The organism is Acidovorax sp. A1169, from assembly GCF_030704685.1.
Taxonomy (GTDB): domain Bacteria; phylum Pseudomonadota; class Gammaproteobacteria; order Burkholderiales; family Burkholderiaceae_C; genus Acidovorax.
Genome location: NZ_JAUZDX010000003.1, coordinates 1 through 225283, shown reverse-complemented (window position 1 = coordinate 225283; position 225283 = coordinate 1). Strand labels below are relative to the sequence as shown.

The window sequence follows — 225283 nt, the reverse complement described above, 5'->3', positions numbered from 1 at the left end:
CATGTCGCCGTAGAGCACGAAGTTGGCGCTCAAGCCAACCAGGCCGTCGCCGTACTCCATGTGCTTGATCTCGAACCAGGGCGCCCCCATGGCGATGCCCAGTGCCTTGGCCTCATTGCTGCGCGCGATGGCGCACCCATCGTTGTTGCTCAGCACCACGACCGGGCGGCCGTTCAGGCTGGGGCGGAACACCCGCTCGCAGCTCACATAGAAATTGTTGCCATCCACCAGCGCATACATGCCGGGCCTCGCATGCCGTCAGGTGGCAAACAGGGTGATGCACCCGCGCGCCACACCCCACACCTCGATGGTCTGGCTGTCCTTCGGCACGATGTCCGGGTACGTGGGGTTGGCCGCCTGCAGCTTCACCCGGCCGGCGCGCTGGTGCAGGTACTTGCAGGTGCATTCCCCGTCGACCACGGCAACCACCACATGCATGTGCTTGGGCTTGATGGCTCGGTCGATGGCCAGGATGCTGCCATCGTGGATGTTGGCCCCCACCATGGAGTCGCCCCGCACGCGCCAGAAGTAGGTGGCCTGGGGGTGCTTCACCAGCAGCTTCATGATGTCCAGCCGCTCGACCATGAAGTCATCCGCCGGGCTCGGAAACCCCGCCTGCACAGAAACCCGCGACACTGGCAGCGCCAGCGCCTTCACAGCCACGTCATAGGGGACGGGCCAAGGCGAGTCGAAAATATCTACACTGTACATTTATACAGTATAACTCCCAACTGCCAGGAGGTTGTCATGTGCACGTACTACGAAACCGGCGGCCCCGCCCAGCTCGGCCTCTACTTCGGTGATCTGCCCCAGGATGAGAACTGGCGCGACCACATGAGCCCGCTGTACCGGGGCGTGGTCATGCGCCCCCGTGCCGCTGGCACCGAGCTGATAACTGGGCAGTGGGGCATGATCCCGCCCCGCTCCGAAACCAACATCCCCAAGGGCAAGGACGGCAAGCGCCTGAACACCGTCAACGCGCGGCGCGAGGGGATGGCCAAGTCCTGGACCTACGGTGGCGCTTGGCGCAAGGGGCAGCGCTGCCTGATCCCGGCCCAGCAGTTCGTGGAACCGTACTGGGGCACCGGCAAGCACATCGCTTGGCAGTTCGAACGGCCCGACGGCACGCCCTGGGCGCTGGCCGGCCTGTGGGACGTGTGGACCGATCCGGCCTCAGGTGAGATCTGGACCAGCTACACCATGATCACCCAGAACGCCGACCACCACCCCCTGATGCGCCTCATGCACCGCCCCGACCCCAAGCGCCCGCCGGACAAGCAAGACAAGCGCGCCGTGGTGCCCATCGAGCGCGGCGACTGGGATGCCTGGTTGCGCGGCACTGTCGAAGAAGCCGAGGCCCTGATTAAGCTGCCGCCCGTGGAGGCGTTCAAGCACCGCGCCAAGGATCCAGTTCAGCAAGTCGAGCTACCCATCACAACTGAATGACAGGAGACGCCATGCCTAACGATGCAACGGAAAAACAAGTTCACGAACTGCAGGAGCGCGTGAATTTTCTCGAAGAGCGATGCTCCCAACTGGTCGTGCTGCTGGAGACCACGAACGCCCTGGTACTGGCGTCGGTGCGGCAGTCAGAGAACAGGCTGCAGGTCATCGCCGAGTACCAACAACTGTGCGCATTTGCTGACCGGGGGCCTGCTGTGGCCATGCGTACCGAGTACGAACTCGACTTCACGCGCGCTGTGAGAGAGGCGACCATCAGCAACCTGATGCTGCCCGAGGATGATCAGGGCTCGATGTTCCCCAATTGAGTGGCGCTGCTGAGCCGTTGGGCTGTGACTGCTTCAGTCGAGATTGGAACAATCTGCATCGCCCACAGGGTCAGCCGCTTCGTTTTCGTAGGGCTGGCCCTCAGCGGCGGCCAATGCCAACGTGCCGGCGTCAAGCGCACCCGCCCAGCTGTCAAAGTCGCACTCCGATGCCGAATGTGGCTTGAAGATGTGTGAGTCGTGTGGCTCTTGCTCCAGCACGACCCAGCGAAACGTCTCTACGTGATCAGGATCGGCAACAATCTGCAGGCAATGAGAGGGCATCTGTGGCTCCGGGTTGATCAACGATGGGCCCATTCTGACCTGCGTGGGGTCAGAACGATGCAGGCCGAGGCGCCGATCAAGCTGCCAATGAAAAGTGTTCCATGAACTGTTCCATGATTGCTATCTTGGCAGGGGAAAATGCAAAGCGTCAAAGTGAAAGTCGTATTTCTTATCGGTGATGATCGACCACATGTAAAGCCGGTCTGCCGGCCTCCTGTGATGCGGTTGCGCCCCCTGCCTTCGCGCAATGCTCAAGGCAGGCTGGTGTGATGCAAAGCGCTGGATTTGTCTTTTTCCTTCTTGCGGTGGGCGTGCTGGCCAGTCCGTCTTCCGCGTTGTGCGCCAGCATGGAGAGGGGCAAATCTCCTGCGTTTGAATTCGTCGCGGTCACCGATGCCGACATTGCCCATTTCGGTGATTTTCCATTCTCCCGGTCCATTTCAGCCACCGTGGTTCAACGCCTGGTGCAGGTGGGGGCCAAAGCCATCGTCTACAAATTCTTTGTGGACGAGCGAAGGGATGGCGATGGGCAATTGGCTGCCGGGTTCTCCCAAATTCCCACGTACCTGCAGATGAACCTGGCCCGTGTGACAGAGGGTGCCGATGGTTTGATGCATGCATCGGCCGTAGGCCCCCACACAGCCTTGGCCTCGGTAGCGACACAGACCGGGTTCGTTCACCAGCGCGAGGCCGGTATGGGCGAATTCGTCGAGACGCAGGCGCAGATCGATGGGCGCAACATTGCGAGCCTCAGCTTGCTGGCCGCGCAGGAGATTGTGGGCGAGAAGGCTGTAGTGACTTCGTCGGCACTCGGGCTGGGAGCAAGGAAGTTTTCTCTCAATGCGCGCTCGCAGGCGTACTGCCCGTACGCGCATATCCCGGTGCCGACGGCGCACCCGTTCCGCGCTGTGATCGATGGTTCGAACGGCTTTCTTGCCCGTTTCAAGGACAAAGTGGTCGTCATTGGGTACATGGCGTCGAACACGCCCCGGGTGGCGCTTGGCGGCGAAGCGCCACTTCCTGTGCACGTGGTATTCCTCAAGCAGGTGGCCTGCCTGGTTTCCAGGCCTTAGCCCTGTGGATTCCGCAGGAAACACAGCTGCGCTCGGGCACACCTTTTTTCTTCACCCCCTCGCTTGAATCGGTGGTTCAGACAAGCGTTTGCGCTGTGCCTGGGGTGCTTGCCCAGCCTTGCCATTAATAAGAAGACACCAGGCAAACCTGTGTATATCCTGCGCCCCAATCAACCAGAGAGGGGGCTGCTGATGGTCACGGACAACAAGGTGGTGCGGGCTGCGATCCATCCGGGAATCGGCGTGGCGCGCGTGGGCAACAGCCCCGACGGTTTCTACTTCGGCCCCGAGGTGCTGCAGCCAGCACCGCTGCCGCCGGGCGCGCTGCGCGATGGCGGGCATGGCCCGCTCAAGCGCCAGGCGGCGCGTTTTCGGGTCTATGGCTACAACGCTGCCGGAGAGGTGGTCAAGGAGCTGACCTGCGCCGATGCCCGCATCGAGTGGGAGGTTGAGCTGGCCAACGGCAAGGCTGCCTGGTACCAGTTCCAGATCGCGCTGGACGTGCCCGAGGCCGCATCGGCCGACCCGAGTGAGTTGCGCAACGCCACCGTCAAGGACCGCGCCAGCCTGACGATACGGCCCGGGGCGCGCAAGGTTCAGGGCGCGTCGCAGCAGGGGCCTGCCCATTGCTTCGACAGCGGCAGCTTTTGCGGCACACCGGTGTACCTGGGCGAGCTGCGCACCGATGACGCCGGGCGCCTGCTCGTGCTGGGCGGGCGTGGCCACTCGGCATCGAGCGACGGCAAACCCGCAACAACCTTTGCCAACAACGATGGCTGGCACGACGACACCTCCGACGGGCCGGTGCGGGCCACGGTGGTGATCGATGGTGAGTCGATCCCCGTGGACAGCGCCTGGGTGGTCGTGGCTCCTCCCAACTACGGGCCCGAGCTCAAGTCCGTACGCACGATGAAGGACCTGCTGGAGGACGTGTACGTGCGCTCGGGTATGCGCGGGTTTCCCGCAGAAGTCTCGTTCGCCCGCCACATCCTGCCCATCCTGGTCCGCCAGAGCGGCCTGCAGTGGGCGAACCAGGGGTTTGCCGCGCAGTTCGGCTGGGGCGGTGCGGCCAGCGCGGACAACCAGGCCTGGATTGCCAGGCTGAACAGCCCGCTCGACACCTGGCGCGAGCTGCGCCAGCAGGTCGCCAACGCCTTTCGCCGCTTCGAGCGCGATGGCGCGTCGCCCCAGCCCTGGCCCTGGCTCTACGGCGATGCGATGGCCGTGCCGCCGGCCGCCACACCGCGCCAGCACGCCGCGCTCACCGACACTCAGCTGCGCATGCTCGACCTGTGGGCGGCGGGCGACTTCGCTGCCGACTGGGACCCTGCGCTGAAGGCGCCCGCCCTCCTCGATGAGGTGCCGCTGGCCGAGCAGCCGGGCATGCTGGACGAAGCCGCCATGGATGCCTGCCTGGCCGACGCGTTTCACCCCGGTTGCGAGATCACCTGGCCCATGCGCCACGCCAGCCTGTACCGCGCGCCTTTCCGGATCCGCGAGGCGGCCCCGGACGAGCCAGCAATCCAGGCGGGTGCCCAGTTGACGCCCGAGATCGCGCTGGCTGTGGGCGGGCCCCTGTATGCCCAGGCCCCGGGCGACCTCACCCGCTGGATGGCCGTGCCCTGGCAGACCGACAGCGCCAGTTGCCGCAGTGGCTACTACGCGGGCTACGGGCCGCGCTACGACCCCTATGTGCCCACCTTCTGGCCCGCGCGGGTGCCCAACCAGGTGCTGTCCGAAGAGGCCTATCAGCGCGTTCTCGACAGCAGCCTGCCGCGCGAGGAGCGGCTGGCTGCGTTCCATGGCCGCGAGTCGTGGTTCCGCACCCTGGGCAGTGGCGGCTACCTGAGTGAGATCAACCGCATGATCTCCAGCTTCGGCGACATGGGGGTGGTGGAACTGCGCCCCGGGGTGGCGGACAGCGCGGACTTCCCCCCGGTCATGCAGGTCGAGAACCGCATTGCGCCAGCCCCCGCCGCAGCGGCTGGCCTGGCGGCGGTGGCCGGCACGGCCCGGGCGCGCAGAGAGCCGCGCATCGAGCCCTTCGACGAGCACAACGAAGCGCAGCTGCAGCGCGCCGCCGGGTCGCAGCCCGTTCGATAGCGCCAGACCCGATGCAGAAGTTCGGGCCCACGGCCCAGGAGCTGGACGTGCTGGTGTTGGGGGCCGGGCCCGCCGGGGCCACTGCTGCGGCCTGCCTGGCGCCGCATTGCCGTGTGGCGCTGGTGGGCGGCCGGGCGGTGCATGCCGGGCCGGCCATCGGCGAATCGCTGCCTGCCTCGGCCCGGACCGCCCTGGCCGACCTGGGCGTCTGGCAGATCTTCCAGTCCGAGGGGCACCTGCCGGCCTGGACCCGGCAATCGCTGTGGGGCAGCGATCAGCCCAGCATGCAGGACGCGATCTTCGACCCACACGGCCATGGCTGGCACCTGGACCGGCCGCGCTTCGACGCGATGCTGCGCACGCTGGCGCGGGAGCGGGGCGCGCACCTCACTCACCCTGCCGAAGTGCGCCGCCTGCATTGCGCACCCGAGGGCGGCCGCTACCCGTGGCACTGCGAAATGAAAACAGCGGATGGCCCATGGATGGTGCGCTGCCGCTTCGTGGTCGACGCCACGGGCCGGTCAGCGCGCGTTGTGCGCCAGGCAGGCGCCCAACTGCAGCGCCAGGACAGGCTGGTGTGCCTGCACACCTGGGTGCAGGGCGGGGCGGATGTGCCAGCCGGCAGCACCCTCATCGAGGCAGCGGCCGACGGCTGGTGGTACAGCGCCGACCTTCCGGGCGGCACGCGCGTCATCGCCTGGCATGGCGATGGCGACCTGGCCTCGGTGCAGGGCTGCCGCACAGCGGGCGATCTGCTCGAACGCGCCCGGCGCACCCAACTGATCGGCCGGCACTGCCCACCGGCGGCCCAGGCGCTGGTGCCGCTGCGCGCCGCGCCCGCCAATGGGCAGTGGCCCTCGCAGGCGGCGGGCAGCCATTGGCTGGCCGTGGGCGATGCCTCCCTGGCCTTCGATCCCCTGGCCTCGCAGGGTCTGCTGCATGGGCTGGTCACGGGCCAGATGGGGGCGCTGGTCGTGCGCGAGCACCTGGGCGGAAACATGCAGGCCCTGCCGGCCTGGAACCGGCAGCTGCAAGAGGTCGCCCAGGCCTACCGGGACAACCGTGCGCGCTACTACGCCATGGAGCAGCGTTGGCCGAACGAGCCCTTCTGGCAGCGCCGGTCAGCGCAGCAACCAGCCGGTGTGGCCAGTGCCATGCATTGACGCCGGTTCACGAAGACGACGAAGGAACCGCAGCCTGCTGCGGGTAGAAGATGGGCTGCAACGGATCGCGGTGCCAGTCGTATTCGGCGGCAATCGCCGCCGCTTCGGCCGCGGCGCGGCCGGCCAGGCGTGCCACCAGGTGCCAGGCCATGTCGGTGCCGGCAGAGACGCCGGCCGAGGTGACATAGCGGCCCGCATCCACCCAGCGCGCCACGTTGTCCCACAGCACCGCCGGGCCGAAGCCCGCCACCCAGCCGAAGGCCTGGTGGTTGGTGGCAGCCGGCCGGCCATCGAGCAGGTCCGCGCGCGCCAGAACGGCTGCACCGGTGCAGACCGAGGTCATCAGCGCCACGCGTTGGTCCATGGCCTGCACCCAGGCCACCAGCGCCTGCACGGCGGCGGTGTCCGGGTCCAGCAGCAGGCTGCCGACGCCCTGGCCGCCCGGCACCATCAGCAGGTCCAGCGGCTCGGTGAGCGCATCGTCGCGGAACAGGTCGGGCGCCACGCGCGGGCCCTTGTAGCTGCGCACGGGGGCGGGCTGTGTGCTGCTGCCTGCCGTGGCCCGGCATTCGTTGGAGATCAGCACGATCTCGAAGGGGCAGGCCGGTGGCTGCGCATAGGAGGTGCCGACGAAGCGGGCGATGGAGAAGGCTTCGACGAAGCCCCACACGTCCAGCGGCTCGAAATCCGGAAAGACCAGGATCCCGATGCGCTGGGTGCGGGGAAAGGCGGTGGTTGGGGTTGCGGCGGCGGTGGTGCTGGTGCTGGTGGTCATGTCAGTCGGTGAGTTCGATGCTGATCTCGGCGCGCCCGCCTTCGAGCGGGCTGCTGCCGGTGCGAAAGGCCAACTGCAGGCACACGGGCTGGCCGAGGTGCAGCAGGTGGGCATACCCTGCCAGAGACACCCGAAAGCGCTGGCTGCGCCGGGGCTCGGCGGCGGTGAAGGCGCGCAGGGGATGGACCGCAAAGCGGGTGATCTCCCGTGGCGTGGGCGGGCCGCCTGCCAGCAGCGAGGCCACCAACTGCCCGCGGGCCGGGCGCGGTGGCTCGAAGGCGTGCAGCACGATCACCACGCGCTGGCGGCCATCCTGCAGCGCTTGCAGGTCGGCCGGCACAGGGCTGACGCACACCCTGGCAGGCACTGCCGCCGTTGCGGTGCCAGTTGCCCCGGCTATGGGTATGGCAGCCATGGCCTGCGGTGAGCCTGTCAGGGCGGCTGCCAGCAGGGCGATGGCGGGTGATCGGTAGGCCACGGTGTTCCTGAACGGGGCCTGTATGCCCTGGTAGTGCGGTGTCAGAGGCTGGGAGTTTTTTGGCCGTGACCGAAGGGCACGCTAAAACGCCTCGGGTCTAGGCGCAAAGCACAGCCATAGCTCGGGCTATGGCGAGCATTTGCAACGACGAGCCGGGGCGTTTTGGCGTGCAAGGCGGGCATGGACGAAAGATTCTCAGCCTCTCAGATGAACGCGATTTCGACCGAGGCGGGCACCACGGTACCGACCTCGGCCGCTGGGGTGCCGGCAAACGGCAGCGCCACCAGCTGCACCGTGATGGTATTGCCCTGCAGGCCTTGTGTCTGTGACAGCCTGCGCAGCGTTTCGGTCAGGTTGACCATGGCCGAGGGCTGGCGGCCCGCATGCCCCGAGCCTGCGCCATGCGCTGCATGGTCGCCATGGCCCGCAGGGCCGGCCGGTGCACGGCCGCCGTGCTTGAGAAAGCTCAGCGTGGTCACAAAGTGCGGGTCGGTCACCGGCACATCGGGCCCCACGGTGTCGCGGTTGACGAAGACGCGGATGGCGCGCACGTTGTCGGCGATGTGGATGTCGGAGATCAGGGCCACCACCTCGCGCGGCCCGGGCGCTGCCGGCGCGGGCGCCGCAGCCTGCAGCGGCGCCAGGTTGCGCGCTTCGAGTTGGAACGGCACCCCGCGCGAGGTGGCCGCCGTGGCGGCCGCCATGTCCACCTTCTTCAGGCGCAGGGGCTGGGCAATGGCGGCGGGGTTGAACAGCGCGGCCATGTTCGCCCGGCGCTGCGCATCCACGGGCTTGCTGTCGGGCTGCGGCATGTTGTCGTAGGTGTAGCCCAGCGCCGTGGTGCTCAGCAGGTCGCTCACCTTCTTCGTGTGGAACTTGCCGTTGGGTGCGATGTAGTTATTGGTGAAGGGCATGTTGAGCCACAGCGGATCGGTCGAGTTCTGGCGGCCCAGCGCGTTCCACGAGGCCCAGATGCGGTCGATGTTGCCGTGGTGCATCATGAAGATGGGGTCGCGTGGCGAGTTCGAATTGGGCATGAAGGCGCCGATGTTGTTGTGCACGTTGTTGTGCGGCGTGCTCTCCAATATGCCCTGGTTGCCACCCCCCATGGGCACCCACTTGGGGTCGAGGTTGTTCTGCACGATGAGCTTTTGCTTGTTGCTGCGGTCCACCGAGCGGCTGGTGCCGAAAGCCTCGTAGTTGGTCTCTTCGTAGATCCTGCGGATCACGTCCGGCCCCACGAGTTCATCGGTCAGCGCGTTGTCGCCCGTGAGCGGGTTGCGCAGGGTGGAGGGGTCGCCCTTGCCGGGCACATACAGGGGGTTGGGCTTGCCTTTGTAAGTGGGGTCGGTGAAGGCCGCCGGCAGCTCGCGCAGAGCCGTCCAGTCCCAGTAGGGCATGGCGAAGTCCGGGTTGCTGGTGAGGCTTGCCGCCGTTTTTTCGTACATCTCGACGAAGCCGCGGTGCCACGGCAGAAAGTACCAGTCGCCGTGCGGGCAGTATTTGAAGTTGTTCGCGTCGCCGTGCTGGTTGGCAAACCCGACCCAGCTCACGCGGGTGTTGGGCGAGCGCGAGCGCATGATGCCCACGAAGTCGCGGTAGGTCGCCAGGTCCGGGTCGTCCAGGGCCATGGTGTTGACGCAGCGGCGCGTGCGCAGTGCCGTGGCGGCCACGGCCTGCCACAGGCCGGGCACCAGGCCCGAAAAGCTGGTGATGGCGCCTGCGGCGACGATGGTCTTCAGGGTGTTTCTCTTGTTGATCATGTCGGGTCCCTCATCTCTTTGTGCATTGGTGGACGGATGTGGCGGCAGCGCGTTTCAGTGGTGGCCCTTGCTGACGCCGCCCGACCCATCGGGCAGCGCCACCCTGAGGTGCTGCATCATTCCCTGGTCCTCATGGTCCAGGATGTGGCAGTGCAGCACGTAGTCACCGATGTAGCGCTGGTAGCGCGTGCGCACGATCAGCGTGTACTTGCCGTTGGGCTGGGCCTTGGTGGCGCTGTTCTTCACCCACAGCGTGTCCTTCCACACGCCCTTGAGGCCGCGGTACTGCGGGTCCACGCTGCCGTCGTAGTCATCGACGGCATCGGGCAGGGACACGTCCTTGCCGTTCGGGTCGAGGATCTTCACGATCTGGAACGGGTTCACGTGGATGTGGAAGGGATGGCTCACGAAATCGGACTGCAGCGTCCACTCGTCCACGCCGCCCAGGGTCAGCACGCGGTCGATGCGCGTCGGATCGAAAGGCTTGCCGTTGACCTGGAACTGGATGGGCGTGGTGTTGAGGTCGATGTTGAAGGCCAGGGCCTGCGTACCGGTCACCTCCTTGTCCTGCACCGTCGGGTGGGGCACGAAGCTGGTGAGCTTGAGGCCATCCTTGAGGTCAGCGATGACCTTGGCGCGCACGTCGGCGGGCAGGTTGGTGGCCGCCGCCGCTGCGAGCTCGGTGGCCAGGTAGGCAGAAATGTCCTGCGGCACGGCATTGCCGGGCGCCACTTTGTTGACAGTGCCCAGCAACTGGCGCGATGGCGCAGCCTGGTTCACGCTGGCCGAGGCGGGGGAGGCGGTGTCGATCACGCAATAGTCGCCGGCTTCGGGGAACACCATCAGCGTGTCCCAGCGGTAGGCCGGCTGGTAGACCGTCTGCGTGCTGCGCATTGCGACGGCCGTGGTCAGGCCGTCGGCCGCGATCAGGTGCTGCGCCAGCGGGGTGCCGGTGCAGTTCTCTGCGATATAGGCGTCGTGCTCGCTGGCGCGCAGGCCCTGTGCGCTGCGGGCGCCGGCCCGCAGCTTGCGGAATTCGAGGTTGATGGTGTCGCGCACACCGCCGTGGATGGTGCGCCAGCGTTCGATCTGCCCCGCTCTGGCGCCTTCGAAGCTGGGCAGTACCAGCCCGTTGATGCTGGTATAGCGCCCCGATGCCGGCCAGGTGCCGGGGCCGAACTGGGCCTGGTCCTGGCTGTCCACGGCGGCATAGTGCTCGATGGTACCGACGTCGCCGACGTCGCAGCGGTAGCTTTTGTCGGGGTTGAGCTTGATGCGGTTGTTCTGGTCGCGGCAGGCATACTGGATCTGCTGCAGCACCAGCACCCGCTCCCTGAAGGCCTGGCGCGGCGTGGGCCGCAGCAGGGTGTCCACATCGCCCGTCTGCGTGGGGGTGGGCGGCCGGTCGCCGCGGATGACGAGAGCGCCGGCCATGCCGCTGGCCACCTGCAGCGCGGTGGAGCCGTGGCGGTGCGTGTGGTACCAGAACGTGCCCGAGGGATGGTCCGAGGGGATGTTGTACTCGTACTCGAAGCTCACGCCCGGGTTGATGGAGATCAGCACGTTGTCGCCGTTGCCGGCGGGGTTGACCCACAGGCCGTGCGTGTGCAGGTTGGTGCCGTTGAAGCAGTGCGGCGTGTTCACCCCGCCGCTGAACGTGGTGCAGCTCGGGTCGGCCGGCAGCTGGTTGTTCAGGCGCACGCGGATGGTGTCGCCGGGGCGGATGTCCAGCATGGGCGAGATGAACGGCACATCCGGGTTCATGCGCGTGCCCTGGTAGCTGCGCAGGTGCACCTGGTCGAAGCGCTGCTCTGCGGGGTTCCAGATCTTGCCGTCGGAGTAGACGACGTTGAGGTCCAGCGACGCCTCGTGCGACAGCGCCGGCTGCGTGGCCTGGCGGGCGGCCAGCAGGCCGGGCGAGCGCAGTGCCTTGCGCTTGAGCTCCAGCAGGGGTGGGTTGTCCACCCGCCTTGAGGTGTTGGCTGTCTGGGCCTGCACTGGCAGTGCGCAGGCGCAGGTGATGGCAGCGGCAGTGGCTGTGGCGATGGCGGCCTGCGGCAAGGCCGCGCGCAGGGTCCGAAGCGTGCGTTGCATGGTGTTCCCCTCTCTCTGTGTGTGACGGGCCAATGCACCCAGGCTGTTTGGTGGTACAGCTCTCTCGGGGTGCGGCGGCAGTATCAGAGGCACTCGCGCAACGGGTCAACGAAACTTTTACCAGTGCGGGCAGCGCGGGCACTCACTGCGTGCGGCCATGCGGTTGGGGCGCCTGCCGCCGTGTCTTCATAGGGCCGTCCGCCCCTTGCGAGCATTGCGTTTCGACCTGCAAGGGACCGGTATGGTGTGGCTACGTTCTGTAGCACTTTTGCAGGGCCGCACCCGCGCTTGCCGGATTTGTTGCGGCATTCTTGCGGCAATGCGCAAGGGGGCGATTTGCCAATCTCCTCTTTGCCCCATCCCCTTGTCCTGTATGAAAGGCCTGCATGCCCGCAACGATCTCCGGCACCGATGCCGTCGTCACGATCCTCAACCGTGCGTTCAATGACCAATCTCCTTCGTTCAATGTCTACGCGAACCAGGTGACTGCTGCCAACGAATGGGGCGCAGGTGCTTTCGCGAAGTCATTTGGCTCTGCCTTCACAGGCCTGACGGAAGACCAGCTTTCCACCAAGCTGTTGAACAATCTGGGGGTGCTGCCCGATACCGGCCTGCAGATCGCCGTCAGGGACTACCTGGTGGCGGTGGGCAAGGCCAGCGCAGGCATCGTGGGGATGCAACTGGGCCAGATACTTTCGGGCCTGGAGCAGGCCACCGGCGACCAGGCCATCTACCGCAATGCAGCCGTTGCGTGGAACAAGGAACTGGCGGATTCGCATGCCCACTCGATCGACCCCGCCAACCGGAACGACTCGCCCATCACGAATGCCGTGGCTTCTGCCTATCTCGTGAACTCCACCAGCACCGACGGGGATGGCAGTGGCGTTGAACTGACCGGCCTGGGCATTGCGGTCTCGGCGATTTTTTAAGGATGGGCCTATCCAGCACCTCTACGCCTGCAAGTGGCTGGTGCTGGAGAAGCCGCACCACCGGGTCCGGGTAACTCACTCGGCGCTGGCAGCGCCCAGCGTGGCCAAGGCCTCGGCATCCAGCGTGAGCTGGCTGGCCTTGACCAGGTCCTGCAATTGCGCCAGCGAGGTGGCGCTGGCAATCGGCGCGGTGATGCCCGGCTGCACGATCTGCCAGGCCACCGCGACCTGACCGGGCGTGGCGCCAATGCGGGCCGCCACGGTGTCCAGCGCGCCCAGGATGCGCAGGCCGCGTTCATTGAGGTACTTGGCCGTGGTGTTCTTGCCGCGGGCGCTCTTGGCGGCATCGGCCTCGGTTCGGTACTTGCCGGTCAAAAAGCCGGCGGCCAGCGCATAGAAATTGATCACGCCCACGCCTTGCTCCACGCACAGCGGCTGCAGTTCCTTTTCGAACACCGCGCGGTCGTACAGGTTGAACAGCGGCTGCAGGCTCTCGTAGCGGCCCAGGCCCAGGCGTTCGCTGGTCTGCAGGGATTCGGCCAGGCGTGCCGCCGTGAAGTTGGAGGCGCCGATGGCGCGCACCTTGCCGGCCTTGATCAGGTCGCTGTAGGCGCCCAGCGTGTCGGCCAGCGGCACCGTCGCATCGTCGTCGTGCGACTGGTAGAGGTCGATGTGGTCGGTCTGCAGGCGCGTGAGCGATGCATCCACCGCCTGGCGGATGTATTCGGGGCGCAGGCCCACCTTGCCGTCGCCCATGTCCTTGCCGACCTTGGTGGCCAGCACGATGCGGTTGCGCTTGCCATTCTGCTTGAGCCAGCGGCCGATCACGGCCTCGGACTCACCGCCCGTGTGGCCCGGTGCCCAGCGCGAGTACACGTCGGCCGTGTCGACGAAGTTGAAGCCGGCGTCCACCCAGGCGTCGAGCAGCCGGAACGAGGTGGCTTCGTCGGCCGTCCAGCCGAAGACGTTGCCGCCAAAGCACAGGGGGGAGACTTGCAGGCCCGAGCGGCCCAGGGGACGGAGATTCATGGAGCGAGGTTCCTTGGCTTGGGATGGGAGCGGAGCGCTTGCGCAGACGAGGCAGGCTGCAGTATTGTTGCTGGTTTTGGCGTGGGGTGCAGGAGGCGCAGGACTCCGTTACCGCCCCACGCCGGCCGATCATGGTGGAGCGCAATGACAGCGCGTGATTTTGTTCACGGCGCAGGCGGCGGCAGCCATCACAGCCTATGGACTCGCGCACCTTTGGACGAGACACTTCGCCCAGCCTGCCATGCATCCCCCAACGCGCAGGCGCTGGTTTCCGGCCTACCGGGGTCCAGGCAAGCCGTTCGGGGTTCCTTCTTCCCGTCACTACAGGAGAGTTCATGATGCGATCCACAATCAGTCACTTTGCAGCGCTGGCCATCGGCGTGTCGGTTGCCGCCACCGCCCAGGCGCAGCCATCGGTGCGGCCGTCCAGCTTCGGCGCGACCGGCCAATGGCTGGAAAGCAGCTTCCCGGCCCTTTTCCCGCCCGGAGCCGGGCAGGATGGCGTGGCCGCTCCCTACACCTATCGGTTCTACCCATCCGTGGGCAACGCCTTCGCGTTCAGCGGGGGCCGGTTTTTGGTGGCCAGCCAGACCCAGACCGCAGGGCAGATCGTGGACCTGACCGCGAGCCTCTGCCAGCTCAATGCGGCGGTGTGCGAGACCGTGCCCCTGAACCCGGCGCCCTCGGGCGCTGCGTCGGAGTGCTTCAACCCGGTGCTGTTGCAGCAGGGAACGACCTACCGTTGGGACTGGCAGTCCAGTGACGGCGCCGTGCAGTTCAGCACCGAGGGGCGCATCAATGGCCCAGCCAGTTTTGCGGGGCAGACGGGCGTGATCGAAACCGAGCGCACCGTGTCGGTGGGCCGGGCCGGGGCGCCCCCATTCACCTCCCGCGTGCGGGAGTACGAAAGCGTGGAGAACACGCCGCAGGGGCCCGTACTGCTGCGCTACGGAAGCATCGTGCTCATGGACGTGCCCTTGGCAGGTACCCGAACCACGATCGTAAACACCCCGGTGAACCGGATCCGCGATTTTTCGTTGGCCGTGAACGAGAGCTACACCTTGAACGAGGTGCGGCAAACCACCATGGAAATACCCGGATTGCCAACCCAGACGAGCACCGTCCGCGAAGCGCAGACCTTTACCTACCGAGGCCAGGAAAGCGTCACAGTACCGGCCGGTACCTATACGGCCTGCAAGTTCGAATGGACGAATGGCGCACGCCGGTCGGCCGGATGGACGGCCAAGGGCAGCGGCCTGCCCCTGGTGATCACCGGCGACGATGGCGCAGGCAACCCGATCACGCTGTACATCAAGTCCAGCTCGCACATCAACGGTCAGCCCATATAGCCCAGGGCACCGAGGAGCGCGCCCGCGCCCAGCATCCACAGCAGGTGCAGGCGCGTCTTCCACACCAGCAGCATGGTCACCACCGTCACCAGCCACAGCGGCCAGGCGTTGGCCAGGCCGCCATGGGCCTGGGCCAGCACCCAGGTGGTGGCCAGCAGCAGGCCGATGACCACCGGCACCATGCCTTGCTTGAAGGCGCGCACGCCGCGCCGTTCGCGGTTGCGGTGGCCCCAGCGCGTGGCCAGCCAGGTCAGCAGGCTGCTGGGCAGCATCACCCCCAGCATGCACAGCGCCATGCCCAGGGCACCGAGGGCCCAGCCCAGCGGGCCCGCACCCCCGGCGTTCAGCCCCACGTTCCAGCCCAGCAGGGCGATGAAGAGCACATTCGGCCCGGGGGCCGCCTGGGCGATGGCGATGGAGGCGTTGAACTGCGGGTCGGTCAGCCAGGTCTGCTTTTCCACGAGAAAGCGGTGCATGTCGGGCGCGGTGGCGATGGCGCCGCCCACGGCCAGCAGCGACAACGACATGTAGTACAGGAACAGCTGCAGCCAGTCGGCCCAGCCCAGGCTGATGGTGGCGGTCATGGTGCGAGCTTTCGCCAGGTGAGCAGGCAGGCCGCGCCGCCCAGGATCGGCAGCGTCCACATCAATGGCCAGCGCAGCACGGCCATGGCCACCACCGTGAGCACCGTGACCACCGAGCACACCGCCGGCCCGAGCGGGTGGGTGCGCAGCGTGGCCGAGAGCTTGAGGCCCGTGCCCGCGATCAGCCCGGCCGCCACCGCGCCCATGCCACGCAGGGCGCCGGCCACGGCCGGGTGGCTGGCGAACTGGGCATATACCACGGCCAGCGACAGCACCAGCATGAGTGGAAACAGCAGCATGCCGGCCAGCGCCGCCAGCGCGCCGCGCCAGCCGAAATACCGGTCGCCGATGGTGATGGAGAGGTTGACCACGTTGGGGCCCGGCATGATCTGCGCCACGGCCCATTCCTCGACGAACTCCTCGTTCGTCATCCAGCGCTTGCGCTCGACAAGCTCGCGCTGCACCACGGCCAGCACGCCGCCAAAGCCCTGCAGCGCCAGCCAGGTGAAGGACCAGAACAGGTCGGTGCAGTTGCGCGGGGCGGGGCGCGGCTCTGCCGGTAGCGGCTGTATGGGGGAGGGCGGGGTGGCAGGGGCCATGGAAAGCTGGGCAGGGGCAGGGCGCCATCGCGGCGCTACCCCGTGATGTTAAACGTCTCGCAGATGGGTATGCTGGCGCCTTCCCGCATCCTGAACCATTCCCGACATGAAACTCCTCCGTTACGGACAACCCGGCGCCGAGCGCCCCGGCCTGCTCGACGCCCAAGGCGTGCTGCGCGACCTGTCGATGCTGCTGACCGACCTGGGGCCCGCCCAGCTCAACCCGCGAACCCTTGCAGCCCTGGCCGCCGTCGACGCCACGCGCCTGCCGGCGGTGGAAGGCGCGCCGCGCCTGGGCTGCCCTGTGGGCGGTGTGGGCAAGATCGTCTGCGTGGGCCTGAACTACGCCGACCATGCGGCCGAGGCCGGCATGCAGGCGCCGGCCGAGCCGGTGCTGTTCATGAAGGCCGTCACCTCGCTGAGCGGCCCGAACGATGAAGTGCGCATTCCGCCCGGCTCGCTCAAGACCGACTGGGAGGTGGAACTGGGCATGGTCATCGGCACCCGCGCCAGCCATGTGGACGAGGCAGCCGCGCTGCAGCACGTGGCGGGCTATGTGCTGGCCAACGACGTGTCCGAGCGTTCTTACCAGATCGAGCGCGGCGGCCAGTGGGTCAAGGGCAAGAGCTACGACACCTTCGCCCCCATCGGCCCCTGGCTGGTGACGCCCGACGAGGTGGCCGACCCGCATGCGCTGGACCTGTGGCTCGAAGTCAACGGCCAGCGCGTGCAGAACGGCAACACGCGCAACTTCATTTTCGGCCTGCCCCAGGTGATCGCGTACATCAGCCAGTTCATGACGCTGGAGCCCGGCGACATCGTGCTCACCGGCACGCCCGCCGGCGTGGGCCTGGGCCAGAAGCCCGCGCCCTGGTTCCTCAAGCCCGGCGACGTGGTGCGCCTGGGCGCGACGGGGCTGGGCGAGCAGCGGCAGGTCTGCGCGGGCGGCTGATGGACTTGGGGGAGTAGGGGGCGCACAACGCGCAGGGTAGATGCGCTTGCCGCCAGCGAAGCCGGGCGTGGATACTCTGGCCTGTGCCGTCCGCCCCTTCCCACCATGCCTCGACCGTACTCACCCGGTTGCGCCAGCGCTTTGGCCGCCGTGCGCTGTATGCCGTGCTGTGCCTCATGCTCTGCGCGCTGGCGCTGTTCGAGGTGACCACCTGGCACAAGCTCGATGCCCTCGACAACCGGGTGGGGGATGCGCTGCTGCGCTGGCATGCGGACAGCCGCGCGCCGCCGGACGACGTGGTGCTGATCGACATTGACCAGCCTTCGCTGATGGACCCGCAGATGTTCGACATCGCGGGCAAGTGGGTCTGGCCGCGCGTGATCCATGCCGAGCTGATCAATGCGCTGGTGGCACAGCAGCCGCGCGCCATCGTGCTGGATCTGTTCCTGTCGCAGCCCGACCGCTTTCGTCCCGAAAACGACGCAGAACTGGCGAAGGCGCTGGCTTTCGAGCGCGCCTTTGTTCCCATGCTCCTCATGGAGGGGGCGGAGCAGAAGGCGCCTCTGTCCATGGCGCCGCCGGTCATGGGCATACGGGCGCTGGAGCATGCCGATCCGAAGGCCAGCTACGGCATCGAGGCGCCGTTGGCCCTGCCTCCCGACGCCTGGCGCACGGGCTACATCAACTTCATCAAGGACCGCGATGGTATCGGCCGCCATACCGAATTGGGCCGCGATGTCGATGGCTGGTGGATACCGCACATGATCGGGCGGGTGGCCGATGCACTGCAACTGCCCAAACCCAAGCAGCCGGGTTTCCGGTTGAACTGGTACGGTACAGAGTTCACACGCATTCCCTACGCCAAGGCCTATCTGGCTACCCAGATGGAGGGCGGCAAACTGCCTTTCGACCCCCATGGCAAGATCATCGTGATCGGTGCCACGGCCAGCGGAATTTTCGACTTCGTTCCCACGCCGTTCGATGCCACCACCCCTGGCCCCTTTGTTTTGGCAACTGGAATAGCCAACCTGCAGAACAATGACTGGTTGCGCGAGGCCCCGGTTTGGGCAAATCCGGCCCTGGTGCTGGTATTGATCTGCACTCTTGCGGTGGCCTTTGTTGTTCGCATGTCACCCATCTGGGTGATTACGGGCTATGCCGCGCTGGTGGCTGCGGCCATTGGGGTCAGTCTGCTGGTGTTGCAGCAGGCCCATGTGTATTGGATGCCAGTGTCCACGCTGGTACTGGGGGCCGTGGCTTTGCTGGCCTTCGGCCTGCTGTCCTCGCGGCTGGAGATGGGGCAACGGCGCCACGTGCAGGCCATGTTCTCCCGCTTCGTGGACCCGCGCATCGTGCAGGACCTGTCTGAAACCGTGGCCCAGGCCGAGGTTTCCGCCAGCCGTGAAATCACGCTGCTGTTCTCCGACATCCGGGGCTTCACCAGCCTGTCGGAGCACCGAAAGCCCGAGGAGATCGTGAACATCCTCAACCGCTACTTCGAGATGCAGGTCGAGGTGATCTTTCGCTACCAGGGCACCCTGGACAAATTCATCGGCGACGCCATCATGGCCTTCTGGGGGGCGCCCATTGCCCAGCCCAACCATGCCATCCTGGCGGTGGAGGCGGCCCTGGGCATGGCCGATGCGCTGCAGCGCTTTGCCGACGACATGGCGCGTGAAGACCCGACCGCCAAATTCGACATCGGCATCGGTGTGCACACGGGGTCGGCCGTGGTCGGATTCCTGGGCACTTCCCGCCGGCTGGACTACACCGCAATCGGCGATGCCGTCAACCTGTGCAGCCGCATCGAAGGTTGCACAAAAGGGATAGCCCGGGTTTTGGTTTCCGAGTCGACAAGGGCACAATGCGGGGAAACATTTGTTTTCATTGACCGTGGCGATTTCGAGGTAAAGGGTCGCGACCAGGCGGTGCGGCTTTTCGAGCCGCAGCGCCGTTCGTCAGTGGGGGAATCGGCACCCGCCGCCTCCCCGGTTTTGACATAGAGAGAGGAGAAGGAAAGTGAACACATCATTCGTAGGCCTTTTGAAAGGCCTCCTGATTGCGCTGCTGCTGGGGCTGGGTCTCGGTGCGCACGCTCAACAGCTGGAAGTCACCACCCCCACCGAGCTGCGCGCCACGCCGGCTACAAATGGCAAGGTAGTAACAAGGCTGGTCAAGGGCAGCAAGCTCGAACAGATCGAAGCGCAGGTTGGCTGGATCAAGGTGAAGTTCGGTGAACTGGAAGGCTGGGTGCGCCTGAACTTCGTGAAAGCCATGGAAGCTGCCGCGCCATCCGCTGCTCCGTCCAATCCAGGTACGAACCTGGCAGGCTTGTTCTCCCCACGCAGCAATGCGCCTACTGCGTCCACCGGCACCAAGGGACTCACCAAGGAACAGATCGCCAACGCCCAGCCGAATCCGGCTGAAATGGCACAACTCGAGAAGTACGCCATCAACATGGGCCAGGCCGAGCAGTTTGCTCGCAGCGGCAAGGTCGTGGCGCAGAAGATTGACGCTTACACCGGAGCAGAAAAATGAAACTCCAACGCTTGAAGGCCGCCGCGCTGGTGCTGGCTGCCGTCGTATTGCTGACCGGTTGTGAAACCATGCCTGCTGCTGGCGGCGCACCCGGCGGGCTGGGGGCCATCTCCTCCGTACTGGGTGGTGGCTCCGGCGGCGGCTCGCGTGCTGGCGGCGTCATGGACGTGATCCAGGGCGCGTCTGCTGCGTTCAAGGACTACTCGGCCGAAGAACAGCGCGCCATGGGCAATGACTTCGCGTCCGTGCTGCTGGGCGCCCGCCCGCTGCTGCGCAACGATGCAGTGCAGCGCTATGTGAGCCAGGTCGGCTGGTGGGTAGCCGCGCAGGCCGAAAAGCCCAAGGACAAGGATGGCAAGGACATCCAGTTCGCCTGGCGCTTTGGTGTGATCGATTCTGATGCGGTGAACGCCTACGCCACACCTGGCGGTTTCGTGTTCGTCACCGTTGGCCTGATGCGCCAGCTCAAGTCCGAGTCGGAGCTGGCCGGTGTGCTGGGCCATGAGATCGCCCACGTGACGCGCGGCCACTACCTGGCCGCCATCAAGAAGGGGGGCTTTGCCCAGGCTGCCGGCGGCGTGGTGCAGGCCCGCTCGGGCAACGCCATGGTGAGCTCGGCCATGGTGGGCCTGGTGCGCAATCTGTACACCAAGGGTCTGGACCAGTCGGACGAGTTCGATGCCGACCGCCAGGGCGTGCTCTACGCCGCCCGCGCTGGCTACGCACCCATTGGCCTGCCCACGGTGCTGAACATGTATGCAGCCACCGGTTCAGGCTCCAACCAGGCGTATGAAGTGCTGTTCTCGACCCATCCGGCCCCCAAGGACCGCCTGGAGAAACTGCAGCCGTTCATGTCCAGCAAGTTTGGCTCGGCCGCGAACGTGAGCAACGAGGCCCGCTACGACGCCATCAAGCGCCAGCTGCGTTGATGCCTGCAGGGCGGTGATGCCGCCCATGGCAAAAACCCCTGCCGTGCATTGCAAGGCAGGGGTTTTTCATTTCTGGCGTGGCAGCGGCTCAGCCCATCTTGCCCTTGAACCGGTTGCCCGCATCGCGCCAGCCCGCCTGCTCGGGCGTCTTGACCTGGAAGGCCTTGATGTCGGCCTGGCTCTCGAATTTCACCTTGAAGATCTTGAAGCTGGCCTGGGTAGCGTAGTCGACAAAGTACCAGGTGGTGTCCCCGCGGGCCTGCGGCTCGTAGGCCGCTTCGTACCAGCACAGGTCGGCCTGGCTTTCATGCGCCACTTCGCAGACGGTCGCATCGGCCTGGTGTTCGTACTTGGTGACCAGAATCTTCGCCATGGGGAGTTCCTCTTCATGCACTGGGGACGGGGCCAAAGGTCGCGCAGGCGGCATTGCCTTGTGTCGCCCGTGCAAGGTTATCCAAAAAACCGTGAAAAATTCCACGGAACCGACAGGCGTCACATCTGGACACCTTGTCGGTGAAATTTTGTCTTTTTTCAACGCACCGAAGTGGCTACTCCACCTGCGCTGTCTCCACGAAGATCAGCTCGCACGCATTCGCGCCCGAGTCCGCGCGGGTGAGCGAGCTGGTCCAGCGCCAGCCGCCGGGGTGCGTTACTTCCACCAACTGGCCGGTGATGCGGATGAACTGCCCCGTGCGCGCCTTTTTGAGCACCCGCTCCACGGCCGCGTTGGCCGGGATCAGGTGCATGTTGGCCGATGACTCGATGATCTCCTGCAGGGGGATCGGTGGCTGGTTGGACCAGGAATAGCGGTACCAGCGCCCGCCCTGGGTGATGTTCAGTGGCTCGTACACGGCAGGCTCGGCCATGCGCCGCCAACCCAGGGCCAGGTCCACGGGCGACAGATCAGCTTCGCGGCCAAAGGAGTATTCCTCACGCCCCAGCACCCGGGCGCGTATGGCGAACTGGGCCAGCGGTTTGACCTGGTACTCCTTCAGCGCAAAGGGGGCGGCGCTGGTGGAGGTCTGCTGCGGTACCTCGGCAAACACCTGCTGCGTGGTCGACTGGCCCTGCAGCCGCTTGTCCACCCGTCCCACGCGCAGCTTCTCGACGGCGAAAAAGCTGATGAGCAAAATGATCGCCAGCAGGACAACGGTCTTGAGTCTCATGGAAGGTTTTTGTGTGGGCCAATGCAGGAAGCTTGCGGAAATAAATGTAACTCGGGGCTGCGCATTTTGCGCAGTCGGCTGACAGGGCGCGCGCGCCCGGCCGTCCACACTGCACCCACCTCCCGCCACAAAGGCCACCTCAAAGGTCCATTGCCATGCCATTTCCCATTTCGCTGACATCGCGCCCCTGGGCGCTGCTCACAGGCACGGTGCTGGCCGCCAGCCTTGCAGCCTGCGGCGACACCGCCATCCTCTCGCCCGAGCAGGGCATGGGCAAGTCGCCCACCTTGCCGGCGCCGAACAAATCGCTGATTCCCACGCTGCACATCGCCCCTGCCAAAGGCTGGCCCGAGGGCACCATGCCCACTGCCAGCCTGCCGGGCCTGTCGGTCACGCCGCTGGCCACCGGGCTCGACCACCCGCGCTGGGTACTGGTGCTGCCCAATGGGGACGTGCTGGTGGCCGAGAGCCAGGCGCCGCCCAAGGGCGAGGGCGCCCCTTCGGGCGGTGTGCTCGGCGCCATCAAGGGCTGGGTCATGAAAACGGTGATGGGCAAGGCCGGCTCGGGCAAACGCCCCTCGGCCAACCGCATCACGCTGCTGCGCGACGCCGATGGCGATGGCAAAGCCGAAACCAGGAACGTGTTTCTGCAGAACCTGAACTCGCCATTCGGCATGGCCCTGGTGGGCAATGAACTGTATGTGGCCAATGCCGATGCGGTCGTGCGCTTTCCCTATGAAGCGGGGCAGACCAGCATCACCGCCGCAGGCACCAAGCTGGTGGACCTGCCCGGCGGCCCCATCAACCACCACTGGACCAAGAACCTGATCGCCAGCGCCGACGGCAGCAAGCTCTACGTCACCGTGGGCTCCAACAGCAATGTCGGCGAGAACGGCATGCAGGCCGAAGAGGGCCGCGCCGCCATCTGGGAGGTGGATCGCGCCAGTGGCTCCCAGCGCATCTTCGCCAGCGGCCTGCGCAACCCCAACGGCCTGGGCTGGGCGCCCGGCACGGGCGCGCTGTGGACAGTGGTCAACGAGCGCGACGAGATCGGCAGCGACCTGGTGCCCGACTACCTCACCTCGGTCAAGGACGGCGCCTTCTACGGCTGGCCCTACAGCTACTACGGTCAGAACGTCGACGAGCGCGTGAAGCCGCCCCGGCCCGACCTGGTGGCCAAGGCCGTGTCGCCCGACTATGCACTGGGTTCGCACGTGGCCCCGCTGGGCCTGGCGTTTGCGCAAGGGCCGGCCCTGGCGCCGCAACTGGCCAGCGGCGCCTTCGTGGGCCAGCATGGCTCGTGGAACCGCAAGCCGCGCAGCGGCTACAAGGTGGTGTTCGTGCCGTTTGTCGATGGCCAGCCTTCGGGCCTGCCCATTGATGTGCTCGCGGGCTTTGTGAGCCCGGACGGCGATGCCTATGGCCGCCCGGTAGGCGTGGCGGTGGATGCGCGTGGCGGCTTGCTGGTGGCCGATGACGTGGGCAATGCCATCTGGCGCGTGGGGGTGGCCGCGCCCAGGTAGCGCCATGCAGGGGCCATGCTATTCAGGCGCCCACCGACTCGACCAGCTCGGTGGTGAATTCGCCGGGCATCACCACCTCCAGCATCTCCACGTCCTCGCTATGCCCCAGTTCCCGGTGCCGTATGCCGGGCGGCTGGTATACGCAGGAGCCGGCTTCGAGCCGCACCACGCCCTGGCCCTCGTATTCGAACTCGATCCACCCCTTGAGGATGTAGACGAGCTGGAACGTGGTGCGGTGCAGGTGCGGCTGGCTGGAGAACTCGGCCCCGCCTGCTGCGCGGATCACGTGGGCCACCACGCGGCCGTCGGTAGCGTGCTTGATGCCCAGATCGCGGTACTCGAAGAACGAGCGCAGGCCGCGCGCGAAGGTGGCGCTGGCGGCGTGCGTGGCCACGAAGGTGGAGGCGGTGGTGTCCATGGCGGGGTGTCTCCTTGTCAAAGCCAGGTGTCGTGGGTCGGCACCTCGGCGGGGAACATGTTGATGTACTGCACCAGGCGTGGCCGGGTTCCCCGGTTGGGGCTGGCACCGTGGGGCAGGGCCTGGTGCCAGATCACGAGATCGCCTGCGCCTGCGCCGACGGGCGTGGCACCCAGGGCCTGGAAGTCCTGGCGCCGCGGATCGGCGCCGGGCGGCAGGCGGGCCAGCCAGTCGCCCACCGTGCGGTGATAGCCGGGCACCACGGTGAGTGCCCCCTGCTCGGGTGGTGTGTCGGTGAGGTACAGGATGCCCTGGGTGCAGAATGGGATCGGCTGGACGAGGCTCACGTCCCAGTGCAGCCCTTGTGCACCGTAGGCATGGCCCGGGCGCTCGGGCACGTTGAAGCCGCAGCGGTCGGTGCTGCGCCACAGGTCGGCCGTGCCCCACAGCTGGGCGAAGGCCTTGTGGATGCGCAGGGAGCGGCGGTTCTTCTCGAAGGCCGGGTGCTGGAACCGCTGCAGCATGATGTTGCGGGGCGCTTTGGGGTACCAGGACTGCGGATCATGGGGCGTTGCGTCCACCGCATCCCACACCACCTGCGCTGCGGCCGCGCTGTCGGTCGCGGGCACGGCCTGCCGCACGACCACGTAGCCCTGCGTATCCCAGTGCGCCAGATCGGCGCCATCGAGCACGGGCGGCATGGCGTCGATCCGGGCATGCAGATCCAGAATGGCATCGGGTTGCGGGCCTCCATCGACCAGGGCCTGGATGTGTGCCACGGTGGCGGCATCGGGTGCACCCGCCGTGCGCACGATCCAGTCCTCGAAGCTGGCGAAGTCCGGGGCCTCTTGCAGCACGTACTGCATGCTCTGCTCCAGCCCCACGCCCAGCGCGGCCAGCACGATCTGGGTGCGGTGCGCTTCCTGCGGGCCAGCGCCAGCCCCTCCCTGGCGTGCCGCCATCCAGCTGGACCAGCAGCGCTTGAGGTAGGGTACCTGGAGGTCACCCCGTTCATGGGGCGGGCATAGAAGATCGGCGGGATGCAGGGCAGGGGACATGCAGGGACCAAAGACAGGTGGCGACGTTGTGGCACTCCTTTCTACCAGCCCGTGAAGATCCCTCCAAGCGATGGATGCGGCCTGTGCTATTGGGTCACGAACCCGCTCTGCGCCACCAGTGCTGCCAGGGCTTTCGATACCTGTGCCAGCCGCTGGGCCTGCTCGCCGGGTGTGCCTGCGGCCGGCGTCATGGCGTTGGCCTGCAGCTTGGCCACGACCTCGGGCAGGGCCACCACCTGGTTCAGCGCCGTGTTGTAGCGGGCCACGGTCGCTTCGTTCAAGCCTGCGGGGGCGTACAGGCCGAGGAAGTCGCTGGTTGCGTCCAGGCTGGCGAGGCCCGCCTGTGCGAACGAGGGCACGCCCGGCAGCAAGGGCGTCGTGCGGCTGACTGCCACGATGCGCAGCCGGCTTGCCTTCTGGTACTGCAGAAAATCCGAGATACCCGACACGCCGGCCGCGATCTGCCCAGCCAGCAGGTCCGTCACCATGGGGGTGGCGCCCCGGTAGGCCACGGGCACGATGTCGGCCTTGAGCTGGCGCGCCACTTCGCCGGCAATGAACTCTGGCGCACTGGCCGGGGCGGGCACGCCGATGCTGGCCTCGCTGCGGTGGGCGGCGAACCAGTTGCCCAGCTCCGCCAGATTCGCAGCCCCCGTCTTGGGGTGCACGGCCAGTGCCAACTCGAAGTTGGCCACGGCGCCCAGGGGCCGGAAGTCGGTGGCGGGCGCAAAGCCCGGTGCCTTCATGGTCAGCGGCACCATGGCCACGGTGTGCGTGTTGCTCATGAAGATGACGGAGCCGTCAGCAGGTGCCGCCTTGAGGGCCTGCGCCGCAATCTGCCCGCCCGCGCCGGGCTTGTTGTCCACGAGCACGGGCTGGCCCAGTTGCACGGCGAGCTTTTCAGCCACGATGCGTGCAGTGGTATCCGCCGGGCCGCCCGGCGGGTAGCCGACGAGCATGCGGATGGGGCCGCTGTAGGTTTGCGCAGAGGCGCCGGTGGCGACAGCCAGCAGCGGGAGCGCCAGCAGTGCGGCTTGCAGGCAGCGGCGGGTGCTGGAGAAGGGGCGTGGGTGGTTCATGATGTCCTCCGTTTGGGGGTGGGGCTTCAGGCCGCAGTGGTCGCTGCGTGCCGGGCCGTGAGCAAGGCGCGGCGCCGCTCGACGATGGGGTGCAGCCGGGCCCGGGCGGCCTGCACCATGGGCGCGGGCGCCTTGTGCGGCGAGCCCGTGTCGAACGGCGGCTCTGGGTCGTACTCGGCAAACAGCTGGATGCCCTGGGCCACTTCGGCGCTGCTGGCCAGCGCAATGGCCTGCAGCGCGCAGTCGATGCCCGAGGTCATGCCGGCACCCGTGATGCGGTTGCGGTCCACCACCACCCGTTCGTCGACCGGCGTGGCGCCCACCAGCGAGAGCAGCTCGTGCGATCCCCAGTGGCAGGTGGCCCGGTAGCCTTGCAGCAGGCCGGCCGCGCCCAGCACCAGCGGGCCGGTGCAGATGCCCACGATCCATTGCGCTCCCTGGGCCTGGCGTGCGAGGAATGCCAGGGTCTCCTCATCGCTCAGCAGCACCTCGATGCCCGGACCGCCGGGGACGACCAGCATGTTCAACTGGCCGCAGGTATCGAAGGACGCCGTGGGGCGGAATTCCCAGCCCAGCTCCGTGCGGACCGGGTCGGTGTGCTTCCATACCAGATTCAATTGCGCGCCGGGTATGCGCACCAGCAGGTCGGCGGGCGCGACGTAGTCGATGGCCGTGATGTCCGGAAATACAAGCATGCCGATGTTCATGGGGTTGGCTTTCGTGGGTGGAGGGAATGGCTCCACTGTAGGATCGGGCTGTTTGTCCGTCAGGACACAAGCACCACGATTTCTGCCAACTTGCTTTATCGCCCCATGGCCCACCCCGCGCACCAGGTCTGGTTTCTTGTGTTCGATCAGTTCCAGCTGCTCGACGTGAGCGGGCCACTGCAGGTGTTTGCCACGGCCAACGATGAGCTGCGGCTGGTAGGGCGGCCTGCGGTCTACGAGACCGCTGTCTATGGGCTCGAAGGTGGCGCGACATGCAGCTCCAGCGGGGTCGAAGTGCTCGCGCGGCCCTTGCCCAAGCGGCTGGCCAGAACCGTGCAGACCCTGGTGGTGCCTGGAGGACCCGGAGTGTTCCGGCCGGCGACCCCGTCGTGCAAAGCGGCAGACACGCCTGCGGCTGCCGCCCTGGCGCGGTGGATCCAGCGGGCGTCACCGCGCATCGAACGGCTGGCATCGGTGTGCACCGGCGCTTTCGTGCTGGCGCACGCCGGCGTGCTCGATGGGGCGGGGGCGGTGACCCACTGGGCCGCCTGCGAGCAGCTGTCGTCCCGCTTTCCGGCGATTGCGGTGCAGCCCGATGCGATCTACTTCCGCCAGGGGCGGGTGTGGACCTCGGCCGGGGTCACGGCCGGCATCGACATGGCCCTGGGCATGGTCGAGGCCGACCTGGGCCGCGACATCGTAATGGCTGTGGCCAAGAAGCTGGTGGTGTTCTACAAGCGGCCCGGCGGGCAGTCGCAGTTCAGCAGCGCGCTGCTGGAGCAGACGGCCGGCGACGAGCGCATCACGCGGCTGCATGCGTGGATTGCCGAGCACCTGCGCTCCGACCTCAGCGTGGCGCGCATGGCCGACCAGATGGGCATGACCCTGCGTACCTTTGCGCGCTTTTACACCGCGCACACGGGGACCACGCCCGCCCATGCGGTCGAGCGCATCCGCCTGGAGAAGGCCTGCCGCCTGATCGAGGCGCACCGGCACAGCAACAAGGCGGTTGCAGTGCAGTGCGGTTTCAATTCGGAAGAGGTGATGCGCAGGGCGTTCATGCGCCACCTGAATGTGTCGCCCAAGGGCTACCGCGAGCGGTTTGCGGCGGCTGACGCGTGATGGCCGCAAGGATGGGTAGTGCCCAGGCTGTAACCTGGCCTCACTCCCACCAGGTGATGACTGCCTTGGCGGCTGCCATGGACTTGTAGCGGGTTTCAGCACCGTGCTCATCCTTGACCACGACGGAGCCGTCCTGGTGCAGGCGGTACGACCACTCTGTGCCTGCCAGTTTGCCCTCTTCGACGACCGTCTCGCTCTGCAGGGCGGACTGGCGGGCAGCTTCCTCCTGCTGCCGGGCTTCATTCTGTTGTTGTGCCATGCGCTGGCTGTGTTCGGCCGCGATTCCTTTTTCAATGCCATCGACGTAGGCAATGGCATCCTCCACGGTGCCAAAGAGCTTTTCGTTGGCGACGAATTTATCGAGCGTGGTGTTCTTCTCGATGTTGTATTTCTTGACCAGGAACAGCTTGTAGGCGTCGTTGTCCACGGACATTTCGCCCATGAATCGATTGGTCGCCTGGGTGGGGGACGCTGCGGGCACGTCAGGCTGGTACCTGGACGAATCCAGCTTTAGCTCTGCAATGGCTGCGTTCACGCGTTCTGGCATGTCATTGAAGGTGTAGCCTTTTTCCAGCAGCTTCTTGGTGTAGAAGCCGTTGTAGATGAAGGCCCAGATGATGCACATCGGGAGCCAGCTCAAGCCTGCCGTCATGGCGGCGAAGATGACGGCAACGGCGAAATATCCGATGAACGTGAGGTAGTCCGCGCGAAACAAGGCGGGAAACGGGCCGAAGAAAAATGTGGTCCATGAAAACCCATGGAATCCCGTCTTGGTGATTCCGGTGGAGTTGTTGATCATCTTGACTGCCTCAGCCATTTTTCGCCTTTCAAATGGATATGGATTGCACTGCATACCGCACGGCCTTTACGGCCAGTGCGGCACCTCCCGCCAACTGCCTTGCCACCGTGCGTGCGATCCACGGAATGCGCAGTGCAGTGACAGGCAGGGCTACTCTTCATTCACCAGTCTACCTACATCTTGTAACGATGACGGTGGTCGTTGCGCACGAGGGGCTTCTGTGCCGCCATGGCAGGGAGGCCGCCACCCGCAGGGCCATGCAAAGGCACAAAAAAATGCCGCCTCTAGGGGCGGCTTGGGAGGGGCTTACCTTGGAGAAAAAGGGAAGATTCCGGTCCAGTGGTCAGGCAAAGGTATTGACCTGGGTGCCCAGCGAGCCCGACGTGGCCAGCGGCGGCTGGGGCAGGGCCTGCAGCAGCGTGGCGGCCGAGGTGGCCTGGATGTCCAGCGCCTTCTTCAGCACGGTGATGTTGATGGCGTCCGAAGTCTCGCGGCTGGCCAGGGCCGTGGCGGTGTTGACGATGCTGTTGGTGAGTGCGACATCCATGCGGGTTCTCCGAAACTTGTCTGTCTTATCGGCGTTCTGCGCCTGAAATGAAGGGCGTTTGCGCACTGTTACATCCTGGGGCGCCGCGCGGCCCCCTTCATTCCAGCGCGGCAACCCCGATGGGCGTGCAGGCCGCCAGGTCCGATGCGCTGGCGTCGGGCAGGTGGCGGGCGGCATTGCGCAAAGCCGTGCGCAGGCCTTCTTCCAGCACCGGGTGGTAGATGGGCATGCCCAGCAACTCGTGCACCGTGAGCTTTTGTTGCACGGCCAGCGCCAGCAGGTGGGCCAGGTGCTCGCCATCGGGGGCGCACATCTCGGCGCCCAGCAGCCGGGCACTGCCCTTGTCCACATACACGCACAGCCGCCCCTGGTTGCGCAGGGCGGCGCGGGCCCGGCCCTGGTTGTCGAAGTCCACGGCACCCACCACGGTGTGGGCCGGGTCCAGTTGGGAGAAGGGCACGCCGACCACCGCCACATTGGGGTCGCAGAACACGATGGCCAAGGGCGCACGGCGCACGAAGCGCGCAGGCTCGGCCGCCAGGGCATTCATGCCGGCGATATGGCCTTCGTCGGCGCCCTCGTGAAGCAGCGCGGCATCGTCGTTGGCATCGCCCGCCAGGAACACGCGCAGCTTGCCGATCTGCTGGGTCTGCCGGTCGACCTGGGGCATGCCTTTTTCATCCAGCGGTTCGCCCAGGGTCTCAAGCCCCAGTTGCTCGATGTTGGGGGTGCGGCCCATGGCTGCGATGACGTGGTCCACGACCACGCGGTTGGCTCCGCTGCTGACCTCGATGCCACCAGGCACCTCGCGCAGTTCGGCCTTGGCATGGGTGTGCAGCACCATTTCCTTCTTGAGCAGCGCTGCCAGTTCGGCGTTCAGGGTCGGGTCGCTCAGGCCGCCCAGCGTGTGGCCGCTGGTGAAGGCCGCCACTTCCAGGCCCAGGCGCGCCAGGGCCTGTGACAGCTCCACGCCGATGGCGCCCATGCCGATCACCGCCACGCGCGGGCCCAGGGTGGGCTGCTCGAACAGGGTATCGGTGGTCAGGATGCGGTCGCCGAAGGCCAGCCACTCCTCGGGCACCACGGGCCGCGAGCCGGTGGCGATGATGATGCTTTCGGCGTGGTAGCGCACGCCGCCCACGTCCACCGTGTGCGCGTCCAGCAGCACCGCGCGGCCCGATAGGCTGGCGCCGCCCAGGTCGTCGGTGGCCTGCATTGCGCCGGCCACGAAATCATCGCGCAGCGCCCGCACGCGCTGCAGCACGGCGGGGAGGTCGGCCGTAAGGCCATCTGCGCCCCGGATGCCGAATTCGCCGAAGGCATGGCGCCGGTGGAAGGCGTTGGCCGCCTCGATCAGGGTCTTGGACGGCATGCAGCCCACGCGGGCGCAGGTGGTGCCCCAGGGCCCGTCATTGACGATCAGGTAGCGCTCGGTGCGCTTGCGCACCTCGCGCAGGGCGGCCAGGCCGGCCGTGCCTGCGCCGATGATGATGGTGTCGAGCGGCTGGTCCATGGATCGCGTCTCCCAAGATTGCTTGTGCCGTAGTGTGCAGGGCAGGCGGTCGTGCACCTGTAGGCGTGTTGCCTGTCTTCTGGCGCAGCAGCTCAGGGGGCCGCGTCCATCCAGCCTACGCGCCCCTGGCCCTGGTCATTGATGCGCAGCACGAAGGCTTCGGCCTGCGCCTGCGGCAACCGCATCTGCAGGGTGACCAGCGAGCCGTGCTGCACGTCGATCAGCTCGGCACCGGCTGCCTCCACCTCCCGGCGCAGCAGGCCTTCCAGGGCATAGGGCACCATGCACTGCAGCGTGGCCATGCGCTGCAGGATCACCTTGGGCGCGGTGAGCAAGGCCTGGGCGATGGTGTCGGTGTAGGCGCGCACCAGCCCGCCCGCGCCCAGTTTCACCCCGCCGAAATAGCGCACCACGGTGGCCTGCACGCCCTCCAGGTCCTGGTGCCGCAGCACGTCGAGCATCGGCCGGCCAGCCGTGCCGCCCGGCTCGCCATCGTCCACGGCGGCCGATTGGCCGCCCGCAAGCAGCGCCCAGCAGACATGTGCGGCGCCGGGGTGCTGCTTCCACAGCGCGTCCACGGCGGCCTGCGCACTGGCGCGGTCGGCCATGGGCTGCACGCAGCCGATGAAGCGGCTCTTTTTGATGATGAGCTCGCTGTGGGCGGGGGCTGCAAGGGTCTGTGGCATGGGGCGCAGAGCATAAGGCACAGCGGATTGCACCTTTGCGCGTTGCCCACGCCGCTCGGCGGCAGGGCCTGTACGCAAGCATCCCCCAGATGGGGGTGGTGCAAATGCTTCACCTGCGGCGTTGGAGGTGGCAGTTATGTGACGCCTGTCACAGTCGGCCGCCCGCTGGTCGGGCTCGGGCCTGTAAGTGTGCGTTCTGTCACAAGCGCAGACGCGGTGCGTTCCTACACTTGACCCTATAGCCGATAACTATTCTCGGCAGACAACAAGTAAGCAAACGCACCCAAGGACCCGCCATGTTCGCACTGCCATTGACCGCATCCCTCCCCAGCGCGCTGGCCAGCCACGTGTTCGGCCGCTTCGCCGCATCGTCCACGCCACGCATGGCCGTACAGTCTCCTGCCGCTGCCGCCAGCGCCCTGCGGGCAGATGTGGCGACCGATTTCGAGGACGAGGAAGAGTTCGACCTGGCCCAGCGCGTGCGTGAAGTGGGTGAGTGGTAAGAGCTATCGGCGCATGGGGCAGCGGCTGCTCACGCGGCGGCGCTGTCGACCGAGCGTGACATGAGCACGCTGGTGTAGTTGGTGAGCGGCCTCCAGTCGCATTCGCCGACCACGCGGTAGCCCCAGGATTCGTACATCGCAATCAATGCATGGGCCGGTTGGGCCGTGTCCAGTGCCAGGGTGGCGGCCCCGGCACTGCGCGCCCTCTGCACCAGTTCCCCGTGCAGCAGTTTCCCCAGACCCAGGCCCTTGAACGGCGGCGCCACGCAGAACTGCGTGATGGACCATACCGTGCTGTCGCGGTACAGCGCCACCTTCGACTCCGGCTGCGGCGAGCGCAAAGTTGCCGTCGCCGCGTAGTCCCCATCTATTTCCATGACCAGTGCCAGGCCCGAGGCCAGGCGCTTGGCCGTGTCCTCCACCGTCTGGTGGGTGGCCCAATAGCGCAGGCCCTTGGCGGCGTGCGGTGCGTAGGCCGAATGGACGAGCGCCGTCAGCCGCTCCAGGTCGTCGTGCGGGGTGAGCAGGCGCAGGGTGGGTGTTGAAGAGGGGCTGGTTGTCACGGCGTCGGTCCGGGCAAGGGTCATAGCTTGAGCGACCAGGTTTCTCCCACCAATTGTTGCCCGAAGTCCTCGTAGGGCTCCGACTTGTCGAGGGTGAAACCCCGTTTGGCATAGATCGAACGTGCGGTAATGAGACAACTGTTGGTCCATAGCACCATTTTTTTGTAACCCTTGGCACGCGCAAAGGCGATGCATTCGTCGGTCAACCGCGCCCCCAGGCCCAGGCCGCGGGCCTTGGGCGAGAGGATCAGCATGCGCAGCTTGGCCGTGGTGGCCGACTTGCGCACCACGAAGACGGCGCCCACGCGCTCGCCGTCGAGCTCGGCGATCCAGCATTTTTCCCAGGCCGGCTGAAACTTGCGCACGAACTGCGCAGCAATGTCGGCCACCAGGGCCTCGAAACGCATGTCCCAGCCATATTCGCGGGCGTAGATCTCGCCATGCTGCTGCACCACCCAGCCCATGTCGCCCGGCGCCGGGTCGCGCAGCACGGCCACCTTGGCAGGCCCGCTGGCGGCTGCGGCGGGCTCCAGCAGCGCCTCGATGCGTTCCATGGCTTGCACCAGCTCCGTCTGGCGGGGGGCGGGCAGGGGGGCGAGCAGGGCGCCGGCCTCGTCGCGCGAGCGCTGTTGCAGGGGGGCAAAGGCGGCGTGCCCCGCAGGCGTCAGCGTGAGTTCGCTCTGGCGCGCGTCCCTGGCGCTTGGTGTCCGGCTGATCCAGCCCGCACCCTCGAAGCGCCGCAGGATGCGGCTCAGGTAGCCACCATCCAGCCCCAGCCCGCGCGCCAGTTCGCTGGCCACCAGGGCGTCGCGGTGGGCCAGTTCATAGAGCACGCGCACGTCGGTCAGCGACAGTTCGCTGCCCAGGTAGGGGTCGAGCACACCGATGCGGCGCGTGAAGAAGCGGTTGAAGCGGCGCACGGCCTTGACGGCGTCTGCAGGTGCTTTGGGGGCAATATTGCTCATGATTGATTGCCTTTGTCATGCAATTGATTGACTTTGGCAAGTGTATGCCATGGGGTCATGGCCTGTCGATACATAGGACAAACCGACGCAAGGCGACAAAATTGCCCCGCCACCGTAAAATCGCGGGTTATCCATAACGGCCTTGCACATTCGAGGTCTCGCACCCCCCACATGAACGCCCCCGTCGACGTCTCCTTTTTCGCGCGCGCAGCCAAGCCGCTGACCAGCTATCGCCCCTACTGGGCGAAGCGCTTCGGCACGGCCAAGTTCCTGCCGATGAGCCGCGCCGAGATGGAGCAACTGGGCTGGGATAGCTGCGACGTCATCCTGGTGACGGGCGATGCCTATGTGGACCACCCGAGCTTCGGCATGGCCGTGATCGGCCGCACGCTGGAGGCCCAGGGCTTTCGCGTGGGCATCATTGCCCAGCCCGACTGGCAGAGCGCAGAGCCCTTCAAGGCGCTGGGCAAGCCCAACCTGTTCTGGGGCGTGACCGCGGGCAACATGGATTCCATGATCAACCGCTACACGGCGGACCGCAAGATCCGCAGCGACGACGCCTACACCCCCGGCGACATCGGCGGCAAGCGCCCCGACCGTGCGGCCATCGTCTACAGCCAGCGCTGCCGCGAAGCCTACAAGGACGTGCCCATCATCCTGGGCGGCATCGAAGGCAGCCTGCGCCGCATTGCCCATTACGACTACTGGAGCGACAAGGTGCGCCGCTCGGTGGTGGTCGACGCCAAGTGCGACCTGCTGCTGTACGGCAATGCCGAGCGCGCCCTGGTCGAGGTGGCGCACCGCCTCGCGGCGCGCGAGCCCGTGGAGCAGATCACAGACGTGCGCGGCACGGCCTTCGTGCGCCGGCCCGACGACGAGACCGGCAAGGGCTGGTTCGAGATCGACTCCACCAGCGTGGACGAGCCGGGCCGGGTCGAGTCGCACATCAACCCCTACATGACGACCAGCGAGCAGGCCGCCTCCCAGGGCAGCACCTGCAGCAAGGAAGATGGCACGCTGGATGCAGAGGCCGGCGCCGCTGCTGCGGCCGAGCCCAACCCCGCCATCCGACCCATGCTGTTCGTGGCCAACCCGGCGCTCAAGGCCAAGCTCAAGGTGCCGCCGCGCGAGCGCAGCGTGATCCGCCTGCCCAGCTACGAGCAGGTCAAGAGCGACCCGGTGCTGTACGCCCACGCCAACCGCGTGCTGCACCTGGAGACCAACCCCGGCAATGCGCGGGCCCTGGTGCAGGCGCACGGCGAGGGCGTGACCGCCCGCGACGTGTGGATCAACCCGCCGCCGATCCCGCTGACCACGGCCGAGATGGACTATGTGTTTGACCTGACCTACGCGCGCGGCCCGCACCCGAGCTATGCCGACGAGAACGGCAGCCACGAGGGCACGACCAAGATCCCGGCGTGGGAGATGATCCGCTTTTCGGTCAACATCATGCGCGGCTGCTTTGGCGGCTGCACCTTCTGCTCGATCACCGAGCACGAGGGCCGCATCATCCAGAGCCGCTCCGAGGACTCCATCATCCAGGAGATCGAGGACATCCGCGACAAGGTGAGCGGCTTCACCGGCACCATCTCGGACCTGGGTGGCCCCACGGCCAACATGTACCGCCTGGGCTGCAAGAGCCCGGAGATCGAGGCCGCCTGCCGCAAGCCGAGCTGTGTGTACCCTGGCATCTGCTCCAACCTGGGCACCAACCACGATCCGCTGATCAAGATCTACCGCCGTGGCCGTGCGCTCAAGGGCATCAAGAAGATCCTGATCGGCTCGGGCCTGCGCTACGACCTGGCGGTCAAGAGCCCCGAGTACGTCAAGGAGCTGGTGCAGCACCACGTGGGTGGCTACCTCAAGATCGCGCCCGAGCACACCGAGCAGGGTCCTCTCACGAAGATGATGAAGCCGGGCATCGGCAGCTATGACAAGTTCAAGCAGATGTTCGAGAAGTTCAGCGAAGAGGCGGGCAAGAAGCAGTTCCTGATTCCGTACTTCATCGCGGCGCACCCGGGCACCAGCGACGAGGACATGATGAACCTCGCTATCTGGCTCAAGAAGAACGGCTTTCGCGCCGACCAGGTGCAGACCTTCTACCCGAGCCCCATGGCCACGGCCACGGCCATGTACCACAGCAACAAGAACCCGCTGCGCAAGATCACGCGCGACAGCGAGGGGGTGGACATCGTGCGCGGCGAAAAGCGCCGCCGCCTGCACAAGGCCTTTTTGCGCTACCACGACCCGAACAACTGGCCGTTGCTGCGCGACGCGCTCAAGGCCATGGGCCGCGCCGACCTGATCGGCAACGGCAAGCACCACCTGATCCCGACCTTCCAGCCGCTGACGGATGGGGGCTACCAGAGTGCACGGCGCAAGAACTCCACCCCGGGTGGAGCCAAGGCCGCCACGCCTGGCGTGGCATCCAAGCCCTCGCAGGGCGTGGCGCTCAAGTCCACGCAGCCGCAAAAGGGCCGCATGCTCACCCAGCACACCGGCCTGCCACCGCGCGTGACCGGCTCGGCCAAGCCCTCGGCTGGCCGCAAAGGTCGCTGACACGGGCTTTTTCGCCTGGCCCTCCCATGCCGCAGGACCGCATCCTCTACGCCGACACCGCTGCGTGGCGGGTGGAGCGGGTGGTCAAACCGGCGGGCGCGGCCTCTGCCGGCAACCCTGTCTACCAGGTGGCCACGCCGCGCTGGGTCTTCCCGGTGTGCGGCGTGTCCGAGTTCCATGTGCAGGGGCGGCAGGTGCTGCTCGACGGGCTGACCGTGGTGGCCCTGCCCACCGGGCTGCCCTACCAGGTCCATGAATGGCAGGCCGCGCCGCGCAGCCACATGGTGGTCAGCATGCAGCCGGGCTGCGCATCGGCCGGCAGTCCAGAGAGTGCACTTGCATGGACGCTGCCACCCCGTGCCCTGTGGCAGCTGCGCCTGCATTGGCGTGCGCTGGCGCAAGGGCGAGAGCAGGCCACCGGGCCCGTGCTTGGGCAAGGGATGTTGTGCGACAGCGGCATGGCCCATGCGGCCGTGGCGCGCGCACGGCGCTTCATGGCCACGCGCACAGTGGCGGCAGACGGCCAGGCCTGGTCGCTGCACGACGTGGCCGATGCGGCTTGCTGTTCTTACTTCCATCTCGCTCGCCTGTTCCGCGCCCACACCGGCCTGGGCTTGCATGCCTACCGCGAGCAGTTGCGGCTGGCCGCGGCGCTGCAGCGCCTGGACGAGGGTGAGGGCGACCTGGCGGCCCTGGCGCATGACCTGGGCTACAGCAGCCAGAGCCACCTGGGCACCGCGTTCCGCCGCGCAGTCGGCGTGACGCCAGCGCAGGCCCGGCAGGCACTGCAGGGCTGATCTCCGCAGGATTCTGATATCCGCACCGGGGGTGCTGCGCCCAGACTGCAGGCATGCCTGTCTTCGCATCCTCGTTTCGCCGCCTGTGTTCCTCGATTCCATCGCCGTGGGTCGGCTGGCTGGCGGCTTTGGCCGCTGCGCTCATCGGCAGCGGCTGGCAGCTTGCCTCGCGCCATGGCGTCACCACCACGTTGGGGCCGACCGAGCTGGCCGTGCTGCGCTATGCCATCCCTGCGCTGGTTTTGGCACCGCTGTGGCTGCGGCGCAGCGGGTGGCCGGCAGGCCTGTCGTACAGACGCTGTGCGCTGCTGGTGCTGTGCGGGGGCCTGCCGTTCGGGCTGGTGGTGCTGGCCGGCGCGCAGTGGGCGCCTGCGGCGCACATGGGCATCTTCGTGGCAGGCAGCCTGCCGGTGTTCACCGCGCTGGGCGGCTGGCTGGTGTCCGGGGAGCGGCCTGCGCCTTCGCGCCTGCTGGGCCTGGCGTTGATCGTGGTGGGCATGGCGGTGTTCGGCGCGGCCGGCTGGCGAACGGTGGAGGGGACCTGGCGCGGCGATCTGTTGTTCCTGCTGGCGGCGCTGCTGTGGTCGGTGTACACGCTGGCGTTTCGCAGCAGCGGCCTCACGCCTTGGCAGGGCGCTGCCGTCGTGAACCTGGGTTCGGCCTTGCTGTTGCTGCCTTTGCTGCTCGTGGCGGGTGCGCCGCGCCTGCTCTCGGCACCCTGGAGCGATGTGGCCTGGCAGGCGCTGGGGCAGGGCGTGGCGGCCGGGCTGCTGGGCCTGGTGGTCTACAGCGTGGCGATTGCACGGCTGGGCCCTGCGCGGGCGGCTCTGTCGGCGGCGCTGGTGCCTTTGCTCACGGCGGCGGGCGGGGCCTGGCTGCTGGGCGAGCCGCTCTCGGGGGCCTTGCTGGCCGCCGTGCTGCTGGTGGTGCCTGGCCTGGCGCTGGGCAGCGGGGCCCTGGCTCATGCACCCCGCAGGCAGTCGGCCAGCGGGATGGGGCGCGAGAGCACATAGCCCTGCGCATGGTCCACACCGATGGAGCGCAGCGCATCGACGATGGCCGTGGACTCGGCAAACTCGGCGATGGTCTCCTTGCCCATGACATGGCCGATGTGGTTGATCATCTCCACCATGGCGCGGTTGGTCGGGTCGTCCAGCATGTCGCGCACGAAGCTGCCGTCGATCTTGAGGTAGTCCACCGGCAGGTGCTTGAGGTAGGTGAAGGAGGACATGCCCACGCCGAAATCATCGAGAGCAAAGCGGCAGCCCAGTTGCTGCAGGTCCTTCATCAGCCGCACCGCGCTGGGCAGGTGGGAAATGGCGCTGGTCTCGGTGATCTCGAAGCACAGCCGATGCGCATCCACCCCCGACTGCTCGATTTCGCTGCGGATGTACTTGAGCAGGCTCTCGTCGCCCAGGGTGGTGCCCGAGAGGTTGATGGCGCAGGTGTGCACGGCCGGGCGGGCGCCTGCAGCCTGGTGCTGCGCCAGAGCGTCCAGCGTGTGTCGCACGACCCAGCGGTCGATGGCGGGCATCATGCCGTAGTGCTCGGCAGCGGGGATGAAGCAGCCTGGGGCGATGAGTTCCTCCGTGTTGTCTTCGGCAAGGCGCAGCAGCACCTCCAGGTGCAGGCCCGATCCAGCGGAACTGCCCTGCAGCGCGGTGATGGTCTGCGCATGCAGCCGGAAGCGGTCGTGCTCCAGCGCCAGGCGCAGGCGCCGCACCCAGTTCATGTCGCCTTCGCGGCGGCTCATCTCGATGTCTTGCGTCTGGTAGATGAAGACCTGGTTGCGCCCGCCCTCCTTGGCGCGGTAGCAGGCCATGTCGGCCACGCGCATGGCTTCCTGGATGGTGCTGAGCGCGGGGATCAGCTGCACCATGCCGATGCTCAGGCCGGTGGAGAGTTGCCGCCCCTCCCACAGCACGCGCAGTTCGTGCCCGGCCTGGCGCAGTTGCTCTGCAATGCGTGCCGACGGGCCGGGCGGGCAGTCCTTGAGCAGGATGCCGAACTCGTCCCCGCCCAGGCGCGCCAGCGTGTCGCCCTCGCGCAGGTGGCTTTGCAGCATGCGGCAGACCTCGCGCAGCATCTCGTCGCCGGCCTGGTGGCCGCAGGTGTCGTTGATGAGCTTGAACTGGTCCAGGTCGACGTAGAGCAGGGCGCCTTCGCGCCCCATGGCACGCGGCTGGGCCAGCAGGGCCTCCAGCCGGCGCTCGAACTCGCGCCGGTTCACCAGGCCCGTGAGCGCATCGTGGCTGGCCTGCCAGGACAGCTGCTCCACATAGTGCTGTTCGCGCGTCACGTCGTGCAGCACCAGCACCACCCCCCGGGGGAGGGACTGGTGGTGGATGGGCGAGCCCACCAGCTTGATGGGCACCAGGCTCTGGTCGGGCCGCACCACGGTCGGCGTGAATCCATCGCGGTGCGTGGGCCCGCCGCGCAGCACCCGCTCCACCAGTTGGTCGGCGCCCAGGGGGCCTGTGCCGTCATTGAGCTGCAGCACCTGGGCCAGGGGGCGCCCGGTGGCCTCCTGGGCTGGCATGCCCACCAGGACCTCGGCGGCGGGATTGAGGTACAGCACCTTGCCATGCAGATCGGTGGTCACCACGGCATCGCCAATGGCCGCCAGCGTGACATGCGCCTGCTCGCGCTCTGCGTCGAGCGCCAGCTCCGCACGCTGTCGCTGGGCCAGCAGCGCCCGGGTGTGCCAGGTGGTCAGCAGGATCAGCACGGCGGCCATGCCCATGTTGGCCCAGAGCAGCCATTGCACTATGCGCCGGGAGCTGTCTCCGAGCGAAGCGCTGAAGGCCCGGGCGGCCGGCGTGGCGCCTGCGTTGATGGCTCGGATGCTGGCCTGCCAGCCTCGGCGCGTGGCAGCGTCCACCAGCCCTGCGGCATGGCCCTGCCGAATCTCTTCGGCCAGCAGTTGCAGGCTGGCAATGTGCTGGTCTCCAACCAGCCAGTGGGTCAGCGGCTGCTGCATGATCTCGAAGTGGTGGAACCAGCGCAGCAGCCAGATCAGGCTGTCGATGTCATCGGGGTGGTTCTCGCCGCGGGCAAATCCCTCGCGCGCAGCCTTCAAATCGATGGGGTCCGACTCCACCAGGGCCAGCCGGGCCGCCTTGTCGCCCAGGGGGGCTTCGACGGCCTTGCGGTACTGCGCATAGGCGTCGGGGGAGCCGGTGGCGGCATAGCGGTCCAGGTAATAGATGGCGTCCTTCTGCCCCTTGGTCCACAGGCTCTCGCCGGCCACGAAGGCACGCACGGCCGACAGCACATACAGGCTGCCCGACGCACAGGCCGCCAGCAAAAGCACCATCAACAGGAAGGGCCAGGTGACCCGCAGCGTGGAGCGCAGCGGTCCCGGGCCTGATGGCTCGCGCGCGTCGGTCATGCACGGCGGCTGCTGTTGCGCTTCAGGGCCCTGCGGCCCGGTGCGCCTGGAGCGGGCTTGTGTGGCTGAACAATCCCATACCGGTTCCTCCCATGCGGTGGGCCACGTCTGCTCCCCAGACCACCGAGCCGGTGGGTGAGCGAGCGTGCGAGTCTTGGCCGTGCAAGACCACTATATCGGCATCGCGGCGGCTTGGCAGCAAATCCTTGGCTGCGGGTGTTGCGGCGGCAGACGTAGAAAACCCGCGTTCGTTGCGGAACGCGGGTTCTTCATGGGGCCGCCGACCCACTGCCGAGGGGCTGTCGGGGCGTGCTCAGTTGGTCGCGGCGTGCGTGCCGACCACCACGGACTGGGTCTTGTCGTCCGGCACCGGCGGGGTCACGAGGTCTTCGATGATGAAGGTGCGGTAGTAGAAGGCCGTGGCAGCGCCCTCGGGAGCGATGGCCGAGACCACCGTATCGGGTTCGTCCTTGCTGTCCATCTGGATCAGCAGGCCATGGTGGCCGGTACTGGCCAGGTCGGCAATGCGGCGCACCATGTCGCCTTCGGCGCCTACGGAGGGCAGGGGCGCATCCGCCGTACCGAGCGTGCGCACGATGTCGGCCATGATGACCTCTGGGCTGGCATAGGCCAGTTCACCCTTGTGGCCTGCGGCCTCCAGGGCCGTCGCCGCCTGGCGCACGCAGTCCTCGTCAGGGAACAGGGCGAACACATGCCCGGTGGGATAGAACACGCCGCCCATATTGGTCATGGTGGAGTCAAGAATCATTGGCTTCATGGCCGTCTCCTTTGGAGGGGTGGATAACTTTCTCCATTGAAGCCGCTGGCGATGTCGCTGTGTGTAGTCCCAGGGACAATTTACCTGTCATCACACATTGGGGCTGATCCAGCGCATCACCCATGCGGCAAGGCCTGCGCAGTTCAGAATCACCGTTGCCCAGTACGTTGCCCGAAACCGGGTCTTGCTCGATTTGTGACGCAGCATCTGCTGGGCGAACCAGGCGCCGGGCCAGCCGCCGACAAGTGCAAGGAGGTGCAGGTTGTTTTCTGGCACGCGCCACTGGCCGCTTTGCGCAGCGCTCTTGTCGAGGTAATAGACGATAAAGGTCAGCAGATTCAACGCCGCAGCGCCGCCCAGCAGCCACACCGGCAATCGGTGGTTCCATGCGCCAAAGGCCAGCATGCCCATCCAAAGCACCATCAGCAGAAAGGCCAGTCCCTGGAATGCCGGTGATCTGCCGGATCGGGCAGCGCTCGATGGCTGTTGCCGCCGGGGTGCGCGCGCTTGACCCTTGCTTTCGCCGGTTGTGCGTGTAGCGCCCGCGCTGTGGGCGCTGCCTGCCTGCGGGCGCGGAGGGGTGTTCTTGCCTGTGGGTGCGCCCACCGGCTGCACCGCCATCGCCCGTGGACCTTTGCCGGCCACATGGATCTCCTCGTAGTACACCGGCTGGCCTTCGCGTGGCACGCCGCCGCCGCGGAAGTCCCGCACATGGAAGAACACGTCCGCATCGGTGTCCGGGCTGCGGATGAAGCCAAAGGCGCGTTCGGCATTCCAGCGCACCACCGTTCCCTGCTTTTGCATCGTTGGTATCCGTCAGGCCAGGGTGTGAAGGGGGATGTCCTGGGCCAGCGCCAGTGCATCGAGCTGCGCGCGGGTCTGCGTGCGCAGGAAGCCTGCCACTGCCTCGTGCGTGGCGGGGGCGCGCAGCACCTGGGCGTCGCCCGTGGCGGGCAGACCCGCCGCAGCGCACAGGCTGGCAGCGAAGTGGGGCTCCAGCGCGGCCACGGCCACGCGGCCGTCGGCGCAGGGGTAGATGCGGTAGCCGGCGTGGTTGCCGCCCACGTCGCCACCGGGTGTGGTCAGGCCCCAGTCGCGCGGCTGGGCCAGCCAGGCTGCGGCATCCGCCAGGGCGACCTCGATGCACACGCCGGCGCCGGTGTGGGCGCGCTCCAGCAGGGCCTGCAGCACGGCCTCGCTGGCCATCAGCGATCCGCCCATGTCCGCGTACAGGGTGGGCGGCATCTCGGTGCCGGTGACCAGGCCGGCATCGGCCAGGTAGGTGAGGTCGTGACCCGGCTCCTCGGCGCGCCCGGCGGCGGCACCGACAATGCGCACCAGCGACAGGCGCGGGTACTTCGCCTGCAGGGCGACCCAACCCAGGCCCAGCTTGGCCAGGGCCGAGGGGCGAAACGAGGTGATCAGCACATCGGTGCGCGCCAGTTCCTCGTGCAGCGTGGCCTGACCCTCGGCGGTCTTGAGGTGGGCGTGCAGCACCCGCACGCCCTGGTGCAGCGTGGCATAGGCCGCCGGGCTATAGATGCCCATGGGGTCGGCGCTCGGGTAGCCGGCCACCGGCGGCGGTTCGAGCTTGGTGCATTCGGCGCCCATGCGCGCGCAGCGCATCAGCGCGGCGGGGCCGGGCAGGTTCAGGGCAAGGCTCAGGACGCGGGTGTTGCGCAGGGGTTGGGGCAGGGTGGTGGTGGTCATGTCTCTTTATGGGAATGGAAGGGCAACGCACAGGCACTTGATGGCAGGAACTTTGGCCAGGCCGAGCGCTCACTCCCTGCGTTATACAAAATTTGTTACCTTCTCCCATTCATGCACCGCAGAACCTCTTTGGCCGCCCTCGCAGGGTTGGCTGCTTTTCCGGGAGTTACCGTGACCTCGCTCAGCAGTGCCGCCGCCTTGCCCGCGTTGCAAGCCCTCAAGCCGTCGCCGCGCATGCCGGTGCTGTTCGTGGGGCACGGCAGCCCCATGAATGCCATCGAGGACAACGCCTGGCGCCGCACCTGGGAGGCGCTGGGCACCGAATTGATGGCCCGCGCGGTGCAGCCCCAGCTCATTGTGTGCATCTCCGCCCATTGGCTCACGCAGGGTGGCTGGCAGCTCACGGGCATGGCCAACCCCAAGACCATCCACGACTTCGGCGGTTTTCCGCAGGCGCTGTTCGACCAACAGTACCCCGCGCCCGGTGCACCCGCCGTGGCGCGCAGCCTGGCCAGGGAGCTGAAATCACCGGCCACCGGCGCGGCGCTGGGGGTGGACGAGGGCGAATGGGGTCTGGACCACGGCACCTGGTCGGTGCTCAAGCCCATGTTCCCCAAGGCGCAGATCCCCGTGCTGCAGCTGAGCATGGACTACAGCCGTGCCCCGGCCGAGCACTATGCTTTGGGTCGGCAACTGGCGGTGCTGCGCGAACGCGGCGTGCTCATCGTGGGCAGCGGCAATGTGGTGCACAACCTGCGCGTGACGCGCCGCGGCACGGCGGCCAACGAGGCCTACGACTGGGCGCAGGAGTTCGATGGGGTGGTGCAGGACCAGATCAAGAAGGGCCAGCTCGATGCGCTGGCGGACTTTCTGAAGCTCGGCGCTGTGGCCAAGCAGGCCCATCCCACGCACGAGCACTATCTGCCTCTGCTGTATGCGGCGGGTGCGGTGAAGTCGACCGAAATGCCGCGTTTCTTCAACACGGGATTCCAGTCGGCTTCTATATCGATGCGCTCGGTGCTGTGGGGGTGAATTCGCGCTCGATGCACAGCCATGGCCAGCGCTGCTGGTAGCTGGCCGCCTTGGCATCGAACAAGGGCAGGTGCGGGCAGGCATGGTTGGGCCGCAGGATGCCGGCATACAGCTCATCGAGTCCGTAAGGCGCATGCAGTACCGGGCCTGAATGCGTCGGTTGCAATCCCACGCAGGTGCAGGGCACGAGAAAGCGGCCAATGCCCTCGCGCGCCGAGGTGAGGGCGGTGTAGGGGTAGCCGAACCATTCTTCGTACCACAGGTGCACACGCGCCTGGTTCTTGGCTTCCACGGTGATGGGCAGGTCGGCGAACAGGGCTGCGGCACGCATCTGCACGGCCTCTTCGGCGGCGGCCGACAGGTCGCCCGCGTCGAAGTAGAACAGGTCGTAGTCCTTGATGCGCGCATCGGGCGCGTGCCCCGCGTGCAGGTTCCACACCGTCTGGAACAGGCAGCCTGCGACCAGCCAGGCATCTGGCAGGCCCAGTAGCGGCAAACGCCCCAGAATGGCCGCGTTGTGCGGGTTCTGGAGCGCCTGGCTCACGAAGCGGCGCCGCAGCGCCGCTTCATCGTTCCAATCAGACGACCTTTGCAATGGATTGGCAGACGTAGTCGATGTTCTTGCTGTTCAGGGCAGCAACGCACATGCGGCCGGTGTCGGTGCCGTACACGCCGAACTCGCTGCGCAGGCGCACCATCTGGTCCTTGGAGAGGCCCGAGTAGCTGAACATGCCGATCTGGGTGGTGATGAAGGACATGTCCTGCTTCACGCCGGCGGCCTTCAGGCCGTCGACCAGCTTCTGGCGCATGGCCTTGATGCGCACGCGCATTTCGGCCAGTTCCTTCTCCCACAGGGCGCGCAGCTCGGGGTTGTCCAGCACGGCGGCCACCACGGCGCCGCCGTGGATGGGTGGGTTGGAGTAGTTGGTGCGGATCACGATCTTCAGCTGGCTCAGCACGCGGCTGGCTTCTTCCTTGTCGGCGCACAGCACCGACAGGCCGCCCACGCGCTCGCCGTACAGGCTGAAGCTCTTGCTGAACGAGGTGGAGACGAAGAAGTTCAGGCCGGCCGCCACGAACTTGCCGATCACGGCGCCGTCTTCGGCGATGCCATGGCCAAAGCCCTGGTAGGCCATGTCCAGGAAGGGGGTGAGGTTTTTCGCCTTGACGGCGGCGATCACTTGGTCCCATTGGTCGGAGGTGATGTCGTAGCCAGTGGGGTTGTGGCAGCAGGCATGCAGCACGACGATGGTGCCGGCCACCGCCGCATTCAGGCTGGCCAGGAAGCCCTCGAAGTTCACGCCGCGCTTTTCGGCGTCGTAGTAGGCGTAGCTGTCGACCTCGAAGCCGGCGTTGGTGAACAGCGCGCGGTGGTTTTCCCAGCTCGGGTCGGAGATCAGCACCTTGGCGTTCGGGCTGACCTTCTTGAGGAAGTCAGCGCCGATCTTCAGGCCGCCGGTGCCGCCGATGGCCTGCACGGTGGCCACGCGGCCGGAGGTCACGGGCTCGCTGTCCGCGCCGAAGACCAGGCCCTTGACGGCATTGTCATAGGCCACGATGCCGTCGATGGGCAGGTAGCCGCGGGCCGTGGGGGTCGACATCATGGTCTTTTCAGCGGCCTGCACGCATTGCAGCAGGGGCAGCTTGCCGTTGTCGTCGAAATACACGCCCACACCCAGATTGACCTTGTTGGGGTTGGTGTCAGCAGCAAATTGCTCGTTGAGGCCCAGGATGGGGTCGCGGGGTGCCATTTCGACGGCGGTGAACAGAGACATGAAAATCCTTGAAAGGTTGTCAGTAGCGAAGAATCCGGGCGTGGTGTAACGTGCCAGGTTCCGCCGATTTTAACGGCCTGACCACCCCAACCGTTGACGCACCCTATGCTGGAAATCTCAGAAGTCATACCGGATCAGCAAGACGGCGAGTTCGTGCGCTTCCCCGATTCGCCGTTCGAGCTGTTCCAACCGTACCCTCCTGCGGGCGACCAGCCCGAGGCCATCGCCAAGCTTGTGGAGGGGCTGAACGACGGCGAGACCTTCCAGACCCTGCTCGGGGTGACGGGCTCGGGCAAGACCTTCACCATGGCCAACGTGATCGCCCGTATGGGCCGCCCGGCTATCGTGTTCGCGCCCAACAAGACCCTGGCGGCGCAGCTGTACAGCGAGTTCCGCGAGTTCTTTCCGAAGAACGCCGTGGAGTACTTCGTGAGCTACTACGATTACTACCAGCCCGAGGCCTATGTGCCCCAGCGCGACCTGTTCATCGAGAAGGACAGCGCGATCAACGAGCACATCGAGCAGATGCGCCTGTCGTGCACCAAGAGCCTGATGGAGCGCACCGACGTGGTCATCGTGGCCACCGTGTCGGCCATCTACGGCATCGGCGAGCCCGAGAGCTACCACCGCATGGTGATGACCTTGCGTACCGGCGACAAGCTGGGCCAGCGCGACGTGATCGCCCAGCTCATCCGCATGCAGTACCAGCGCAACGAGGCTGATTTCTCGCGCGGCAAGTTCCGCGTGCGCGGCGACACCATCGACGTCTTCCCGGCCGAGCACTCGGAGCTGGCCATCCGCATCGAGCTGTTCGACGACGAGATCGAGAGCCTGCAGCTGTTCGACCCGCTCACCGGCCGCGTCAAGCAGAAGATCCCGCGCTTCACCGTCTACCCCAGCAGCCACTACGTGACGCCGCGCGACAAGGTGCTGGCCGCCGTGGAGACCATCAAGATCGAGCTGGCCGAGCGCCTGAAGCAACTGCTTGCCGACGGCAAGCTGGTGGAGGCCCAGCGCCTGGAGCAGCGCACCCGCTTCGACCTGGAGATGCTCAGCGAAGTAGGGCACTGCAAGGGCATCGAGAACTACACGCGCCACCTTTCGGGTGCCGCGCCGGGTGACCCGCCGAGCACGCTGACCGACTACATGCCCAAGAACGCGCTGATGTTCCTGGACGAGAGCCACCAGATGATCGGCCAGCTCAACGCCATGTACAGCGGCGACCGATCGCGCAAGACCACGCTGGTGGAGTATGGCTTTCGCCTGCCGTCGGCGCTGGACAACCGGCCGCTGAAGTTCGAGGAGTTCGAGCAGCGCATGCGCCAGGTGGTGTTTGTCTCGGCCACGCCGGCCGACTACGAAAAGACCCATTCCGGCCAGGTGGTGGACCAGGTGGTGCGCCCCACGGGCCTGGTGGACCCCATCGTGGAGGTGCGCCCCGCCACCCACCAGGTGGATGATGTGCTGCAGGAGATCCGCATCCGCGCCGAGAAGCGCGAGCGCGTGCTCATCACCACGCTGACCAAGCGCATGGCCGAGCAGCTCACCGACTACCTCACCGACAACGGCGTGAAGGTGCGCTACCTGCACAGCGACGTGGACACGGTGGAGCGCGTGGAGATCATCCGCGACCTGCGCCTGGGCGCCTTCGACGTGCTGGTGGGCATCAACCTGCTGCGCGAAGGGCTCGACATCCCCGAGGTGTCGCTGGTGGCCATCCTCGACGCGGACAAGGAAGGCTTTCTGCGTGCCGAGCGCAGCCTGATCCAGACCATAGGCCGCGCGGCGCGCAATCTTAACGGCCGCGCCATCCTGTATGCCGACCGCATTACCGACTCCATGAAAAAAGCCATGGGCGAGACGGAACGCCGGCGCATCAAACAGATCGCACACAACGAGGCCCACGGAATCACGCCGCGCAGCATTGTCAAGAGGGTAAGAGACCTGATTGACGGCGTCTACAGCGAGAAAGCGGGCAAGGATGCCGAGCGCCTGGAGCAGGAAACGCTGCAGCGCGCCAAGGTGGAGGACATGTCCGAGAAGGACGTTGCGCGCGAGATCAAGCGGCTGGAGAAGGCCATGCTCGACCATGCGCGCAACCTCGAGTTCGAGCAGGCGGCCCGCGTGCGGGACCAGCTCACGCGCCTCAAGGACCAGGCTTTCGGTGCGCATGGCAATGATTCCGTGGCCTTGTGAAAGCGAGTTTGCACCCCGACATGAGGGCGGGGAAGTGCATTCCTGGCGAATTGGGCGGTCAGTAAAAACGCGTATGGGGAAATAGTGACCCGCTGGTTTCTTATCCCGACTGATTCGATAGGGATTTGTGCTATACTCCTACAAACTACTCAAGAACAAAGCCCAGCGATGAAGGGCTCCGCAGCGGACAACGGTGCGGAGTAAGGGGCGGAGACGGTGTCGTTGCTGGCCAACAGTCAGCAGTCGGCAGTTTCTACAACGAACAAGCCTTAGCACAAGGAGCTTGCGATGCGTCTCACTACCAAAGGCCGTTTTGCGGTCACCGCCATGATCGACCTGGCCCTGCGCCAGAACAACGGACCCGTCACCCTGGCTGCCATCAGCCAGCGCCAGCAGATTTCGCTGTCCTACCTGGAACAGCTGTTCGGCAAGCTGCGCCGCCATGAACTGGTGGAATCCACCCGTGGCCCCGGCGGCGGCTACACCCTGGCCCGCAAGGCGGGCGACATCACGGTGGCTGACATCATCGTATCCGTGGACGAACCCATTGACGCCACCCAGTGCGGCGGCAAGGAAAACTGCCTGGGCGAAGCCGGCCGTTGCATGACGCACGAGCTGTGGGCCTCGCTGAACCAGCGCATGGTCGAGTTCCTCGACTCCGTCACGCTGCAAAAGCTGGTGGAAGAGCAACTGGCCAAGGGTGTGCAGATCGAAGATAAGCCGATCGTGCGCCGCGCCATCTCGACCACCCCTGTGGTCAAGCCGATCCGTGTGAATGCCCCGAATTCGGTGTTCGCACTCGGCAACGTGTTCGCCAAGTCCTGACCTCCAGGTCGACCATGCCGGCCCTGGGGTCGGCACCGCCCTGAACGTTTTTTACTGTACTGCCCCTTGTTGTTTGCAAGCCAGCAACCTTCCTGAGCCAGCCACGCCATGACTCCACACTTTCCCATCTATCTCGACTACGGCGCAACCACGCCGGTGGACCCCCGCGTGGTGGACGCCATGATCCCCTGGTTGCGCGAGCACTTCGGCAACCCGGCATCGCGCAGCCATGCCTGGGGCTGGGAAGCGGAAGAGGCGGTGGAAAAGGCGCGTGTGCAGGTGGCCGAGCTGATCAACGCCGACCCGCGCGAGATCGTCTGGACCAGTGGCGCCACGGAATCGATCAACCTGGCCCTGAAGGGCGCGGCCCAGTTCTACAAGGGCAAGGGCAAGCACCTGATCACGCTCAAGACCGAGCACAAGGCCGTGCTGGACACCGTGCGCGAGCTCGAACGCCAGGGCTTTGAAGCCACCTACCTTGACGTCAAGGAAGACGGCCTGGTGGACCTGGAGGCCCTGAAGGCTGCCATCCGCCCCGACACGGTGCTCGTGAGCATTCTGTTCGTGAACAACGAGATCGGTGTGATCCAGGACATCCCGGCCATCGGCGCACTGTGCCGCGAAAAGGGCGTGCTGCTGCACGTCGATGCCGCGCAGGCCACGGGCCGCGTCGAAATCGACATGAACACCCTGCCCATCGACCTGATGAGCATGACCGCGCACAAGACCTACGGCCCCAAGGGCGTGGGCGCCCTGTATGTGCGCCGCAAGCCCCGCGTGCGCCTGGAAGCGCAGATGCACGGTGGCGGCCATGAGCGCGGCATGCGCTCGGGCACCTTGCCCACGCACCAGATCGTGGGCATGGGCGAGGCCTTCCGCATCGCCCGTGAAGAAATGGCCGAGTCCAATGCCAAGGCGCTTGCTCTGCAGCAGCGCCTGCTCAATGGCTTGAAGGACATCGAACAGGTGTTCATCAACGGCAGCATGGAGCGCCGCGTGCCGCAGAACCTGAACATGAGCTTCAACTTCGTCGAAGGCGAATCGCTCATCATGGGCATCAAGGGCCTGGCCGTGTCGTCGGGCTCCGCCTGCACCTCCGCCAGCCTGGAGCCCAGCTACGTGCTGCGTGCCCTGGGCCGCAGCGACGAGCTGGCCCACAGCAGCCTGCGCATGACCATCGGTCGTTTCACGACCGAGGAAGAGATCGACTACGCCATTGGCACCATCCGCGAGAACGTCGCCCGCCTGCGCGAGCTGAGCCCGCTGTGGGAGATGTACCAGGACGGCATCGACATCAGCACCATCCAGTGGGCTGCGCACTGACCGAATTGCATTTGACGAATTGAAGAGGTACACATCATGGCTTATTCAGACAAAGTAGTTGACCATTACGAGAACCCCCGCAACGTGGGCTCGTTCGACAAGGGTGACGATTCGGTGGGCACCGGCATGGTGGGCGCGCCCGCCTGCGGCGACGTGATGAAGCTGCAGATCAAGGTGAACCCTGAAACCGGCGTGATCGAAGACGCACGCTTCAAGACCTATGGCTGCGGCTCGGCCATTGCCTCGTCCTCGCTGGTGACCGAGTGGGTCAAGGGCAAGACGCTGGACGAAGCGGCTGCCCTCAAGAACAGCGTGATCGCCGAAGAGCTGGCCCTGCCGCCCGTCAAGATCCACTGCTCCATCCTCGCGGAAGACGCCATCAAGGCCGCAGTGCTCGACTACAAGACCAAGCACGCTGCCGCAGTGGCGGCCTGATCGACCATGGCCATCACGCTGACCGAAGCCGCTGCGCGGCACGTGACCCGCTACCTGTCCCGCCGGGGCAAGGGGCTGGGCGTGCGCTTGGGCGTCAAGACCACGGGCTGCTCGGGCCTGGCCTACCAGCTCGAGTACGTGGACGACAGCGCGCCTGAAGACGTGGTGTTCGAGAACCACGGCGTGAAGTTGCTGATCGACCCCAAGAGCCTGGCCTATATCGACGGCACCGAGCTCGACTTCGTGCGCGAGGGCCTGAACGAAGGCTTCAAGTTCAACAACCCCAACGAGCGCGACCGCTGCGGTTGCGGCGAGAGCTTCCGCGTCTAGTCGCTTGCTGTGCCGGCCCTGGTGCCGGCGCCGACTGCCCAGCCAAACCGCCATCGCACCTCTGTGCTGGCGGTTTTTTCTTGACCCTGTCCCCTCCATGAACCTGCAATCCGACGATTTTGAGCTGTTCGGCCTGGCGCAGCGCTTTGCGCAGGAGCGCAGCGCCATCGATGCGCGCTGGAAGGAGCTGCAGCGCGAAGCCCACCCCGACAAGTTCGCCGCCCAGGGCGCTGCGGCTCAGCGCGTGGCCATGCAGTGGTCGGTGCGCATCAATGAGGCCTATCAGCGCCTGAAGGACCCGCTGCGCCGCGCCGCCTACCTGTGCGAGCTGCGCGATGCGCCGATCCGCGCCGAGGACAATACGGCCATGCCGGCGGCCTTTCTGATGCAGCAGATGGAATGGCGCGAAGCGCTCGAAGACGCAGAGGGTGAGGCCGCCCTGGATGCCCTGGACGACGAGGTGCAGCAGGCGCGGCGCGCGGCGCTGGCCCGCTGCGGCCAGTTGCTGGACGACGAGGGCGATGCCGCCGGTGCGGCGCGCGAGGTCAGAGCCCTCATGTTCATTGCGCGATTTGCCGACGACATCGAACGCCGCCGGGATCAACTGGGACAATAGGGGCTAGCGGGGCTTGCCCCCTTTCCTGCGAACCGCCCGGCGTGCTCGCAGACAACGTAGAACACGACGACAAGAATCACTCCATGGCGCTTTTGCAGATCTCTGAACCCGGCCAGTCCCCCGACCCGCACCAGCGGCGCATTGCCGTGGGCATCGACCTGGGTACCACGCATTCCCTGGTGGCGGCCGTGCGCAACGGCGTGGCCGAATGCCTGCCTGACGGCCAGGGCCGGGTGCTCCTGCCCTCGGTGGTGCGCTACCTGGAGGCGGGTGGCCGCCAGATCGGGCACGACGCCGTGGCCGCGCAGGTGGAGGACCCGCGCAACACCATTGCCTCGGTCAAGCGCTTCATGGGCCGAGGGTTGGCGGACGTGGCCGATGCGGCCAAGCTGCCCTACGACTTCGTGCCCCCGGCCGACAGCTCCCTGGGCATGGTGAGCCTGGCCACCGTGGGCGGCGTGAAGTCGCCGGTGGAGGTGAGCGCCGAGATCCTGGCCACGCTGCGCTACCGCGCCGAAGACACCTTCAACGACGACCTGTACGGCGCGGTGATCACCGTGCCCGCGTACTTCGACGACGCCCAGCGCCAGGCCACCAAGGACGCGGCCCAACTGGCCGGCATCCACCTGCTGCGCCTGATCAACGAGCCCACGGCCGCTGCCATTGCCTACGGGCTGGACAATGCCAGCGAGGGCGTCTACGCCGTGTACGACCTGGGTGGCGGCACCTTCGACATCTCCATCCTGCGGCTCACGCAGGGCGTGTTCGAGGTCATCGCCACGGGCGGCGATTCGGCCCTGGGCGGGGATGACTACGACGCCGCCCTGGCCGAGTGGGTGCTGCAGCAACTGGGCCGCACGGTGGAGACGCCCGGCGACAAGGTCGCGGCCCGCATGGCGGCCCGTGCCTGCAAGGAGGCGCTGAGCGCCGCCGACAGCGCCACCTTCACCGCACAACTGGCTGGCGAGGGCGTGCAGCACGCTGTTTTGCGCGCGGATTTCGAGGCCGCCACGGCGCCGCTCACGGCGCGCTCCATGGTGGCCGTGCGCCGTGCGCTGCGCGATGCGCAGCTCACCCGCGAGGAAGTGCAGGGCGTGGTCATGGTCGGTGGCTCTACTCGCATGCCGCAGGTGCAGCGCGCCGTGGCCGACTTCTTCGGCACCACGCCGCTTACCAACCTGAACCCCGACGAGGTGGTGGCCCTGGGTGCCTCCATCCAGGCCAACCAGCTCGCCGGCAACAAAACGGCGGGTGACCTGCTGCTGCTTGACGTGATCCCGCTGTCGCTGGGCATCGAGACCATGGGTGGCCTGGTGGAGCGCATCGTGGCGCGCAACGAGACCATCCCCACCGCCAAGGCGCAGGATTTCACCACCTACAAGGACGGCCAGACCGCCCTGGCGATCCACGTGCTGCAGGGCGAGCGCGACCTGGTGCAGGACTGCCGGAGCCTCGCGCGCTTCGAGCTGCGAGGCATTCCGCCCATGGCGGCCGGCGCGGCGCGCATCCGCGTGACCTTCACCGTCGATGCCGACGGCCTCCTGAGCGTGAGCGCCAAGGAGCAGGGCAGCGGCGTGGAGGCGCGCATCGACGTGAAGCCCTCCTACGGCCTGTCGGACGGCGAGATCGCCCGCATGCTGCAGGACGGCTTTGCCACCGCTGCGCAGGACATGCGTGCCCGCGCCGTGGTCGAGGCCCGCGTGGACGCCGACCGCATGCTGCTGGCCACCCAGAGTGCGCTCGACGCCGATGGCGACGTGCTGTCGGCCGCAGAGCGCACCGGTATCGAAGCCCTGATGCAGGCCCTGCGCGGGCAGCGCGAAGCCGAGGATGCCGCCGTGATCGAGGCCGCCACCGAAGCCCTGGCCAAGGGCACGGAAGCCTTTGCCGCGCAGCGCATGAACCGCGGCATCCAGCAGGCGCTGGCCGGCCGCAACGTGCAGTCCTTCTGACCGCCCCTTTTTCATCCCTTACAAGAACAAGACGCCCGCCATGCCCGTCATCCGAATCCTGCCCCACCCGGAATACTGTCCTGCCGGCGCCGAAATCACGGCGCCCGCAGGCACCTCGATCTGCGAGGCCATGCTGGACAACCACATCGACATCGAGCATGCCTGCGACATGAGCTGCGCCTGCACCACCTGTCACGTCATCGTGCGCCAGGGCCTGTCCTCGCTCAACGATGCCGAAGAAGAAGAGGAAGACCTGCTGGACCGCGCCTGGGGCCTGGAACCCCAATCGCGCCTGTCCTGCCAGGCTATCCTGGCGCAAACCGATGTGACCGTGGAAATCCCCAAGTACACGATCAACCACGCCAAGGAAAATCACTGACATGACACGGCAGATCGTTCTCGATACCGAAACCACCGGCCTTTCCGCCGAAGGTGGCGACCGCATCATCGAACTCGGTTGCGTGGAGCTGTTCAACCGCAAGCTCACCGGCAACAACCTGCATTTCTACTTCAACCCGGGGCGCGACAGCCACGAGGACGCTCTCAAGGTCCACGGCATCAGCAACGAGTTTCTGCGCGACAAGCCCAAGTTCGCCGAGCTGGCCCCCGACATCCTCGAGTACCTCAAGGACGCCGAGGTCATCATCCACAACGCGGCCTTCGACGTGGGCTTCCTGAACAAGGAGCTTGAGCTCACGGGCCGCCCGCCGCTCAAGACCTACGTCGGCAGCGTGACCGACACCCTGGCCATGGCCAAGGAGATGTTCCCCGGCAAGCGCAACTCGCTGGACGCCCTGTGCGACCGGCTGGAGGTCGACAACTCGGGCCGCACGCTGCACGGCGCCTTGCTCGATGCCGAACTGCTGGCCGACGTGTACATCAACATGACGCGCGGGCAGGATGCGCTGCTGGTGATCGACGACACGGACGACAGCGCCGGCGGCATCAGCGTGGCCGCCATCGACCTGAGCGCCCTGGTGCTGCCCGTGCTGCCTGCCAGCGAACAGGAAGTGGCGTCGCACGCCGAGGTGCTCGCGCAGATCGACAAGGCGAGCAACGGCAAGACAATCTGGCGAAAATTCGAAACCGCCTGAAAAGTTGTGCCATAATCGAAGGCTGTCGCAGCGACACAGGGAGATTAGCTCAGGGGTAGAGCACTGCATTCACACTGCAGGGGTCGCAAGTTCGAAACTTGCATCTCCCACCACCCACGCTCGCAGACAGGCCACGGCAAAGTCCTTCGCATGAAGGATGGCGCTGCGGGAGATTAGCTCAGGGGTAGAGCACTGCATTCACACTGCAGGGGTCGCAAGTTCGAAACTTGCATCTCCCACCAATTCGAAACCCTTGCAGGCTCATGGCTTGCAAGGGTTTTTTTCGTTGCGGCGCGTGCAACGGCCGCTCAGTTGCTGGCCTTGCCGCAACCTGCAGCGCACAGGCCCGAGGCTGCGAACTCCATGGTCCGCCCCGACAGCGGCACGATGACCGGAACCCGCGACGCCTTGATGAAAGCCTCGGTCTTGCTGCCGGGCCGAACCGCGCCATCCACCGTCCCGACCTCGTTGACGTGGGACGCGATCACGGACGCCGGCTTGACTAGTTCGTTGATCACGTAGGCGGCCTCCGCAGGGCCGGTGCTGAAGCCGTCGCCGATGTTCATCACCGCCAGTTTGGCCTTGTAGTAGTCGCGCACCACGCGCTCCTGGTCGGCGGTGATGCCCGTATCGCCCGACAGGTAGGCCACCAGCCCGTTGCTGAAGGTCAGCACGTAGCCGGTTGCCAGGCCGACATCGCCGGCAATGCCGGCCGCCTTCATCGCATCGCCCAACGGGCCGCCGATGTAGTCCGGGTCCACGCCGTTGCTGTGCACGGCCGTCACCGTGGCGATGCGCACGCCGCCCACCGTGACGCTGCCGCCAAAGCGCGCCAGCATCGAGTTGGCGGGGTCGCCCCCATTGGCCTTGAGCTTGGCCGCGAAGAAGGGCGGCATCTCGCTGCCGGTCACGATCTTGGATTTCTTGGCCAGGGCAATGTTCACCGCGCTGGAGTTCGGCATGGCCGAGACCGACATGTCGGGGCTGGCGCAGGTCCCTGAATTGGGGGCTTTGTTGTGCGCATTGCCCACATGGTCGCCATGCATGTGGCTCACGAGGATGATGTCGATCTTCCCGAGGCGCGGGTCGCCAGCACCGGCCACCGTGCGGCCCGGGTCGTAGAGCACGCGCGTGCCGTTGGGGTCCTCGAAGACCAGGGCCCGGTCCTGCGGGCACAGCTCGCCATCGATGCCGCCCAGCGGCGTCACCTTCACGTTCTGGGCCTGGGCCGACAGCGTGGTGGCCAGCAAGAGGGCGGCGGCAGAGAACTTCAAGCGCATGGCATCTCCTCGTTCGGCAGGTGGGCTGGGCTGCGACTGCTGCCATAGCCCCGCAACCCGCAGATTGTGTCACTTACCCTGCACTGGGCCCCAAACGCGCCATGTGCACCTGGTGCAGCGTGATCTTGCGCACCTCGGCCTGGCTGGTCTGGATGTGGGCGCGCAGCAGCATGGCGGCTTGGTCGCCACGGTGGGCGCGGATGGCCTTGAGGATGGTGGCGTGCTCGTCGTAGGTGGCATCGATGCGCGCCTGCTGCGTGAAGTCGAGCCGGCGGATGATGCGGATGCGCTCGGTCACGTCGCGGTGCACGCGCGTCATCTCGGCATTGCCGGCGGCGCGCACCAAAGCGCAGTGGAAGGCTTCGTCCCAGGCCGCCACCTGCAGGGTGTCGGTGCTGCGCTGGTCGGGAGGCACCAGCCAGATGTTGTTGAGTTCGTCGAGCAACCGGTGGTCGACCTGGATGGACTTGAGCGCCCCCGAGCCTTCATCGCACAGGCGGTGCACGGCCGTGGTCTCCAGCACCATGCGCAGGTCGTAGAGCTGCTCGAACTGGTCGAAGTCGAAGGGCAGCACGCGCCAGCCGCTGCGAAACAGCACCTCCACGTAGCCCTCCTGCTGCAGGCGCACCAGGGCCTGGCGCACGGGCGTGCGCGAGACGCCCAGGCGCTCGCAGATCTCGTTCTCGGTGAAGCGGTCGCCCGGCACCAGCTTGAACTCGCCCACATCGCGCTTGAGCTGGGCGTACACATCGTCGGCGCGCGAGCTGCGCACCGGTTTCGTCTTGGAAGGAGGGGAGGCGGGGCGGGGGGTCTGCACAGGGCGACTTTAGCAACTACGGGGCCAGTACCGCGTCGGCCAATGCCGACAGCAGCGCGGCCGATGGGGCGGTCCAGCCGACGATGGCGCCCTGGGCGCGCAGCATCTCGATGGCGGCTGCCTTGAAATGGGGGAAGTAGCTCTCGGTGCAGTCTTCGAGCAACAGGCCATCATAGCCGCGGTCATTGGCCTCGCGCATGCTGGTCTGCACGCAGACCTCGGTGGTCACGCCCATGAAGACCAGGTGGGTGATGCCGCGCGCCTGCAGGGTTTCGTGCAGCCCGGTGGCGTAGAACATGCCCTTGCCGGGCTTGTCGACCACGATCTCTCTGTCCACCGGCGCAAGGGCCGGAATGATCTGGTTGCCCGGCTCGCCCGCCACCAGGATGCGGCCCATGGGCCCCGCGTCGCCGATGCGCAGCTGCGGGTTGCCGCGCAGGCGCTTGGCGGGCGGGCAGTCGGACAGGTCCGGCCGGTGCGATTCGCGCGTGTGCACCACCAGGCCGCCTGCGGAGCGCCAGGCGTGCAGCACGGCCTGGCAGGCCGGCACGATGGCTTCGAGCAGCGATACGTCGTTGCCCAGGGTCTCGCCAAAGCCGCCGGGCTCGATGAAGTCGCGCTGCATGTCGATGATCACCAGCGCGGTGTGCGCCAGCGCAAAGCGAAAGGCGAAAGGGTTGGCGTGGATGGTTGTCAGGCTCATGCGGTGGCCTCCTCGTGTGCTGTGTGGTCGTGGCCGCCGCCCATGTGCGCACCCAGAACATGGCGCTCGGCGGTGGCGGCGGGGGTCTCGTACACGATGCGGCCTTCGCTCATGACGACGATGCGGTCTGCCAGCTCCAGCAGCTCGTCCAGGTCTTCGCTGATGAGCAGCACGGCGCCGCCGCGCTCGCGCACACCGAGGATTCGGCTGTGGATCTCGGCCACGGCGGCGAAGTCCAGGCCGAACACCGGGTTGGCGGCGATCAGCACATTGATCTCGCCCGCCAGCTCGCGCGCCAGCACCGCGCGCTGCACGTTGCCACCCGACAGGCTGCGGATGGGCGCGCCTTCGCCCTGGGTCTTGACGCCGTAGCCGGCGATCCACTCGCGCGCCCGGCTGCGCCAGGCCGAAAAACGCAGCACGCCGCTCCGGGACAGGGGCGGTTGGTCGAAGTCGCGCAGGGCCATGTTCTCGGCCACCGAGAGGTCGCCCACGCAGGCATTGCGCAACGGCTCCTCTGGCAGGCTGCGCACCTTGAGCTCGCGGTTCTGGGCGCGCGTGGCCGTGTACTCCTGGCCCATCACCTGCACCCGGCCTGCCAGGCGCGGGCGCTGGCCCACCAAGGCCTCGACCAGCTCGCGCTGGCCATTGCCAGAGACGCCGGCCACGCCCAGCACCTCGCCCTGGCGCACCGAAAGTGCGAGGCCATGCACGGCCAGCGTGCCGCGGTCGCCCAGGGCCTGCAGGCCTTCCACCTGCAGTGCAACCTCGCCGGGCGGTACAGGTTCATTCGCTGCCGACGCCGCCCTTGGTACGGGAGCGCCCTGCCTTTGCGTGGGAGCGCCTGGCGGTGCAGCGCTGTCCCCCATCATGGCCTGGGCCAGCGCCTGCGGGCCGGTGTCGGCCACGCGGCCGTGGTGCACGGCCTGGCCACGGCGCAGCACGGTCACCGCGTCGGCATAGGCCATCACCTCGCGGAACTTGTGGGTGATGATGACCACGCTGCACTGGCCGCTGCGTGCAAAGGCGCGCACATGGCCCAGCACCTCGTCGGCCTCCTGCGGGGTCAGCACCGAGGTGGGTTCGTCCAGGATCAACAGGCGCGGGCGCAGGTACAGCTGCTTGAGCAACTCAAGCTTCTGCTTCTCTCCGGCGGCCAGCTCCGAGGGGCGTGCGTCCAGGTCCAGCTGGAACGGCGTGGTGGCCAGAAAGGCCTGCAGCTCGGCGCGCTTGGCGCTCCAGTCGATCACGGCCGAGGTCTGGCCGCCGGCCAGCAGCAGGTTCTCGGCCACCGTCATGCCCGGGGCCAGCGTGAAGTGCTGGTAGACCATGCCGATGCCCAGGCTGCGCGCGACGATGGGGTTGGCGATGGCCTGCTCGCGCCCGTCCAGCAGGATGGCGCCTTCCTCGGCCCTCTGGAAGCCCGCCACGCACTTGACAAGGGTGCTCTTGCCCGCGCCGTTCTCGCCCAGCAGGGCGTGCACGCTGCCGGGCTCCACGCGCATGCTCACGCGGTCCATGGCGGTGAAGCTGCCAAAGCGCTTGGTCAGGTTCCAGGTCTCCAGCGCCAATGCACCGGTGCCTGTGGGCAGGGCGCCTATGGGTTGTTCGGGCATGGGAGCTTCCTTTTCCTTCAGGCCAATGCGGCAAGCAGCGCGCTGGAGGGGGCATGTGCACCGAACACTCCGCCCTGCATGGTCACCATGTTCAATGCGGCCTGGTGGTTGGCGGGGTCGGTGGCGGCCGTGCAGTCGGACAGCAGCAGGCACTCGTAGCCGCGGTCGTTGGCCTCGCGCATGGTGGTGTGCACGCAGACATCGGTGGTGATGCCCGCGAGGATCAGGTTCTGCACGCCTGCCAGGCTGAGCACCATGTCCAGGTCGGTGGCGTAGAACGAGCCCTTGCCGGGCTTGTCGATCACCACCTCGCCGGGCAGCGGCGCCAGCTCCGGGATCAGCTCCCAGCCGGGCTCGCCGCGCACCAGGATGCGCCCGCAGGGCCCGGCGTCGCCGATGCCCAGGCCGCCCTTGCCGATCTGGCGCGAACGCCAGCGCTTGTTGGCCGGCAGGTCGGCGAGATCAGGCCGGTGCCCTTCGCGGGTGTGGATGACGCGAAAGCCCTGCGCGCGCAGGGCTGGCAGCAGCCGCTGCAGCGGGGCGATGGGCGCGCGTGTGAGGGCGATGTCGTAGCCCATCACGTCCACATAGCCGCCGATGCCGCAGAAATCGGTCTGCATGTCGATCACGATCAGCGCGGTGTTGTCCGGGCGCAGGTCGCCGTTGTAGGGCCAGTCATAGGGGTTGGCCTGCACGTGGCGGGTGGTGGTGCTGGTCATACAGGAACTTTCTTTTGGAGGCGTATCGGTTGTCCACGGCACTGGAGACTGGCGCTGCCGAAGCCAGTCCCCCCGCGCAAGGGCCGCCCCGCCGCGCTGGGGGCGTCCCCCTCCCGACTCGCGCAGCGAGTCGAGAGAGGGGCTGAGGGCCGAGGCTCCATTCCTGCCTGCGCAGGCTTGGACGTGCCCGAAGAGCCACCGCCTCTGGCGGTGGCACCGAGGCGCGAAGCGACTCAGGGGGAGCTTCATTTCGACAATTCGCCGGGGCTGCCGGCGGCCACGCTGCCGGGCTTGCAGGTCAGCACCAGGATCAGCAGGGTCAGCACATAGGGCACGGTGTTGAACAGGTGGTAGCCCCAGCCCACACCCACCGACTGCAGCGCCGGGCCGATGGCACCGGCCCCGCCGAAAAGCATGGCGGCGACCATGCAGCGCAGCGGGTTCCAGCGCGCGAAGATCACCAGCGCCACGGCGATCAGGCCCTGGCCGCTGGAGATGCCCTCGTTCCAGCTGCCGGGGTAGAACAGGGTGAGTGAGGCCCCGCCCAGCCCGGCGATGAAGCCGCCCGCCGCCGTGGCCGCGATGCGGATGCCGGACACCGAGTAGCCGAGCGCTCGCGTGGCGTTGGCCGAGTCGCCCGCCAGCCGCACCAGCAGGCCCCAGCGCGTGCGCGCAAAGGCCCACCAGAGGGCCACGGCCAGCACGATGCCCAGCGGCAGCAGGGCGTTGACCTGCAGGACCGACTGCACCACCGGCGAGTCGCTCCAGCCGCCCAGCGCCAGCGCCGGGATCTGCGGAGCCTGGGGCTGGATCAGCGGCTTGCCCAGGTAGAAGGCCAGGCCTGTGCCCAGCAGCATCAGCGCGATGCCGGTGGCCACGTCGTTCACGCGCGGCAGCGAGCACAGCACGCCGTGCAGCGTGGCCAGCAGGGCGCCCGCCGTGGCCCCTGCCAACACACCCAGCCAGGGCGAGTCTGTGAGGTAGGCGCCGCCAAAGGCAGTCATGGCCGAGAGCACCAGCACCCCCTCCAGGCCCAGGTTGATGCGGCCGGATTTTTCGGTCAGGCATTCGCCCAGGCTCACGAACAGGAAGGGCACGCCCACGCGCAGGGCCCCGCCCACGATGCCGGCCACCAGGGCAATCCATTGGTCTATCGTCATATGGGCTCCACGTGGGCGGCAGGGGTCGTCGCCTCGGCGGGCCGGCTGCGCCGCTGGGCCCACAGGGCCCGCCAGTCCACGTCGCGCAGCGCCTCGCTGGCCAGGATCAGCACGAAGGCAATGCCCTGCAGCACCATCACCGAGGCATCGGGCAGGCCCAGGCGGCGCTGCAGCAGGCTGCCGGCCGCGCCGAAGCCGCCGAACAGGATGGCGACCGGAATGATGGCCATCGGGTTGTGCCGCGCGATGAAGGCCACGAGGATGCCGGCGTAGCCGTAGCCCGCGATCAGCGCGCCATTGGCATTGGTGTGCACCGCCGCCACCTCCACGGCACCGGCCAGGCCTGCCGCCGCGCCGCCCAGGGCGCAGGCCACCAGGATCAGGCGCGCGGCCGGCAAGCCCACGAGTTGCGCGGCGCGCGGGTTGCCGCCCACCACGCGAATCGAGAAGCCCGAGGCCGTCCAGTGCAGCCACAGGCCCAGCGCCACGCAGGCCAGCACGCCCAGCACCAGGCCCCAGTGCACGTCCGAGCCGGCGATGCCACCGATCAGCAGGCCCGGATCCAGGCTGGGCGTGGCCGGCTTGTTCAGGCTGGCAGGGTCGCGCAGGGCGCCTTCCACGAAGTGCTTGAACAAGCCGATGGCCACATACGACAGCAGCAGGCTGCTGATGGTCTCGTTGATGCCGCGGTACTGGCGCAGCCAGCCCGCCAGCATGATCCACAGCGCGCCGGCCACGGCGCCAGCGGCGCAGGCCAGCACGGTGCCCGCCGCATTGCCGGGCAGGGCCACGGCCATGGGCAGCGCTGCTGCGGCCAGGCCGCCGAGCACCAGCGCCCCCTCGCCCCCGATGATGGTCAGCCCCGCCCGTGCGGGCAGGGCCACGCACAGGGCCGTGAGCATCAGCGGCGCAGAGCGCTGCAGGGTGTTCTGCCACGAGAACCAGTCGCCGAACGCGCCCTTGAACAGCGTGAGCCACATGTCCAGTGGGTTCACGCCCGCGAAGGCGACGAAGCCGCCGAACAGCAGCAGCGCCAGCCCGATGGCGGCGATGGGCAAAAGGACGTCCTTGGCGGCCGAGTGCATGGCAGTCCCTTGCTTAGAACGAGCCGAGGACGCCTTCGACCAGGTAGTCCATCTTTTCCAGCTCCAGGTCGGTCTGCTTGAACGACTTGCCGCTGGCGATGACCTCCTTGCCCTTGTTGTTCTTGAGCGGGCCCTTGAAGATGTCGAAGCCGCCCGCGATCATCTTGGCCTTGGTGTCGTCGGCCTGCTTCTTGGCGGCGTCGCTCACGGCCGGACCGTAGGCGGACATCTTCACAAAGCCTTCCTTCAAGCCCCCGCGCAGGAAGTTGGGGTGCGGCTTGCCGGTGCGGGCCGCCTCGATGATGGTGGTGTACGCCGTGAGCCAGTTCCATTCGGCCCCCGTCAGGTAGGCCTGGGGCGCCAGCTTGGCCTGGCTGGCGTGGTAGCCGCAGACCATCTTGCCGCGCTTGGCTGCGGTTTCGACGATGACCTTGGGGCCATCGACGTGCATGGTGAACACGTCGCAGCCCTGGTCGGCCAGGCTGTTGGTGGCCTCGGCCTCCTTCACGGCCATGGACCAGTCGCCCGTGAAGATCACGCTGCAGGTGATGCCCGGCTTGACCGAGCGCGCGCCGAGGGTGAAGGCGTTGATGTTGCGCAGCACCTGCGGGATGGGCTTGGCGGCGATGAAGGCGATCTTGCCGCTCTTGCTCATGTGGCCGGCCACCACGCCGTTGAGGAACTGGCATTCGTCGATGTAGCCGAAGAAGCTGCCCGCGTTCTTGGGGTGCTTGCCTTCGGTCCACATGCCGCCGCAGTGCGAAAAGCGCACCTCGGGGTACTTGGCGGCCAGCGCCAGCAGGTGCGGGTCGAAGTAGCCGAACGAGGTGGGGAACAGCAGCTTGGCGCCGTCCTGGGCGATCATGCCGGTCATGGTCTTTTGCACGGCGGCGGTCTCGGGCACGTTCTCTTCTTCCACCACCTTGATGCCGGGCATCTTCTTGAGCTCGGCCGCAGCCTGGGCATGGGCCTGGTTGTAGCCGTAGTCGTCGCGCGGGCCGACGTAGATCACGCCCACGGTGAGCGGGGCCTGCGCGCTGGCCTGCAGGGTCCAGCCACCCAGGGTGCCGGCAGCGCCCAGCGCCGCAAGGGCTTGGAGGGATTCGCGGCGGTTCGGATTGGCAAGGCGGGACATGGGTTTCTCGCGTTTCATGGCGGTCCTTTCGGCAGGGTGGTTTTGCAAGGGGGAAAGAGAATCGGGGTCAGTCGAGCAGGCTCACGTGGGCGGCGACAACGCGCCAGCCGGCCTCGGTGCGCAGCCAGGTCTGGCTCTGGCGGCCGGAGCGGGCGCTGCCCTCGCGCTGGAACTCGACGTTGGCGGTGGCGAAGTCGCGGCCGTAGGTGGTGATCACGGTCTTGAGCAGGCGCCGCTGCAGCCCCTGGGCCGGGCGCCCGGCGCGAAAGGACTGTATCTGCGCGTAGCCGTAGAGGTTCTCGGTGGCGCCGTAGCGCAGGGTGTGGGGGCTGTCCCAGAAGAGTTCGTCGAGCACCTGCACCTTGTTGTGCACCAGGGCATCTTCGTAGCGGGCGAACACGGCCTCGACCTCGGCGAGCACCTCGGGCTGATTGATGGTGTAGGGCATGGGAAGGATGGCTTTCACAGGGCGGCGATGGGCGCGCGGCAGATGCCTGCGGCCTCCAGCACGGCGGCGGCGCGCAGCGCCAAGTCTTCGCGCCAGGGCGCAGTGATGATCTGCACGCCGATGGGAAGGCTTGCGTGCGCGCCCCACACCGGCACGGCGCACACCGGCAGCCCGATGCATGAGAGGGGCTGGGTCAGCAGGCCCATGTTTGGGCGCAGCGGCAGATCCCGGCCGTTGAGGTCCAGGCGTTCGGTGCCGATGGGCGTGGCCGCGCAGGGTGTGGCGGGGGCCAGCAGCAGGTCGTAGCGCGACAGCAACCGTGCGGCTTCGTGGGCATAGCGGCTGCGCACGCGCTGGGCGCGTGCCACCCAGGCGGCAGGGATCAGCGCGCCGGCCAGGAAGCGGTCGCGTGACAGGGGCTCGAAGTCGGCTGCGCGTGTGCGCAGGTTGTCGAGGTGCAAGGCCCCAGCCTCCGCATTGGTGATGAGGAAGGCCGCCGCGCGGCCTGCCTCCACCAGCGGCAGCTCCACCGGTTCGGCCTGTGCGCCCAGCGCCTGTGCCACCCGGGCCACGGCGGCGCGCGCCTCGGGCAGGGCATTGTCGGCAAAGTAGCCGCCCAGCACGCCGATGCGCAGGCCGGTGATTCCCTTCTCCAGGTCGTGGGCCACCGGTTCTGCGGGCCGCTGCGCACAACCCGCATCGGTATGTGCAGCAGCCTCCGGGCCCTGCATGGCATCGTAAGCCAGCGCCAGGTCGCGCACGCTGCGTGCCATGGGGCCCAGATGGTCCAGGCTGGAGATGAAGGGAAAGCTGCCCGTGCGCGGCAGCCGCCCGAAGGTGGGCTTGAGGCCGAACACGCCGCACAGCGAAGACGGCACGCGGATGGAGCCATTGGTGTCCGAGCCCAGGGTGATCGGCACCTGGCCGGCGGCCACTGCGGCGCCCGAACCGCCCGAAGAACCACCTGCGATGTGCGCCAGGTCGTGCGGGTTGTGGCAGGCGCCCTCGTGGCTGTTCTCGGTCGTGAAGCCGTAGGCGTACTCGTCCATGTTGAGCGCCCCCACAAGGATGGCGCCCGCTGCCTCCAGGCGCTGCACCAGCAGGCCGTCGGCCCTGGCGGGCGGGCGCTCGCGTTCGATTTTCGAGCCGGCCAGCGTGGTGAGGCCCGCCACATCGAACAGGTTCTTCACGGCAAAGGGCACGCCCAGCAGGGGCAGGGCGGCCTGGGTTCCCGCAGCCAGGCCGGCATCGATGCGCGCGGCACGCGCCAGGGCCCGTGCCCGCAGCACGGCGGTGAAGGCATTGACGCGGGCGTCGGTGTGCTCGATGCGGTCCAGGCAGGCCGTCACCAGCGCGGTGGCGGATACGTCGCGCGCCGCTACGGCCTGTGCCATGCCGGCTGCGCCCTGTTGCCACCAGGGCGCCGTCATGCGCTGCCTCCCTTGGCCGGCAGCACCGGGACGAAGGCCATGGCGGGCTCATCCGTCGCGTCCAGCGGCACGGCGTTGATGGTGTCGGCAAAGCCGCTGGCCAGCGCCAGGTAGCCGAGCACGGCCGCGCGGTGCTCGGGCGCGATGGGCATGCCGACGGCCGTGGCTGCGGCGTCGAGGTAGCGTTCGAGCTCGGCGGCGTTCATCGGCGCACCTCGCGCTGGAAGATCTCCAGGCTGAGCTTCTTCATCGCCACGAAACTCGGCTCGCTGAGCGTGGCCAGGGTGCGCGGGCGCGCGTCCTCGTAGTGCAGGATCTCGGCCACGCGCGTGGGGCGCTTGGTCAGCAGCAGCACCTCGTCGGCCAGGTAGACGGCTTCTTCCAGGTCGTGCGAGACCAGCAGCATGGTGGTGCCGGTCTGCATGAACACCTCCTGCAGCTTCTCGCGGATGAACAGCGTCATCTCGAAGTCGAGTGCCGAGAACGGCTCGTCGAGGAACAGCACTTCGGGGTTGGGCGCCAGTGCGCGCATGATGGAGGCCGTCTGCTGCTGCCCGCCCGAGAGCTCGTAGGGGTAGCGGTTCAAATCGAACTTCACGTCGAACGAGGCCACCAGCTCGGCCATGCGGCGGTCCACCTCGGCCTTGCTCTTGCCTTCGAGCTTGAGCGGGTAGGCGATGTTGTCGATGGTGCGCATCCACGGGAACATCGCTTCGCGGTAGTTCTGGAAGACATAGCCGATCTTGGTGTCCTTGAGGCTCTTGCCGTCGAACAGGATCTCGCCGCGGTCGATGGGCACGAGGCCGGCGATCATGTTGATCAGCGTGCTCTTGCCGCAGCCGTTGGGGCCGAACACCGAGACGATCTTGTGCTTGGGGATGTCGAGGTCGAAGTCCTCGTACAGCGGCCAGCCGGCGAAGTATTTGGTCAGGCCGCGGATGGTGATGTGCGTGCCTGCCGGGCCGGGCGTGAAGCTGCGCTGAGGTACGTCGGCGTACACGGGTCCATTGACGACGGTGTTCATCGGCCGCTCCAGTGAACGATCTTGCGTTCGGCGATCAGAAAGAGGATGTTCAGCGCATAGCCCAGGGCGCCAGCAGCCAGGATGGCGGCGTACATGCTCTTGACGTTGAGCACCTGCTGCGCATCGATGATGCGGTGGCCCAGCCCGTTGTCCGAGCCGATGAACATCTCGGCCACGATCACGATGACCAGCGCCATCGACACGGCCGAGCGCAGGCCGACGAAGGTGGGCTGCAGGCTTTCCCAGATCAGCACGTCCTTGAAGATCTGCCAGCGCGATGCCCCCATGACGCGCGCCGCCATCACGCGCTGCTTGCGGGCGTTGATGACGCCATAGGCGCTGTTGAAGATCACGATCAAAAAGGCGCCGAACGCGGCGATGGCCACCTTGTTCACGTCCGACACGCCGAAGATCAGGAGGAACAGCGGGATCAGTGCCGACGAAGGCGTGGAGCGAAAGAAGTCGATCAGGAATTCGACGCTGCGGTAGGCGCGCTCGTTGCTGCCCAGCAGCACTCCGAGCGGCACGCCGATCACGGCCGCGATCAGGAAGGCCTGCACCGTGCGCCAGACGGTCACCGCGAAGTCGAGCAGCAGCGGCCCGCCCGCCAGGCCGGTGACCAGCGTGAGCACGGTGGCGCCGGGTGGCGGCAGCAGGATGGGCTTGATGAAGCCCAGCCGCACCACCAGGTCCCAGAGGATGAACAGGGCCAGCGGCCCGACGAAGGGCAGCAGCCTGTCCCAGGCGGGTGTCTTGGGCACGGCGGATGCCGCCTTGCCCGCGGGCGGCGGCCAGGCGCCGGCGGTGGTGGAGGTGGTTTCGGCCATGGCGCGCCCCTTCAGGCCTTGTAGATCAGGCTGTCGACCACGACCTTCTTCTCGAAGATGCCCTTTTCGGTGAACAGGTCGTAGAACTTCTGGAAGTACGCCAGGTCGCTGGGCTTGAACTCGTTGTGCAGCATGTACGAGGCCAGCGGCACCTCGGCCGTGAGTGCGCCTTCGATGGCGGTGTAGCCCTTCATGAACTGCCGTGCCTCGTCGGGCTTGGTGCGCACCAGCTCGATGCCGCGGGCGTAGGCGGCGATGAACTTTTTGGCCACCTCGGGGTTCTTCTTGATGAATTCGCTGGTCAGGCTGGCCGCGCCGCCGTGCCAGGGCGCCATCGCGTCGCCCAGGATGTACCTGGCCACCACGCCCGATTCGATGATGCGCGTGGTGCCGTTCATGCGGCCGATGGTGCCCGTGGGCTCCAGGGTGTAGCAGGCGTCGACCTGGCCGGCCACGATGGAGGCGATGTGCTGGCCGATGGGCAGCTCGGTCACGGTGGCACCCGTCGCGCCAGCACGCTCCAGCATGGTCTTGCACAGCGTCATGTTCTGGATACCGGGGCCCGAGGCGACCTTCTTGCCCTTGAGGTCGGCCATGGTCTTGATGGCGCTGTCCTTGCCGGTGATGAACTGGTCGAGCACGAACTTGGCGTTGCTCGGGTTGGTGGCGAAGATCTTGAACAGGCCCGGCTGGGCGATCTCGCCGATGGCCAGGTTGGCCGAGCCGGTGCCGTTGGAGCTGCCGTCGGAGCGGCCCGAGAGCATGGCCTCCATCACCTGCTGGGCACCCGCGAACTTGAGCGGCTCCACCTCCAGGCCGGCTTCCTTGAAATAGCCTTTCTCCACCGCAGCGAAAAAGGGCAGCCCTGCCGCCACGGGCCAGAAGCCGATGCGGACCTTGAGGCCGGCCTGGGCCCGCACCAGGGCAGGGGCTGCGAGCATGCCCAGCGTGGCGGCCGAGGCCGTGAGGACGCGGCGGCGCGACGTACCGGTGGAGGTGCCGGTGGAAGGGGTGGAACTGTGGGATGTCATGGCAGGCTCCTGCAGCAAGGTTGAAAGGTGAGGGGATGGAAGGGGCATGGGTCAGTTGCCAGCCTTGAGGGACGCGATGTACGCCCGCCAGCCGCCGAAGCTGCTGATGTCGCGCGCACCGGCCAGCGCCAGCGGTTCGCAGATGAAGCCCTGCACGCTGCTGCCGTCGGCCAGGGTGAGGGTGCCTATGCCCAGGGGTTGCGGGATCAGCGCGACGAAGCTGCCGTAGTGGGCGGCGGGCATGCGCCACACCTCGACCGCGATGCGCGTGCCCTGGCCCGGCGCCACGCGCAGCAGGCCGGGCTTGGGCGGCTCGGTGCCGGGCAGGGCGTAGAGCTGGTAGTCGGCGGCTGTCTCGGTCGCCAGCTCCAGCGTGGCGCCGCGTTCGGTGAGCTGGCCGTTGAGCGGCATGCCGCTCAGGTGGGCTCCGACCACGGCGACCCTTACGGTGGCAGGCGCCTGCATCCCCGCGATGGGCTGGGGCGCGGGCAAAGGCGTGTTGCCGGCGGCCTGGGGCAGGCCGGTGGCATGGTGGTAGCGCTGGCCCAGCTCGGCCAGTTGCCAGTCGCTGCCGCAGGGGCCGATCAGCGTGATGCCAAAGGGTAGGCCGTCGGCGCGCAGGCTGCTGGGCACCGAGATGGCGGCATAGTCGAGCAGGTTGACGAAGTTGGTGTACGCCCCCAGGTTGCGGTTGAGCACTACCGGGTCGGCCTGCATGGCGGCAATGGTGTAGTGCGTGGGGGCCGTGGGCACCAGCAACACATCGATGGCCTCGGGGCCCTGCCACATCGGTGCCACCTGCTGGCCCAGGGCGCGCAGCCGGGTCTGGGCGTCGCACAGGTCGGCCGCGCTGTAGCTGCGTCCGCTGGCCAGGATGCTGCGCACCGGCTCCACCACCTGGTCTTCATGCGCATCGAAGAAGCCGCGCACGGCGGCATAGCGCTCGGCGACCAGGGCGCTTTCATAAAGCAGGGCCGCAGCCTGGGCCAGCGGCGCGTAGGGGATGGACACCGGCGTGCCGCCCAGGGCTTGCAGTTGCGCCACGGCCTCGGCGAAGGCGGCCTTTGCCGCGCTGTCGCCAAAGAACTCCAGCACGTCGGGCACGCCGAAGCGGAAGGCGGCGGGCAGCGGCTGGCTGGCCAGGGCCAGTTGCCGGCCATAGGGGTCTTGCGCGTCATAGCCCTGTGCGACCTGCAGCACCCGGGCCGCCACGTCCACCGTGCGCGCGAAGATGGAGACACAGTCGGCGCTCTGCGCGGCCGGCACCACGCCCCGGGCGCTGACCAGGCCCTTGGTCGGCTTGATGCCCACGATGTTGTTCAGCCCGGCGGGCACGCGGCCCGAGCCGGCCGTGTCGGTGCCCAGCGCGAAATCCACCTGCCCGGTGGCCACCACATAGGCAGAGCCCGAGCTGGAGCCGCCCGACACGTAGGCGGGGTCCAGCGCATTGGGCACCGCGCCATGCGGCGAGCGGGTGCCGTTGAGGCCGCAGGCGAACTGGTCCAGGTTGGTCTTGCCCACCAGCGTTGCCCCGGCGTCGAGCAGGCGCTGTACCACCGCCGCATGGGCCGTGGCCGTGTAGGCAAAGGCAGGGCAGGCGGCGGACGTGGGGTAGCCCGCCACGTCGATGTTGTCCTTGACCGCAAAGCGCAGGCCGCTCAGCGGGCCGCCACGCCTGCCGGCGATGGCGGGCTCGCAGCGCACCAGCCAGGCCTGCTCGGCCAGCGGTAGGGGCTTTGAACCGTCAGGCACAGGAGGAAATTCGGCCACCAGGGAGTTTGTTGCTTGCACCATTTTGAAGAATTCAATCTTGGATACAAGAAGAGATGCAAGCGCTGTGCCAGGGCGGCCGGGCCCGCAGCGAATTGGCAAGGCCGATGTGCTGCAGGGGGGTAGTCCGGCGAGAACCACCTTGCGCTCAAAGGGAAGCCTGTGGCTCTTGGGCCCGGACCCGGTCTGGTGTCGGCGCTTGAAGCGCGGCACGTGCGGCCGGCTGCCGGCGCTGCCTGATGCCAGCTTTTGCTGCGGTCTGGTGCATGGGCAGCGTTTCGAGCGGTGTGGGACGCGCTAAAGTGGTGAGCCCTGCCGGCCTCCGTGGGTTGCATCGACGGACGCGGGCAAAACCATTTCCTGTCTGTGCCCGCATGATTTCCTTCCACAACCCCTTGCACCACCGGCATGCGCCGGTCCATGAGTTCTACCGTGGCGAGCGCGTTCCGTGCTTCGAGAAGCCGGTGCGCGCCCAGTACGTCGAGGATGCGCTGCGCGAGCGTGGCCATGGCCTGCTGGTGCCCGACGTGGACAGCACGCCCGTGCTGGCCCAGGTCCATGCGGCGCGCTACCTGGCTTTTTTGCAGAGCGCATGGCAGCAGTGGCTGGCGCTGGATCCAGCCAACGCCTCGGTCCAGCCCTTTCCTTCGGTGTGGCCGGTGCGCAGCCTGCGCAGCGACGTGGAGCCGGACAACTTCGTGGCCAGGCTGGGCCTGTACTCCATGGACAACGGCACGCCCATGGCCGAGGGCACCTGGGAGGCCGCCAAGGCCGGTGCCGATGCCGCCGCCAGTGCCGCAGCCCGTGTGGCCCAGGGCGTGCGCGCGGCGTTCTGCTGCACGCGCCCGCCGGGCCACCATGCCGGCCCCGACTTCATGGGTGGCTACTGCTTCCTCAACAACGCCGCTGTGGCGGCCCAGTGGCTGCGCAACCAGGGCAGCCAGCGTGTGGCCCTGCTGGACGTGGACTACCACCACGGCAATGGCACGCAGAGCATCTTCTATGACCGGGCCGACGTGTTGTTCATCAGCCTGCATGGCGACCCGCGCACCGAGTACCCGTTCTACCTGGGCCATGCCGATGAAACCGGCGAAGGCGAGGGCACGGGTTTCAACCTCAATCTGCCGCTGCCTGCGGGCACCACGGCCGATGAGTGGTTCGCGGCCCTGGAGCAGGCCTGCGTGCGGATTGCGCAGTACCAGGCGGACACGCTGGTGGTCTCGCTCGGGCTCGACGCGTTCGAGGACGACCCGATTTCGAAGTTCGCGCTCAAGACCTCGGACTTCACGCGCCTGGGCGAGCGCCTGGCGGCCCTGGGGTTGCCCACAGTGTTCGTGCTGGAAGGCGGCTACGCGGCGGCGGAGCTGGGCAACAACGCCGTGAACGTGCTCGACGGCTTCGACCAAGCGGCTGCGCGGTGAGTGAAGCGGTTGACTGCGTGGTGGTGGGCGCCGGCGTGGTGGGTCTGGCCGTGGCCCGTGCGCTGGCCTTGCAGGGGCGCGAGGTGATGGTGCTGGAGGCGGCCGATGCCATCGGCACCGGCACCAGTTCGCGCAACAGCGAGGTCATCCACGCCGGGCTGTACTACGCCACGGGCTCGCTCAAGGCGCGGCTGTGCGTGCAGGGGCGCGATCTGCTGTACGCCTACTGCGCCGAGCGCAGCGTGCCCCACCGGCGCTGCGGCAAGCTGATCGTGGCCACGTCCCCAGAACAGATCCCCGCGCTGCAGGGCATCGAGGCACGCGCCCGTGCCAATGGCGTCAATGACCTGCAGTGGCTCAATGCGGCGGCCGCACAGGCGCTGGAGCCCGCGCTGCAGTGCGTGGCGGCCCTGTACTCGCCCAGCACGGGCATCGTCGACAGCCATGCGCTGATGCTGGCCCTGCAGGGCGACCTGGAGCATGCGGGCGGCCTGGTGGCGCTCAACTCGCCGCTGGCCCACGCCCGCTGCACGGCCGAAGGCATCCACCTGCAGGCCGTCGATGGCACCGAACTGCTGGCGCGCACGGTGGTCAATGCGGCAGGTCTCGCTGCGCCCGGCCTGGCACGGCGCTTCGAGGGCCTGGACGCCCGCCATGTGCCCATGCCGCACTACGCCAAGGGCAGCTATTTCACCCTGGCGGGGCGGGCGCCCTTCAGCCGCCTGGTCTACCCCGCGCCCGAGGCCGCCGGCCTGGGCGTGCACCTGACGCTGGACATGGGCGGGCAGGCCCGTTTCGGCCCCGACGTGCAGTGGGTGGACGACCCAGCCGACCTGCAGGTGGACCCTGCCCGGGGCGATGCCTTCTACGCCGAGGTGCGCAAGTACTGGCCTGGCCTCAAGGACGGCGCGTTGGTTCCAGGCTATGCCGGCATGCGCCCCAAGATCAGCGCACCGGGCGAGCCCGCCGCAGACTTCGTGGTCCAGGGGGCAGCGGTGCATGGCGTGCCGGGACTCGTGAATCTGTTCGGCATCGAGTCGCCGGGGTTGACCAGTTCACTGGCCATCGGCGCGTGCGTGGTAGCGCTGTGATGCGTGTCAACTCCATGCCAGTCGTAAGCCATTGCGTCCAAGTCCTACAAGGGTTTTGGCGATGTGTCCGCTAAGATAATACTGAGCGCCACATCATTGGCCGGTAGGCGGACAGGGGATGTGATTTTTTCTTTTGTACACAGAAAGGTTTGCCATATGAGCGTTTCCGACTCCATCTCTACGACCCAGGCCGATCTGGAAAAACTCGTCTCTGATCTGCGCGGCCTGCTTTCGAGCAAAGACCTTGATTCCGTGCCAGACATCAAGCTGTTGCGCCAGAAGCTGGACGACGGCCTGCAGACCGCCCGTGAATCGGCTGTCCGCGCTGCACAGGATGCCGCCCGCCAAGCCAAGGACGCTGCCCTGGCTGCGGACCGCTATGCCCACGACGAACCCTGGCGCGTGGCCGGTGCGGCACTGGCCGTCGGCGCCCTGGTCGGCTTTCTGCTGGCCCGCCGCTGAAACGGCTGTGCACTGAAATGCAACAGACACCGCTTGTCTCCACTTTGTAGAACCCAAGGACACTGATGAACTGGCTTGCTCTTCTGGGCCTGGATGCGCTGGTCGCGCGCTGGCGCGCGAATGTCATAGAAGGGGCCATTGCAGCCGAAGACCGGATGGACCTGGCCCGCCTGGAATGGCAGGACCAGAAGCAGCGCCTGCAACAACTGCTGGTGCTGACCATCCTGGTCGGTGGGCTCACAGTGGTGGCACTCATCATGCTGTCCATGGCGGTGCTGGTGCATTTCTGGGATACCGAACACCGCGTGCTGGTGGGCTGGCTGGTGGCCGGCGCCTGGCTGCTGGGCTGGGGCGGCACGCTGCTCAGCCTCGTGTCCGTTGCGAAACGGGCTGGCAACGGCTTTGCGCTGACCCGCCAGGAGCTGGCCCAGGACTGGCGCGACATCAAGGAGCGCCTGTGATGGCTGCCGACAACCAAGCCTTTGTTCCCGAACCCACGGCCGAGCAGCAGCGCGTGCTCGACCGCATTGCCAAGCAGCGCGAGCGCATCCGCGCGCGGCGCATCGCGCGCGCCCAAGCGGTGGCGCTGGCCCAGTCCACGCAACAGGCCTCCTCGGAGGAGCCGTTTGCGCTGCGGGCAGCAGCCTTTGCCAAGCAGCACCCGGCTGCGGTGGCTGCCCTGGTGGGTGTGGCCCTGGTAGCAGGGCCGCGCCGGCTGGTCCGCTGGGTGGGCCTGGCGATGCCGCTGGTCGCCCGGCTGCGGCCCTTCCTGGTGCGCAGGGCCTGACGGTCTCCTTCAGGTAGCTTCGGAACAGATCCGGGGCGCTTTCGTGCACTAGCGAAAAGTTGGGGTAGCACCCCCGACAGCCAGTTGCGCCTGCAGTTTCTTCACCAGGACATTGCCAGGTTCGTAAATGCCCATGGTGACGGTTGCGGTGCCACTGCCCCCAGGATCCTGGGTGACCGTGATCTTGGAGAACTGCCGCAGTGCACCCGACGCGAAGCGCGCGGTGGAAACCACGGCCGCATCCGCGTCGCTGCCTGGCGCGCTCACCCGCGCGTCGAAGGTGAAATCGCCCGGTTGGGCGTTGGCGAAGGGCAGGCTGGCATTCCACGCCGAGCACACAAGATTGAGCGCGGTCGCCGTCTTCCCCCGGCTGGTGAGTTCGAGCTCGACCAGGGCGCTCAGGTGGTAGTCACCGGCCACGAAGATCAGCCCTTCGATGTCGTTCTCGACGATGAACCGCACCAGCCTGCGCCAGCTGGCCGGATAGCCGAGCCAGTTGTCGGCGGCGATGCAGGTCGCCGGCTCGGCGACGAAACGGTTCTCGGGCAGGGCGAAGACGCTGCCGCTGCACAGCAGCTTGGGCCCCTTGCGGTGGGCCAGCAGCCAGCCTTCGATGGCCTGCATCTGCTCTTCGCGCATGATGTGCACACCCTTCCAGTCGTGCTGCGTGCGTGGGGTGCGTTCGGTGCGCGTATCGGCTGCGAAAGCGGGGATCCCACCGACCTTGAAGTCATGCCACAGGCCGCGCTCCACCGTCCATCCCTGGGGGGTCAGGGCCAGCCTGGGCAAATCCGTGCGGTGAAAGCGCGCCTGGTAGGCGGTGGCCGCCAGGAACCCATGGTAGAAGCGCTGCCCTCGCAAGGAGTCGGCAGTGGCACTGTCCGCCCCATCGAGGTTGTCGTCGAACTCGTGGTCGTCCACCACCAGCCAGACGGGCAGGCGCGAAAACAATCGCCGCGTGGCGGCACTGCCCCAGCTCTCGCGGTAGCGCTGGGCCCCGCGCTCATCGCGTTCCGTGGTTTCTGCAATGTTGGCCGTGGCATCGGCATAGATCTGGTCGCCCAGCAGCAGCAGGGCCTGCACAGGCGCTGTGGCATGGGCGATGTGCTGCTCCATGTCGCCGGCCAGCCCGTCGATCGCGTGGCGCTCGAAGGCCAGGCCCGGCCAGCGGCAGGAGGTGGCCAGGAAACTGGTGCTGGCATGCGCCTGGTCATCTGCGGTCCAGCGCTGCCACCAGGGCAGTGCGGCCAGATCGAGAACGACGGGCAGTGATTCGCTCGATGGATGCTTGAGAGCAGGAGGGCCATCGGGCGCAGCCGCCCAAGCCGTACCGGGGCCTTGGGGAAGACAGCGCAGCGTCAGGCTGATTGGCGGCAGCCCGGCGAACGGCAAGGTCTCGCTTTCCCAGAGCACACAAGTCCAGTAGCAGCCCTGGCCGGTGGGCGGCAGTGTCTGCGCTTGGGTGGGCGCCACCACGCCGGGGAACGCCGTCACCTGGACGGCGTCGCACAGCGCGCCGCCGATCCGGACCTCCGGCGCCATCGGCGTGCTGGTGGTGTCGAAATACTGTTCCACCCAGACCACCAGCTGGCGCTTTCCGTGCGGGTCGCGTTCTGTCTGCAGCATGGGGCCAGTCAGCGGCCGGATGGGCGCGATGAAGTCCCGGTCGGCCAGATCCGTGTCGCTGGACTGGCCATCCGGGCATGGCAGGTCGGGGTCGAGGTGGCAACCATCGGCGATGTCCTCGAACGCGGCGGGATCCTCCAGAAAGTCTGTGAGATGCGGGTAGATGTCCGTATGGGCATGTTTGCCGAACAGGAAATCCATGTGACCGTAGCCCTTGCGGATGAAGGTGCGGACCACCCTCCCGGGCTGGTGCGCGAAGACCCTGCGCAACCGGTTCCAGGTGCGTGCCGCTCCGCGCGGATCGAACACCTGGTTGTCCAGGCCATGCACGAACAGCGTGGGAAAGCGCCAGTTCCTGAGGAAATTGTCTTCCAGGAGGTAGCTGTTCTCCCCCTCACGGTTGGTGAGCCGCTCGCGCAGCACGATGAAGTACAGCTGGCGGAACACCTCGACCCCCGCCGCCCCCACGAGTTCGCCCAGCCGCTCGTGCGTGCGCGGATCCAGATTGGCATGAACCCACTCGCGCCCGTAGAAGGCGGTCATCCGGTTGCAGATGGCGCACCCTGCGCCAGGCGAGTCGCGGTGCGCTTCATGCAGGCTGCGCTCTTCATCCGACCAGGCCAGGGTGGCCGCGAACCGGTCCAGCAGTTCATCGGCCGGGCCGGGGTTGGCCGGAAGGAGGGGGTCGATCAGTTCGCGGCCCGTGAGCAGGTTGCGGTAGAGCGCGGCCAGCGCCCCCGAGAACCGGTTGGACACGGACGGCACCACCCAGGGGTGCACCGCATGGATGATGGCCGCGCGCACCTTGGTGGTGTCAAAGCGCGCCTGCAGCGCCGCCATGGCGAAGGCGCCCGCGCCCACGCAGTGCGCGAAGACGTCGATGGGCTGGCCGCCTGCCTGGGCATGGACGCGGTCGACGGCGGCCGGAATGTCGGTGTGCGCGATGTCGTCCATGGTGTGTGCATCGCGCGCGTAGCCCAGGCGATTGGACATGCGGTTGTCCAGCAGCCAGACGGTATAGCCCTCGCGCAGGAAGTGTCCGGCCAGGTTGGTATCCACGGTGTCGGTCGCATACACGCCGCTGCCGTGGGCGAGCCCGTGGATGAAGAGGACATGCCGCGCGCCCTGAGGGTGGCGGTAGACCGTCAGCTGCAGGTCGATCTGATCCGCTTCTCCACTGCGGCGCGCCACCTTCAGCACCTCGGCCTGCGGCCGGACATCGACGCCCCCAGCGGTTTTCAGGGAGGGATGCGGCGGCAGCGCGGGGCGCGTGTATTTTGCGTAGTCCAGGCCGCGCAGCGACCAGAAGTGCGTCTGCATCACGGCGCGCAGCCACAGGGAGGCGAACGACACCAGCGCGACGATGGTGGCTGGCGTGCTCGATGCTTCACGGACCTGCAGCCGCAGCCGGCTCACGAGGTCTGCCAGATCGACGCGCAGCGCCATCTTCCAGGGCGCCTTGTCCTGCCACCTCAGGTCCAGGTCCAGCATCGTGAGGGCGTCCCACAGCGTGCGCGCGCCATTCCGGTAGGCCAACAGTTTGCGGCCCTGGGCGACGACCGCCATGGCCTGGCCTGCGGCACCGCCTTGGGGTACCAGCGTGAAGTGGTAGTCGAGCGTGCGGTATTGGGTATGCAGCCAGCCCGCACGGGCCAAGCCGAGCAGTTTTTTGCGCCAGCCGGGGCCCACATGCTGGGAAATGCCGCCGGGCCGGCGTTTCAGATAGGCGCTGAATGCGAGCACGCCGCGCCAGGCCCGGCGCAGGAAGCCAGCACGCTCGAGCGCGAGCAGCGACACCTGCCCCGTGCCGCGCAGCAGGGGTTCGCCCTTCAAGGCGTCGGCGTGGATTGCCGGCCAGCCGGGGATGGGGTTGGCATAGATCGCCAACGAGGCATCCCATGGGGTCGAGGGGTTGGCCAGCCATTGGTGCAGGTCGACTGTGACCTCGACGGCAGCGATGAATGCGCGCGGCTGCGTGGCCGCCCCAGGGAGCAGCGGTGTGTCGTGCCGGGACAGGAGCCGCTGGGCCCAGTCGGGCAGGTGGGCTTTGTCGGTGCTGCCCAGCAGGTGCTCGTGGATGCGAAAAAGCACCACCCCTGTGTCGGATGCGGTCTGTCCCGCATCTGCCACACGGGGCTGCGACCTGGAGCCCTGTGCCGCAGCAACAGGCGCTGCGCTGTCCGCGTTCGGTTGCGCCAGCGCGCTGGCGATGTCCCGGGCCGCGAGCATGGACAGGGCGGAGATCGTGACGAACGGGTTGACGCCCAGGGCGCGCGGAACGATGGCTCCGTCCAGCACATGCAGGCCCGCGTGGACTTCATTCCCCCGGCCCTTGAACACCGCACCGCGCCAGTCGACGGCCCCTTGCGTGCCATCGTCGCCCATGGGGCAGCCGCCAAGCGGGTGGACCGTGATCGATTTTTCCGATTGGGCGCCCGCGATGATGTCGGAAAAGCCGTCGGGCGCCGGGTGCCACAGGGGGTTGGGCAGGTAGTCGCCCCCATCGAAGCCACCGGCCGCATGCGCCTGCGTGAACGCGCGGTGCACGGCCTGGTAGTAGTCGGCATGCCCTGCTGTGGCCGTGGAACTGTCGGGGGGCCAGTGGACGTCCAGCTCCAGGGTGTCCGCATCCACCGGGCTGGTGCCTGAGGGAGGGCGCAAGGAGATGGTTCCATTCGATGCGTCATGGCCCATGGCCAGCAGTAGTTGCGCGTGCCGCGCCGCCCCACGTGGAAGGGCCAGCGGGTCGTCGGTGCCGGGAAATCGCGCGTCCACATCACGCACGTAGCGGTGCAGTGTCGACAGTGCGTGGCCCAGCGTGCCCGTGGCCTGGGCGAGCGCGGAAGGGATGGCACCGTCCTGCACCAGGATTTCCTGCCTTACGCCCTCCACATCCAGCGGCACGCGCAGCGTTCCACAGATCGTCGGTCCGACGTCGCGGCTGGGCGCCGTGCTGCCCGCTTCGGGGGCCGAGACGGCATTGACGGCCTGGTGCTGGCGCCAGCCCATGGCAAGCACATCGCCATTGGTGGAAAAGGCCGAGCCCAGCGCCTCGGAGTGCGGCACATGGAAGGACCGCAGCAGCAGCTCCGTGCTTCCCAGGCTACCCGCGCTGACGATGACGGTGTGCGCGTCGATGGTGAACTCCACGGGCGCTGTGTTGCGGCTGCCCGTTGAACACTGGAAGTGCACACGCCAACGCAGGCTGCGCCCGTTCGCACTGCGCGCGGGGGTCTCCAGGGGCTCCACCCGCAAGGCGTTGCCGCCGACGAAAAAGCGTGCGCCACGGCCGTGCGCCGCCGGGATGAGGTTGGTGGCCAGCGTGCCCTTGGCGCCGATGTTGCAGCCGGTGAAGCAGTTGCCGCAGCGCACGCAGGCCTGCATCTCCACCCCGTGCGCGTTGGTGTGCTGCGTGTTCGAGATGGTGAGGTCGACCGGCTGCGCGCCGCCTGCCTGCAGCGCACCTCCCAGGCGCGACAGCGCCTGGAATTTGGAGAGGTCTGCCGCGCGCTCCAGGGGCGCCGCCTCCAGCGCCGAAATGACCTCGTCCAGGGCCTCCATCAGGGCCTCCCTCCGTGCGCCGCCGTGTCGGTACACGCTGGGCCAGCGCCCATGGTCAAAGGTGTTCGCTGAAGGCTTGAAGGCCACGCCAGCATTGACCAGGGAGCCGCCGCCCAGGCCGCTGCCGGTCAGCACCGCCACCTCGTCGAAATTGCGGACGTTGAGAAGTGCCTGCGCGTTGCCTAGGGCCTTGCCGCTGGCGCCGCGCTGTATCCGCAGGTGGCCGGGCAGGTGGCCGATATCCTCGGGGAACTCACCGAGGGCGTATTCCTTGCCCCGCTCGACGACCCAGGTTTCCACGCCGGGCCCGGCCAGTTCACGTGCCGCGAAACTGCCCCCGTAGCCAGAACCGACAATGAGCACGTCGCATTGGGGCGCAGGGTGGGCCTGCAACATCGTTTCGATGGACTCTGACCAGCGAGAATGGGTCGCCATGGTGCCTTTCCGTGGATATCCGTTATTGGGTAACAATTACTTACATGCGTCTTTTACCGCCGTTTCCCGTTGATGCCAATCACCCATTGGATGTAGCCATGGCGCGCGAGTCGCTGCGGCTGCGCGCACTGCAGTCCGTCAAAGCGCGCAGCATGGTGGTCGTGGCGGCTGTCGTTGCGGCCATCTGTTTCGGCTTCACCACCCCGGTCTGGCGCGTGCTGGCGTGGATGTTTCCGGTGCTGCTCATGGCCCAGATCAATGCGGTGCTCAGCGCGCGCGCCCTGGCAGCGCTCGATACTGCCGACGCCCAGGCGCTGACCGAACAACAAACCCACCACTGGTGGATCACCGTGGCCAACCAGGCCTTGATGGGGGTGACTGTCTGGTGGATCGGGTATGGCAGCGCCGGAGGTTCGGCCACGTTTGCCACCGCGCTGCAGCTCATCTACCTGGGGGGGGCGCTGGTGAATGCTTCGACGCATCCGCCGACCTTCATTGCGGGTGCGTGGATCAACCTCGCTTTTGCGGCGCTCTTCTGGCTTACCCAGGGCGGCACCAATGGCCTGCCGTTGGCGCTGGCACTGTTCGGTGTGGGCCTGGTGATCGCGGCCTCTTCGCGGCAGACGGCGCAGGCCTTTCGCGATTCGCTGCAGATCCGCTTCGAAAATGCGGATCTGCTGCGCCAGTTGGGAGAAGAGAAGCAGGTGGCCGAAGAAGCCAATGCCGCCAAGTCGCGGTTTCTGGCTGCGGCAAGCCATGACCTGCGCCAGCCCCTGCATGCCTTGTTGGTCTTCTCGTCCCTGTTGCACCGCCATGAGACGCCGCAGACCTCGCAGCTGATCGCCCACATCCGTGACGCAGCGGGATCGCTGGACAAGCTCTTCTCGGGCCTGCTCGACCTCTCCAAGCTGGAGACCGGCTCCATCGTGCCGCAAATGCAGGCCCTGAACATTGCCGCCATGGTACGGGACCTGGTCAAGGAGTTCCAGCCGAGATGTGCTGCCAAAGGGGTTTCCATGGAGGCCGAGGGGGCCGATGAGGCGTGGGTGCTGAGTGACGCATTTCTGCTGGAGCGCATCCTGCGCAACCTGGTGGACAACGCGGTGAAGTACACCAACGAAGGTGGCGTGGTGGTCTCGGTGCTGGCGCAGGAGAGCGTGGTGCAGCTGCAGGTGCGCGATACCGGCATCGGCATCGCCCGCGAATCGCAGGCCCGCGTTTTCGAGGAGTATTTCCAGGTCGGCAATCCGTCGCGCGACCCGGGGCAGGGCAGCGGCCTGGGCCTGGCCATCGTGCGCCGCCTTGCCAACCTGCTCGGGCTTGAAATGGGCATGCGGTCCGATGCAGGCCAGGGAACCACGTTTACCCTCGTCTTGCCCCAGGCGCCGATTTTTGAAAACATGGGCATGGGTGCCGTCTCCGCACCCGCCCAGCCCGCGTTGACCACAGCCGTGGAAGTCTGGCTCGTCGAGGACCATGCCCTGGTGCGGATGGCTACCACGCAGGCACTGGAGTCGTGGGGCTGCAAGGTCACGCAATGGGAGGGCATGCCCCCGGATGCCGCGATGAATGCGATCACCACGCCCCCGCATGCGCTGATCGCGGACTACCGGCTCGCGGGCGATGCCACCGGCCTGGACGTGGCGCAGCGGCTGCGCTCGCGCTGGCCCGGGCTGCCGGTGGCAATCATCACCGGGGACCCCGGCATCAACCTCCACGAGGTCGAGCGACTGGGCAACATTGCGATGTGGCAAAAACCGGTTCTGCCCTCACTGCTCATCGACTGGCTGGCCGAACTCAGTGAACAGGCAGTGGTTCCGGCTCCGGTCCAGGTCGACTGAGGCAGCTGCTGCAGGGCGGACTCATACGGATTTGCATTCGATCGTAAAACTAGGCGGGAGCCGCAGACAGTGCTGTAGCACGGCAAGGCGGACCAACGAAGTTAGACGGTTGAAGGCAAATCCGTATCAGGCGATGCGCACGCCTTGTCGTGCGCAGACGTAGACGGCCTCGGTGCGGCTTTGGACGTTCAATTGGCGGAATATGACGCTCAGGTGTGACTTTACGGTCTGGTCGCTGATATTGAGTTCGCGCGCAATCACCTTGTTGGGCAGGCCGCGCAGGATGGCGGCCAGCACATCCCCCTGGCGCTGGGTCAGCTCGGGGAATGCCTGGGTGAGATCGCTGGGCAGGTTGCTGTCCGAGGGCGCGGCCGTCCTGCCAGGCCCTGAGAGCAGGGTGGCAGGCAAGTAGATGCCACCCGAGGCGATGGTGTTCAGGGCCAGCAGCAGGGTTTCGGGCTCGGAGTCCTTGGCGATGAAGCCGACTGCGCCGTTGTCGATGGCTGTGCGGACCAGCGCGGCGCTCTTCTCGCCCGACAGCACGATCTGGCGTGCCTGGGGCACCAGTTCACGGATGGCCACCATGGCCTCGGCGCCCGAAAGGCCTTCCATGTGCCAGTCCAGCAGCACGATGTCGGCAGGCTGCTGGCGCAATTTTTTGAGGCCTTCTTCGCAGCTGCCGGCGATCTGCGTGTTGATGCCGAAGCCGAGTTCAGCGAGCAGCAGGCGAAGCCCCTCTCGAAACAGGGAGTGATCGTCAATGACAAGAACATTCATGGGATGGGAATACGGGCATCGCCGTGACGCCACCAAGGTGGCATGCACAGTCAAAATGGATTGGATTGCCATCGGCTGACACATCTGGTATCACACCGACTATGCCATGGTCTTGGTATCCATGCATCGCGACATCCCAAGTTTTACCACTTGGTGGAACGTTAACCGGCAGCAACGCTGCTTTTAGCGCATGGCCTTGATGGCTTGCGCCGCCCGTGTCACGAGCGCCGGGCCTTCGTAGATCAGCCCGGTGTAGATCTGCACCACGTCCGCGCCTGCGCGCACCTTGCTCACCGCGTCGTCGGCGCTCATCACGCCGCCCACGCCGATGATGGGGAAGCGGCTGCCCAGTGCGGCACGCAGCTGGCGTATCACCTGGTTGCTGGCTTCGAGCACCGGTGCGCCGCTCAGGCCACCTGTTTCCTCGGCATGGTGCAGGCCCTTGACTGCGTCGCGGGCAATGGTGGTGTTGGTGGCGATCACGCCGTCCATGCCGTGGCGCTGCAGTGTGGCGGCGATGACCGACACCTGCTCCTCGGTCAGGTCAGGGGCAATCTTCACGAAGATGGGGGTGCGCTTGCCGGTCTGCCTGGCCAGCACCTCGCGGCGCTCGGCAATGGCGCCCAGCAGGCCGTCCAGCGCCTCGTCGCTCTGCAGCGCGCGCAGGTTCTGGGTGTTGGGTGAGCTGATGTTCACCGTCACGTAGTCGGCATGGGGGTAAACACCGTCCAGGCAGGTGAGGTAGTCACTGGTGGCGTTCTCGATCGGGGTGGTTGCGTTCTTGCCGATGTTCAGCCCCAGGAGCATGCGCGGGCCGCTGCTTTGCTGGTCGCGAAAGCGCGATTGCTGCACGTTGCGCAAAAAGGCGTCGAGGCCTTCGTTGTTGAAGCCCAGGCGGTTGATGAGGGCACGCTTTTCGGGCAGGCGGAACATGCGCGGCTTGGGGTTGCCGGGCTGGGCCTTGGGCGTCACGGTGCCCACCTCCACAAAACCGAAGCCCATGGCACCCAGGGCGTCGATCACGCGGGCGTTCTTGTCCAGGCCGGCGGCCATGCCCACGCGGTTGGGAAAGGCGAGGCCGGCCAGCTCCACCGGGTCGTCCACCCGCGTGTTGCACCAGGCCCACTGCAGCGGCGTGCGCTGCCCGCGGGCCAGCATTTCCATGGTGAGTTCATGCGCGGCTTCGGCATCCAGGCCGAAGAGGAAAGGGCGGGCGAGGGCGTAGGGGATCAGGGACATGGGTGGATCACAGGGGATAATTGCGCAACAACCTTCGATTTTCCCCCATGACGACCTCCACTCCCCTGACCCAAGACGAACTCAAGGCCCTCGTAGGCCAGGCAGCCCTGCAATATGTGGTGCCTGGCGAGATAGTGGGGGTGGGCACGGGCTCCACCGTCAACAAGTTCATCGACGCGCTGGCCAGCATGAAGGGCGAGATCAAGGGCGCCGTGTCGAGCTCGGTGGCCAGCACCGAGCGCCTCAAGGCCCTGGGCATTCCCGTGTTCGACGCCAACGAGGTCGAGGCCCTGTCGGTCTACATCGACGGCGCCGACGAGATCGACGGCCAGGGCCACATGGTCAAGGGCGGCGGCGCCGCACTCACGCGCGAGAAGATCGTGGCGGCGCTGGCTGGCCGCTTCGTCTGTATCGCCGACGAGTCCAAGCTGGTGCCTGCACTGGGCAAATTCCCCCTGCCGGTGGAGGTGATTCCGATGGCGGCCCAGAACATTGCGCGCCGTTTCGCGGCCCTGGGCGGCAAGGCCTCCATCCGCCAGAAGGACGGCCAGCCCCTGGTGACCGACAACGGGCAGCACATCCTTGACGTCACGGGCCTGTCCATCACCGACCCGCTGGCCTTTGAATCCAACGTCAACCAGTGGCCCGGCGTGGTTACGGTGGGGGTATTCGCCCATCAGAAGGCCTCGGTCTGCCTGCTGGGCACGGCGCAAGGCGTGAAGACGCTGAGCTACTGACGCCCGTTTCAGCTGGCTCTGCTCCGCTTCGGGGGCTGACTGCAAAGCCAATGGGCCGCTGCTGCGGCCCATTCACCTGGGGTGCAGGTATCGCTTTTGGATCAGAACCGGATACCCGCAGGATTGGTCGGTGCGGCACCGTCGGTCGAAGGTGCAGGGCGTGCACGGGGTGAGGCCGTTGCGTCCGAGGCGGGCGCGGCGGCTGGTGCTGGTGCGGCGGGAGCTGCAGCCGCCAACGGCGTGGCTGCCGGGCGGCGATAGTTTGCCGGCAATTGAGACTGCTTGGGATAGCCGGCCACGTCCAGGTACTGCGCCCATTCCCCCTCAGAGAAGCCCGCCATCCGTTGCGCGCCGATGGTGCCAAAAGGCAGTGTGCTGCTGCCACTGGCCGCCTGCAGAGCATCGATGTCTGCATTGCTGTTGACCGTCCGCTCCGTGAAGGGAATGCCGCGGTTGACCAGAAAACTGCGGGCGCTTGAGCATGGCGCGCAGTCGTTGCCGGTGTACAGCGTCACCGGAAAGCGCTGGGCGACCCGGGAGAGTTCGAGCGGCAGTCCGGCACCGGCGCCGGCACTGCCGGTGGCAGGCGCTGCGCCCGTGGTGGTGGGCCTGGCGGAGGGATCTGCTGGCGCGCGGTCAGAGAAAGTCACCTTGCCATCGGGCCCGACGATGCGGTACACCGCTTGTGCTTGGACACCGGTACAGGCCAGCACAAGCAGCATGGGGGCCAGCATTGGCAGGGACAGCAGGTTCTTGCGCATCGTCTTTCTCCTCGGGATCCGTTTGTAATGGGGAAACTCAGGCCACAGCCGGCTCGGCCATGCCCTGGTGGCGCATCAGCGCATCCAGGCGCGGTTCGCGGCCCCGGAAGGCTTTGAACGACTCCATGGCGGGGCGGCTGCCCCCGGCTTCCAGAATCGCCTCGCGGTAGCGGCGGCCGGTCTCGGCACTCGGCTGTCCATCGCTGCCCACGGTCTCTTCAAAGGCTGCATAGGCGTCGGCGCTCAGCACCTCGGCCCATTTGTAGCTGTAGTAACCCGCAGCATAACCGCCCGCGAAGATGTGGCTGAAGGTGTGTGCCGTGCGGCTGAACGCCGGCGGCTGCAGCACCGCCACTTCGGCGCGCACCTGGCCCAGCAGGGGCATGATGTCCCGGGCCGGGTCGTGCTCGGTGTGCAGCAGCATGTCGAACAGCGAGAACTCGATCTGGCGCAGCGTCTGCATGCCGCTCTGGAAGTTCTTGGCAGCGATCATCTTGTCGAACAGCGCGCGCGGCAGGGGCTCGCCCGTGTCCACATGGGCCGTCATGTGCTTGAGCACATCCCACTCCCAGCAGAAGTTCTCCATGAACTGGCTGGGCAGCTCCACCGCATCCCACTCCACGCCGCCGATGCCCGAGACGTCGCGCTCGTTCACCTGGGTCAGCATGTGGTGCAGGCCGTGGCCGAATTCGTGGAACAGCGTGATCACGTCGTCGTGCGTGAGCAGGGGAGGCTTGCCGTCCACACCGCTGGCGAAATTGCACACCAGGTGCGCCACCGGGGTCTGCAGCACGCCGGTGTCGGGGCGCAGCCAGCGGGTGCGCACGTCGTCCATCCAGGCGCCGCCGCGCTTGCCGGTGCGGGCCGGCTGGTCCAGGTAGAACTGGCCCACCAGCGTGTTGCCACGCTCGATGCGGTAGAACTCCACGGCCGGGTTCCACACGGGCGCACTGTCGCGGCGAATCGCCACCTCGAACAGCGTTTCGATGATCTTGAACAGGCCGGCCAGCACCTTGGGCGCCGTGAAGTACTGCTTGACCTCCTGCTCGCTGAAGGCGTAGCGCGCTTCCTTGAGCTTTTCGGCCACGTAGGGCCAGTCCCAGGCCTGCGGATGGGCCAGGCCCAGGTCACCCGAAGCAAAGGCACGCAGGTCGGCCACGTCCTTTTCGGCGTAGGGGCGCGCGCGGTGCGCCAGGTCGCGCAGGAAGGTGACCACCTCGGCGGGCGAGTCGGCCATCTTGGCCACCACCGACACTTCGCCGAAGTTGGCGTAGCCCAGCAGTTGCGCCTCTTCCTTGCGCAGCGCCAGGATCTCGCCGATCAGCGCGGTGTTGTCGTACTTGCGGGCATCGCCCTGGGCCTGGTCGGAGGCGCGGGTCACGTAGGCGCGGTAGAGCTTTTCGCGCAGGGCGCTCTGGTGGGCAAACTGCATCACCGGCAGGTAGCACGGCATCTTCAGCGTGAGCTTGTACCCGTCCTTGCCCTCGGCCTGGGCGGCGTCGCGCGCGGCCTGCAGCACGTCGGCCGGCACACCATCCACCTCGGCGTCGGTGGCGTAGTAGGCAAAGGCGTCGGTCGCATCCAGGGCGTTTTCGCTGAACTTCTGGCTCAGCTCGGCCTGGCGCTCCTGGATCTGGGCAAAGCGCTCCTTGGCAGGGCCGGCCAGCTCCGCACCGCTGAGCACGAAGTTGCGCACGGCATTCTTGTGCGCCTGGCGCTGCTCGGTGCTCAATGTGGAGGGGTCGATGGCCTTGTATTTGGCGTACAGGCGCTCGTCGGCGCCCAGGCGCGTCCAGTACTCGGTCACGCGCGGCAGGGCGGCGTTGTAGGCGGCGCGCAATTCGGGCGTGTCGGCCACGCTGTTGAGGTGGCTCACCGCACCCCAGGCCGTGCCCAGTTGCTCGGTGGCCACATCCAGCACCTGGGCGATGGCGTCCCAGCGGGCGGGGAAGTCGGGGGCGGTCACCGTCTCCAGCGCCACGTTGGCACGTTCGAGCAGCACGTCGACGGCGGGTGCGACGTCGCCTGGCGTGATGCGGTCAAACTGGGGAAGGCCGGAAAATTCGAGAAGGGCGTTGCTCATGCGGTGTAGATGGCGCCTCGGGGCGTTGGTTCAAGGGTTTTTTTACCGTGCAGCCGTGCGCTCGGCCGCCTCGATGGTGTTCACCAGCAGCATGGTAATGGTCATCGGGCCAACCCCGCCAGGCACGGGGGTGATCCAGCCGGCCACTTCCTTGACGCCCTCGAAGTCCACGTCGCCGCAAAGCTTGCCTTCGGCGTTGCGGTTGATGCCCACGTCGATCACGATGGCGCCGGGCTTGACCATGTCGGCCGTGAGCGTGTTGGCGCGGCCCACGGCCGCCACCACCACGTCGGCCTGGCGCGTGTGGTAGGCCAGGTCGGGCGTGCCGCTGTGCGTCACGGTCACGGTGGCATTGGCCTGCAGCAGCAGCAGGGCCATGGGCTTGCCCACGGTGTTGCTGCGCCCGATCACCACGGCATGCTTGCCCTTGAGCGACTGGCCGGTGGATTCGATCAGCTTCATGCTGCCGTACGGGGTGCAGGGGCGAAAGCCCTCCAGCCCGGCCATCAGCTCGCCGGCCGACAGCACCGAGTAGCCGTCCACGTCCTTGGCGGTGGAGATTGCCTCGATCACCTTGTGCGGGTCGATGTGCTTGGGCAGGGGCATCTGCACCAGGATGCCGTGCACGCTCGGGTCGGCATTCAGCGCGGCGATGCGGGCCAGCAGGTCGGTCTCGCTCAGCGTGGCCTCGTACTTCTCGAAGATCGAGCGCACGCCGCTGTCCTCGCAGGCCTTGACCTTGTTGCGCACATAGACGGCCGAGGCCGGGTCTTCGCCCACCAGGATCACGGCCAGGCCGGGCTGGTGGCCGCGCGCGGTGAGGGCAGCGGCGCGCTGGGCGACTTCGCTGCGCAATTGGCGGGAGAGGGCGGTGCCGTCGATGATGTGGGCTGTCATGGCTGGAATACGGTCAAAAAGAGCAACAGGCGCTCTGATGGGGTCTAAGTGCCAGGCTCTGTTGGCCTGTCGGAACAATGTCTTCTACGGATTTGCATGCAAGCGGATAACTAGGCGGGGAGCCGCAGACAGTGCTCTGGCACGGCAAGGCTCACCAACGACGTTAGCCGCTTGCAGGCAAATACGTGTCAGCCCTTGGGCGCGTTCTGGCCGAGGGCGATCTTGAGCAGATCGGCCACGGTATTGGCGTTGAGCTTTTCCATGATGTTGGCGCGGTGCGCCTCCACTGTCTTGATGCTGATGCCCAGGTCGTCGGCGATCTGCTTGTTCAGGCGGCCGGCGACAATGCGCTCGAGCACCTGCGCCTCGCGGCTGGTGAGCTTGGAGAGCAGGGCGTCGCGGCTGGCGGCCTGCTGGTAGCCGGCAAAGGCCTCGCGTGCGTGGTCCAGCATGCGCTCGACCAAGCCGACCAGCTCTTCCTCGTCAAAGGGCTTCTGGATGAAGTCGAGTGCACCTTTCTTCATCGTGTTCACGGCCATGGGCACGTCGCCGTGGCCGGTGATGAAGACGATGGGCAGGGGCGACTTGCGCTCGATCAAGCGGTCCTGCAACTCCAGTCCGGTCATGCCGCCCATGCGGATGTCCACGATCAGGCAGGCCACTTCACGGGGGTCGTAGCGCGACAGGAAGGTCTCGGCCGAATCAAAGCAGCGCACCCGGTAGTCCTTGCCTTCCAGCAGCCATTGCAGGGAGTCGCGGACCGCTTCGTCATCGTCCACGACGTATACGGTGCCTTTTTTCGGAATCAAGCTCATGCAATTGTCCTTGGAGTATGTGCGTTTGCTACAGAATTTGTAGTGTCATCGGCAGGCTTGGCAAGCGGCAACCAGAAGGAGAACCTGCAGCCCGTGACGTCTGAACCATTGTAGATGTTCTCCGCCTGCATCCGGCCGTGGTGCGACTCGACGATGCTGCGGCACAGATTGAGGCCCATGCCCATGCCTTCCTGCTTGGTGGAGAAGAAAGCCTCGAACAGGCGTTCGAGCACCTCGGGCGCCAGGCCCTTGCCGGTGTCCAGCACCGAGAATTCGACCACCTCGCGCTCCTCGATGGTCTTGGGTACCACGCGCAGCTCCACGCTGCGGCCGGCCGTGGGGCGGTTGGCGTGCTGTATGGCCTCGGCGCCGTTCTTCATCAGGTTCACCAGCACCTGCTCGATCAGGATGGTGTCGGCCATCACGGGCGGCAGGCGCGCGGCGATGTACAGCGTCAGGCGCACATGGTGGCGGCGCAGCTCGATGTCGGCCAGCTCCACGGCCTCGGTCACCATCAGGTGCACATCGGCCAGGGCTCGGTTGGGCTCGCTCTTCTTCACGAAGGCGCGGATGCGCTGGATGATCTGCCCGGCGCGCTGTGCCTGGTGGGCTGTCTTCTGCAGGGCCGTGAGCAGGGCCTCCTCGGTCAGCTGGCCGCTCTGGATGCGCGAGACCATGCCGCTGCAGTAGTTGTTGATGGCCGTGAGCGGCTGGTTGAGCTCGTGCGCCACGCTGGACGCCATCTCGCCCATGGTGATCAGGCGGCTGACGGACTGCGCCCGCTCGGCCTGGCGCGAAGCCTGCTCCTCGGCCTGGCGGCGCGGCGTGATGTCGGTGGCGATCACCATCTGCGCCAGGCGCCCGTCCACCCAGTTCAGGTAGCGCGAGCGCACCTCCAGCCACTTGCCCAGGTCGGGCAGGAAGATCTCGGCGTTTTCGGTGCGGGCGCTGGTCAAGGTGTCGGTGGGCAGGCCCATCAGGCCGTCCTCGTCATCCACGCCCGTCGAAGTGCTGCCCGCCACGGGCACCACGCCAGCCTGGGCCACCAGCTGCAGGTGGCCGCCGGTCTGCGAGCCGAACCACTGGCGGTACAGCTTGTTGGCAAACAGCAGCTCCTCGCTGCCCAATGGCGCCACGGACACCGAGGCATCGAGCGACTCGAGCACGATGGTGAAGCGCTCGTGCGATGCCGAGAGCTGCTCGCGCACCCGGTTGGGCTCGGTGATGTCGGTCATCGATGTCATCCAGCCGGTCTGGTGGCCGTGGGCGTCGATCAGCGGCGACACATACAGCCGCGCGTCGAACAGCGTGCCGCTCTTGCGCCGCACCCGCACCTGGAAGCCGCCGACGATGGTCTTGCCGCTGAGCTCGTCGCGCAGCTTGGCGTGCAGGGCCTCGTGGTCCGAGTCGGGCCAGTAGGGGAAGGGCGCCTTCAGGCCCACCAGCTCTGCCTCGCTCCAGCCTGTCATCTGGCAGAAGGCGGCGTTCACGTAGGTGATGCGGCCTTCCATGTCAAGGGCACGCATGCCGGTGAGGATGGAGTTCTCCATCGCCCGGCGAAAGTTGGTTTCCGCCACCAGGGCCTGCTGGGCCTGCATGCGCCGGCGCGTGTGGCGCCAGGTGGCGATCAGCATCCAGGCCGTCATGGCGCTGAGCGTGCCCACCAGCCAGAACAGGCCGCTGCCCACCACCCCCAGCGAGGTGCGGTAGGCCTGGGCGCGCAGCACCAGCCCGTTGCCCACGGGGGACACGGGCACCTCGTACTCATTGGCGCGCGGGCTCCAGGGCAGCAGCTGCGTGGCCGGGTTGCGCGGGCCCAGAGGGGTGCCCGCAAGCACCTGGCTCTTGCTGTCCAGCAGCGTCACGGCGTAGCGTGCCAGCACCTCGGTGGGCGTGCCGTAGCGCAGCAGGCTGTCGATGGAGTATTCGCCCAGCACCACGCCGCTGAACTTGCCCTGGTTGTTCAGCGGCACTTGCAGTTGCAGCAGGGGGGTGATGTCGCCCGCCGTGGCGGCCGGCTGGGCATACACGGGCTGCTGCAGGTCGCGCGCCAGGCCATAGGTGTCGGCCGTGTCGCCGGCTTTGAGCACCTCGCCGGCAATGCGCAGCTCGCTGCTGGCCAGGGTGGGTGCCGCGTGGCTGGCGCGGATGCGGCGGCGCTCGTCGATCCAGGTGATGGCCTGCAGCTCGGGGTACTGGCTGATCAGCGTCTCGGCCCGGCTCACGAACTCGGATTTTTCGAGCTCCTGGTTGGACAGGTCGCGCGCAATGCGCATCAGTTGCTCTTGCCGCTCCAAGAGGCGCAGGCGCACCCGCTGCTGGGCGTATTCCACGTCACGGCGCAGGGCTTCCTGCTCGCGCTCGGCCTCTTCGGCGCGCAGGTACCAGAAGGCCGCCACGATGGCCGCCAGGAACATCAGCACCGCCGCCAGGGGCGCCAGCGCGGCAAACCGGTCCTGCCGGGTGGGCGAGAGGCTGCGCCACCACTTGCGCCACCAGCGCGCAGGGGCCGCGATGGGCGAGACCGTGGTGGGGGGCGCTGGGTCGGTTGGATGCATGTCCCTCAAGTGTAGAGGAGGCGCACACCTGGTAACGGACAGCAGGGACAAACCTGTCCACGATCCCTGGGAGTGCGTTTTTCGGGCAGGCCGCGGATCATTTGCGAACGCTCGTTCTTGTGCGTTTGCAGCAAATTCTCATAATGTGATATCAATGGGCACCATTTGAAATTCGCAAAAAGTTGTGCGAAACTAGGGGCAGTGTTCTAAATTGCTGCCACACCTATAGGAGACAAAGCATGTCAGCTCAGCCCGACCCTCAGGCCGCTTTTGGCCTCGGTACCGACGTCGATCAGCAGGAAACCCGTGAATGGATGGATGCGCTGTCCGCCGTGATCGACAAGGAGGGCCCCGAGCGTGCCCATTTCCTGCTGGAACAGCTTCTGGAACATGCACGCCAGAGCAGCATCGACATGCCGTTCTCGGCCAACACGGCCTACGTGAACACCATCGAGGCCGACCAGGAAGCCCACTGCCCCGGCAACATCGCCATTGAAAAGCGCCTGCGCGCCTACATGCGCTGGAACGCCATGGCCATGGTCGTGCGCGCCAACCGCCTGAACCCCGCCGACGGCGGCGACCTGGGCGGCCACATCGGCTCGTTCGCATCGGTGGCCAGCATGTTTGGCGCCGGTTTCAACCATTTCTGGCATGCGGCCAGCGAAGACCACGGCGGCGACCTGCTGTACATCCAGGGCCACAGTTCGCCCGGCATCTATGCCCGCGCCTACCTCGAAGGCCGGCTGACAGAAGAGCAGCTCGACAGCTTCCGCCAGGAAGTGGACGGCAAGGGCCTGTCCAGCTACCCGCATCCCAAGCTGATGCCCGAATTCTGGCAGTTCCCCACGGTGTCGATGGGCCTGGGCCCGCTGATGGCCATCTACCAGGCACGCTTCCTCAAGTACCTGCACGCCCGTGGCATCGCCAACACCGAAAACCGCAAGGTCTGGGTGTTCTGCGGCGACGGCGAGATGGACGAACCCGAATCGCTGGGCGCCATCGGCCTGGCCGCACGCGAAAACCTGGACAACCTGGTCTTCGTGATCAACTGCAACCTGCAGCGCCTGGACGGCCCGGTGCGCGGCAACGGCAAGATCGTGCAAGAGCTCGAAAGCGAGTTCCGCGGCAGCGGCTGGAACGTCATCAAGCTCCTGTGGGGCAATGGCTGGGACACCCTGCTGGCCCGCGACAAGACCGGCAAGCTCAAGCAACTGATGATGGAGACGCTGGACGGCGACTACCAGGCCATGAAGGCCAACGACGGTGCCTTCGTGCGCAAGAACTTCTTCGGCCGCCACCCCGAGACTCTGAAGCTCGTCGAGCACATGACCGACGACGAGATCTTCGAGCTGCGCCGTGGTGGCCACGAGCCCGCCAAGGTCTACGCCGCCTTCCACGCCGCCAACGCGCACAAGAACCAGCCCACCGTGCTGCTGGTCAAGACCGTCAAGGGCTATGGCATGGGCAAGGCCGGTGAAGGCAAGAACACCGTGCACCAGACCAAGAAGCTCTCGGACGAGGACATCAAGTACATCCGCGACCGCTTCAGCATCCCGATCCCGGACAGCCAGCTGGCCGACATCCCGTACTACAAGCCGGCCGACGACACGCCCGAAATGCAGTACCTGCAGGAGCGCCGCAAGGCCCTGGGCGGCTACCTGCCCAAGCGCCTGCCCAAGGCCGAAGAGAGCTTCACCGTGCCTTCGCTCGACACCTTCAAGGCGGTGCTCGAACCCACGGCCGAAGGCCGCGAAATCTCCACCACCCAGGCCTATGTGCGCTTCATCACGCAACTGCTGCGCGACCAGGCCCTGGGCCCGCGCGTGGTGCCCATCCTGGTGGACGAGGCCCGCACCTTCGGCATGGAAGGCCTGTTCCGCCAGATCGGCATCTACAACCCCAAGGGCCAGCTGTACACCCCGGTCGACCGCGACCAGGTGATGTACTACCGTGAAGACAAGGCCGGCCAGATCCTGCAGGAAGGCATCAATGAAGCCGGCGGCATGGCCAGCTGGATCGCTGCCGCCACCAGCTACAGCACGAACAACCGGATCATGATCCCGTTCTACGTGTATTACTCGATGTTCGGCTTCCAGCGCATCGGCGACCTGGCCTGGGCGGCGGGCGACATGCAGGCCCGCGGCTTTTTGCTGGGCGGCACCTCGGGCCGCACTACGCTCAACGGCGAAGGCCTGCAGCACGAAGACGGCCACAGCCACATCCTGGCCGGCACCATCCCCAACTGCGTGAGCTACGACCCGACCTTCGCCCACGAAGTCGGCGTGATCATGCACCATGGCCTGAAGCGCATGGTCGAGCGCCAGGAAAACGTCTTCTACTACATCACGCTGCTCAACGAGAACTATCCCATGCCCGGCCTGCAGCCCGGCACGGAAGAGCAGATCATCAAGGGCATGTACCTGTGCAAGCAGGCGCCCGCCCTGGCCGCCGATGCACCCACCGTGCAACTGCTGGGCAGCGGTACCATCCTGCGCGAATCCTTCTTTGCCCAGGAACTGCTGGAAAAGGACTGGGGCGTGGCCGCCGGCATCTGGAGCTGCCCGAGCTTCAACGAACTGGCCCGCGACGGCCAGGACGTGGAGCGCTGGAACCTGCTGCACCCGACCGAAACGCCACGTGTCTCCTTCGTGGCCGAGCAGTTGGGCAAGACCGCAGGCCCCGTGGTCGCCTCCACCGACTACATGAAGAACTACGCCGACCAGATTCGCTCGTTCATCCCCGCCGGCCGCACCTACAAGGTGCTCGGCACCGACGGCTTTGGCCGCAGCGACTTCCGCAGCAAGCTGCGCGAGCACTTCGAAATCAACCGCCACTACATCGTCGTCGCGGCCCTGAAGGCGCTGTCCGAAGAAGGCAAGGTGCCCGCAGCCAAGGTGGCCGAGGCCATCGCCAAGTACAACATCCAGGCCGACAAGGTCAACCCGCTGTACGCATAAAAGAACCGGAGACAACAATGGCATTGGTAGACATTCAAGTTCCGGACATCGGAGACTTCGACGAAGTCGGCGTGATCGAATTGCTGGTCAAACCCGGCGACACCGTCAAGGCCGAGCAGTCGCTGATCACGGTCGAATCCGACAAGGCCTCGATGGAGATCCCATCGAGCCACGCTGGCGTGGTCAAAGAGGTCAAGGTCGCCATCGGCGACAAGATCAAGCAGGGCTCCGTGGTGCTCACGCTGGAAGTGGCGGGCGAAGCGGCTGCGGCGCCTGCTGCTGCCGCACCCGCGCCAGCCGCCGCGTCCCCCGCACCGGCACCTGCCGCTGCAGCGCCCGCCCCAGCGGCGGCTGCCCCTGCAGCCGCCTCGGGCCCGGTGGAAGTGCGCGTGCCCGACATCGGCGACTTCAAGGACGTGGCCGTCATCGAGATGCTGGTCAAGGTGGGTGACACCATCAAGCTCGAGCAGTCGCTGTTCACCGTCGAATCCGACAAGGCCTCCATGGAGATCCCTTCGCCCGCCGCCGGCGTGCTCAAGGAGCTCAAGGTCAAGATCGGCGACACCGTGAACATCGGCGACCTGATCGCCGTGCTCGAAGGTTCTGCCCCCGTGGCGGCAGCGGCACCAGCACCCGCTGCTGCGCCTGCAGCCGCAGCACCTGCGCCGGCCCAGGCCGCAGCCGCCCCAGCGCCCGCAGCCGCCGCCGTGCCAGTGCCGGCCCACCAGCCAGGCGCCCCCACGGCAGGCCTGCCCCACGCATCCCCCTCCGTGCGCAAGTTCGCCCGCGAACTCGGTGTGCCGCTTGAAGAAGTCAAGGGCACCGGCACCAAGGGCCGCATCAGCCAGGACGACGTGCAGGCCTTCACCAAACAGGTGATGAGCGGCGCCACGCAGACCAAGGCCCAGGCGGCCAAGGCGCCTGCGGGCGGCGGTGGTGGTGGTGGTGCAGGCCTGGACCTGCTGCCATGGCCCAAGGTGGACTTCAGCAAGTTCGGCACGGTCGAGCGCAAGGACCTGTCGCGCATCAAGAAGATCAGCGGCGCCAACCTGCACCGCAACTGGGTGATGATCCCCCACGTCACCAACAACGACGAGGCCGACATCACCGAGCTCGAAGCCTTCCGCGTCTCCACCAACAAGGAGAACGAGAAGAGCGGCGTCAAGGTCACCATGCTGGCCTTCGTGATCAAGGCCGTGGTGGCCGCGCTCAAGAAGTTCCCCGAGTTCAATACCAGCCTGGATGGCGACACCCTGGTCTACAAGCAGTACTACAACGTGGGCTTTGCGGCGGACACGCCCAACGGCCTGGTGGTACCCGTGCTCAAGGATGCCGACAAGAAGGGCATCATGCAGATCAGCCAGGAAATGGGCGATCTGGCCAAAAAGGCCCGCGACGGCAAGCTCGGCTCGGCCGACATGCAGGGCGGCTGCATGTCGATCAGCTCGTTGGGCGGCATTGGCGGCACGCACTTCACCCCCATCATCAACGCGCCCGAAGTGGCCATCCTGGGCCTCTCCAAGGGCCAGATGAAGCCGGTGTGGGACGGCAAGCAGTTCGTGCCGCGCCTGGTGCTGCCCCTGTCGCTGTCGTATGACCACCGCGTGATCGACGGTGCCAGCGCTGCGCGCTTCAATGCCTATCTGGGCCAGGTGCTGGCGGACTACCGCCGCATCCTGCTGTAACGAGGAGACCCTGGTATGGCAATCATTGATATCAAGGTTCCGGACATCGGCGACTTCGACGAAGTCGGCGTCATCGAAGTGCTGGTCAAGCCCGGCGACACCATCAAGGCCGAGCAGAGCCTGATCACCGTGGAGTCCGACAAGGCCTCCATGGAGATCCCCTCCAGCCACGCTGGCGTGGTCAAAGAGCTCAAGGTCAAGATCGGTGACAAGGTCGCGCAAGGCGCCGTGGTGCTGACGCTGGAGGCAGCGGACGCAGGTGCCGCCGCTCCCGCACCGGCGGCTGCGCCTGCAGCAGCAGCCCCGGCTCCGGCCGCCTCGGCAACCCCTGCCGCACCCGCACCCCAGGCATCAAGCTTTGGCGGCACGGCCGATCTCGAGTGCGACCTGCTCGTGCTCGGCGCCGGCCCCGGCGGCTACAGCGCAGCGTTTCGCGCGGCAGATCTCGGCCTCAAGGTCGTGCTGGTCGAGCGCTACGCCACCCTGGGCGGCGTGTGCCTGAACGTGGGTTGCATCCCCTCCAAGGCACTGCTGCACGTGGCGGCTGTCATGGACGAAGTGAGCCACATGGCCGACCTGGGCGTGAGCTTCGGCGATCCCACCCTGGACATCGACAAGCTGCGCGGTCACAAGGAAAAGGTCATCGGCAAGCTGACCGGCGGCCTGGCCGCCATGGCCAAGATGCGCAAGGTCACCACCGTGCGCGGCCTGGGCCAGTTCGTCGGTGCCCACCACCTCGAAGTGGAAGAAACCAGCGGCGCCACCGGCCAGGAGAAGACGGGCACCAAGAAGGTCATCGCCTTCAAGAACGCCATCATCGCCGCCGGCAGCCAGGCCGTGCGCCTGCCCTTCATGCCCGACGATCCGCGCGTGGTGGATTCCACCGGCGCGCTGGAGTTGAAGGAAGTGCCCAAGCGCATGCTCATCCTGGGCGGCGGCATCATCGGCCTGGAAATGGGCACGGTGTACAGCACCCTGGGCGCGCGCCTGGACGTGGTGGAAATGATGGACGGCCTGATGCAGGGCGCCGACCGCGACCTCGTCAAGGTCTGGCAGAAGATGAACGCCAAGCGCTTCGACAACATCATGCTCAAGACCAAGACGGTGGGGGCCAAGGCCACGCCCGAAGGCATCGAGGTGACGTTTGCCGCAGCGGAAGAGGGCGGCACCGCGCCGGCGCCGCAGACCTATGACCTGGTGCTCCAGGCCGTGGGCCGCACCCCCAACGGCAAGAAGATCGCCGCCGAGAAGGCCGGCGTGGCCGTCACGGACCGCGGCTTCATCAACGTCGACATCCAGATGCGCACCAACGTGCCGCACATCTTCGCCATCGGCGACATCGTGGGCCAACCCATGCTGGCGCACAAGGCGGTGCACGAAGCGCATGTGGCCGCAGAAGTCATTGCCGGCGAGATCCAGGGCAACAAGGAGCTGGCCAGCGCCGCCTTCAACGCCCGCGTGATCCCCTCGGTGGCGTACACCGACCCCGAAGTGGCCTGGGTGGGCCTGACCGAAGACCAGGCCAAGGCCCAGGGCATCAAGGTCAAGAAGGGCCTGTTCCCGTGGACGGCCTCGGGCCGCGCCATCGCCAACGGCCGCGACGAGGGCTACACCAAGCTCCTGTTCGACGACAGCCCCGAGGCCCATGGCCACGGCAAGATCCTGGGCGGCGGCATCGTGGGCACCCACGCCGGCGACATGATCGGCGAGATCGCGCTGGCCATCGAGATGGGCGCGGACGCGGTGGACATCGGCAAGACCATCCACCCGCACCCCACGCTGGGCGAGAGCATCGGCATGGCGGCGGAGATCGCGCATGGCAGCTGCACGGACGTGCCGCCGCAGAAGAAGTGACATAGCCAGGGACAGCACACTGTGCAGTTCCGAAACGAAAGCCCGGCCTGGCAACGGTCCGGGCTTTTTTTATGGGCTGGCCCGTGGGCGGGAGCACGTGTTTGATCTCAGGCACACGTATCTACCGAAGAGTCGCCCGGCGGTGCTCTACGATGAGAGCTACACACCACCTCGCACCATGGCTTACGAACGGCATTTCATCAAGGACGCCAAGAAAGGCAACAAGCTTCGTACCCACGTGCGCATGATCGTTGACGGTTCCATGGTTCTCACCGACGAGCTGCAAGAAGGCGCCGCTACCGACCCCGGTGCCGTCTGGAAGCCGCTGCGCGCACAGGCTTGCGACGGCGACTTCGAAGCCCTGGCTTACGCCGACGGACAGGAATTCATGCGACTGACCAAAGGTGGCTGGCGGTTGGCTGCAGCCGATGGGGCGCCGCTGTCCGAGGGTGGCGATATCCTGAGCCTCAGGCCCCGGAACCCCGGTCCGTTGGCGGTATTGACCGCGGAAGGCTCCTATCCCTCCTTCGATTGGTACGACTACTTCGAATATGCGGTCAGCCGCATCGGTGTCGTCTGGGCATGGGACGATCCCGAAGCGGCCATGGAGTGGTCGGCCCGCATGACCCCTGTGCAAATGGCTCTGTGGGCGATCGCCAATGCAGACGGGCAAATCTGCAACGGCGGCTTCTCGCAGTTCTTCTACAACAGCTACGGCGAGCTGGCACACGAAGCACTGGCAGGCTTCGAATTGCTGGGCATGGCACCGTATGCCGACATCCTGCGCGAGGCCTATGCCGTCTTCCCCGGTCAGCGCATCCCCAAGGACCCGGACGAGCGCGTGGCCCTCCTGGAAACCATGGCGCGCGACGACGAGGCCACTGCGGCCCGGCTGCGGGCCGCCAGCAACGGAATCGAGCACGCATCGGCCATCTTCAAGGGGGCCGAGGACCTTTGGGTCGCACTGGAGGCCCACTACTGCGCACTGATCCACCAGGACATCGGCGTGCGCGGCTACAACGTGGCTTTCTACAAGCCGTTGTGCGAATGCATCGAGTCCCGTGCAGGCGGGGTTTTCCGGTAGCCGCCCGGCGCACCATTGCGCACAATCCGCTGATCCCGTTACATTTTCGGGCGCCTGCCGCTTTCATGAGCTTCATCGTCCAGATCTTCGACCGCATCACGGCCACCGACGTGCCCACCGCGCTGGCCGCGTGCCAGCGCGACCAGCGGGCCACGCCCCGGGTGGTGGCCATGTTCGACCAGTTTTTGCGCGAGGTGCAGTGCCACTACCCGCTGGCGGCCGGTGCCAATGGCGTGGAGCAGCCCCTGGTCTGGACCGAGGGCCTGCCGTTCGGGCCGCTGGACCACTGGCCGCTGAATCTGGGTGTCGATGTGCAGGCGCTCGACGCCACAGTGCTCTCCACCCTGGGCCATGTGGCGGCGGATGCGGGGCTGCAGCTGTTTGAGCCGCAGGGCGGGGCGCTGTACCGGCTGGACCGCCAAGTGGTCTACGAGGACGGCACGGTCGAGCCCTTTGCCGAACGCTCCCTGCGGGTAGAGCCGCCCAAGGTGCAGGCCGCGCCCGGCAGCTTTGCCCCGGCGCGGGTGCCCCACAGCCTGGACGTGCTGTGCGGCGCGCTGATGGAGCGGCTCGCGCCGCTGGGCTTCGAAGTCCACCCCCATCCGGTGAACTCACGCGCACGCCTTGTGCAGCGCAGTCATGGTCCTACGGTGCAGGCGTTTTTCATACAGGTGCAGCCCGAGCATGACCGGCAGTACATCCATTGCTCCGTGCATTGGTGGCTGCCTGGCGTGCGCGAGGCCTGGCTGGCCCGCCTGGACGAGTTGGGCGGGCCCGAACTGCGCGGCCGCATCAAGGCCTTCGTCCCCGACTACGAACGCAGCTTGAACGATTTTCAGCAAATCCCTTGGCACCGCAACCCGCGTCTGGGCCAGAACGATCTGCGCAGCGAGCACGACCTGGGCGACTATGCCAAGGCCCTGGCCTTCTGGGCCGCCGAGCGCGCCATCCTCTGGCAGGACGCGCCCAAGGACATGGCGGCCCTGGGCAAGCTGCTGCTCTCGGTGGACCAGGTCAGCCGCGTGCTCAGGGACGGCGAAAGCGGCGTGCACGGCCTGTTCTATTTGCAGGAGCAGATGGCCCTGCTGGTGCTGGCATTGCACTGCAAGACACCCTTGCGCGACGTCTGGGTCGAAACCCTTCGCCACCGCCAGCGCGTGACGCAGCATGTGCAGTGGAAGCCCGTCAGCGGCAACGATGGCAATGCCTTGTTCGACGCGATTCTCCAAAGCCTGATCGAGCGGCCCCCTGTGCTGGGCGCCTGATCCAACCAACTTTTTGCATGACTTCCGACAACGACATTGAAGCCCGCGCCTGGAACCTGGTGCACGCCTACCTGGCCGATGCCTCTCCCGCTGCATGGCATGTGTTCGCCGCGCGCTCCAACTACGACGGCAACAAGCAGGCCCTGCGCTGGCTGCTCGACCAGCCCAGGCTGGACCGGGGCACTGCATTGCTCATCTACTGGTACCTGGGGGCCGCCTGGCATGTACAGTTCACCTCGGCAGAGCAGGCCTTGAGCCCCGAGACCTTCACGCTGCTGCGCCTGATCGAGGAGCGCTATGCGGGGGGCTTTTATGAAGCCGGCAACATCTGGTTCGACCCGCACACCTCCGAAGGCGGCCGGCCCGATGACTACCCTGGTGTGGCTGTGGCGCGGCCCGTGCCTGCGCTCATGCTGGAGCCCGTCAACGGCAGCGAGTTTGTCGAGGTCTCGAAAGACCCGGAGGGCTTTGACGAAGGGCTCCCACTGAGCGTGGCGGTGGCGCTGTATGCGTTGTTCGAGGAGAGCGAAGACTGACAACGTCCTCTGGTTTAGCGTCCCGGGCCGTCGATCGTGTCGCTGTCTGCGCGGTGTGAGCCCACCCCGACACCCAGGGCCATGCCGCCGATGCCGGCCCCGCCGGAGCCACCACCGCCTGCACCTCCTGCACGCCCGCCGCCGGCTTCGGCATTGCCACTGCCTCCCGCACGCTTGCCTGCGGCACCGCCGCTCCCGGCTGGCCTCAACGGGCCCTGGTTGGGTATCGCCACCGCGGCGGGGATGGGCTCCAGGTCCAGCGCCGCACGGATGAAATGGCGCAGCGACACGACCAGCTGCGCGGTCTCGATGCTGCGGCCAGCCACCATGTCCTGCGCGGCCTTTGCGGCCAGCTCCACCTGTTCCTCGGTGCCGAGCAGGATCACATCCGACAGCGCGGCCTCCACGGCATCGCGCACGCGGCGCTGGCGCTCGGTGCTGGTCAAGGTGGGGGAGGGCACCGCATCGGCCGGCTCGGCTTCATCGGCTTCGGTGGCACTGCCATCCGCCAAGGCCATGTGGACGGCGCTTTGATGCACCTGCTGCCGGTGCAGGTCGCGCATGTGCGTGGGGTGCACCTGCAACTGCCCGGTGAACGAGCCGCCCAGCGTCTTGTACGCGGCGATCAAGGTCTTGAGCCGCTCGTTGATCTGCCGGTTCTCGCGCTCGCGCCGTTTCTGGATGGTCTGCATGAACACCAGGCGCGTGCCCACCATGACCAGGGTGGCCACCAGCAAGCCCATCAGGGTGGTGAGCAGCGTGGACCAGGAGGTGAAGTCGAGCAGGTTGCGCATGGGAGCTGGCAGCGTGGGGCGAGGAAGCACTGATGATAGGCAGGGTGCCTGGATACCGGTGTAGGCCTGCGGCCCAACCAGCCGGTCCGTCAGTTAGCATGCTCTCCCGTTCCACGCAAACGGTGGCCGATTCCACGAGCACGACCGCATGACCAACAGTAGCCCGCCAAGGGCAGGTATACAACCAGCCCCAACCCCCGACATCTGCCCATCCTGTGGGGTGGCCCACGGGGGGCTGTCGGTTTCCATCCCGGTTTCGCGGCCGACACTGACGGACAAGGTTCCGCCCGCGGAGTGGGCGGAGCGGGTCTGGTCCAACGGCGAGATGTGCGTGATCGACGACGAACGGTTCTTTCTCTACGGCTCGGTCATGCTCCCCATCACGGGCCATGCGGATGAGTTTGCCTGGGGTGCCTGGGCCGAGATCAGCGAGGAACTGTTCATGTGGTACCAGGGGATCCGGGGTGACGAGGGGAGGGAGACCAATGCACCCTTTGCTGCAGTGATGGCCACCGACATCCCGTTCTATCCAGTCACCCTCGGCCTGCCGCTCATGGTGCGCATCGAGCCACTGGGGCTGCGGCCCGACTTTGTGCTGGATGCTGGGCCGCATCCGCTGGTGCAGGACCAAGCCGGGGGTGTCAGCCCCGAGCGCGTCGAGTCCATCAAGGCCTGGTTCGCCTCGATCAAGGCTGGCTGACCGCGCGAGGGGCCTGCCCGCAACCGGGCTGAAGACGGCGCCGCTTGGCCATGGCGGCGCACCTGCGGCGCAGCGGCTCGGGCCACCATACCCATTGATCCCCCAGGCGGACTACTGAACCAGGAGCAGGTTGACCCCTGTGGCCTGCAACTCCTTGCGGATGCGGGAGGGCACGGTCGCCGGCGCGACGAGCGTGGCCAGCTCGTTGAGTGCCGCCACGGTGAAGGGCGATGCCGCACCGAGCTTGTCGGTGGAGGCCAGCACCACGGTTTCGGCCGCGCGCCGGTGCAGTGCGCGCTTGACGGCGGCCTCCTCGAAGTCGCCGGTGGTGAGGCCGCCTTCGGCGTGCACGCCCGTCACGCCCATCAGGAACAGGTCTGCGCGCAGGCGCTCGGCCGCCTCCACCACGCTGGCGCCCACGTTCACCATCGAGTGCCGGTACAGGCGCCCACCCAGGCTCAGCACCTCGATGTGCGTGTGCCCGGCCAGCGCCGTGGCCACCGCCGGGCTGTGGGTCACCACCGTGGCGCGCAGGTCGAGCGGCAGGTGCTGCACCACCTGCAGTGCGGTGGTGCCTCCGTCCAGGATGACCACCTGCCCGGGGCGCACCATGGCCGCCCCGGCACGGCCGAGCAGGCGTTTTTCATCGGGCGCCAGCTCCTTGCGTACGCGCAGGTCGCCCACGGCGGCCGAGGCGGGCAGGGCGCCGCCGTGCACACGCTGCAGCTTGCCTTCCGCAGCCAGCTCGCGCAGGTCGCGGCGCACCGTGTCCTCGGAGATACCCCATTCGTCGCTGAGAGCCTTGGCCACAACCTGGCCATCGTGCGCCAGGCGCTGGAGGATGAGTTGCTTGCGCTGGGTGGTGAGCATGGTCTGTGCAATTGCATGAAATTCAATGAAAATGCATGATACTGCACGAATGCATTTTTGGAGAAACCCATGCCTGATCCCATGGCGGCTGACCGCCCCTTGCTTGTGCTCATCGCCGGCCCCTACCTCTCGGGCACCGATGGCGACCCCGCCCGCATCGCCGCCAACCGCGAGCGGCTGGAGGCTGCGGCACTGCCCATCTACCAGCGCGGGCACCTGCCCATGCTGGGAGAGTGGCTGGCGCTGCCCATCATCCATGCGGCCGGTGGTCGCGAGCACGGGGATGCCGTGTTCCATGCCTACCAATACCCGGTGGCCGAACGCTTGCTCACGCGCTGCGATGCCGTGCTGCGCCTGCCGGGCGCATCGCGCGGTGCCGACATGGACGTGGCACGGGCGCAGGCCATGGGCCTGCCGGTCTACCACCATATCGGCGAACTGCCGGTACACCAAGCGGCAGAGGGGGTGGCGGCATGAAGCGGCCCCAGCCCACGCCACTGCCGGGTGATGCCGAAGATGTCCGATTGCTGGATGCCCAGGTGCTGTCGGACAGCTGGTATACCCTGCGCAAGATCAGCGTCGAGCTGCGCCGCCGCGACGGCCAGTGGCAGCGGCTGAGCCGCGAGGCCTATGACCGTGGCAACGGCGCCGCGCTGCTGCTGTGGGACCCCGTGCGCCGCACGGTGGTGCTGACGCGCCAGTTCCGCCTGCCGGCCTTCCTCAATGGCTCACCCGATGGCCAGTTGATCGAGGCCTGCGCCGGCCTGCTCGATGGCGACGAGCCCGAGGCCTGTATCCGCCGCGAGGCAGAGGAAGAGACCGGCTACCGCATCCGCGCACCGCGCAAGCTGTTCGAGGCGTACATGAGCCCGGGCTCGGTGACCGAGAAGCTGCACTTCTTTGTCGCCGAGTACGAACCCGAAGACCGGGTGCAGGCCGGCGGCGGGCTGGCGCAGGAGGGCGAGGACATCGAGGTCATCGAAATGCCCCTGGCCGAAGCCCTGGCCGCCATCGCCTCGGGGCGCATCCAGGATGGCAAGACCATCATGCTGCTGCAGCATGTGGCGCTGGTGCTGGCGAAAAACAACGGCTGATGCCCGGTATCAGCCTTTGCCGTCCAGCAGCGCGACGATCCGGTTCCAGTGGGACTCATCCACCGGCGTGATGGACAGGCGGCTGCCTTTTTGCAGCACGCGCAGGTCGGCCAGTTCGGGGTGCTGGCGCAGTTCGGGCAGGCCCAATAGGCGGGTCTTGCGCAGGGCCTGCACGTCCAGCAGCAGCCAGCGCGGCGCGTCGGGCGGCGACTTGGGGTCGTGGTAAGGCGATGCCGAGTCGAACTGGGTGGGGTCGGCCCGCGTGCCGGACGCCACGCGGGCGATGCCGACGATCCCTGGCTCGGCGCAGCTCGAGTGGTAGAAAAGCACGCCATCGCCCACCTGCATTCCGTCGCGCATGAAGTTGCGCGCCTGGTAGTTGCGCACGCCGGTCCAGGGCACGGTGGCTTTGGGGGCGGCCAGGGCGTCGTCGATGGAGCATTCCTCGGGCTCGGATTTCATGAGCCAGTGGCGGGGGGTGGCGCTGGAGGGTGATGTCATGGCACCATTCTGGCAAAGAGTCGGGGGCCGACGCAAACAACGTCCGTGAGGGGAAAGGCGCTGCGGTCCAGATGGGCCGTGGCGAAACAACCAATGGCTGAACCATCCAAGCGCAAGAGCAAAGGCCCCGGCACCTGGGTGCTGGCGCTCTTCGGGCTGCCCTTTGCGGCCGCAGGCCTGGGCCTGCTGCTGCTGAGCGTGCTGCCCACGCTGGTCGACTGGTCGACCATGCAGGGCTGGCAGCCGGTGCAGGCCACGCTGGCCTCGGCCGAGACGGTGGCCAGCCGCAGCAGCAAGTCCACCACCTACAGCGTGAAAGCCGAGTACCAGTACCGCGTGGCGGGGCAGGAGTACACCGGGCGCCGCGTGGCCATCGGCTCGGGCAGCGACAACGTGGGCGAGTTCCAGAAGGAACTGGGCGCCCGACTGGAGGAGGCGCAGCGCAGCGGCACACCGGTGCAGGCCTGGGTGAACCCCGACAACCCTGCCGAAGCGGTGCTGGACAGAAGCCTGCGGCCCGGCATGCTGGTCTTCAAGCTGATTTTTGCGCTGGTGTTTGGCGGGGCGGGCCTGGGCATCATGCTGTTCGCGTGGCGCATCCGGTCCGTGCTGTCCAGCGAGGAACGGGTGGCTGAGAGGACCTGGGAAGCACGCCCCTGGGAGTCCGGCGCCGAGTGGAAGGACAACCGCATCCGGGCGCGCCGACGCATCGGGCGGTGGGTGCTGTGGGTTCTGGCCCTGGTGTGGAACGGGGTGGCGCTCCCCATGGCCGCCATGGTGGTGCCGCGCACGCTGGAGCGCGGCGACCCTCTGCTAGCGGGCGCCTTGCTGCTGTTTCCATTGGCTGGGCTGGCCCTGCTGGTCTGGGCGGTGCGCGCCACGCTCCACGCACGGCGCTATGGTGACCTGCGGCTCACGCTCGACCCATTCCCGGGGTCCATCGGCGGGCACTTCGGCGCAAGCCTGGTGGTGCCCGTGCCGTACGAGGCGGGGCTGCGCTTTCTGGCCACGCTGCTGTGCGCGGAGCACACCCGCACCCGCTCGGGCAACAAGACCACCTACAGCAGCCGCACGCTGTGGCAGGTGCGTGGCCTGGCGCAGGTGGAGCCGCAGGCCGATGGCGTGCGCATCGCTTTCCGTTTCGACCTGCCTGCGCACTTGCCCGCATCGGGAGAGCCTGGCAGCGAATACCACGAATGGCGTGTGGAAGTGCGAAGCGTGCCGGGCAGCACCGGCGACAACGCGGCGCCGGGTTTCGTGCAGAGCTTCGAGGTGCCGGTGTACATCACGGGCCAGAAGTCCGTCTGGCTGCAGCACGATGCGGCGCAGCACCCGCAACTGGGCGAGGTGGCCAAGACGGACGAAGAGGACGTCTCGGACGTGGAGCAGGTGCCCGGCGGCGTGCGGCTGTACTTCCCCTATGGCCGGCGCTGGAAGCTGATGCTGGCGCTGCTCGTGTTTGGCGCCGTCTTTGCGGGCGCGGGCACCTTGCTGTGGAACAGCGAGGCACCGCTGCTGTTCAGCGCACTTTTCGGCGGCATTGGCTGGCTGGTCGTACTGAGTGCGCTCTACGGCCTGGGCAACAGCCTCACGGTACACCTGGATCGCCAGGGCTTGCACACCGAGCGGCGCGTGCTGGGCCTCGTGAGCTTCAAGAGCGAGGCAGCGGCGGGCGAGATTGCAGGCCTGGAGCTCAAGGAGAGCTATTCCACCGAGACCGGCGGCCAGAAGGAAACCTACTACCGCCTGCAGGCGGTGCTGACCAGTGGCAAGACCATCACCGTGGCAGACAGCCTGCGCGGCAAGGCGGCGGCGGGGCAACTGCTGTCTTCCCTGTGCCGCCAGACCGGCTATACCAAGGGATTAGCGCCAGGTTGAGGGGGTGTTGACCAGCCTCACCCCGCCTTGCGGAAGGTCAGGTTGATGCGAAAAGCGCCGGTCAGCGGGTGCACGGCCTCGGCCAGCGGCATCACGCCGTGGTAGCGCAGGCGCGCCGGGCCGCCCCAGACCACCACGTCGCCATGCGCCAGGGGAATGCGTTGCGGCTTGTCGGCCCGCGAGTCGCCACCGAACAGGAACACGGCAGGGATGCCCAGCGACACCGAGACGATGGGGTGCTCGTAGCTCTTCTCGTCCTTGTCCTGGTGCAGCGACAGGCGCGTGCCGGGGGCGTAGCGGTTGATGAGGCAGGCGTCGGGCTCAAAACATGCGAAGCCTGCGGCCTCGGCCGCCTCGCGTGCCAGGGTGGCGAACACGGTGGGCAGGGGGGGCCAGGCGCGGCCGGTCAGCGGGTCGGCCCGGCCATAGCGGTAGCCGCTGCGGTCGGAGATCCAGCCCAGCGGGCCGCTGTTGGTCATGGCCACCGACATGCGCTGGCCGCCGGGCGTTTCGAGGTGGCGGAATGGGGCGTGGGCGGTGATCGCCTCCACCGCCTGTAGCAGGGCCGGTGCCAGGCCGAGTGCAAAGCCGCGCAGCAGCACGGCACCGGGCGCCAGCGGTTCGCGCGTGCCTGCCTGTTGCCCCAGCAGCAAGGCCTCTTCGTCGTCGCTGAACAGGTTCAGGGTCATGTCGCGTCGTGGAAGATGATGCCGGCCGTGTGCCGCATCCCTGACCGCAGGCGGCTCACGCCATGGCGCATGTTCACGCGGTAGGGACCGCGCACGCCGTTGACCGGGCGGTGGTGCACAGCGAACACCACGGCATCGCCCTGGCGCAGGGGCACCACCTCGGCACGCGACTGCATGCGCGGGCGCTGCTCGGTGAGCACGAATTCGCCGCCCGTGAAGTCGCGGCCCGGCTCCGACAGCAGTATCGCCACCTGCAGCGGAAACACATGCTCGCCATACAGGTCCTGGTGCAGGCAGTTGTAGTCGCCCGTCTCGTACTGCAGCAGCAAGGGCGTGGAGCGCACCTGGCCGGCCGCATGGCAGCGGTCGATGAACTCGGCATGCGTGGCCGGGTAGCGGGTGGGGATGTCCATCAGCGCATTCCAGCGGTTGGCCGTGGGGCACAGGTGCGGGTACAGCGCCTCGCGCAGCCCGGCCACCAGCGGCGGCAGCGGGTAGGCGAAATACTGGTACTCGCCCTTGCCAAAGCCGTGGCGGGCCATCACCACGCGGCTGCGGAAAATGCCTTGCTCGGTGTACAGGCCCGCCAGCGCCTCGCATTCGGCGGGGGAGAGCAGGCCTTCGAGGACGGCGCAGCCCTCGGTGTTCAGCGTGTCCTCGGTAGCAGGCCAGTCGATGGCACCGGCACGGGTATTCCAGTCAGCGGCCTGTTCGGGAAGGCGGGCATTCATGCGGGCTGGCCTTCGGTTTCGCCGTGCGTGGCCTGCCGCTGCTCGCGCTCCAGCAGGGCCTGCTTGCGCTCCACGCCCCAGCGGTAGCCCGACAGCGCTCCATCGTTGCGCACCACCCGGTGGCAGGGGATGGCCACGGCCAGGGCATTGGCGGCGCAGGCCTGGGCGACGGCGCGGGCGGCGGTTGGGGAGCCTATGCGCTGGGCAATCTCGGCATAGCTGGCCGTCTCACCGGCGGGAATGGCCTGCAGCGCCTGCCATACCCGCTGCTGGAAGGCCGTGCCCTGTACATCCAGCGGAAGGCCCAGCCCGAGGCCGGGCGCCTCGACAAAGGCCACCACCCGCGCTACCAGGGCGTCGAAGCTGCGGTCGTCGCCCACCAGGTGGGCCTGGGGGAAGCGGTCCTGCAGGTCCTGCGCCAGCAGTTGGGCATCGTCGCCCAGCAGGATGGCGCACACGCCGCGCGCACTCTGCGCCACCAGGATGGCGCCCAGCGAGCACTGCGCAATCGCAAAGCGGATGGTGACCTGATTGCCGCCCGCCTGGTAGCGCGTGGGCGTCATGCCCAGCACGCCATCGGCCTCTTCGTAGAAGCGGCTGGCGGTGTTGTAGCCCGCGTTGAAGATGGCATCGGTCACGCTGCTGCCGGCCACCGGCGCGGCCAGCTCGCTGCGCACCCGCCGCGCGCGCTGGGCGGCGCCATAGGCCTTGGGCGTGAGGCCCGTGGCCTGCTTGAAGATGCGGTGGAAGTGGTGCGCGCTCATGCCCACGCGGGCGGCCAGTTCGTCCAGCGTGGGCGGGGTTTCGGCCGCCTCGATGATCCGGCAGGCCTCGGTGACCAGGGCCGCATGGTGCGCCACGGGCGATGCCTGGGTCGGCTTGCAGCGCTTGCAGGGGCGAAAGCCGGCGCGCTCGGCATCGGCGGTGCTGGCATGGAAGCGCACGTTCTCGGGCAGGGCTGGCCGTGCGGCGCAACTGGGGCGGCAGTAGACACCGGTGGTCTGCACCGAGTAGTAGAAGCTGCCGTCGGCCTGGGCGTCGCGCGCGCACACCGCCGCCCAGCGCGGATCGGCCAGGGTGGCTGCAGCCTGGGCGTCCTTGGTGGCCTTGGCGGGGCGGGTGGGCGGCATGGTGCTGTCAGCGGTTGCGGTGGAATGCATGGGTGGCCTCGCAAAGGGAATGGAGATGGCCCTACTGTAGAAACAGCCTGCGATCCACGCACCCCGAAGCTTGCTTTTGAATTCTGCACCCATGTCGCATGGCAGGGGTGGCCGTGGGGTCAGGGATCAGGCACAAAGGGCAGTGCTCTGCGCAGCCCCGTGCCACCCCAGCGCCGCGCATCCTCGCCCGGTATCGCCAGCGGGTTGTTCTGCGGCTCCGACAGGGGTGCTAGCAGTGCGTGCAGGTCGGCCTCGCTGAACTTCACGGCGCCTTCGCCGTCGTGCCCCAGCACGCCCTGGGCCAGGGCGGCCTTGCGCGCCTGCAGTTCCAGCATGCGCTCTTCGATGCTGCCTTCCACCACCAGCTTGTAGACGAAGACCGGCTGGTCCTGCCCGATGCGGTGGGCGCGGGCCGTGGCCTGCTCCTCCACGGCGGGGTTCCACCACGGGTCCATGTGGACCACGGTGTCGGCGGCGGTGAGGTTCAGGCCCACGCCGCCGGCCTTGAGGCTCACCAGCAGGATGGGCGGGCTGGTCTCGTCCTGTGCCTGGAACTGCCGCACCACGGCGCCGCGCTGGCGTGGTGGGGTTTCGCCCGTGAGGCTCAGGAAGGGCAGCTCCAGCGTCTGCAACTGCCCGGCCACCAGGTTGAGCATTTCGGTGAACTGCGAGAACACCAGCACGCGCCGGCCTTCGGCGACCAGGGCGGGCAGCATGTCGGCCAGCAGTTCGAGCTTGGCACGCTCCATGCCGGCAGAGGTCTTGCTGCCTTTGACCAGGCGCGGGTCGCAGCACACCTGGCGCAGCTTGAGCAGGGCGTCGAGGATGGTGATCTGCGCGCCGTCGAAGCTCTCGCGCTCCAGCACGCGGCGCACCTGCTTGTCGGCGGTGGCACGCACGGCTTCGTACAGCTCGCGCTGCCTGCCCTGCAACTGCACGCGCTGGATGACCTCTGTGCGTGGGGGCAGCTCGGTGGCCACGTCCTGCTTGCGCCGGCGCAGGATGAAGGGGCGCACGCGCTGCGAGAGCAACTGCGCGCGCAGGGTCTCGCCGTTTTCCTCGATGGGCTTGCGCCAGCGTGCGTTGAAGCTGCGCACATCGCCCAGGAAACCCGGCATGAGGAAGTCGAACTGCGCCCACAGTTCGCCCAGGTGGTTTTCGAGCGGCGTGCCGGTCAGGCACAGCAGGTGCGGGGCCTGCAGGCGGCGCAGGGCGCGCGCGCTGCGGCTGCCGGCGTTCTTGACCATCTGCGCTTCGTCCAGGATCAGGAGGTGAAAGGTCTGCGCCGCCAGCGCCTCCACGTCGCGCCAGAGCAGGGGGTAGGTGGTGAGCACCAGGTCGTACTCGGCGATTTCAGTGAACAGCTTGCCCCGCTCGGGCCCGTGCAGGGCCAGCAGTCGCAGGCCGGGCGCCATGCGCTTGGCCTCGGCCTGCCAGTTGAACAGCAGCGAGGTCGGCAGCACCACCAGCGCGGGGCGGGTGAGGCGACCAGCCTCTTTTTCCACCAGGATGTGGGCCAGCGCCTGGGCGGTCTTCCCCAGACCCATGTCGTCGGCCAGGATGCCGCCCAGCCCCTGCGCGCGCAGGTACTGCAACCAGGCCAGGCCTTCGAGTTGATAGGGGCGCAGTTGGACCTGCAGGCCCTGGGGCGGCGGCACCGGTTGGGGAGAACCGATGGCTTTGAGGCGTTTGGCCAGTTGCGACAGGCCGATGTCGCCCTGCAGTTGCCAGTCGTTGGAGGCGTCCACGCGGTGCACCTGCACCAGGCCGGCGCGCAGGGCTTCGAGCCGGCGCAATTCCCAGGCGCCCAGGCGCAGCGGGTCGCCCTCCTTGCGCTGGGCGCGCTCGGGGTCGGTGAGCAGGTCGACCATGGCGCCCACGATGGCCTTGAGCGGGCCGGCGGGCGCGTCGATGCGGCGCCCGCCGGGGGCGCGCAGCGAGATGATCTCCAGGTCGTCGATGCGCGCCATGCGCCGCGCGATGAGCCAGCGCGCGTCGCGCTTGAGCAGGTCGGCCAGCATGGGCGCCAGGTCCAGCGTCTCGCCGTCGATCTCGATGCCCAGGCTCAATAGCCAGGCGCCTTCGCGCGCGGGCAATTGCAGCTTTTGCACCGGCCGCTCGCGCGGGCCCACGGGGCCTGCCAGTTCCTTGCCCAGCACCTCGCCGGTGTCGGGGGCGATGATGAGCTTCCAGCGCTGCACGGGCACGCTCTCGTGCGCAAAGCCGGGCCGCACCACCACGCTCCAGCCCTTGGCCGCAAGGCGCGGCACCTGCTCGGCCCAGAAGTCGCCGAAGAAGGCCTCCTGCGCCAGCGTCCACAGAGGGCCCAGGTTGGCCGCCGCATCGCGGTTGCGCCACTGCAGGGTGCGTGCGTCCAGGGGCTGCAGGCCCAGGACCCAGACCAGGTCCGTGGCGTCGGCCTCACCCGCCAGGTCGCGCTGCATGCGCACCACCGGGCCGCCGGTGTCGTACAGGTCCTGCAGCGGCGCCGGGCGCGAGTTGAGAATGGACGTGGGGGCCGGCGCCTGCCAGGCGATGGCGGCCTGGGGCGTGTCTTCGAGGCGGTAGGTCCAGTCGATCTGCGCCAGCGTCACGCTGTCCCCGCGCGGGCCCATCTTGCCCTGGGGCTTGAGGCCCAGCAGCCCATCGCCCCGGCCCAGGGTCATGAGCGTGATGCGCGGCTGGAAGTGGCCGGCGGCAATGCCGGGCGGCAGGGTGGGGCGCCTGGATGGGATCGCCTCGGTGCTGGCCTCCCCGTCTCCGCGCATCAGCCCCATCACCCTGGCGGCCTCGGCGTCCGTCAACGGGGGCAGGGCCTTCAGGGCGGCAGCATCGGCCTGGCGGCGCAGGGCGGCCACCCAGGCGGCAATCACCGCCTGGCGGTCGAAGCGCGGTGGAACGGGTTCTGCGGAATGGGAGGAGGGGTCACCAGGGCGTGTCACTGGGCGGTGATTGTGCCCGCACTACCCGACACTATCCGACACTACCCAAGCACAGGCACGGCGTAGTGCATCACGGAGGTTTCCGATCCGCCCTGGTAGCCCGGCCCGTAGATCTCCAGGTCCGCACCGCCACTGTGGCGCTGTTCGGCCCCCGCCAGCCAGTTGGCGTAGATGTAGTTGACCGTGTGGTTCACGTTTTCGGGCGCGCCCCGGTGCTCGAAGGTGGCGTAGCGGGCGGCGGGCACTTCGAAGTGCACCATGCCCTCGGGCAAGGCGCCGGCTTGCAAGACCTCGATGGCGGCGTGGTACAGCAGCAGGTCCGAGGTGCTTGCGGTCTGGCTCACCACGCCATAGCAGACCCCGGGCACCCGGTGGGGGACTTCTGCCAGCCGGGGCATGAAGCTCGCCCACAGCGGGGGCAGCTTCTGGCCCAGGTTGTCCTTGTCGGAGTCGGCACCGTAGAAGTGGGTGGCCAGCCCCACCAGTTGCAGGGGCGCACGCTCGCGGATGTCCGGGGTGAGCGACAGGTTGCGGTCCAGCTGGCGCAGGTAGTCTTCGTCGAACTGGATCTTCTTCACGAAAAGGCTGCGCCTGCCGAACTTGCGGTACTGGTTGGGCGTCAGCTCGAAGCAGGCCTTGAAGGCCCGGGTGAAGCTCTCCTGCGTGTCGTAACCGGCCGCCAGGGCAATGTCCAGAATGCCCAGGCGCGTGTTCAGCAACTGGTCCAGCGCCTTGGCGAAGCGCCGCGAGCGGATATAGGTCTTCAGCGTCTCGTTGGTCAGGGCCTTGAAGATGCGCTGGAAGTGCCACTGGCTCAACCCCGCCGCCCGCGCCACCTCCGACAGGGCAATGTCGGTATCGAGGTGCGCTTCGATGAAGTCGATGCCGCGCTGGATGCGGTGCAGGTAGAACATACGGGGCACTGGATTCAGGGGGTGTCGTAGAAGCCGGTCATCGCCAGCAGCTTGCCCTGATCGTTGAACTGGCCAAAGCTTACGCCCTCGCCGAGCACCGCGCCATCGGCGCCCATCATCTTCCACTGGGCCATGCAGTGCTGGTGGTGGCTCATGAAACGCTCGGTCACGAGGTAGGCACCGGGCAACTGCTGGTGAAAGCCCTGCATGGTCTGCGCCAGCGCCTCCCAGCCCGAGGCCACGCCCAGCGGGTCGGTATAGGTGCAGTGTTCGTCCAGGCTGGCGGCGAACAGGGCCTGCTTTTCAGCGGGTGTGGGGGCCTTCCATGAGGCGACGTAGGTCTCCCAGGTGGTTTGCAGTGCGTGGTCCATGTGTGCTCCTTGGGGTGAATAGAAGCTGTCGATGGTGCCCATCGCCGCATCCGGGCTTTGACATTTTGTGCTTATCTCACCTGCCTATTTCACACCCTGCGTTGCGGGCTCCGTGGTCGTCGCCCGCGGCCGGTGACCCTGCAGGTTCATCGCAGCGGCGGCCAGCAAAATGGCGGCGGCCCCCAGCCACTGCGCGGGCTGCAGCCGGTGGCCGAAGGCGATGAAATCCACGGCGATGGCCACCACCGGGTAGATGAACGACAGCGCGCCCTGCAGGTAGGTGGGCAGCTTCTGCACCGCGCCATACAGCAGGATATACATCAGCCCGGTATGCACCACGCCCACGGTGACCAGCAGCAGCCAGGTGCGCGCATCCTGCGGCAAGGCACCGAAGTTGGCAAACGGCGCGAGCATGAGCACGCCCACGCAGACCTGCATCAGCGCGATCAGGTGCGGCGGTGTGCCCGTGAGCCGCTTGGCGATCACCGACGCCACGGCCCAGAAGAAGGCCGCGCCCAGCGCCATGGCAATGCCTAGCGCATAGTTGCTGCCCGCATCGCTGGCACCCGGTCGCGCCTGCACGATGAGCAGCATGCCGCCAAAGGCCAGGGCCAGCCAGCCCAGCTTGGGCAGGGTGACGCGTTCGCCAAACAGCAGGGCCCCAAAGGCCACCAGCATGAAGGGCTGGGTGTTGTAGACCGCCGTGGCAATCGAGATGGAGGCGTGCGAGTAGGCGCCGAACAGCAGCAGCCAGTTGGTGACGATGGCCACGCCCCCGAGCGCGGCCCAGGCCGCCTGGCGCCAAGTCAGCACGCCACGCAGCAGCCCCATGGCCGCGCAGACCAGCACCAGCGTGGCCGCGCCGAAGGCGCAGCGCCAGAACACCACGTCGAGCGCGGCCTGCCCCGATTGCACGACGAACCAGCCGATCGTGCCTGAAATCGCCATGGCGCCGCTCATCTCCAGCGTGCCCTGTGTCTTCTTGTCCATCACCGTTCAACCTTGTAGTCAGATGCACCGAGTGTAGAAAAATGGCAGTGTCGAGTGAATGGTTGAAAGAAGGCGTTTTTTCAGATGGTCCTCATAATCGAAGGCATAGCTCGAAATTGGGGTAATTTTCCATGGACCTGGTCGATCAATCCATTCTGTCTGTGCTGCACGCGGACTCGCGCACCTCGCTCAAGCTGCTGGCCGAGCGCGTGGGCCTTTCGGCACCGAGCGTGTCCGAGCGGCTGCGCCGGCTGGAGGAGCGCGGGGTGATCCGCGCCTTCACGCTCGACATTGAGCCGCGCGCGCTGGGTTACCAGTTGCAGGCCATCGTGCGCATCAAGCCGCTGCCGGGGCAACTGGCGGCGGTGGAGCAACTGATACGCGACACGCCCGAGTTTTGCGAATGCGACAAGGTGACGGGTGACGATTGCTTTGTGGCGCGGGTCTATGTGCGCTCCATCGAGCAGCTCGATGGCGTGTTGGACCGCATCGCCGACAAGGCCCAGACCAGCACCGCCATCGTCAAGGCGCAGACCATCCGGCGCCGGCCGCCGCCCTGGAATTTCGGCGGCTGAACGCTACCGCCCCAGCACTTTCGCAAACAGCTCGTTGCGAAAGTGGATGCCCATGCGCGCGAAGGCGCGGTTGCGGTAGGTCTTGACGGTGGGCACGCCCAGCCCCAGGTCGGCGGCGATGCCCTCGTGCGTCATGCCCTGCAATACGCGCGCGCAGACGTCGAGTTCGCGGTCTGTCAGGTCGTGCTGCAGGCGCAGCAACCGCTCGCGCAGCGCCGGCAGGCCCTGGGGCAGGGCGACCAGGGCAGGTAGCACGGCATGGTCCGTGTCTTCCTCCTGCACCAGCGGCACCATGGCCTGCGGGCGCGCCAGCGCGATGTGCTTGCGCGCCAGGGCCAGCAGCACGGGAGCGACGCTTTCGAAGCCGCTGATCTGCCCGTCGCGGAACGGTTGCTGGTGCTGGTGGCGGTAGAAATTGACGGCAAACACCGAGCCGTCGCTTTCATAGTCCACCACCGAGACGCGCTCTGCCACGCCATGCGCCTCGTAGACCCGCGCACGGTGTTCGCCCTCGACCTCGGTGGCCGTCACATGGCACAGGCGGGTGAGCGGCTCCGAAGGCACGTCCTCGAACGCGCGGCCCCAGGTGCGGTCACGGCGGTAGGGGCCTGACAGGTACGCCCACCAGCAGTCCTGCGTGGTGTCGGGCACGCCCCGGCTGGCCGACATGAACAGGGTTGGCTTGCAGCGCTGGCCCGTGCGGTACACCGACCAGGAGGCCGCAGGCAAAACCGGCGCCAGGTCGTCGAGCAGGCCGGATGCAAAACCGGGCTCGCCCAGGCGCTGCACCATGCCGGCCAGGGCCTGGCCGCTGGCGGGTTGCCTGCCCGATGCGGGCGGCACAGGGGGAAGCCATTGCCTCATAGGGTGGGGGAGATCCGTGTCATAGCGCTGTCATCCTCAGGGATGACAGGCGGTGGGCACAACCGGATTTACGCTAGGTTCATAACCAATTTTGCCGCCAACACCGCCCATGTCCGACCTGCCCCCCCTGCCCGAACCCCGCCTGAAATTCTTTGCCGACCTGCGCGTGCAGGTCGGGGTGCCGCAGGAGGTGGGGCAGACCGCCCATGGCCTGCGGCGGTTGATCCCCATCACCGGTGGCACGGCCTCGGGCGATGGCTGGACGGCCCGCGTGCTCCCGGGTGGCGCGGACTTTCAGCTCATCGTCAATGACCGCCTGTCCGAGCTCGATGCGCGCTATGTGCTCGAAACCGATGGCGGCGATTTCATCTACGTGCAGAACCGGGCGGTGCGCTCGGGCCCGCCCGAACTGATCGCGCGCCTGGTGCGTGGCGAGCCGGTGGACCCAGGGCAGATCTATTTCCGCTGCAGCCCGAGTTTCGAGACCGCTTCGCCCGCGCTGGCCTGGATCGCCGAGCGCATGTTCGTGGGCTCGGGCGCGCGCTATCCGGATGCGGTGGCGATGCGCTTCTTCGAACTGGCCTGAGCATCCCATTTTTTCTTCCCCGACTTTCCCTCACAAGAACCCCTGGAGACAAGCATGAACACCTCTTTCAAACCCGTCCGGCGCGTATTGCTGGCTGCGGCCGCAGCAGCAGGCCTGGCCGCACCGTGGGCCGGCGCTCAGGCGCAGCCCGCTGCCTACCCGAACAAGCCGGTGCGCATCATCGTCGGCTTTCCGGCCGGTACGGGGCCGGACATCGTGGCGCGCTTGCTGGCGCAAAAGCTCTCCGAGGGCTGGGGCAACATGGGGGTCATCGTGGACAACAAGCCGGGCGCCGGTGGCCTGATCGCCGCCAGCGAAGCGGCCCGTGCAGCACCCGATGGCTACACGCTGATGCTGGGCGAAACCGGCCAGCTGAGCATCGCGCCCAGCAGTTACAGCAAGCTGCCGTACTCGCCGCAAAAGGATTTCGTGGCGGTGAGCCAGGTGGTTACCTCCGATTTCGTGCTGCTGGTCAACCCGCAGAAGGTGCCCGCGCGCAACGTCCGGGATTTCGTGGAGTGGACCAAGCAGCAAAAGGGCCTGTTCCTGGCCACCTTCGGCGCGGGCACGCCGGGGCACTTCGGCGCCTTCATGTTTGGTGACGCGGTGCAGTTGAAGCCCGAGCCGGTGCACTACAAGAACACGGCGGATGCGCTGGGCGGCCTGTTCAGCGGTGACGTGCAGGGCGTGTTCGCCAGCGTGGGCCTGGCCGCCCCCAATGTGAAGGCCGGCAAGTTGGTGGCCCTGGGCAGCACGGGCGCCACGCGCACCAATGCGCTGCCCGACGTGCCCACCATCAAGGAGCAGGGCTACGCCAACCTGGAGTTCTCGTCCTGGTTCGGCATCGTGGCGCCGGCCAAGACGCCGCCCGAGATCGTGGCCAAGCTCAGCGCCGACATCGTCAAGGCTGTGCAGTCGCCCGAGGGCAAGGCCAAGATGGAGGAGGCCGGCTTTCGCGTGACGGGCACGGGGTCGCCGGAGTTCACCAAGATCATCGCGGCCGACACGGTCACCTGGGGCAAGGCCGTGGCCGCCACCGGCTTCAAGGCGGATTGAGGATCCGCAGGCAAGAGGCAACCCACACACAACAGGAGACAAACCCCATGCCTTCCATTCCATCCCGGGCGCTGAACGCCCGCCGCGCCGCGTGGCCCGTCGCCGCGCTGCTGCCCTTCGCGCTGGCCGCCTGCGGCGGCAGCAATGACGGGCCGATGTGGCCCCCGGCCAATGGCGCTTACTCGGCCGCCTGTACCGGCCTGGCGGCCAGTGCCAAGCTGGCGGGCACCACACTGGCCACGAGCTATGTGCCGCCTGACAGCAAACGCCCCGGCGGTGCCGCCACGGGCGCCTTCCTGCCAGGCCATTGCGTGGTCACGGGCAGCATCAATCCGCGCGTCGGGGTGGATGGCAAGAACTACGCCATCGGCTTCCAGCTGAGCCTGCCGGACAACTGGAACGGCCGTTTCCTGTTCGTGGGGGGCGGCGGCAACGATGGCGTTCTGCGCGATACCTCGCTGAGCACCAGTATCTCGATCGGCACGCCCTCGCCGCTGGGGCAGGGCTTTGCCGTCGTGTCCACCGATGGCGGGCACATCGGCACCACGGCCAGCTTTGGCGCCGACCCGCAGGCGCGCATCGACCATGCCTACAACTCCTACGACAAGACGGCTGTATCGGCCAAGTCGCTGATCGCCTCGCACTATGGCCGCAAGCCAGACCGCTCGTATTTTTCGGGCTGCTCGGGCGGCGGGCGCCAGGGCATGGTGTTCTCGCAGCGCTTTCCGGACTACTTCGACGCCATCACGGCCGGCGCGCCGGCCATGCGCGTATCCAGCGGCGCCACGGTGGCAGCGATGTGGAACACCATTGCCTTCAACGCCATAGCCCCGCAGGACGCTTCGGGCAACCGCATCCTGTCGCAGGCCTTCAGCAATGCAGACCTGAACCTGGTAGCCAATGCGGTCAAATCGTCTTGCGACGCAGCCGATGGTGTGGCCGACGGCATGGTGAACAACACCAAGGCCTGCCAGTTCAACCCGGCCGTGCTGCAGTGCAGCGGCGCCAAGGGGGGCGATTGCCTCTCGGCGGGGCAGGTGGATGCGCTCGCCAAGGTCTTCACCGGGCCGCGCAACTCGGCCGGCCAGGCGCTGTACGCCGGCCAACCCTGGGATCCGGGCCTCGCGGCCCCCGGCTGGCGCGCCTGGACGCTGGGCAGCTCGACCACCGCCACGCCGGACGCGCGCTACATCACGCTGATGGTGGACGCGCTGATCAACGAGTTCTTCACCCCGCCAGACCTCAGCTTCAACCCGCTGGCCTTCAACTTCGACACCGACCCGGCGCGCATGTCCGCCTACTCGGCGATCTATGACACCTACGCGGACGACAAGCTCACGGCCTTCCGCCAGCGCGGCGGCAAGCTGCTGCTGATCCACGGCATGTCCGACCCCATCTTCTCGTCCAAGGACACGGTGGACTACTACGAGCGGCTGGCGGCCAACAACGGCGGCATGGCCAGCACCCAGGGCTTTGCGCGGACCTTCCTGGTGCCGGGCATGAACCACTGCTCGGGCGGCCCGGCCACGGACAGCTTCGACTCGATACAGACCATGGTGGACTGGGTGGAGAAGGGCGTGGCTCCCGACACGATCGCGGCCCGGGCGCTGCCCACGCAGACCGACTACCCGAACCGCACGCGGCGTCTGTGCGCCTATCCCCAGTTCGCCAAGTACAAGGGAACGGGCAGTGTGGAGGATGCGGGCAGTTTCGTCTGCGCGGTGGAATAGCCCGGGGCGACTGCCCGTGTCTATTTCTTGGGTGCGGGCAGCTGCAGCTGGGCTTCCCTTGCGACGCGCACGCAGTCCTGCATGTGCTGCTCGCCCAGGTAGCGCAGCGTGGCATAGCCGATGGCCGCTGACACCGCCTGGCCGGCCAGGGGGACGTACTTGGCCAATTGCTTGGTGGTCAGGCGCAGCCCCACGGTCTGCGTGGCGCGTATCACCAGTTCACGGGTGATGAGCTTGCCGATCAGCACCGAGCCGACCAGGCCCACGGCCTTTTGTACCTTCTCGCGCTTTTCGGGGTCGAGCTGGTCGAGTTGCTGCGCCGACAGGCCGAACTCCGAGCTGATCTGCGGCAGCAGGCGCGAGAGCAGGGCGGCGTCCACCGCCCAGTCCAGCCCCGGCACGGGCACGGTGCTGGCAGCGGCCGCCACCAGGGCGCGGCGGTGCAGCATGCGCCGGCTGCGCTGCACGGCAGCAGCCAGGGCAGGGTCGTCGGCGGCCATTTGTCGGGCAGTGGGCATGGGTCACATCCAGAGAAGGTCTAGGTCCGATCTGGGGCCGCATCGGCCCAGCGCAATGGCAATGTGCCGGTGCTCAGCTTTTTCCCTTGATCAGGCTGTAGATGAGCAGCAGCACCATGGCGCCTACGACGGAGGCGATCCAGCCGGCTGCGTCACCTTGCTGGTACCAGCCCATGGCCACGCCCACATAGCTGGCCAGGAATGAGCCCGCCACGCCCAGCAGGGCCGTCATGATCCAGCCCATGGAGTCGTTTCCGGGTTTGATCGCGCGCGCGATGAAGCCCACGACCAGTCCAATCAACAGCGTTCCTATCAGTGAGAGCATGGTTTGTCGCTTTGTATGCAGGTGAAAGAATGGCCCGACTTTAGCTGCACCACGCATGACCGTCTGTCGGACGGGATGCCTTGGCCCGCATCGTTGCCACATTGTTCACAATGCAGGGGCTCAGTGTAGGACTTGTCGCACAGGGTCGCGCGCGCACCGCTGATGACGGCCGGGACAGGGAGTGCCTAAAGTCATGGACATGCCCAGCACCGCCAGAAAGAGGCCCGCCATGCGTCCATTGACCCTTCCCATTTCTCCCACGTCCTTCGTGGTTGCCCTCGCGCTTGTGGTCGGGGTGTTTTCTGCCTCCCCATCCACTGCCCATGCCCAGGGCGATGAGGCATCGCTGCAGCGTGGTGCCGTGGCGGACATGACGCCGCAGCAGCGCTACAACACGGCCATCCGGGAGGCGGGTGGCGGGATGAAGGTCGCCCTGGAAGAATGCCGCACCCTCGCCGCTGCCGAGCGGCGCCCGTGCGAGGCACAGGCCCGGGCCCGCCACCACGCGGACATGGCCGCCGCCAAGGAATTCCTGCGCAACCCCAATGCAAGGCCGGTCAACGTGACGGGCGGGCCCATTCGCGGCACGGAATCCACCTATGTGGTCAAGCCATGACCCAAAGCAAAAGCGCGCCGAAGCGCGCTTTGTTCGTGGATACTGACGCGATTTACTTTGCGGCAGGTGTGTTGGTCTCGACCGCCATGGCCCCAGGGCTCACACGCCGCGCGCCATCAAATCGGCGCTGCCAGTACGAAATACGCATGTCTTCTACCCGGATCTCCGATCCACTGCGAGGAGAGTGAATGAATTTGCCATCACCCACGTAGATACCCACATGGCTGAACGCACGGCGCATGGTGTTGAAGAACACCAGATCGCCGGGCTGCAGTTCCTTCTTGTCGATCACCGTGGTGGTGGCGGCCTGCTGGTCTGCGCGGCGGGGGAGCAAAAGACCCACCGTCTGTTCGTACATGGCGCGGACGAAACCGCTGCAGTCGAAGCCGGTTTCGGCACTGTTGCCGCCACGCTTGTAGCGGACGCCGAGGAAGCCCATGGCATTGCCCACCAGATCGGACGCCTTGTCCGCCACCGTGTGGGCCTTGTCGGCCACGGTGTGCTGCATGTCCTTGAGCTGGGACAGGAGGCCCTTGTCCATCAGTATTCGCTCCATGTCATCTGCTTGACCGGTGGATGGTGCAGCCTGTGCGCTGACAGCGCAAGCCATGAGGAGGGTGCAAAACCATTTGGACATGGAGGCGAAGGGTACCACGCTAAATTGCCCGTTTTGTGAGGGAAGTCACGTATGCCTGCATGTGGGGGCTGGACTTGCCCTCTCCATTCCCTTATACCCATGGGTTGAATGGAACCCAGGTCCACCAAGGTTGACATGTATCTGACATCGAAATGCCGCATTCCTGCGCGCGCCGTGGGGTTTCTTGCTCTTTTTTCCGTAGCATCCGCAGGCGTGGGGAGCGCCCATGCCCAGGCGACGTCCGCGCCCGCCAAGGCTGTCACCTTGGCGTCAGTCGCCACCGGCCTGGTGAACCCGTGGGCCGTGGCGTTTCTGCCTGAAGGCCGGTTTCTGGTCACCGAACGGCCTGGCCGCATGCGGGTGGTGGAGGCCAATGGCCAGCTCGGCCCGGCGCTGGCGGGCCTGCCGAGCATTGCCGCGGGAGGGCAGGGCGGCCTGCTCGACGTGGTGACAGACACCGACTTTGCGAAAAACCGCCGCATTTTCTTCTGCTATTCGGAGCCCGGCGCCGCAGGCACCTCGGACAACAGCACGGCGCTGGCACGTGCCACGCTGGCCCCGGACAACCGCTCGCTGCAGGACGTGAAGGTCATCTTCAGCCAGAAGCCCAAGGTGGCAAGCAACCTGCACTTTGGCTGCCGCATCGTGCAGGCGGGGGACGGCAACCTGTTTTTGGCCCTGGGCGAGCGCTACCACCGCAAGGACGATGCGCAAAAGCTCGACAACCACCACGGCAAGATCGTGCGCATCACGGCCGATGGCGCTGCCCCGGCAGACAACCCGTTTCGCGAGCGCGCCAGCGCCTTGCCCGAGATCTGGAGCTACGGCCACCGCAATGCCCAGGGGGCGAGCTTGGCGCCGGACGGCAAGCTGTGGATGCACGAGCATGGCCCCCAGGGGGGTGACGAGATCAACCTGCCCCAGCCCGGTCGCAACTATGGATGGCCGCTGATCACCTATGGCGAGAACTACGGCGGTGGTAAGGTGGGCGAAGGCACGGCCAAGGCGGGCATGGAGCAGCCGATGCACTACTGGGTGCTTTCCATCGCGCCCTCGGGCATGGCCTTCCTGACCAGCGACCGCTATGGCGCCGCCTGGCGCGGCAGCCTGTTCGTGGGCTCGCTCAAGTTCGGCACGCTGCACCGGCTCGAAGTGTCGGGCGGCAAGGTGCAACGCGAGGAGAAGCTGCTGCAGGGCAACAACGAGCGCATTCGCGATGTGCGCCAGGGCCCCGATGGCTGGCTCTACCTGCTGACCGACAGCCCGCAGGGGCGCCTGCTGCGGCTGGCACCGGCTCCTTGAAGGTCCGCCGAGGGGTCTGGGGCTGCGACAATGGGGCATTCCCATTGAATTCCTGGTACACGCCATGCTGCTCGACGCCTCCGAATCCCAACTCGTCCTGGTGGATTACCAGGAACGCCTGATGCCCGCCATTGCCGAAGGCGCCGCCGTGCTGGCCAATGCCCGCCGCCTGGCGCAGATCGCGCAGCTGCTGGAGGTGCCGGTCTGGGGCACCGAGCAAAATCCCTCGCGCCTGGGGCCCAATGACCCGGCGCTGCGCGCGCTGTGCGCCAAGACCCTGGCCAAGATGCACTTCAGCGCCGCCGAAGAAGGCCTGGGCGAGTGGCTGCGCCCCCCCGCCAAGGCCCAGCAGGGCGGCAATGCACGCAGCCTGCCCAAGCACCTGCAAAAGCCTGCCCAGCAGGCGCCCGAGCGCGGCACCATCGTGATAGCGGGCTGCGAGGCCCATGTGTGCCTGCTGCAGACGGCGCTGGACCTGATCGACGACGAGTTCGAGGTCTGGGTGGTGACCGACGCCTGCGGCTCGCGCACCGACCGCAACCGCGACGCCGCCTTCGACCGCCTGGCCGGCGCGGGCGCCGAGCTGGTGACGACCGAGATGGTGGCCTTCGAGTGGCTCGGCACCTGCGAGCACCCTGATTTCAAGGACGTGCTGGCGCTGATCAAGTAAGCGAGGCGCTGGCAGGCACATGTTCACCTTTGGCCGCGCCCATGAGGTACAGCACGCGGTGCGTTTCGTCGGGTCCCCTGAAAAAGCAGCCCTGCTGGTAGCGGTGATCGACGCGGTCCATGACCTGCTGGAAGGGCATGGTTCCGAGGTGGTGGTGCTGGGTTGCTTGCGCACCGCCTTGGTCGAGGGCCATTCGGGGACCTGGGAGTCTGCCGGCGGCTGGTTGCGCAAGCTGGGCACCGACTATCCCGCCACCCGGGCATTGTGGACCGAGCTTGCCGCGCATCGCAGCGCGACGGTACGCTTTCGCGTGGCTTGCCAGGTGGAGGATCTTGCGGAGCCTCAGCGGTCCGACATCTTGCGCCTGCTGCTCCAGGACCCGAGCAAGCGGGTGCGCGAGCGCTTGGAAGGGCAGACGCCCTGAAGATTGGCGTGTCTGTGCGTCAGCTTCCAGCAAGCCCATCATGAATAATTATGAATTCAGAAATGCGCTCCGTGCAGGGTGCGCAGACGAGATGCTGGAGACACACCATGACGCACTACGCAGATTTCTACCGCCAATCCATCGAGCAGCCTGATGCCTTCTGGGCCGAGCAGGCGAAACTCATCGACTGGCAGACGCCCCCGCAGCAGATCTGCGACTACAGCAACCCGCCGTTTGCGCGCTGGTATGTGGGCGGCACCACCAACCTGTGCCACAACGCGGTGGACCGGCACCTGGCCGCGCGGGCCGACCAGCCCGCGCTGGTGGCCATCTCCACCGAGACCGACAGCGAGCGCAGCTACAGCTTTGCCGAGCTGCATGCCGAGGTGCAGCGCATGGCGGCCGTGCTGCGGGCACTGGGCGTGAAGAAGGGCGACCGGGTGCTGATCTACATGCCCATGATCGCCGAGGCGGCGTTTGCCATGCTGGCCTGTGCGCGCATCGGAGCGCTGCATTCGGTGGTGTTCGGCGGCTTCGCCTCGGGCTCGCTGGCCTCGCGTATCGAGGATGCCGAGCCCGTGGCGGTGGTCAGCGCCGACGCCGGTTCGCGCGGCGGCAAGGTCGTGCCCTACAAGCCGCTGCTCGACGAGGCCATCGTCCAGTCGCGCCACAAGCCGGCCGCCGTGCTCATGGTCAACCGGGGCATGGCGCCGATGACGTTGCACCCCGGCCGCGACCACGACTGGGCGGCCCTGCGCGCGAAGCACCTGAACGCCGTCGTGCCCTGCGAATGGGTCGAATCCGCCCACCCCAGCTACACCCTGTACACCAGCGGCACCACCGGCAAGCCCAAGGGCGTGCAGCGTGACACGGGCGGCTATGCAGTGGCGCTGGCGGCCAGCATGCGGCATATCTTCGACGCCAAGCCTGGCGACACCTATTTCGCCACCAGCGACATCGGCTGGGTGGTGGGCCACAGCTACATCGTCTACGGGCCGCTGATCGCGGGCATGGCCACCATCATGTACGAGGGCCTGCCCACGAGGCCCGATGCCGGGGTGTGGTGGAGCATCGTCGAGAGTTACCGGGTCACCCACATGTTCTCGGCCCCCACGGCCGTGCGCGTGCTCAAGAAGCAGGACGCGAGCTGGCTGCGCAAGTACGATGTATCGAGCCTCAAGGCCCTGTGGCTGGCCGGCGAGCCGCTGGACGAGCCCACGGCGCAGTGGATCAGCGATGCGCTGCGCGTGCCCATCATCGACAACTACTGGCAGACCGAGACCGGCTGGCCCATCCTCACGCTGGCCAATGGCATCGAGCAGCAGACCACGCGCTTCGGCAGCCCCGGCAAGGCCATGTACGGCTATGCCGTCAAGATCCTCGATGAAGCGACCGGCGAGGAACTCACCGGCGCCAACCAGAAGGGCGTGGTGGCCATCGAGGGACCGCTGCCGCCCGGCTGCATGCAGACCGTGTGGCGCGACGACGAGCGCTTCGTCAATACCTACTGGAAGAGCATCCCCGGCAAGCTGATCTACAGCACCTTCGACTGGGGCATCCGCGATGCCGACGGCTACCACTTCATCCTGGGCCGCACGGACGACGTGATCAACGTGGCTGGCCATCGCCTGGGCACGCGCGAGATCGAGGAGAGCATTGCCTCGCACCCCAACATCGCCGAAGTGGCGGTGGTGGGCGTGGCCGATGCGCTCAAGGGCCAGGTGGCCATGGCCTTCGCCGTGGCGCGCGACGCCAGCGGGCTCGACGACCCGGCTGCGCGCCTGAAGCTCGAGGGCGAAGTCATGCAGCGCGTGGACCAGCAACTCGGTGCCGTGGCCCGGCCTTCTCGCGTGCACTTCGTGACCGTGCTGCCCAAGACGCGCAGCGGCAAGCTGCTGCGCCGTGCCCTGCAGGCCGTGGCCGAGCGGCGCGACCCGGGCGACCTGACCACCATGGAAGACCCGGCTGCGCTGCAGCAGGTGCGGGAACTGGTGGGGCAGGCAGGTTGAAGCTCAGCGGGCGGGCTTGATCTTGCCGCCCGCGCCGCGCACGCTGGTTTCGATGAGATCACGCAGGTCTGCAGGCAGGTCGGCCACCGGCAGCGTGCTGAACTGGGCCCGCGAAAAAAGCAGCAGCCATACGCGCTCGAACTGCCAGATCTCCTGGATGCTGGACCAGGGGAGGGTGGCCATGCTGGCCCCTGCCTGCAGCGTGAGGCTGTCCCCGTCCGCCCGCAGTGTGGCGTGTGGCGTTGCTCCCATGTCCCTGAGCCTGGTCATGGCATTGCGGTAGTGCGCCACATAGACCATGGCGGCCACCAGCGCGCAGATGGCCACCGACGCACCCAGGGCCCCCATTTGCCAGGACCGGTCGCCCCGTACCACCAGTGTTCCCAGCCAGGCCGCCATTGCGCCGATGACCAGCAGCGTGCGCAGGCCCACGGACCGACGCCAGAAACAGAGGACCGCATGGCGGACCAGGTCGGGGGAGTAATGCAAGGTGGTTTCCAGGGGCATGGCATGTACGGCGTGGGCGAAGGGCCGCAGTGTGCCACCGGTCGGCATGCCCGCAGGCGACGCTTCAGTGGGGCCGCGATCGCTGCCACCCCGCCGGTGTCTGCCACTGGGCCGCCCAATCCACGAATTGCTCCACGGCCATGGGCCGGGCAATGCAGTAGCCCTGGGCCTGGGCGCAGCCCAGCTGCTGCAGCATCTGGCCCTGCTCGATGGTTTCCACCCCCTCGGCGATCACGCGGTAGCCGAAGGAGCGGGCCAGGCCGATCACGCCCTGCACGATGGCCAGGTCGCCCGGGTCGCCCATCATGCCGTGCACGAAGCTCTGGTCGATCTTGAGCGTGTCCATGGGCAGGCGGCGCAGGTAGGTCAGCGATGAATAGCCGGTGCCGAAGTCGTCGAGCGACACGGTGACGCCCAGCTCGCGCAGTTGCGTCAGCGTCGCGGCCACGGCGCTGATGTCGTAGAGCGCGGCACTCTCGGTGATCTCGATCTCCACCTGGCGCGGGTCGATGTCCGGGCGCTGCGCCAGCATGTGGGCCATCCAGTCGGCAAAGCCGGCATGCTGCAGGTGCAGGGCCGAGATGTTGATGCTCACGGGCAGGGCGAGGCCGTGGCCGTTCAGCCGCCTGAGCAGGTTCAGGGCGGCCTCGACCACCCATTGGCCGAACTCGATCTCCAGTTCCGTGCCTTCCAGCAACGGCAGAAAGGCACCGGGCGGCAGCAGGCCGCGTTCGGGGTGCTGCCAGCGGGACAGGGCCTCGGCGCCCACGATGGCGCCGCTGCGCATGTCCACCTTGGGCTGCAGGTGCAGGATGAACTGCGCGCCCGCAATGGCATCCTGCAGGTGCTTGCCCTGCTCGCGCTGCGCCACCAGGGCCCGCTCCTGCGCGGCATCGAACTGGTGGAAGCGGTTGCGCCCGGCCTGCTTGGCCGCATACATGGCCTGGTCGGCATGGCGCAGCAGGGTGTCGGCATCGGCTTCATCGAGCGGGAACACGGTGTAGCCGATGCTGGCGGTGACAACCACCCGATCGGTGTCCAGCGCGTAGGGGGCGGAGATGTTCTCCATCACCCGGCCCAGCATGCGCTCGCACTCGGCGGTGTCGGCCAGGTCGGGCAACAGCATCACGAACTCGTCGCCCCCCAGGCGGGCCACGCTGTCACCGGGGCGCAGGGCGCGCGAGAGCCGGCCCGCCACCATCACCAGCAGGCGGTCGCCGGCACCATGGCCCAGGCGGTCGTTCACGGGCTTGAAACCGTCGAGGTCCAGGTAGCCCACCCCGAGCTGGGTGCCATGTTCGCGCGCCTGGTCCAGGCACTCCTGCAGCCTGCGCGCCAGCAGCACGCGGTTGGGCAGGCCGGTGAGGGCGTCGAAGTGCGCGAGTTTTTGCAGCAGCACCTCCTGTTCGCGCTGGGGCGTCACGTCCAGCGCCACACCCAGCATGCGCAGGGGCTGGCCGTCGGCGCCAAAGCTCACGATCTTGCCCAGGTTGCGCACCCAGCGCGTGCCTTCGTGGGGGGCGGGCACCTTCCAGGTGGCGTCGAACGGCGTGGCCGGCCGTGCCGCGTGGCGTGCCACCTCGGCCGTGATGCGGTCGATGTCATCCGCTGCCACGACGCTGCTCCAGCGCACCGAGGTCGGAGTGACGGCCCCTGGCATCCGCCCCTGCATGGCCGCCCAGCGGCTGTCGCCCGAGATCGTGCCACGCTCCATGTTCCAGTCCCACAGGCCCAGCGAAGCGGCCGAGATGGTCAGCGACAGCAGTTCCTCGCGTTCGCGGATCTGCTCTTCCTGGCGCTTGCGGTCGGTGATGTCGTGCACCGAGAACAGCCAGCAGGGCTCGCCGTCGAAATCGATGGGACGCATAGACTGCAGCACGGTCAGCCGGGTGCCGGGGCGGCCATTGAGCGTCACCTCGTGGCTGGCCTGCGGGCCCGCCCGCTCAAAGGCCTGTATCAGCCGCTGGCGCTCTTCCTGGGTGAAGATGCCCAACTCCACGGCGGTGCGGCCCACGGCTTCCTCGCGTGGTATGCCCAGCAACGTCTCCCAGGCCGGGTTCACATCCAGGTACTGCCCATCGCTGCGGCGTGACAGGCCCATGGGGAAGGGCATGAGCTGAAAGATGCGCGAGAACCGCTCCTCGGACTGGCGCAGGCGCTCGGTGGCGCGCTTGGCTTCGTCAATGTCCTGCATGACCCCGCGCACGCGGGTGACGCGGCCGTTTTCGATGACGGGCTCGCCGCGGGCACGCACCCAGACCAGCCGGCCATCGGTGTGGTGCACTTCCAGCTCCATGCTCCACTCGGCGCGCTCGAGGATGCTGGAGCGAAAATGGTTGCGCAGCGTCTCGCGGTGGGCGGGGGCCACCATGCGGTCGATGTAGTCGCCCGGCAACGGCGAACCGGGCGGCATGCCGTGGATGTCAAAGCACACGTCCGACCAGTAGACCAGGCCCTGGCCGCGCACGTCCTCCCAGGCGCCCAGGCGCGCCAGCCGGCCGGCCTGCTGCAGGAGCCCGTTGAGTGCGCGCAACTCGTCGCTGGTGCGTTGGGCTTCGGTCATGTCGTGGAAAACGAAGACGAAACAGTCTTCCCCATCCACAAGCACGGACCGTGCCGACATCAGCCCCGGAATGCGCACTCCGCCCCGCTGCGCCACAAGGGGCAGTCGGTCCACCTGGCCGTGGCGCTGGAAGGCGTCCAGCAGGCGCTTGCGCTCCTCGTCGGTGGCCCAGATCCCGAGCTGGGTCGAGGTGCGGCCCAGCACTTCGCTGTGCGGCAGGCCCAGCAGCTCGCAGAACGCGGGGTTCACGTCGACGTAGCGGCCGTCCGAGATGCGGCTGATGCCCGCCGCATCGGGCAGCGTCTGGTAGAACGAGGTGTACTTGGCCTCGGAGTCGCGCAGCGCCTGCTGCGCTTCGCGGTGCGCGGAGATGTCCACGTCCATGCCGATCATGCGCAGCGGCTGGCCCTGGGCATCGCGCAGCGCCACCATGCCGCGCGACATCAGCCAGCGCCAGCGCCCGGCGGTATCGCGCACACGGAACTCGGCTTCGTAGGACTCCTCCAGCCCATCCATGGCACGGGCCAGCCGGGCGGCGTTGCGCTCCCTGTCCACCGGGTGGCGCAGCTCGTACCAGCGTTGCCACAGGTCTGGCGCCGCGCGATCGGCTGCGGTGATGCCGAACAGGTCGTAGAAACTGCCTTCGCAGCGGAACTGGCGCGTTTCCACATCCCACTCCCAGCGGCCACCATTGAGGGACTCAAGCGCCATGCGCAACTGCTGCTCGCGCTGACCAAGGGTGTGCAGGACCGACGTAGTGGCCACCAGCGACTGGGCCTTGCTGATCAGCAGCAGCCGGCAGGCGCCCAGCACCACGATGCCGACGCCATTGTTCCAGGGCAGATTCGTCCACCAGTCCACCGTGGCAGGGCCAGGAGAGGGGATGCCCGCCAGCGCCAGCACGAGCCCGCTGACCACGGGCAGTGTCAGTGCCAGGCCCAGCAATTCGCGCCAGCTGCTGCGCCCGCTGCGCAGCGCCAGTTGCCGCCACAAGGCCCCGGTGGCCCAGGCGACGGCCAGCACCCAGGCGCCGACAAGCGAAGCTGAGCCCTGTATCCAGGTCCCTGCCAGCAGGGCCAGGCCTGCGGTGAGTGCGGTTGCCCGGGCGCCAAAGCACAGGGCCACGAAGGCCGTGGCCGTCGGGTAGACCACCATGCCGGGGCCCGGCGCCTGAAAATTGAGCATACCCAGCATGGCCGCCGAGACGAGGCCGCCGGCGACGCCCGCCAGCCATTCGGTGCGCCGCGAAGGGGCCAGCACCTCCATGGGCGGCAGCAGGGCCAGCGCCAGAACGGCCAGCAGCAAGAGCAGGCTGCCCGCCAGCAGGGTGCTATGCGCCATGGTGCCCATGGCCTGGTTTGTGTGCACGCAGGCTTGCGCCCGCCGCCTTGCGGGTGGCGTCAGGCTTGCACGGCGATCCCGTGGCATGTGAAAGCGTGCTGAAAACCGACGCAACTAAGAGCATGCATCGAGTTTAGGGCCGTTCCGGGGCCTCCACGGCGGGGCCGCGCGTCCTGACAAGCCCGGTTGACAACAGCGTGCCGGTGACGATCACGAGTGCGCAGCCCACCGTCCATGCGGTGATGCGCTCCTCAAGGAACAGGGCACCGTAGAGCATGGCGAACACCGGGGTCAGGAATGTCACCGCCAGAGCCCGGCTCGGACCGGCATGGGCGATCAGCCGAAAATACAGGATGTAGGCAATGCCTGTGCACAGCACGGCGATGGCGATGATGGCGCCCCAGGCGCGGGGTCCCGGCATCTGCGCAGGCCAAAACCAGAGGGTGGGCAGGGCCAGCCCGAGGGCCGCGCCCAACTGGCTCCCCGTGGCGGTGGCCAGTGGGGGAATGCCGACCAGGCGCGTGCGCGCAAAGCTGGCCGCCAGCCCATAGAACGCCGACGCCAGCAGGCAGGCGCCGATGGCCCACAGCGCCTGGTCGCTCTTGAAGCCTGTGCCCGCCGGGGCCTTCCAGGCCAGCAGGGCGACGCCGAGAAATCCCAGCGCCAGCCCGACCCAGCGCAGGCGGCCGATGCGGTCGCCCAGCCACAGCCAGGCGATCAGTGCACCAAACAGAGGCACGGTGGCATTCAGGATGGAACTGAGCCCGGTGGCGATGTGCAGCACCGCCCAGGAGAACAGCGCGAAGGGGATGGCCGAGTTGATGATGCCGGCCACCATGATGGGCCGCCAGTGGCGGCGCAAGGCGGGCCAATGGCCTTGGCGCAGCATGATGGGCCACAGGAAGACGGTGGCCAGGGTCACGCGCAGCCCGGCCGTGGGCAGAGGCCCGAATTCCGAGGCGCCCATGCGCATGAACAGAAAGGACGCTCCCCAAAGCGAGGCCAGCAGCACGAACTCGCCGATCCAGGCGGAGACGGGTTTCGATCCGGAATCGCTCATGCCGCCAGCGGGCGCGCGCCCTCGATGGCCAGCAGGGCGCCCTTGCGGTCCAGGCCGCCGGCATAGCCGGTCAGGCTGCCGTCGGCGCCCAGCACCCGGTGACAGGGCACGATCACGCTGACCGGGTTGCGCCCGACAGCCGCGCCCACGGCCCGCACCGCGCGCGGGCGGCCCAGGTCGTGGCTCAGGGTGCCATAGGTGGTGGTGGCTCCGCAGCCGATGGCCAGCAGGGCGCGCCATACCTCCTGCTGGAACGGCGTGCCGCCCGACAGGTCCAGCGGCAGGTCGAAGCCCCTGCGCTTGCCGTGCAGAAACTGTTGCAGCTGCGTGGCGGCTTCCTGCATCAGGGCATGGCCCGGCGCTTCGGGCCAGGCGCCGGGCCCCTCCAGCAAGGCGGTGGGCTGGTGCCGCTGGCCGTCGAACCACAGGCCGACCAGGCCCTGGGGGGAGGCAGCCAGGCGCACGGGGCCCAGCGCGGAAGTGGTGCGCGATTGCACCGTGGCAGGATGGAATTGCATGAGAGGGGCTGGTTCAGAGGGGTTTTTGTGCAGCAGCGCCGGGCAGGGGCAGCTCCGCCCAGGCGCGCAGCACGGCGTAGCTGCGCCACGGGCGCCAGGCCGCCGATGCCTCGGTGGCGGTGCGGGCCGGGTTTTTCTGGCCCTGCACGCCCAGGGCCTTGTGCAGTGCCACGTCGCCCGCCGGGAAGGCGTCGGGCCAGCGCAGCACGCGCATGGCGATGTACTGGGCGGTCCAGTCGCCAATGCCGGGCAGGGCGCACAGCGCTGCTGTCGTGGCGGCCACGTCGGCACCGGCATGCAGGGCCAGGTCCCCGCTGTCCACCGCCTGCGCCAGGGCCACGATGGCCGCCTGGCGCTGGCGCACGATGCCCATCTGACCGAGCACGTCGCCTTCGACACGGGCCAGCACGGAGGGGGGCGGGAACAGCCGGCTCAGCTCGGGCCAGGGCGTGGCAATCGGCTCGCCCAGCCGCTCCACCAGCCGCTGGCCCAGCGTGCGGGCGGCGGCCACGGTGATCTGCTGGCCCAGCACGGCGCGCACGGCCAGCTCGAAGCCATCGAAGGCCCCGGGCACACGCAGGCCGTCGCCGTCGGGGAAGCGCCCGTGCAGCACCGCGTTGATGGCGCTGGGCTCGGCATCCAGGTCGAGCATGGCGCGCACCCGGGCGATCACCACGGGCAGCACCGGGTACAGGCTGTCGCTGGTTTGCAGCAGCACCTGGTGGCGGGTGGTGTCGAAGCGGGCGCTGAGCCAGCCGGTGGCTTCCAGCCCGCCGGTCACGGCGGGGGCCAGGCGCACCGTGCGGCGCAGGGCGGGGGCGCCGTCGCCCTCCTGCTGCACCCATTCCACCCCCAGGAAGCGACGGCGCTCGAAGAAGGCAAGCAACGCCGCCACGTCGAGCGGCGGGCGGTAGGCCAGGCGCAGCGTGCCCGTGCTGCCGGTCCCTTCCACGCTGCCGCTCTTGCGCAACTGGGTGGGGTTGAGCCCGTAGTGTTCTGCAAACGCGGCGTTGAAGCGGCGCACGCTGCCAAAGCCGCTGGACAGCGCCACCTGGGTGATGGGCAGGGGGGTATCGGTCAGCAACTGCTTGGCGGTGAGCAGGCGCCGCGTCTGCAGGTACTGAAGCGGGGAGACGCCCAGGGCCGCCTCGAAGATGCGGCGCAGGTGCCGGTCGCTCACGCCCAGGCGTTCGGCCAGCCGGGCGACGGTGGCCCCCTGGGTGTTGTCCCGTGCCCAGCCCTCGGGAGCGTCGAGCAGGCGCACGGCCTGCTGCACCAGGATGCCCGAGGCGTCCTGCACCGACCAGGCCAGGGACTGCGGCGCCAGCTCGGGCCGGCAGCGCAGGCAGGGCCGAAAACCCGCGCTTTCGGCCTGCGCTGCCATGGCAAAGAAGCGGCAGTTCTCGCGCCGCGGCGTGCGCACCGAGCACACGGGGCGGCAGTAGATGCCGGTGGACGTCACGCCTGTTAAGAAGCGCCCGTCGAACCGGGCATCGCGGGTCTGCAGGGCCAGGTAGCGGCCCTCGTCCTCCGCCGCCGGAGCGGCGGACAATGGCGGGGCGAGGGGTCTGGGTGGCTGGGGCATGGGGGAATGATAGGGCCCGCCTACAAGCAGTCTGGCCGTTTTCGGACATGTGCCTCGGCGCGCTCCGGTCTACCGTTGAGGGGCATCCCGGCGCAGCATGGGGTGCCCCCTACAATCCAGCGCACCGTTCCAACGCTCACAGCAAAGGCCCCCCACGTGCAACCCACGCCTGCCATTTTCAAAGCCTATGACATCCGCGGCATCGTGCCGTCGACCCTGAACGAAGAAGTCGCCCTGGGCCTGGGCCGTGCCTTTGGCACGGCAGCCCGCGCCGAAGGCCAGACGGCCGTGGCAGTGGGCCGCGACGGCCGCCTGTCCGGCCCGGCCATGTCGGCCGCGCTGATCCAGGGGCTGGTGGAGGCGGGCATCGAGGTGATCGACGTGGGCATGGTCACCACCCCTCTGTTGTACTTTGCCGCCAGCACACTGTGCAAGAGCGGCATCCAGGTCACGGGTAGCCACAACCCGCGCGACTACAACGGCTTCAAGATGGTGCTCAACGGCCGTGCCATCTATGGCGAGGAGATCCAGTCCCTGCGCCGCACCATGGAAGAAGAGAGTTGGCAGCTTGCGTCCGGTGGCAGCGTGCGCCATGTGGACGTGCTCCCCGCCTACCGCGAGCGCATCACCGGTGACGTGAAGCTCGCCCGCCCGCTCAAGATCGTGGTCGACTGCGGCAATGGCATTGCCGGCGCCACGGCCCCGGGCATCTTCCGCGCCCTGGGCTGCGAGGTGATCGAGCTGTTTTCGGAGGTGGACGGCAATTTTCCGAACCACCACCCCGATCCGAGCAAGCCCGAAAACCTGCGCGACCTGATCGCCGCGCTGCAGGGCAGCGACGCCGAATTGGGCCTGGCCTTCGACGGTGATGGCGACCGCCTGGGCATCGTCACACGCGACGGCGTCAACATCTTTCCCGACCGGCAGATGATGCTGTTCGCCCAGGACGTGCTCTCTCGCGTGCCCGGTGGCAACATCCTCTTCGACGTGAAGTGCACCCAGCGCCTGGCGCCTGCCATTGCCGCTGCGGGCGGCGTGCCGGTAATGTTCAAGACCGGCCACTCGCTGATCAAGGCGCGCATGAAGGAGCTCGACTCGCCCCTGGGCGGCGAGATGAGCGGCCACATCTTCTTCAAGGAGCGCTGGTACGGTTTTGACGACGGCACCTACGCCGGCTGCCGCCTGCTCGAGATATTGAGCCGCCATGCCGACCCGAGCGCCGTGCTCAATGCACTGCCCACCAGCTTTTCGACCCCCGAACTCAACGTCTCGTGCGCCGAGGGCGAACCGCACCGCCTCACGGCCGAGTTGCAGGCCCTGGCGGCCGGCACCTTCAGTGAACCTGCCAAGGTCAACACCATCGACGGCCTGCGCGTGGACTGGCCGGACGGCTTTGGCCTGATCCGTGCCAGCAACACCACGCCGGTGCTGGTGCTGCGCTTCGAGGGCCATACCGAGGAGGCGCTGGCGCGCATCGAGGCGGCCATGCTGGCATTGCTGCACCGGGTCAAGCCCGACGCGAAGCTGGGTGCAGCCGCCCACTGATTTACAGGCCCGATCCCATTTTTGCGAACGCGTTCTCCTTGACCACCCCCATGCCTTCCTTGCTGTGCATCGCCGCAGCGCAGTCGATTTCCGCTCCCGGTGAAGTACGGGCCAATGTGCAGGGGCACCTGTCCATGGTGCACGAAGCAGCCCGCCATGGCGTGCAGCTGCTGGTGTTTCCCGAGCTGTCGCTCACCGGCTATGAGCCTTCGCTGGTGGCCGGCCTGGTGCTGGATGCGCAGGACGCCGCGCTCGCGCCCCTGCGCGACGCCGCCCGTGCCACCGGCATGGCGCTGGTGGTGGGCGCACCCGTGGCCCCGGTGGTGGCGGGGGACAAGCCGGCCATCGGCGCCTGGGTGTTTGGGGCCGATGGCAGCGCTGCGCTGTACCGCAAGCGCTACCTGCATCCTGGCGAAGAGCAGTTTGCCAGTGCGGGCAACGAAGATGTTTTCCTGCGCACGCTTGCGGGGCAGCCCACGGGGCTGGCGGTGTGTGCCGACACCACGCACCCTGAACATGCCCTGGCGGCACGCCATGGCGGGGCGGCACTGTATGCCTGCGGTTCGGTGATCTCCGAGGGTGGGTATGCCAGGGATTCCAGCCAGTTGCAGGGCTACGCGGCCGACCTGGGCCTGGGCGTGCTGATGGCCAACCATGGCGCGCCCACGGGCGGCTATGTCTGCGCAGGCCGCAGCGCCTTCTGGGCGCCGGGGGGCGAGGCAGTCGTGGCCGCACCGGGGGCAGGGGCCTGCCTGGTCATTGCCTCCCGCCAGGGCCTGGCATGGCAGGGCCGCGTGGTCGACGTCGTCGCGCAATGAGACCCCGCATGACCACCGCACGCGCGCTGTATTCCATGGTCACCTGGGCGGCCCAGCCCCTGCTGCGGCGCAAGCTGCGCCGCCGCGCCGCTGCCGAGCCCGGCTATGCCGTGGCCGTGGGCGAGCGCTTTGGCCGCTACCCGCAGCCCATCGACAGCCTGGTGCTGCACAGCAGCACCGACCCGCTGGGCCAGTTCGTCTGGATCCATGCCGTGTCGCTGGGCGAGACGCGCGCAGCCGCCATCTTGCTGACCGAGTTGCGTGCCCAACTGCCCGGCATGCGCCTGCTGCTCACCCACGGCACCGCCACCGGCCGTGCCGAGGGGGAAAAGCTGCTGCAGGCGGGCGACGTGCAGGTGTGGCAGCCGTGGGACACCCAGGGGGCCGTGCTGCGCTTTTTGCGCCAGTTCCGCCCGGCCATCGGCATTCTGATGGAAACCGAGGTCTGGCCCAATCTGGTGGCCGCCTGCCGGCAGCGCGGCGTGCCGCTGGTGCTGGTCAACGCCCGCTTCAATGAACACTCACTGCGTAAGGCCCGGCGCGTGTCTCCCCTGGCGCGCCCGGCCTATGCGGCGCTGACGGCGGTGTATGCCCAGACCGAGGACGACGCCGAACGCCTGCATGCCATTGGCGCGCAGGTGCACGGGGTGTTCGGCAACCTCAAGTTCGATGTGGTGCCCGATGCGGCGCAGCTGGAGCTGGGGCGTGCCTGGCGCGTGCAGGCCCTGCGCCCGGTGGCCATGCTGGCCAGCAGCCGCGAAGGCGAAGAGGCGCTGTGGCTGGACGCGGTGCGCGCCTGGATCACCTCCCGCGCAGATGCTGCGCAACCCGTGCAATGGCTGCTCGTGCCCCGGCATCCGCAGCGCTTCGATGAAGTGCAGCAACTGCTCCAGGGCGCCGGCCTCACGGTATCGCGCCGCAGCACCTGGAGCCTGCAGCCCGAACCGGCGGACGTGTGGCTGGGCGACTCGCTGGGCGAAATGTCGCTGTATTACGGCATGGCCGACGTGGCGTTGCTGGGCGGCAGCTTCGCCCCCCTGGGTGGACAGAACCTGATCGAGGCCGCCGCCTGCGGCTGCCCCGTGGTGCTGGGCCCGCACACCTTCAATTTTGCAGAGGCCGCCGAGCTGGCCTGCGCCGCCGGGGCGGCGCAGCGCGTGCCCGACCTCACGGCCGGGGTTGCGCAGGCCATGCAACTGGCGCGCAACCCCGTGCAGCAAGCGGCTGCCAGCGAGCGCGCGGCCCGCTTTGCGCGCCAGCACCGGGGTGCTGCCCGCGCCACGGTGCGGGAACTGCTGCAGCTGGTGCGCCAGCGCACGGTGGGGCGGCACGAAGAAGACGCCAATGCCTGAGCCGCAGCCGTCGCTGGCGTGAGCGCCCTGCAATCTGGCTGACCCTGTGTTGCGTACAGGCCCCGATTGCCTTACGTCCCGACCACACCCCCATCGGCCTTGCGGATCACCACCGTGGCCGAACGCGGCCGGCCAGCGGGGCGCTGGTCGGGCCAATTCGAGAACTTGCGCGGCTCGCTGGGGTCGCTGCGCTCGCTCGGGCTCTCTCCAGGGTGCTGGATGTTGATGAACATCGTCTTGCCATCGGGTGTCATCGTCGCACCGGTGATCTCGCAGCCCGAGGGGCCCACCAGGAAGCGGCGCACCTCGCCTGTGCGCGGGTCGGCCGCCAGCATGGCGTTGTTGCCCAGGCGCGCCAGGTCGCCCTTGCCCATGGCCGAGGTGGACATGTCGGTCTGCACCCAGAGCACGCCGCGGGCGTCGGCCCACAGGCCATCGGGGCAGGCGAACATGTCGCCTTTCACGCTGCCTTTGGCGTCCTGCCGCTCGTTGGCGGGGTCACCCGCCAGGATGAAGTGGTCCCACTGGAAGCGGGCGCCATCGAAGTCGCCGGTTTCCTTCCAGCGGATGATGTTGCCCATGCTGTTGTTCACGCGCGGGTTGGCGGCATCCACGCCGGGCTGGCCGGGGGTGCCGCGGCTGCTGTTGTTGGTCAGCGTGCAGTAGACGGCGCCGTCCTTGCCCACGGCAATCCACTCGGGCCGGTCCATCTTGGTGGCGCCCAGCAGGTCGCTGGCCTGGCGCGTCTTGACCATCACCTCGCCGGCATCGGCAAAACCATTGGCGGCGTTGAGCGGGCCCTGGCCATGGGTGAGGGCCAGCCACTGGCCGCTGCCATCGGCGTTGAACTTCGCGACGTACAGGGTGCCGTGGTCGAGCAGGTCGGCGTTTTCACGCGCGCCGCCCTTGCGGATCGCATCCCGGCTCACGAATTTGTAGATGTACTCGAATCGGGCATCCTCGCCGGAATAGACGACGGCGCGTCCGTCCTTGGTCACCGCCACGGTGGCGCCTTCATGTGCCGCACGGCCCAGCGCGGTGCGCTTGACGGGGGTGGAGCTGGGGTTGAACGGGTCGATCTCCACGATCCAGCCAAATCGGTTGGGTTCGTTGGGGTTCTTTGTGGCATCGAAACGCGCGTCGTGCTCGGCCCAGCGGTAGCCCGCAGGCTCGCCCTTGCGCAGTCCCCAGCGGGTCTCGTGGGCGTTCGGGGTGTCGGGGCCCTTGAAATAGAAGATGAAGTTCTCTTCGCATGTCAGGTAGGTTCCCCAGGGGGTCATGCCGCTGCCGCAGTTGTTGAGCGTTCCGAGCGGCAGTTTGCCGGCTGGGTCCGCTGCCGTGCGCAGCAGGGCGTGCCCAGCCGCAGGGCCGCCGAAGGCCATGGGCGTGCGCGCCGTGATGCGCCGCGCCCAGGGGGAGGGGCGCACCACGTCCCACTGGCCATCGGCCTTCTGCTCGACTTCCACCACCGAAACACCGTGCGCGGCCTGGGACTTGCGCACCTTCTCGGCCGTCCAGGTCTTCATGCCATCGGCGTGCAGCAGGCCATCGTCGGTGTACTCGTGGTTCATCACCAAAAGCCCCTGGCGGCTGCCTTCCTGGGCGTAGAAGTGGATGCCGTCGTGGTGCATGCCGAACTGCGCCTCCTGCTCGGCGGCGGTGTTGGTGCCGTTCTCCTTGAAGGCTGGGCTTTCGCCTGACAGGCCCACCGGGTCGCCCCAGGGAGCGATGGTCTGGGCTATATAGCCTTCGGGCACGACGATGCGGTCGGCCGTGCCCAGGGGCACGCTCTTGAAGCCCAGCAGCGGGCCGCTGGCGATGCCGGTGCTTGCACAACCGGGCAGCGACACGGCGGCCAGCGGCGCCAGCAGGCCGCCGACGGCCGAGGCCAGGCCACCGCCCAGCACGGTGCGCCGGCGCAGCGCCGACACCTCGTGGATGCTGGGGTTGCCCGAGCGGTTGCTGTCTTCCATCGTGGCGAAGTCCTTGGCCATGAGAATCTTTCGGTGGGGGAGGGGGATTGTTTTTGTCGGTCAGGGGACAATGCCGCAGCAAGGGCCCCGATGCGCTGGCTGCAACGGAGCAAGGCCACGCCAAGCGCCCTGGCGCCAGCAGCTTAGGGTGCGAAGATGGCGGTTTGATGACAGGCACACGGCCTGGATCGGGCCCGATCACCGAGAAAATAAAGCATGGAAGTCGAATTCAAATTCACCATCCCCACCAAGCGTTTGGCCGCCGTGAAGGCAGCGGCCCGTCGGGGTACGTCCACCGCCATCCGGCTGGAGGCGCGCTACTTCGACACGGCCGACAAGGCCTTGTCGTCGCGCGGCATTGCCCTGCGCCTGCGCAACGAGGGCGGGCATTGGGTGCAGACGGTCAAGGCCATGGGCGATGGCCCGCTGGACCGAGAGGAGCACAACGTCAGCGTCGACACACCCTCGGCGTTGGCGCGCCCGGCGCTGCATGCGGGCACTAAGGCCGGTGAGCGCCTGCGCGCGGCGCTGGACAGCGCGGATGGTCCGCTGCTGGAGACCTACCGCACCGAGATCGACCGCGTCACGCGCGACCTGGCCTTTCGGGGCGGTGTGGTCGAGCTGGCGTTCGATCTCGGCCGCATCGTGGCCCATGGCGGCACGGCGCAGGAAAAGCAGGCACCGGTGTGCGAACTGGAACTGGAGCTCAAGGAGGGTCCGGTGGCGGGCCTTATCGAAGTGGCCACGCAGTGGGCGGCCCAGCATGGCCTGGTGCTGAACACGGTGTCCAAGGCCGAGCGCGGCGAGCGGCTCATGGCCGCGCAATGGGCAAGGCCCGCTGCCAAGGCCCGGCCCATGGCCGCCGGCAGCCGTAAAAAGCAGTTTCTCAAGGGGGCGAACCTGCAGCGCGCTGCGGTGGCCAATTGCCTGGCGCAAATCCTGGCCAATGCCAGCGAAATCGTGGAAGGCTCGGCCGGCGAAGAGCATGTGCACCAGTTGCGCATCGGCATCCGGCGCCTGCGCACGGCACTGCGCGAACTCGATGCGCTGGCGCCGGGCCGCTTCGATCCCGCATGGGAGCCACCGCTGGTCGATGTGTTCCGCCGCCTGGGCCAACTGCGCGACCGGGAGCAGACGCTGGACTCCATAGGCGCCGAACTGCGCGAGGCGGGGGCACCGAAATCTGCGGCCCCGCCTGCGGGCACGAGTGCATCGCCCCTCGCCATCGTCAGCACGCCTGCCTTTCAGGCCGTGCTGATCGGCCTGATGGGTTTCACGGCCCAGGCCCTTGTGGTCGAGGACGATGGCGCACTGGGCGCAGCCAAGGTGCGGCGGTATTTGCACAAGCGCATGCAGGCGCTGCGCACCAAGGTCCACCGGGATGCGCGCCGCTTCGAATCCCTGTCGGTCGAGGAGCAGCACCGCGTGCGCAAGCGCTTGAAGCGCCTGCGCTTCCTGGCCGAGTTCGTGGCGCCGGCGCTCGAGGGCGGGGCGGACGATTTCCTGGCCAGCCTTCAACCGGCCTTGTCCGCGCTGGGCCGGCTCAACGACGAGCAGGTGGCCAGCGAGCTCTACCGCAGCATGGCAGCCGAGGACCCCAAGGCCTGGTTCGGTGTGGGCTGGCTTGCGGCGCGGCGAGGGCCGTCGGTCAAGGCCACGAAAAAGGCCCTCTCCCGGATGGGAGAGGGCCCGCGCTTTCGCAAGTCTTGAAGGCTGATGTCAGGGCGTGAGCAGGGCGTTGATGGCCTGCACGTCTTCGATGGTGAGCGTGCCGGCGGCCTGGCGCAGCTTGAGCGTGCCCAGCAGCACGTTGTAGCGGGCCTGGGCCAGGTCGCGCTTGGTCTGGAACAGCTGGCTCTGGGCATTGAGCACGTCGATGTTGATGCGCACACCCACCTGGTAACCCAGCTTGTTGGCATCCAGCGCGCTTTGGCTCGATGCCTCGGCGGCCTGCAGGGCCTGCACCTGGCCCTGGCCCGACTGCACGCCGAAGAAGGCGGCGCGGGTAGCCTGGGCCACGTTGCGGCGCGTGGTCTCCAGGTCGGCGCTGGCCTTTTCTTCCAGGGCCAGGGTTTCCTTGACGCGGTTTTGCACCGAGAAACCGGCAAACAGCGGCAGGTTGAAGGCCACGCCCAGGCTGGCGTTGTTGGTGCGGCTGTTAATGCCCGGCGCGGTGATGGTGCCCGTGGGGTTGCGCTGGATGTTGTAGCCGGCCTGCAGGTCCACGGTGGGCAGGTGGCCGGTTTCGGCCTTCTTGGTTTCCAGGCGCGCGATGTCCAGCGCAATCGCGGCTTGGCGCACGCCGGGCTGCAGCTCGCGGGCGGTGTCCACCCAGGTAATCACGTTGTCGGGCTGCACTGGGGCGAGCAGCAGTGGCAGGGCCAGGGGCTTGGGTTGCGTGCCCGTGATGCCCACGAGTTGGTCCAGCGCGAGCTTCTTCACGCGCATGTCGTTCTCGGCCGCGATTTCCTGGGCGATGACCAGGTCGTAGCGGGCCTGCGCTTCGCGCGAGTCGGTCACGGTGGAGGTGCCGACCTCGAAGTTGCGCTTGGCCGAGGCCAGTTGCTCGGACACGGCGGCCTTTTGCGCTTGCACGAAGGTCAGCGTGTCCTGCGCGGCCAGCACGTCGAAGTACGCCTGGCTCACGCGCACCAGCAAGTCCTGGCTGGCGGCGTCGAGCTGGGCCTGGGCCACGTCCACGCCGCGCTGGGCCTGTTCCAGGTTGATGCGGTTGGCCGGTCGGTACAGGGGTTGCGAGGCATTCACGCCCAGGGTCTGGGTGGTGGCGGTGCGCTCGATGGGCGGGCGGCTCACATCGGTGTTGGCGCGCGAGACACCCGCCGACAGGCCGGCGCTGGGCAGCAGGCCGGCGCGGGCCTGGTCGGCGCGGCGGGCCGAGGCATCGAGCTGCAGCCGGGCCGACTGCCAGGCCGTGTCATAGGTGCGCGCAGACTCCAACAGCTCCGTCAGGCTCTGGGCCTGTGCGGGGGCGCACAAGGCAGCGCCCAGCGCCAGTGACAGGGGAAGTAGCCGGAACGATGTCATGGATGCCTTTCAGGAGTAGCTGCATGTCGGGGGTGGGACGAAAGAGACTGGGGGCCTTCAATAGCGGGGCACGGCCGGGTCGTTCTCATGCGACCAGGCGTCGATGCCGCCACTGATGTTGGCCAGCCGCTCGAAACCCTGTTGCTCAAGGAACGCCGCCACACGCAGGCTGCGTGCGCCGTGGTGGCACAGGCAGGCGATGGGCGTGCCCGCATCGCGGGCGGCATCGAGTTCGGCCAGGCGGCCCGTGAGCTGCCCCATGGGGATGGCCACCAGCTCGAACCCGTCAGCGAGCACGCTGGCCGTCTGCAGTTCCCAGGGCTCGCGCACATCCAGCACCACGGGCCGGCTGCCAGCGGGGGCGGTGGCGAACCAGGCGGCGAGTTGGGCGGGGCGGATGTGCTCGATCATGCAAAAAACTCCAGAGAAGGCAGGTCAGAAAGTGAAGCCGGAGGGTTCAGGGAAGCCCACCAGGCGCGGCGCGATGGTGTCCCAGGGCGACGTGGTCTCGAAGCGGTCGCCGGTGCGGCGGGTCAGGGTGAAACGCATCACGGGGTCGTTGCCCACGATGGCGCCCAGGCGACCGCCGTCGCGCAGGTGCGAGAGAAGGGCAGCAGGCACTTCGGCCACGGAGCCGCTGAGCACGATCACGTCGAAGGGGCCGTCTGTCGTACCGTTGGCACCGTCGGCCAGGCGGACTTCGGCGTTCTGCACACCGGCGCTGAGCAGGTTTTCGCGGGCCATTTCGGCCAGCTCGGGCACGATCTCGATCGACACCACCTGCTGCGCACGGGCGGCCAGCAGCGCAGCCATGTAGCCCGAGCCGGAACCGATCTCGAGCACGCGGTCGGTGGGCTTGATCGCCAGGTCCTGCAGGATGCGGGCTTCCACGCGGGGCTGCAGCATGCTGTGGCCCAGGCGCACGGCGTCTTCGGCATCGCTGCCCAGGAGCGGCACCTCGATGTCCATGAAGGCCAGGCTGCGGTAGGCCGGCGGCACGAATTCCTCGCGGCGCACCACGGCCAACAACTCCAGGATGTCGAAGTCGAGCACGTTCCAGGGGCGGATCTGCTGCTCGATCATGTTGTAGCGGGCCTGGGCGACGGGGTCGCTGGTGTTGGCAGACGTGTTCAGTGGCATGTTCATGGAAGTTCTCCGTGGGGCGGGTGTCAGGACAAACCCTCGATTTTACGGGCCTCGGGCGCCTTCTGGCCGCGACCCATGCGCGCCAGGGCCCAGCGCGCCAGATCGTCCATGTAGCAATACACCACCGGAACCACCACCAGGGTCAGCAGCGAGGAGGTGATGACCCCCCCGATCACGGCCTGGCCCATGGGGGCGCGCTGCTCGGAACCCTCCGACAGGGCAAACGCCAGCGGCACCATGCCGAAGATCATGGCCAGCGTGGTCATGAGGATGGGGCGCAGGCGCACGCGGGCGGCCAGCAGCAGGGCATCGGCCCGGGGCAGGCCGGGCACGGTGGCACCAGTGTCGTCGGTGTGCTCCTCGCGGGCGCGGATGGCAAAGTCCACCAGCAAAATGGCGTTCTTGGTCACCAGGCCCATCAGCATCACCACGCCGATGATGGAGAACATCGACAGCGTGGAGCGGAACATCATCAGCGCCAGCACCACGCCGATCAAGGTGAGCGGCAGCGAGGTCATGAGCGCCAGCGGCTGCAGAAAGCTCCTGAACTGGCTGGCCAGGATCATGTAGATGAAGACGATGGCCAGCACCAGCGCCGATATGGCGTAGCCGAAGGATTCGGCCATGTTCTTGGTGGAGCCGCCGAACTGGTAGCGGTAGCCCGGCGGAAAATTCACGCTGTCGAGCGCGGTCTTGATGTCCGCCGACACCTCGCCGGCCGAGCGCTGCGACACGTTGGCATTGATGGCCACCTCGCGCGTCAGGTCGCGGCGGTTGATCTGGTTGGCGCCGGTCGATTCGGTCACGCTGGCCACCTGGTTCAGGCGCACGATGCGCGTCGTGCCGTCGGCGGCGCTCATGGCAAAGGGCAGGCGCTCCAGGTCCTGCGGGGCGGTGCGGGCCTCGGGCGCCAGGCGCACGTTCACGTCGTAGGTCTGGTCGTCGGGCGCGCGCCAGTTGCCCACCGTGGTGCCGGCCACCAGGGTGCGCAGCGATGCCGCCATCTGCGCCACCGACAGGCCCAGGTCTGAGGCCGCGTCGCGCTTGATATCGAGGGCGATCACCGGCTTGTTGGGCTTGGCGCTGGTATCGAGGTCCACCAGGCCGGGGATGCTGCGGATCTTGCCGGTCACGGTGGCCGTCAGGCGTTCGAGCTCCTGCAGGTCCGGGCCCTGCAGCGAGAACTCCACCTGCTTTTGCCCGCCCACGGCGTCGAGCAGGCCCACGTGCGTGACGGTGATGCCTGGCACGGTCTTCAGGCGCTCGCGCAGCACGTCGGACATGGCGTCCACGCTGCGGCTGCGGTCCTTGCGGTCCACCAGGCGCACGTAGATGTTGGCGTAGATCTTGCCCTGGGCGCTGCCGGTGTTGATGGTGGACAGCGTGTAGCGCACCTCGGGCAGCTCGTGCAGGATGGCCTCCACCTGGGCAGCCTTGGCCTCGGTGGCTTCGAGCGACGAGCCCACGGGCGTGTAGAAATTGATCGAGGTCTCGGAGAAATCCGCCTTGGGCACGAACTCGGTGCCGAGCAGCGGCACCATGAAGATGCTCAGCACGAAGATGGCCAGAGCAATCGCCATGGTGGTCAGCTTGTGCACCAGGGCCCAGCGCAGGATGTGCTGGTAGCCCTCGGCCAGGGCATCGGTGGCGCGGTCGAACCAGCCCGTGACGCGGCCGATGGTCTTGTCGTAGAAGGTGACGGGCCCCGTCTTCTGGCCATGGCTGTGGATGCTCGGGTCGTGCCAGATGCTCGACAGCATGGGATCGAGCGTGAAGCTCACGAACATCGAGATCATCACGGCGGCCACGATGGTGATGCCGAACTCGTGGAAGAACTTGCCGATGATGCCGCCCATGAAGCCGATGGGCATGAACACCGCCACGATGGACAAGGTGGTGGCCAGCACTGCCAGGCCGATCTCCTGCGTTCCGTCCATGGCCGCGTTGTAGGCGGACTTGCCCATCTGCACGTGGCGCACGATGTTCTCGCGCACCACGATGGCATCGTCGATCAACAGGCCCACGCACAGGCTCAGCGCCATCAGCGTGATCATGTTGATGGTGAAGCCGAACATGTTCATGAACAGAAAGGTGCCGATCAGCGCAATGGGCAAGGTGAGGCCCGTGATCACCGTGGAGCGCCAGGAGTTCAGGAACAAAAAGACGATCAGCACCGTGAGGATGGCACCCTCGATCAGCGTCTGGCGCACGTTGTTCACCGCCACTCGGATGGGGCGCGCGCTGTCGCCAATGGTCTCCAGCCGCACGCCGGGCGGCAACTGGTTGCGCAACTCGACGACGGCCGCGTTCAAACCGTCCACCACCTCGATGGTGTTCTCGCCCTGCGACTTCTGCACCGACAGCAGCAGCGTGCGCTGGCCGTTGTACAGCGCCAGGCTCTCGACCTCCTGCGCGCCGTCGTTGACGCGGGCGACCTGGTCCAGGCGCACGGGGGCGCCGTTTTTGCGCGCCACGATGATGCGGCCGAAGTCCTCGGGCCGCTCCATGCGCGCGTCGATCTGCACCACGCGCTCCTGCGCCAGCGAGCGGATGGCGCCCACGGGCAGGTCCTGGTTCTCGTTGCGCACGGCACTGGCCACCTGGTCGGGCGTGACGCCGAAGGCCTCGAGCGCCTGCGGGTTCAGGTAGATGTTGATCTCGCGCTTGGTGGCGCCCACCAGGTTCACGGCGCCCACGCCGCGCACGTTCTCCAGGCGCTTTTTCAGGATCTGCTCGGCCCAGGTGGTCAGCTCCACTGCGCTGCGCGCAGGTGCGCCGTCTTTTGCATCGGGCAGCACGGCCAGCGACCACACGGCCCGGCTGGCGGGGTCGAAGCGCAGCACGCGCGGCTCCTTGACCTCGGTGCGCAGCAGGGGGCGCACTGTGGCCACCTTCTCGCGCACGTCCTCGGCGGCCTTGCGGCCATCGATGTGCAGCTGGAACTCGATGATGACGACGGCCATGCCCTCGTAGCTGCGCGAGGTCAGGGCGTTGATGCCGGCGATGGAGTTGACGCCTTCCTCAATCTTCTTGGTGACCTCGCTCTCGACGATCTCGGGCGATGCGCCGGGGTAGTCCACCGTGACCACCACCACCGGAAAATCGATGTTGGGGAACTGGTCGACCTTCAGGCGCTGGTACGAAAACAGGCCCAGCACCACGATGGCGAGCATCACCATGGTGGCGAACACCGGGTTCTTGAGACTGACCTTGGTGAACCACATGGCGGGTCAGGGCGCGGCGCGCGATGCGGGAGCTGCTGCCGGGGGCGCTGCCGCCGTGGTGACGGCCGTGCCTTCGCGCAACTGGCCCATGCGGCCCGAGACCACCACCGTGCCTTCGGGTGCACCCTCGATGGCGACCAGGGTCTGGCCGCCGACCACGGCGCGCGCCCCGGTCTTGACCGGCAGGTAGGCCACCTTGCCACCCTGCACCGCCTGTATATAGGGCGCGGGCTTGTCGGTGCGCACCGCATCGAGTGGCACGGTCAGCACGTCGGCGCGGCCGGTGTCGAGCAGGCCCTGCACGAACAGGCCCTGGCGCAGCGCGGGTGCGCCGCGGTTCTGCGCGATGGCCAGGTACACCGGCACCGTGCGGCTGCCGGCCTGGGCGCTGGGGTTGATGCGTGCCACCGTGGCCACCACGGGCTCGGTGCTGCCTTCCATCTGCAACTGCGCTTTCTGGCCCACGCGCACGGCCAGCGAGTCGGCCGGGCTCAGCAGGGCTTCAAGCTCCAGGCGCGAAAGGTCGACCACTTCCAGCACGCGGCCATCGATGGGCATGCGCTCGCCCGGCTGGGCCAGGCGCTGCGACACCTGGCCGCTGATGGGGCTGCGAAGCACCGTGTCGTCGAGCGACTTTTTGGCCACATCGGCGGCGGCCAATGCCGCACGGTAGGTGGATTGGGCCGATTCGAGGCTGGCCTGCGAGGTGACGAGGGCCGTGGCCGAGATAAAGCCCTGGTTCACCAGGGCCTGGTTGTTGGTGACCGTGCGCTGGTTGATGTCCACCTGCGCCTTGGCCGCGTCGGCCTGCTGCTGCGCCTGGCGCAGGCGCGCCTGCGATTCGGTGGCCTCGATGCGGGCCAGCACCTGGCCGGCGCGCACGCTGTCGCCTTCACGCACCGTGAGGCCCTGCAGCTCACCCGCCACCCGTGCCTTGACCATGGCCGATTCGGTGGCGCGCAGCGAGCCGGACACTGGCACGCCCAGCACCAGGCTCTTGCGCAGCACGCCTACCAGTTCGCTGGCGGCCAGTTGCAGGGGCGCCTCGGCGCGCTGGCTGGCCGCTTGTGCCAGGGCTTTCTGCTGCGCCTGGCGCGCGGCCATGGCGCGCCAGGCACCCCCCCCCACCAGCACGACAACGGCGGCCGCAGCCAGCCAGGGAATCCAGCGTTTCATGGGTCAGGCCGCAGAAGAAGAGTGAGGAGGGGAAGCGGGGGCAGGGGCGAAAGGCCCCGTTTCCGGGCGGGCGCACAGGCCGTAGAGCACGTTGTCGACCTGTGCATCAATGAACTTCTCGGGCCCGAGCTCCAGCGCATCGGGCATGCAGGCGCCCATGGAATGCTTCCACAGCATCAGAAAGATCATCGGGGCCATCACCACGTGCACGGCGTAGTCGAGGTTCACGGGGCGGAATTCGCCGCGGGCGATGCCGCGGCGCAGGATGCGGCGCACCAGGTCCTGGCCGGGCTGGATCACTTCCTGCTGGTAGAAGAGGGTGATCTCGGGGAAATTCTGCGATTCGCTGAACATCAGCTTGGTGATGCCCGAGGCCTTGGTGGCGCCGATGCGCTCCCACCAGACCTGGTAGCAGTGGCGCAGCAGTTCGCCGGTCGTGCCCTCGAAGGCTTCGAGCTCATGGCTCCATTCCTCGAAGCGGCCCACGATGTTCTGGCGCACCACCGCCTTGAACAGCTCTTCCTTGCTGGGGAAGTAGAGGAACAGCGTGCCCTTGGACACCCCGGCACGCGCGGCGACGTCGTCCACCCGGGTGGCAGCAAAGCCTTTTTCGACGAACAGGTCAAGCGCAGCCTCCAGCAGTTCGCCGGGGCGCGCTTCCTTGCGGCGCTCGCGTTTGGTGCCGGCAGAAGGGGTGGTTGGGACGGTGCTCAAGGGGCTTTCTAGTTAATGACTGACTGGTTAGTAATATAGCAAGTGCGCCTGCGCCAGTCAATTGATCGGTGGGCGCGCGAGACAAAAGACCGAGCGTTGTTGCCTTCCGGGGGTAAACCCCGATGAACGACGCATGCGTTCCCCCAAATCGCTGTGGCGGGGGCTGCGACTGGGTGCTCCACGGCGGTGCATGGTGCCTTTCCAGGCCCCTAACAGGTGCGCGATCATGCTCCAAAAATGGGAGCGCCTTGCAGCCGGTCGCTATTGGGGACAAATGTCCTTAAAACAGGACCAAATAGCCTCAAATGTCTCATTGACAGGACATTAGGGATGTTTGACGATGGGCCCATGTCGCCGAAGCTGCCACTGCCCAAGTACCACCAGATCTACCTGGTGCTGCGCGAGCAGTTGCAGGAAGGCTGTTTTGCCGCGGGCCTGCCGGGCGAGCTGGCGCTGATGCAGCAGTTCTCCGTGGCGCGCGTGACGGTACGCCGTGCACTGGAGCTGTTGCAGGGCGAGGGCCTGATCTCCCGCCAGCCCGGCAGGGGCACCCGGCCCGTGCCCCAGCCCGACGCAGGGCAGGGCGGCCAGGAGAGCCACCCCCACAGCAACCGCGCCCAGCTTACCGGCCTGCTCGAAAACCTGGTCAGCATGGGCCTGCGCACGTCCGTCAAGGTGCTCGACGTGGAGACGGTGACCGCCTCGCGCGCCGTGGCGGGGGCCTTGCAGATTACCGTGGGGGATTCGGTGCAGAAGGCGGTGCGGGTGCGCAGCACGCGCGAAGGCCCGCTCTCGCACATCACCACCTATGTACCGGCCGACATCGCCCGCCAGTTTGGCCGCCGCGAACTCGCGCGCAAGCCCATCCTGGTGCTGCTGGAGGAATCCGGCGTGAAGGTCGGCCGCGCCCACCAGACCATTTCCGCCAGGCTGGCCGATGCCGTGGTGGCCCGCCACCTCGATGTCTCGGTGGGCTCGGCCCTGCTGGCCGTGCGGCGCCTGATCTACGACGACCAGGAGCGGCCCGTGCAGTGGCTGCACGGCCTGTACCGGCCGGACCGCTATGAATACGAGATGCAGCTGTCCCGCGTGGGCAGCATCGATGCCAAGGTCTGGGTCAGCAAAGAGCTGTCGGCCCAGTTCCACTGATTACAACGATCCCCCCTCGACCATCCCCCCAAGGAGAACGCCCATGAGCAACCGCCGCCATTTCCTATCCCAGTCGGCCGCCGCCGCATCGGCCCTGGCCTTCCCCCTGGTGGGCGGCGCACAGGCCAAGGCAGTCAAGGTAGGGGTGCTGCACCCCGTGACGGGCGCGCTGGCCTACTCGGGCCAGCAGTGCCGTGAAGGCGCGATGATGGCCATCGAGGACATCAACAAGGCCGGCGGCATCAAGTCGCTGGGCGGCGCCAAACTCGAGGCCCTGCTGGGCGATGCGCAATCCCAGCCCCAGGCAGGCGCGGCCGAGGTGGAGAAGATGAACGAGGCGGGCGTGTCCGCCGTGGTGGGGGCGTTTGCCTCGGCCATCTGCCTGGCGACCACGCAGGCGGCCGCCAAGTACAACCTGCCGCACATCGTGGACGTGGGCGTGGCCGACCAGATCGTGGAGCGCGGGCTGAAGAACACCTTCCGCTTCGGCCCCGGCTACAAGAAATGCGCCGAAACCGCCGTGGCCAACCTGCACGTGCTCAACACCGCGGCCGGCAAGCCCGCCAAGACGGTAATGATCATCCATGAAGAGTCGCTGTTCGGCTCGGGCACGGCCCAGTTGCTGGCGCGCGAGCTGCCGGGCTACGGCTACGAGGTCAAGGAGGTCGTCAAGCACGCCAACCCCACGCGCGACTTCAACAACATCGTGCTGCGCATGAAGGCGATCAACCCCGACATCGTGATCCCCGCCAACTACTACAACGAGTACGCGCTGCTGGTGCGCACCATGCAGCAGCAAAAGGTCACGCCCAAGGCCATCTATTCGGTGCTGGGCGGCGCCGCGTCGAGCTACAAGTTCGTCAAGGAGTTTCCGGACGCGGCCAACGGCATCATCGACTGCAATCACTGGTTCAACCCCAAGGACAAGCGGGCGCAGGACCTCAAGAAGCGCGTGGAGGCCAAGGGCCTTTTCTTCAGCTACGAGCTGTTCATGACCTACACGTCCATGTGGCTGCTGGCCGATGCGCTGGAGCGAGCCAAATCGGTGGACCGCGCCGCCATCATCGACGCGCTGGAAAAGAGCACCTTTGCCGACCACATCATGCCGTACGGCGCCACGAAGTTCGTGGCCGGTCAGAACCAGGGTGCCCAGCCGCTCATGACCCAGGTGCTGAACAAGGACATCAAGGTCATCATCCCGCGCGACTACCGCGAAGCGGACCCGCTTTTTCCGCTGAAGGCCTGAGAGCCCAAGACCATGCCTGAATCTCTGTTTCCGGCGCCAGAAAGCCTGGCGCCATGCTACGCCTTTGCCTGACATGCCGCAGACACCGCACCCATGTTCGAGCTCAGCATCCTTTTCCCCTCGGTCCTCAACGGCCTGACGACCGGCGCGGTCTACGCGCTGATCGCGCTGGGCCTCACGCTGATCTACGGCGTGCTGCACATCATCAACTTCGCGCATGGCGCGTCGCTGATGCTGGCGCTGTACGCCGTCTACCTGCTCAAGCAGCACTGGGGGATCGATCCCTACCTGGCGCTGCCCATCCTCGTGCCCGGCATGTTCGCCCTGGGCTATGTGCTGCAGCGCGTGGTCATCAACCGCGCCAGCCACGGCAAGGACGAGAACATCCTGCTGGTCACGCTGGGTATCTCCATCGTCATGGAGAACCTGGCACTACTGTTCTTCAAGTCCGACACACGCACCATCGAGACGGGCTACACCCTGACCACCGTGGCCATCGGGCCGGCCATGATCGCGCTGCCCAAGCTAGTGTCGTTTGCCGGGGCGCTGGTGGTCTCGGGCCTGCTGCTGTGGATCGTGGGGCGCACCGACCTGGGCCGCGCCATCCGCGCCGTGGCGCGCGAAAAGCACGGCGCCAAGCTCATGGGCATCCATGTGGACCATGTCTACGCCATGAGCTTCGGCATCGGCCTGGCCTGCCTGGGGGCGGCCGCCTGCTTCCTGCTGCCGGCCTACTACGTCAACCCGCAGGTGGGCAGCGGCTTCGTGCTGGTGGCCTTCACCATCGTCGTGCTCGGCGGCATGGGCAGCTTCACCGGCGCGCTGGTGGGTGGGCTGCTGATCGGGGTGGTGGAGTCGCTCGGGGGGCTGTTCCTGGGCGAATCGCTGGGGCAGATCGGCATCTTCGCCATCTTCATCGCCGTCTTGCTGTTTCGCCCGCAGGGCCTTTTTGGAGCCAGGCAGTGAACAAGCAACTTTGGGCCATCGGCCTCTTCGCACTGGCCATCGCAGCCCTCACGGGCTGGTCCGACTCGGGCGTGCTGCTCAACTTCGTGATGATGGCGCTGTACGCTGCCTTGCTGGCGCAGGCCTGGAACATCCTGGGCGGCTTTGGCGGCCAGTTCTCCTTCGGCCATGCGCTGTTCTTCGGCACGGGTGCCTACATCCAGGCCATTGCACAGATGCAGGGCGGCATCAACGCCTGGCTGGCGCTGCCCATGGCGGTGGCCGGCAGTGCGCTGGTCGGACTGTTCGTGGGCGGGCTGTCGTTCCGCTACGGGCTCAAGGGCTCGTACTTCGCGCTGGTCACGCTGGCTTTTGCCGAGGTGTTCCGCATCCTGGCGCTGTCGGTGCCGTTCACCGGGGCGGGCGTGGGGCTGATGCTGCCGCTCAGGGAGTCGCTGGGCAACATGCAGTTCGGCTCCCGCAAGGGCTATGTGTTCCTGATCCTGGCGCTGGTCACCCTGGCGCTGCTGGTGAGCTGGTGGCTGCGCAACTCGCGCTTCGGCGCCTGGCTGCAGGCCGTGCGCGACAACGAGGATGCCGCGCGCGCCATCGGCGTCAACCCGTTCACGGTGAAGATGGGCGCCATCGCCTTGTCAGGTGGCTTTATGGGCGCGGCCGGGGCGTTCTACGTGCAGGTGTTCCAGTACATCGACCCGGGCATCGCCTATGGGTCGGTGACGTCGGTGGAAGCGCTGGTGGCGGCCATCGTGGGCGGCATCGGCACCATCTGGGGTCCGGTGCTCGGTGCCCTAGTGCTGCACGTGCTGGCCGACCTCACGCGCAACCTGTTCGGCCAGTTGCCGGGGATCAACATGGTGATCTATGGCACGGTGCTGGTGCTCATCGTCATGTTCCTGCCGCGCGGCATTGCGGGCCTGGGCCAGTCGGTGGTGGACCTGTGGAAACGTTCGGGAGGTCGCCATGGCCAATGAGCTGTTGACCCTCACGGGGCTGGGCAAGTCGTTCGGCGGCCTCAAGGCGGTGCAGAACGTCAGTCTCACGGTGCCCGAAGGCTCGCTGACCGCGCTGATCGGGCCCAATGGCGCTGGCAAGACCACGCTGTTCGCACTGATGACCGGCTTCGTGAAGCCTGACTCGGGCACGGTGCAGTTCGCCGGGCGCGACATCACCGGCCAGGCGCCGCACCTCAACGCCCGCCTGGGCATGGCCCGCACCTTCCAGATCGTGCAGCCCTTTGCAGCCCAGACGGTGCGCGAAAACATCGCCGTGGGCGCCCACCTGCACGAGCCGCGCCGCGCGGCGGCCCTGGCACTGGCCACCGAGGTGGCGGCGCGCGTGGGCCTGTCGGCGCAGCTCGACAAGCCTGCATCGGACCTCACCGTGGCCGGGCGCAAGCGGCTGGAGCTGGCGCGCGCACTGGCCACCCGGCCGCGCCTGTTGCTGCTCGACGAGGTGCTGGCCGGCCTCAATCCCCAGGAGATTGCTGAGATGATTCCCGTGGTGCGCGGCATTGCAGAGGGCGGTGTGACGGTGCTGATGATCGAGCACGTGATGCAGGCCGTGATGAACCTGGCCGAGCAAGTGTGGGTGCTGGCCCAGGGCCAGCTGATCGCCGAGGGCAACCCCGCCACGGTGACATCCGACGAGCGTGTGATCGAGGCCTATCTGGGCCATGGCACGGCGGCGCGCCTGCGCGCTGCGGCCGCCAAGGAGGCCGCATGAGCACGGGCCCACTGCTTGATATCGCCGGCCTGCGCGGCGGCTATGGCCGCGTGGAGGTGCTGCGTGGGGTGGACCTGCAGGTGAACCCCGGCGAAACCGTAGCCCTGCTGGGCAGCAACGGCGCGGGCAAGTCCACGCTCAACAACGTGGTCTGCGGCATTTACCCGGCCTGGGCCGGGCGCGTGGCCTTCGGCGGCGCCGACCTGAGCGGTGCGCACTACACGGCGGTCGTCAAGGCCGGGCTGATCCAGGTGCCCGAGGGGCGCAAGATCTTCCCGAACCTCAGCGTGCTCGAAAACCTTTCGCTGGGCAGCTTTTCGCGCGCCCGCGAGCGCCGTGCCGAGAATATCGACAAGGTGTTCGCCACCTTTCCTCGCCTGAAGGAGCGCATTACCCAACTGGCCGGCACCATGAGCGGCGGCGAGCAGCAGATGCTGGCCATCGGACGCGGCCTGATGGCCGAGCCGCGCCTCTTGATCCTGGACGAGCCCTCGCTGGGCCTGTCGCCCCTATTGGTCGAAGAGATGTTCGGGCTGATCCGCCAGTTGCGCTCCACGGGCCTGGCCGTGCTGCTCGTGGAGCAGAACGTGGGCCAGTCGCTGGAGATCGCCGACCGCGCCTATGTGATGGAGAACGGGAGCATCCGCTTTTCCGGTGCGCCCGATGAACTGTTGCGCAGCGACGAACTGCGCCGCGCCTACCTCGGACTTTGAGGCACGCAGATGCCCCCACCCGGAGACACACCATGATCCCACGCCGAAAACTGCTGCTGGCCTTGCCAGCGGCGCTGCCCTTGGGGCACGCCCTGGCCCAGAACGCCCCCATACGCATCCTCGTGGGCGCGCCAGCGGGCGGCTCCACCGACACCCTCGCGCGCAACCTGGCCAGCGAGATGGGGCGCCAGCTTGGCCGCACCGTGGTGGTGGAAAACCGTCCGGGCGCCGGCGGCAACATCGCGGCAGATGCCGTGGCCAAGGCCGCGCCCGATGGCAACACCCTGCTCATGAGCTTCACGAGCCACGCCATCAACGCCAGCCTCTACCCCTCGCTGCCCTTCGACCCCATCAAGGATTTCACCCCGTTGACCTGCGTGGCAACCTCGCCCTCGATCCTGGTGGCCAATCCCTCGGTGCCGGCCAAGGACGTGCGCGAGCTCATCGCGCTGGCCAAGGCGCGGCCGGGCAAGCTCAATTTCGCCATCGGTGCCGTGGGCTCCTCGCTGCACCTGGCGGGCGATGCGTTCAAGATGCAATCGGGCGCCTACATCGTCAACATTCCCTACCGCGGCACGGCCCCGGCGCTGCAGGACGTGCTGGCCGGGCAGGTGGAGCTGATGTTCGCCGCCGTGGGCAACGCCCAGGCGCAGGTGCGGGCGGGCAAGCTCAGGGCGCTCGGCGTCACCAGTGCCCGGCGCCTGCCGGCCTTCCCGGACGTGCCAGCGATCTCCGAAGTGCTGCCGGGCTACGAGTCGAGCGCCTGGTTCGGCCTGTTCGGGCCCGGGAATATGGCCCCCGAGTTGGCCAAGCGCCTGAGCGACGCAGCTCGCCAGGCCATCGCCACGCCCGAGGTGAAAAAGCGCCTGGAGACCGAGGGTGCCGTGCCCGTAGGCAACAGCCCCGAGGAGTTCGCCCGCTTCGTCAAGGCCGAGATACCGCGCTGGGCCAAGGTCGTGCGTTTTGCCGGAGCCAAGCCCGAATGACCTTCCAGCCCAGCACCCTGGCGCAAAAGCTGGTGACCCGCGCGAGCGGGCGCACCGGGCTGGCGCCGGGTGATATCGTCAACTGCCGGGTGGACCTGGCGATGTTCCACGACTCGTCCGGCCCCCGGCGGCTCAAGCCCATGCTCGACGAGCTGGGCGCCACCATCTGGGACAAGTCGCGCGTGGTGCTGGTCATGGACCATTACCTGCCCGAGCGCGATGAGGAGTCGCGCCGAATCGTGCGCATCGCACGCGACTGGGCGCGCGAGCAGGCCTTGCCCCACGTGTACGACGGTCAGGGCATCTGCCATGTGGTGGTGCCGCAGCACGGCCACATCCGCCCCGGCATGTTCTGCGTGGGGGGCGACTCGCATTCGCCCACGGGCGGTGCCTTCGGTGCCTACATGTTCGGCATCGGCAGCACCGAGATGCTGGGCGTGGTGGTCACGGGCGAGATCTGGCTGCGCGTGCCCCACACCCTGCAGATGCACTGGAGCGGGCACCTGGCAGCCGGCGTGACCGCCAAGGACATGATGCTGCACATGATCGGCCGCTTCGGTATGAACGGCGGCGAGTACCAGGCCGTGGAGTTTGCCGGCCCGGCCGTGCAGGCCCTGTCGATGCAGGAGCGCATGACGCTCTCGAACATGAGCGCCGAGCTGGGTGCGCAGGCAGGCCTGATCGCCCCCGACGCGACCACGCGGGACTGGCTGGCCGCCCACGGCGTGCCAGAAGCCGATCTGCAAGGCCTGGATGCCTGGGCGACCGACCCCGGCGCGCCGCTCACCCGCCATGATTTCGACGCCGGCACCCTGGCACCCCAGGTGGCCGCGCCCCACAGCCCCGCCAATACCGCTGCGGTGGGCCAGCATGCGGGCACGCGCATCGACGTGGCCTACATCGGGGCCTGCACCGGCGCCAAGCTCGACGACCTTCGCGCCGCCGCCCGCGTGCTGCGCGGCCAGCGTGTGGCCAGTGGGGTGCGCCTGATGGTGGCGCCTGCCAGCCAGCAGGACCAGGCCGCGGCGCGCGCCGAAGGCGTGCTGCAGGTGCTGGAGGATGCGGGTGCCGAGCTGTTCCCGACCACCTGCGGCGCCTGCGCCGGCTATGGCGATAGCGTGGGCGATGGGACCACCGTGATTTCCAGCACGGCGCGCAATTTCAAGGGGCGCATGGGCTCGGCCACGGCCCAGGTGTACCTGGCCTCGCCCTACACCGTGGCCGCCTCGGCCCTCAAGGGTCGCATTGCCGACCCGCGCGAGGTGCTGGCATGAGCGCCGCACTGCACAGGGTCTGGAAGCTCGGCGCCGACATCGACACCGATGTGCTGGCCCCGGGCCACGCGATGAAGCATGGCATCGACGTGCTGGCGCGGCACTGCCTGGAATCGGTGCGGCCGGACTTCGTGGGCGGGGCAGGGAAGGGCGACGTGATCGTGGCCGGCCCCAATTTCGGCATCGGATCCTCGCGCGAACAGGCCGCTGCGGTGCTCGTGCGGCTGGGCATCGTGGCGGTCATCGCGCCTTCGTTCAGCGGCCTGTACTTTCGCAACGCCTTCAACCTGGGCCTGCTACTGCTGACCTGCCCGCAGGCAGACCAGGTGGGCGAAGGCGAGCAGATCGCCCTCGACTGGCAGTCCCCTGCGGTGATCACCGCGAATGGCAGGCGCCTGGCGTGCGATCCGATTCCCCCGTTTCTCATGGACATGGTGCGCGCTGGCGGCTTGATGAACCAGCTGCGCGCCCGATTTGGCAAGGAGGCCATCAATGGCTGAAAACACCACAACCACAGCAACCTCGATGGACCCGGTCACGCTGGCCGTGCTGCGCGGGCGGCTCGAGCAGATCGCCGACGAGATGGACGCCACGCTGTACCGCAGCGCGTTCAACCCCATCATCGCCGAGGCACACGATGCCTGCCATGGCCTGTACGACGCGGTGAGCGGCGATACGCTGGTGCAGGGCAAGTCGGGCCTGCCGGTGTTCGTGGGGGCCATGGCCTTCGCGGTGCGCGCGGCCATGCGCATCGCCGCCGGGCGCGGCGGCATGCTAGAGGGCGATACCTGGCTGTTCAACGACCCGTACGAGGGCGGCACGCATGCCAACGACTTCAAGCTGGTGCGGCCGTTCTTTCGCGAGGGCAGGCTGTACTGCTTTCTCGCCTCGGCCGCGCACTGGCACGATGTGGGCGGCAATGTGCCCGGCAACTACAACCCCGCCGCCACCGAGTGCTGGCAGGAGGCGGTGCAGATACCGCCGGTGCGCATCGTGCGCGGCGGCGCGCTCGACGAGGACGTGCTGGCAATCCTCAAGGCTAACACCCGCCTGCCCGACAGCCTGTGGGGCGACCTCAATGGGCAGCTGTCGGCCCTGGACCTGGGCGAGCGGCGCCTGCATGACCTGCTCGACCAGTACGGCGACACCGTGGTGCTGCAGGCCATGGGCGAGCTGCGCACGCGCGCCGTGAAACTCATGCGCTCGCACATCGCGGCGCTGCCCGATGGGCGCTACAGCTTCAGCGACATGCTCGACAACGACGGCGTGCAGGACGAGGCGCTGACCATCGCCCTGGACATGACCGTGCAGGGCGACCGGCTCACGCTCGACTTCTCACGCACCTCGCCCCAGTGCGCCGGGCCGGTGAACATCTCGCGCGCCACGGCCATCGCGGCCTGCTATGTGGCGCTCAAGCACCTGTTCCCGGACGTGCCGGCCAATGCCGGGGTGCTCGACGCGGTGGACTTCGTGCTGCCCGATGGCCTGGTGATCAGCGCCGCGCGGCCGCGTCCGGTGGGCGGCTACACCGAGACCATTTTGCGCATGATCGACGTGATTTTCAGCGCCACGGCCCTGGCCGCGCCAGAACGGGCCATGGCCCAGGCCTACGGCACCATCAACGCGCTGTCCATCGCCGGCCACCGCACCGATGCATCCCGCAAGGGCCAGCGCTGGGTGATGTTCAGTTTCTTCGGTGGCGGGCATGGCGGGCATTCGGACGGCGATGGCATGAGCCATGGCAATGCGCCCATTTCCACGGCGACCATCCCGCCGCTGGAGATCCTGGAGGCGGCGTACCCCGTGCGCTTCACGCAATGGGCGCTGCGCCCGGGCTCGGGCGGCGACGGCCAGCACCGGGGGGGCCTGGGGGCCATCTACGAGATCGAGCTGCTGGAGCAGGACGCCGAGGTCTTCATCTTCGGCGAGCGCGGCAAGGCGGCGCCCCAGGGCATCGCCGGGGGTGGGGAGGCTGCCATGAACGTCTTCAGCTACGAGAACGCGGGCGAGTGGAAGACGCCGCCCATGCGCTCGAAGATGATTGGCATCAAGCTGCAAAAGGGCGAGCGCGTGCGGCTGGAGACGCCCGGTGGCGGGGGCTACGGCATTCCGGCGGCGCGGACAGCTGCGGCGCGCCAGAGCGACGAAGCGATGGGTTATGTGGTGGCGGACAACAGCGCAGCAGCAGTGAAAGGCGCAGCATGAGCGGCAAGGCTTCCTTTGTGGTGGGTGTGGACGTGGGTGGCACCTTCACCGATCTGTTCGTGCTCGACGAGGCCGATGGCAGTGCGCGCATCGTCAAGGTGCCTTCGACCCGGGGGGAGGAGGCGCGCGGCTTCATGAACGGCGTGGCGCGCGTGGCGGATTCGGCCTCGGCCATCGCCACCATCGTGCATGGCACGACGGTGGGCACCAATGCGCTGCTGGAGCGCAAGGTGGCGCGCACCGGCATCATCACCACGCGCGGCTTTCGCGACGTGCTGGAGATGCGCCGGCGCGACCGCCCGCAGACCTGGGGCCTGCGCGGCAGCTTCGAGCCCATCGTGCCGCGCCACCTGCGCCTGGAGGTTGACGAGCGCGTGCTGGCCGATGGCTCGGTGCACACGCCGGTGGATCTGGCCCAGGTCAAGGCCCAGGCGCAGGCATTGCTCGATGCAGGCTGCGAGGCCGTCTGTGTGTTCTTCATCAACACCTACGCCAACCCGGCCAACGAGCAGGCGGCCGTGGCCACCGTGCGCAGCCTGTGGCCCAACCGGCATGTGACGGCCGCCAGCGAGGTGCTGCCCGAGATACGCGAGTTCGAGCGCTGCTCCACCGCCACGCTCAACGCCGCCTTGCAGCCCGTGGTGGGCAGCTACCTGGAGCGGCTGGAGGGCGATCTGCGCGCCCAGGGCTTCGGCGGCGAGTTGCTCATCGTGCAGAGCAATGGCGGCGTGATGTCGCGCCAGACGGCCTGCGATGTGCCGGTGCGCACCGCGCTGTCGGGCCCGGCAGCGGGGGTGATCGCCTGCGCGGCCATCGCGCGGGCGGCGGGGTTTCCCGATGCGATCACGGGCGACATGGGGGGTACCTCGTTCGACGTGTCGCTGGTGGCAGGGGGCGAGGCGGCCCTGGCCGCGCAAACCTCCATCGAGTTCGGCATGGTGGTGCGCTCGCCCATGATCCAGATCGAGACCATTGGCGCGGGGGGCGGCTCCATCGCCTCGGTGGACGCCAGCGGCATGCTGCAGGTGGGCCCCGAGTCGGCCGGCAGCGTGCCCGGCCCCGCCTGCTACGGGCGCGGCAACACCCGGCCCACGGTGACCGATGCCAATGTGCTGCTGGGCCGCATCGCGGCCGACCGCCCTCTGGGAGGTGGTCTGCTCGCCGCCATGGACGCAGGCAAATCCCGCGAGGCCATCGCCACCCACGTGGCGCTGCCCCTGGGCCTGGATGTGATGGCGGCGGCCGAGGCCATCCTGACCGTGGCCAATGCCAAGATGGCAGGTGCCGTGCGCGTGGTCTCCATCGAGCGCGGGCACGACCCGCGCCAGTTCGCGTACATGCCCTTTGGCGGTGGTGGCGCGCTGCATGTCTGTGCCATGATGCGCGAGGTGGGCGTGGGCACGGGCATCGTGCCGCGCTACCCCGGCGTCACGTCCGCACTGGGTTGCGTGATGGCCGACATGCGCCACGATGCCGTGCAGACCCTGAACAAACCCCTGGCAGACCTGGACCTGGCCGACCTGCGCCAGCGCGTGCAGGCTGTGTCTGCCGCCTGCCAGCAGCGGCTGGATTCGGCCGGCGTGCAGTTTGTGCAGGTGCAGGAAATCATCACGCTGGACATGCTCTATGCAGGGCAGACGCACACGGTGCAGGTGCCGCTGGCGGCCGACGCGCTCCACCGCGAGGGCATCCAGGCGGCGTTCGAGGCCGCCTACCGCGCCGCCTTCGGCCGGGTGCTCGACGGCATCGCGGTGCGGGTGATGAACCTGCGCTACGCCCGCGTGGGTGTGCGCCCCAAGTTCGACCTCACGGTGCTGGCCCCGCAATCGACCACGCTGAACCCCGCCCTGGGCGTGCAGCGCGTGTTCCATGCCGGCCGGTGGTGGGATGCAGCGCGCCACACACGGCTGGACCTGCCGGTGGGCGCACGCATCGATGGCCCGGCCATCCTGGAGCAGCCCGACACCACGGTGTGGCTGGAGCCAGGCTTTCACGCCACCGTGGACACGCTGGGCAATCTTTTGGTGCGTGCCGCATGACGGCCGCCGTATCCCCTCCGCACACCCGGCGCGTGGCGCTGGTCATCATCGACCTGCAGAACGATTTTCTCGCGGCCGACGGGGCCTATGCGCGCGGCGGCGCGGTCAGCCCTGCGGCGCAGGCCTTGCCGGCGCGTGTGGCGCAGGTGGCCACATCCGTCAAGGCCGGGGGCGGCCTGGTCGCAGGCAGCCAGTTCACGCTGTGGCCTGATGCGCAGGGCGAGCCCATGGTCTCGCCCCACCTCAAGACCTTGCGGCCCTTCCTGCGGCGCGGCGACTTCGCGCCCGGCAGCCGAGGCCAAGCCCATGTGCCCGATATCGCGCCCTGGGTGGACCTCTCGGTGTGCAAGGTGGCCTATTCGGCCTTTTTCAACACACAGCTCGACTGGGTGCTGCGCCGCGCCGGTATCGACACCTTGGCGGTGTGCGGCATCGTCACCAACGGCGGCGTGGCCAGCACGGTGCGCGATGCCCACATGCGCGACTACCGCACCCTGGTGCTGTCGGACGGCTGCGCCGCCTTCCGCCAGGACGTGCACGACACCGCGCTGGCCGATATGGCCACCGTGGCCCAGGTGCTGAACTGCGCCGATTTCATGGCTGCGCTGGCGGCTGGCACGCCATGACGGGCACGCTGCCGACCATTCGCCGCGCCGACCGGATGCCTGCGGCCGCGCAGGGCAACCATGTGCCCGTGGCCATCGTTGGCGGCGGCGCCTGCGGCCTGACGGCCGCGCTGATGCTGCACGACCTGGGTATCGAATGCGCCGTGCTGGAGCGCGATGCCACGCCCACGGGCTCCTCGGCCCTGTCTTCGGGCTTCATCCCGGCACCGGCCACGCGGGTGCAGAAGGAACTGGGCATTGACGACAGCCCCGAGCGCTTTGCCGCCGACATCAGCGCCAAAGCCAAGGGCAGGGCGGCACCGCAGCTGGTGCAGGCCTACGCCCGGGCCATCGGCCCCGCGCTCGATGCGCTGCAGCAGCGCCACGGCCTGCAGTGGCAGGTGCTCGACGGCTTTCTGTACCCCGGCCACAGCGTGCGCCGCATGCATGCGGTGCCCGAGAAGACCGGGGTGGGCCTGATGGGCCGACTGGCGAATGCCGCTGCGGCGGCCGAGATTTCCCTGCTGACCGACGCCACCGTGCGCGAGTTGTGGGCCGACGACACCGGCCTGGTGATCGGCGTGGGCTACGAGCGACCGGGCGGGCGGCTGGAACACCTGTCGTGCGACGCGGCCATCCTGGCCTGCAATGGCTTTGGCGGCAATGCCGCCATGGTGCGCGAGCTGCTGCCCGATATGCGCGATGCACTGTTCGCCGGCCACACGGGCAACGATGGCAGCGCCATTGCCTGGGGCCGTGCCCTGGGCGCGCGCCTGGCCGACCTGGGCGGCTACCAGGGCCACGGCTCATGGGCCATTCCCCAGGGCGCGCTGATCTCCTGGGCGTTGATGATGGAGGGGGGCATGCAGGTCAACGCGCTGGGCCGGCGCTTCCATGACGAGACGCAGGGCTACTCGGAGGCCTCGGTGCACGTCCTCGCCCAGCCGGGTGGCGTGGCCTGGAATGTGTTCGACGCGCCCATCCTGGCACTGGCGCGCGGTTTTCCTGACTTCGTGGATGCAGAAGCTGCCGGCGCTGTGAAGCACTGCGACAGCGTGCAGGCCCTGGCCGCTGTGATCGGCTGCGACGAAACCGCGCTGGCGGCCACGCTGGCAGGGCAGGGCCCGTACCCGCGCTCCAACGCGCGGCCGTTGCAGGCACCGTACTGCGCCGTCAAGGTCACGGGGGCCCTGTTCCATACCCAGGGCGGGCTCGATATCGATGCGCGCTGCCGGGTGCTCGACACCGCGGGCTGCCCGTTTCCCAACCTGCTTGCGGCCGGCGGCGCGGCGCGCGGCGTCTCGGGCGATGCCGTCTGGGGCTACCTCTCGGGCAATGGCCTGCTGAGCGCCGTGGCCGGCGGCTACATCGCCGCCCACACCGCCGCCCACCTGCTCGATCCCACCAAGGGCACCACCGCATGACCACGATTTCCTTGCATGAACGGCTGCGGCAGCGGCAGATCCTGCTGGCCCCTGGCGTCTACGACGCGCTGAGCGCCCTGGTGGCCGAGCAGGCCGGCTTCGAGGCGCTGTACCTCTCGGGTGCCTCCATCGCCTACACGCGGCTGGGCCGCTCCGACGTGGGCCTGACCACCTACACCGAGGTGGAGGACACCCTGGCGCGCATCACCGAGCGGGTGCGTACGCCCGTCATCGTGGATGCCGACACCGGTTTCGGCAATGCGCTCAACGTGCAGCGCACGGTGCGCGGCTTCGAGCGTGCGGGCGCGGCCATGGTGCAGATCGAGGACCAGGGCTTTCCCAAGCGCTGTGGCCACCTGGACGGCAAGAGCGTGGTGCCTGTCGCCGAAATGGTGGGCAAACTGCGCGCTGCGCTCGACGCGCGCCACCATTCCCACACCTTGCTGCTGGCACGCACCGATGCGCTGGCGGTCGAGGGCATCGATGCCGCGTTCGACCGCGCCGAGCGCTATCTGGAGTGTGGTGTGGATGCGCTCTTCATCGAAGCCCTGCGCACCCCGGAGCAGATGGACGCCGCCTGCCAGCGCTTTGCCCACCGCATCCCGCTGCTGGCCAACATGGTCGAGGGCGGCAAGACCCCGGTGCAAAGCGCGCAGGAGCTTGGGCAGCGCGGTTTTCGCATCGCCATCTTCCCGGGCGGCACGGCGCGGGCCGTGGCCCACACCCTGCAGGGCTATTACGCCAGCCTGCACACGCACCAGACCACCGCGCCGTTCAAGGAGCGGATGCTGGACTTCGACGGCCTGAACGGGTTGATCGGGACACCTGAGCTGATGAAACAGGGGCGAAAGTATGAATAGACAATACTCAGGTCATTGGCGACCGTCTGGTGCGCAGTCCCACAAATAAGTGGTACTGAAGCCGCGTCTTTCGCACTGTGGCTGCATTGCAAATCCCCGCGATGGCATGGGCTATCCCTGCGGTTGGCGCCTTGCCATGGCGCGAAATTCATCGGTGTTCTTTGTACCACCTGTTTGCAGGACAGCACGCGAGCCCGGAGCAAAATGGCAATCCGTTATTGAGCAAACGAGATTGGAAATGACGTCCACGCTGCGCTTTGAAATTCAAACAGAAGAGATGCCCGAGGGAAATCGATTGTCGGGACCGTACGTGCTTGTGCATGTCGTACCCGTCATTGACGCAGACCCGTACATTGAAAAATTCAAGGACTATCCGTTTGAAGCCTTGGAGGTTTATGGCTTTGGACTGATCTCGGGCGAAATCTGGCCTTTCAATTGCGAGTGTGGAACCCCTGGATGTGCCCGGATCAATGAGCCCACCCTCATGACGGTGGACGGCACATCGGTTCGGTGGGAGTTCCCCGAAGAGCCGTATGACTATTTGGCAACCACCAAAGACGGCCACTCCAAGCCGCGCGAATTTGTCTTTGATCGCCAGCAGTACGTGAAGGTGTTTGAAGATCTGGTCGTCGAACTCAAAGGCTTGGAGGCTCGCCACGGCAAGATCAGCCTCGCTCCTGCTCAACCCAGAATTTTGTCGGTGGACCAGACCGTTGAAGTGCGGCGGAATTTTGCCGAGTTTCGGAGAATCCGCCGCGCAGCACTCGGCGACCTGGACCATGAGCACATGCTGTTTGTTGTCACCAGCGTGGATGGCCTCGAACTGACAATGCAAATCAGCGATGTCGTCTTCAAATTTATTTGGGACCATTGTCCCGAAGAACCGTATGACCTGGCCAAGGTGCAGGAAGTACTGGAACGCCTGGGACAGCAGCTGAGGGTCACGCCCGAATCCGTGTTAAAGCAGATGGGCGTCCACGATCTCAGCGCAAGTCTCCGGGCAGCGCCCACCGCAGCAGGAAGCTATGGAGAAGACGATGACGCTTCGGAAAAGAATTGGCCTGTTCCCTACTGTACCGATGCAGACTCACCCGCAGAGCACCTGGAGTTTTGGCGAGAGCTGCAGAGATCAGGAAAGGTGACGATTCGTCCACGAGGCTACTGACGGCAAAGACTTTAGCTGCGTGTCAAATGCAGCAGTACCGCCGTTGGGGATGGGTCTCGGAAAGAGCTCCTGGAGGCTTCCTTCCCACGGACGACCCGACAACGCTCACGGCCGGTGCAACGACCTGGGCACCCGGGGTACTACATATATAGCTGCTACGAGGGGTCGAGCCGAGGCGAGCTCTACCGAAGACGCCTTCGAGCGCGCTGAACGGTACCTGCAGTTTGCCGGGCAGACGCCTTGTTCATCCAGGCCCGGCGCGCACCGACGCTCTTCCCAAGGGGCTGGGGTACGATCACCGCCCCCATTCCTTGAAGTCAAGGTTGTTGCATGCACTTCACGGCTGAATTTGCCCTGCATAATTGGAGGGTTAAGCAGTACGTCAAGAGGGGCAGGTCACCTCCCCGTCTCACCGCTCTGAGCGGCTCACATCTCCAAGCCACCGGCCTTGCCGGAAATGGCCAGTCAATATGGTTTTCAGTTCGTGGCAGTTCATTCTGGTCTATCTGCCGATCGTGGTGCTCGTCTATTTCGCGATGAATCACCGGCATTGGATCACTGCTGGAAAGGCCTGGCTCGTGGTAGCGAGCCTGTTTTTTTACTCGTACTGGAACATCAATTACCTGCCTCTGATTCTGGCTTCCATATTTTTTAACTTCCTGATTGGTTCGCGCCTGGCAAGGTCGCATTCCATGTCCGCCGACGCTGCGCACAAACCGGATCGTGGAATCAGCAGAAAAACCGTTCTTGCCGCAGGCATTGCCGCCAATTTGCTGGTGCTGGGGTATTACAAGTACACCGACTTTCTGCTTGACAACGTCAACACCATCTTTGGCACAGCGCATGCTCTTCCCCACATCGTGCTGCCATTGGGGATCAGTTTTTTCACGTTTACGCAGATCGTGTATCTGGTGGATAGCTACCGTGGGGAAACTGCAAAATATGGCGTATTGAACTACTCGCTGTTCGTGACATTTTTCCCGCACCTTATTGCGGGACCTATTGTTCACCACCAGCAAATAATGCCACAGTTCGCTTCGCGCTGGACCCTGATGCTGAGAAAATCGAACATTCTCAAGGGGTTGTTCATTTTTTCCATCGGCCTGTTCAAAAAAGTAGTCATTGCCGACAACTTTGCGGGCTGGGCGGACGCTGGGTTCGACGGAGGCCAGGATCTCGGTTTTTTCGCCGCATGGGCAACCAGCCTGGCCTACACCTTTCAGCTGTACTTCGATTTCAGCGGGTACTGCGACATGGCAATAGGCGCTTCGTTGCTGTTCAACATTTCATTGCCCATCAATTTCAACTCGCCCTATAAGTCATTGAACATTCAGGATTTCTGGCGGCGCTGGCACATCACTCTCAGCAGTTTTTTGCGGGATTATCTGTACATCCCCCTGGGTGGTAACCGGGGGCTGGAGTACCAGACCTACATCAATATTTTCATCACATTCGTGCTGGGTGGCCTGTGGCATGGCGCGACCTGGATGTTCGTGATATGGGGTGCCCTGCATGGAGGTGCACTCGGAGTTCACCGCCTTTGGAAGCAGTGGGGACGCCCTATGCCCACCGCCTTGGCATGGCTGTTGACTTTCGTGTTCGTGAACATGACGTGGGTTTTCTTCCGTGCGAAAACAATGGGAGACGCGGAGCGCGTGTTGCAGGGGATGGTTGATTTCCGCTCGGTCCTTGGCGACTCCGTTGCCTCGGCACCGACGGCTGATTTTGCGTGGGCGGGCTGGTTTTCCGATGTCTTGCTGCAATACCTCCCCGCAGGGTTGGTTGGGCATCTGCCTGCATACATGGCCATTGCCTTCGCCTTTGCCATTGTTCGCCAAAAAAATTCTATCGAAATAGCAAGCGGATCCTTGGGGAATGCCAAGCTTGTTTATGGCGGCATTCTTTTCTCCATTGCAATGTACGCCATGCTTGCAACCACGAGTTCGGTGTTCTTGTACTTCAATTTCTAATAAAAAAATCACGATGAAACATCGGGCAAGCGTTTTCTTGATCGCCCTGTTGGCAAGTCTGCTGATAGTACCGGCGGTCAACATTTCTCGCGTACGCAATTTTGAAACGATCCAATGGGAGAAGTCTTTTTTCTACAACATGGATTTCGCATCGAGCTTTGCGGCGAAGTGGCTGTATCCATTGGGCATCAGCATCAACTCCAGGAGTGTCGTTATCGGCCGTGACGGTTGGCTCTTCCTGGGGGATGCATTCGAGTCCACGCTGTCAGCGGCCAGGCATTCGCCTGCTGCGGGCGATGTGCAACTGGCAAAGCAAATTGGTGTGGCCGCTGCTGCCTGGGACACTTATTTCGCAAGCAAGGGAGTCCAGCTTTTCAGGGTCATGATAGGCCCCAACAAGGGAAGCATTTACCCCGAGCATTTGCCCCGCTGGGCGCAGCCCATATCACCCAATGCCACAGATGCCCTGATTTCTGAAACGGGCAACGTTCTTTATGTCGATCTTCGCTCGCCTTTGTTGAAAGCCAAAGCCCATCAGGAGGCCGACTTTTATTACAAGCTGGATACCCATTGGAACAGTCTTGGCTCTGCGATGGGATTTCGCGCCTTTGCCCAGCATGTTGGCCCCGTAGCACCAGAGCTGCAATGGCCACCCAGTGAGGCGTATGCACTGAAATCCAGCGAGGAAACGAGGGGCGGGGATCTGGCCAATTTTCTCCGGCTGCCAACACAGCTTTCCGACACCCGATTGGCTATTCGTGCGTCCGATTTTCCTTTGCAAAGCACCCGGATTGACTTGGACACCCAGAAACTCCTGCACACTGGCGGGCATCTGACCACGATACCCCCGACCAAGCCGGTCCTTGTCCGCACAGCCAATGCCTTAAACAACAAGAAGGTACTGTGGTTGAGGGATTCGTTTGGCGACTCGATGTCGCTGATGATGGAGGCCACATTCAGCGACGTAGTCCAACTGCATTGGCACGAGGCCATCAAACCCGGTGGGCGCCTGGTTCAATTGGTCGACAACTGGAAGCCGGACTACGTGTTTTTCACGGTGGTGGAAAGAGATGCGAGAAACGGATGGTTTACGGTTCCTCCGCCTGTGGCGTCGTTAAACCAGGCGGCCCCGAAAGACGCCCAATCCCGGTGAAATCAACGATGGCGGCGGGGTCAGCGTGAGCCGCGCCGGTTCGCGCCACCGGCCAGCAACCTCACCTGCCGCAATGGCCCCGCCCGCACTGCGGCACCCCAGGCCGCGTACCATGCCATGGAAATACGTCATTGCATGGAGACCGACATGGCAGAGAGACTACAAACCATCACCCTGGGCGGCGGTTGCTTCTGGTGCACCGAGGCGGTGTTTGACCGCGTGCGCGGCATCACCGACGTGGAAAGCGGGTACACCAACGGCCAGACGATCCAGCCGACCTACGAGCAGATCTGCCAGGGCGACACCGGCCACGCAGAGGTGGTGCGCCTGACCTTCGATGCCGACGAGATCAGCCTCGAAGAAATCCTGGAGATCTTCTTCCACACCCACGACCCGACCACCCTCAACCGCCAGGGCAACGACGTGGGCACGCAGTACCGCAGTGGCATCTACTACGACAACCCGGCCCACGGCGAGCTGGCCAACGGCATGGTGCGCCAGATGTCGCAGGACAAGTTGTTCGGCGCGCCCATCACCACCGAGGTGAAACCCCTGGCCAACTACAGCACGGCCGAGGACTACCACCAGGATTACTTCGCCAAGCACCCGGGGCAGGGCTACTGCGCCATGGTGGTGGGGCCCAAGGTGGACAAGTTCCGCAAGACCTTCCGCAAGTACCTGAAGGAAGATTGACCGGGGCTGCCGCCCAGGCTTCCATCAAAACCCGCCTGAAGGCGGGTTTTCTTCGGCCCGGCAGCAAAAGGCGCCAGCATCGGCAGGTCTCTGTGCCGGAACCATCCCTGCACGGGGCATAATGCAATCCGCTTGCGTTACCGGCATACTGCCGGTGCGATGCCGCCCATGCCCACTGCACGCTCCACCCCTCCTTCTCCCAACGCAGGCATTTCCTGGGCTCTGCCGCCCGGCATGCGCGCCACCAGGGCCACGCGGGCCCTGGCCGCGTTGTATGAGGCGCGGCCCGAGGCCGCGCTGTCCGAGTCCGAGGTGGAGGCCGCTTTGGCTGCCGCGGGTGCGCCGGTCAACAAGGTCACCGTCTACCGCATGCTCGAGCGCTTTGCCGCCGCCGGCCTGCTGCAGCGGCAGGTGGATGCCGCCCGCGTCACGCGCTTTGCGCTGGCGCCGCAGGGCGGGGAGGGCACGGCTCCCCGCTTCGAGTGCGGTGACTGCCACCGCCAGTTTCGCCTGGCGCAGGGCTCGGCGCGCGTGCAAAGCGCCTTGAAGCAGGTGCTGCAGGCGCTGGCCACGGCAGGGCACGAAAGCCTGGCGGTGGACATTGCCGTGCGGGGCCGTTGCGCAGGGTGCGCGCATCCGGCCGAGGGGGCCGCCTCATGATCCGCACACGGGGCCTTTCGTACGCCTATGCCGCAGGCGGTGAAGCACTGCGTTTTCCCGACGTGGACCTGCGCCAGGGCGGCACCTTGCTGCTGCGCGGGCGCTCGGGCACGGGCAAGTCGACCTGGCTGGCCTTGCTCGCCGGCCTGCGTTCACCCGCCGGCGGCGACCTGTTCGTGGCCAGCACCCAGTTGGGCACGCAGCGCGGCGCCGAGATCGATGCCTGGCGCGCCCGCAGCGTGGGCTTTTTGCCGCAGAAGCTGCACCTGAGCAGCGCGCTCACCGTGGCCGATAACCTGGCCCTGGTGTACTTTGCGGCCGGCCTGCCGCGTGATGATGCGGCCATCAACCGCGCCTTGGCCCAGGTGGGTGTGGCCGAGCTGGCCGCGCGCCGGCCGCACCAGCTTTCGGGCGGGCAGGCGCAGCGCGTGGCGCTGGCGCGGGCGGTGCTGCTCACGCCACAGATCCTGCTGGCGGACGAACCCACTGCCAGCCTCGATGACGAGGCCGCCGCCGACGCCCTGGCTCTGCTGCAGGCCTGCGCCACTGCCTGCGATGCCAGCCTGGTCATCGCCACCCACGACCAGCGCGTGGTGCAGGCCCTGGCCTCCGTGCAGGGGCTGCAGCAACTCGACCTGAACGCCTGAAGTGAAACACCCCCTGAGTCGCTTCGCGCCTTCCCCCTCTCTCATATTGCTTCGCAATCTGGGAGGGGAACGCCCCCAGTGCGGCGGGGCGGCCCTTGCACGGGGGCGCTGGCTTGGGCCGTGCCAGTTTCGTGCCCCGCGATTGGTGCGCGGCGCAATGGATACCTGATACCGATGGCCAAGCTTCTTTCCCTTTCCTGGCGCTATCTCTGGGCGCGCCCGCTGGCCGCCGTGCTCAACCTGCTGGTGCTGACGCTGGGCCTGGCGGCCATCACGCTGGTGCTGCTGGTGGCCACGCAGCTCGACCGCGCCTTCGAGCGCGACCTGGACGGCATCGACCTCGTGTTGGGGGCCAAGGGCAGCCCACTGCAGCTAATCCTGGCGGGGGTGTTCCATATCGATGTGCCCACCGGCAACATACCGCTGCAGGAGGTGCAGGCCCTGCAGAAGAACCCGCTGGTGGCCCAGGTGATCCCGCTGAGCCTGGGCGACAGCTACCAGGGCTTTCGCATCGTGGGCACCACACCGGACTACCTGGCGCTGTATGGCGCCACCGTTGCGCAGGGCCAGCCCTGGCAGCAGCCCATGGACGCGGTGCTGGGCGCCACCGTGGCGCGCGGCATCGTGGGCGGAGCGCATGCAGGCGCGCCGCTGGTCGGCGCCACCTTCATCGGCAGCCATGGCCTGGGCGGGGGAGGGCATGCCCATGGCGAGCACCCGTACCGCGTGGCCGGTGTGTTGGCCGCCTGCGGCTGCGTGCTCGACCGGCTCATCCTCACCTCCACCGAATCCGTCTGGATGGTGCACGAGACGGCCACCGCCACCGAGCCCGAAGACCTTGAGGTCATGAAGGAAGAGCGCGAGGTGACCGTGGCCCTGCTGCGCTACCGCACGCCCATGGCCGCCGTCACGCTGCCGCGCCAGATCAATGCCGACACGTCGATGCAGGCAGCGGCCCCGGCCATCGAGGTCACGCGCCTGCTGCGCCTGCTGGGTGTGGGGGCCGATGTGCTGCGCGCCTTTGGTGGCGTGCTGCTGGCCGTGGCCGCACTCAGCGTGTTCATCGCCCTGTGGAATGCCGTGCGCGAGCGCCGCACCGACCTGGCCATGCTGCGCATGCTGGGCGCGCCCCCGGGCCGCGTCGCCGGCCTGGTGCTGTGCGAGGCCCTGTGGCTGGCCGCCATGGCCTCGGCCCTGGGCCTGCTGCTGGGCCACGGCCTGGCCCAGGTGCTGGGCTGGGTGCTGCAGGCGCAGGGCCTGTTGCCCGTGAGCGGCCTGGTGTGGCTGCCATCCGAGGCGGGCGTGCCGCTGATCGCCGTGGTGGTGGCCGCCTTTGCGGCGCTGCTGCCCGCCATGCAGGCCTACCGCACCGAAGTGGCCGATCTCTTGGGTCAACCCTGATTACCAACTGCTCCCGAAAGGATTTCCATGAAAAAGCTGCTCACCGCCCTGGCCCTGGCCCCCTTGCTGCTGGCTGGCGCCCTGGCGCACGCCCAGGGCGCGCACTCCGATCAGGAAACCAAGGCCGACATCCAGCGCCACCGCGCCATGGCAGCCGCGCACGAGGCCGCGGCCAAGTGCCTGGAGTCCGGCAAGGGCCATGACCAGTGCCAGAAGGAACTCCAGGTCGCTTGCAAAGGTCTAGGTATCGGTAAATTTTGCGGCATGCGCCATGTGCACTGACCCATTGCACGCCACGCCCGCACATCTGTAAGAAAATACGCCAGCCCTGCCACCAAGGACTTTCCATGCACCGCCACCCTCTCTCGTCCCGTTCCTTGCCAGCCCAGTCTGCCGCGCTGGTGCTGGCCTGCGCCCTGGCGGGGGTGGGCGGCGCCCATGCCGAAAGCAAGCCTGCAGCGACGGCCGGCGCGCCCTACAACACGCCGGTGCTCAGTTCGCCCATGCCGGGCGCGGCCCCCACGGGCTCCGGCGCGGGCTACCACAGCCCCAACAGCCCGATTGCGCCGCTGCCCCAGCGCACCGACGTGGTGCCATGGTCGTTGCTCAGTGACCTAACCAAGAAGACCACCAAGGACGGCATCCTGCCCGTGTTCAACGCGCAGCAGCAGGGCATGGACAAGACGGTGCAGCGCATTCAGGGCTTCATGATGCCGCTCGACGCCAAGGCCACGCAGACGCACTTCCTGCTCACCTCCGTGCCGCTGACCTGCTCGTTCTGCATTCCGGGCGGGCCCGAGAGCATGGTCGAAGTGAAGGCCAAGACGCCCGTTCGCTACTCGCTCGAACCCGTGGTGGTCGAGGGCCGGTTCACCGTGCTGCAGAACGACCCCTATGGCCTGTACTACCGCGTGGTCGAAGCCGTGCCGGTGAAGTAAGCAGACCATCCTTGTCGTGACCCACCTGCGCATCCAGCCGACTGCCCTTGCGGCCGTTGCCACCCGCCCCGGTCAGCGGCGGGGTGGGCGCGGGTGGGCGGCCCATGCGGCGCTGGTGTGGCTGGTGCTGGCGCTGGCCTGGGTGCCCACCATCGGTCGCCTGCACCAGATCGCCCATGCCCAGCCGCTGGCGCAGATCCATACCGGCCATGGCCCGCTGGCCGTGGTGGAGCATGCGTCCGCCCATGCACCGGGCTTGCTCGGCGGCTTCCTGTCCAGCCACAGCCTGGTGGATTGCCTCTTGCTCGACCAGCTCGCGCTGGGCGATACCTTGCACAGCGCCGCACCGGCGCTGCTGCCCAGCTTGCCGGCCCTGGCGCCGGTGGCCACGCACGCCGAGCGCGTGCAGGCGCGCCATGTCGCGCTGTTTCAGGCGCGCGGGCCGCCCGCCTTGCGGGGCTGAAGACTCTGCCTTTGCCATCCCTGCCGCACTGCGCAGGGGCTGGCGCGTGCATCCGGCTCCCTTCCCCTTGATCCCCCTGATCCCCTAGCGGCAGCTGCCTGGAATCCAGGCGGCTCAGCCGTGCGTCCCCTTTTTTCTCCATGCCTGCCCGGCAGCATGAATGCGCGCACCTGCGCCTGGCCTTTGCCTACGAACACCATGACGACACCACAACGCCACTCCACCCCTCGCCGTACTGCCCTGCGTCCCACCTTGCATCCTGTGGCCCTGGCCGCCATGCTGGCGATCTCGTCGGGCGGCAGCTTCGCCCAGACGGCGCCCCCCGCTGCCCCCGGCACCGCAGCCAACGCCTCCAGCCTGCCTTCCGTCACGGTGTCCGCCAGCGGCCTGCAACTGGGCGCCAGCGAAATGACCACGCCGGTGAGCGTGCTCGAGGGCGACGAACTCGTGCGCCGCCGCGAGGCCACGCTGGGCGAAACCCTCAACAGCGAGCCGGGCATCACCAGCAGCCACTTCGGCGCGGGCGCAAGCCGCCCCATCATCCGCGGCATGGACGGCCCGCGCGTGAAGGTGCTGTCCGATGGTGCCGAGCTGCACGACGCCTCGACCATCAGCCCCGACCACGCCGTGGTGTCGGAGCCCTTGCTGGCCACGCAGATCGAAGTGCTGCGCGGCCCTTCGGCCCTGGTGTATGGCAATGGCGCCGTGGGCGGCGTGGTCAACGTGCTCGATGGCAAGATTCCCACCGCCGTCCCGCAAAAGGGCTATGAAGGCAGCGCCGAGCTGCGTGCCAACACCGGTGCGCGCGAGGGGGCAGGGGCCTTCTCGCTGACCGGCGGCACCGGCAATCTGGCCGTGCATGTGGAAGGCGTTTCGCGCGATGCCGGCGACTACCGCGTGGGCAAGGGCTGGGCGCCCAATGGCGAGCCCGCGCGCAAGGTGCTGGGCAGCTTCAACCGCACCGACACCGGCAGCGTCGGCCTGTCGTGGGTGGGTGACCGGGGCTACCTGGGTGCCGCCTACACGCGCCAGACGGCACGCTATGGCCTGCCCGGCCACAACCACAGCTTCGAGGGCTGCCACACCCACGGCAACAGCCTGCACTGCGGCGAGCACGGTGGTGAAGAGGACGGCCATGACCACGGCGCCGAGGCCGGTGATGTGCCGGTGGTGGACCTGCGCAGCGAGCGCTTCGACGTGCGCGGCGAGTTGCGCAACCCGTTTGCCGGTTTCTCTGCCCTGCGCCTGCGCGCGGGCGTGACGGACTACGTGCACGACGAGGTGGAGGACGGCGCCATCAGCACCACCTTCAAGAACAAGGCCTACGACACCCGCCTTGAGCTGCAGCACGAGCCGATTGCCGGCTTCAAGGGCGTGTTCGGCCTGCAGACGTCGCAGCGCAAGTTCAGCGCCGAGGGCGAGGAAGCCTATGTGCAGCCCACCACCACGCACAAGACCGGCCTGTTCGTGCTGGAGGAATACCGCCTGGGCGACTGGCGCTTCGAAGGCGCGCTGCGCCATGACCGCCAGACGGCCGAGGCAGAGACTTCGGGCATCGAGCGCAGCCACAACGGCACCTCGGCATCGCTGGGCGCCGTGTGGCAGTTCACGCCCGGCTATTCGCTGGGCACCTCGCTGACCCGCGCCAGCCGCGCGCCGTCGGCCGAAGAGCTGTACGCCAATGGCCTGCACATGGCCACCAGCACCTACGAGCGCGGCAATGCCGACCTGCGCTCCGAAACCTCGCAGAACATCGACCTGAGCCTGCGCAAGACCAGCGGCGACACCACCTTCGGCGTGAGCGTGTTCCGCAACCGCATCAGCAACTACATCTACGGCCGCACGCTCGACGAGGTGGACGGCCTGCAGCTGCTGCAGTATGCCCAGGCCGACGCCACCTTCACCGGCATCGAAGGCCAGGTGCGCCAGCGCCTCACGCGCAACCTGGGCGTCACGCTGTTCGGCGACACCGTGCGTGCCCGGCTGGCCGGCGGCGGCTTGCTGCCGCGCATTCCCGCCACGCGCGCCGGGGTGCGCATGGACGCCAACTGGAACGCCTGGGACGGCCAGGTCGAATGGGTGCAGGTGGCGCGCCAGAACCGCGTGGCCGAGTTTGAATCGGCCACGCCCGGCTACGGCATGCTCAACCTGGGCGTGAGCTACAGCGGCAAGTACAACGGCGAGACGCCCTGGCAGGTCTACCTCAAGGCCAACAACCTGACGGACCGCCTGGCCTATGCCCACACCTCGTTCATCAAGAACGCGGCACCGCTGATGGGCCGCAACCTGACGCTGGGTGTCAAGGTCGCGTTCTGATGACTGGGCCGGCCGCAGGGCCGGCCCAACACCCGGGGTTTACACGAAACGTATATGTTTCGTATAATTCAGCCCATGGGTATCGTTAAAATTTCCGACCAAATGCATGAGAACCTGCGCATTGCCAGCAATGCGCTGTCTCGTTCCATCAACGCTCAGGCCGAGCACTGGATGCGGGTGGGCATGCTCGCCGAGCTGCACCCCGAGCTCAGCCACAGCCAGATCTGCCAGATGCTGATCCGCGCCGAGCAGGCGGGCGGCTTTGACCTGGCCGCTTTGGCGCAGGCCTTGCCGTCCGCCGATGGCGGCAGCAAGCCCAGCGTTCAGGTAAGGCGGGTGCAGTGATGGGAGCCAGGCCCCCCCAGGTGATCATCAAGACGCCCGCCGAGATTGCCCAGTCGCGCATTGCCGCCCAGTTGGCGGCGCGGGTGCTGCAGATGATAGGCCCGTACGTGCAGCCTGGTGTCTCCACCGAGGCGCTGGACGACCGCTGCCGCGAATTCATCGTGCACGAGCTGCAGGCCATACCGGCCAACATCGGCTACCACGGCTTCACCAAGACGGTGTGCACCTCCGTCAACCACGTCGTCTGCCATGGCGTGCCGGCGGCCGACAAGGTGCTCAAGAAGGGCGACATCATCAACATCGATGTCGCCGTCATCAAGGACGGCTGGTTCGGCGACACCAGTCGCATGTACTACGTGGGTGAGCCCAACCGCCTGGCGCGGCGCCTGGTGGAGACCACCTACGAAGCCATGTGCGCCGGCATCCGCCAGGTACGCCCTGGAGCCACGTTGGGCGACGTGGGCCATGCGATCCAGAGCGTGGCCGAGCGCGAACGCTTCAGCGTGGTGCGCGACTACTGCGGCCACGGCATCGGGCAGATCTACCACGAGGACCTGCAGGTGCTGCACTACGGCACGCGCGGCCAGGGCATCACACTGGAAGAGGGCATGGTCTTCACCATCGAGCCGATGATCAACGTCGGCAAGCGCGAAACCCGCGAACTGCCCGACGGCTGGACCGTGGTCACGCGCGACCATTCCCTCTCGGCCCAGTGGGAGCACATGGTGGCCGTGACGGCCGATGGTTTCGAGGTGCTGACGGCCTGGCCCGAGGGCACGGGGAGCTATCCGTCGATTGCCTGAGCCAGCGCCCCTGAGGCGGTGGCGGGCGAGGCCATCGGTCGGGCCTCTACCGCGCCGCCTGCATCGCCTCGAACTGCTCCACCGGCATGGGCCGCGCAAACGCAAACCCCTGCAGCACATCGCACCCGGCGCCCACCAGGTAGTCGATCTGCGCCTGGGTCTCCACGCCTTCGGCCGTGACGGCCAGGCCCAGGCCGTGCGAGAGGGCGATGATGGCCTTGACGATCATCCGGCTGTGCTCCTGTTCGGGCAGGTCGCGGATGAAGCTGCGGTCGATCTTGAGCCGTTTCATCGGCAGGCGCCGCAGGTAGGCCAGCGACGAGTAGCCGGTGCCGAAGTCGTCGATGGCCAGGTGCACGCCCAGCTGGCTCAGGCGATGCAGCGTGCTGGCGCAGGCGTCCATGTTCTCCATGAGCACGGTCTCGGTCAGCTCGATCTCCAGCAGGTGGGCCGGCAGGCCTTCCTCGCGCAGGATGTCCATCACGCGCTCCAGGAACTGCGGGTCGTTAAGCTGCCGCGCCGAGACGTTGACCGCCACGCGCAAGGGGTCCTGGCTCTGTGCCTGCCATCGCGCAGCGTCCCGGCATGCCGTGTGCACCACCCAGTAGCCCAGGCGCACGATCAGGCCGCATTCCTCCGCGACCATCACCGCCTCCAGCGGCGGGATATTTCCCAGCTTGTCATGCGACCAGCGCAAGAGCGCCTCGGCACCGATCATCTTCTGGTCCCCGGCCGAAAACACCGGTTGGTAGTGCAGGGCCAGGCCTTGCCCGTCCTCCAGCACTTGGCGCAGCGCTTTCTCGATGGCATGCCGGCGCACGGCAGCGAGGTTCATGGACGCGTCGAAGCGCTCGCAGCGGTTCTTGCCGAGGTCCTTGGCGCGGTACATTGCCGTGTCGGCGCTGCTGATGAGGCTGTCCCGGTCCGGCGCGTCCCCCGGGTAGGTGGCGATGCCTGCGCTGCAGGTCACCATCACCTCCTGGTCCGACTCGACAAAGCCTTTCTCGAACACGGCGACGATCCTGCCCGCGTAGCTGCCAAGGGCTGCCTCGTCCATGTCCAGCCGCAGGATGACGGAAAACTCGTCGCCCCCCATGCGGCAGATGTCATCCTCCGCCCGCACCACCGACTGCAGGCGCTGCGCCACCTGGCGCAGCAAGCCGTCTCCGGCGGCATGGCCGAAGGTGTCGTTCAAGGCCTTGAAATTGTCCAGGTCGATGTAGACCAGCGCCAGCTTGCTCCCCAGCGTCGCGGCCCGGTTGATTTCATGCGCCAGCCGCTCGTTGAAGAAGTGCCGGTTGCCGACGCCCGTGACCGCGTCCTGGTGGGCCAGCACCTGAAGGCGGCGCTCCGCCTCGCCGACCGCTGCGCGGCTGCGCAGCACCAGCGCGGTGGCCAGCGCCATGGTGCCCCCGGCGATCAGCAGTGCGCCGCCGAAGCGGATCACCAGGTGGGTGTAGACCTCGGCCATCGACTTGCGCAGGTAGATGCTGCCCGAGCTTTTGCCCCTGAACTTCACGGGTTTGGCCATCTCCAGCAGGTACAGGCCCTGGTACTCGAAGTCCCCGTTTCCGCCACCCGGCAGTGTGCCGGGGGCCACCTGGTCGCCATCGCGCTGGTACGAGGCGAGGAGCACGCCCTGCGCATCGTAGATGCCCGCCATCAGCACCATGGGCGACGCCCTGAGGGCGCCCAGCATTTCTTCAGTGGTGTGTGCATCGCGGAACATCACGGCCGTGGAGACGTTGTCGGCCACGATGGCGGCTTCCACCCGGCTGTCCGCGAGCATGGCCTTGCGGCTGCTCCAGTAGTCGAAGGCCGTGAGGGCCAGGACCATGGTCAACAGGGCCAGTCCGGTGGCCAGCAGCCCGGTCGCCACCACGCGCGATGACAGCTGCTCGGAGTCGGCGCTGGCCGGGCTGTCGAAATTCATCGGGCCCCCCTGGACAGGCGCAGCAGGCGTGAGCTGACCGACAGGCCTGCCTTGCCGATCGCATCGGCATTGATGTCGAAGACGATGCGGTCGCCCTCCCGGTGCAGGGTAATCATGATCTCCGCCGGGGCGGTGGCCGGTTCGTCGGCGATGGTCAGCACCGCGGTTTTGCCCGGCGCGGCACGCAAGGCACGCAGGGCACGCTCCGTGTCCGCGCCATGCAGGACCAGCACACGGCAGTCGTCGAGCTCGTTGGCCTCCCAGAGCCGGATGCGGATGGGGTTGTCCTTGCGCGCGGGCCGCCCCTCCAGCGCCAGCAGGGTGCGCTTCAGGGGACTGAAGGGGGACACGCAGATGGTCCAGTCGCTGCCGGCGCGGCCGTCCCCCTGGGGCCATTCGATGAACTGGATGAAGTTGAAGACATAGGCCGCCTTCATCTCGTTTTCGCCGATCTTCTCCTGTGCACGGCCCCAGGGGCAGCACGCAAGCACGCACAGGCCCGCCAAAAGGGCTTTGTGCAGGCGGTACACGTGCAGCATGGCCTAGAAAGCGTAGGTGAGCTTGAGGCGCCAGGTTCTGCCGTCCTGCTCCATCGAATCCCCGCGGATCTCAAAGGACGCAGGGTCGGCAAACCGCTTGTCGAACAGGTTGTACACCCCGAAAGAGACATCCGTGCCCACCAGCCGGGTGGAATAGGTCAGATTGGCGACCGCATGGGCGGGCAGGCGCGATGCCAGTGTGCTGCGCGCGCCGATGGCGATGGCTTCCACCCCGTAGCGCCCTCGGGCCCAGGGGGCAGCGTCGGCGCCGCCGATGGCGCTGGACCATTGCGCCTTCAGCAGGTGCCGGGGCGAATTGGCCAGTGTTTCGCGGGTGGCGGCGTCGCGCGCCCGCTGCCAGCTGTAGGCCACGCGAAACCGGGCATCGGGCCCCAGGCGCCTCTCGATTTCCGCCTCCATCCCGAAAACGCCGGCACTGTGGGCGTCGCTGAACATGAGCCGGTCGGCCTGCGGCGCATCGCCGATGGCCAGCAGGTGCGAGACGCGCGACTTGAACACCGTGACCAGCGCCCGCGTGGCACCCGAAGGGGCGTGCTCCAGCACCAGCTCCGTGGTGCGCACGCGCTCCGAGCGCAGGCTGGTCGTGCCCACCACCCCGCCGGGAGTTTCCACGCGGTAGTCGCGCTCATAGGCGTTGGGCGGCCGGTAGGCCGTGCCATACAGCAGCTTGAGGGCCGTGGCCGGCCCCACCAGGTAAACCAGGCCCAGGCGCGGGTGCAGGCTGCCTTTGCTGTCCGAGTGCTTGCCCCAGCGCAGCCCTGCGTGCAGCACAAGGTCGGAACGCAGCGCCACTTCGTCCTGCAGGTAGATGCCCATGACATCGCCGGTGCTGCTCTTGTCCAGGTACTGTGCTGCGGGCGCCAGGTCCATGTTGCGCTGGGTGATGTCCAGATCGCGCCGGTAGTCCACGCCCCAGGAGATCTTGTGCCGCTGCAGCGCCGTGCTGACCCATTGCAGCTCCGAGCCCACCCATCGGCCACGGCCAAGGTCGCGGTTGGCGGTGACGGGTGGGTAGTCGTAGACATAGTCGCCCACGTACCGGTACTGCCCGCCATGGATGCGCGCCGTGAAATGCAGGGCCGGGCTCCACAGGTCTGCGTACTCCGCAGAGACGCGCGTGCTCGAGTCGGCCACGCGGGAGCGCGGGTCGTTGAACACCTGCGAGAAGGCGGCCGTGGGCAGGCCCTTCACGCGTTCGCCATGCGACAGGGACAGTGTCAGGCCCCCGCGCCGCACCTTGGCAAACAAGGTGGTGCTTCGGTCGTAGTCCAGCCCCTGCGCGATCCCTTGGTTCTGCTGGGGCGTATCGTAGGTGGGGTAGTAGAGGTCATCGCCCCGGGTGGTGGAGCGCGATGCGGACAGCAGCCAGTCGCCACCGTGTTCGTCCACCGTGCCCAGCGTCCAGCGCAGCTTGGCGTGGCCGTGGCTGCCCAGCTCGGTGCTGACCTGCGCACCCTTGAGCTGCCGGCCCTCGCGCGTGATGATGTTGAGCACGCCGAAAAAGGCATTCGCGCCATAGACGGCTGCACTGGGGCCGGGCACGAACTCGACGCGTTCGATCAGGTCGACGTCGATGGGGAAATCCGTGCCCACCGGCGCTTGGTCGTACAGGTTGTCATTGAACCGGACCCCGTCGACCAGCAGCAGCACCCGGGTGTTGTAGTCCCCGGGCGTGGAAAAACCGCGCATGCCCAGGTAGTGATAAGACCGGTCGTAGGACACATACAGCCCGCGCATGCTGGCCAAAATCTCGGCCAGGTTGCGGTACCCGAAGGTGCGAATGTCCTCGGCAGTCACCACGCTGACCGCGGCGGGGGCCTCCAGCGCGCTCTGCAGGTAGCGGCTCGCGGTGCGTACCTCCATCTGCATCAGTTGCTCCAGCGGCAACTGGGCGACATCGGCCTGGGCGTGGGCCCTGGGCACCAGGCAAGCGGCCATGCAGATCCCGAGGGCAAGCCGGCTGCTTCCTGCGTGGGGGGCTGTGTTGGTCATGGCATCCCTATCGAGTGGCATGTCGTGCAACTGCCACCCAGGCGCATCAGATGGCGGTAACAACTGCTTGCATGCTACTCCTCTGGTGCTCGCTGAGGCCCGTGTTTACCTTAGTTCAAGATCACCTGACCCGTGACCTCTTTCAAAGAAAATATACGCAATGCGTTTGTTTAAAAACTCATTGCGTATAATTTGACGCCATGAACAGCCAGCAAGACTTCCTGCGCGACGCCATGCGCCGCCTTAACCTGACGCGCGACGCGTTTTCCGACCGGCTGGGCGTGCGCCGGCGGGCCCTGGACACCTGGCTGCTGCCGGCCCACTCGGGCGAGGCGCGCAGCATGCCGGAGATGGTGGAAAAGTTCGTCTCCGAAATCCTCGCGCACGAGGCGCGAGACACCGGGGCCGGGCCGGGCAGGGCGCCTGCAGCCAAGCCGCTGGCCCAGCGCATCGCGGCCGAGGGCCGGCCGCACCTGCTCTCGGTGGCCCAGTTCGACCGGGGCAGCCTCGAAGAGCTGTTCCAGGTCGCCGACCTGATGCAGCCCATCGCCCGGCGCCAGAAGGTCTCACGTGTGCTTGAAGGGGCCGTGCTGGGCAGCCTGTTCTTCGAGGCCAGCACGCGCACCCGGGTGAGCTTTGGCGCGGCGTTCTGCCGCCTGGGCGGCACGGTGTGCGACACCACGGGCTTCACCTTCTCGTCCATGGCCAAGGGCGAGTCGATCTACGACACCAGCCGGGTGATGGCCGGCTATGTGGATGCGCTGGTGGTGCGCCACCCCGAGCAGGGGGCGGTGGCCGAGTTCGCGCGCGCCACCAACATCCCGGTGATCAACGCGGGCGACGGCCCGGGCGAGCACCCGAGCCAGGCCATCCTGGACCTGTACACCATCCAGCGCGAGTTCTCGCGCCTGGGCAAGCTGGTCGACGGCACGCATGTGGCCCTGGTCGGCGACCTCAAGTACGGCCGCACGGTGCACTCGCTGATCCGCCTGCTGGCGCTGTACAAGGGCCTCAAGTTCAGCCTGGTGGCCCCGCCCTCGCTGGAGATGCCTGCCTACCTGCTGGAGCTGGTGGCGCGCAACGGCCATGTGATCGAGCAGACGGCCTCGCTGGAGGAGGGGCTGCGTGGTGCCGACGTGGTCTATGCCACGCGCATCCAGAAGGAGCGCTTCGTGGGCGAAGCCATCGAGGGCTACACGCCCGAGTTCCAGGTGCGCAAGGCGCTGGTCGATGCACTGTGCAAGCCCGACACCATCCTCATGCACCCGCTGCCGCGTGACGGCCGGCCCGGCGCCAATGACCTCTCCACCGACCTCAACCACGACCCGCGCCTGGCCATTTTCCGCCAGACGGACAACGGCATCCCCATCCGCATGGCGCTGTTCGCGGTGCTGATGGGGGTGGAAAACCAGGTGGCGCGCTCCATGCGCGATGCCGGCTGGCGCTCGCCATCCCACGTGGGGCCTGATGACGCCGTGTTCGACGGGCTGGACTGACCATAAACTCCAGCGTTCATCTTCCCTTCTGCCCGCCGACCCTTCTGGCCCCGCGCCTGCCGTACCGTGAATTCCCCCGTCTTTGCCTCCCTGATCCCCGTCGTCCTGTTCATTGCCATCGGCTTCCTGTCGGGCAACCGCGGCTGGATCAGGGCAGGGTCGGTCAAGGACCTCTCTAACCTGGTGTTCATGGTGCTCACCCCAGCGCTGCTATTCAGAACCATGAGTTCGGTGCACCTGGGCGATGTGGACTTTGCGCCCATCGCCGCCTACTTCGCGGCGGCGGGGCTGGTGTTCGGCGGCACCATGGCCCTGCTGGGCTTCACCAGCCTGGCGGCGGCCCGGGCGCTGGCCAACATGTTCAGCAACACGGTGATGATCGGCGTGCCGCTGGTGGGCCTGGTGTTTGGCGAGGCGGGCCTGGTCACGCTGTTCACGCTGATATCCCTGCACGCCCTGATCCTGCTCACGGCCGCTACCGTGGTGTTCGAGCTGGCTGCGGCGCGCGAGCGGGCCGGCACCCCCGGGCACGAAGGCCGCTCCATGCTGCGCACGGTGCTCATGGCGGTGCGCAACGGCATCGTGCACCCGATTCCCCTGCCCATCATCGCCGGCCTTTTGTATGCGCAGACGGGCCTGCCGATCCCGCTGGTGATCGACAAGCCGCTGGAGCTGCTGGGCCAGGCCCTGGGGCCGCTGGCGCTGCTGCTGGTGGGGGTGACGCTGGCCTTCACCACGGTGGGCACGCATTTCCGCGCGGCCATGCGCATCGCGCTGGTCAAGTGCCTGGTGCACCCGGTGGCCATGGCGGCGGTGGGCTGGGCCATGGGCCTTACAGGCATGCCGCTGGCCGTGATGATCGTGGCCGCATCGCTGCCCGTGGGGGCCAATGTGTTCCTGTTCTCGCAGCGCTACGAGGTGGCGCAGGACGAAGTGACGGCCAGCGTGGCCGTGTCTACCGCCCTTGCGCTGATCACCATGCCGGTGGTGATCATCTTGGTGACCCGTTTTCTGGTTTAGGGCGCCAGCCGCTCCCGCACCCACTCGGCGCCGTCAAGGCGGTAGCGCAGCCGGTCGTGCAGGCGGCTCTTGCGGCCCTGCCAGAACTCCCACTGCTCGGGCTTGAGGCGGTAGCCGCCCCAGTGCGGCGGGCGCGGGGGCTTGAGCAGGAACTGCGCCCCATACTTGGCGGCGTTGGCCACCAGCACGCTGCGGCCGGGGATCACCTGGCTTTGCGGGCTGGCCCAGGCTCCGATGCGCGAGTCGAGCGGGCGGCTGGCGAAGTAGGCGTCGCTTTCCTCGTCGCTGACCTTTTCCACCACGCCCTCGATGCGCACCACGCGCTCGAGCTCCACCCAGTGGAACTGCAGCGCCGCAAACGGGTTGCCCGCGATCTGGCGGCCCTTGCGGCTCTCGTAATTGGTGAACCAGACGATGCCGCGCTCGTCGAATCCCTTGATGAGCACGATGCGCGTGCTGGGGCGCAGGTCCCCGCCCACGGTGGCCAGGGTCATGGCATTGGGTTCGGGTACCTGGGCGGAAATGGCTTCCTTGAGCCATTGATCAAACTGCTGCAGGGGTGCAGCATGCGAGGCGTCTTCGTTGAGTTCGGCGCGCTCGTAGCTCTTGCGCAGATCGGCGATGGAGGTGGTCATGGCCACGATTGTGCATCCCCACCAGACGGGCTGCGCTGTGCTGGTTGTTGCCGAATAAAAATTCGCTTATATTGGCGAGGCGATGAAACCCAAAGACGATGAAAAGCAGCGCGCCATTGCGCAGGCCACCTTTGACCTGGTGGGCCAGACGGGCCTGAGCGGGCTCACCATGGCGCAGATCGCGCGCGCTGCGGGCATTGCCACGAGCACGCTGTACGTCTACTACCCGTCCAAGGACGAGCTCATCAGCCAGCTCTACCAGGACGCCAAGACCGTCACCGCCGCGCGCATCATGGAGGGCGTGGTTGCGGGCCTGCCCTACCGTGCCCGGGTGCGCCGCATCTGGGGCAACCTGCTGCGCCACCGTCTGGACCAGCATGCCGAGGTGGTGTTCCAGGAGCAGTATTACAACTCGCCCTGGTTCACCGAGGGCAACCGCGAGTTCTCCACCCGCCTAATGGCCGGCTTTTTCGCGCTGATGCAGGAGGGCCAGCAGCAGGAGATCCTGAAGGCCGTGCCGGTGCCGCTGCTCACGGCCAGCCTGATCGGCTCGGTGCGCGAAACCGCCGGCCTGATACGCACCGGTGTCCTGCCCGACGACGAAGCCCTGCACCAGACCGCCTTCAGCCTGTGCTGGGATGCGCTCAAAGCATGAGCCGCCGATTTGCGCTTTAATCGAATCAATATTCTCTTAAAAATGCCGCGATTTCACCTGCACCTGCTGCACCTTGAGCGACGGCGATGGCGCCGCTGACCCGACGCGCTGACATATCACCGCTTTACCGTTCTACCTGCTTTCCCTCAAAAATATCCCCCACGGAGAACCCACGATGCCCACCCTCCACATCAATGGCAAAGAAACGGCTGTGGATGCCGATGAATCCACCCCCATCCTCTGGGCCCTACGCGACACGCTGGGCATGACCGGCACCAAGTTCGGCTGCGGCGCTGCGCTGTGCGGCGCCTGCACCGTGCACCTGAACGGGGCCCCGATCCGCTCGTGCATCACGCCCATCTCGGCAGCGGCGGGCCAGAAGATCACCACCATCGAGACCATCGCATCCAGCGACAAGGTGGGCAAGGCCGTGCATGCCGCCTGGGTCAAGCACGACGTGGCGCAATGCGGCTACTGCCAGAGCGGCCAGATCATGAGCGCCACGGCCTTGCTCAAGGGCAAGAAGAAGCCCAGCGACGCCGACATCGACACCGCCATGGCCGGCAACGTCTGCCGCTGCGGCACCTACGTGCGCATCCGCGCGGCCATCCACGATGCCGCCCGCACCCTGGCCTGAAGGAGAACCACACCATGCATTTCGACCCCGTGGCCGTACAGGCCCACATGCCCAAGCACCTTCTGGCCCTGATGGAGAAGGCGCAGAGCGCCGATGAATCCACCGGCCCCGGTTTTTCAGAAGGCCTGGCGCGCCGCACTTTCCTCAAGGTGACGGCGGCCTCCGGCTTTGCGCTGGGCGCGTTCCCCCTGGCTGCGGTTGCGCAGGGCGCCGCCGCGCCGGCCGCCGGCCTCAAGCCCTTCGAGCAGCCCTCGGCCTTCGTGCGCATCGAGCCCGATGGCATCGTCACGGTCACCATCAACCGGCTCGACTTCGGCCAGGGCGTGCAGACCGGCCTGCCCATGATCCTGGCCGAGGAGCTCGACGCCGACTGGTCCAAGGTGCGCAGCACGCACGGCGATGCCAACGTGGCCTATGCCGACCCGGCCTACGGCATGCATCTCACGGGCGGCTCCAACTCCATCAAGAACTCCTACACCCAGTACCGCGAACTCGGTGCCCGCACCCGCGCCATGCTGGTGTCGGCGGCTGCAGCGCAGTGGGGCGTGGATGCCTCGGCCCTGCGCACGCAGAACGGCTTTGTCGTGGGGCCGGGCGGCAAGAAGCTCGGCTACGGCGAGCTGGCCGAGGCCGCCATGAAGCTGCCCGTGCCCGAAAAAGTCACCCTGAAGGACCCCAAGCAGTTCCGCCTGATCGGCCAACCCACGGGGCGGCTCGACGCCAAGGCCAAGTCCAGCGGCCTGCAGGACTACGGCATCGACGTGCGCCTGCCCGGCATGCTGACCGCCGTGGTGGCGCGCCCGCCGGTGTTTGCGGCCAAGCTCAAGTCGCTGGACGACTCGGCCGCCAAGGCCGTCAAGGGCGTGAAGGCCGTGCTGCGCGTGCCCACCGACCGGGGCGGTGAAGGCGTGGCGGTGATCGCCGATGGCTACTGGGCGGCCAAGCAGGGCCGGGATGCGCTCAAGGTGGAGTGGGACACCAGCGCCGTGGAAAAGCCCGACACCACCGCACTGCTGGCCAGCTACCGCGAGCTTGCGGCCAAGCCCGGTCTGGTCGCCATGCAGGCCGATACGGCCCCGCTGGCCGGCGCGGCACACAAGATCAGCGCCGAGTACGTCTTCCCTTACCTGGCCCATGCGCCCATGGAGCCGCTGAACTGCACCGTGCTGCTCAATGGCGACAAGGCCGAGCTGTGGATGGGCACGCAGATGCCGGGCACGGATGCACTGGCCGCCGCCAGGGTGCTGGGCCTGCAGCCGCAGAACATCAAGGTCCACACGCAGATGGCCGGGGGCGGCTTTGGCCGCCGCGCCATTCCCACCAGCGATTACGTGGTGGAGGCGTGCGGCGTGGCCAAGGCCGCGCTGGGCGCGGGCCTCACGGCGCCGGTGCGCACGCTCTGGAGCCGCGAGGACGACATCAAGGGCGGCTACTACCGCCCCATGCACGTGCACCGCGCGGAGATCGGCTTCGACGCCCAAGGCAATATCCTCGCCTGGGACCATGTCATCGTGGGCCAGTCCATCCTCAAGGGCTCGCCGTTCGAGGCTTTCATGGTCAAGAACGGCATCGACGCCACCGCCATCGAAGGCATGAAGGAGCCCTATGATGTGCCCATGAAGCTCTCGGTGCACCACCCGCAGGTCAATGTGCCGGTACTCTGGTGGCGCAGCGTGGGCTCTACCCACACCGCCTATGCCATGGAGACGCTGATCGACGAGGTCGCCCGCACCACGAAGCAGGACCCCGTGGCCTACCGCATGCGCCTGATGGGCGACAAGCACCCGCGCCACAAGGCAGCCCTGCAACTGGCCGTGGCCCAGTCGGGCTATGGCAAGAAGAAGCTGCCCGCAGGCCGCGCCTGGGGCGTGGCGGTGCACGAATCGTTCGAATCCGTGGTGGCCTATGTGGTGGAGGCCTCGGTGAAGGACGGCACGCCCAAGCTGCACCGCATCACCGCCGGGGTGCACTGCAACCTGGTGGTCAACCCCAAGAGCGTGGAGGCCCAGGTGCAGGGCGGGGCGCTGATGGGCCTGTCGATGTGCCTGCCCGGTGGCGCCATCACCCTCAAGGACGGCGTGGTCGAGCAAAGCAATTTCGGCGACTTCGCGGTGCCGCGCATCACCGACATGCCCCAGGTGGCCGTGCACATCGTGCCCAGTGCCGACCCACCCAAGGGCATGGGCGAGCCCGGCCTGCCGCCGCTGGCGCCGGCATTCGCCAACGCCATTGCGCAGCTCACCGGCAAGACTCCGCGCGAGTTGCCCTTCAAGCTGGCGTGATGATGAAGAAGGTTGTGGTAGACCCGGACCCGTTGCCGTCCCCTGTGGTGCTGGTTCTGGCCTCGGGCCGGGGCGAGCGCTTTGCGGCCTCGGGTGGGGCCGTGCACAAGCTGAGTGCATTGCTGCGTGGCGTGCCGGTGCTGGAGCACACGCTGGCTGCCGTGCGCGAGAGCGGCTTGCCCTGGCACCTGGAAGACTCGGGCCACCCTGGCATGGGGGATTCGATTGCGGCGGCGGTGCGGGCCACGGCCACTGCACCCGGCTGGCTGGTGCTGCCGGCGGATCTGCCCCTGGTGCGGCCAGAAACCCTGCGCGGCATGGTGGGCGCGCTGTACGGGTGTGCGGTGGCCGTGCCGGTGCACCGTGGCGAGCGCGGCCACCCGGTGGCGTTTTCAGCCCTGTGCCTGCCTGGCCTGCTGGCCCTGGCGGGCGAGCAGGGCGCCGCCGGCGTGGTGCGCGAGCAGGCGCAGCAGGGCAGGTTGCGCCTGGTGGAGGTGCATGATGAAGGCACGGTGACCGATGTGGACACCGTGCAGGACCTCGCCCGGGCCGAGCAGATCCTGGCCGGAAGGCTTACTTCGCAGTGATAACCGCGCACGCCAGGCGCGGGCCGGCATTGCCGGTGGGCTGGGTGGTGTAGTCGTCGGGGTCGCGGTGCACGATCAGGCCCTTGCCGACGATGTCGTTGGCGGTGCTGCCCACGCGGATGGAGCGCGACTCGAAGCTGATCTTGGCCACGCCACCGGCGTCGGCCTTCAGGCTGGGCAGGTCGCCCGTGTGGTGCTCGGCGCCGCCGTGGCTACCGTGCGGCTTGCCACCGGGGTTGAAGTGGCCGCCGGCGCTCATGCCGTCGCCGCTGGAGCAGTCGCCTTTTTCATGGATGTGGAAGCCATGCTCGGCATTGGGCTTGAGGCCGCGCACTTCGCCCATCACCTTGACCGTCTCGCCCGTCTGGGTGAAGGTCACCATGCCGGTGGTGGCGTTGCCGCGCGTGGATTCCAGCTTGGCCACGGCCGAAGGGCCAGACGACGAAAAGGCGGCGCAGCCCGCCAGGGAGGCAGCGGCAACGGCCAGCGATGCAAAACGAAGATTCTTCATGGTTATCGACTCCTGAAAAAAGGCAGAGAAAGCACACTGCCCCGGGGCTGGGGGCAGCGGAAGCTGCGAATGGCTCTTCGCACCTTCAAGGTGCACCACTATGCCTGCTTTTTGTCGGTAAGCGAAAGCAATCTTCCCAAAGAGCGATCGTGGATGCCCATGCGGCGCAGCTCGTCGTAGGTGGCCTGGGCATAGTCGCGCGTGGTGCCGAAGCGGCCGCAGGCCTGCTCGAAGATGCGCTGGTACTCCTGGTCGGGCAGCTCGCCCGTGTGGTTTGGGCTTTTGCGCGACAGGGTGAAGGCCAGCGCCTGCACGCTGCCATGGGGCGTGTGGCAGGTAAGCCAGCGCGGGTCGTACACGCCGGTCATCATCTCGCGCTGCCACAGGTTGATCAGCACCTGGCGGGCGTGTGCCTTGTCCACCCGGAACACCATGCCCCGGCAACTGCCACCCGAGAGCATGCCGAACACCAGGCCCGGGCACTCGGGTGTGCCGCGGTTGATTCGGCTCCACATCTTCAAGGCGCGGTGCCAGCCATGCACGCGCGCAGCACGGCGCTCGGAAAAGTCGAAATCGGGGCGCCAGATCAGGGAGCCGTAGCCGAACACCCACAGGTCCTTGTGGCCACCCCATTCCTGCAGGGCCCGCTCCAGCATGGGAGCAGGGTCGCGCAACGGTGCGGGCAGATTCGTCATGGTGTCACTCTACAATCAAAGGCTTTGCACAGCACTGCATCCACTATTTTTACAGGGAGTTTCCATGTCCAGCAGTTCCGATAACGACAGCCAAGAACGTTTTGCCCTCGGTTTCCTGTTTGCGCTGATCGCGCTGGTGATTTCCATTACCGTCGGCACGGTCGTGGTCAAGCGCTCGGGCGCTGCTCCGGCCAAGGCCGCTCCTGCTGCCACCACCACCGCTGTTGCAAACAACGCGCCAGCCGCTGCGGCCGCTGACGTGGCCAGCGTGCGCGTGGACAATGGTGTGGTGAAGTTCTACTTTGCCAGCGCCAAGGCCGACGTGGCAGCCGGCGCCAACGCAGCCCTGGCCGACGTGGTCAAGGGTGTGGCCGCAGGCAAGAAGGCCGTGGTTTCGGGCTTCCATGACGCGACGGGCGACGCCGCCATCAACGCCGAGCTTGCCAAGCAGCGCGCCTACGCCGTGCGCGATGCACTCAAGGCGCTGGGCGTCGCCGAAGACAAGATCGAGCTCAAGAAGCCCGAGCAAACCACGGCCAGCGGCAACAACGCCGAAGCGCGGCGGGTGGAAGTGGCCTTGGCTGCGAGCTGATACATATGCCCACAGCCCCACGCTGCGGCGTGGCGTGCCATGAACGACAAAGCCCGGTCAATCCGGGCTTTGTCGTTTCAGCAGGGCGGGCACTCAGCGCAATCCCGTGCCACCCGTATCGTTCTTGCGCTCAATCAGCTCAATCTTGTACCCATCAGGATCCGTCACAAACGCGATCACCGTGCTACCGCCTTTGACCGGCCCCGCCTCGCGCGTCACATTGCCACCCGCCGCCTTGATCTTCTCGCAGGCCGCATACGCATCCGGCACGCCCAGCGCGATGTGGCCGTAGGCCGTGCCCAGGTCATAGCTTTCGGTACCCCAGTTGTAGGTCAGCTCAATCTCGGCCTGGCCGGGGTTGCCGCCGTCGAAGCCGAGGAAGGCCAGCGAGTACTTGTACTCGGGGTTTTCGGACTGGCGCAGCAGCTGCATGCCCAGTACCTGGGTGTAGAAATCAATCGAGCGCTGAAGGTTGCCAACGCGGAGCATCGTGTGGAGGAATCTCATGCCCTCGATTGTGCCGGTAGATCGAAAACCAGGCAGGTGGTGGTGGCGTGGGCGTACAGGGTGCCGTCGGGTCCCACCAGGCGCGCCTCGGCCGTGGCCAACTGGCGCCCGCAGTGGATTACCCGGCCTTCGGCGCGCACGCGCGGCACCTTGGGGGTGATGGCCTTGACCAGGTTCACGCCCAACTCGGCCGTGGTGTAGCCGCGCCCGGGCAGCATGCGGGTGTGCACCGCGCAGCCCAGGGCCGAGTCGAGCAGGGTGGCGAACCAGCCGCCGTGCACCGTGCCCATGGGGTTCAAGTGCTCCACACCCGGTGTGCCCTGGAAGATGGCCAGGCCTTCACCTACCTCCACCAGGCGAAAGTCGAGGGTGCGTGCAATGGGAGGGTAGGGCAGCTCGCCGCGCAGCATGGCCTGCATCGTCTGCAGGCCGTCGAGCCCGGCCACCTGGTCGGGCCGGGACACGCCGGGGCCCACGCCGGCGTTCATGCGGGCCATCACCTCTTGCTCCAGGGCAAGCCATTGTTCGAGTTGGTTGTGCTGGGTCATGGGGGTCTCGTTCAGTTGAAGTGTTGCATATGCAATTATTGCAGATACAATCAAATCCATGCAAGCCGAAATCACCCGTCCTTCACCCGCTGCGGCGCGTCCGCAGGGCTGTACCAACTTCAAACTGCGCCAGCTGCTGCGCCGCGTGGGGCAGCACTACGACGCCGAGATGGCCAAGTGCGGGCTCAAGACCACGCAGTACTCGCTGCTGTCGCATGTGCTCAGCCTCGGCCCCATCCGCCCCGGCGATTTGGCGGCGGAGATGAAGATGGACGCATCGACCCTCACGCGCAATCTGCGCCCGCTGGTGGATGCCGGCTGGGTGACCTTGCAGGCCGGGGCCGATGGGCGCAGCCGTCTGGTGCACATCACCGACGCGGGCCGCGACAAGCGCGCCGAAGCCCAGCGTTGCTGGAAGGTGGCGCAACTGGCGCTCAACGACCTGCTGGGCCTGGAGCGCGTGATGGCGCTGCACACCCTGGCCGATGAGTGCCTTGAACTGCTGTCCCCCATCTCGGAGCTTGACCATGGCGAATGACACCGTTTCCGCACCTTCGGCGGCCAAGCCTGCCGTCCCACCCATCGCCATCTGGCTGGTGCTGATGGCGGCTGCAGGCGCCTTTGCCCTCACCATGGGCACGCGCCAGACCATGGGCTTGTTCCTCTCTTCCCTGAACACGTCCACGGGCCTGGGCGTGGGCAGCATCAGCCTGGCGTTTGCCTTTGGCCAGCTGTGGTGGGGCCTCACGCAGCCGTTTGCAGGTGCGGTGGCCGACCGCATTGGCACCGGGCGCGTGATCTTTCTGGGGGTGGTGCTGGTGGCGCTGGGCACGTTCATCACCCCGCTGATGACGACGACGGCCGGGCTGATTTTTGCCATTGGCGTGCTGGCGGCGGGCGGAGCCGGCATGGCCGGCCCCTCGGTGCTGATGGCCGCCAGCACGCGGCTGGTGCCCGCCAACAAGCGCGGCCTGGCCACTGGCATCGTCAACGCGGGCGGCTCGTTCGGCCAGTTTGCCATGGCGCCTATTGCCATTGGCCTCACGGCTGCGGTGGGCTGGGCCAGTGCCATGCAGTGGCTGGGCGTGCTGGTGCTGCTGGCCCTGCCGGCGGTCTTCGTGCTCAAGGGCAACTCGAAGGCACTGGCGGCACAGGCCGCAGCAGCATCGGGCGTGAAGGCGCTGACGGCGCGCGAAGCCATTGCCCAGGCGCTGGGCACGCGCAGCTACCTGTACCTGTCGGCGGGCTTTCTGGTGTGCGGTTTTCACGTGGCCTTTTTGGCAACGCATCTGCCCGGTGTGGTGGCCGCCTGCGGTCTGCCACCCGAGGTGGGCGGCTGGTCGCTGGCGATGATCGGCCTGTTCAACATCATCGGCAGCCTGGCCATGGGCTGGGCGGTGGGCCGTTGGCGCATGAAGTCGCTGCTGTCGCTGCTGTACGCCACGCGCGGCCTGGCGGTGCTGGTCTTTCTGTTCGCCCCCAAGACCACGGCCGTGATGCTGATCTTTGCCGCAGTGATGGGCGTGACCTTTCTGTCCACCGTTCCGCCCACGGCCGGCCTGGTGGCCAAGATGTTCGGCACGGCCAACATGGCAATGCTGTTCGGCGTGGTGATGCTGTCGCACCAGATCGGCGGCTTCTTCGGCGCCTACCTGGGCGGCAGCGTGTTCCAGGCCACGGGCAGCTACGACTGGGTCTGGTACATCGACATCGCGTTGGCCCTGGGTGCCGCGCTGGTGAACCTGCCGATCCGCGAGGCGCCGCTCAAGCGCCTGGTTCCCGCAGCCGCCTGATACCCCGGCACCGTTTCCAGAGAGTCTGTTGAACATGACCGATACCACTACTGCAGTGCAAGCCTTGTATTTCGATGACATGGCCGTGGGCCGCCGCTTCAAGAGCGGTGAACATGCGATGGACGCCGAGCAGATCATTGCCTTTGCAAGGCAGTTCGATCCGCAGCCCTTCCATATGGACGATGCCGCTGCCAAGGGATCTTTGTTCGGCGGCCTGGCGGCCAGCGGCTGGCACACGGCGGCCATCACCATGCGCCTGCAGGTGACCACAGGGCTGCCCGTGGCCGGGGGCATCATCGGGGCCAGTGGCGACGTGGCCTGGCCCCGGCCCACGCGACCCACGGACGTGCTGCACGTGGTGAGTGAGGTCATGGAGGCCACCCCCTCCAAGTCCAGGCCCGACCGCGGCATGGTCACCATCCGCAGCGAAACGCGCAACCAGAACGACGAGGTGCTGCAGGTCTCCACCGTGCGTATAGTCGTGCCGCGCAAGCCCGGGGCTGCACCATGAGCACTGCTGCCCATCCTGCGGCCCCTGCGGGCGCGGCTGCGATGAACCCGCGCACCCGCATGCTGCTGGAGGCACCCATCGCCTCCACGCTGCTGCGCATGGCGGCCCCGAATGTGCTGGTGATGCTGGCCCAGGCCGGCGTGGGCCTGATCGAGACCTATTTCGTCGGCAAGCTCGGCACCGATGCGCTGGCCGGCATGGCGCTGGTGTTCCCGGTGGTGATGCTGATGCAGATGATGTCGGCCGGCGCCATTGGCGGCGGCGTGGCGGCAGCCATTGCGCGGGCGCTGGGTGCGCGCCGGCGCGAGGACGCGGACGCGCTGGTGCTGCATGCGCTGGTCATCGGGCTGGTGTTTTCGCTCGTGTTCACCCTGGCCGTGGTGGGGGGCGGGCGCTGGCTCTACACCCGCATGGGCGGGGCAGGGGGCGCGCTGGAGGCAGCACTGATCTATTCGAACTGGGTGTTTGCCGGCGCGGTGTGCGTCTGGGTGTTTAACACCCTGGCGGCCATCATCCGCGGCACGGGCAACATGGCCGTGCCGGCCTATGTCACGGTGTGGGGCGCGCTGGTGCTCATCCCCCTGTCGCCGCTGCTGATCTTCGGCTGGGGCCCACTGCCGGGCCTGGGCATTGCGGGCGGTGCCATCGCGCTCATGGCCTATTACGTGCTGGGCAGTGCCGTGCTGGCCTGGTACCTGTGGTCGCCGCGCAGCCTGCTGCGGCCCGCGTTCAAGGGGTTGCAACTGCGCTGGGCGCTGTTCGTGGATATTCTGCGCGTGGGCCTGGTGGGGGCGGTCTCCACCGTGGCGACCAACGTGGCCATCGGCGTCACCACGGCGCTGGTGGGCGGCTTCGGCACGGCGGCCATCGCCGGCTACGGCACGGCATCGCGGCTCGAATACCTGATGGTGCCTTTGGTGTTCGGCTTTGGCGCGCCCCTGGTGGCCATGGTCGGCACCTGCATCGGCGCGGGCCAGCGCGAGCGTGCCCTGCGCGCCACCTGGATCGGCGCCGCCATGGCGTTTGGCATGACCGAGGCCATCGGCCTGTGGGCCGCATTTTTTCCCGCCACCTGGCTGTCACTGTTCGCCAGCGACCCGGCCATGATCGCCGCAGGCAGCCAGTACCTGCGCACGGTGGGCCCGGTGTATGGCTTTTTCGGCCTGGGGCTGGTGCTGTACTTCGCCTCGCAGGGGGCAGGGCGCCTGTTCTGGCCGGTGGCCGGCAACCTGGCAAGGCCGGCAACCTGGCAAGGCTGGTGATCGCCGTGGTGGGCGGGTGGCTGGCGCTGCGCTGGGACGGCGGCCTGGCCGGCGTGTTTGCCGCCCAGGGTGTGGCGCTGGTGGTCTACGGCATCGTGATCGGATGGGCAATTGCCGGCGGCGCCTGGTTTGGCCGCGTGGGTTGGCCGAGCAGCCCGGCAGGGCTGCTCAGGCGTCAGACTGGCACGGTGTAGTTCAGCGTCATGCGCCCACCGTCCACGGTGACGATCTCGCCGGTGACGTAGCTGGCCGCATCGCTGGCCAGCCAGGCCACCACGTCGGCGATCTCGGCCGGGTCGCCCAGGCGCTTCATGGGTGTGCGCGACATGATCTTGGCCTTTGCCTCGTCGCTGGTGAGCACGGCCTTGGCCGCCAGTTCGGTGGCGATGGTGCCGGGCGCAACCGCATTCACGCGCACGTTCTTGTCGGCCAGGGCCAGCGCCATCACGCGCGTGAGCTGGTTGATGCCGCCCTTGCTCACGTTGTAGCTGGAGATGCTGGGGATGGTGAGCACGCCGTTGACCGAGCTCATGTTGACGATGGAGCCGCCGCCCGAGGCCACCATGGCACGCGCCACGGCCTGGCCCACCAGGAACGAGCCCTTGAGGTTGACGCGCAGCACGGCGTCGAAGTCTTCCTCAGTCACTTCGAGGAAATCCGCTGCGCGGAAGATGCCGGCGTTGTTGACCAGCACGTCCACCCGGCCATGGGCCTGCAGCGTGTGCGCCACCAGGGCATCCACTGCCGCCTTGTCGCCCACGTCGCAGCGCACGTAGAGCGCACCGAGCTCCTGCGCCAGGGCCGTACCCCGGGCATCGTCGACGTCGGCAATCACCGTGTGCGCGCCCTCGCGGGCAAAGCGCCGCACGCAGGCCTCGCCGATGCCTTGCGCGCCCCCGGTGACGATGCAGACACGGCCCTGGTGGCCGAAGTGGACGGTGGAAGAGGCGATGGGGGAGGGCGCAGTAGGCAATGTCATGCCCGGGATGGTAGCGGTTTGCCTGGCACGCGGTGGCACTGGCCTACCGGCGTGGTCGCACGCGCCGCTGGGCCTTGGGGGTGACGACCGTACCGGCCCCCTTGGCGCCGGCCTGTTTTGCGCGGCTGCGCGGCAAGGGTTTGAAGCGGGCGCGCTCCTTGTTGGCCCGGTGGCCGCGCCACAGCCAGGCAAGCGCCAGCATGAGCACCAAGGCCCAGGCGGTCACCATCCTGGGGTTGCCGCCCAGCCAGGACACCACAAAATCGACATACTCCATGGGGCACAAGCTATCACAGCGCGAATTCCCGTCCCATGGGTGTAAACAATCATCAACAAACTGCCCGATGCGCGGGGTTTTGATGAAACCCTTGGATACACTGCGTTCATGAGCGACCTGACGGCCACCACGACCGAAGCGCCTTCGCACACCAAGGCCTTGCTGCAGCTGTGCAAGCGCCTGGAGCGGGCGTGGAGCCTGCCCGATATCCTGGATGCGGTGTCCCCGGTGGCAGAGCAGGTGCTGGGCTACCCCCATTGCTGGCTGGGCGTGTACGGGCTGAAGCCGGGGTTCGTATCGATCGTGCTGCATTCGAGCCAGATCAGCGACCCGGCCTTCGCCCGGGCCATCGACACCACGGAAATACCCATCGCGGGCGACAGCATGGTCCAGGAGATCATTGCTGCGGACCATGTGGTGGTGGTGGTCGACGCACGCACCGACCCGCGCACCAACAAGGAGATCGTGGCGGCGCTGGACAACCGCACCATCATCAATGTGCCGTTGATCATGGCGGAGCAGCGGCTGGGTGCCGTGGGCATGGGCACCTAAGGCGATGCGGAAGGCGTGCGCCCGCCCTTGCCCTGGCACATCGACTTCATGCAGGCCATGGCGGCCCATGTGGCGGTGGCCATGGACCGTGTGCGCTTCATGCAGGCCCGCAAGGAGGCCGAAGACGCGCTCTACCATGAGAAGGAGCGCCTGCAGGTCACGCTGCACTCGATTGGCGATGCGGTGATCTCGACCAATGCGCAGGGGCACCTGCTCTATATCAACCCGGCGGCAGAGGTGTTGACCGGCTGGAGCCTGACCGCCGCCGTGGGCAGGCCCTACGGCGAGGTGTTCGGTCTGCTCGCTGCGGATGGATCGACGCAGCCGGCGCCCGACATGGTGGCCAGCACCATTGCGACAGCGCAGGCCCAGCGCCATCCGGAGCTGCATTTGCAGACCCTGCACGGTGGCCGGGTGCTGGTGGAGGCGACGGTGTCGCCCATCAAGGATGCGGATGGCGAAGTGCAGGGCGCGGTGCTGGTGTTCCGCGATGTGACCGAGCAGCGCCGCCTGAGCCGCGAGATGGCCTACCAGGCGACCCACGACGAGCTCACGGGGCTGGGCAACCGGCGCGCGTTCGAGCAGGCCCTGGCCCATGCCGTGGAGCGCACGCGCGGCCACGCGCTGCAGCATGTGGTTTGCTACCTGGATCTGGACGAGTTCAAGGTCGTGAACGACACCTGCGGCCACGCGGCAGGCGATGCCATGCTGCGCGAGATCGCCCAGCTGTTTGCCGGCCTGCTGGCCGAGGACGACCTGCTGTGCCGCATCGGCGGGGATGAATTCGGCATCCTGCTGGCCGGCCACGGCGTGGCCGCCGCCCTGCAGGTGGCCGAGCGGCTGCAGCAGCGCCTGGCAGGCTACCACTTCGTGTGGCTGGAGCAGCGCTTTGGCGTCGGCGTCAGCATCGGCATGGTGGCGCTGGACGCGCAGACCGAAAGCGTGGGCGCCCTGCTGCAGGCGGCCGACAGCGCTTGCTACGTGGCCAAGGACGCAGGGCGCAGCCGCATCCACGTGTACGCCATCGATGACCCGGCGCTGGCGCAGCGCTATGGCGTGATGGAGTGGGTGAGCCGCATCGAACATGCCCTGCTGCACGACCGTTTTGAGCTGTATGCGCAGCCCATCGTGCCGCTGCAGGGCGGTGAGTCACAGGGATTGCACTGCGAGATCCTGCTGCGCATCCGCAGCGAGCAGGGCGAACTGGTGCTGCCAGGGCTGTTCATGCCGGCCGCCGAGCGCTACCACCTGGCCGCCCGCGTGGACCGCTGGGTCGTCACCCATGCGCTGCGCTGGGTGGTCGCGCAGCAGAGCCGCATCGGGCAGTGCTCGATCAACCTGTCGGGCCAGTCGCTCGGGGACGCGGCCTTCACCGCTTTCGTTCTGGAGGCACTGCAGAATGCCGATGTGCCGTGCTCCAAGCTGTGCTTCGAAATCACCGAGACAGCGGCCATCAGCAACCTGCATACGGCCAATCACTTCATCGAGACCCTGCGTGCCTGTGGCTGCAAGATCGCGCTGGACGATTTTGGCAGCGGACTGTCCTCGTTTGCCTACCTGCGCAACCTGCCGGTCGACGTGCTCAAGATCGACGGCCAGTTCGTGCGCGACATCGACCGCGACCCGGTGAGCTTGGCCATGGTCAAGTCCATCCACGAGATCGGCTGCCTGATGGGCAAGCGCACCGTGGCGGAGTTCGTCGAGAGCCAGGCCCTGGTGGCCCTGCTGCGGGACATTGGCGTGCACTACGCCCAGGGCTACGCCGTCGGCTACCCCGTGCCGCTGGCGCAGGTGCTCGGCGGCCGCCAGGGCGTGCTTGCATGACGCCACCATTGCGGGCACGCGTGTTGCATGCAGCGGGCCCGTAACCGGAGCGAATGAGGATGCGTGCCTTTCAGCTGTCTCTGCGGACCGCCATTGCGGTGCCTTTTGCGGCGCTGTTCGCGGCCACAGTCGTCCTGCAGGCGGTCACGCAGCACCGGCAGATCAGCCAGCTGATCGACCAGGAGAGTGTGCGTGTGCTGGAGGCCCTTACCGGCAACTCGCGCGCGCGCCTGGCGGAGTTTCTGGAAACCCCGTTCCTGATCCAGAGCACGGTGGCCGATGCGATAAGCCGCCATGGCCTGTACCAGGAGGGGAACCTGCGCCCCGTCTATACCCACCTGCGGGGCGTCTTCTCCGACCTGTATGCCGGGCAGCAGCAGATCAGCCTGCTGAGCTTCGGGAGCAGGGCGGGGGAGTACACCGGCATCCGCCGGGAGCCCGGTGAGGGGTTTCGCCTGATCCTCAAGGATGCCACGACGAACGGCATGATGAATGTGTACGAGGACGATACGCTGCGCAAGGTGGCGGCGGCCTTTCCCAACTATGACCCGCGTGTGCGGCCCTGGTATGCACCGGTGGCGGGGTCGGGCCAGTCGCGCTGGTCCCCCATCTACACCACGGCGGGCGAGCGGGGCGACATCACCATCTCGGCCGCAACGCCGGTGGTAGCCGACGGCAACCTGCTGGGGGTCATGGAGGCCGACGTGCGGCTGGACAGCCTGAACCGCTTTCTGCGCGAGGAGCCGCTGCGCGGGCAGGGGCAGATTTTCATCGTCGATGCGCTGGGCCTGATCGTGGCCCATTCGGAACTGGGTTCCGTGCTCAGCGACCGCCGCAATGCCGCAGGCCAGCGCGAGCGCCTGCGCATCTCGGAAAGCACGAGTGCCCAGATCCGCACGGCCGAGGGCTATTTGCGCGAGGTTCCGGCGGCGGCTGGCGGGAGCTTTCACTTCCAGCACCTGGACGCACGCTATTTCGGCCGCGTCACACCTTATGCGGACCCCCGTGGCATCGACTGGCGCATCGTGGTGCTGCTGCCCGAGTCCGAGCTGCTCGGAGATTCGCGCAGTGCAGGCCAGGGGGCGCTGCTGGCGGCCGGCGCCATTGCCATCATCGGCCTCCTGCTCGGCCTGTGGGTGATTCAGTGGGCGGCGCGGCCCATTCTCAGGACGGCCGAGGCCGCCAACCGGATCGCGCGTGGCGACTGGGATACGGACATCGCTGACAGCAGCCCCCTGCGGGAGACCACGGTCCTCGTGCTCGCCTTCAACGAGATGGCCCACCGGCTGCAACGCTCGTTCCAGCAGATGCAGGAGCTGCTCACCCATGACAGCCTCACGCAGCTGCTCACGCGCCGGGGATTGCTGGAACAGGTCCAGTGGACGGAGCCGAAACGCGCCGTGCTCAGCCTCGTGGGGCTGAACGCCTTCCGCGCCATCAACGACAGCGTGGGCTACGGCACGGGTGACCGGTTGCTGCAGGCCGTCGCCAACCGGCTGCGGGGGCACTTTCCTGCGCCGGTTCTGCTGGCCCGCGTGGGCGGGGACGAGTTCGCCCTTCTGAGCCTGGTGGAGGAAGAGGGGGACCAGTCCGCAGAGCGGTTCGGCAAAGCCGTGCTGGGCCTGTTTGCCACACCGTTCTCGGCCGGGGCCGACGAGGTCATGGTGTACGCCTCGGTGGGCCTGGTGGCGGGTCACCTGCGTGGCGAAGGGCTGGAAGAGTGGCTGCGCAACGGCAGCATCGCTCTGGGAGAGGCCAAGCGCCATGGCCAGAGCCAGTGGATGGTGTTCGAACCCGGCATGGCAGACCAGGCGATGGAGCGCACCCGGCTGGCCTCCGAACTGCGGCAGGCGCTGGACAAGGACCAGTTCCTCGTGCACTACCAGCCGGTGATCGAGCTTGCCACGGGCCGCGTCACGGGTGCCGAGGCCTTGCTGCGCTGGCGCAGCCCCACGCGCGGCATGGTGCCGCCCGGCGTGTTCATCGCCATGGCCGAGGAAAGCGATCTGATCCTGGCGCTGGGCGACTGGGTCATGCTGCGTGCCACCCGGGACATTGCGCAGCGGCTGCCGTACCTGCCCGAAGACTTTGGCCTGCACGTCAACGTATCGGCCCGGCAGCTTATCCAGTCGGACTTCGTCGAACAGGTGCAGCGCACGCTGGAGGCCAGTGGCCTGCCAGCACCGCACCTGACGCTGGAGCTCACCGAATCCGTGCTGATCGAAGGCGACGCCGTGACAGCCCAGCAGCTCTCGCGCCTGCGTGCCCTGGGGCTGAAGATCGCCATCGACGACTTTGGCACCGGCTACACATCGCTGGCGTACCTGAGCCGCTTGCCGTTCGATTGCCTGAAGATCGACCAGACCTTCGTGCGCGACCTGGTCGAGTCGTCCCAGAATGCCGCCATCGTCACGGCCGTACTCCACATGGCCAAGGGCTTTGGCGTGACGGTCGTAGCCGAGGGTGTGGAGACCGAGGCCCAGGCCCGGCGCCTGCTGCAACTGGGCTGCGCCAGCGCCCAGGGCTACTGGTTTGGCCGCCCGGCGCCGCTGGAGCAGATGAGCCTGGCGCAGCGCAGCCTGGACGGCCTTGGCCAGGGGCTGAAGTGAGCCTGTGTGAGGGCGAAGGAACTCACAGCAGACGCAGAACGTAAACAGGAATGGGTTATGGGGAGCAAACATCTGTGACTAGATACGATGTATAAGTCATTATCTCGCCTCCATGGCGGAATAACCTTCATCGTACTTTAAAAAATGGAGCGATGGTGACTTGCTCACATAATCAAAGACTCCAAAGGCATGTTTACCATGACGCGGTGACACCACGTCATTGGTAAATGCTGCGCCACGCGGCATTCGACCAGGTCGAACCATTGCCGCTTTGCTGTACGAAGCACGGGGCACGCTACCAGGTGGACGGATGGACATGGGGCGCTGCCCCATACCCCGGGGCGGGCCGCCTCTCACGGTGGCTCGCTGGAGCACTTTCAGACTAAACTTATCACTAGCCATTTCAGTTCCTGGTTAACTGGTTTTGGTAAGGGGTGCCAGCTGTTCGCGCAGCGAAGCACCCCGATTTATTTCAAGGCAGAGCAGGGGGCCCACAGATGGGCAAGAGGTGCCAATTGGTGGTCATGCCTGCTCTACGCTTTGCGCCCTCATTTGCTCATCGGGGTTTGCATAGACGGGGTACTGGGCCGTCCAGCTCGCAGGCATGTCGGCTGACCAGGCATCCAGCCAGGCGGCCGCATCGAGGTTGCCGGCCTGGCGCTCAACCAGGGCCGCAAAGGCCCTGGCCAGGTCCAGACGGAACGTCTGGGCATCAACCGAGCCGCAGGCTCGGTGATGCCAGGTGACTGCCTTGAAGGCTGTTTTGGCTGCGTCCTGGACCTTGGCGGTGCCCAGACCCTGCCAGGCAGGTGCAACGGCCTGCAGCCCGGAGCGCTTACGCTCGCTGTGGGCCTTCTGATGTTCAGCGTGCTTGGGACTGTTCCAGGCGGTCATGCGGCCTCCCATCGGGCGTCGTTTGAAGAGCGGTTTTTCCGTTCCACCGGGCTTGTCTGCTGCTCAACAATTAAGCAGTTTTTCTCACTGGTGAGACTAGGATGAGGTGTTACAGGCGACCTCATCCCTGCGGAGGTGCCAGCAGCGGGTGCATCGCTGCGCGCCTGCGGTGCTCGCTCAGCACCCGCAGCACGCCCCAAAGCCAGGTGCAAATCGCGTTGAAGCACTGCAGCCATGTCGGCCCGGCGGATCAACAAGGACCACCAATTGCTGTCCGTGCCCACAAAAGACCGTCCTTCAGGCGACCAGAGCTTGCCGCCATGAAAGCACCAGCCAGCCCAGCCAGGCCCAGGCAGCTCCATCCGGTTGAGCAGCCGCAGCAGCCGGTAGGTGGCATAGGGGATGTCGTGCTTGCCCGACGCCCAGTTATGCAAAGTGCGCTCGGTGACGTGAAGAAGCTTCGCGCAGCCGGCCAAATCCAGGCCCAGGTTGCGGTACATGGACCGGAAGGACTGGGCAAGCTGGGCGCGGGTGTCGGGGTCGTGGCGACGGTGGCCCTGACGATACCTAACTAGATACGATGTATATTATGTTAAATAAAATACGGGCCAAACACGGTGGCTGCACCGGCACCCTGCCAAGAGGCGGGTGAGGTAATTCGTTTGACAAAACTGGGGTAATTCGTTTGACGAGATTTGAGATTTTCGCGTTAACCCGTTGATCTATATGAAAATTATCTCGGTACCGACCTGCATCCAGGTAATTCATTTGACATCCCGTGGGGCAATGGGTCGCATCAGTCGGGCGACAACAAGATGTGAAGAAAAACGGCAGAACTACGACAGCAAGTTCAAAATTTGGGCCGACTTCGGTTTTTTATGAAATTGCTGTCGTATGCCCTTCGGGATCTTCATAAATTGCTGTCGCATTCAATGCGACAGCATTTTGCTAAGAAGCCGATGAATGACAGATTTGTGCGTTGAAACCGGGATCGAAGGGAAATGCTGTCGCATTCCATGCCGGCTCTGCCCTTCGTCAGTCCGGAACGGCCGCGCAGACCGGGGCGAAGATGGAGGCCAAGGCCTCCGGTGCACTGGACAACCCACGCTCGTCCTCGGCCACGAAGACGCTGGCTGGAAGCGTGGTTTCCCAGTCCAACCGCAAGCGCTAGCGTCCCTTGGCCAGAGCGCCAACCAAAGCGCTAGGTCGTTCTAGCTTCTGGTTTTGCGAGTTTTCGCGGTAGGCTGCTTTGCATCGCCGGGTGAGTTCGGCGGCAGCCGATCGCGCAGTTCGTTGAGCACGGCGAACATCTCATTGCTGCGCTCGTCAAACTTTGCCTGAAGGGCTTTCGTCTCGTCGCGGGCTGCCTGTAGATCTTTGACCAAGCCTGCTTTGTCCGCCTGCAGCGCGCCCACATGGGCCTCCAATTCCCGGGCTCTGTCCTGTGAATCGGACAAGGACGTTGCGTATTTCCGGTTGTCGCCGTCCAATTGAAGCGATAGCCGCTTTGACTCCTGGCGCGACCGATCCACTTCTGCATTGAGCCTGCGTTCTTGGGCCTGGGCACGCTCCTCTTGGCGCGTCCGTTCTGCCTGGTGCTCCACCTCCTTGGCCTCCTGCCGTCGACGGTCCGCTTCTGCTGCCAAGCGAAGTTGCACGCTATCTGAGCGTGCCGCGGCCAGCAGTTCCTGATTGCTCGCGAGCTGTTGCTGCAGATCCCGGACCAGGCGGCCCAGTTCGGCGATCTGTGCATCCTTGGCCTGCATGGCCACCCCATAGGCCTCGCTCCGGTCGGCCAGGCGCTGCGTTTCCTGGGCCAATGACTCCTGACCCCGGCGCAGTGCCTCGGCTTGGGCACTCAGCTCTTCACGAGCCCGGGTGAACTGCGCCGCTGCCCGCTCATCTGCATGCTGGAGCGCCCTGCCCCACAAGGCCTTCGCAGCCCGTATGACCGGGGCGGGCAACGGCGCTTCTGCGCCGGCGCCGTGTTCCGCTGCATCTCCCGGTGCCTGCAGCCTTTTGGCCAGCGCGCCATACCAGCCATCAAGCATGGGCCCGACCGTGTTGGGAGATCCTCGGCCCAATTGCTGCCGAACGCGCTCGATGGTCGGCCGCTCGCCCAGGGCGAGCACGGCGTCGGCGGCGGCCCACACCTCATCCATCTGTACGCCCCGTGGCCCTCGAACAATTCCTGGTTGCATCGCCCTGCTCCACCGTTAAAATTACCAACGATAAAAGAATGTTATCGTGTTTAAAATTTGTTTTCTGTAAAAAACAATACATTTTATGTAAGTAAAATGCAAAAATCGATGGCTTAGGACTACAAATGCGCCTTCCCGCCCTTAGAAATCTGCCGGCGCTGCAGCCGGAAATGTTGTCGGATGCCACTGCGCGTGCCGTCGACGAGCTGCTGCGTGAAGGTGAGTCAGTCAACACGCTCGCCAGCTACCGCTCTGCCCTGCGCTACTGGGCTGCCTGGTTCAATGTGCGGTATGGCCAGCCGATAGCCTTGCCGGTGCCGCCCAGCGTGGTTCTGCAGTTCATCGTCGACCATGCGCAGCGCACCACGGCCGATGGGCTCGTCCACGAATTGCCGCGCGCAATCGACGAGGTGCTGGTCCAGGCCGGGTTCAAGGGAAAGTTGGGGCCCATGGCCCTGAATACCTTGGTGCACCGGATTTCGGTGCTCTCGAAGACCCATCAGATCAAGGAACTCAAGAATCCTTGCCAGGATGCCAAGGTGCGCGAGCTTCTGGGAAAGACGCGCCGCGCGTACGGCAAGCGCGGCGACCTGCCCAAGAAGAAGGACGCACTGACGAAGGACCCTCTGATGGCGATGATCGAGACCTGCGATCTCTCCACGCTGAAGGGTTTGCGCGACCGCGCCCTCCTCCTCTTTGCCTTTGCCAGCGGTGGGCGTCGGCGGTCGGAGGTGGCCGCTGCAGACATGAAGAGCCTTCGGCGAAATGGCCCAGGGTCATTCACCTATGTGCTCACCCATTCCAAGACCAATCAGATGGCGGTGGATCGGCCTGAGAACTACAAGCCCATCGAGGGTGTGGCTGGCGAGGCCCTGGAGGCGTGGCTGGCGGCTGCAGAGATCAGCGAAGGAGCCGTCTTCAGGCGCGTGGGCAAAGGCGGAAAACCAGGTGTTGGGCTTTCCCCTGCAGCGGTGCGAGACATCGTCAAGGAGCGCGCCCTGTCTGCCGGATTGCCCGACTCGTACTCTGCACACTCTCTGCGCTCAGGATTCGTCACCGAAGCAGGAGCGCAGAATATCCCTCTGGCGGACACTATGGCCATGACGGGACATCGCAGTGTGGCGAGCGTGGTGGGGTATTTCCGGTCATCGGGCCAGAGCCAAGCTGCAAAGCTGCTTGACGATGGCGCGCCTGAAGGCTACACACAATAGATGCAAACCGGGCCAGGCACCGCTTATCATCGAGCGTCTGACGTGCTGGTGTAGCACTTGTGAGCCTTACGCAAATCAAGTCGAGTGCCAGCAATGAGTCATCGGCCAGCGACACTCCGCAATTCCAATGAATGTTCAGGTGCCCCAGTCCGATTTCCACATTGACTTTGCGTCTGCTCGCGGCTCGAACACCGGCGACGAGTACCATGAGTTGTGGGCCGCCCGCCATGCGCTCCGCTTGCTTGGTGGTGGAGATGGCTTGTCTGCTGTAACCGTCGAAGGGCTGATATCGGACGATGGCGCAGAGAAGGCATGGGAGGGAGTCGACTGCGGTCTGCTCTTTGGGGCGGAGAACGAGGTTGATGCCGATCGCGTCGAAATCCAGCAGCTCAAGTATTCGGGCTCGAATCCGTCAGGCTCTTGGACGGTAGCCAGGCTGTGCACGGGAAAGGACGGCAGCCCCAAGACATCGCCCTTGCGTCGGCTGGCCAACGCATACCAGGGTTTGCTTGAGAGGCGTCCTGGCAAATCGCCTGATTCCATTCATATCAGCCTCGTCTCCAACCAGCCGGTCGCGCCAGGCATTCTGACATTGCTCGAAGACGCGCAGAGTGCCGTACCCGCAGCGTACAGTCGAGCCTGGAAGACGGGCATGCCCGACTTGCATCGCCTGGTTCACGCCAGCGGTATGAAGCCTGCTGAGTTTCAGGACTTCGCCCGTGTACTTGATCTCCAGGGCTCGTGTGGGTCCCGCTTCGAGGCAGAAGACCGCATGCTCAAGGCGATTTCGGAATGTACCGATACAGAGCTGCATGGGTCGGCGAGCCGAATTCGCGAATACATCCGCAAGCGCATGCTCCCCGAGGCGGCCGGCGAAACCATCACCCGCGAGAAGGTGTTGGTCCAGTTCGCCGGCGTCTCCGAGGACCATGCGCTGTTTCCCTGCCGCTCGAAAATCGAAGCGGTCACTTCAGCCGTGCCGCGGCCGATCGCTGGCGAGATCGTCGCGCGAATGCGATCCGGCACCCGGCATCTGTGCCTGCATGGCAGTGGCGGCGCAGGCAAGACCACGACGCTGCAGCAAATCGAACAGTCGCTGCCGGCAGGTTCGTTGATGGCCGTCTTCGACTGCTATGGCGCCGGCTCCTATCTCGACGCCAGCGAATTGCGGCATCGCCCCCAGGATGCGTTCGTGCAACTCGCGAACGAGATTTCCCAGCAACTCCGTCTTCCTCTTCTGCTCGTTCCGAGCGCGTCGCGCGACTACCCCCGCGCCTTCCGGAAGCGCCTCGAGGTGGCCGCAGCAGCAATGGCGGCAATCGCCCTCGATGCGTTGCTGGTCGTGGCCGTCGATGCCGCGGACAACTCGGTGCTGGCGGCGCAAACGCGCTCACCGCCCGAGTCCAGTTTCGTCCATGACTTGGTGACGATGGACGGTTTGCCCGCGAACGTCCGGATACTCATCAGCGCGCGGAGCGGCCGGCTGGACGACATTCGCCTCCCGGCACATTTCGAGAAGTTCGCGCTGCCCGTGTTTTCCGCGGTGGAGACAACGTCCAACGTCCGCCGCCACTGGGATGCCCCGCAACCGTGGATCGATGACTTCCATCATTTCTCGGGGGGCGTTCCCCGGGTCCAGGCCTACGCCTTCAAGAACGCCGGCAGTGAGGCGGCGCACGCCATCGACGCGCTCCGGCCTTTCGGCAAGAACCTCGATCAGGTCTTCCGCGAACAGTTCCAGCTCGCGCTGCGCAAGAATGCAAACGAGACCGACCTCGCGGACGTCTGTGCGGGACTCATTGCACTGCCCCGACCCATTCCCGTCGGCGATCTTGCCGCCGTCCTCGCACAGCCCGAGGCCAAGGTCAGCGACATTTGTTCGGATCTCGCGCCCGGCGTTCGTCTTGTCTCAGGACTTCTCAGCTTCGCCGACGAGGACTTCGAGAGTTTCGTCAGGAGTGCCGCGGAGCCTTCGATGGCAAAGGTCCAGGCCCGCGCGGCAGAACATTTCCTCGATCGAGCCGCCAGCCACGCCTATGCAGCCCTCAACGTGGCGCCGGCGCTGCTCGCTGCCGACCGAAAGAAAGATCTGCTCGCACTGGTGGAACGGGAGCCCCTGCCGCCGTTAGATCTCATGCCCGACCCGATCCGAAGGCGTGAAGTGCAGCTGCAGCGGCTGCAAGTCGCGATCCGCGCCTGTCGCGAAGCCAGGGATACGGCCCATGCGCTTCGCTTCGTGCTGATCGGCGCCGAAGCCATCAAGACGGAGGAGGCGACCCTGGAGCGGCTCGTCGCCAACCCCGCCCTCACCGCCCGCTACGCCCGGGACACCGCCAGCCGGCTCGTCCTTGGCGATCCGCGCAAGATTGCCGCCCACGGCCCCTTGTTGCTGCATCTGCTCGCGGAAGACGCCGCACGCGGCGACGCCATCTCGGTCAGGGAGGGGTGGCGTCGGTTCGCGGCCTGGGAAAGCGCGCGACGCGACCATCGAGACGAGGAGGAAAGGCACTATGGCCAAGCCTCCGGCTGGCAGATCTTGCCAGGCGATGCGGGTGCCGTCCTGTACTCGACCATGGTCCTGGACGGTCCGACCGCTGCCGTGGCCCAGTTCCGGCGATTCGCCCCGCGGCCCTTCGCGTTTCGGTCGGCGATGGAACTCGTCCATCGCCTGCTCGCCGAAGGGAAGGCGCGGCTTGTCGAACAGGCGGCGGCCCACCTGTCCGATGTCGAGGCGTTGTTTCTGCTGGTCCCTTTGGCGACTGCGGGATCCTCGGTGGATCTGCAGCGCATCGCACGGGGCTTGCACAAAATTACGCGCCGCACGCGCCAAGCGGGGGCGATGCTCGCTCGCGCGCAAGGCACCGGAGATTCGGTCGGTCCCTGGATCATCGACTCCATACTGGCGGCCGCCGAACTCCTGATCGCTCGCCAGGGTGACCAGACAGTCGCCTTGGCGGCACTCACGCCCTTCCTCGATCCCGATCTGCGGCGGATCGACAAGGTGCACGACTCCCAACACCTGTTGCTCGATGCCATCCTGCGTGCCGTGACCTTGAGCGATGCGATGGCGCGACGGGGTACGCAGCCATCCCAGGTCCTGACGCCCAGACCAGTCCCATCCGAGGAGGAGAAGCAGAAGTCCAGGCACGACAGCCACGCCGAAGAGCACGACCGCAAGGTGGGCGAAATGATCGGTACTTTCTGCGACCTGTACGTGGCCCGTGCGACCGTGTTTGCTTCACCGACGCGGGACAAGGGCGCGGATGTCGAAATCCTTGCCCAGGCGCAGGCTCGCCTGGAGCGGAATAGCTGGAGTATCGACCGTCGATACGGAACGTCCTCGATGCGTGGTATGGCCGCCGAAAGCCTGTCGCTGCTTCTCGCATCGGACGTGCCACCGGATGCGGTCATGGACACTGCGCTCAAAGTCCGGCATGGCTGGTCCTCTCACGGTGCGCACGAGTTGTTCCATCGCCTCGCCGCGGTTCCGGCGCTGCATGACGCGCTCATCGAAGGCCTCTCGCAGGCGGCAGCGGCCCATCGCACGCTGCGCAGCCCGGCGGGAGAGCGATCAGAGTCTCTGTCGGGCTATGCGTCCCTCCTGGCGAGGATCAGCCCCTCCGACGCCGATGCCGTTTTTCAATGGTCCATCGATGTCGCCGGCGAACTGGATCGCGAGGTTGTCGACCAGCTCCGTTTGATCTCGCGCATGGTTATCCAGGGGCAGCGTCACTTCGGGGCCAAGGGGCTTTCGCTCGCGACGGAACTCACCCAAGCCATCCAGGACGCCGCGGTGCGCATCGAAAGCTACGACGATTTCCCCTGGTCGGACGCGATCCGTGCCGTCGCTCAGCTGGACTACCCGGCGGCCGTTGCCGCCGTCGCCCGCTGGGACGACGCCGAGTTGACCGGTCTGTCCCGGACACTCGGTCCGGCACTGGATGTCGGGCTGCAGTCGGGATCACTGACCGCATCTCAGGCCGCCTCGTTGGGGGTGCTGCTGCAGCATGTCGATGATGGCACCTTGCGCCTCATTTGCGACCAGGCCGAAAGGGAGGGCAAGGCCACGGCCTCAGGGTTGGCCGAGGAATTCGCCAGAGATTGCCAGCTCGACCGTCTCGACGGCGGCGACGCGATCCATGCATTCGTCGCCCGGTTTGGCGAAGGTGACTGGTCGAGAGGGCTGCAGGCCTGGCGGGTCTTCAGTCGCGGTTTGGAAGCAGCTTCGTCCGCCGCTGCGCTAGCCAATGACGCCGTACCGGACGCGGATGGAAAACCCGACGTGCTGCCGGAATGCTGGGACGAAGCGGTTCTGGTCGACGCGGACCTGCTCGGGGCGGAGCTGGATCGCATCGGTGAACAATCGCGCCAGGCGCACAGATACCTCTCGATCGAAGGCATCCTGTCGAGCGCCGCGGCGCACGTGCCCGCGCGCCTTCGCGTCGCCCATCTCGACGCGCTGGCGCGGCTGGATGCGGTGCGGGGCGACAGCGACGCCCTGCATGCGCTGCTCGCACGACTCGAGACCTGGGCAGGAAGTCCCGCGGTGGCGCAATGGCGCAACCAACGCATGACGGAACTGCTTGCGAAGCGGCTGGCCGTGCTGTGCCGGTACCTTCCCCACCACGATGTCGAATTGCAGTCCTCGCTGACGATCGCACGTGCCGCGAACGTGGCATTGAAGGACGTCCTGCTGCGCGGCATCGAACTCAACTTCGACCGATTCCGTGCCGCCGGATTGTTCGCCCTCTCCGGGATCATCACCGGGGAACTGCCTGGCGATGAGGTCGCGGGGCTTTGCGAGTGGTACATCCAGCGCCTCGCGGCCCGCATCGGAGACGAGGACAGGGAAGACATCGATGCGGACGCCGTCCCCCGACAGGTCGCGGAAGCCCTGGGTCGCTTCTTCTATGCCCTGCTCGGCGACGTCGATGTCCGCGTCCGCTGGCGTTGTGCGCACGCGCTTCGTCGCCTGGCCCGCAGGGGCGAGCACACCGTCCTGGATGCGGTCGTCGCCCAGTACGCGCGCACGGACGAACCTGCATTCCGGGCACCGCGCGCCCCCTTCTACTGGCTGGCCGCGCGCCTTTGGCTGGTCATCGCCATGGACAGGATTGCGCTGGAATCGCCGGCGATGGCGGCCAGACATGGCGCCTGGCTGCTGCGGGTGGCGCAAGACGACGGATTCCCCCATCTGCTGGTCAGGGGCTTCGCGCGCGACGCCTGCTCGAAACTGATCGCGTCAGGACATTTGCCCGCAGACGACGGGACGAACGCAGCGCTGTCACAGGTCAATTGCAGCACCTTGGCCCGCAGCAGGAAGCAGCGCGACTACGGGAGGAGCTTCGAGTCCTTCAAGCAGTACGACGAGGGTCTGCGGTTCCATTTCGATGGCCTGGATACCCTGCGGTACTGGTACGAGCCGTTCCTTCGCGCGTTTGCCGACGTGACCCCTCGGGACTTCCTGGAAGCGGCGGAGCAATTGATCGTCGATGCATGGGGGGTCCATCCCGACGATGATGCTAGGTTGCAGGACCCCAGAATGCATCGCTTCAGGGACCACAACTGGGCTCTTTACAGCAAGAGCCACGGCAGCAATCCGACGCTGGAGGATCTGCAGGCCTACCTCGAATGGCACGCTATGTGGTGCGTGGCGGGGCAGTTGTTGCGCACTCATCCCTTGTCCGCACGCAACTATGGGCGTGACGAACTCGAGGAGCGCATCGAGTACAACACGCTCACCATGCCGCCCTTGTGGCTGGCCGATCTCGCCGGGCCCGTTCCACTGCAGCCGAGCCGCTGGCATGCGCCCTCCCAGGTTCGCGAGTGGATCGACAGCGTGTCCGACGATGAACTGCTGGCCGAATTGCTCGCCGTCGACATGCCTGACTACGTGGTGGTCCATGCCTATATCGACGACAGGTCCAGCGAACACCACCAGAGCGTCCGCATCTCGACTGGACTGGTCTCCCCGGATACCGCGCACGCGCTCGTGCGCGCGCTGCAGACGACAATGGACAGCTCGGCTTTCTACATCTGCCCGGAAGGCCACGACCTGGAAATCGACGACGCCGGATTCCGGTTGGAGGGATGGCTGACCATCCAGGAAGGCGACACGCTGCTGGACGAAAAGGATGTGTTCCGCAACGGTATCAGGCGCATCGACTACCGCCCCGGCAAGTCTGTCACCAAGCATCTCAAGCTGGTACGACGTCTGGAGCCGGAGGTCGGCTGGTACCGTACGGGCGAAGACACGCCGAGTTTCTTGTACCAGGCCTGGGGCTACCAAGAGACGGGAACGGAGCGGGAGTATCGCTTCGGGCGCACGACCGAGTCGGCCGGTTGCCGGCTGCTAGTCAGCAAACGGGCCCTGGGCGAGTTCCTTGACCGGAAGCAACAAGAATTGATAGCTGAAGTGGAGATCACGCGCCGTGGAACAAAAAGATCCGGATACGCCGATCACGAGGAAGGCCGCCGGGAAGCGGAATTCGAGAGGATCCTCCTCCTCCGACGGGACGGATCGATCCAGGCCGCCGAACGAAATCTTGGCGCTTGGCGATCATCTGGTCTATGAACTCGGATTGCAGGACAGCAACAATACCCTTGGCCGCTGGATGGCTCACCATCTTGCCGAGTTGCTGCATCAATCCAGGACGCTCGAGGGTACCAAGCGGGCGAAGGCGGAGAAGGCGGCAGCAGACCTGATCCTGCGGCTCTGGTCGCAGCGCGAAACCCTGCCCGGCGCGGTCTACCCCTTAAAAGATTTGGAAAAGGCACTTTCCGTCCTGCGCCTCCTCGACAGGGGCGCATCACCCTTCAGTCCACTGCGCTCACGGACGGACGAGACGCTGCTCGCCGACGCGTTCGACGGGCTGCGCCAGCTCGTTGTCCATGGCATTCTGCTGCTGTCCTCCCGGCTCGAGGTACCTGTTGCGGATAGTCATACTGCACCGTTTCTGGCCGACGAGGAACGCCGGGTGCTCGAAGCCATGAACCTGTGGGCGGCGCATTTTGAACAGGCTCGAAGATCACGCATGCCGATCGTTGAATTTGTCAGCGGCACAACCGATGCCAAGGCCGATGCCGAGCCGGAAGTGCTGACGGAAGAAGCAATCGCCAAGCGGGTCTTCGTCGCGGAGATCGACAAGCTCCAGGCGACGCTAGCGGCACTCAGGGGGAACATCGGAGCCGACAAATAGCGCAATCCCATCGGCGCGTCGGGACCGCCCCGCAAGCCGGCAGCCATGATGTCCGACGGTCGCTCCGAACGGCCCTGCCCGGGTCGTACTCTCCACGATTCCCGTCGAAGTACGCCCATGGAATCCCGCGCCCCCCTGCCCCCGTTCACTTTGGAGACCGCTATCCAGAAGGTCCGCCTGGCCGAAGACGGCTGGCACCCGCCCAACCACGCCGAGTTCCCGGTCGGGCGCACGGACGACCATCCAGGGCTGACCGAGTTGGTGCTGAAGGGCGACGACACTGCGACCACGGGTCAAGGGATCGGGCACGTTGATGTCGGCCGGCGGCTCAACCGGACGGGTCAATCAGGCGCGATCGAGCCAGAATTTCGCGCTGTGGTTGTTCAATCCCCGTGAGTAGGGATCGGGTTTCACCTGGAACGTGTCCGGGATGTCCGCACCGTTGCCACCGTCCTTGAAATAGTCCCGAACCGAAAAGAGCGCCTGACCCTTGAGGTGCTCCCATGCGCTGTGAAGCCGCTCACGCCGCTCCTGTTCGAGCTTGGCGGCGCTCGGCTTGCGAGCCGGCGGCGGCAGGGTGTAGTCAGGTCGCAGATCGACGTCGTGGAGGAAGGTAATGCTCCCGTGGATCCACGCCTCCGCTGGCGACGGCCGCCATCGATAGCTAACGCGCACGGACAAGTGCGTGCCGAGCATATGCGGCGGCGTGATCAAGTCGTCGATGTAGAAGCGCTCGCCCTCCTCCGCTTCAGTCGCCATCCGGTGCTGCATCTCCTGTACCGCATACAGCAGGGTGTTGCCGGCACTGCGCGCGTCGTACAGGGTGTCTGCACGCTTCTTGTCCGATTTCGCCTTGCCGTAGGCCTCAAGCGCTCGCTCGAAGGCATGCCGCTTCGTCGCAACGTACAGTCCGCAGTCGTGCAGTGGCACCTCCCGCAGCGCGAAGGGTCGCTCGTCTCGCAGGCATTGCTCGATGAGCGCGCGCAGCGCTTCCGGGTCGGTCCGGCGCAGCGCGTCCTGCTCGTTTGGCGGAATGTTGATGTCGCCCATGTCGTCCTCCCTTTCCGTGTCGTCGGGTTGCCGATGCCGTGCGTTGGCGTCCATCGCCATCGTGCGGTTCAACCGGGCGTGCCGGTCTCCCCGTAAGCCAGCACCGCGATCTCCTCTTCTGGCGCAAGATCCCGCTGCGGCCATTCGCGGTATTCAACCAGCGAGGGCGTGCGTTCCATCGCGCCCAGCGGCTCGATGCCCATGCGGCGCATCCGCTCGACCAGTTCCTCCAGCACATCGTTCTTGCGCAGCGCCCAGGTTGAGGCGAAGCAACGCCAGAACACCCAGCCGGCGCGTTCGAGGATGCGCTGGCGCTGCATGTCGGCCTGCCAGCGGTCGGGGCCGTGGAACTCGTCGCCGTCGCACTCGATGGCCAGGCGCACGTCGTCCGCGCCCTCGACCACCATGTCGATGCGGAACGCGCCGGCCTTGACCTGTGGTGTAACCTGGTAGCCGCGCTCGAACATCGAGGTGTACACGTCGCGCTCGAAGCCCGACTCGCACTGGTCGATGAGGGTCTTGTGCTCCTCGTTGCCGTCCGGCGGCTTACTGAAATGCTGCAGCAGGGTGCGCCGGACATCGGTCGCCGACAGCTCGTCGAGGCGGATCGAGCGCACCTCGAGGTCACTGGGCTACAGCCCCCGGCTTTGAAGGGCACTCACTTTTAGAATAGCCGCGCATCATGTCACTGGGCACGCTCCGGAGCGCACAAAAAGCTCTTTACTTTTTTGTGGGTCCTTGAGAACGCAACTTCCAAATTGATAATGATATGCCAGCCTTCTGGCGGCACAGCTGTTGGTCTGATTGGATATAAGCAATTCATTTTCGATAGCCTTTTCCAGAGTGGCAATTGCCGCTTTACACTTTGGGCCATCTTTATTGTATGCAGGAGCGGAGTCTCGGATTAGTTTTATTGCGAAATCAACCTGATATCTCGCAAGTCTTTCAACCGGAACTGGGCCGGTCACGGGAAGGCTGATTAAATCCTTCAGATACTTTTCCCCCTCATTACTCCTTGCCGCAAGAGCTCTACAATAGTATCCGTATGTGAGATTATCGCAGCCACGGTCCAGATTTCCGGTTTTCCAACCTTCATACAAGAATGCTGTAGCTAGTTGCTGGCGCGCAATCCAATCATCTTGTTGTGCCTTTTTAACAACATCATCAACTTCCTGCTTCGTGGGTGGATCTTTTGGATCCGGTAGCTCCAAAATAAGCCAATCTACGTGCCAAGGCGGGATGGCGTTGGCAGATTGTATCTTCAAGAGAAATATTGCAAAAAATGCATATAACAAGAGAACGGGCAAGCTTGCCAAATAGCGCTTTTGCATAGTTATCTTAAGTTGATTTAATTGTCGACGCAATTTCTTCAGATGGGCTTATGTCCAGTTGGCCGCAATGACAGGATTGAGCGCCGCCTGGTAGCTCGGACTCAGCGTCGTCTGCCCCGCTGGCGGCGGCGAGAACCCAGCCATCGCATCCACCAAGGCCTGCACCTTCGTGTCCGTCAACACCTTGCCATCGGCCCAGATCTGCTCCACGTGCTGCGCCGTGCCCAGGTACCAGTCCTTGATGATGGCCTTGTCAGTGGTACCGATCACACTCACCTCCAGGTTATTGCCCGACTTGACCAACCACAACTGGTCATGGCGAATGCTCGAACCCCACTGCAGAAGGTCGTTGACGCCACCCGTGCTGTCGTTCTCGACAATGGTGTCCTGGCCCGTGCCCGCTTCCATGAAGTAGGTGTCCCCACCCTTGCCCCCTGTCAGCGTGTCGTTGCCCGCGGCGCCGTTGATGACGTTGGCCCCATCGTTGCCGGTCAACTTGTTGGCCTTGGCATTGCCCTTGAAGTTGTAGGCTGCCGTGCCGGTCACGGTGTAGTCCGAGTTGGCGGTGGGCATGGTGTAGGCATAGGTGTAGCTGCCGGGAGGGGGCACAGGCATCGCCAGCACAGTATCGATCTTCGCCTGGTCCCAGATCTCGCCATTGTCGAAGACGATCTGGTCGATCTTGCTGTTGGAAAGAACCCCGCTCGGTGTCGTGTCTGCTGCGAAGTAGTTGGACAGCGTCACCTGGTTGGCGGTGCTGCCGCCCATACGCACTTGAAGATGGTTGCCCGAACGGACCAGTTGGATCTGCGAAGGCGTCCAGCCATGAATCAAGAGCTTGTCGGGGTAACCTCGGTTTCTATGCAAAACCGGAATTCGACCGAAAAAACCCCTTTGACTACAACTACTTAGCGCTTCGAAGACGCCTTTCGCGAGGCAGGAAGTCTTCAAGTGTTTTGCCGTGCTCCAAGGCTTCGGTCAACCACTTGGGACGGCGGCCCTTGCCGGCCCATGTGTTTCCATGCGCGTCTCGGTACATGCCCGTCTCGGTGCCTGACGGCTGATCCACTCGGGACGTCTTGCGCGGAGCCACTTTTGATTCTGGCGTACCTGTATGAAACAGGTCGTCCGGCACCAGTTCGAACCTGGCGATCACCTCTTTCATCAGCGGAATGATCTCCTCGGCTTCATGGGCTTCATTCATCGCCTCTTCAAGGCGTTTCTTCATCTGGGTGAGTGTCTTGGGCAACGCTATCTCCATAGAGAGTGCTTGGGCGCAACTCCGGACATTGTGACGCTCTGCAAGCACCTGTTCCGGGTGAAGGGCTGCGCAGCGATCTGCTGGCGCTGTGCTTTGATCTGGTGCACTGGCTGAGGTTCTCGGGCGCGCTTGTCGAGGCCGGCGTCTCTGGCGACCTGCTGGTCTGGGGGCTGGCGGGGTTCAATCTGGGGGTGGAGCCCGGCCAGCTCATGGTGGTTGCCGTATGGTGCGGCGTATCCCCGCTGCTGGCCCGCTGGTCAGGCTACCGCACCGTGGTTGTCAAGGGCGGTTCGGTGGCACTGATCGTGTGGACGGTGCAGCGCATGGCGTTCTCTGGCTGAGCGGCGCTTGGCCTACCAAGGCCATTTTTACTGGCACGCCCATGGTAGTGATCTAGCAGGGTGAAGAAATACCTGCGCGCCGCATGTGATCGAGAATACCGACCTCAGGGGCTGGAATGCCGCATGGCATAAGCGGGCCCTGTGCAACCTGTTCCTGCGGCGGTCCGAGTGGTGAATCCATCCCAAAACCGCCGCCTTCGCCCGGAGCGCTGCGACTGGTGGGTGCCGAGGATTGAGACTGGCGAATTGATGGCCGATAACATGCTCCCCGCTGGATGCAAATCCGCCGTCAGGCAACGACATCCGAACTGCTGGTTTCAGAATCCAGGCGCGCGCGCAGCGAGTTCAGCACCCGTTGCATTGCATGAATGTCTTCGACCTGGATGCCTGAGGTCAACCAGTTCATCCACGGCCCGTTGAGCGCCATGGCCCGGTCAAAAGCCTCTCTCCCTTTGTCAGTCAGCAGCACGAGCGAGGCTCGCCGATGGTGGGGATTTGGCGCTGTGGCAACAAACCCCTCCCGCATCAGATCATTGACTACCCGTTGGATGTTTTGCCGGTTGGCACCCATGTCGCGCGCCAGCCATGCCACCGGCTGCGGGCGTTCCGCTGCGACGATTGTCCCCAACACCTGCCAACGGGAGCTGGTCAGTCCCAGCGGTGCCACCAGACGGTCGCCAGCTGCCATCAAACTGCTGGAAGCGTGAAACAAGGCCAGCACGGTTTCGCTCATTGCAGCCGCAGCGGGGGCAATTCCAGAATCATTTTTCATCCATGAATTTTGCCATTGATGTGCAATCAATCCAAATTGACAACATGATGTCGTAATGGCATCATGGTGTTCTTGATCAGCTACCCACCAACGAAAGAATGACATGACAGTTATCAATGACGCGGCGACGCGCCGCGCCGCGGCCCAGCACACCCTGGCAGAACACCTGCGCCTTACCGCCTTGGGGCGCGTGGACGAGTGGGTGAAACTCTTCTCCCCAGACGCGGTGCTGGAGTTTCCTTTTGCGCCGGCAGGTGTCCCACAACGGGTAACAGGGCGAGATGCACTGGTTGCGCACATGAGCAACTTTCCCAAGATCTTTGACGTTGAGTTTGTCGATCTGGTGTTTCACGAGACCGTCGATCCAAGTCTGGTGATCGCCGAATTCCGCTCGACAGGCACGGCGCTTCCGACCGGCAAGCCATACGAGCAAAGGTGTATCTCCGTTGTCCGAACCAACGATGAAGCACTCATCACCCACTACCTGGACTACTGGAATCCACTGGTGGCTATCGAAGCGCTCACACCTCAAAGCGCACCGTCCGATCCTGTCCTCGGTGTGACTTTTGGCGCCTGATTGGCAGGGGGCCAGGGCGAGCACGAAGCCGGCCAGGGCCAGTCAGCAGAGAATTGAACGCGCATGTGCATGGCCAAAGCCTGGTGGCGCAGAGAATCACGGCATGTCGCCGAACTTCAAAATTCTCTATCTGTTCGTTTCCCCGCACGGCTGGCTGACCGAATTCAAACGGCTGGGCCTGGCTGCCGACGTGCCCAAGGATCAGATTTACCAGTGGGCGTGGATCAGCACGGCCCAGGTGGTGCCGCTGCGCTTTGTCAGCATGGTCACCGAGCCCCGGCAGCAGCGCGAGTTTGAAGAAGCCAACCTGTGGTTCGATGCCAGTCGGGGCGCGCTTGCCTGGAATGACGGCGTTATCGTGAAGCTGGAAGTTCAGGCCGACAATGCATTGCCGCCGCTGCAAGAACGAATGCTGCAAGCGCATCTCGGCATGGCTTGACTCTCCGCCGCTAAGCAGGCTGAAGACATACCTCCAACCCAGCCAGCCCAACTCCGGTAAGTACCGGTCCCTTCTACATCGCTTGCCCCTGACCCCCATGCGCGGCGCCGACACTTTCACCGAGAGCCTGTTCTCTGTCCGCAAGCTCGACGACTTCGTGCCCGCCTCGCACCCCCTGCGCCCCGTTCGCAAGATGGTCAACACCGCCTTGGCCAAGATGAATGTCCTGTTCTCGCGCATGTACGAGGCAGACATCAAGGGCGGGCGCCCCAGCATCGCCCCCGAGAAGCTGGTGCGGGCCATGCTGCTGCAGGTGCTGTACAGCGTGCGCTCGGAACGCCAGTTGATGGAGCAGGTGCAGTACAACCTCTTGTTTCGCTGGTTCATCGGCCTGTCCATGGACGACGAGGTCTGGGTACCCAGCGTGTTCACCAAGAACCGCGAACGGCTGATCGAACACGACGCCGTGATCGAATTCTTCAACGAAGTGCTCAAGATCGCCGACAAGAAACACTGGCTCTCGGGCGAGCACTTCAGCGTGGACGGAACGCTCATCCAGGCGTGGGCGGGCCACAAGAGCTTCGTGCGCAAGGGCGACGATGACGCGGGTGGTGATGGCGGTGGCGCAGATGATGGCCCTGGTGCAGATGCCAAAGCCCACAGCGATGGCGGCAACTTCAAGGGCCAGCGGCGCAGCAACGACACCCATGAATCCACAACGGACGCCGATGCCCGGCTGTACCGCAAAGGCAAAACCGCCAGCGAGCTGCGCTACATGGGCCACAACCTGAGCGACAACCGCCACGGCCTGGTGGCCAATGCAGTGGTCACGCTGGCCGATGGCTACGCAGAGCGCGAAGCGGCCAAGGCCATGGTCAACGACGCCCGACAGGCGCAGGCCGATCCCACGCGAACCATCACGCTGGGGGCGGACAAAGGCTATGACGCACGCGAATTCATTGAGGCATGCCAGGCCATGAACGTCATTCCCCATGTGGCGCAGAACAAGTCAGGCAGAAACTCGGCCGTACCCGATGCGATTGCGCAAAGTGAAGGCTACGCGGTATCGCAACAAAAGAGAAAGCTCATCGAGCAAGGCTTTGGCTGGGCCAAGACCGTGGGCGGCATGAGGCAAGTGATGGTGCGAGGCCTTGAGCGCGTGGACCAGATGTTCGTGCTGACGATGGCAGGCTACAACCTGGTGCGCATGCGCACGCTGGAGCAATTGCGACAGGTGCGTCTGCAGGGGGCGTATTGAGGAAAAACGGGGGCAAAAGTAACCTGAGAAGTGCACGAAGACGACCAATTGAGCACGCCAATCCCGGAATGTGAAACAAGTGAGCCGGCCTGCGGCTGTGGGGCAGGCCGGGCTTGGAATCTGGGGAGTATTTCTTCAGCCTGCTAGGCCGAGCGCGTCGTTCACACTCACACTGGTGTTGACGGATTTCAAGGCGGCACAGACGCCAAAGACATAGGGGCGGCATCGATGTACCCAGCGCACCGCTCAACGGGCGCTGGTGTATGTAGTCAGACCTGTACGCTTGTGACGACGGTGATTCGACTTAATAACCGTACTCTGATCCGATTTCTCCTCGACGCTCACGGGTACAAGATTCTTGGGGCGCTCACGGGGCCTGATGGAAGGGTAAATGGAACAGGGATACTTGCCACGCTATTTACCCAGCTGACGAAATCGGCTACGGTTGCTGTTGGCATGGTGGATTTATATAACGCTGCAAATCCAGATACATGGGCAGCAGCCTGAGATGTTCCATAATAGTAAAAAATGTCTACATCATCAACTCGCCCTGCACTCAGAATTCGGACCCCAGGTGAAGGCTCCCCACCAGGGGCAAAAATTGTGGGGCTGCTATAGTTTGAAGGGATTCCGAGATTCGAATAACTGGCCTTCATCACTCCAGCTCCGTCGTTAGGTACGGCAGCAACCTTGATAACAAACTCTGAGCACGCCGGCCAGTTGACTCCGTTCTGGATATTGTGATTTCCGGTTGAACTAAAGACAGGAATGTTCGCCCACCTCAGCGTTTGAAGCGCGATGCGGCTAGGGACGCTAACTGCTGCATCGCAATCATTTTGATATGTCGCTACTGAACCAATGCTCATATTGACCACCATCTGTGCAACTGGTGCAGAAGGACCGACACTTCCACCAGACAACTGAGCAACCCATTGAAGAGCTTTTGTTATATCTGTAAGAAAGGCTTGCTCCGTATTGGCGTTCATGTTGTACGAGAACACGTTAATAGAATGAAGCGATGCATCGGGAGCAACTCCTTGCAAATTTCCATTGTCGACAAGCGGGGTTGAACGCCCCGCTGCAATGGCAGCCATATGTGTTCCATGTCCACACTTGATATTTAAGTTGATCTGCTGGCATTTGATGGCGTTGGAAAGTGGTTCGCCGGAATTTGGGGTGGTAGCAGGACTGTCACCATTGAGAGTGATGTTTTTTCCGGGGCATATAGATGTGTACCCGCCGCTATCTGACCCAAAGCAGTCCTGGGCTACTACCCGCTTAGCCGAGCCATTCATTAGCATCTTGTGATCACTGCGCACCCCATGATCTATGATGACGATCGTTTGGCCTGCACCCCGTACGCCCGCTGTCCAAGCCGCAGGAGCATTAATCTGCGGAGCACTTGCACCCAACTTCGTCGTGGCAATAGGTCGGTTTGCCTGTGCGTCCAGAATTCGAGGGTCGGCATTCAACTTCAGTCGCTCATACTGATCGGGCAGCAGGGCCACCTCAAAAATCCCTTGGAAGTCGCTGACCGAATCTTCCTTCGAAAGCGATATCCCAACAGCCTCAAATATTTCCTTTGCAGCTGCTCTATTTGCCTGGGCCTGGTAGCGAGCTGCAGTCGCCTTGTATAGCATATTGGGTGAAAATAGAATTCCACCACGAAGGGTAACTAGGAACTCCAGCCGCCCATCAGGTCGCGTGTTGCTGTTGTCGAATTCTGACCAAGTCGTCTTCCTCGCATCTTTGAAGCCTTTTGGTCTTAGGTTGCGTACCAGATCACTTTCCTGCAAAAAGAGCAGCGCGGCCTTATCCACCTTCGCTGAAATTATCATCGGATAAATTGGGTCACTGCGAATGCTGTTGGCGAACTCCGACCTATCGGCGACGAGCGCTTTCAGTTTATTGACAACCCCGGGAACTTGCGATGAGAGTTCCGCGGAAGGATCAATGGATACGGAGCCATCCGGCAAAAGCCGGTAACTTGTTCCATCCGTGCTGAGCACGATATCCGCAACCACCGTGCCTTCGCGATTGATTGCATTGTGCAAGGCAGACAATCCACCATCGAGATCCGAGATTTTTATTCTCATTTTGTCGGAAATATCTCGCGTGAAGGAAATCGCATTCTGACTGTTCTGGAGAATCTGCAATCCGCCGCGTTTTACATAAAGGCCGATTTGGCCTGTGGCATTGCTCCAAAATCCGCCGAAATAAGCTTGATCGCCAAGCTCTGCCTTGAGCTTTTCGGTTTTCATCAAGACTCTTTTTGCATGCTCCGACTTTTCCTCAGCCGAGGCGTTTAGTTTGCGAAGCGGATCGATGTTGATAGCAACCCTGACAGCCCCTTGTTCGGAAGCGACAGCGGAGAGGAACGAAAGATCGTTCTGGTCAACCTGTGCGGCGAAGCCATAGGGACAGGCCACAAAGAGTACGAGCGGAATCAGTGCACGAATTTTCATTTGAATTCCCATCAATAGCGGATTTCACCAAGCTGCAATGTGAGTGAAGCACCACTCGCTGTGCTGAACGCTGCAGCGAGTGGCGTTCTTGGCTGAGGGTGAATCGGCCAGTGTGATACCCCCGTGCCGTGCGGCGCAGCGGCCTTTCAGAGTTTCATTTGCTGGCAACGCATGCTGGTTGAGCGGGCAACTCCAAAAGCGTCAATGGCAGTGCCGCAAGCCCGTCTTGTGGTCGACGTGGCATCCCTGTTTGTCTGTTCCTCCGGAGTGCGCTTGCGCAAAACCCGCGCACAGAAGTACGGCGACGAAGATGGCTGTTTTCATGATGTCTCCAAATTGGCCGGTACGTGGCTGGGCCGGTCTACCAGTGCTTTGCAGTTTGTTCAAAAAACGTGGCCAGAGACAGCGGCATCAGGGTAGAAGCCGATAGCAAGGATCAACTCGCACTACACCACGCGTGGTGCACCCTGGCAATTTAAATTTGGCATCCAGGGCAGACCGCACGACTGCTAATACTGGTACTCCAGTCCTATGGGTAACGCTGTGGCGGCGCTGGCCTATGGAAAGGACACCCTTGCACTACCGCGCCAGCAGCGTCTGAAGCGCGACGGTGATCTTCAAAGCCTCCTGGCGACATCCACCAGGACAGCAGACCGCGGGGCTTTTCTTCTGGCGCTGGCTCCGATACACTGCCCGCTGGTGTTTGTCGACGCCTGCTGCTCACCACGGCATAACCGGTTCGCCGGCACGACTTGAAGACCTTTTTATCTGAGCTTCCCATGTTCGCGGAGCTCGGCAGTGAGCACCGGGTAGATCCGCAGAAACATGCAGGAACGCTTATGCAATTTATCTCCACCACGGCGACCGCCGTCGAAAATCTCAAGCGCGAAGCCAAGGCGTTGAGCAAAACCCCAGGTGTAACCCTTACAGCCGCGCGAGAAGTCGTTGCCAAGAAGCACGGCTATCTGCACTGGAAGCACGTGACCGTTTGCCATGCCCAAACGGGTACCCGCCCGCGCGCCATGGCGCTTCCTCAATCGCTGAAGGACCTGCTGGCTCGGGTCAATGAGCGGCACCCGGCGTTGAGCGACTCGCAAGAGGCCTTCGCGCGCGGGTTTGTGTTCGCCATGGACGTCAAGGATGCTCAGGAGTTTGCCCCCGGCGCTGCCTATGCCGAGTGCAGCGACGGGTGGTACCTCGCGTCCAAGGACCTCTGGCCCGGCTTGGTCCACGCCCGTGATGGGGCCGGGCCCACGTTTGCGGCATCGCAGTCGCCTGAGGATCTGGCCCGGACAGCCATGGACCACGTCCAGAACTACCGGCTTTTCCGCCATCTGGACCCCACCATCCCGGCCTCCCCCGCCGAGGCCCTTCAATGGGTTGGTGTGCTGACTTCCTATGCGCCCACGCACATCTGGATTGGCGGGAAATTCACTGACCTCGGCGGTGGTTCTCAAACCCAGGGGGCGGGGGCACAACCCACTACTCCGGGAGCTGCCGTGCATCCCTCCAAGAAGCGCACCCGCTTCGAAAAGTTTGGCCATCTGCTGAACGACAAAGAGCGCGAGTTGTTCAAGGGAATGTCGGCACAGGACCAGGACTTCTGGCTGTTCCAGTTGGCCAAGAAGACCCCCCTCGGCCAGGCTCGATACAAGCCGGTAGACGTGTCGATCACGGTGCCTTGGGGCGCCACGGAGAGTGCTCAGCCCTGAGGCGCGTCATTGGGGCGCGATTGGCCTGAGCAGGCACTTCAACGCCCGGCAAGACCCTGCGGCTCCACGGCCCTTCGGTCCTTTCTCGGGGCTGAAGGGTGGTTCAATCGGCGTCGTTTCTATTTTCGACGCCGTACGTGAATCTTCCCCTCTCCTGGCCGCGCAGTCTGCGCCTGGCCACCGCCTTGGTGCTGGCGCTTGCTAGCCCCGTCTCAGCCCGAACACCCCACCCCATCTACGACAGCTCGGCGCTGCTCACGCCGCAGCCCACCAGCTTCGCGCAATGTCCACAGTTCTTCGCGCGTGGCATCCCACCTGCAGCGCCACCAGCGCACCGCCGCCGGGAGCTGTGCTATGAAGCATTTGCCGTGCTGCATGACGGCGGCTCCCGTACGCCGCTGTTCGTTGCGCAACGGTTGACCCGAAAGAGCATCGAGGATGCCGACGAGCGCCGGGCAGACAGGTTCTTTTCGGACGCCCGGCTTCCAGCCGACGAGCGCGCGGAACTGGAAGACTACAAACGCTCGGGCTACTCGCGCGGGCACATGGCACCGGCTGGGGATATGCCGACACCGACAGCCATGGCGCAGAGCTTCAGCCTGGCCAACATGGTTCCGCAGAACATCCAGCACAACGGTGGGCCATGGGCCAAGATTGAGCAGGACACGCGGCAATACGTGCTGCGCGCAAAGGGCGAGGTGTACGTGATCACGGGACCCGTCTTCACTGCCACCAGCCCGACCATTGGTCGCAACGGTGTCAAGGTGCCAGCCTACCTCTACAAGCTGGTGTACGACGCCAGCACGCAGCGCGCCTGGGCACACTGGCAGGCCAACCGCGAGGGGGAGCGTGTCAGCGCACCGATCAGCTACCAGGAACTGGTCAGGCGAACCGGCATTGAGTTCCTGCCAAAGGCTTCGCCCCAGCACTGAGCGAATCCCATGAACCATCGGGCGTGCGCTGACCATGTCGCGGCGGCAGCACAAGCCCTGTCCACTGGTGCCGCTGCGCAATGCTTGCGCGGCGGCACGGATCCAAGGCCTTAGAAGCCCTCTGCCTCGACCACAGGGAGGAAGTCCCCGTGGAAGCCGACATCCACAACGGTGCCGTCAGGATTGACCAATTCCAGACGTCCGGCCAGGATCCGCACGCACAGGTTGCCGGCATAGCACCTACCCAGGGCAGTTCCGTTGAAGGTGGTGCCAGTGCCTCCCATCGCATGGTCGGGGAACTTGTGCTCCACCCAGTCAAAGATCCGGTCGTGCACGGCGGCCGTCGTCGGCGCGCTCACATTGACCGCAGGTACTCCGTTCGCCGCGGTCACCGGCCCCACCGCGGCGCGGTACTGCCATGGCGGCATGATGCCTGCAATCGCCCAAAGGCCGAGCCTGGCCGCTTGCGCATTGGCCTGCACGGCTGGCAAGTTGCTTCCCGCTTCGAGGTATTTGGTGTAGGCCAAGGCACACCCCTGCGCCACCATGGCGGTGCCGACGTTGCCCGCTGGCGTGGTTACGGAGGCGACCGTTCGCCCGTAACGGTCGGTGCCGTCTCTGCACATGGATACCGACTGGTTCTGCACCAGGTTCGCCAGGCACTGCGTGGCCTGCAGGCCATAGGCCTGGCTGCGCTCAGGTGCGTCGATCTGGTTGATCCGCACGCGCTCCGGACCGGTGGGCGTATTCACCTGCAGGGTGTCGCCATCGATCACCCTGGTGACCGTGGCGGTCACGCAGGACAGTGGTGAGGGCGCAGGCTTGATCGCAGACTCGGGTGGGCCGCTTGGCTGCGGTACTGGAGCAGGAGCCGGAACCGGCGCAGGCACTGGGACCGGAGCTGGCGCCGGCACAGGCACGGGCGCTGGTGGTGGCCTTGGCGCTGGAGGGGGCGGTGGCGGTGGTGGCGGCGGCGGGGTGTGGCAGTGGCGCAGGCCGGTCTTGCTCTCTACGTGACAGCCGTTTGCATCGGTGCCCCCTGAATGGGCCAGGGCCAAGGCGGGTGCAAGGCTGACGGCCGTGAAAAGCAGTTGTAGTTTGAGTCGAGATGTCATGGCTCGTGGGTTGTTGTAGTTGGAGACCGCGCGCCTGTCGGTCCGAGGCGCGAAATGTAACTCTCAAGATACAAATAGCAAACCACTCAATTACCCATTGGGGACCACGGCATTTAGACGATCCCCCCCGAGTCAACAAATAGCGATTTCAGTCAATGCTGATGCCTGTGGTGCGCATCCGGCACATGGGCATGCACATGGCGCAGCGGCTCGTGCGCGTGTGCATGGCTGTGCGGCCCCTGCGGCATCACCGCATGGCTGTGGTTGTGGTGCCCGTCGTCGTGGCGGTGCGCGTGCTCATGCTCCATGGTCTCGTGCTGGTGCTCGTGGCCGTGCGATTCGGCCAGGTGCAGCAGCACGCCCAGCACCATCAGCGCGCCACCCGCTGCCATGATCCAGCTGCCGCTGCGGTCGCCCAGGGCGATCGCCACGGCCGCCCCGAGGAAAGGTGCAAACGCAAACACCGAGCCCGTGCGCGCGGCGCCGAAGGCCCGCTGCGCGAGCAGGTAGAACCGAAGGCTCAGCCCGTAGCCGGTGGCACCCACCGCCAGCAAGGCCAGCGCAGCGCCGATGCTTGGCATCGGATCTCCAAAGACCAGCGCGAGCACCGCGGTTGCACTCACCCCCAGCAAGGCCTTGCCCAGCACCACCTGGCCCGGGTCGCGCTCGGCCAGCGCCCGAGAAAGCGTGTTGTCAGCACCCCAGGCAGCCGTGGCCAGCAGCACGGCCAACGAGCCCAGCAACTGGCTGCCTCCCGCCTGCCCCTGGTCCATCACCAGTGCAATGGCCCCCGCCAGCAGCAGGAGCATCGCCCCCCAGACGCGGCGGTCCATCGTCTCCCCGTAGAGCAAGCGTGCGAGCACCGCTGTGAACAGCGCCTCCAGCGTCAGCATCAGCGAGGCGCCGGTGCCGCTGGTGTGCTGCAGTCCCCAGGCCATGGCCACCGGGCCGAGCACCGCGCCAAAGGCGGCCATGGACAACAGCCGGGGCATGTCGCCGCGCGAGAGCCGCGCCTCCTGCTCGATGCGCTGGCGCGATAGCGCGCCCACCGCCGCCGCGCCCGCATACAGCAGGGCTGCCGTGGTGAAGGCGCCCAGCCCGGCACCAAAGTGCTGGACCAGGGGCATGCTTACGCCGAACAGAGCGGCCGCCACAAGGGCCAGCAGCCCGCCCCGCAGTGACGGCCAATGCGTAGGGATACGGTTCATCGGGAGATCGATTTGGCGGTGAAACGCACGGTGATGGTTGTCTTGCTTTTTGCTGCACGGCTACGACCTTGGCTCCGTGTAGCCTTACGTATGCTTGGCCAGGGCCGGCTAAGGTCCTCCGGTTGAATAAGCTATGCGCCGGTACTGAAATGTTCCTGCGGGGATGGAGACGCTCATCGGCACACTTGCGTAGTCATTGACCCAATCGATAAAGGC

Annotated in this window: 206 protein-coding genes, 2 tRNA genes and 3 pseudogenes (1 of these 211 cut by a window edge); 110 read left to right on the top strand and 101 right to left on the bottom strand. The window is 66.6% G+C overall.

Going from position 1 to position 225283, the window contains the following annotated elements:
* A protein-coding gene (locus QYL93_RS07055; RefSeq protein ID WP_305742989.1) for a Y-family DNA polymerase crosses the window boundary here: on the bottom strand, positions 1-240 show its beginning. 1059 nt of this gene lie to the left of the window's left edge; the window shows 240 of its 1299 coding nt (coding positions 1-240); the start codon lies at positions 238-240; its stop codon lies beyond the left edge, outside the window.
* An 18-nt stretch (positions 241-258) separates the two neighbouring features.
* On the bottom strand, positions 259-711 hold the full coding sequence (locus QYL93_RS07050) for a LexA family transcriptional regulator (RefSeq protein ID WP_305742988.1): 453 nt from the start codon (positions 709-711) through the stop codon (positions 259-261).
* Positions 712-747: 36 nt separating this feature from the next.
* Here QYL93_RS07050 and QYL93_RS07045 point away from each other — a divergent pair, with 36 nt between their 5' ends.
* Both QYL93_RS07045 and QYL93_RS07040 read left to right on the top strand, forming a co-directional pair.
* Positions 748-1446 (top strand): SOS response-associated peptidase, encoded by a 699-nt coding sequence (locus tag QYL93_RS07045; RefSeq protein WP_305742987.1) that lies wholly within the window; start codon positions 748-750, stop codon positions 1444-1446.
* A gap of 11 nt (positions 1447-1457) precedes the next feature.
* Entirely contained in the window at positions 1458-1769 is a 312-nt protein-coding gene (locus QYL93_RS07040; RefSeq protein WP_305742986.1) for a hypothetical protein, read from the top strand.
* A 33-nt stretch (positions 1770-1802) separates the two neighbouring features.
* On the opposite strand, the gene QYL93_RS07035 is transcribed toward QYL93_RS07040, so the two are convergent.
* Entirely contained in the window at positions 1803-2084 is a 282-nt protein-coding gene (locus tag QYL93_RS07035) for a hypothetical protein (protein WP_305742985.1), read from the bottom strand.
* 236 nt (positions 2085-2320) lie between these two features.
* Here QYL93_RS07035 and QYL93_RS07030 point away from each other — a divergent pair, with 236 nt between their 5' ends.
* The 3 genes from QYL93_RS07030 (at position 2321) to QYL93_RS07020 (ending at position 6390) form a co-directional block, all read left to right on the top strand.
* Positions 2321-3124, top strand: a complete 804-nt coding sequence (locus QYL93_RS07030; protein ID WP_305742984.1) for a CHASE2 domain-containing protein — start codon at positions 2321-2323, stop codon at positions 3122-3124.
* A gap of 192 nt (positions 3125-3316) precedes the next feature.
* Positions 3317-5227 carry a LodA/GoxA family CTQ-dependent oxidase gene (locus QYL93_RS07025; protein WP_305742983.1) on the top strand — a complete coding sequence of 637 codons (1911 nt, stop codon included), beginning with the start codon at positions 3317-3319 and terminating at the stop codon, positions 5225-5227.
* A gap of 11 nt (positions 5228-5238) precedes the next feature.
* Positions 5239-6390, top strand: coding sequence for a tryptophan 7-halogenase (locus QYL93_RS07020; protein WP_305742982.1), 1152 nt, complete (start codon positions 5239-5241; stop codon positions 6388-6390).
* Positions 6391-6397: 7 nt separating this feature from the next.
* Here the strand turns inward: QYL93_RS07020 and QYL93_RS07015 are convergent, their stop codons facing one another.
* From QYL93_RS07015 to QYL93_RS07000, 4 genes are all read right to left on the bottom strand, one after another.
* Positions 6398-7165 carry a DJ-1/PfpI family protein gene (locus tag QYL93_RS07015; protein WP_305742981.1) on the bottom strand — a complete coding sequence of 256 codons (768 nt, stop codon included), beginning with the start codon at positions 7163-7165 and terminating at the stop codon, positions 6398-6400.
* Between the two features lies 1 nt (position 7166).
* Positions 7167-7643, bottom strand: coding sequence for a hypothetical protein (locus tag QYL93_RS07010; RefSeq protein WP_305742980.1), 477 nt, complete (start codon positions 7641-7643; stop codon positions 7167-7169).
* 203 nt (positions 7644-7846) lie between these two features.
* A complete protein-coding gene (locus QYL93_RS07005) occupies positions 7847-9406 on the bottom strand; it encodes a tyrosinase family protein (RefSeq protein WP_305742979.1) in 1560 nt (519 codons plus the stop codon).
* A 54-nt stretch (positions 9407-9460) separates the two neighbouring features.
* On the bottom strand, positions 9461-11500 hold the full coding sequence (locus tag QYL93_RS07000) for a multicopper oxidase family protein (RefSeq protein ID WP_305742978.1): 2040 nt from the start codon (positions 11498-11500) through the stop codon (positions 9461-9463).
* Positions 11501-11886: 386 nt separating this feature from the next.
* On the opposite strand from QYL93_RS07000, the gene QYL93_RS06995 reads away from it, so the two are divergent.
* Positions 11887-12429 (top strand): hypothetical protein, encoded by a 543-nt coding sequence (locus QYL93_RS06995; RefSeq protein WP_305742977.1) that lies wholly within the window; start codon positions 11887-11889, stop codon positions 12427-12429.
* Positions 12430-12504: 75 nt separating this feature from the next.
* Here QYL93_RS06995 and QYL93_RS06990 read toward each other — a convergent pair whose 3' ends face one another.
* Positions 12505-13458, bottom strand: coding sequence for an aldo/keto reductase (locus QYL93_RS06990; protein WP_305742976.1), 954 nt, complete (start codon positions 13456-13458; stop codon positions 12505-12507).
* A 335-nt stretch (positions 13459-13793) separates the two neighbouring features.
* Here QYL93_RS06990 and QYL93_RS06985 point away from each other — a divergent pair, with 335 nt between their 5' ends.
* Positions 13794-14807 (top strand): hypothetical protein, encoded by a 1014-nt coding sequence (locus QYL93_RS06985; protein WP_305742975.1) that lies wholly within the window; start codon positions 13794-13796, stop codon positions 14805-14807.
* Here the strand turns inward: QYL93_RS06985 and QYL93_RS06980 are convergent.
* A complete protein-coding gene (locus QYL93_RS06980; protein WP_305742974.1) occupies positions 14795-15391 on the bottom strand; it encodes a chromate transporter in 597 nt (198 codons plus the stop codon). The genes QYL93_RS06985 and QYL93_RS06980 overlap by 13 nt on opposite strands.
* Positions 15388-15990 carry a chromate transporter gene (locus tag QYL93_RS06975; protein WP_305742973.1) on the bottom strand — a complete coding sequence of 201 codons (603 nt, stop codon included), beginning with the start codon at positions 15988-15990 and terminating at the stop codon, positions 15388-15390. Before QYL93_RS06975 ends, QYL93_RS06980 begins: the two co-directional genes overlap by 4 nt.
* 106 nt (positions 15991-16096) lie before the next feature.
* On the opposite strand from QYL93_RS06975, the gene QYL93_RS06970 reads away from it, so the two are divergent.
* The 4 genes from QYL93_RS06970 to QYL93_RS06955 all read left to right on the top strand — a co-directional run bounded on the left by QYL93_RS06970 (position 16097) and on the right by QYL93_RS06955 (position 20409).
* Entirely contained in the window at positions 16097-16942 is an 846-nt protein-coding gene (locus tag QYL93_RS06970; RefSeq protein WP_305742972.1) for a fumarylacetoacetate hydrolase family protein, read from the top strand.
* Positions 16943-17025: 83 nt separating this feature from the next.
* Entirely contained in the window at positions 17026-18945 is a 1920-nt protein-coding gene (locus QYL93_RS06965) for an adenylate/guanylate cyclase domain-containing protein (protein WP_305742971.1), read from the top strand.
* A 16-nt stretch (positions 18946-18961) separates the two neighbouring features.
* Positions 18962-19480 (top strand): SH3 domain-containing protein, encoded by a 519-nt coding sequence (locus QYL93_RS06960; RefSeq protein WP_305742970.1) that lies wholly within the window; start codon positions 18962-18964, stop codon positions 19478-19480.
* Complete coding sequence (locus QYL93_RS06955; protein ID WP_305742969.1) at positions 19477-20409, top strand: M48 family metalloprotease; 933 nt, start codon at positions 19477-19479, stop codon at positions 20407-20409. The genes QYL93_RS06960 and QYL93_RS06955 overlap by 4 nt, the downstream gene beginning before the upstream one ends.
* Before the next feature lie 88 nt (positions 20410-20497).
* On the opposite strand, the gene QYL93_RS06950 is transcribed toward QYL93_RS06955, so the two are convergent.
* Both QYL93_RS06950 and QYL93_RS06945 read right to left on the bottom strand, forming a co-directional pair.
* Positions 20498-20782: a DUF6150 family protein gene (locus QYL93_RS06950; protein ID WP_057203270.1), complete on the bottom strand. Its 285-nt coding sequence runs from the start codon at positions 20780-20782 to the stop codon at positions 20498-20500.
* Between the two features lie 175 nt (positions 20783-20957).
* On the bottom strand, positions 20958-21575 hold the full coding sequence (locus QYL93_RS06945; protein ID WP_305742968.1) for a hypothetical protein: 618 nt from the start codon (positions 21573-21575) through the stop codon (positions 20958-20960).
* Between the two features lie 155 nt (positions 21576-21730).
* Here QYL93_RS06945 and QYL93_RS06940 point away from each other — a divergent pair, with 155 nt between their 5' ends.
* Positions 21731-23098, top strand: coding sequence for a sorbosone dehydrogenase family protein (locus QYL93_RS06940; protein ID WP_305742967.1), 1368 nt, complete (start codon positions 21731-21733; stop codon positions 23096-23098).
* A 22-nt stretch (positions 23099-23120) separates the two neighbouring features.
* Here the strand turns inward: QYL93_RS06940 and QYL93_RS06935 are convergent, their stop codons facing one another.
* The 4 genes from QYL93_RS06935 to QYL93_RS06920 all read right to left on the bottom strand — a co-directional run bounded on the left by QYL93_RS06935 (position 23121) and on the right by QYL93_RS06920 (position 26360).
* Complete coding sequence (locus tag QYL93_RS06935) at positions 23121-23516, bottom strand: cupin domain-containing protein (RefSeq protein WP_305742966.1); 396 nt, start codon at positions 23514-23516, stop codon at positions 23121-23123.
* 17 nt (positions 23517-23533) lie between these two features.
* Positions 23534-24574, bottom strand: coding sequence for a phytanoyl-CoA dioxygenase family protein (locus QYL93_RS06930; protein ID WP_305742965.1), 1041 nt, complete (start codon positions 24572-24574; stop codon positions 23534-23536).
* Between the two features lie 86 nt (positions 24575-24660).
* A complete protein-coding gene (locus QYL93_RS06925; RefSeq protein WP_305742964.1) occupies positions 24661-25653 on the bottom strand; it encodes a tripartite tricarboxylate transporter substrate-binding protein in 993 nt (330 codons plus the stop codon).
* 26 nt (positions 25654-25679) lie between these two features.
* Positions 25680-26360: a DJ-1/PfpI family protein gene (locus tag QYL93_RS06920; RefSeq protein ID WP_305742963.1), complete on the bottom strand. Its 681-nt coding sequence runs from the start codon at positions 26358-26360 to the stop codon at positions 25680-25682.
* Between the two features lie 105 nt (positions 26361-26465).
* Between QYL93_RS06920 and QYL93_RS06915 the strand changes: the two genes are divergently transcribed.
* The gene (locus QYL93_RS06915; RefSeq protein WP_305742962.1) at positions 26466-27482 is read left to right on the top strand and encodes a GlxA family transcriptional regulator; all 1017 of its coding nucleotides are present in this window, start codon (positions 26466-26468) and stop codon (positions 27480-27482) included.
* 40 nt (positions 27483-27522) lie between these two features.
* On the opposite strand, the gene QYL93_RS06910 is transcribed toward QYL93_RS06915, so the two are convergent.
* From QYL93_RS06910 to QYL93_RS06895, 4 genes are all read right to left on the bottom strand, one after another.
* On the bottom strand, positions 27523-28281 hold the full coding sequence (locus tag QYL93_RS06910) for a DUF2628 domain-containing protein (RefSeq protein ID WP_305742961.1): 759 nt from the start codon (positions 28279-28281) through the stop codon (positions 27523-27525).
* Between the two features lie 343 nt (positions 28282-28624).
* Positions 28625-28828: a YjfB family protein gene (locus QYL93_RS06905; RefSeq protein ID WP_057203132.1), complete on the bottom strand. Its 204-nt coding sequence runs from the start codon at positions 28826-28828 to the stop codon at positions 28625-28627.
* Between the two features lie 97 nt (positions 28829-28925).
* Positions 28926-30341, bottom strand: a complete 1416-nt coding sequence (locus QYL93_RS06900) for a dihydrolipoyl dehydrogenase (RefSeq protein WP_305742960.1) — start codon at positions 30339-30341, stop codon at positions 28926-28928.
* Between the two features lie 92 nt (positions 30342-30433).
* A complete protein-coding gene (locus tag QYL93_RS06895; protein WP_305742959.1) occupies positions 30434-31027 on the bottom strand; it encodes a YigZ family protein in 594 nt (197 codons plus the stop codon).
* 296 nt (positions 31028-31323) lie between these two features.
* On the opposite strand from QYL93_RS06895, the gene QYL93_RS06890 reads away from it, so the two are divergent.
* On the top strand, positions 31324-31530 hold the full coding sequence (locus QYL93_RS06890; protein ID WP_305742958.1) for a hypothetical protein: 207 nt from the start codon (positions 31324-31326) through the stop codon (positions 31528-31530).
* A 29-nt stretch (positions 31531-31559) separates the two neighbouring features.
* Here the strand turns inward: QYL93_RS06890 and QYL93_RS06885 are convergent, their stop codons facing one another.
* Positions 31560-32117 carry a GNAT family N-acetyltransferase gene (locus QYL93_RS06885; protein WP_305742957.1) on the bottom strand — a complete coding sequence of 186 codons (558 nt, stop codon included), beginning with the start codon at positions 32115-32117 and terminating at the stop codon, positions 31560-31562.
* Positions 32114-33058: a bifunctional helix-turn-helix transcriptional regulator/GNAT family N-acetyltransferase gene (locus QYL93_RS06880; RefSeq protein ID WP_305742956.1), complete on the bottom strand. Its 945-nt coding sequence runs from the start codon at positions 33056-33058 to the stop codon at positions 32114-32116. The genes QYL93_RS06885 and QYL93_RS06880 overlap by 4 nt, the downstream gene beginning before the upstream one ends.
* Positions 33059-33229: 171 nt before the next feature.
* Between QYL93_RS06880 and QYL93_RS06875 the strand changes: the two genes are divergently transcribed.
* From QYL93_RS06875 to QYL93_RS06865, 3 genes are read left to right on the top strand one after another with little or no spacing between them, the layout of a single operon-like run.
* The gene (locus QYL93_RS06875) at positions 33230-35617 is read left to right on the top strand and encodes a YgiQ family radical SAM protein (RefSeq protein WP_305742955.1); all 2388 of its coding nucleotides are present in this window, start codon (positions 33230-33232) and stop codon (positions 35615-35617) included.
* A 26-nt stretch (positions 35618-35643) separates the two neighbouring features.
* A complete protein-coding gene (locus tag QYL93_RS06870) occupies positions 35644-36414 on the top strand; it encodes a helix-turn-helix transcriptional regulator (RefSeq protein ID WP_305742954.1) in 771 nt (256 codons plus the stop codon).
* 53 nt (positions 36415-36467) lie between these two features.
* Entirely contained in the window at positions 36468-37427 is a 960-nt protein-coding gene (locus QYL93_RS06865) for a DMT family transporter (protein WP_305742953.1), read from the top strand.
* Here QYL93_RS06865 and QYL93_RS06860 read toward each other — a convergent pair.
* The 4 genes from QYL93_RS06860 to QYL93_RS06845 form a co-directional block, all read right to left on the bottom strand.
* Positions 37376-39805 carry an EAL domain-containing protein gene (locus QYL93_RS06860; RefSeq protein WP_305742952.1) on the bottom strand — a complete coding sequence of 810 codons (2430 nt, stop codon included), beginning with the start codon at positions 39803-39805 and terminating at the stop codon, positions 37376-37378. The genes QYL93_RS06865 and QYL93_RS06860 overlap by 52 nt on opposite strands.
* A gap of 313 nt (positions 39806-40118) precedes the next feature.
* A complete protein-coding gene (locus tag QYL93_RS06855; RefSeq protein WP_305742951.1) occupies positions 40119-40583 on the bottom strand; it encodes a hypothetical protein in 465 nt (154 codons plus the stop codon).
* Positions 40584-40673: 90 nt separating this feature from the next.
* Positions 40674-41387 carry a cold shock and DUF1294 domain-containing protein gene (locus QYL93_RS06850; protein WP_305742950.1) on the bottom strand — a complete coding sequence of 238 codons (714 nt, stop codon included), beginning with the start codon at positions 41385-41387 and terminating at the stop codon, positions 40674-40676.
* A 12-nt stretch (positions 41388-41399) separates the two neighbouring features.
* Entirely contained in the window at positions 41400-42293 is an 894-nt protein-coding gene (locus QYL93_RS06845; RefSeq protein WP_305742949.1) for a CoA transferase, read from the bottom strand.
* 129 nt (positions 42294-42422) lie between these two features.
* Between QYL93_RS06845 and ygiD the strand changes: the two genes are divergently transcribed.
* Positions 42423-43325: a 4,5-DOPA dioxygenase extradiol gene (gene ygiD / locus QYL93_RS06840; RefSeq protein ID WP_305743237.1), complete on the top strand. Its 903-nt coding sequence runs from the start codon at positions 42423-42425 to the stop codon at positions 43323-43325.
* Here ygiD and QYL93_RS06835 read toward each other — a convergent pair.
* Entirely contained in the window at positions 43294-43869 is a 576-nt protein-coding gene (locus QYL93_RS06835) for a nucleotidyltransferase family protein (RefSeq protein WP_305742948.1), read from the bottom strand. The two genes, ygiD and QYL93_RS06835, sit on opposite strands and share 32 nt — an antisense overlap.
* A 34-nt stretch (positions 43870-43903) precedes the next feature.
* Positions 43904-45100, bottom strand: a complete 1197-nt coding sequence (locus QYL93_RS06830) for an amino acid aminotransferase (RefSeq protein ID WP_305742947.1) — start codon at positions 45098-45100, stop codon at positions 43904-43906.
* Between the two features lie 105 nt (positions 45101-45205).
* Here QYL93_RS06830 and uvrB point away from each other — a divergent pair, with 105 nt between their 5' ends.
* The 11 genes from uvrB to QYL93_RS06775 all read left to right on the top strand — a co-directional run bounded on the left by uvrB (position 45206) and on the right by QYL93_RS06775 (position 54113).
* The gene (gene uvrB, locus QYL93_RS06825) at positions 45206-47296 is read left to right on the top strand and encodes an excinuclease ABC subunit UvrB (RefSeq protein WP_305742946.1); all 2091 of its coding nucleotides are present in this window, start codon (positions 45206-45208) and stop codon (positions 47294-47296) included.
* A 288-nt stretch (positions 47297-47584) separates the two neighbouring features.
* The gene (gene iscR / locus QYL93_RS06820; protein WP_057203117.1) at positions 47585-48121 is read left to right on the top strand and encodes a Fe-S cluster assembly transcriptional regulator IscR; all 537 of its coding nucleotides are present in this window, start codon (positions 47585-47587) and stop codon (positions 48119-48121) included.
* 108 nt (positions 48122-48229) lie between these two features.
* Positions 48230-49444 (top strand): IscS subfamily cysteine desulfurase, encoded by a 1215-nt coding sequence (locus tag QYL93_RS06815; RefSeq protein ID WP_305742945.1) that lies wholly within the window; start codon positions 48230-48232, stop codon positions 49442-49444.
* A gap of 36 nt (positions 49445-49480) precedes the next feature.
* Positions 49481-49879, top strand: coding sequence for a Fe-S cluster assembly scaffold IscU (gene iscU, locus QYL93_RS06810; protein WP_057203115.1), 399 nt, complete (start codon positions 49481-49483; stop codon positions 49877-49879).
* Positions 49880-49885: 6 nt separating this feature from the next.
* A complete protein-coding gene (gene iscA, locus QYL93_RS06805) occupies positions 49886-50209 on the top strand; it encodes an iron-sulfur cluster assembly protein IscA (protein WP_057203114.1) in 324 nt (107 codons plus the stop codon).
* 97 nt (positions 50210-50306) lie between these two features.
* Positions 50307-50825 (top strand): Fe-S protein assembly co-chaperone HscB, encoded by a 519-nt coding sequence (hscB, locus tag QYL93_RS06800; RefSeq protein ID WP_305742944.1) that lies wholly within the window; start codon positions 50307-50309, stop codon positions 50823-50825.
* An 83-nt stretch (positions 50826-50908) separates the two neighbouring features.
* Positions 50909-52777, top strand: a complete 1869-nt coding sequence (hscA, locus tag QYL93_RS06795; RefSeq protein WP_305742943.1) for a Fe-S protein assembly chaperone HscA — start codon at positions 50909-50911, stop codon at positions 52775-52777.
* Positions 52778-52817: 40 nt separating this feature from the next.
* The gene (gene fdx, locus QYL93_RS06790) at positions 52818-53156 is read left to right on the top strand and encodes an ISC system 2Fe-2S type ferredoxin (RefSeq protein WP_057203111.1); all 339 of its coding nucleotides are present in this window, start codon (positions 52818-52820) and stop codon (positions 53154-53156) included.
* Between the two features lies 1 nt (position 53157).
* A complete protein-coding gene (dnaQ, locus tag QYL93_RS06785) occupies positions 53158-53871 on the top strand; it encodes a DNA polymerase III subunit epsilon (protein WP_305742942.1) in 714 nt (237 codons plus the stop codon).
* A gap of 38 nt (positions 53872-53909) precedes the next feature.
* Positions 53910-53984: transfer RNA gene (locus QYL93_RS06780), tRNA-Val, on the top strand.
* Positions 53985-54038: 54 nt separating this feature from the next.
* Positions 54039-54113: transfer RNA gene (locus tag QYL93_RS06775), tRNA-Val, on the top strand.
* 66 nt (positions 54114-54179) lie between these two features.
* Here the strand turns inward: QYL93_RS06775 and QYL93_RS06770 are convergent.
* The 15 genes from QYL93_RS06770 to atzF form a co-directional block, all read right to left on the bottom strand.
* Positions 54180-55151: an MBL fold metallo-hydrolase gene (locus QYL93_RS06770; RefSeq protein WP_305742941.1), complete on the bottom strand. Its 972-nt coding sequence runs from the start codon at positions 55149-55151 to the stop codon at positions 54180-54182.
* A 73-nt stretch (positions 55152-55224) separates the two neighbouring features.
* Positions 55225-55968: a GntR family transcriptional regulator gene (locus QYL93_RS06765; RefSeq protein ID WP_305742940.1), complete on the bottom strand. Its 744-nt coding sequence runs from the start codon at positions 55966-55968 to the stop codon at positions 55225-55227.
* Between the two features lie 16 nt (positions 55969-55984).
* Entirely contained in the window at positions 55985-56671 is a 687-nt protein-coding gene (locus QYL93_RS06760; protein WP_305742939.1) for a cysteine hydrolase family protein, read from the bottom strand.
* Positions 56668-58287, bottom strand: coding sequence for an ABC transporter ATP-binding protein (locus QYL93_RS06755; RefSeq protein WP_305742938.1), 1620 nt, complete (start codon positions 58285-58287; stop codon positions 56668-56670). Before QYL93_RS06755 ends, QYL93_RS06760 begins: the two co-directional genes overlap by 4 nt.
* A 17-nt stretch (positions 58288-58304) precedes the next feature.
* A complete protein-coding gene (locus tag QYL93_RS06750; protein ID WP_305742937.1) occupies positions 58305-59006 on the bottom strand; it encodes a cysteine hydrolase family protein in 702 nt (233 codons plus the stop codon).
* Between the two features lie 245 nt (positions 59007-59251).
* Positions 59252-60166 (bottom strand): ABC transporter permease, encoded by a 915-nt coding sequence (locus tag QYL93_RS06745; protein WP_305742936.1) that lies wholly within the window; start codon positions 60164-60166, stop codon positions 59252-59254.
* A complete protein-coding gene (locus QYL93_RS06740; protein WP_305742935.1) occupies positions 60163-61251 on the bottom strand; it encodes an ABC transporter permease in 1089 nt (362 codons plus the stop codon). The genes QYL93_RS06745 and QYL93_RS06740 overlap by 4 nt, the downstream gene beginning before the upstream one ends.
* A 13-nt stretch (positions 61252-61264) precedes the next feature.
* A complete protein-coding gene (locus QYL93_RS06735) occupies positions 61265-62404 on the bottom strand; it encodes a BMP family ABC transporter substrate-binding protein (RefSeq protein WP_370876947.1) in 1140 nt (379 codons plus the stop codon).
* Between the two features lie 49 nt (positions 62405-62453).
* Positions 62454-62834 carry an oxalurate catabolism protein HpxZ gene (gene hpxZ / locus QYL93_RS06730; protein WP_305743235.1) on the bottom strand — a complete coding sequence of 127 codons (381 nt, stop codon included), beginning with the start codon at positions 62832-62834 and terminating at the stop codon, positions 62454-62456.
* A 14-nt stretch (positions 62835-62848) separates the two neighbouring features.
* Positions 62849-64264, bottom strand: a complete 1416-nt coding sequence (locus QYL93_RS06725) for an AtzE family amidohydrolase (RefSeq protein WP_305742934.1) — start codon at positions 64262-64264, stop codon at positions 62849-62851.
* Entirely contained in the window at positions 64261-64470 is a 210-nt protein-coding gene (locus QYL93_RS06720; protein ID WP_305742933.1) for a DUF4089 domain-containing protein, read from the bottom strand. Before QYL93_RS06720 ends, QYL93_RS06725 begins: the two co-directional genes overlap by 4 nt.
* A complete protein-coding gene (locus QYL93_RS06715; protein WP_305742932.1) occupies positions 64467-65288 on the bottom strand; it encodes an ABC transporter ATP-binding protein in 822 nt (273 codons plus the stop codon). The genes QYL93_RS06720 and QYL93_RS06715 overlap by 4 nt, the downstream gene beginning before the upstream one ends.
* The gene (locus QYL93_RS06710) at positions 65285-66115 is read right to left on the bottom strand and encodes an ABC transporter permease (RefSeq protein WP_305742931.1); all 831 of its coding nucleotides are present in this window, start codon (positions 66113-66115) and stop codon (positions 65285-65287) included. Before QYL93_RS06710 ends, QYL93_RS06715 begins: the two co-directional genes overlap by 4 nt.
* Positions 66116-66126: 11 nt before the next feature.
* Positions 66127-67146, bottom strand: coding sequence for an ABC transporter substrate-binding protein (locus QYL93_RS06705; RefSeq protein ID WP_305742930.1), 1020 nt, complete (start codon positions 67144-67146; stop codon positions 66127-66129).
* A gap of 51 nt (positions 67147-67197) precedes the next feature.
* The gene (gene atzF / locus QYL93_RS06700; RefSeq protein ID WP_305742929.1) at positions 67198-68940 is read right to left on the bottom strand and encodes an allophanate hydrolase; all 1743 of its coding nucleotides are present in this window, start codon (positions 68938-68940) and stop codon (positions 67198-67200) included.
* A 350-nt stretch (positions 68941-69290) separates the two neighbouring features.
* Between atzF and QYL93_RS06695 the strand changes: the two genes are divergently transcribed.
* The 5 genes from QYL93_RS06695 (at position 69291) to QYL93_RS06675 (ending at position 72677) form a co-directional block, all read left to right on the top strand.
* On the top strand, positions 69291-70337 hold the full coding sequence (locus tag QYL93_RS06695) for a histone deacetylase family protein (RefSeq protein ID WP_305742928.1): 1047 nt from the start codon (positions 69291-69293) through the stop codon (positions 70335-70337).
* Positions 70334-71428 (top strand): NAD(P)/FAD-dependent oxidoreductase, encoded by a 1095-nt coding sequence (locus QYL93_RS06690; protein WP_305742927.1) that lies wholly within the window; start codon positions 70334-70336, stop codon positions 71426-71428. Before QYL93_RS06695 ends, QYL93_RS06690 begins: the two co-directional genes overlap by 4 nt.
* A gap of 156 nt (positions 71429-71584) precedes the next feature.
* Positions 71585-71890, top strand: coding sequence for a DUF883 family protein (locus QYL93_RS06685; protein WP_305742926.1), 306 nt, complete (start codon positions 71585-71587; stop codon positions 71888-71890).
* 65 nt (positions 71891-71955) lie between these two features.
* Complete coding sequence (locus QYL93_RS06680; RefSeq protein ID WP_305742925.1) at positions 71956-72351, top strand: phage holin family protein; 396 nt, start codon at positions 71956-71958, stop codon at positions 72349-72351.
* Positions 72351-72677 (top strand): hypothetical protein, encoded by a 327-nt coding sequence (locus QYL93_RS06675; protein ID WP_305742924.1) that lies wholly within the window; start codon positions 72351-72353, stop codon positions 72675-72677. Before QYL93_RS06680 ends, QYL93_RS06675 begins: the two co-directional genes overlap by 1 nt.
* Before the next feature lie 48 nt (positions 72678-72725).
* On the opposite strand, the gene QYL93_RS06670 is transcribed toward QYL93_RS06675, so the two are convergent.
* Positions 72726-78299, bottom strand: a complete 5574-nt coding sequence (locus QYL93_RS06670) for an alpha/beta fold hydrolase (RefSeq protein ID WP_305742923.1) — start codon at positions 78297-78299, stop codon at positions 72726-72728.
* 98 nt (positions 78300-78397) lie between these two features.
* Here QYL93_RS06670 and QYL93_RS06665 point away from each other — a divergent pair, with 98 nt between their 5' ends.
* Positions 78398-80140, top strand: coding sequence for a hybrid sensor histidine kinase/response regulator (locus QYL93_RS06665; protein ID WP_305742922.1), 1743 nt, complete (start codon positions 78398-78400; stop codon positions 80138-80140).
* Positions 80141-80266: 126 nt separating this feature from the next.
* Here the strand turns inward: QYL93_RS06665 and QYL93_RS06660 are convergent, their stop codons facing one another.
* Together QYL93_RS06660 and QYL93_RS06655 are read right to left on the bottom strand one after the other, a co-directional pair.
* Complete coding sequence (locus QYL93_RS06660; RefSeq protein WP_305742921.1) at positions 80267-80917, bottom strand: response regulator transcription factor; 651 nt, start codon at positions 80915-80917, stop codon at positions 80267-80269.
* Positions 80918-81100: 183 nt separating this feature from the next.
* Entirely contained in the window at positions 81101-82156 is a 1056-nt protein-coding gene (locus QYL93_RS06655; protein WP_305742920.1) for a quinone-dependent dihydroorotate dehydrogenase, read from the bottom strand.
* Positions 82157-82203: 47 nt separating this feature from the next.
* On the opposite strand from QYL93_RS06655, the gene rpiA reads away from it, so the two are divergent.
* Positions 82204-82893 carry a ribose-5-phosphate isomerase RpiA gene (rpiA, locus tag QYL93_RS06650; RefSeq protein WP_305742919.1) on the top strand — a complete coding sequence of 230 codons (690 nt, stop codon included), beginning with the start codon at positions 82204-82206 and terminating at the stop codon, positions 82891-82893.
* Positions 82894-82994: 101 nt separating this feature from the next.
* Here rpiA and QYL93_RS06645 read toward each other — a convergent pair whose 3' ends face one another.
* From QYL93_RS06645 to QYL93_RS06625, 5 genes are all read right to left on the bottom strand, one after another.
* Positions 82995-83654, bottom strand: coding sequence for a glutaredoxin family protein (locus tag QYL93_RS06645; RefSeq protein ID WP_370876946.1), 660 nt, complete (start codon positions 83652-83654; stop codon positions 82995-82997).
* Between the two features lie 37 nt (positions 83655-83691).
* Positions 83692-85737 (bottom strand): M3 family metallopeptidase, encoded by a 2046-nt coding sequence (locus QYL93_RS06640; RefSeq protein ID WP_305742918.1) that lies wholly within the window; start codon positions 85735-85737, stop codon positions 83692-83694.
* A 42-nt stretch (positions 85738-85779) separates the two neighbouring features.
* Complete coding sequence (folD, locus tag QYL93_RS06635; protein ID WP_305742917.1) at positions 85780-86634, bottom strand: bifunctional methylenetetrahydrofolate dehydrogenase/methenyltetrahydrofolate cyclohydrolase FolD; 855 nt, start codon at positions 86632-86634, stop codon at positions 85780-85782.
* A 188-nt stretch (positions 86635-86822) separates the two neighbouring features.
* A complete protein-coding gene (locus tag QYL93_RS06630; protein WP_007848524.1) occupies positions 86823-87449 on the bottom strand; it encodes a response regulator transcription factor in 627 nt (208 codons plus the stop codon).
* A complete protein-coding gene (locus QYL93_RS06625; protein ID WP_305742916.1) occupies positions 87446-90007 on the bottom strand; it encodes a PAS domain S-box protein in 2562 nt (853 codons plus the stop codon). Before QYL93_RS06625 ends, QYL93_RS06630 begins: the two co-directional genes overlap by 4 nt.
* A gap of 239 nt (positions 90008-90246) precedes the next feature.
* Here QYL93_RS06625 and aceE point away from each other — a divergent pair, with 239 nt between their 5' ends.
* The 6 genes from aceE to QYL93_RS06595 all read left to right on the top strand — a co-directional run bounded on the left by aceE (position 90247) and on the right by QYL93_RS06595 (position 99388).
* Positions 90247-92964 carry a pyruvate dehydrogenase (acetyl-transferring), homodimeric type gene (gene aceE / locus QYL93_RS06620; protein WP_305742915.1) on the top strand — a complete coding sequence of 906 codons (2718 nt, stop codon included), beginning with the start codon at positions 90247-90249 and terminating at the stop codon, positions 92962-92964.
* A gap of 17 nt (positions 92965-92981) precedes the next feature.
* Entirely contained in the window at positions 92982-94649 is a 1668-nt protein-coding gene (gene aceF / locus QYL93_RS06615; RefSeq protein WP_305742914.1) for a dihydrolipoyllysine-residue acetyltransferase, read from the top strand.
* A gap of 15 nt (positions 94650-94664) precedes the next feature.
* Positions 94665-96503 carry a dihydrolipoyl dehydrogenase gene (gene lpdA, locus QYL93_RS06610; RefSeq protein ID WP_305742913.1) on the top strand — a complete coding sequence of 613 codons (1839 nt, stop codon included), beginning with the start codon at positions 94665-94667 and terminating at the stop codon, positions 96501-96503.
* Positions 96504-96681: 178 nt separating this feature from the next.
* On the top strand, positions 96682-97587 hold the full coding sequence (locus tag QYL93_RS06605; RefSeq protein WP_305742912.1) for a DUF4375 domain-containing protein: 906 nt from the start codon (positions 96682-96684) through the stop codon (positions 97585-97587).
* A 65-nt stretch (positions 97588-97652) separates the two neighbouring features.
* Positions 97653-98852, top strand: coding sequence for a hypothetical protein (locus QYL93_RS06600; RefSeq protein WP_305742911.1), 1200 nt, complete (start codon positions 97653-97655; stop codon positions 98850-98852).
* A 17-nt stretch (positions 98853-98869) separates the two neighbouring features.
* Complete coding sequence (locus tag QYL93_RS06595; RefSeq protein ID WP_305742910.1) at positions 98870-99388, top strand: DUF4274 domain-containing protein; 519 nt, start codon at positions 98870-98872, stop codon at positions 99386-99388.
* A 14-nt stretch (positions 99389-99402) separates the two neighbouring features.
* On the opposite strand, the gene QYL93_RS06590 is transcribed toward QYL93_RS06595, so the two are convergent.
* On the bottom strand, positions 99403-100182 hold the full coding sequence (locus tag QYL93_RS06590) for a hypothetical protein (RefSeq protein ID WP_305742909.1): 780 nt from the start codon (positions 100180-100182) through the stop codon (positions 99403-99405).
* Between the two features lie 148 nt (positions 100183-100330).
* Between QYL93_RS06590 and QYL93_RS06585 the strand changes: the two genes are divergently transcribed.
* A complete protein-coding gene (locus tag QYL93_RS06585) occupies positions 100331-100882 on the top strand; it encodes a DUF2199 domain-containing protein (RefSeq protein ID WP_305742908.1) in 552 nt (183 codons plus the stop codon).
* Positions 100883-100993: 111 nt separating this feature from the next.
* Here QYL93_RS06585 and QYL93_RS06580 read toward each other — a convergent pair whose 3' ends face one another.
* On the bottom strand, positions 100994-101752 hold the full coding sequence (locus tag QYL93_RS06580) for a DeoR/GlpR family DNA-binding transcription regulator (RefSeq protein ID WP_305742907.1): 759 nt from the start codon (positions 101750-101752) through the stop codon (positions 100994-100996).
* 69 nt (positions 101753-101821) lie between these two features.
* Here QYL93_RS06580 and QYL93_RS06575 point away from each other — a divergent pair, with 69 nt between their 5' ends.
* Both QYL93_RS06575 and QYL93_RS06570 read left to right on the top strand, forming a co-directional pair.
* The gene (locus QYL93_RS06575; protein ID WP_305742906.1) at positions 101822-102229 is read left to right on the top strand and encodes a DUF4406 domain-containing protein; all 408 of its coding nucleotides are present in this window, start codon (positions 101822-101824) and stop codon (positions 102227-102229) included.
* A complete protein-coding gene (locus QYL93_RS06570; RefSeq protein ID WP_305742905.1) occupies positions 102226-102846 on the top strand; it encodes an NUDIX domain-containing protein in 621 nt (206 codons plus the stop codon). The genes QYL93_RS06575 and QYL93_RS06570 overlap by 4 nt, the downstream gene beginning before the upstream one ends.
* A 9-nt stretch (positions 102847-102855) precedes the next feature.
* Here QYL93_RS06570 and QYL93_RS06565 read toward each other — a convergent pair whose 3' ends face one another.
* Positions 102856-103347 (bottom strand): EVE domain-containing protein, encoded by a 492-nt coding sequence (locus tag QYL93_RS06565; protein ID WP_305742904.1) that lies wholly within the window; start codon positions 103345-103347, stop codon positions 102856-102858.
* A gap of 93 nt (positions 103348-103440) precedes the next feature.
* Here QYL93_RS06565 and QYL93_RS06560 point away from each other — a divergent pair, with 93 nt between their 5' ends.
* Entirely contained in the window at positions 103441-105225 is a 1785-nt protein-coding gene (locus QYL93_RS06560) for a DUF3592 domain-containing protein (protein ID WP_305742903.1), read from the top strand.
* Positions 105226-105242: 17 nt separating this feature from the next.
* Here the strand turns inward: QYL93_RS06560 and alkB are convergent, their stop codons facing one another.
* The 7 genes from alkB to QYL93_RS06525 form a co-directional block, all read right to left on the bottom strand.
* Positions 105243-105914 (bottom strand): DNA oxidative demethylase AlkB, encoded by a 672-nt coding sequence (gene alkB / locus QYL93_RS06555; protein WP_305742902.1) that lies wholly within the window; start codon positions 105912-105914, stop codon positions 105243-105245.
* On the bottom strand, positions 105911-106645 hold the full coding sequence (locus tag QYL93_RS06550) for a 2OG-Fe(II) oxygenase (RefSeq protein ID WP_305742901.1): 735 nt from the start codon (positions 106643-106645) through the stop codon (positions 105911-105913). The genes alkB and QYL93_RS06550 overlap by 4 nt, the downstream gene beginning before the upstream one ends.
* The gene (gene ada, locus QYL93_RS06545; protein WP_305743233.1) at positions 106642-107775 is read right to left on the bottom strand and encodes a bifunctional DNA-binding transcriptional regulator/O6-methylguanine-DNA methyltransferase Ada; all 1134 of its coding nucleotides are present in this window, start codon (positions 107773-107775) and stop codon (positions 106642-106644) included. Before ada ends, QYL93_RS06550 begins: the two co-directional genes overlap by 4 nt.
* Before the next feature lie 149 nt (positions 107776-107924).
* Positions 107925-110747, bottom strand: a complete 2823-nt coding sequence (locus QYL93_RS06540; RefSeq protein WP_305742900.1) for a DEAD/DEAH box helicase — start codon at positions 110745-110747, stop codon at positions 107925-107927.
* A gap of 41 nt (positions 110748-110788) precedes the next feature.
* The gene (locus QYL93_RS06535) at positions 110789-111661 is read right to left on the bottom strand and encodes an AraC family transcriptional regulator (protein WP_305743232.1); all 873 of its coding nucleotides are present in this window, start codon (positions 111659-111661) and stop codon (positions 110789-110791) included.
* Between the two features lie 14 nt (positions 111662-111675).
* Complete coding sequence (locus QYL93_RS06530) at positions 111676-112032, bottom strand: nuclear transport factor 2 family protein (protein ID WP_305742899.1); 357 nt, start codon at positions 112030-112032, stop codon at positions 111676-111678.
* A gap of 84 nt (positions 112033-112116) precedes the next feature.
* A complete protein-coding gene (locus QYL93_RS06525; RefSeq protein ID WP_305742898.1) occupies positions 112117-113022 on the bottom strand; it encodes a DMT family transporter in 906 nt (301 codons plus the stop codon).
* A 131-nt stretch (positions 113023-113153) separates the two neighbouring features.
* Here QYL93_RS06525 and QYL93_RS06520 point away from each other — a divergent pair, with 131 nt between their 5' ends.
* Positions 113154-113597 carry an Lrp/AsnC family transcriptional regulator gene (locus tag QYL93_RS06520; RefSeq protein WP_305742897.1) on the top strand — a complete coding sequence of 148 codons (444 nt, stop codon included), beginning with the start codon at positions 113154-113156 and terminating at the stop codon, positions 113595-113597.
* A gap of 3 nt (positions 113598-113600) precedes the next feature.
* On the opposite strand, the gene QYL93_RS06515 is transcribed toward QYL93_RS06520, so the two are convergent.
* The gene (locus QYL93_RS06515; RefSeq protein WP_305742896.1) at positions 113601-114461 is read right to left on the bottom strand and encodes a helix-turn-helix transcriptional regulator; all 861 of its coding nucleotides are present in this window, start codon (positions 114459-114461) and stop codon (positions 113601-113603) included.
* A 109-nt stretch (positions 114462-114570) separates the two neighbouring features.
* Between QYL93_RS06515 and QYL93_RS06510 the strand changes: the two genes are divergently transcribed.
* The 3 genes from QYL93_RS06510 to QYL93_RS06500 are packed head-to-tail and all read left to right on the top strand — an operon-like array spanning position 114571 to position 117833.
* The gene (locus QYL93_RS06510) at positions 114571-115047 is read left to right on the top strand and encodes a DUF3237 domain-containing protein (protein ID WP_305742895.1); all 477 of its coding nucleotides are present in this window, start codon (positions 114571-114573) and stop codon (positions 115045-115047) included.
* 54 nt (positions 115048-115101) lie between these two features.
* The gene (locus QYL93_RS06505) at positions 115102-116103 is read left to right on the top strand and encodes a tripartite tricarboxylate transporter substrate binding protein (protein ID WP_305742894.1); all 1002 of its coding nucleotides are present in this window, start codon (positions 115102-115104) and stop codon (positions 116101-116103) included.
* Between the two features lie 47 nt (positions 116104-116150).
* Positions 116151-117833, top strand: coding sequence for a tannase/feruloyl esterase family alpha/beta hydrolase (locus tag QYL93_RS06500; protein ID WP_305742893.1), 1683 nt, complete (start codon positions 116151-116153; stop codon positions 117831-117833).
* 20 nt (positions 117834-117853) lie between these two features.
* Here QYL93_RS06500 and QYL93_RS06495 read toward each other — a convergent pair whose 3' ends face one another.
* Entirely contained in the window at positions 117854-118351 is a 498-nt protein-coding gene (locus tag QYL93_RS06495; protein WP_305742892.1) for a hypothetical protein, read from the bottom strand.
* A gap of 73 nt (positions 118352-118424) precedes the next feature.
* The gene (locus QYL93_RS06490) at positions 118425-118676 is read right to left on the bottom strand and encodes a GlsB/YeaQ/YmgE family stress response membrane protein (RefSeq protein ID WP_305742891.1); all 252 of its coding nucleotides are present in this window, start codon (positions 118674-118676) and stop codon (positions 118425-118427) included.
* Positions 118677-118905: 229 nt separating this feature from the next.
* Between QYL93_RS06490 and QYL93_RS06485 the strand changes: the two genes are divergently transcribed.
* Entirely contained in the window at positions 118906-119292 is a 387-nt protein-coding gene (locus QYL93_RS06485; RefSeq protein WP_305742890.1) for a hypothetical protein, read from the top strand.
* 52 nt (positions 119293-119344) lie between these two features.
* Here the strand turns inward: QYL93_RS06485 and QYL93_RS06480 are convergent, their stop codons facing one another.
* On the bottom strand, positions 119345-119929 hold the full coding sequence (locus QYL93_RS06480) for a C40 family peptidase (RefSeq protein ID WP_305742889.1): 585 nt from the start codon (positions 119927-119929) through the stop codon (positions 119345-119347).
* A 135-nt stretch (positions 119930-120064) separates the two neighbouring features.
* Between QYL93_RS06480 and QYL93_RS06475 the strand changes: the two genes are divergently transcribed.
* The 4 genes from QYL93_RS06475 (at position 120065) to QYL93_RS06460 (ending at position 124334) form a co-directional block, all read left to right on the top strand.
* On the top strand, positions 120065-121231 hold the full coding sequence (locus QYL93_RS06475; RefSeq protein WP_370876945.1) for a PQQ-dependent sugar dehydrogenase: 1167 nt from the start codon (positions 120065-120067) through the stop codon (positions 121229-121231).
* Positions 121232-121295: 64 nt separating this feature from the next.
* Positions 121296-121901: an isochorismatase family protein gene (locus QYL93_RS06470; RefSeq protein ID WP_305742887.1), complete on the top strand. Its 606-nt coding sequence runs from the start codon at positions 121296-121298 to the stop codon at positions 121899-121901.
* Positions 121902-121920: 19 nt separating this feature from the next.
* Positions 121921-122325 carry a hypothetical protein gene (locus tag QYL93_RS06465; protein WP_305742886.1) on the top strand — a complete coding sequence of 135 codons (405 nt, stop codon included), beginning with the start codon at positions 121921-121923 and terminating at the stop codon, positions 122323-122325.
* A 107-nt stretch (positions 122326-122432) separates the two neighbouring features.
* Complete coding sequence (locus QYL93_RS06460; RefSeq protein WP_305742885.1) at positions 122433-124334, top strand: propionate--CoA ligase; 1902 nt, start codon at positions 122433-122435, stop codon at positions 124332-124334.
* Positions 124335-124337: 3 nt separating this feature from the next.
* Here the strand turns inward: QYL93_RS06460 and QYL93_RS06455 are convergent, their stop codons facing one another.
* The 5 genes from QYL93_RS06455 to QYL93_RS06435 form a co-directional block, all read right to left on the bottom strand.
* Positions 124338-124841 carry a YcxB family protein gene (locus QYL93_RS06455; protein WP_305742884.1) on the bottom strand — a complete coding sequence of 168 codons (504 nt, stop codon included), beginning with the start codon at positions 124839-124841 and terminating at the stop codon, positions 124338-124340.
* Between the two features lie 64 nt (positions 124842-124905).
* The gene (locus QYL93_RS06450) at positions 124906-128745 is read right to left on the bottom strand and encodes an EAL domain-containing protein (RefSeq protein WP_305742883.1); all 3840 of its coding nucleotides are present in this window, start codon (positions 128743-128745) and stop codon (positions 124906-124908) included.
* A 133-nt stretch (positions 128746-128878) separates the two neighbouring features.
* Positions 128879-129805: a DMT family transporter gene (locus QYL93_RS06445; RefSeq protein ID WP_305742882.1), complete on the bottom strand. Its 927-nt coding sequence runs from the start codon at positions 129803-129805 to the stop codon at positions 128879-128881.
* The gene (locus QYL93_RS06440; RefSeq protein ID WP_305742881.1) at positions 129802-130323 is read right to left on the bottom strand and encodes a methylated-DNA--[protein]-cysteine S-methyltransferase; all 522 of its coding nucleotides are present in this window, start codon (positions 130321-130323) and stop codon (positions 129802-129804) included. Before QYL93_RS06440 ends, QYL93_RS06445 begins: the two co-directional genes overlap by 4 nt.
* A gap of 13 nt (positions 130324-130336) precedes the next feature.
* Entirely contained in the window at positions 130337-131908 is a 1572-nt protein-coding gene (locus QYL93_RS06435; protein WP_305742880.1) for a DNA-3-methyladenine glycosylase 2 family protein, read from the bottom strand.
* Positions 131909-132064: 156 nt separating this feature from the next.
* On the opposite strand from QYL93_RS06435, the gene QYL93_RS06430 reads away from it, so the two are divergent.
* The 3 genes from QYL93_RS06430 to QYL93_RS06420 are packed head-to-tail and all read left to right on the top strand — an operon-like array spanning position 132065 to position 135623.
* A complete protein-coding gene (locus QYL93_RS06430; RefSeq protein ID WP_305742879.1) occupies positions 132065-133453 on the top strand; it encodes a phosphomannomutase/phosphoglucomutase in 1389 nt (462 codons plus the stop codon).
* 50 nt (positions 133454-133503) lie between these two features.
* Positions 133504-134271, top strand: a complete 768-nt coding sequence (locus tag QYL93_RS06425) for a carbon-nitrogen hydrolase family protein (protein ID WP_305742878.1) — start codon at positions 133504-133506, stop codon at positions 134269-134271.
* Between the two features lie 8 nt (positions 134272-134279).
* A complete protein-coding gene (locus QYL93_RS06420; protein WP_305742877.1) occupies positions 134280-135623 on the top strand; it encodes a 3-deoxy-D-manno-octulosonic acid transferase in 1344 nt (447 codons plus the stop codon).
* A 71-nt stretch (positions 135624-135694) separates the two neighbouring features.
* Here QYL93_RS06420 and QYL93_RS06415 read toward each other — a convergent pair whose 3' ends face one another.
* Positions 135695-137617: a PhoX family phosphatase gene (locus QYL93_RS06415; protein WP_305742876.1), complete on the bottom strand. Its 1923-nt coding sequence runs from the start codon at positions 137615-137617 to the stop codon at positions 135695-135697.
* Between the two features lie 195 nt (positions 137618-137812).
* Here QYL93_RS06415 and QYL93_RS06410 point away from each other — a divergent pair, with 195 nt between their 5' ends.
* Positions 137813-139306, top strand: a complete 1494-nt coding sequence (locus QYL93_RS06410) for a CYTH and CHAD domain-containing protein (RefSeq protein WP_305742875.1) — start codon at positions 137813-137815, stop codon at positions 139304-139306.
* Between the two features lie 9 nt (positions 139307-139315).
* On the opposite strand, the gene QYL93_RS06405 is transcribed toward QYL93_RS06410, so the two are convergent.
* The 6 genes from QYL93_RS06405 to QYL93_RS06380 are packed head-to-tail and all read right to left on the bottom strand — an operon-like array spanning position 139316 to position 146901.
* A complete protein-coding gene (locus QYL93_RS06405; RefSeq protein WP_305742874.1) occupies positions 139316-140641 on the bottom strand; it encodes a TolC family outer membrane protein in 1326 nt (441 codons plus the stop codon).
* A gap of 57 nt (positions 140642-140698) precedes the next feature.
* On the bottom strand, positions 140699-141052 hold the full coding sequence (locus tag QYL93_RS06400) for a rhodanese-like domain-containing protein (protein WP_305742873.1): 354 nt from the start codon (positions 141050-141052) through the stop codon (positions 140699-140701).
* Positions 141053-141076: 24 nt separating this feature from the next.
* Positions 141077-141787: a protein-L-isoaspartate O-methyltransferase gene (locus QYL93_RS06395; RefSeq protein ID WP_305742872.1), complete on the bottom strand. Its 711-nt coding sequence runs from the start codon at positions 141785-141787 to the stop codon at positions 141077-141079.
* Between the two features lie 23 nt (positions 141788-141810).
* Complete coding sequence (locus tag QYL93_RS06390; protein ID WP_305742871.1) at positions 141811-145011, bottom strand: efflux RND transporter permease subunit; 3201 nt, start codon at positions 145009-145011, stop codon at positions 141811-141813.
* A gap of 6 nt (positions 145012-145017) precedes the next feature.
* Positions 145018-146187: an efflux RND transporter periplasmic adaptor subunit gene (locus QYL93_RS06385; RefSeq protein ID WP_305742870.1), complete on the bottom strand. Its 1170-nt coding sequence runs from the start codon at positions 146185-146187 to the stop codon at positions 145018-145020.
* A 3-nt stretch (positions 146188-146190) separates the two neighbouring features.
* Entirely contained in the window at positions 146191-146901 is a 711-nt protein-coding gene (locus tag QYL93_RS06380; RefSeq protein ID WP_305742869.1) for a TetR/AcrR family transcriptional regulator, read from the bottom strand.
* A gap of 348 nt (positions 146902-147249) precedes the next feature.
* Between QYL93_RS06380 and QYL93_RS06375 the strand changes: the two genes are divergently transcribed.
* The 27 genes from QYL93_RS06375 (at position 147250) to map (ending at position 174644) form a co-directional block, all read left to right on the top strand.
* A complete protein-coding gene (locus QYL93_RS06375; protein WP_057203254.1) occupies positions 147250-148050 on the top strand; it encodes a GntR family transcriptional regulator in 801 nt (266 codons plus the stop codon).
* Positions 148051-148093: 43 nt separating this feature from the next.
* Positions 148094-149296 (top strand): ABC transporter substrate-binding protein, encoded by a 1203-nt coding sequence (locus QYL93_RS06370; RefSeq protein WP_057203030.1) that lies wholly within the window; start codon positions 148094-148096, stop codon positions 149294-149296.
* A gap of 93 nt (positions 149297-149389) precedes the next feature.
* Positions 149390-150262 carry a branched-chain amino acid ABC transporter permease gene (locus QYL93_RS06365; protein ID WP_305742868.1) on the top strand — a complete coding sequence of 291 codons (873 nt, stop codon included), beginning with the start codon at positions 149390-149392 and terminating at the stop codon, positions 150260-150262.
* Complete coding sequence (locus QYL93_RS06360; protein WP_179680334.1) at positions 150259-151233, top strand: branched-chain amino acid ABC transporter permease; 975 nt, start codon at positions 150259-150261, stop codon at positions 151231-151233. Before QYL93_RS06365 ends, QYL93_RS06360 begins: the two co-directional genes overlap by 4 nt.
* Positions 151223-151984, top strand: coding sequence for an ABC transporter ATP-binding protein (locus tag QYL93_RS06355; RefSeq protein WP_305742867.1), 762 nt, complete (start codon positions 151223-151225; stop codon positions 151982-151984). The genes QYL93_RS06360 and QYL93_RS06355 overlap by 11 nt, the downstream gene beginning before the upstream one ends.
* The gene (locus tag QYL93_RS06350; RefSeq protein ID WP_305742866.1) at positions 151981-152697 is read left to right on the top strand and encodes an ABC transporter ATP-binding protein; all 717 of its coding nucleotides are present in this window, start codon (positions 151981-151983) and stop codon (positions 152695-152697) included. Before QYL93_RS06355 ends, QYL93_RS06350 begins: the two co-directional genes overlap by 4 nt.
* Positions 152698-152729: 32 nt before the next feature.
* The gene (locus QYL93_RS06345; protein ID WP_305742865.1) at positions 152730-153683 is read left to right on the top strand and encodes a tripartite tricarboxylate transporter substrate binding protein; all 954 of its coding nucleotides are present in this window, start codon (positions 152730-152732) and stop codon (positions 153681-153683) included.
* Complete coding sequence (locus QYL93_RS06340; RefSeq protein ID WP_305742864.1) at positions 153680-154957, top strand: 3-isopropylmalate dehydratase large subunit; 1278 nt, start codon at positions 153680-153682, stop codon at positions 154955-154957. Before QYL93_RS06345 ends, QYL93_RS06340 begins: the two co-directional genes overlap by 4 nt.
* The gene (locus QYL93_RS06335) at positions 154954-155457 is read left to right on the top strand and encodes a 3-isopropylmalate dehydratase (RefSeq protein ID WP_305742863.1); all 504 of its coding nucleotides are present in this window, start codon (positions 154954-154956) and stop codon (positions 155455-155457) included. The genes QYL93_RS06340 and QYL93_RS06335 overlap by 4 nt, the downstream gene beginning before the upstream one ends.
* On the top strand, positions 155450-157162 hold the full coding sequence (locus tag QYL93_RS06330) for a hydantoinase B/oxoprolinase family protein (RefSeq protein ID WP_305742862.1): 1713 nt from the start codon (positions 155450-155452) through the stop codon (positions 157160-157162). The genes QYL93_RS06335 and QYL93_RS06330 overlap by 8 nt, the downstream gene beginning before the upstream one ends.
* Entirely contained in the window at positions 157159-159201 is a 2043-nt protein-coding gene (locus QYL93_RS06325) for a hydantoinase/oxoprolinase family protein (RefSeq protein ID WP_305742861.1), read from the top strand. Before QYL93_RS06330 ends, QYL93_RS06325 begins: the two co-directional genes overlap by 4 nt.
* Positions 159198-159827, top strand: coding sequence for a cysteine hydrolase family protein (locus QYL93_RS06320; protein ID WP_305742860.1), 630 nt, complete (start codon positions 159198-159200; stop codon positions 159825-159827). Before QYL93_RS06325 ends, QYL93_RS06320 begins: the two co-directional genes overlap by 4 nt.
* The gene (locus QYL93_RS06315) at positions 159824-161230 is read left to right on the top strand and encodes an FAD-dependent oxidoreductase (RefSeq protein WP_305742859.1); all 1407 of its coding nucleotides are present in this window, start codon (positions 159824-159826) and stop codon (positions 161228-161230) included. Before QYL93_RS06320 ends, QYL93_RS06315 begins: the two co-directional genes overlap by 4 nt.
* On the top strand, positions 161227-162090 hold the full coding sequence (locus tag QYL93_RS06310; protein ID WP_305742858.1) for an oxaloacetate decarboxylase: 864 nt from the start codon (positions 161227-161229) through the stop codon (positions 162088-162090). The genes QYL93_RS06315 and QYL93_RS06310 overlap by 4 nt, the downstream gene beginning before the upstream one ends.
* A 238-nt stretch (positions 162091-162328) precedes the next feature.
* Positions 162329-163255 (top strand): hypothetical protein, encoded by a 927-nt coding sequence (locus QYL93_RS06305; protein ID WP_305742857.1) that lies wholly within the window; start codon positions 162329-162331, stop codon positions 163253-163255.
* Between the two features lie 470 nt (positions 163256-163725).
* Entirely contained in the window at positions 163726-165225 is a 1500-nt protein-coding gene (locus QYL93_RS06300; RefSeq protein WP_305742856.1) for an MBOAT family protein, read from the top strand.
* Positions 165226-165262: 37 nt separating this feature from the next.
* On the top strand, positions 165263-166378 hold the full coding sequence (locus QYL93_RS06295) for a hypothetical protein (RefSeq protein ID WP_305742855.1): 1116 nt from the start codon (positions 165263-165265) through the stop codon (positions 166376-166378).
* Positions 166379-166525: 147 nt separating this feature from the next.
* Positions 166526-167071: a peptide-methionine (S)-S-oxide reductase MsrA gene (gene msrA / locus QYL93_RS06290; protein ID WP_305742854.1), complete on the top strand. Its 546-nt coding sequence runs from the start codon at positions 166526-166528 to the stop codon at positions 167069-167071.
* 234 nt (positions 167072-167305) lie between these two features.
* Positions 167306-167731, top strand: a complete 426-nt coding sequence (locus QYL93_RS06285) for a transcriptional repressor (RefSeq protein WP_305743231.1) — start codon at positions 167306-167308, stop codon at positions 167729-167731.
* Entirely contained in the window at positions 167728-168378 is a 651-nt protein-coding gene (locus QYL93_RS06280) for an ATP-binding cassette domain-containing protein (RefSeq protein WP_305742853.1), read from the top strand. The genes QYL93_RS06285 and QYL93_RS06280 overlap by 4 nt, the downstream gene beginning before the upstream one ends.
* Before the next feature lie 174 nt (positions 168379-168552).
* A complete protein-coding gene (locus tag QYL93_RS06275; protein WP_305742852.1) occupies positions 168553-169779 on the top strand; it encodes an ABC transporter permease in 1227 nt (408 codons plus the stop codon).
* Positions 169780-169806: 27 nt separating this feature from the next.
* On the top strand, positions 169807-170061 hold the full coding sequence (locus tag QYL93_RS06270; RefSeq protein WP_057203011.1) for a hypothetical protein: 255 nt from the start codon (positions 169807-169809) through the stop codon (positions 170059-170061).
* 65 nt (positions 170062-170126) lie between these two features.
* On the top strand, positions 170127-170717 hold the full coding sequence (locus QYL93_RS06265; RefSeq protein ID WP_305742851.1) for a DUF3299 domain-containing protein: 591 nt from the start codon (positions 170127-170129) through the stop codon (positions 170715-170717).
* Between the two features lie 16 nt (positions 170718-170733).
* Complete coding sequence (locus tag QYL93_RS06260; protein ID WP_305742850.1) at positions 170734-171180, top strand: hypothetical protein; 447 nt, start codon at positions 170734-170736, stop codon at positions 171178-171180.
* A gap of 198 nt (positions 171181-171378) precedes the next feature.
* The gene (locus QYL93_RS06255; RefSeq protein WP_370876944.1) at positions 171379-173496 is read left to right on the top strand and encodes a TonB-dependent receptor domain-containing protein; all 2118 of its coding nucleotides are present in this window, start codon (positions 171379-171381) and stop codon (positions 173494-173496) included.
* A gap of 75 nt (positions 173497-173571) precedes the next feature.
* Positions 173572-173841 (top strand): ParD-like family protein, encoded by a 270-nt coding sequence (locus tag QYL93_RS06250; protein WP_305742849.1) that lies wholly within the window; start codon positions 173572-173574, stop codon positions 173839-173841.
* A complete protein-coding gene (gene map / locus QYL93_RS06245) occupies positions 173841-174644 on the top strand; it encodes a type I methionyl aminopeptidase (protein ID WP_305742848.1) in 804 nt (267 codons plus the stop codon). Before QYL93_RS06250 ends, map begins: the two co-directional genes overlap by 1 nt.
* A gap of 46 nt (positions 174645-174690) precedes the next feature.
* On the opposite strand, the gene QYL93_RS06240 is transcribed toward map, so the two are convergent.
* From QYL93_RS06240 to QYL93_RS06230, 3 genes are read right to left on the bottom strand one after another with little or no spacing between them, the layout of a single operon-like run.
* On the bottom strand, positions 174691-176577 hold the full coding sequence (locus QYL93_RS06240) for a bifunctional diguanylate cyclase/phosphodiesterase (protein WP_305742847.1): 1887 nt from the start codon (positions 176575-176577) through the stop codon (positions 174691-174693).
* A complete protein-coding gene (locus QYL93_RS06235) occupies positions 176574-177116 on the bottom strand; it encodes a YfiR family protein (protein WP_305742846.1) in 543 nt (180 codons plus the stop codon). Before QYL93_RS06235 ends, QYL93_RS06240 begins: the two co-directional genes overlap by 4 nt.
* A gap of 3 nt (positions 177117-177119) precedes the next feature.
* On the bottom strand, positions 177120-179129 hold the full coding sequence (locus QYL93_RS06230; protein WP_305742845.1) for a TonB-dependent siderophore receptor: 2010 nt from the start codon (positions 179127-179129) through the stop codon (positions 177120-177122).
* A gap of 200 nt (positions 179130-179329) precedes the next feature.
* On the opposite strand from QYL93_RS06230, the gene QYL93_RS06225 reads away from it, so the two are divergent.
* Together QYL93_RS06225 and QYL93_RS06220 are read left to right on the top strand one after the other, a co-directional pair.
* Positions 179330-180625: an aspartate carbamoyltransferase gene (locus QYL93_RS06225; protein ID WP_305742844.1), complete on the top strand. Its 1296-nt coding sequence runs from the start codon at positions 179330-179332 to the stop codon at positions 180623-180625.
* Positions 180626-180691: 66 nt separating this feature from the next.
* Positions 180692-181645 carry an AEC family transporter gene (locus QYL93_RS06220; RefSeq protein WP_305742843.1) on the top strand — a complete coding sequence of 318 codons (954 nt, stop codon included), beginning with the start codon at positions 180692-180694 and terminating at the stop codon, positions 181643-181645.
* On the opposite strand, the gene pdxH is transcribed toward QYL93_RS06220, so the two are convergent.
* A complete protein-coding gene (gene pdxH, locus QYL93_RS06215) occupies positions 181642-182280 on the bottom strand; it encodes a pyridoxamine 5'-phosphate oxidase (protein ID WP_305742842.1) in 639 nt (212 codons plus the stop codon). The two genes, QYL93_RS06220 and pdxH, sit on opposite strands and share 4 nt — an antisense overlap.
* Before the next feature lie 82 nt (positions 182281-182362).
* Between pdxH and QYL93_RS06210 the strand changes: the two genes are divergently transcribed.
* The 4 genes from QYL93_RS06210 (at position 182363) to QYL93_RS06195 (ending at position 186441) form a co-directional block, all read left to right on the top strand.
* Entirely contained in the window at positions 182363-182935 is a 573-nt protein-coding gene (locus QYL93_RS06210) for a TetR/AcrR family transcriptional regulator (RefSeq protein ID WP_305742841.1), read from the top strand.
* Positions 182936-183110: 175 nt separating this feature from the next.
* Positions 183111-183572 (top strand): (2Fe-2S)-binding protein, encoded by a 462-nt coding sequence (locus QYL93_RS06205; protein WP_305742840.1) that lies wholly within the window; start codon positions 183111-183113, stop codon positions 183570-183572.
* A 14-nt stretch (positions 183573-183586) separates the two neighbouring features.
* A complete protein-coding gene (locus QYL93_RS06200; RefSeq protein ID WP_305742839.1) occupies positions 183587-185854 on the top strand; it encodes a xanthine dehydrogenase family protein molybdopterin-binding subunit in 2268 nt (755 codons plus the stop codon).
* A complete protein-coding gene (locus QYL93_RS06195) occupies positions 185854-186441 on the top strand; it encodes an NTP transferase domain-containing protein (protein ID WP_305742838.1) in 588 nt (195 codons plus the stop codon). The genes QYL93_RS06200 and QYL93_RS06195 overlap by 1 nt, the downstream gene beginning before the upstream one ends.
* Here the strand turns inward: QYL93_RS06195 and QYL93_RS06190 are convergent.
* Together QYL93_RS06190 and QYL93_RS06185 are read right to left on the bottom strand one after the other, a co-directional pair.
* Positions 186428-186952 (bottom strand): superoxide dismutase family protein, encoded by a 525-nt coding sequence (locus QYL93_RS06190; RefSeq protein WP_305742837.1) that lies wholly within the window; start codon positions 186950-186952, stop codon positions 186428-186430. The genes QYL93_RS06195 and QYL93_RS06190 overlap by 14 nt on opposite strands.
* A gap of 98 nt (positions 186953-187050) precedes the next feature.
* Complete coding sequence (locus QYL93_RS06185) at positions 187051-187647, bottom strand: gamma-glutamylcyclotransferase (RefSeq protein WP_305742836.1); 597 nt, start codon at positions 187645-187647, stop codon at positions 187051-187053.
* 64 nt (positions 187648-187711) lie between these two features.
* Here QYL93_RS06185 and QYL93_RS06180 point away from each other — a divergent pair, with 64 nt between their 5' ends.
* Complete coding sequence (locus tag QYL93_RS06180; protein WP_305742835.1) at positions 187712-188239, top strand: OmpA family protein; 528 nt, start codon at positions 187712-187714, stop codon at positions 188237-188239.
* Between the two features lie 93 nt (positions 188240-188332).
* On the opposite strand, the gene gloA is transcribed toward QYL93_RS06180, so the two are convergent.
* Together gloA and QYL93_RS06170 are read right to left on the bottom strand one after the other, a co-directional pair.
* Positions 188333-188746: a lactoylglutathione lyase gene (gene gloA, locus QYL93_RS06175; protein WP_305742834.1), complete on the bottom strand. Its 414-nt coding sequence runs from the start codon at positions 188744-188746 to the stop codon at positions 188333-188335.
* Positions 188743-189294, bottom strand: a complete 552-nt coding sequence (locus QYL93_RS06170; RefSeq protein WP_305742833.1) for a PaaI family thioesterase — start codon at positions 189292-189294, stop codon at positions 188743-188745. Before QYL93_RS06170 ends, gloA begins: the two co-directional genes overlap by 4 nt.
* A gap of 58 nt (positions 189295-189352) precedes the next feature.
* On the opposite strand from QYL93_RS06170, the gene QYL93_RS06165 reads away from it, so the two are divergent.
* From QYL93_RS06165 to QYL93_RS06150, 4 genes and pseudogenes are all read left to right on the top strand, one after another.
* Positions 189353-189832, top strand: coding sequence for a MarR family winged helix-turn-helix transcriptional regulator (locus tag QYL93_RS06165; RefSeq protein WP_305742832.1), 480 nt, complete (start codon positions 189353-189355; stop codon positions 189830-189832).
* Complete coding sequence (locus QYL93_RS06160; protein ID WP_305742831.1) at positions 189822-191087, top strand: MFS transporter; 1266 nt, start codon at positions 189822-189824, stop codon at positions 191085-191087. Before QYL93_RS06165 ends, QYL93_RS06160 begins: the two co-directional genes overlap by 11 nt.
* Before the next feature lie 34 nt (positions 191088-191121).
* Positions 191122-191598 (top strand): MaoC family dehydratase, encoded by a 477-nt coding sequence (locus tag QYL93_RS06155; RefSeq protein WP_305742830.1) that lies wholly within the window; start codon positions 191122-191124, stop codon positions 191596-191598.
* A 41-nt stretch (positions 191599-191639) separates the two neighbouring features.
* A pseudogene (locus QYL93_RS06150) lies at positions 191640-193054 on the top strand (MATE family efflux transporter).
* On the opposite strand, the gene QYL93_RS06145 reads toward QYL93_RS06150, so the two are convergent.
* Together QYL93_RS06145 and QYL93_RS06140 are read right to left on the bottom strand one after the other, a co-directional pair.
* On the bottom strand, positions 193036-193839 hold the full coding sequence (locus tag QYL93_RS06145; protein ID WP_305742829.1) for an SDR family NAD(P)-dependent oxidoreductase: 804 nt from the start codon (positions 193837-193839) through the stop codon (positions 193036-193038). The pseudogene QYL93_RS06150 and the gene QYL93_RS06145 sit on opposite strands and share 19 nt — an antisense overlap.
* Before the next feature lie 43 nt (positions 193840-193882).
* Entirely contained in the window at positions 193883-194116 is a 234-nt protein-coding gene (locus QYL93_RS06140; RefSeq protein WP_305742828.1) for a hypothetical protein, read from the bottom strand.
* Between the two features lie 108 nt (positions 194117-194224).
* Here QYL93_RS06140 and QYL93_RS06135 point away from each other — a divergent pair, with 108 nt between their 5' ends.
* Genes QYL93_RS06135 through QYL93_RS06125 form a run of 3 tightly spaced genes read left to right on the top strand, consistent with a single transcriptional unit; the run spans position 194225 to position 199101 of the window.
* A complete protein-coding gene (locus QYL93_RS06135) occupies positions 194225-194668 on the top strand; it encodes a GAF domain-containing protein (protein ID WP_305742827.1) in 444 nt (147 codons plus the stop codon).
* 27 nt (positions 194669-194695) lie between these two features.
* Positions 194696-196492: an EAL domain-containing protein gene (locus QYL93_RS06130; protein ID WP_305742826.1), complete on the top strand. Its 1797-nt coding sequence runs from the start codon at positions 194696-194698 to the stop codon at positions 196490-196492.
* 59 nt (positions 196493-196551) lie between these two features.
* Entirely contained in the window at positions 196552-199101 is a 2550-nt protein-coding gene (locus tag QYL93_RS06125) for an EAL domain-containing protein (RefSeq protein WP_305742825.1), read from the top strand.
* 522 nt (positions 199102-199623) lie between these two features.
* Here QYL93_RS06125 and QYL93_RS06120 read toward each other — a convergent pair.
* The 3 genes from QYL93_RS06120 to QYL93_RS06110 all read right to left on the bottom strand — a co-directional run bounded on the left by QYL93_RS06120 (position 199624) and on the right by QYL93_RS06110 (position 202157).
* On the bottom strand, positions 199624-199995 hold the full coding sequence (locus QYL93_RS06120) for a hypothetical protein (RefSeq protein WP_305742824.1): 372 nt from the start codon (positions 199993-199995) through the stop codon (positions 199624-199626).
* Positions 199992-200495: a VC1465 family Xer recombination activation factor gene (locus QYL93_RS06115; protein ID WP_305742823.1), complete on the bottom strand. Its 504-nt coding sequence runs from the start codon at positions 200493-200495 to the stop codon at positions 199992-199994. Before QYL93_RS06115 ends, QYL93_RS06120 begins: the two co-directional genes overlap by 4 nt.
* 711 nt (positions 200496-201206) lie before the next feature.
* The gene (locus QYL93_RS06110) at positions 201207-202157 is read right to left on the bottom strand and encodes a DNA-binding protein (protein ID WP_305742822.1); all 951 of its coding nucleotides are present in this window, start codon (positions 202155-202157) and stop codon (positions 201207-201209) included.
* Between the two features lie 164 nt (positions 202158-202321).
* On the opposite strand from QYL93_RS06110, the gene QYL93_RS06105 reads away from it, so the two are divergent.
* From QYL93_RS06105 to QYL93_RS06090, 4 genes and pseudogenes are all read left to right on the top strand, one after another.
* Positions 202322-203407 carry a tyrosine-type recombinase/integrase gene (locus tag QYL93_RS06105; protein WP_305742821.1) on the top strand — a complete coding sequence of 362 codons (1086 nt, stop codon included), beginning with the start codon at positions 202322-202324 and terminating at the stop codon, positions 203405-203407.
* Between the two features lie 127 nt (positions 203408-203534).
* Positions 203535-209981 (top strand): hypothetical protein, encoded by a 6447-nt coding sequence (locus QYL93_RS06100; protein ID WP_305742820.1) that lies wholly within the window; start codon positions 203535-203537, stop codon positions 209979-209981.
* Positions 209953-210606 carry a hypothetical protein gene (locus QYL93_RS06095; protein ID WP_305742819.1) on the top strand — a complete coding sequence of 218 codons (654 nt, stop codon included), beginning with the start codon at positions 209953-209955 and terminating at the stop codon, positions 210604-210606. Before QYL93_RS06100 ends, QYL93_RS06095 begins: the two co-directional genes overlap by 29 nt.
* 117 nt (positions 210607-210723) lie before the next feature.
* Positions 210724-210822: pseudogene (locus QYL93_RS06090) on the top strand (DUF1348 family protein); the annotation flags it as partial.
* A 129-nt stretch (positions 210823-210951) separates the two neighbouring features.
* On the opposite strand, the gene QYL93_RS06085 reads toward QYL93_RS06090, so the two are convergent.
* From QYL93_RS06085 to QYL93_RS06065, 5 genes are all read right to left on the bottom strand, one after another.
* On the bottom strand, positions 210952-211656 hold the full coding sequence (locus tag QYL93_RS06085; protein ID WP_305742818.1) for a hypothetical protein: 705 nt from the start codon (positions 211654-211656) through the stop codon (positions 210952-210954).
* Positions 211657-211724: 68 nt separating this feature from the next.
* A complete protein-coding gene (locus tag QYL93_RS06080) occupies positions 211725-212273 on the bottom strand; it encodes a hypothetical protein (protein WP_305742817.1) in 549 nt (182 codons plus the stop codon).
* Positions 212274-212336: 63 nt separating this feature from the next.
* On the bottom strand, positions 212337-212987 hold the full coding sequence (locus QYL93_RS06075; protein WP_305742816.1) for a hypothetical protein: 651 nt from the start codon (positions 212985-212987) through the stop codon (positions 212337-212339).
* Positions 212988-213035: 48 nt separating this feature from the next.
* Positions 213036-213755 (bottom strand): calcium-binding protein, encoded by a 720-nt coding sequence (locus QYL93_RS06070; protein WP_305742815.1) that lies wholly within the window; start codon positions 213753-213755, stop codon positions 213036-213038.
* A 136-nt stretch (positions 213756-213891) separates the two neighbouring features.
* Positions 213892-214236, bottom strand: coding sequence for an H-NS histone family protein (locus QYL93_RS06065; RefSeq protein WP_305742814.1), 345 nt, complete (start codon positions 214234-214236; stop codon positions 213892-213894).
* A gap of 17 nt (positions 214237-214253) precedes the next feature.
* Here QYL93_RS06065 and QYL93_RS06060 point away from each other — a divergent pair, with 17 nt between their 5' ends.
* A complete protein-coding gene (locus tag QYL93_RS06060) occupies positions 214254-214589 on the top strand; it encodes a HupE/UreJ family protein (protein ID WP_305742813.1) in 336 nt (111 codons plus the stop codon).
* Between the two features lie 289 nt (positions 214590-214878).
* Here QYL93_RS06060 and QYL93_RS06055 read toward each other — a convergent pair whose 3' ends face one another.
* Positions 214879-215466 carry a MarR family winged helix-turn-helix transcriptional regulator gene (locus tag QYL93_RS06055; protein WP_305742812.1) on the bottom strand — a complete coding sequence of 196 codons (588 nt, stop codon included), beginning with the start codon at positions 215464-215466 and terminating at the stop codon, positions 214879-214881.
* Here QYL93_RS06055 and QYL93_RS06050 point away from each other — a divergent pair.
* The 3 genes from QYL93_RS06050 (at position 215465) to QYL93_RS06040 (ending at position 217635) form a co-directional block, all read left to right on the top strand.
* Complete coding sequence (locus QYL93_RS06050) at positions 215465-215938, top strand: nuclear transport factor 2 family protein (RefSeq protein ID WP_305742811.1); 474 nt, start codon at positions 215465-215467, stop codon at positions 215936-215938. The two genes, QYL93_RS06055 and QYL93_RS06050, sit on opposite strands and share 2 nt — an antisense overlap.
* Positions 215939-216041: 103 nt before the next feature.
* On the top strand, positions 216042-216377 hold the full coding sequence (locus QYL93_RS06045) for a hypothetical protein (RefSeq protein ID WP_305742810.1): 336 nt from the start codon (positions 216042-216044) through the stop codon (positions 216375-216377).
* Between the two features lie 97 nt (positions 216378-216474).
* Positions 216475-217635 carry an IS5 family transposase gene (locus tag QYL93_RS06040; RefSeq protein WP_305742809.1) on the top strand — a complete coding sequence of 387 codons (1161 nt, stop codon included), beginning with the start codon at positions 216475-216477 and terminating at the stop codon, positions 217633-217635.
* A gap of 341 nt (positions 217636-217976) precedes the next feature.
* Here the strand turns inward: QYL93_RS06040 and QYL93_RS06035 are convergent, their stop codons facing one another.
* Both QYL93_RS06035 and QYL93_RS06030 read right to left on the bottom strand, forming a co-directional pair.
* Positions 217977-220100: a S8/S53 family peptidase gene (locus QYL93_RS06035; RefSeq protein WP_305742808.1), complete on the bottom strand. Its 2124-nt coding sequence runs from the start codon at positions 220098-220100 to the stop codon at positions 217977-217979.
* 201 nt (positions 220101-220301) lie between these two features.
* The gene (locus QYL93_RS06030) at positions 220302-220424 is read right to left on the bottom strand and encodes a YHYH domain-containing protein (protein WP_305742807.1); all 123 of its coding nucleotides are present in this window, start codon (positions 220422-220424) and stop codon (positions 220302-220304) included.
* A gap of 455 nt (positions 220425-220879) precedes the next feature.
* On the opposite strand from QYL93_RS06030, the gene QYL93_RS06025 reads away from it, so the two are divergent.
* Positions 220880-221812 (top strand): hypothetical protein, encoded by a 933-nt coding sequence (locus tag QYL93_RS06025; RefSeq protein WP_305742806.1) that lies wholly within the window; start codon positions 220880-220882, stop codon positions 221810-221812.
* A 188-nt stretch (positions 221813-222000) separates the two neighbouring features.
* Positions 222001-222744, top strand: coding sequence for a DNA/RNA non-specific endonuclease (locus QYL93_RS06020; protein WP_305743229.1), 744 nt, complete (start codon positions 222001-222003; stop codon positions 222742-222744).
* Between the two features lie 110 nt (positions 222745-222854).
* Here the strand turns inward: QYL93_RS06020 and QYL93_RS06015 are convergent, their stop codons facing one another.
* The 3 genes and pseudogenes from QYL93_RS06015 to QYL93_RS06010 form a co-directional block, all read right to left on the bottom strand.
* A complete protein-coding gene (locus QYL93_RS06015; RefSeq protein WP_305742805.1) occupies positions 222855-223541 on the bottom strand; it encodes a thermonuclease family protein in 687 nt (228 codons plus the stop codon).
* 192 nt (positions 223542-223733) lie between these two features.
* Positions 223734-223859, bottom strand: a pseudogene (locus QYL93_RS31925) (YHYH domain-containing protein); the annotation flags it as partial.
* A gap of 152 nt (positions 223860-224011) precedes the next feature.
* The gene (locus QYL93_RS06010) at positions 224012-225067 is read right to left on the bottom strand and encodes a DMT family transporter (protein WP_305742804.1); all 1056 of its coding nucleotides are present in this window, start codon (positions 225065-225067) and stop codon (positions 224012-224014) included.
* Positions 225068-225283 lie beyond the last annotated feature (216 nt).

Excerpts from the sequence above, each read along its gene's own strand:
- aceF (WP_305742914.1), top strand. The coding sequence starts at position 92,982 with ATGGCATTGGTAGACATTCAAGTTCCGGACATCGGAGACTTCGACGAA.
- uvrB (WP_305742946.1), top strand. The coding sequence starts at position 45,206 with ATGCTGGAAATCTCAGAAGTCATACCGGATCAGCAAGACGGCGAGTTC.
- QYL93_RS06740 (WP_305742935.1), bottom strand. The coding sequence starts at position 61,251 with ATGCACTCGGCCGCCAAGGACGTCCTTTTGCCCATCGCCGCCATCGGG.
- QYL93_RS06895 (WP_305742959.1), bottom strand. The coding sequence starts at position 31,027 with ATGCCACAGACCCTTGCAGCCCCCGCCCACAGCGAGCTCATCATCAAA.
- QYL93_RS06340 (WP_305742864.1), top strand. The coding sequence starts at position 153,680 with ATGACCTTCCAGCCCAGCACCCTGGCGCAAAAGCTGGTGACCCGCGCG.
- QYL93_RS06715 (WP_305742932.1), bottom strand. The coding sequence starts at position 65,288 with ATGAACACCGTCGTCAATGGACCCGTGTACGCCGACGTACCTCAGCGC.
- QYL93_RS06050 (WP_305742811.1), top strand. The coding sequence starts at position 215,465 with ATGACAGTTATCAATGACGCGGCGACGCGCCGCGCCGCGGCCCAGCAC.
- QYL93_RS06030 (WP_305742807.1), bottom strand. The coding sequence starts at position 220,424 with ATGAAAACAGCCATCTTCGTCGCCGTACTTCTGTGCGCGGGTTTTGCG.
- QYL93_RS06155 (WP_305742830.1), top strand. The coding sequence starts at position 191,122 with ATGACCGATACCACTACTGCAGTGCAAGCCTTGTATTTCGATGACATG.
- hscB (WP_305742944.1), top strand. The coding sequence starts at position 50,307 with ATGAACCTGCAATCCGACGATTTTGAGCTGTTCGGCCTGGCGCAGCGC.
- QYL93_RS06720 (WP_305742933.1), bottom strand. The coding sequence starts at position 64,470 with ATGAACGCCGCCGAGCTCGAACGCTACCTCGACGCCGCAGCCACGGCC.
- QYL93_RS06170 (WP_305742833.1), bottom strand. The coding sequence starts at position 189,294 with ATGACCCAGCACAACCAACTCGAACAATGGCTTGCCCTGGAGCAAGAG.
- QYL93_RS06770 (WP_305742941.1), bottom strand. The coding sequence starts at position 55,151 with ATGCGCTTGAAGTTCTCTGCCGCCGCCCTCTTGCTGGCCACCACGCTG.
- QYL93_RS06425 (WP_305742878.1), top strand. The coding sequence starts at position 133,504 with ATGCCTTCCTTGCTGTGCATCGCCGCAGCGCAGTCGATTTCCGCTCCC.
- QYL93_RS06865 (WP_305742953.1), top strand. The coding sequence starts at position 36,468 with ATGCCTGTCTTCGCATCCTCGTTTCGCCGCCTGTGTTCCTCGATTCCA.
- QYL93_RS06195 (WP_305742838.1), top strand. The coding sequence starts at position 185,854 with ATGATGAAGAAGGTTGTGGTAGACCCGGACCCGTTGCCGTCCCCTGTG.
- QYL93_RS06165 (WP_305742832.1), top strand. The coding sequence starts at position 189,353 with ATGCAAGCCGAAATCACCCGTCCTTCACCCGCTGCGGCGCGTCCGCAG.
- QYL93_RS06880 (WP_305742956.1), bottom strand. The coding sequence starts at position 33,058 with ATGAGCAATATTGCCCCCAAAGCACCTGCAGACGCCGTCAAGGCCGTG.
- alkB (WP_305742902.1), bottom strand. The coding sequence starts at position 105,914 with ATGACCCTGAACCTGTTCAGCGACGACGAAGAGGCCTTGCTGCTGGGG.
- QYL93_RS06230 (WP_305742845.1), bottom strand. The coding sequence starts at position 179,129 with ATGACCAACACAGCCCCCCACGCAGGAAGCAGCCGGCTTGCCCTCGGG.
- hscA (WP_305742943.1), top strand. The coding sequence starts at position 50,909 with ATGGCGCTTTTGCAGATCTCTGAACCCGGCCAGTCCCCCGACCCGCAC.
- QYL93_RS06270 (WP_057203011.1), top strand. The coding sequence starts at position 169,807 with ATGAAAAAGCTGCTCACCGCCCTGGCCCTGGCCCCCTTGCTGCTGGCT.
- QYL93_RS06250 (WP_305742849.1), top strand. The coding sequence starts at position 173,572 with ATGGGTATCGTTAAAATTTCCGACCAAATGCATGAGAACCTGCGCATT.
- QYL93_RS06920 (WP_305742963.1), bottom strand. The coding sequence starts at position 26,360 with ATGAACATCGGCATGCTTGTATTTCCGGACATCACGGCCATCGACTAC.
- QYL93_RS06125 (WP_305742825.1), top strand. The coding sequence starts at position 196,552 with ATGCGTGCCTTTCAGCTGTCTCTGCGGACCGCCATTGCGGTGCCTTTT.
- QYL93_RS06190 (WP_305742837.1), bottom strand. The coding sequence starts at position 186,952 with ATGAAGAATCTTCGTTTTGCATCGCTGGCCGTTGCCGCTGCCTCCCTG.
- QYL93_RS06365 (WP_305742868.1), top strand. The coding sequence starts at position 149,390 with ATGTTCGAGCTCAGCATCCTTTTCCCCTCGGTCCTCAACGGCCTGACG.
- QYL93_RS06420 (WP_305742877.1), top strand. The coding sequence starts at position 134,280 with ATGACCACCGCACGCGCGCTGTATTCCATGGTCACCTGGGCGGCCCAG.
- QYL93_RS07040 (WP_305742986.1), top strand. The coding sequence starts at position 1,458 with ATGCCTAACGATGCAACGGAAAAACAAGTTCACGAACTGCAGGAGCGC.
- QYL93_RS06300 (WP_305742856.1), top strand. The coding sequence starts at position 163,726 with ATGGTTTTCAGTTCGTGGCAGTTCATTCTGGTCTATCTGCCGATCGTG.
- QYL93_RS06930 (WP_305742965.1), bottom strand. The coding sequence starts at position 24,574 with ATGTCCCCTGCCCTGCATCCCGCCGATCTTCTATGCCCGCCCCATGAA.
- QYL93_RS06275 (WP_305742852.1), top strand. The coding sequence starts at position 168,553 with ATGGCCAAGCTTCTTTCCCTTTCCTGGCGCTATCTCTGGGCGCGCCCG.
- QYL93_RS06990 (WP_305742976.1), bottom strand. The coding sequence starts at position 13,458 with ATGAATCTCCGTCCCCTGGGCCGCTCGGGCCTGCAAGTCTCCCCCCTG.
- QYL93_RS06145 (WP_305742829.1), bottom strand. The coding sequence starts at position 193,839 with ATGACATTGCCTACTGCGCCCTCCCCCATCGCCTCTTCCACCGTCCAC.
- QYL93_RS06670 (WP_305742923.1), bottom strand. The coding sequence starts at position 78,299 with ATGGCGACCCATTCTCGCTGGTCAGAGTCCATCGAAACGATGTTGCAG.
- QYL93_RS06390 (WP_305742871.1), bottom strand. The coding sequence starts at position 145,011 with ATGTGGTTCACCAAGGTCAGTCTCAAGAACCCGGTGTTCGCCACCATG.
- fdx (WP_057203111.1), top strand. The coding sequence starts at position 52,818 with ATGCCCGTCATCCGAATCCTGCCCCACCCGGAATACTGTCCTGCCGGC.
- QYL93_RS06160 (WP_305742831.1), top strand. The coding sequence starts at position 189,822 with ATGGCGAATGACACCGTTTCCGCACCTTCGGCGGCCAAGCCTGCCGTC.
- QYL93_RS06995 (WP_305742977.1), top strand. The coding sequence starts at position 11,887 with ATGCCCGCAACGATCTCCGGCACCGATGCCGTCGTCACGATCCTCAAC.
- QYL93_RS06135 (WP_305742827.1), top strand. The coding sequence starts at position 194,225 with ATGAGCGACCTGACGGCCACCACGACCGAAGCGCCTTCGCACACCAAG.
- QYL93_RS07045 (WP_305742987.1), top strand. The coding sequence starts at position 748 with ATGTGCACGTACTACGAAACCGGCGGCCCCGCCCAGCTCGGCCTCTAC.
- QYL93_RS06445 (WP_305742882.1), bottom strand. The coding sequence starts at position 129,805 with ATGAGCGATTCCGGATCGAAACCCGTCTCCGCCTGGATCGGCGAGTTC.
- QYL93_RS07015 (WP_305742981.1), bottom strand. The coding sequence starts at position 7,165 with ATGACCACCAGCACCAGCACCACCGCCGCCGCAACCCCAACCACCGCC.
- gloA (WP_305742834.1), bottom strand. The coding sequence starts at position 188,746 with ATGAGATTCCTCCACACGATGCTCCGCGTTGGCAACCTTCAGCGCTCG.
- QYL93_RS06085 (WP_305742818.1), bottom strand. The coding sequence starts at position 211,656 with ATGGGCGACATCAACATTCCGCCAAACGAGCAGGACGCGCTGCGCCGG.
- QYL93_RS06600 (WP_305742911.1), top strand. The coding sequence starts at position 97,653 with ATGAGCTTCATCGTCCAGATCTTCGACCGCATCACGGCCACCGACGTG.
- iscA (WP_057203114.1), top strand. The coding sequence starts at position 49,886 with ATGGCCATCACGCTGACCGAAGCCGCTGCGCGGCACGTGACCCGCTAC.
- QYL93_RS06410 (WP_305742875.1), top strand. The coding sequence starts at position 137,813 with ATGGAAGTCGAATTCAAATTCACCATCCCCACCAAGCGTTTGGCCGCC.
- QYL93_RS07000 (WP_305742978.1), bottom strand. The coding sequence starts at position 11,500 with ATGCAACGCACGCTTCGGACCCTGCGCGCGGCCTTGCCGCAGGCCGCC.
- QYL93_RS06460 (WP_305742885.1), top strand. The coding sequence starts at position 122,433 with ATGACGCACTACGCAGATTTCTACCGCCAATCCATCGAGCAGCCTGAT.
- QYL93_RS06055 (WP_305742812.1), bottom strand. The coding sequence starts at position 215,466 with ATGTCATTCTTTCGTTGGTGGGTAGCTGATCAAGAACACCATGATGCC.
- QYL93_RS06355 (WP_305742867.1), top strand. The coding sequence starts at position 151,223 with ATGGCCAATGAGCTGTTGACCCTCACGGGGCTGGGCAAGTCGTTCGGC.
- QYL93_RS06710 (WP_305742931.1), bottom strand. The coding sequence starts at position 66,115 with ATGGCCGAAACCACCTCCACCACCGCCGGCGCCTGGCCGCCGCCCGCG.
- pdxH (WP_305742842.1), bottom strand. The coding sequence starts at position 182,280 with ATGACCACCTCCATCGCCGATCTGCGCAAGAGCTACGAGCGCGCCGAA.
- QYL93_RS06735 (WP_370876947.1), bottom strand. The coding sequence starts at position 62,404 with ATGAAACGCGAGAAACCCATGTCCCGCCTTGCCAATCCGAACCGCCGC.
- QYL93_RS06940 (WP_305742967.1), top strand. The coding sequence starts at position 21,731 with ATGCCATTTCCCATTTCGCTGACATCGCGCCCCTGGGCGCTGCTCACA.
- QYL93_RS06830 (WP_305742947.1), bottom strand. The coding sequence starts at position 45,100 with ATGTCTCTGTTCACCGCCGTCGAAATGGCACCCCGCGACCCCATCCTG.
- QYL93_RS06325 (WP_305742861.1), top strand. The coding sequence starts at position 157,159 with ATGAGCGGCAAGGCTTCCTTTGTGGTGGGTGTGGACGTGGGTGGCACC.
- QYL93_RS06470 (WP_305742887.1), top strand. The coding sequence starts at position 121,296 with ATGCTGCTCGACGCCTCCGAATCCCAACTCGTCCTGGTGGATTACCAG.
- QYL93_RS06040 (WP_305742809.1), top strand. The coding sequence starts at position 216,475 with ATGCGCGGCGCCGACACTTTCACCGAGAGCCTGTTCTCTGTCCGCAAG.
- QYL93_RS07035 (WP_305742985.1), bottom strand. The coding sequence starts at position 2,084 with ATGGGCCCATCGTTGATCAACCCGGAGCCACAGATGCCCTCTCATTGC.
- QYL93_RS06205 (WP_305742840.1), top strand. The coding sequence starts at position 183,111 with ATGCCCACCCTCCACATCAATGGCAAAGAAACGGCTGTGGATGCCGAT.
- QYL93_RS06660 (WP_305742921.1), bottom strand. The coding sequence starts at position 80,917 with ATGAATGTTCTTGTCATTGACGATCACTCCCTGTTTCGAGAGGGGCTT.
- QYL93_RS06255 (WP_370876944.1), top strand. The coding sequence starts at position 171,379 with ATGACGACACCACAACGCCACTCCACCCCTCGCCGTACTGCCCTGCGT.
- QYL93_RS06890 (WP_305742958.1), top strand. The coding sequence starts at position 31,324 with ATGTTCGCACTGCCATTGACCGCATCCCTCCCCAGCGCGCTGGCCAGC.
- QYL93_RS06110 (WP_305742822.1), bottom strand. The coding sequence starts at position 202,157 with ATGGATGAGGTGTGGGCCGCCGCCGACGCCGTGCTCGCCCTGGGCGAG.
- QYL93_RS06570 (WP_305742905.1), top strand. The coding sequence starts at position 102,226 with ATGAAGCGGCCCCAGCCCACGCCACTGCCGGGTGATGCCGAAGATGTC.
- QYL93_RS06280 (WP_305742853.1), top strand. The coding sequence starts at position 167,728 with ATGATCCGCACACGGGGCCTTTCGTACGCCTATGCCGCAGGCGGTGAA.
- QYL93_RS06180 (WP_305742835.1), top strand. The coding sequence starts at position 187,712 with ATGTCCAGCAGTTCCGATAACGACAGCCAAGAACGTTTTGCCCTCGGT.
- QYL93_RS06850 (WP_305742950.1), bottom strand. The coding sequence starts at position 41,387 with ATGCAAAAGCAGGGAACGGTGGTGCGCTGGAATGCCGAACGCGCCTTT.
- QYL93_RS06315 (WP_305742859.1), top strand. The coding sequence starts at position 159,824 with ATGACGGGCACGCTGCCGACCATTCGCCGCGCCGACCGGATGCCTGCG.
- QYL93_RS06590 (WP_305742909.1), bottom strand. The coding sequence starts at position 100,182 with ATGCGCAACCTGCTCGACTTCACCTCCTGGTCCACGCTGCTCACCACC.
- QYL93_RS06640 (WP_305742918.1), bottom strand. The coding sequence starts at position 85,737 with ATGAGCAACGCCCTTCTCGAATTTTCCGGCCTTCCCCAGTTTGACCGC.
- QYL93_RS06010 (WP_305742804.1), bottom strand. The coding sequence starts at position 225,067 with ATGAACCGTATCCCTACGCATTGGCCGTCACTGCGGGGCGGGCTGCTG.
- QYL93_RS06515 (WP_305742896.1), bottom strand. The coding sequence starts at position 114,461 with ATGAGGCAATGGCTTCCCCCTGTGCCGCCCGCATCGGGCAGGCAACCC.
- QYL93_RS06525 (WP_305742898.1), bottom strand. The coding sequence starts at position 113,022 with ATGGACAAGAAGACACAGGGCACGCTGGAGATGAGCGGCGCCATGGCG.
- QYL93_RS06900 (WP_305742960.1), bottom strand. The coding sequence starts at position 30,341 with ATGGACCAGCCGCTCGACACCATCATCATCGGCGCAGGCACGGCCGGC.
- QYL93_RS06750 (WP_305742937.1), bottom strand. The coding sequence starts at position 59,006 with ATGACCAGCACCACCACCCGCCACGTGCAGGCCAACCCCTATGACTGG.
- QYL93_RS06955 (WP_305742969.1), top strand. The coding sequence starts at position 19,477 with ATGAAACTCCAACGCTTGAAGGCCGCCGCGCTGGTGCTGGCTGCCGTC.
- QYL93_RS06605 (WP_305742912.1), top strand. The coding sequence starts at position 96,682 with ATGGCTTACGAACGGCATTTCATCAAGGACGCCAAGAAAGGCAACAAG.
- QYL93_RS06685 (WP_305742926.1), top strand. The coding sequence starts at position 71,585 with ATGAGCGTTTCCGACTCCATCTCTACGACCCAGGCCGATCTGGAAAAA.
- QYL93_RS06680 (WP_305742925.1), top strand. The coding sequence starts at position 71,956 with ATGAACTGGCTTGCTCTTCTGGGCCTGGATGCGCTGGTCGCGCGCTGG.
- QYL93_RS06695 (WP_305742928.1), top strand. The coding sequence starts at position 69,291 with ATGATTTCCTTCCACAACCCCTTGCACCACCGGCATGCGCCGGTCCAT.
- QYL93_RS06845 (WP_305742949.1), bottom strand. The coding sequence starts at position 42,293 with ATGACCACCACCACCCTGCCCCAACCCCTGCGCAACACCCGCGTCCTG.
- QYL93_RS06225 (WP_305742844.1), top strand. The coding sequence starts at position 179,330 with ATGAACAGCCAGCAAGACTTCCTGCGCGACGCCATGCGCCGCCTTAAC.
- ada (WP_305743233.1), bottom strand. The coding sequence starts at position 107,775 with ATGCCGCCCACCCGCCCCGCCAAGGCCACCAAGGACGCCCAGGCTGCA.
- QYL93_RS06630 (WP_007848524.1), bottom strand. The coding sequence starts at position 87,449 with ATGAGCTTGATTCCGAAAAAAGGCACCGTATACGTCGTGGACGATGAC.
- QYL93_RS06975 (WP_305742973.1), bottom strand. The coding sequence starts at position 15,990 with ATGGCCCCTGCCACCCCGCCCTCCCCCATACAGCCGCTACCGGCAGAG.
- QYL93_RS06980 (WP_305742974.1), bottom strand. The coding sequence starts at position 15,391 with ATGACCGCCACCATCAGCCTGGGCTGGGCCGACTGGCTGCAGCTGTTC.
- QYL93_RS07050 (WP_305742988.1), bottom strand. The coding sequence starts at position 711 with ATGTACAGTGTAGATATTTTCGACTCGCCTTGGCCCGTCCCCTATGAC.
- QYL93_RS06910 (WP_305742961.1), bottom strand. The coding sequence starts at position 28,281 with ATGATCAACAACTCCACCGGAATCACCAAGACGGGATTCCATGGGTTT.
- QYL93_RS06490 (WP_305742891.1), bottom strand. The coding sequence starts at position 118,676 with ATGCTCTCACTGATAGGAACGCTGTTGATTGGACTGGTCGTGGGCTTC.
- QYL93_RS07005 (WP_305742979.1), bottom strand. The coding sequence starts at position 9,406 with ATGATCAACAAGAGAAACACCCTGAAGACCATCGTCGCCGCAGGCGCC.
- QYL93_RS06500 (WP_305742893.1), top strand. The coding sequence starts at position 116,151 with ATGCCTTCCATTCCATCCCGGGCGCTGAACGCCCGCCGCGCCGCGTGG.
- QYL93_RS06285 (WP_305743231.1), top strand. The coding sequence starts at position 167,306 with ATGCGCGCCACCAGGGCCACGCGGGCCCTGGCCGCGTTGTATGAGGCG.
- QYL93_RS06475 (WP_370876945.1), top strand. The coding sequence starts at position 120,065 with ATGTATCTGACATCGAAATGCCGCATTCCTGCGCGCGCCGTGGGGTTT.
- QYL93_RS06200 (WP_305742839.1), top strand. The coding sequence starts at position 183,587 with ATGCATTTCGACCCCGTGGCCGTACAGGCCCACATGCCCAAGCACCTT.
- QYL93_RS06520 (WP_305742897.1), top strand. The coding sequence starts at position 113,154 with ATGGACCTGGTCGATCAATCCATTCTGTCTGTGCTGCACGCGGACTCG.
- QYL93_RS06070 (WP_305742815.1), bottom strand. The coding sequence starts at position 213,755 with ATGGGCGGCAGCACCGCCAACCAGGTGACGCTGTCCAACTACTTCGCA.
- QYL93_RS06375 (WP_057203254.1), top strand. The coding sequence starts at position 147,250 with ATGTCGCCGAAGCTGCCACTGCCCAAGTACCACCAGATCTACCTGGTG.
- QYL93_RS06045 (WP_305742810.1), top strand. The coding sequence starts at position 216,042 with ATGTCGCCGAACTTCAAAATTCTCTATCTGTTCGTTTCCCCGCACGGC.
- QYL93_RS06675 (WP_305742924.1), top strand. The coding sequence starts at position 72,351 with ATGGCTGCCGACAACCAAGCCTTTGTTCCCGAACCCACGGCCGAGCAG.
- QYL93_RS06350 (WP_305742866.1), top strand. The coding sequence starts at position 151,981 with ATGAGCACGGGCCCACTGCTTGATATCGCCGGCCTGCGCGGCGGCTAT.
- QYL93_RS06510 (WP_305742895.1), top strand. The coding sequence starts at position 114,571 with ATGTCCGACCTGCCCCCCCTGCCCGAACCCCGCCTGAAATTCTTTGCC.
- QYL93_RS06760 (WP_305742939.1), bottom strand. The coding sequence starts at position 56,671 with ATGAGCCTGACAACCATCCACGCCAACCCTTTCGCCTTTCGCTTTGCG.
- iscU (WP_057203115.1), top strand. The coding sequence starts at position 49,481 with ATGGCTTATTCAGACAAAGTAGTTGACCATTACGAGAACCCCCGCAAC.
- QYL93_RS06265 (WP_305742851.1), top strand. The coding sequence starts at position 170,127 with ATGCACCGCCACCCTCTCTCGTCCCGTTCCTTGCCAGCCCAGTCTGCC.
- QYL93_RS06400 (WP_305742873.1), bottom strand. The coding sequence starts at position 141,052 with ATGATCGAGCACATCCGCCCCGCCCAACTCGCCGCCTGGTTCGCCACC.
- QYL93_RS06875 (WP_305742955.1), top strand. The coding sequence starts at position 33,230 with ATGAACGCCCCCGTCGACGTCTCCTTTTTCGCGCGCGCAGCCAAGCCG.
- lpdA (WP_305742913.1), top strand. The coding sequence starts at position 94,665 with ATGGCAATCATTGATATCAAGGTTCCGGACATCGGCGACTTCGACGAA.
- QYL93_RS06235 (WP_305742846.1), bottom strand. The coding sequence starts at position 177,116 with ATGCTGCACGTGTACCGCCTGCACAAAGCCCTTTTGGCGGGCCTGTGC.
- QYL93_RS06455 (WP_305742884.1), bottom strand. The coding sequence starts at position 124,841 with ATGCCCCTGGAAACCACCTTGCATTACTCCCCCGACCTGGTCCGCCAT.
- QYL93_RS06320 (WP_305742860.1), top strand. The coding sequence starts at position 159,198 with ATGACGGCCGCCGTATCCCCTCCGCACACCCGGCGCGTGGCGCTGGTC.
- QYL93_RS06140 (WP_305742828.1), bottom strand. The coding sequence starts at position 194,116 with ATGGAGTATGTCGATTTTGTGGTGTCCTGGCTGGGCGGCAACCCCAGG.
- QYL93_RS06505 (WP_305742894.1), top strand. The coding sequence starts at position 115,102 with ATGAACACCTCTTTCAAACCCGTCCGGCGCGTATTGCTGGCTGCGGCC.
- QYL93_RS06870 (WP_305742954.1), top strand. The coding sequence starts at position 35,644 with ATGCCGCAGGACCGCATCCTCTACGCCGACACCGCTGCGTGGCGGGTG.
- QYL93_RS07025 (WP_305742983.1), top strand. The coding sequence starts at position 3,317 with ATGGTCACGGACAACAAGGTGGTGCGGGCTGCGATCCATCCGGGAATC.
- QYL93_RS06210 (WP_305742841.1), top strand. The coding sequence starts at position 182,363 with ATGAAACCCAAAGACGATGAAAAGCAGCGCGCCATTGCGCAGGCCACC.
- QYL93_RS06330 (WP_305742862.1), top strand. The coding sequence starts at position 155,450 with ATGGCTGAAAACACCACAACCACAGCAACCTCGATGGACCCGGTCACG.
- QYL93_RS06075 (WP_305742816.1), bottom strand. The coding sequence starts at position 212,987 with ATGCAAAAGCGCTATTTGGCAAGCTTGCCCGTTCTCTTGTTATATGCA.
- QYL93_RS06905 (WP_057203132.1), bottom strand. The coding sequence starts at position 28,828 with ATGGATGTCGCACTCACCAACAGCATCGTCAACACCGCCACGGCCCTG.
- msrA (WP_305742854.1), top strand. The coding sequence starts at position 166,526 with ATGGCAGAGAGACTACAAACCATCACCCTGGGCGGCGGTTGCTTCTGG.
- QYL93_RS06105 (WP_305742821.1), top strand. The coding sequence starts at position 202,322 with ATGCGCCTTCCCGCCCTTAGAAATCTGCCGGCGCTGCAGCCGGAAATG.
- dnaQ (WP_305742942.1), top strand. The coding sequence starts at position 53,158 with ATGACACGGCAGATCGTTCTCGATACCGAAACCACCGGCCTTTCCGCC.
- QYL93_RS06970 (WP_305742972.1), top strand. The coding sequence starts at position 16,097 with ATGAAACTCCTCCGTTACGGACAACCCGGCGCCGAGCGCCCCGGCCTG.
- folD (WP_305742917.1), bottom strand. The coding sequence starts at position 86,634 with ATGACAGCCCACATCATCGACGGCACCGCCCTCTCCCGCCAATTGCGC.
- QYL93_RS06625 (WP_305742916.1), bottom strand. The coding sequence starts at position 90,007 with ATGCATCCAACCGACCCAGCGCCCCCCACCACGGTCTCGCCCATCGCG.
- QYL93_RS06395 (WP_305742872.1), bottom strand. The coding sequence starts at position 141,787 with ATGAACATGCCACTGAACACGTCTGCCAACACCAGCGACCCCGTCGCC.
- QYL93_RS06855 (WP_305742951.1), bottom strand. The coding sequence starts at position 40,583 with ATGAAGCCAATGATTCTTGACTCCACCATGACCAATATGGGCGGCGTG.
- QYL93_RS06550 (WP_305742901.1), bottom strand. The coding sequence starts at position 106,645 with ATGAATGCCCGCCTTCCCGAACAGGCCGCTGACTGGAATACCCGTGCC.
- rpiA (WP_305742919.1), top strand. The coding sequence starts at position 82,204 with ATGACGACCTCCACTCCCCTGACCCAAGACGAACTCAAGGCCCTCGTA.
- QYL93_RS06815 (WP_305742945.1), top strand. The coding sequence starts at position 48,230 with ATGACTCCACACTTTCCCATCTATCTCGACTACGGCGCAACCACGCCG.
- QYL93_RS06595 (WP_305742910.1), top strand. The coding sequence starts at position 98,870 with ATGACTTCCGACAACGACATTGAAGCCCGCGCCTGGAACCTGGTGCAC.
- map (WP_305742848.1), top strand. The coding sequence starts at position 173,841 with ATGGGAGCCAGGCCCCCCCAGGTGATCATCAAGACGCCCGCCGAGATT.
- QYL93_RS06440 (WP_305742881.1), bottom strand. The coding sequence starts at position 130,323 with ATGCAATTCCATCCTGCCACGGTGCAATCGCGCACCACTTCCGCGCTG.
- QYL93_RS06240 (WP_305742847.1), bottom strand. The coding sequence starts at position 176,577 with ATGAATTTCGACAGCCCGGCCAGCGCCGACTCCGAGCAGCTGTCATCG.
- QYL93_RS06185 (WP_305742836.1), bottom strand. The coding sequence starts at position 187,647 with ATGACGAATCTGCCCGCACCGTTGCGCGACCCTGCTCCCATGCTGGAG.
- QYL93_RS06725 (WP_305742934.1), bottom strand. The coding sequence starts at position 64,264 with ATGACGGCGCCCTGGTGGCAACAGGGCGCAGCCGGCATGGCACAGGCC.
- QYL93_RS06705 (WP_305742930.1), bottom strand. The coding sequence starts at position 67,146 with ATGACATCCCACAGTTCCACCCCTTCCACCGGCACCTCCACCGGTACG.
- QYL93_RS06585 (WP_305742908.1), top strand. The coding sequence starts at position 100,331 with ATGACCAACAGTAGCCCGCCAAGGGCAGGTATACAACCAGCCCCAACC.
- QYL93_RS06530 (WP_305742899.1), bottom strand. The coding sequence starts at position 112,032 with ATGGACCACGCACTGCAAACCACCTGGGAGACCTACGTCGCCTCATGG.
- QYL93_RS06745 (WP_305742936.1), bottom strand. The coding sequence starts at position 60,166 with ATGACGATAGACCAATGGATTGCCCTGGTGGCCGGCATCGTGGGCGGG.
- hpxZ (WP_305743235.1), bottom strand. The coding sequence starts at position 62,834 with ATGCCCTACACCATCAATCAGCCCGAGGTGCTCGCCGAGGTCGAGGCC.
- QYL93_RS06645 (WP_370876946.1), bottom strand. The coding sequence starts at position 83,654 with ATGCGCAAGAACCTGCTGTCCCTGCCAATGCTGGCCCCCATGCTGCTT.
- QYL93_RS06450 (WP_305742883.1), bottom strand. The coding sequence starts at position 128,745 with ATGGCGCATAGCACCCTGCTGGCGGGCAGCCTGCTCTTGCTGCTGGCC.
- QYL93_RS06305 (WP_305742857.1), top strand. The coding sequence starts at position 162,329 with ATGACGTCCACGCTGCGCTTTGAAATTCAAACAGAAGAGATGCCCGAG.
- QYL93_RS06655 (WP_305742920.1), bottom strand. The coding sequence starts at position 82,156 with ATGTCCCTGATCCCCTACGCCCTCGCCCGCCCTTTCCTCTTCGGCCTG.
- QYL93_RS06915 (WP_305742962.1), top strand. The coding sequence starts at position 26,466 with ATGGCCCACCCCGCGCACCAGGTCTGGTTTCTTGTGTTCGATCAGTTC.
- atzF (WP_305742929.1), bottom strand. The coding sequence starts at position 68,940 with ATGGTGCAAGCAACAAACTCCCTGGTGGCCGAATTTCCTCCTGTGCCT.
- QYL93_RS06480 (WP_305742889.1), bottom strand. The coding sequence starts at position 119,929 with ATGTCCAAATGGTTTTGCACCCTCCTCATGGCTTGCGCTGTCAGCGCA.
- QYL93_RS06935 (WP_305742966.1), bottom strand. The coding sequence starts at position 23,516 with ATGGACACCACCGCCTCCACCTTCGTGGCCACGCACGCCGCCAGCGCC.
- iscR (WP_057203117.1), top strand. The coding sequence starts at position 47,585 with ATGCGTCTCACTACCAAAGGCCGTTTTGCGGTCACCGCCATGATCGAC.
- QYL93_RS06925 (WP_305742964.1), bottom strand. The coding sequence starts at position 25,653 with ATGAACCACCCACGCCCCTTCTCCAGCACCCGCCGCTGCCTGCAAGCC.
- QYL93_RS06885 (WP_305742957.1), bottom strand. The coding sequence starts at position 32,117 with ATGACCCTTGCCCGGACCGACGCCGTGACAACCAGCCCCTCTTCAACA.
- QYL93_RS06535 (WP_305743232.1), bottom strand. The coding sequence starts at position 111,661 with ATGTTCTACCTGCACCGCATCCAGCGCGGCATCGACTTCATCGAAGCG.
- QYL93_RS06335 (WP_305742863.1), top strand. The coding sequence starts at position 154,954 with ATGAGCGCCGCACTGCACAGGGTCTGGAAGCTCGGCGCCGACATCGAC.
- QYL93_RS06560 (WP_305742903.1), top strand. The coding sequence starts at position 103,441 with ATGGCTGAACCATCCAAGCGCAAGAGCAAAGGCCCCGGCACCTGGGTG.
- QYL93_RS06485 (WP_305742890.1), top strand. The coding sequence starts at position 118,906 with ATGCGTCCATTGACCCTTCCCATTTCTCCCACGTCCTTCGTGGTTGCC.
- QYL93_RS06465 (WP_305742886.1), top strand. The coding sequence starts at position 121,921 with ATGTTCACCTTTGGCCGCGCCCATGAGGTACAGCACGCGGTGCGTTTC.
- QYL93_RS06945 (WP_305742968.1), bottom strand. The coding sequence starts at position 21,575 with ATGAGACTCAAGACCGTTGTCCTGCTGGCGATCATTTTGCTCATCAGC.
- QYL93_RS06580 (WP_305742907.1), bottom strand. The coding sequence starts at position 101,752 with ATGCTCACCACCCAGCGCAAGCAACTCATCCTCCAGCGCCTGGCGCAC.
- QYL93_RS06370 (WP_057203030.1), top strand. The coding sequence starts at position 148,094 with ATGAGCAACCGCCGCCATTTCCTATCCCAGTCGGCCGCCGCCGCATCG.
- QYL93_RS06860 (WP_305742952.1), bottom strand. The coding sequence starts at position 39,805 with ATGACCGACGCGCGCGAGCCATCAGGCCCGGGACCGCTGCGCTCCACG.
- QYL93_RS06115 (WP_305742823.1), bottom strand. The coding sequence starts at position 200,495 with ATGTACCGCAACCTGGGCCTGGATTTGGCCGGCTGCGCGAAGCTTCTT.
- QYL93_RS06435 (WP_305742880.1), bottom strand. The coding sequence starts at position 131,908 with ATGCCCCAGCCACCCAGACCCCTCGCCCCGCCATTGTCCGCCGCTCCG.
- QYL93_RS06100 (WP_305742820.1), top strand. The coding sequence starts at position 203,535 with ATGAATGTTCAGGTGCCCCAGTCCGATTTCCACATTGACTTTGCGTCT.
- QYL93_RS06950 (WP_057203270.1), bottom strand. The coding sequence starts at position 20,782 with ATGGCGAAGATTCTGGTCACCAAGTACGAACACCAGGCCGATGCGACC.
- aceE (WP_305742915.1), top strand. The coding sequence starts at position 90,247 with ATGTCAGCTCAGCCCGACCCTCAGGCCGCTTTTGGCCTCGGTACCGAC.
- QYL93_RS06385 (WP_305742870.1), bottom strand. The coding sequence starts at position 146,187 with ATGAAACGCTGGATTCCCTGGCTGGCTGCGGCCGCCGTTGTCGTGCTG.
- QYL93_RS06495 (WP_305742892.1), bottom strand. The coding sequence starts at position 118,351 with ATGCCCACTGCCCGACAAATGGCCGCCGACGACCCTGCCCTGGCTGCT.
- QYL93_RS06565 (WP_305742904.1), bottom strand. The coding sequence starts at position 103,347 with ATGACATCACCCTCCAGCGCCACCCCCCGCCACTGGCTCATGAAATCC.
- QYL93_RS06575 (WP_305742906.1), top strand. The coding sequence starts at position 101,822 with ATGCCTGATCCCATGGCGGCTGACCGCCCCTTGCTTGTGCTCATCGCC.
- QYL93_RS06405 (WP_305742874.1), bottom strand. The coding sequence starts at position 140,641 with ATGACATCGTTCCGGCTACTTCCCCTGTCACTGGCGCTGGGCGCTGCC.
- QYL93_RS06035 (WP_305742808.1), bottom strand. The coding sequence starts at position 220,100 with ATGAAAATTCGTGCACTGATTCCGCTCGTACTCTTTGTGGCCTGTCCC.
- QYL93_RS07030 (WP_305742984.1), top strand. The coding sequence starts at position 2,321 with ATGCAAAGCGCTGGATTTGTCTTTTTCCTTCTTGCGGTGGGCGTGCTG.
- QYL93_RS06985 (WP_305742975.1), top strand. The coding sequence starts at position 13,794 with ATGATGCGATCCACAATCAGTCACTTTGCAGCGCTGGCCATCGGCGTG.
- QYL93_RS06120 (WP_305742824.1), bottom strand. The coding sequence starts at position 199,995 with ATGACCGCCTGGAACAGTCCCAAGCACGCTGAACATCAGAAGGCCCAC.
- QYL93_RS06310 (WP_305742858.1), top strand. The coding sequence starts at position 161,227 with ATGACCACGATTTCCTTGCATGAACGGCTGCGGCAGCGGCAGATCCTG.
- QYL93_RS06755 (WP_305742938.1), bottom strand. The coding sequence starts at position 58,287 with ATGCCCGAACAACCCATAGGCGCCCTGCCCACAGGCACCGGTGCATTG.
- QYL93_RS07020 (WP_305742982.1), top strand. The coding sequence starts at position 5,239 with ATGCAGAAGTTCGGGCCCACGGCCCAGGAGCTGGACGTGCTGGTGTTG.
- QYL93_RS06345 (WP_305742865.1), top strand. The coding sequence starts at position 152,730 with ATGATCCCACGCCGAAAACTGCTGCTGGCCTTGCCAGCGGCGCTGCCC.
- QYL93_RS06665 (WP_305742922.1), top strand. The coding sequence starts at position 78,398 with ATGGCGCGCGAGTCGCTGCGGCTGCGCGCACTGCAGTCCGTCAAAGCG.
- QYL93_RS06415 (WP_305742876.1), bottom strand. The coding sequence starts at position 137,617 with ATGGCCAAGGACTTCGCCACGATGGAAGACAGCAACCGCTCGGGCAAC.
- QYL93_RS06025 (WP_305742806.1), top strand. The coding sequence starts at position 220,880 with ATGTTCGCGGAGCTCGGCAGTGAGCACCGGGTAGATCCGCAGAAACAT.